The sequence below is a fragment of the Pseudonocardia wallangbongensis genome (genome assembly GCF_054486945.1).
Genome location: NZ_JBRERS010000001.1, coordinates 170,623 through 398,722, shown reverse-complemented (window position 1 = coordinate 398,722; position 228,100 = coordinate 170,623). Strand labels below are relative to the sequence as shown.

Annotated in this window: 219 protein-coding genes (1 of these 219 cut by a window edge); 128 read left to right on the top strand and 91 right to left on the bottom strand. The window is 73.4% G+C overall.

Annotation, left to right across the window (positions count from 1 at the left end; all coding sequences use genetic code 11):
* Positions 1-23 carry the start of an ABC transporter substrate-binding protein gene (locus tag ACU436_RS01925; protein ID WP_459020931.1) on the bottom strand. It extends 949 nt beyond the left edge of the window, so only the first 23 of its 972 coding nucleotides appear in the window; its start codon is at positions 21-23; its stop codon lies off the left edge, out of view.
* A 96-nt stretch (positions 24-119) separates the two neighbouring features.
* On the bottom strand, positions 120-881 hold the full coding sequence (locus tag ACU436_RS01920) for an IclR family transcriptional regulator (protein ID WP_459020929.1): 762 nt from the start codon (positions 879-881) through the stop codon (positions 120-122).
* A 79-nt stretch (positions 882-960) separates the two neighbouring features.
* Between ACU436_RS01920 and ACU436_RS01915 the strand changes: the two genes are divergently transcribed.
* The 8 genes from ACU436_RS01915 (at position 961) to ACU436_RS01880 (ending at position 11,587) form a co-directional block, all read left to right on the top strand.
* Positions 961-2,523 (top strand): ABC transporter substrate-binding protein, encoded by a 1,563-nt coding sequence (locus ACU436_RS01915; RefSeq protein ID WP_459020927.1) that lies wholly within the window; start codon positions 961-963, stop codon positions 2,521-2,523.
* A complete protein-coding gene (locus ACU436_RS01910; RefSeq protein ID WP_459020925.1) occupies positions 2,520-3,551 on the top strand; it encodes an ABC transporter permease in 1,032 nt (343 codons plus the stop codon). Before ACU436_RS01915 ends, ACU436_RS01910 begins: the two co-directional genes overlap by 4 nt.
* Positions 3,548-4,387, top strand: a complete 840-nt coding sequence (locus tag ACU436_RS01905) for an ABC transporter permease (protein WP_459020923.1) — start codon at positions 3,548-3,550, stop codon at positions 4,385-4,387. Before ACU436_RS01910 ends, ACU436_RS01905 begins: the two co-directional genes overlap by 4 nt.
* A complete protein-coding gene (locus ACU436_RS01900) occupies positions 4,388-6,166 on the top strand; it encodes an ABC transporter ATP-binding protein (protein WP_459020921.1) in 1,779 nt (592 codons plus the stop codon).
* 15 nt (positions 6,167-6,181) lie between these two features.
* Positions 6,182-7,069 carry a beta-keto acid cleavage family enzyme gene (locus ACU436_RS01895; protein WP_459020919.1) on the top strand — a complete coding sequence of 296 codons (888 nt, stop codon included), beginning with the start codon at positions 6,182-6,184 and terminating at the stop codon, positions 7,067-7,069.
* Positions 7,066-8,022: a 3-hydroxyacyl-CoA dehydrogenase NAD-binding domain-containing protein gene (locus ACU436_RS01890; RefSeq protein ID WP_459020917.1), complete on the top strand. Its 957-nt coding sequence runs from the start codon at positions 7,066-7,068 to the stop codon at positions 8,020-8,022. The genes ACU436_RS01895 and ACU436_RS01890 overlap by 4 nt, the downstream gene beginning before the upstream one ends.
* The gene (locus tag ACU436_RS01885; protein ID WP_459020916.1) at positions 8,012-8,458 is read left to right on the top strand and encodes a thioesterase family protein; all 447 of its coding nucleotides are present in this window, start codon (positions 8,012-8,014) and stop codon (positions 8,456-8,458) included. Before ACU436_RS01890 ends, ACU436_RS01885 begins: the two co-directional genes overlap by 11 nt.
* A gap of 93 nt (positions 8,459-8,551) precedes the next feature.
* Complete coding sequence (locus ACU436_RS01880) at positions 8,552-11,587, top strand: DUF3604 domain-containing protein (protein ID WP_459020914.1); 3,036 nt, start codon at positions 8,552-8,554, stop codon at positions 11,585-11,587.
* On the opposite strand, the gene ACU436_RS01875 is transcribed toward ACU436_RS01880, so the two are convergent.
* The 4 genes from ACU436_RS01875 to ACU436_RS01860 all read right to left on the bottom strand — a co-directional run bounded on the left by ACU436_RS01875 (position 11,524) and on the right by ACU436_RS01860 (position 14,883).
* Positions 11,524-12,453, bottom strand: a complete 930-nt coding sequence (locus ACU436_RS01875) for a DMT family transporter (protein WP_459020912.1) — start codon at positions 12,451-12,453, stop codon at positions 11,524-11,526. The genes ACU436_RS01880 and ACU436_RS01875 overlap by 64 nt on opposite strands.
* A 109-nt stretch (positions 12,454-12,562) precedes the next feature.
* Positions 12,563-13,054, bottom strand: a complete 492-nt coding sequence (locus ACU436_RS01870; RefSeq protein WP_459020910.1) for an Lrp/AsnC family transcriptional regulator — start codon at positions 13,052-13,054, stop codon at positions 12,563-12,565.
* Between the two features lie 95 nt (positions 13,055-13,149).
* Positions 13,150-13,632 carry a CAP domain-containing protein gene (locus ACU436_RS01865; protein ID WP_459020908.1) on the bottom strand — a complete coding sequence of 161 codons (483 nt, stop codon included), beginning with the start codon at positions 13,630-13,632 and terminating at the stop codon, positions 13,150-13,152.
* A gap of 72 nt (positions 13,633-13,704) precedes the next feature.
* Entirely contained in the window at positions 13,705-14,883 is a 1,179-nt protein-coding gene (locus ACU436_RS01860; RefSeq protein WP_459020906.1) for an aminotransferase, read from the bottom strand.
* Positions 14,884-14,991: 108 nt separating this feature from the next.
* On the opposite strand from ACU436_RS01860, the gene ACU436_RS01855 reads away from it, so the two are divergent.
* Positions 14,992-15,987 (top strand): rod shape-determining protein, encoded by a 996-nt coding sequence (locus tag ACU436_RS01855; RefSeq protein ID WP_459020904.1) that lies wholly within the window; start codon positions 14,992-14,994, stop codon positions 15,985-15,987.
* Between the two features lie 1,436 nt (positions 15,988-17,423).
* Here the strand turns inward: ACU436_RS01855 and ACU436_RS01850 are convergent.
* Together ACU436_RS01850 and ACU436_RS01845 are read right to left on the bottom strand one after the other, a co-directional pair.
* Positions 17,424-20,372: an FtsW/RodA/SpoVE family cell cycle protein gene (locus tag ACU436_RS01850; protein WP_459020903.1), complete on the bottom strand. Its 2,949-nt coding sequence runs from the start codon at positions 20,370-20,372 to the stop codon at positions 17,424-17,426.
* A gap of 31 nt (positions 20,373-20,403) precedes the next feature.
* Positions 20,404-21,417, bottom strand: coding sequence for a serine/threonine-protein kinase (locus ACU436_RS01845; RefSeq protein ID WP_459020901.1), 1,014 nt, complete (start codon positions 21,415-21,417; stop codon positions 20,404-20,406).
* Between the two features lie 223 nt (positions 21,418-21,640).
* On the opposite strand from ACU436_RS01845, the gene ACU436_RS01840 reads away from it, so the two are divergent.
* From ACU436_RS01840 to ACU436_RS01830, 3 genes are read left to right on the top strand one after another with little or no spacing between them, the layout of a single operon-like run.
* Positions 21,641-22,588 (top strand): EamA family transporter, encoded by a 948-nt coding sequence (locus ACU436_RS01840; protein ID WP_459020899.1) that lies wholly within the window; start codon positions 21,641-21,643, stop codon positions 22,586-22,588.
* Positions 22,589-22,646: 58 nt separating this feature from the next.
* On the top strand, positions 22,647-23,354 hold the full coding sequence (locus ACU436_RS01835) for a GntR family transcriptional regulator (protein ID WP_459020897.1): 708 nt from the start codon (positions 22,647-22,649) through the stop codon (positions 23,352-23,354).
* A gap of 2 nt (positions 23,355-23,356) precedes the next feature.
* A complete protein-coding gene (locus ACU436_RS01830) occupies positions 23,357-24,259 on the top strand; it encodes an NAD(P)-dependent oxidoreductase (RefSeq protein WP_459022590.1) in 903 nt (300 codons plus the stop codon).
* A 27-nt stretch (positions 24,260-24,286) separates the two neighbouring features.
* Here ACU436_RS01830 and ACU436_RS01825 read toward each other — a convergent pair whose 3' ends face one another.
* Positions 24,287-25,159 carry a LysR family transcriptional regulator gene (locus ACU436_RS01825; protein ID WP_459020895.1) on the bottom strand — a complete coding sequence of 291 codons (873 nt, stop codon included), beginning with the start codon at positions 25,157-25,159 and terminating at the stop codon, positions 24,287-24,289.
* Between the two features lie 84 nt (positions 25,160-25,243).
* On the opposite strand from ACU436_RS01825, the gene ACU436_RS01820 reads away from it, so the two are divergent.
* The 10 genes from ACU436_RS01820 (at position 25,244) to ACU436_RS01775 (ending at position 35,451) form a co-directional block, all read left to right on the top strand.
* On the top strand, positions 25,244-25,939 hold the full coding sequence (locus tag ACU436_RS01820) for a CoA transferase subunit A (RefSeq protein ID WP_459020894.1): 696 nt from the start codon (positions 25,244-25,246) through the stop codon (positions 25,937-25,939).
* Positions 25,936-26,592 carry a 3-oxoacid CoA-transferase subunit B gene (locus ACU436_RS01815; RefSeq protein WP_459020892.1) on the top strand — a complete coding sequence of 219 codons (657 nt, stop codon included), beginning with the start codon at positions 25,936-25,938 and terminating at the stop codon, positions 26,590-26,592. The genes ACU436_RS01820 and ACU436_RS01815 overlap by 4 nt, the downstream gene beginning before the upstream one ends.
* Before the next feature lie 61 nt (positions 26,593-26,653).
* Positions 26,654-28,504 (top strand): ABC transporter ATP-binding protein, encoded by a 1,851-nt coding sequence (locus ACU436_RS01810; protein ID WP_459020890.1) that lies wholly within the window; start codon positions 26,654-26,656, stop codon positions 28,502-28,504.
* A gap of 12 nt (positions 28,505-28,516) precedes the next feature.
* Positions 28,517-29,854, top strand: a complete 1,338-nt coding sequence (locus ACU436_RS01805; protein ID WP_459020888.1) for a M20/M25/M40 family metallo-hydrolase — start codon at positions 28,517-28,519, stop codon at positions 29,852-29,854.
* Between the two features lie 208 nt (positions 29,855-30,062).
* Positions 30,063-31,211 carry an extracellular solute-binding protein gene (locus tag ACU436_RS01800; RefSeq protein WP_459020886.1) on the top strand — a complete coding sequence of 383 codons (1,149 nt, stop codon included), beginning with the start codon at positions 30,063-30,065 and terminating at the stop codon, positions 31,209-31,211.
* A 9-nt stretch (positions 31,212-31,220) separates the two neighbouring features.
* On the top strand, positions 31,221-32,114 hold the full coding sequence (locus tag ACU436_RS01795) for an ABC transporter permease (RefSeq protein ID WP_459020884.1): 894 nt from the start codon (positions 31,221-31,223) through the stop codon (positions 32,112-32,114).
* Entirely contained in the window at positions 32,072-32,920 is an 849-nt protein-coding gene (locus ACU436_RS01790; RefSeq protein ID WP_459020882.1) for an ABC transporter permease, read from the top strand. The genes ACU436_RS01795 and ACU436_RS01790 overlap by 43 nt, the downstream gene beginning before the upstream one ends.
* Positions 32,917-33,945 (top strand): ABC transporter ATP-binding protein, encoded by a 1,029-nt coding sequence (locus ACU436_RS01785; protein ID WP_459020880.1) that lies wholly within the window; start codon positions 32,917-32,919, stop codon positions 33,943-33,945. Before ACU436_RS01790 ends, ACU436_RS01785 begins: the two co-directional genes overlap by 4 nt.
* 5 nt (positions 33,946-33,950) lie before the next feature.
* Positions 33,951-34,658 (top strand): glycerophosphodiester phosphodiesterase, encoded by a 708-nt coding sequence (locus tag ACU436_RS01780; protein WP_459020878.1) that lies wholly within the window; start codon positions 33,951-33,953, stop codon positions 34,656-34,658.
* Positions 34,636-35,451: an inositol monophosphatase family protein gene (locus ACU436_RS01775; protein ID WP_459020876.1), complete on the top strand. Its 816-nt coding sequence runs from the start codon at positions 34,636-34,638 to the stop codon at positions 35,449-35,451. Before ACU436_RS01780 ends, ACU436_RS01775 begins: the two co-directional genes overlap by 23 nt.
* Here ACU436_RS01775 and ACU436_RS01770 read toward each other — a convergent pair whose 3' ends face one another.
* On the bottom strand, positions 35,452-35,574 hold the full coding sequence (locus ACU436_RS01770; protein WP_459020874.1) for a hypothetical protein: 123 nt from the start codon (positions 35,572-35,574) through the stop codon (positions 35,452-35,454). It lies immediately after the preceding gene.
* Between ACU436_RS01770 and ACU436_RS01765 the strand changes: the two genes are divergently transcribed.
* Together ACU436_RS01765 and ACU436_RS01760 are read left to right on the top strand one after the other, a co-directional pair.
* Positions 35,555-36,190: an MFS transporter gene (locus tag ACU436_RS01765; RefSeq protein WP_459020872.1), complete on the top strand. Its 636-nt coding sequence runs from the start codon at positions 35,555-35,557 to the stop codon at positions 36,188-36,190. The genes ACU436_RS01770 and ACU436_RS01765 overlap by 20 nt on opposite strands.
* A gap of 18 nt (positions 36,191-36,208) precedes the next feature.
* On the top strand, positions 36,209-36,988 hold the full coding sequence (locus ACU436_RS01760) for a class I SAM-dependent methyltransferase (protein WP_459020870.1): 780 nt from the start codon (positions 36,209-36,211) through the stop codon (positions 36,986-36,988).
* Positions 36,989-37,109: 121 nt separating this feature from the next.
* Here the strand turns inward: ACU436_RS01760 and ligD are convergent, their stop codons facing one another.
* Entirely contained in the window at positions 37,110-38,102 is a 993-nt protein-coding gene (gene ligD / locus ACU436_RS01755) for a non-homologous end-joining DNA ligase (protein WP_459022588.1), read from the bottom strand.
* A 165-nt stretch (positions 38,103-38,267) separates the two neighbouring features.
* Complete coding sequence (locus ACU436_RS01750; RefSeq protein ID WP_459020868.1) at positions 38,268-38,867, bottom strand: TetR/AcrR family transcriptional regulator; 600 nt, start codon at positions 38,865-38,867, stop codon at positions 38,268-38,270.
* 66 nt (positions 38,868-38,933) lie between these two features.
* Here ACU436_RS01750 and ACU436_RS01745 point away from each other — a divergent pair, with 66 nt between their 5' ends.
* From ACU436_RS01745 to ACU436_RS01690, 12 genes are all read left to right on the top strand, one after another.
* Entirely contained in the window at positions 38,934-39,983 is a 1,050-nt protein-coding gene (locus ACU436_RS01745) for an acyl-CoA dehydrogenase family protein (protein ID WP_459020866.1), read from the top strand.
* Positions 39,983-40,768, top strand: coding sequence for a TIGR03084 family metal-binding protein (locus tag ACU436_RS01740; RefSeq protein WP_459020864.1), 786 nt, complete (start codon positions 39,983-39,985; stop codon positions 40,766-40,768). Before ACU436_RS01745 ends, ACU436_RS01740 begins: the two co-directional genes overlap by 1 nt.
* The gene (locus ACU436_RS01735; RefSeq protein WP_459020862.1) at positions 40,765-42,471 is read left to right on the top strand and encodes an acyclic terpene utilization AtuA family protein; all 1,707 of its coding nucleotides are present in this window, start codon (positions 40,765-40,767) and stop codon (positions 42,469-42,471) included. Before ACU436_RS01740 ends, ACU436_RS01735 begins: the two co-directional genes overlap by 4 nt.
* 66 nt (positions 42,472-42,537) lie before the next feature.
* Positions 42,538-44,013: a carboxyl transferase domain-containing protein gene (locus ACU436_RS01730; protein ID WP_459020860.1), complete on the top strand. Its 1,476-nt coding sequence runs from the start codon at positions 42,538-42,540 to the stop codon at positions 44,011-44,013.
* Between the two features lie 39 nt (positions 44,014-44,052).
* A complete protein-coding gene (locus ACU436_RS01725; RefSeq protein ID WP_459020859.1) occupies positions 44,053-46,347 on the top strand; it encodes a molybdopterin-dependent oxidoreductase in 2,295 nt (764 codons plus the stop codon).
* Between the two features lie 47 nt (positions 46,348-46,394).
* Entirely contained in the window at positions 46,395-46,985 is a 591-nt protein-coding gene (locus tag ACU436_RS01720) for a DsbA family protein (RefSeq protein WP_459020856.1), read from the top strand.
* Between the two features lies 1 nt (position 46,986).
* Positions 46,987-48,192, top strand: coding sequence for an LLM class flavin-dependent oxidoreductase (locus tag ACU436_RS01715; protein WP_459020854.1), 1,206 nt, complete (start codon positions 46,987-46,989; stop codon positions 48,190-48,192).
* Position 48,193: 1 nt separating this feature from the next.
* Positions 48,194-49,558: an NtaA/DmoA family FMN-dependent monooxygenase gene (locus tag ACU436_RS01710; protein WP_459020852.1), complete on the top strand. Its 1,365-nt coding sequence runs from the start codon at positions 48,194-48,196 to the stop codon at positions 49,556-49,558.
* A 16-nt stretch (positions 49,559-49,574) separates the two neighbouring features.
* Positions 49,575-50,768: an MFS transporter gene (locus ACU436_RS01705; RefSeq protein ID WP_459020850.1), complete on the top strand. Its 1,194-nt coding sequence runs from the start codon at positions 49,575-49,577 to the stop codon at positions 50,766-50,768.
* 49 nt (positions 50,769-50,817) lie between these two features.
* A complete protein-coding gene (vapB, locus tag ACU436_RS01700; RefSeq protein WP_459020848.1) occupies positions 50,818-51,039 on the top strand; it encodes a type II toxin-antitoxin system VapB family antitoxin in 222 nt (73 codons plus the stop codon).
* Positions 51,030-51,473 (top strand): PIN domain-containing protein, encoded by a 444-nt coding sequence (locus tag ACU436_RS01695; protein WP_459020846.1) that lies wholly within the window; start codon positions 51,030-51,032, stop codon positions 51,471-51,473. The genes vapB and ACU436_RS01695 overlap by 10 nt, the downstream gene beginning before the upstream one ends.
* 105 nt (positions 51,474-51,578) lie before the next feature.
* Positions 51,579-53,033 (top strand): APC family permease, encoded by a 1,455-nt coding sequence (locus ACU436_RS01690; protein WP_459020844.1) that lies wholly within the window; start codon positions 51,579-51,581, stop codon positions 53,031-53,033.
* Here the strand turns inward: ACU436_RS01690 and ACU436_RS01685 are convergent, their stop codons facing one another.
* From ACU436_RS01685 to ACU436_RS01665, 5 genes are all read right to left on the bottom strand, one after another.
* Complete coding sequence (locus ACU436_RS01685) at positions 53,034-53,852, bottom strand: GNAT family N-acetyltransferase (protein ID WP_459020842.1); 819 nt, start codon at positions 53,850-53,852, stop codon at positions 53,034-53,036.
* A gap of 32 nt (positions 53,853-53,884) precedes the next feature.
* Complete coding sequence (locus ACU436_RS01680) at positions 53,885-55,102, bottom strand: NAD(P)-binding domain-containing protein (protein WP_459020840.1); 1,218 nt, start codon at positions 55,100-55,102, stop codon at positions 53,885-53,887.
* An 8-nt stretch (positions 55,103-55,110) separates the two neighbouring features.
* Complete coding sequence (locus tag ACU436_RS01675) at positions 55,111-55,674, bottom strand: OsmC family protein (RefSeq protein WP_459020839.1); 564 nt, start codon at positions 55,672-55,674, stop codon at positions 55,111-55,113.
* Positions 55,675-55,889: 215 nt separating this feature from the next.
* The gene (locus ACU436_RS01670; protein ID WP_459020837.1) at positions 55,890-57,110 is read right to left on the bottom strand and encodes an MFS transporter; all 1,221 of its coding nucleotides are present in this window, start codon (positions 57,108-57,110) and stop codon (positions 55,890-55,892) included.
* Positions 57,107-57,511 carry a MarR family winged helix-turn-helix transcriptional regulator gene (locus tag ACU436_RS01665; RefSeq protein WP_459020835.1) on the bottom strand — a complete coding sequence of 135 codons (405 nt, stop codon included), beginning with the start codon at positions 57,509-57,511 and terminating at the stop codon, positions 57,107-57,109. The genes ACU436_RS01670 and ACU436_RS01665 overlap by 4 nt, the downstream gene beginning before the upstream one ends.
* Positions 57,512-57,614: 103 nt before the next feature.
* Between ACU436_RS01665 and ACU436_RS01660 the strand changes: the two genes are divergently transcribed.
* Genes ACU436_RS01660 through ACU436_RS01645 form a run of 4 tightly spaced genes read left to right on the top strand, consistent with a single transcriptional unit; the run spans position 57,615 to position 61,328 of the window.
* Positions 57,615-58,676 (top strand): substrate-binding domain-containing protein, encoded by a 1,062-nt coding sequence (locus ACU436_RS01660; RefSeq protein ID WP_459020833.1) that lies wholly within the window; start codon positions 57,615-57,617, stop codon positions 58,674-58,676.
* 34 nt (positions 58,677-58,710) lie between these two features.
* Positions 58,711-59,019 carry an FmdB family zinc ribbon protein gene (locus ACU436_RS01655; RefSeq protein WP_459020831.1) on the top strand — a complete coding sequence of 103 codons (309 nt, stop codon included), beginning with the start codon at positions 58,711-58,713 and terminating at the stop codon, positions 59,017-59,019.
* Between the two features lie 21 nt (positions 59,020-59,040).
* Positions 59,041-60,288, top strand: a complete 1,248-nt coding sequence (fmdA, locus tag ACU436_RS01650; protein WP_459020829.1) for a formamidase — start codon at positions 59,041-59,043, stop codon at positions 60,286-60,288.
* A complete protein-coding gene (locus ACU436_RS01645) occupies positions 60,285-61,328 on the top strand; it encodes an alpha/beta fold hydrolase (protein ID WP_459020827.1) in 1,044 nt (347 codons plus the stop codon). The genes fmdA and ACU436_RS01645 overlap by 4 nt, the downstream gene beginning before the upstream one ends.
* A gap of 357 nt (positions 61,329-61,685) precedes the next feature.
* Here ACU436_RS01645 and fahA read toward each other — a convergent pair whose 3' ends face one another.
* The 6 genes from fahA to ACU436_RS01615 all read right to left on the bottom strand — a co-directional run bounded on the left by fahA (position 61,686) and on the right by ACU436_RS01615 (position 67,523).
* A complete protein-coding gene (gene fahA, locus ACU436_RS01640; protein WP_459022586.1) occupies positions 61,686-62,855 on the bottom strand; it encodes a fumarylacetoacetase in 1,170 nt (389 codons plus the stop codon).
* Positions 62,852-64,048: a cupin domain-containing protein gene (locus tag ACU436_RS01635; RefSeq protein WP_459020825.1), complete on the bottom strand. Its 1,197-nt coding sequence runs from the start codon at positions 64,046-64,048 to the stop codon at positions 62,852-62,854. The genes fahA and ACU436_RS01635 overlap by 4 nt, the downstream gene beginning before the upstream one ends.
* Positions 63,958-65,652, bottom strand: a complete 1,695-nt coding sequence (locus ACU436_RS01630; RefSeq protein ID WP_459020823.1) for an FAD-dependent monooxygenase — start codon at positions 65,650-65,652, stop codon at positions 63,958-63,960. Before ACU436_RS01630 ends, ACU436_RS01635 begins: the two co-directional genes overlap by 91 nt.
* Positions 65,653-65,654: 2 nt before the next feature.
* The gene (locus ACU436_RS01625; protein WP_459020821.1) at positions 65,655-66,614 is read right to left on the bottom strand and encodes an MBL fold metallo-hydrolase; all 960 of its coding nucleotides are present in this window, start codon (positions 66,612-66,614) and stop codon (positions 65,655-65,657) included.
* A gap of 71 nt (positions 66,615-66,685) precedes the next feature.
* Positions 66,686-67,216, bottom strand: a complete 531-nt coding sequence (locus ACU436_RS01620) for a MarR family winged helix-turn-helix transcriptional regulator (RefSeq protein WP_459020819.1) — start codon at positions 67,214-67,216, stop codon at positions 66,686-66,688.
* Between the two features lie 49 nt (positions 67,217-67,265).
* Positions 67,266-67,523, bottom strand: coding sequence for a WhiB family transcriptional regulator (locus tag ACU436_RS01615; RefSeq protein ID WP_459020817.1), 258 nt, complete (start codon positions 67,521-67,523; stop codon positions 67,266-67,268).
* A 218-nt stretch (positions 67,524-67,741) separates the two neighbouring features.
* On the opposite strand from ACU436_RS01615, the gene ACU436_RS01610 reads away from it, so the two are divergent.
* On the top strand, positions 67,742-68,653 hold the full coding sequence (locus ACU436_RS01610) for an NAD(+)/NADH kinase (RefSeq protein WP_459020815.1): 912 nt from the start codon (positions 67,742-67,744) through the stop codon (positions 68,651-68,653).
* 7 nt (positions 68,654-68,660) lie between these two features.
* On the opposite strand, the gene ACU436_RS01605 is transcribed toward ACU436_RS01610, so the two are convergent.
* Complete coding sequence (locus ACU436_RS01605; RefSeq protein ID WP_459020814.1) at positions 68,661-69,062, bottom strand: Lsr2 dimerization domain-containing protein; 402 nt, start codon at positions 69,060-69,062, stop codon at positions 68,661-68,663.
* 134 nt (positions 69,063-69,196) lie between these two features.
* On the opposite strand from ACU436_RS01605, the gene ACU436_RS01600 reads away from it, so the two are divergent.
* Genes ACU436_RS01600 through ACU436_RS01585 form a run of 4 tightly spaced genes read left to right on the top strand, consistent with a single transcriptional unit; the run spans position 69,197 to position 73,124 of the window.
* The gene (locus ACU436_RS01600) at positions 69,197-69,967 is read left to right on the top strand and encodes an IclR family transcriptional regulator (RefSeq protein WP_459020813.1); all 771 of its coding nucleotides are present in this window, start codon (positions 69,197-69,199) and stop codon (positions 69,965-69,967) included.
* A 25-nt stretch (positions 69,968-69,992) separates the two neighbouring features.
* Positions 69,993-71,108, top strand: a complete 1,116-nt coding sequence (locus ACU436_RS01595; RefSeq protein ID WP_459020812.1) for a cupin domain-containing protein — start codon at positions 69,993-69,995, stop codon at positions 71,106-71,108.
* Positions 71,105-71,950, top strand: coding sequence for a fumarylacetoacetate hydrolase family protein (locus ACU436_RS01590; RefSeq protein ID WP_459020811.1), 846 nt, complete (start codon positions 71,105-71,107; stop codon positions 71,948-71,950). The genes ACU436_RS01595 and ACU436_RS01590 overlap by 4 nt, the downstream gene beginning before the upstream one ends.
* Before the next feature lies 1 nt (position 71,951).
* Entirely contained in the window at positions 71,952-73,124 is a 1,173-nt protein-coding gene (locus tag ACU436_RS01585) for an FAD-dependent monooxygenase (protein ID WP_459020810.1), read from the top strand.
* Between the two features lie 105 nt (positions 73,125-73,229).
* Here ACU436_RS01585 and ACU436_RS01580 read toward each other — a convergent pair whose 3' ends face one another.
* Both ACU436_RS01580 and ACU436_RS01575 read right to left on the bottom strand, forming a co-directional pair.
* Positions 73,230-74,846 carry an AMP-binding protein gene (locus ACU436_RS01580; RefSeq protein WP_459020809.1) on the bottom strand — a complete coding sequence of 539 codons (1,617 nt, stop codon included), beginning with the start codon at positions 74,844-74,846 and terminating at the stop codon, positions 73,230-73,232.
* Position 74,847: 1 nt separating this feature from the next.
* A complete protein-coding gene (locus tag ACU436_RS01575) occupies positions 74,848-75,711 on the bottom strand; it encodes an amidohydrolase family protein (protein WP_459020808.1) in 864 nt (287 codons plus the stop codon).
* A gap of 193 nt (positions 75,712-75,904) precedes the next feature.
* Between ACU436_RS01575 and ACU436_RS01570 the strand changes: the two genes are divergently transcribed.
* The 4 genes from ACU436_RS01570 (at position 75,905) to ACU436_RS01555 (ending at position 80,015) form a co-directional block, all read left to right on the top strand.
* Entirely contained in the window at positions 75,905-77,485 is a 1,581-nt protein-coding gene (locus ACU436_RS01570; protein ID WP_459020807.1) for a GAF domain-containing sensor histidine kinase, read from the top strand.
* Between the two features lie 11 nt (positions 77,486-77,496).
* Positions 77,497-78,396, top strand: coding sequence for an SDR family NAD(P)-dependent oxidoreductase (locus tag ACU436_RS01565; protein WP_459020806.1), 900 nt, complete (start codon positions 77,497-77,499; stop codon positions 78,394-78,396).
* Between the two features lie 111 nt (positions 78,397-78,507).
* Entirely contained in the window at positions 78,508-79,365 is an 858-nt protein-coding gene (gene folP / locus ACU436_RS01560; protein ID WP_459020805.1) for a dihydropteroate synthase, read from the top strand.
* Positions 79,362-80,015 (top strand): response regulator, encoded by a 654-nt coding sequence (locus ACU436_RS01555; RefSeq protein WP_459020804.1) that lies wholly within the window; start codon positions 79,362-79,364, stop codon positions 80,013-80,015. The genes folP and ACU436_RS01555 overlap by 4 nt, the downstream gene beginning before the upstream one ends.
* A gap of 293 nt (positions 80,016-80,308) precedes the next feature.
* Here the strand turns inward: ACU436_RS01555 and purU are convergent, their stop codons facing one another.
* The 3 genes from purU to ACU436_RS01540 are packed head-to-tail and all read right to left on the bottom strand — an operon-like array spanning position 80,309 to position 83,423.
* On the bottom strand, positions 80,309-81,181 hold the full coding sequence (gene purU, locus ACU436_RS01550) for a formyltetrahydrofolate deformylase (RefSeq protein WP_459020803.1): 873 nt from the start codon (positions 81,179-81,181) through the stop codon (positions 80,309-80,311).
* Positions 81,178-82,065, bottom strand: coding sequence for a methylenetetrahydrofolate reductase (locus ACU436_RS01545; RefSeq protein ID WP_459020802.1), 888 nt, complete (start codon positions 82,063-82,065; stop codon positions 81,178-81,180). The genes purU and ACU436_RS01545 overlap by 4 nt, the downstream gene beginning before the upstream one ends.
* Entirely contained in the window at positions 82,065-83,423 is a 1,359-nt protein-coding gene (locus ACU436_RS01540; protein WP_459020801.1) for an aminomethyl transferase family protein, read from the bottom strand. Before ACU436_RS01540 ends, ACU436_RS01545 begins: the two co-directional genes overlap by 1 nt.
* Before the next feature lie 386 nt (positions 83,424-83,809).
* Between ACU436_RS01540 and ACU436_RS01535 the strand changes: the two genes are divergently transcribed.
* Positions 83,810-84,067 carry a hypothetical protein gene (locus tag ACU436_RS01535; RefSeq protein WP_459020800.1) on the top strand — a complete coding sequence of 86 codons (258 nt, stop codon included), beginning with the start codon at positions 83,810-83,812 and terminating at the stop codon, positions 84,065-84,067.
* Here the strand turns inward: ACU436_RS01535 and ACU436_RS01530 are convergent.
* The gene (locus ACU436_RS01530) at positions 84,001-84,570 is read right to left on the bottom strand and encodes a hypothetical protein (protein ID WP_459020799.1); all 570 of its coding nucleotides are present in this window, start codon (positions 84,568-84,570) and stop codon (positions 84,001-84,003) included. The genes ACU436_RS01535 and ACU436_RS01530 overlap by 67 nt on opposite strands.
* A gap of 197 nt (positions 84,571-84,767) precedes the next feature.
* On the opposite strand from ACU436_RS01530, the gene ACU436_RS01525 reads away from it, so the two are divergent.
* Positions 84,768-86,162 (top strand): MFS transporter, encoded by a 1,395-nt coding sequence (locus ACU436_RS01525; protein WP_459020798.1) that lies wholly within the window; start codon positions 84,768-84,770, stop codon positions 86,160-86,162.
* On the opposite strand, the gene ACU436_RS01520 is transcribed toward ACU436_RS01525, so the two are convergent.
* Together ACU436_RS01520 and ACU436_RS01515 are read right to left on the bottom strand one after the other, a co-directional pair.
* Positions 86,163-86,555, bottom strand: coding sequence for a type II toxin-antitoxin system VapC family toxin (locus ACU436_RS01520; RefSeq protein WP_459020797.1), 393 nt, complete (start codon positions 86,553-86,555; stop codon positions 86,163-86,165).
* On the bottom strand, positions 86,552-86,842 hold the full coding sequence (locus tag ACU436_RS01515) for a type II toxin-antitoxin system Phd/YefM family antitoxin (protein ID WP_459020796.1): 291 nt from the start codon (positions 86,840-86,842) through the stop codon (positions 86,552-86,554). Before ACU436_RS01515 ends, ACU436_RS01520 begins: the two co-directional genes overlap by 4 nt.
* Before the next feature lie 868 nt (positions 86,843-87,710).
* Here ACU436_RS01515 and ACU436_RS01510 point away from each other — a divergent pair.
* Positions 87,711-87,839 carry a hypothetical protein gene (locus ACU436_RS01510; protein WP_459020795.1) on the top strand — a complete coding sequence of 43 codons (129 nt, stop codon included), beginning with the start codon at positions 87,711-87,713 and terminating at the stop codon, positions 87,837-87,839.
* A gap of 683 nt (positions 87,840-88,522) precedes the next feature.
* On the opposite strand, the gene ACU436_RS01505 is transcribed toward ACU436_RS01510, so the two are convergent.
* From ACU436_RS01505 to ACU436_RS01490, 4 genes are read right to left on the bottom strand one after another with little or no spacing between them, the layout of a single operon-like run.
* Positions 88,523-89,569: an ABC transporter ATP-binding protein gene (locus tag ACU436_RS01505; RefSeq protein WP_459020794.1), complete on the bottom strand. Its 1,047-nt coding sequence runs from the start codon at positions 89,567-89,569 to the stop codon at positions 88,523-88,525.
* On the bottom strand, positions 89,566-90,381 hold the full coding sequence (locus ACU436_RS01500; RefSeq protein WP_459020793.1) for an ABC transporter permease: 816 nt from the start codon (positions 90,379-90,381) through the stop codon (positions 89,566-89,568). Before ACU436_RS01500 ends, ACU436_RS01505 begins: the two co-directional genes overlap by 4 nt.
* Complete coding sequence (locus tag ACU436_RS01495) at positions 90,378-91,241, bottom strand: ABC transporter permease (RefSeq protein ID WP_459020792.1); 864 nt, start codon at positions 91,239-91,241, stop codon at positions 90,378-90,380. The genes ACU436_RS01500 and ACU436_RS01495 overlap by 4 nt, the downstream gene beginning before the upstream one ends.
* 12 nt (positions 91,242-91,253) lie before the next feature.
* Positions 91,254-92,336 carry an ABC transporter substrate-binding protein gene (locus tag ACU436_RS01490; RefSeq protein ID WP_459020791.1) on the bottom strand — a complete coding sequence of 361 codons (1,083 nt, stop codon included), beginning with the start codon at positions 92,334-92,336 and terminating at the stop codon, positions 91,254-91,256.
* A 63-nt stretch (positions 92,337-92,399) separates the two neighbouring features.
* Here ACU436_RS01490 and ACU436_RS01485 point away from each other — a divergent pair, with 63 nt between their 5' ends.
* The 4 genes from ACU436_RS01485 to ACU436_RS01470 are packed head-to-tail and all read left to right on the top strand — an operon-like array spanning position 92,400 to position 96,836.
* Complete coding sequence (locus ACU436_RS01485) at positions 92,400-93,854, top strand: S10 family peptidase (RefSeq protein WP_459020790.1); 1,455 nt, start codon at positions 92,400-92,402, stop codon at positions 93,852-93,854.
* Positions 93,855-93,863: 9 nt separating this feature from the next.
* Entirely contained in the window at positions 93,864-94,610 is a 747-nt protein-coding gene (locus ACU436_RS01480) for an IclR family transcriptional regulator (RefSeq protein ID WP_459020789.1), read from the top strand.
* Between the two features lie 48 nt (positions 94,611-94,658).
* The gene (locus ACU436_RS01475) at positions 94,659-95,606 is read left to right on the top strand and encodes a PDR/VanB family oxidoreductase (protein WP_459020788.1); all 948 of its coding nucleotides are present in this window, start codon (positions 94,659-94,661) and stop codon (positions 95,604-95,606) included.
* A 9-nt stretch (positions 95,607-95,615) separates the two neighbouring features.
* Positions 95,616-96,836 carry a cytochrome P450 gene (locus tag ACU436_RS01470; protein ID WP_459020787.1) on the top strand — a complete coding sequence of 407 codons (1,221 nt, stop codon included), beginning with the start codon at positions 95,616-95,618 and terminating at the stop codon, positions 96,834-96,836.
* On the opposite strand, the gene ACU436_RS01465 is transcribed toward ACU436_RS01470, so the two are convergent.
* Positions 96,833-97,261 (bottom strand): MerR family transcriptional regulator, encoded by a 429-nt coding sequence (locus tag ACU436_RS01465; RefSeq protein ID WP_459020786.1) that lies wholly within the window; start codon positions 97,259-97,261, stop codon positions 96,833-96,835. The genes ACU436_RS01470 and ACU436_RS01465 overlap by 4 nt on opposite strands.
* A 24-nt stretch (positions 97,262-97,285) precedes the next feature.
* Here ACU436_RS01465 and ACU436_RS01460 point away from each other — a divergent pair, with 24 nt between their 5' ends.
* Positions 97,286-98,725 (top strand): MFS transporter, encoded by a 1,440-nt coding sequence (locus tag ACU436_RS01460; protein ID WP_459020785.1) that lies wholly within the window; start codon positions 97,286-97,288, stop codon positions 98,723-98,725.
* Here the strand turns inward: ACU436_RS01460 and ACU436_RS01455 are convergent.
* Positions 98,722-99,210, bottom strand: a complete 489-nt coding sequence (locus ACU436_RS01455) for an NUDIX domain-containing protein (RefSeq protein WP_459020784.1) — start codon at positions 99,208-99,210, stop codon at positions 98,722-98,724. The genes ACU436_RS01460 and ACU436_RS01455 overlap by 4 nt on opposite strands.
* On the opposite strand from ACU436_RS01455, the gene ACU436_RS01450 reads away from it, so the two are divergent.
* Positions 99,200-99,775, top strand: coding sequence for a GNAT family N-acetyltransferase (locus tag ACU436_RS01450; protein WP_459020783.1), 576 nt, complete (start codon positions 99,200-99,202; stop codon positions 99,773-99,775). The two genes, ACU436_RS01455 and ACU436_RS01450, sit on opposite strands and share 11 nt — an antisense overlap.
* Before the next feature lie 115 nt (positions 99,776-99,890).
* Here ACU436_RS01450 and ACU436_RS01445 read toward each other — a convergent pair whose 3' ends face one another.
* Both ACU436_RS01445 and ACU436_RS01440 read right to left on the bottom strand, forming a co-directional pair.
* Positions 99,891-101,570, bottom strand: a complete 1,680-nt coding sequence (locus tag ACU436_RS01445) for an HNH endonuclease signature motif containing protein (RefSeq protein WP_459020782.1) — start codon at positions 101,568-101,570, stop codon at positions 99,891-99,893.
* 44 nt (positions 101,571-101,614) lie between these two features.
* Positions 101,615-102,193, bottom strand: a complete 579-nt coding sequence (locus tag ACU436_RS01440; protein ID WP_459022584.1) for a lanthionine synthetase LanC family protein — start codon at positions 102,191-102,193, stop codon at positions 101,615-101,617.
* Positions 102,194-102,230: 37 nt separating this feature from the next.
* Here ACU436_RS01440 and ACU436_RS01435 point away from each other — a divergent pair, with 37 nt between their 5' ends.
* Positions 102,231-102,599, top strand: a complete 369-nt coding sequence (locus tag ACU436_RS01435) for an orotate phosphoribosyltransferase (protein ID WP_459020781.1) — start codon at positions 102,231-102,233, stop codon at positions 102,597-102,599.
* On the opposite strand, the gene ACU436_RS01430 is transcribed toward ACU436_RS01435, so the two are convergent.
* Together ACU436_RS01430 and pabB are read right to left on the bottom strand one after the other, a co-directional pair.
* Positions 102,576-102,944, bottom strand: coding sequence for a hypothetical protein (locus ACU436_RS01430; protein ID WP_459020780.1), 369 nt, complete (start codon positions 102,942-102,944; stop codon positions 102,576-102,578). The two genes, ACU436_RS01435 and ACU436_RS01430, sit on opposite strands and share 24 nt — an antisense overlap.
* On the bottom strand, positions 102,878-104,716 hold the full coding sequence (gene pabB / locus ACU436_RS01425; RefSeq protein ID WP_459020779.1) for an aminodeoxychorismate synthase component I: 1,839 nt from the start codon (positions 104,714-104,716) through the stop codon (positions 102,878-102,880). Before pabB ends, ACU436_RS01430 begins: the two co-directional genes overlap by 67 nt.
* Positions 104,717-104,929: 213 nt before the next feature.
* On the opposite strand from pabB, the gene ACU436_RS01420 reads away from it, so the two are divergent.
* Entirely contained in the window at positions 104,930-106,258 is a 1,329-nt protein-coding gene (locus ACU436_RS01420; RefSeq protein WP_459020778.1) for a Rieske 2Fe-2S domain-containing protein, read from the top strand.
* Position 106,259: 1 nt separating this feature from the next.
* A complete protein-coding gene (locus ACU436_RS01415) occupies positions 106,260-107,726 on the top strand; it encodes a glutamine synthetase family protein (RefSeq protein WP_459020777.1) in 1,467 nt (488 codons plus the stop codon).
* Between the two features lie 2 nt (positions 107,727-107,728).
* Here the strand turns inward: ACU436_RS01415 and ACU436_RS01410 are convergent, their stop codons facing one another.
* Together ACU436_RS01410 and ACU436_RS01405 are read right to left on the bottom strand one after the other, a co-directional pair.
* The gene (locus ACU436_RS01410) at positions 107,729-108,427 is read right to left on the bottom strand and encodes a GntR family transcriptional regulator (protein WP_459020776.1); all 699 of its coding nucleotides are present in this window, start codon (positions 108,425-108,427) and stop codon (positions 107,729-107,731) included.
* A gap of 65 nt (positions 108,428-108,492) precedes the next feature.
* Entirely contained in the window at positions 108,493-109,653 is a 1,161-nt protein-coding gene (locus tag ACU436_RS01405) for a cysteine--tRNA ligase (RefSeq protein ID WP_459020775.1), read from the bottom strand.
* 95 nt (positions 109,654-109,748) lie between these two features.
* Between ACU436_RS01405 and ACU436_RS01400 the strand changes: the two genes are divergently transcribed.
* Positions 109,749-110,507, top strand: a complete 759-nt coding sequence (locus ACU436_RS01400) for a class I SAM-dependent DNA methyltransferase (protein WP_459020774.1) — start codon at positions 109,749-109,751, stop codon at positions 110,505-110,507.
* Between the two features lie 66 nt (positions 110,508-110,573).
* A complete protein-coding gene (locus ACU436_RS01395) occupies positions 110,574-112,007 on the top strand; it encodes a M14 family zinc carboxypeptidase (RefSeq protein WP_459020773.1) in 1,434 nt (477 codons plus the stop codon).
* Between the two features lie 178 nt (positions 112,008-112,185).
* Here ACU436_RS01395 and ACU436_RS01390 read toward each other — a convergent pair whose 3' ends face one another.
* From ACU436_RS01390 to ACU436_RS01360, 7 genes are all read right to left on the bottom strand, one after another.
* Complete coding sequence (locus ACU436_RS01390) at positions 112,186-114,696, bottom strand: PEP/pyruvate-binding domain-containing protein (RefSeq protein ID WP_459020772.1); 2,511 nt, start codon at positions 114,694-114,696, stop codon at positions 112,186-112,188.
* Positions 114,693-115,412, bottom strand: a complete 720-nt coding sequence (locus ACU436_RS01385) for a TetR/AcrR family transcriptional regulator (protein ID WP_459020771.1) — start codon at positions 115,410-115,412, stop codon at positions 114,693-114,695. The genes ACU436_RS01390 and ACU436_RS01385 overlap by 4 nt, the downstream gene beginning before the upstream one ends.
* Positions 115,413-115,474: 62 nt before the next feature.
* Complete coding sequence (locus ACU436_RS01380; RefSeq protein WP_459020770.1) at positions 115,475-116,509, bottom strand: LacI family DNA-binding transcriptional regulator; 1,035 nt, start codon at positions 116,507-116,509, stop codon at positions 115,475-115,477.
* A 23-nt stretch (positions 116,510-116,532) separates the two neighbouring features.
* Complete coding sequence (locus tag ACU436_RS01375) at positions 116,533-117,300, bottom strand: enoyl-CoA hydratase/isomerase family protein (RefSeq protein WP_459020769.1); 768 nt, start codon at positions 117,298-117,300, stop codon at positions 116,533-116,535.
* On the bottom strand, positions 117,297-118,373 hold the full coding sequence (locus ACU436_RS01370) for an extracellular solute-binding protein (protein WP_459020768.1): 1,077 nt from the start codon (positions 118,371-118,373) through the stop codon (positions 117,297-117,299). Before ACU436_RS01370 ends, ACU436_RS01375 begins: the two co-directional genes overlap by 4 nt.
* Positions 118,370-119,575 carry a CaiB/BaiF CoA transferase family protein gene (locus ACU436_RS01365; protein WP_459020767.1) on the bottom strand — a complete coding sequence of 402 codons (1,206 nt, stop codon included), beginning with the start codon at positions 119,573-119,575 and terminating at the stop codon, positions 118,370-118,372. Before ACU436_RS01365 ends, ACU436_RS01370 begins: the two co-directional genes overlap by 4 nt.
* Before the next feature lie 17 nt (positions 119,576-119,592).
* Positions 119,593-120,915, bottom strand: coding sequence for an MFS transporter (locus ACU436_RS01360; protein WP_459020766.1), 1,323 nt, complete (start codon positions 120,913-120,915; stop codon positions 119,593-119,595).
* Positions 120,916-121,057: 142 nt separating this feature from the next.
* Between ACU436_RS01360 and ACU436_RS01355 the strand changes: the two genes are divergently transcribed.
* From ACU436_RS01355 to ACU436_RS01335, 5 genes are all read left to right on the top strand, one after another.
* Complete coding sequence (locus tag ACU436_RS01355; RefSeq protein ID WP_459020765.1) at positions 121,058-121,795, top strand: SDR family NAD(P)-dependent oxidoreductase; 738 nt, start codon at positions 121,058-121,060, stop codon at positions 121,793-121,795.
* Entirely contained in the window at positions 121,792-122,841 is a 1,050-nt protein-coding gene (locus ACU436_RS01350) for an aldose 1-epimerase family protein (protein WP_459020764.1), read from the top strand. The genes ACU436_RS01355 and ACU436_RS01350 overlap by 4 nt, the downstream gene beginning before the upstream one ends.
* Complete coding sequence (locus tag ACU436_RS01345; RefSeq protein ID WP_459020763.1) at positions 122,838-123,920, top strand: Gfo/Idh/MocA family protein; 1,083 nt, start codon at positions 122,838-122,840, stop codon at positions 123,918-123,920. The genes ACU436_RS01350 and ACU436_RS01345 overlap by 4 nt, the downstream gene beginning before the upstream one ends.
* A 17-nt stretch (positions 123,921-123,937) precedes the next feature.
* On the top strand, positions 123,938-124,840 hold the full coding sequence (locus tag ACU436_RS01340) for a sugar phosphate isomerase/epimerase family protein (protein ID WP_459020762.1): 903 nt from the start codon (positions 123,938-123,940) through the stop codon (positions 124,838-124,840).
* A 79-nt stretch (positions 124,841-124,919) separates the two neighbouring features.
* A complete protein-coding gene (locus tag ACU436_RS01335) occupies positions 124,920-125,174 on the top strand; it encodes a hypothetical protein (protein WP_459020761.1) in 255 nt (84 codons plus the stop codon).
* Between the two features lie 8 nt (positions 125,175-125,182).
* On the opposite strand, the gene ACU436_RS01330 is transcribed toward ACU436_RS01335, so the two are convergent.
* On the bottom strand, positions 125,183-126,055 hold the full coding sequence (locus ACU436_RS01330; protein ID WP_459020760.1) for an EamA family transporter: 873 nt from the start codon (positions 126,053-126,055) through the stop codon (positions 125,183-125,185).
* 68 nt (positions 126,056-126,123) lie between these two features.
* Here ACU436_RS01330 and ACU436_RS01325 point away from each other — a divergent pair, with 68 nt between their 5' ends.
* The 16 genes from ACU436_RS01325 to ACU436_RS01250 all read left to right on the top strand — a co-directional run bounded on the left by ACU436_RS01325 (position 126,124) and on the right by ACU436_RS01250 (position 143,678).
* Positions 126,124-127,020, top strand: coding sequence for a LysR family transcriptional regulator (locus ACU436_RS01325; protein ID WP_459020759.1), 897 nt, complete (start codon positions 126,124-126,126; stop codon positions 127,018-127,020).
* 59 nt (positions 127,021-127,079) lie between these two features.
* On the top strand, positions 127,080-127,562 hold the full coding sequence (locus ACU436_RS01320) for a Rieske (2Fe-2S) protein (RefSeq protein ID WP_459020758.1): 483 nt from the start codon (positions 127,080-127,082) through the stop codon (positions 127,560-127,562).
* On the top strand, positions 127,559-128,662 hold the full coding sequence (locus ACU436_RS01315) for an amidohydrolase family protein (RefSeq protein WP_459020757.1): 1,104 nt from the start codon (positions 127,559-127,561) through the stop codon (positions 128,660-128,662). Before ACU436_RS01320 ends, ACU436_RS01315 begins: the two co-directional genes overlap by 4 nt.
* The gene (locus ACU436_RS01310; protein WP_459020756.1) at positions 128,659-129,714 is read left to right on the top strand and encodes an amidohydrolase family protein; all 1,056 of its coding nucleotides are present in this window, start codon (positions 128,659-128,661) and stop codon (positions 129,712-129,714) included. The genes ACU436_RS01315 and ACU436_RS01310 overlap by 4 nt, the downstream gene beginning before the upstream one ends.
* Positions 129,714-130,586: an alpha/beta fold hydrolase gene (locus ACU436_RS01305; RefSeq protein WP_459020755.1), complete on the top strand. Its 873-nt coding sequence runs from the start codon at positions 129,714-129,716 to the stop codon at positions 130,584-130,586. The genes ACU436_RS01310 and ACU436_RS01305 overlap by 1 nt, the downstream gene beginning before the upstream one ends.
* A complete protein-coding gene (locus ACU436_RS01300; RefSeq protein WP_459020754.1) occupies positions 130,580-131,530 on the top strand; it encodes a LysR family transcriptional regulator in 951 nt (316 codons plus the stop codon). The genes ACU436_RS01305 and ACU436_RS01300 overlap by 7 nt, the downstream gene beginning before the upstream one ends.
* A 979-nt stretch (positions 131,531-132,509) precedes the next feature.
* Positions 132,510-133,919 (top strand): MFS transporter, encoded by a 1,410-nt coding sequence (locus ACU436_RS01295; protein WP_459020753.1) that lies wholly within the window; start codon positions 132,510-132,512, stop codon positions 133,917-133,919.
* A 73-nt stretch (positions 133,920-133,992) separates the two neighbouring features.
* Positions 133,993-135,102: an NDMA-dependent alcohol dehydrogenase gene (locus tag ACU436_RS01290; RefSeq protein WP_459020752.1), complete on the top strand. Its 1,110-nt coding sequence runs from the start codon at positions 133,993-133,995 to the stop codon at positions 135,100-135,102.
* A gap of 11 nt (positions 135,103-135,113) precedes the next feature.
* On the top strand, positions 135,114-136,568 hold the full coding sequence (locus tag ACU436_RS01285) for an aldehyde dehydrogenase family protein (RefSeq protein ID WP_459020751.1): 1,455 nt from the start codon (positions 135,114-135,116) through the stop codon (positions 136,566-136,568).
* Positions 136,569-136,578: 10 nt separating this feature from the next.
* Entirely contained in the window at positions 136,579-137,529 is a 951-nt protein-coding gene (locus ACU436_RS01280; RefSeq protein WP_459022582.1) for a TIGR03560 family F420-dependent LLM class oxidoreductase, read from the top strand.
* Positions 137,526-138,644, top strand: coding sequence for an NDMA-dependent alcohol dehydrogenase (locus ACU436_RS01275; RefSeq protein WP_459020750.1), 1,119 nt, complete (start codon positions 137,526-137,528; stop codon positions 138,642-138,644). Before ACU436_RS01280 ends, ACU436_RS01275 begins: the two co-directional genes overlap by 4 nt.
* 4 nt (positions 138,645-138,648) lie before the next feature.
* Positions 138,649-139,938 (top strand): phenylacetate--CoA ligase family protein, encoded by a 1,290-nt coding sequence (locus ACU436_RS01270; protein WP_459020749.1) that lies wholly within the window; start codon positions 138,649-138,651, stop codon positions 139,936-139,938.
* A 10-nt stretch (positions 139,939-139,948) separates the two neighbouring features.
* Positions 139,949-140,512, top strand: a complete 564-nt coding sequence (locus ACU436_RS01265; protein WP_459020748.1) for a UGSC family (seleno)protein — start codon at positions 139,949-139,951, stop codon at positions 140,510-140,512.
* Entirely contained in the window at positions 140,509-141,561 is a 1,053-nt protein-coding gene (locus ACU436_RS01260) for a hypothetical protein (RefSeq protein ID WP_459020747.1), read from the top strand. The genes ACU436_RS01265 and ACU436_RS01260 overlap by 4 nt, the downstream gene beginning before the upstream one ends.
* Entirely contained in the window at positions 141,558-142,661 is a 1,104-nt protein-coding gene (locus tag ACU436_RS01255; protein WP_459020746.1) for a zinc-dependent alcohol dehydrogenase, read from the top strand. The genes ACU436_RS01260 and ACU436_RS01255 overlap by 4 nt, the downstream gene beginning before the upstream one ends.
* 12 nt (positions 142,662-142,673) lie before the next feature.
* Positions 142,674-143,678, top strand: coding sequence for an amidohydrolase family protein (locus tag ACU436_RS01250; RefSeq protein ID WP_459020745.1), 1,005 nt, complete (start codon positions 142,674-142,676; stop codon positions 143,676-143,678).
* A 76-nt stretch (positions 143,679-143,754) separates the two neighbouring features.
* Here ACU436_RS01250 and ACU436_RS01245 read toward each other — a convergent pair whose 3' ends face one another.
* From ACU436_RS01245 to ACU436_RS01235, 3 genes are read right to left on the bottom strand one after another with little or no spacing between them, the layout of a single operon-like run.
* Complete coding sequence (locus ACU436_RS01245) at positions 143,755-144,564, bottom strand: IclR family transcriptional regulator (RefSeq protein ID WP_459020744.1); 810 nt, start codon at positions 144,562-144,564, stop codon at positions 143,755-143,757.
* Between the two features lie 42 nt (positions 144,565-144,606).
* Positions 144,607-145,296, bottom strand: coding sequence for a response regulator (locus ACU436_RS01240; RefSeq protein ID WP_459020743.1), 690 nt, complete (start codon positions 145,294-145,296; stop codon positions 144,607-144,609).
* Positions 145,293-146,585, bottom strand: coding sequence for a GAF domain-containing sensor histidine kinase (locus ACU436_RS01235; protein ID WP_459020742.1), 1,293 nt, complete (start codon positions 146,583-146,585; stop codon positions 145,293-145,295). Before ACU436_RS01235 ends, ACU436_RS01240 begins: the two co-directional genes overlap by 4 nt.
* Before the next feature lie 321 nt (positions 146,586-146,906).
* On the opposite strand from ACU436_RS01235, the gene ACU436_RS01230 reads away from it, so the two are divergent.
* The 18 genes from ACU436_RS01230 (at position 146,907) to ACU436_RS01145 (ending at position 165,019) form a co-directional block, all read left to right on the top strand.
* Entirely contained in the window at positions 146,907-148,511 is a 1,605-nt protein-coding gene (locus ACU436_RS01230) for an ABC transporter substrate-binding protein (RefSeq protein ID WP_459020741.1), read from the top strand.
* Complete coding sequence (locus ACU436_RS01225; RefSeq protein ID WP_459020740.1) at positions 148,508-149,509, top strand: ABC transporter permease; 1,002 nt, start codon at positions 148,508-148,510, stop codon at positions 149,507-149,509. Before ACU436_RS01230 ends, ACU436_RS01225 begins: the two co-directional genes overlap by 4 nt.
* Positions 149,496-150,365, top strand: coding sequence for an ABC transporter permease (locus ACU436_RS01220; RefSeq protein WP_459020739.1), 870 nt, complete (start codon positions 149,496-149,498; stop codon positions 150,363-150,365). The genes ACU436_RS01225 and ACU436_RS01220 overlap by 14 nt, the downstream gene beginning before the upstream one ends.
* Positions 150,362-151,513 carry an ABC transporter ATP-binding protein gene (locus tag ACU436_RS01215; protein WP_459020738.1) on the top strand — a complete coding sequence of 384 codons (1,152 nt, stop codon included), beginning with the start codon at positions 150,362-150,364 and terminating at the stop codon, positions 151,511-151,513. Before ACU436_RS01220 ends, ACU436_RS01215 begins: the two co-directional genes overlap by 4 nt.
* Positions 151,510-152,604, top strand: a complete 1,095-nt coding sequence (locus tag ACU436_RS01210) for an ABC transporter ATP-binding protein (protein WP_459020737.1) — start codon at positions 151,510-151,512, stop codon at positions 152,602-152,604. Before ACU436_RS01215 ends, ACU436_RS01210 begins: the two co-directional genes overlap by 4 nt.
* Positions 152,605-152,736: 132 nt before the next feature.
* A complete protein-coding gene (locus ACU436_RS01205) occupies positions 152,737-153,738 on the top strand; it encodes an ABC transporter substrate-binding protein (RefSeq protein WP_459020736.1) in 1,002 nt (333 codons plus the stop codon).
* Entirely contained in the window at positions 153,735-154,634 is a 900-nt protein-coding gene (locus ACU436_RS01200) for an ABC transporter ATP-binding protein (RefSeq protein WP_459020735.1), read from the top strand. Before ACU436_RS01205 ends, ACU436_RS01200 begins: the two co-directional genes overlap by 4 nt.
* Positions 154,634-155,422 carry an ABC transporter permease gene (locus ACU436_RS01195; RefSeq protein ID WP_459020734.1) on the top strand — a complete coding sequence of 263 codons (789 nt, stop codon included), beginning with the start codon at positions 154,634-154,636 and terminating at the stop codon, positions 155,420-155,422. The genes ACU436_RS01200 and ACU436_RS01195 overlap by 1 nt, the downstream gene beginning before the upstream one ends.
* Positions 155,423-155,444: 22 nt before the next feature.
* Positions 155,445-155,984, top strand: a complete 540-nt coding sequence (locus tag ACU436_RS01190) for a UGSC family (seleno)protein (RefSeq protein ID WP_459020733.1) — start codon at positions 155,445-155,447, stop codon at positions 155,982-155,984.
* Positions 155,981-157,036, top strand: a complete 1,056-nt coding sequence (locus tag ACU436_RS01185; protein WP_459020732.1) for a hypothetical protein — start codon at positions 155,981-155,983, stop codon at positions 157,034-157,036. Before ACU436_RS01190 ends, ACU436_RS01185 begins: the two co-directional genes overlap by 4 nt.
* Positions 157,033-157,263 (top strand): hypothetical protein, encoded by a 231-nt coding sequence (locus ACU436_RS01180; RefSeq protein ID WP_459020731.1) that lies wholly within the window; start codon positions 157,033-157,035, stop codon positions 157,261-157,263. Before ACU436_RS01185 ends, ACU436_RS01180 begins: the two co-directional genes overlap by 4 nt.
* A gap of 2 nt (positions 157,264-157,265) precedes the next feature.
* On the top strand, positions 157,266-158,255 hold the full coding sequence (locus ACU436_RS01175; RefSeq protein ID WP_459020730.1) for an ABC transporter ATP-binding protein: 990 nt from the start codon (positions 157,266-157,268) through the stop codon (positions 158,253-158,255).
* Complete coding sequence (locus tag ACU436_RS01170; protein ID WP_459020729.1) at positions 158,245-159,078, top strand: ATP-binding cassette domain-containing protein; 834 nt, start codon at positions 158,245-158,247, stop codon at positions 159,076-159,078. The genes ACU436_RS01175 and ACU436_RS01170 overlap by 11 nt, the downstream gene beginning before the upstream one ends.
* Positions 159,075-160,034 (top strand): ABC transporter permease, encoded by a 960-nt coding sequence (locus ACU436_RS01165; RefSeq protein ID WP_459020728.1) that lies wholly within the window; start codon positions 159,075-159,077, stop codon positions 160,032-160,034. The genes ACU436_RS01170 and ACU436_RS01165 overlap by 4 nt, the downstream gene beginning before the upstream one ends.
* Positions 160,031-161,041, top strand: coding sequence for an ABC transporter permease (locus ACU436_RS01160; protein WP_459020727.1), 1,011 nt, complete (start codon positions 160,031-160,033; stop codon positions 161,039-161,041). The genes ACU436_RS01165 and ACU436_RS01160 overlap by 4 nt, the downstream gene beginning before the upstream one ends.
* A gap of 20 nt (positions 161,042-161,061) precedes the next feature.
* Entirely contained in the window at positions 161,062-161,994 is a 933-nt protein-coding gene (locus tag ACU436_RS01155; RefSeq protein WP_459020726.1) for an SDR family NAD(P)-dependent oxidoreductase, read from the top strand.
* Positions 161,991-163,592 (top strand): ABC transporter substrate-binding protein, encoded by a 1,602-nt coding sequence (locus ACU436_RS01150; RefSeq protein ID WP_459020725.1) that lies wholly within the window; start codon positions 161,991-161,993, stop codon positions 163,590-163,592. The genes ACU436_RS01155 and ACU436_RS01150 overlap by 4 nt, the downstream gene beginning before the upstream one ends.
* 119 nt (positions 163,593-163,711) lie before the next feature.
* The gene (locus ACU436_RS01145) at positions 163,712-165,019 is read left to right on the top strand and encodes an MFS transporter (RefSeq protein WP_459020724.1); all 1,308 of its coding nucleotides are present in this window, start codon (positions 163,712-163,714) and stop codon (positions 165,017-165,019) included.
* Between the two features lie 568 nt (positions 165,020-165,587).
* Here the strand turns inward: ACU436_RS01145 and mdlC are convergent.
* Positions 165,588-167,189 (bottom strand): benzoylformate decarboxylase, encoded by a 1,602-nt coding sequence (gene mdlC / locus ACU436_RS01140; RefSeq protein WP_459020723.1) that lies wholly within the window; start codon positions 167,187-167,189, stop codon positions 165,588-165,590.
* A gap of 98 nt (positions 167,190-167,287) precedes the next feature.
* The gene (ligM, locus tag ACU436_RS01135; protein WP_459020722.1) at positions 167,288-168,688 is read right to left on the bottom strand and encodes a vanillate/3-O-methylgallate O-demethylase; all 1,401 of its coding nucleotides are present in this window, start codon (positions 168,686-168,688) and stop codon (positions 167,288-167,290) included.
* 148 nt (positions 168,689-168,836) lie between these two features.
* Here ligM and ACU436_RS01130 point away from each other — a divergent pair, with 148 nt between their 5' ends.
* Both ACU436_RS01130 and ACU436_RS01125 read left to right on the top strand, forming a co-directional pair.
* Complete coding sequence (locus tag ACU436_RS01130) at positions 168,837-169,496, top strand: response regulator (protein ID WP_459020721.1); 660 nt, start codon at positions 168,837-168,839, stop codon at positions 169,494-169,496.
* A 49-nt stretch (positions 169,497-169,545) separates the two neighbouring features.
* Positions 169,546-171,066 carry an AMP-binding protein gene (locus ACU436_RS01125; protein ID WP_459020720.1) on the top strand — a complete coding sequence of 507 codons (1,521 nt, stop codon included), beginning with the start codon at positions 169,546-169,548 and terminating at the stop codon, positions 171,064-171,066.
* A 65-nt stretch (positions 171,067-171,131) separates the two neighbouring features.
* Here ACU436_RS01125 and ACU436_RS01120 read toward each other — a convergent pair whose 3' ends face one another.
* The 3 genes from ACU436_RS01120 to ACU436_RS01110 form a co-directional block, all read right to left on the bottom strand.
* The gene (locus tag ACU436_RS01120) at positions 171,132-171,545 is read right to left on the bottom strand and encodes a VOC family protein (protein WP_459020719.1); all 414 of its coding nucleotides are present in this window, start codon (positions 171,543-171,545) and stop codon (positions 171,132-171,134) included.
* Positions 171,546-171,607: 62 nt separating this feature from the next.
* On the bottom strand, positions 171,608-172,024 hold the full coding sequence (locus ACU436_RS01115; protein WP_459020718.1) for a helix-turn-helix domain-containing protein: 417 nt from the start codon (positions 172,022-172,024) through the stop codon (positions 171,608-171,610).
* A 31-nt stretch (positions 172,025-172,055) separates the two neighbouring features.
* Positions 172,056-172,529: a CAP domain-containing protein gene (locus tag ACU436_RS01110; protein WP_459020717.1), complete on the bottom strand. Its 474-nt coding sequence runs from the start codon at positions 172,527-172,529 to the stop codon at positions 172,056-172,058.
* Between the two features lie 102 nt (positions 172,530-172,631).
* Between ACU436_RS01110 and ACU436_RS01105 the strand changes: the two genes are divergently transcribed.
* Positions 172,632-173,852, top strand: coding sequence for a glycosyltransferase (locus ACU436_RS01105; RefSeq protein WP_459020716.1), 1,221 nt, complete (start codon positions 172,632-172,634; stop codon positions 173,850-173,852).
* A 6-nt stretch (positions 173,853-173,858) separates the two neighbouring features.
* Here ACU436_RS01105 and ACU436_RS01100 read toward each other — a convergent pair whose 3' ends face one another.
* From ACU436_RS01100 to ACU436_RS01075, 6 genes are all read right to left on the bottom strand, one after another.
* Positions 173,859-175,106 carry a DUF1565 domain-containing protein gene (locus tag ACU436_RS01100; RefSeq protein WP_459020715.1) on the bottom strand — a complete coding sequence of 416 codons (1,248 nt, stop codon included), beginning with the start codon at positions 175,104-175,106 and terminating at the stop codon, positions 173,859-173,861.
* A gap of 118 nt (positions 175,107-175,224) precedes the next feature.
* A complete protein-coding gene (locus tag ACU436_RS01095) occupies positions 175,225-175,662 on the bottom strand; it encodes an Lsr2 dimerization domain-containing protein (RefSeq protein WP_459020714.1) in 438 nt (145 codons plus the stop codon).
* Positions 175,663-175,730: 68 nt separating this feature from the next.
* Entirely contained in the window at positions 175,731-176,930 is a 1,200-nt protein-coding gene (locus ACU436_RS01090; protein WP_459020713.1) for a dihydrolipoamide acetyltransferase family protein, read from the bottom strand.
* Complete coding sequence (locus tag ACU436_RS01085; RefSeq protein WP_459022580.1) at positions 176,923-177,924, bottom strand: alpha-ketoacid dehydrogenase subunit beta; 1,002 nt, start codon at positions 177,922-177,924, stop codon at positions 176,923-176,925. The genes ACU436_RS01090 and ACU436_RS01085 overlap by 8 nt, the downstream gene beginning before the upstream one ends.
* Positions 177,925-177,943: 19 nt before the next feature.
* Positions 177,944-178,933 carry a pyruvate dehydrogenase (acetyl-transferring) E1 component subunit alpha gene (gene pdhA / locus ACU436_RS01080; protein ID WP_459022578.1) on the bottom strand — a complete coding sequence of 330 codons (990 nt, stop codon included), beginning with the start codon at positions 178,931-178,933 and terminating at the stop codon, positions 177,944-177,946.
* A 153-nt stretch (positions 178,934-179,086) separates the two neighbouring features.
* Positions 179,087-180,277 (bottom strand): PucR family transcriptional regulator, encoded by a 1,191-nt coding sequence (locus tag ACU436_RS01075; protein WP_459020712.1) that lies wholly within the window; start codon positions 180,275-180,277, stop codon positions 179,087-179,089.
* 245 nt (positions 180,278-180,522) lie between these two features.
* Here ACU436_RS01075 and ACU436_RS01070 point away from each other — a divergent pair, with 245 nt between their 5' ends.
* Both ACU436_RS01070 and ACU436_RS01065 read left to right on the top strand, forming a co-directional pair.
* Complete coding sequence (locus ACU436_RS01070) at positions 180,523-180,993, top strand: (2Fe-2S)-binding protein (RefSeq protein ID WP_459020711.1); 471 nt, start codon at positions 180,523-180,525, stop codon at positions 180,991-180,993.
* 11 nt (positions 180,994-181,004) lie between these two features.
* Positions 181,005-181,265 carry a hypothetical protein gene (locus ACU436_RS01065; protein ID WP_459020710.1) on the top strand — a complete coding sequence of 87 codons (261 nt, stop codon included), beginning with the start codon at positions 181,005-181,007 and terminating at the stop codon, positions 181,263-181,265.
* Between the two features lie 37 nt (positions 181,266-181,302).
* Here the strand turns inward: ACU436_RS01065 and ACU436_RS01060 are convergent, their stop codons facing one another.
* The gene (locus tag ACU436_RS01060) at positions 181,303-181,758 is read right to left on the bottom strand and encodes an excalibur calcium-binding domain-containing protein (protein WP_459020709.1); all 456 of its coding nucleotides are present in this window, start codon (positions 181,756-181,758) and stop codon (positions 181,303-181,305) included.
* On the opposite strand from ACU436_RS01060, the gene ACU436_RS01055 reads away from it, so the two are divergent.
* The 3 genes from ACU436_RS01055 to ACU436_RS01045 all read left to right on the top strand — a co-directional run bounded on the left by ACU436_RS01055 (position 181,739) and on the right by ACU436_RS01045 (position 184,754).
* Positions 181,739-181,984: a hypothetical protein gene (locus ACU436_RS01055; protein ID WP_459020708.1), complete on the top strand. Its 246-nt coding sequence runs from the start codon at positions 181,739-181,741 to the stop codon at positions 181,982-181,984. The genes ACU436_RS01060 and ACU436_RS01055 overlap by 20 nt on opposite strands.
* A gap of 305 nt (positions 181,985-182,289) precedes the next feature.
* On the top strand, positions 182,290-183,504 hold the full coding sequence (locus ACU436_RS01050; protein ID WP_459020707.1) for an MFS transporter: 1,215 nt from the start codon (positions 182,290-182,292) through the stop codon (positions 183,502-183,504).
* A gap of 86 nt (positions 183,505-183,590) precedes the next feature.
* Positions 183,591-184,754 (top strand): polysaccharide deacetylase family protein, encoded by a 1,164-nt coding sequence (locus ACU436_RS01045; RefSeq protein WP_459020706.1) that lies wholly within the window; start codon positions 183,591-183,593, stop codon positions 184,752-184,754.
* A gap of 14 nt (positions 184,755-184,768) precedes the next feature.
* Here the strand turns inward: ACU436_RS01045 and ACU436_RS01040 are convergent, their stop codons facing one another.
* Positions 184,769-185,653, bottom strand: a complete 885-nt coding sequence (locus ACU436_RS01040; RefSeq protein WP_459020705.1) for a LysR family transcriptional regulator — start codon at positions 185,651-185,653, stop codon at positions 184,769-184,771.
* A gap of 70 nt (positions 185,654-185,723) precedes the next feature.
* Here ACU436_RS01040 and ACU436_RS01035 point away from each other — a divergent pair, with 70 nt between their 5' ends.
* Positions 185,724-186,617 (top strand): dihydrodipicolinate synthase family protein, encoded by an 894-nt coding sequence (locus ACU436_RS01035; RefSeq protein ID WP_459020704.1) that lies wholly within the window; start codon positions 185,724-185,726, stop codon positions 186,615-186,617.
* Positions 186,618-187,052: 435 nt separating this feature from the next.
* Positions 187,053-187,949, top strand: coding sequence for a TIGR03619 family F420-dependent LLM class oxidoreductase (locus ACU436_RS01030; protein ID WP_459020703.1), 897 nt, complete (start codon positions 187,053-187,055; stop codon positions 187,947-187,949).
* Between the two features lie 1,485 nt (positions 187,950-189,434).
* On the opposite strand, the gene ACU436_RS01025 is transcribed toward ACU436_RS01030, so the two are convergent.
* The 10 genes from ACU436_RS01025 to ACU436_RS00980 form a co-directional block, all read right to left on the bottom strand.
* Positions 189,435-190,196, bottom strand: coding sequence for an alpha/beta fold hydrolase (locus ACU436_RS01025; protein WP_459020702.1), 762 nt, complete (start codon positions 190,194-190,196; stop codon positions 189,435-189,437).
* Positions 190,197-190,216: 20 nt separating this feature from the next.
* Positions 190,217-190,573, bottom strand: a complete 357-nt coding sequence (locus tag ACU436_RS01020) for an MmcQ/YjbR family DNA-binding protein (protein WP_459020701.1) — start codon at positions 190,571-190,573, stop codon at positions 190,217-190,219.
* Positions 190,570-190,899: a methyltransferase gene (locus tag ACU436_RS01015; protein ID WP_459020700.1), complete on the bottom strand. Its 330-nt coding sequence runs from the start codon at positions 190,897-190,899 to the stop codon at positions 190,570-190,572. Before ACU436_RS01015 ends, ACU436_RS01020 begins: the two co-directional genes overlap by 4 nt.
* Complete coding sequence (locus ACU436_RS01010; RefSeq protein ID WP_459020699.1) at positions 190,872-191,216, bottom strand: methyltransferase family protein; 345 nt, start codon at positions 191,214-191,216, stop codon at positions 190,872-190,874. Before ACU436_RS01010 ends, ACU436_RS01015 begins: the two co-directional genes overlap by 28 nt.
* Positions 191,217-191,267: 51 nt before the next feature.
* On the bottom strand, positions 191,268-191,654 hold the full coding sequence (locus ACU436_RS01005) for a VOC family protein (RefSeq protein WP_459020698.1): 387 nt from the start codon (positions 191,652-191,654) through the stop codon (positions 191,268-191,270).
* 57 nt (positions 191,655-191,711) lie between these two features.
* Positions 191,712-192,524: a helix-turn-helix domain-containing protein gene (locus ACU436_RS01000; protein WP_459020697.1), complete on the bottom strand. Its 813-nt coding sequence runs from the start codon at positions 192,522-192,524 to the stop codon at positions 191,712-191,714.
* Between the two features lie 112 nt (positions 192,525-192,636).
* Positions 192,637-194,094, bottom strand: a complete 1,458-nt coding sequence (locus ACU436_RS00995) for an Nramp family divalent metal transporter (protein WP_459020696.1) — start codon at positions 194,092-194,094, stop codon at positions 192,637-192,639.
* Positions 194,095-194,202: 108 nt separating this feature from the next.
* Complete coding sequence (locus tag ACU436_RS00990) at positions 194,203-195,321, bottom strand: DUF3500 domain-containing protein (RefSeq protein WP_459020695.1); 1,119 nt, start codon at positions 195,319-195,321, stop codon at positions 194,203-194,205.
* Positions 195,322-195,500: 179 nt separating this feature from the next.
* Entirely contained in the window at positions 195,501-195,743 is a 243-nt protein-coding gene (locus ACU436_RS00985; protein ID WP_459020694.1) for a hypothetical protein, read from the bottom strand.
* Between the two features lie 35 nt (positions 195,744-195,778).
* Entirely contained in the window at positions 195,779-198,121 is a 2,343-nt protein-coding gene (locus ACU436_RS00980; protein WP_459020693.1) for a transglycosylase domain-containing protein, read from the bottom strand.
* Positions 198,122-198,411: 290 nt separating this feature from the next.
* On the opposite strand from ACU436_RS00980, the gene ACU436_RS00975 reads away from it, so the two are divergent.
* The 9 genes from ACU436_RS00975 (at position 198,412) to ACU436_RS00935 (ending at position 207,868) form a co-directional block, all read left to right on the top strand.
* On the top strand, positions 198,412-199,671 hold the full coding sequence (locus ACU436_RS00975) for a hypothetical protein (RefSeq protein WP_459020692.1): 1,260 nt from the start codon (positions 198,412-198,414) through the stop codon (positions 199,669-199,671).
* A gap of 118 nt (positions 199,672-199,789) precedes the next feature.
* Positions 199,790-201,841, top strand: a complete 2,052-nt coding sequence (gene thrS, locus ACU436_RS00970; RefSeq protein WP_459020691.1) for a threonine--tRNA ligase — start codon at positions 199,790-199,792, stop codon at positions 201,839-201,841.
* Between the two features lie 101 nt (positions 201,842-201,942).
* The gene (locus ACU436_RS00965) at positions 201,943-202,518 is read left to right on the top strand and encodes an HIT family protein (protein ID WP_459020690.1); all 576 of its coding nucleotides are present in this window, start codon (positions 201,943-201,945) and stop codon (positions 202,516-202,518) included.
* 57 nt (positions 202,519-202,575) lie between these two features.
* Positions 202,576-203,217 carry a phosphatidylinositol phosphate synthase gene (pgsA, locus tag ACU436_RS00960; protein WP_459020689.1) on the top strand — a complete coding sequence of 214 codons (642 nt, stop codon included), beginning with the start codon at positions 202,576-202,578 and terminating at the stop codon, positions 203,215-203,217.
* Entirely contained in the window at positions 203,214-204,116 is a 903-nt protein-coding gene (locus ACU436_RS00955) for a phosphatidylinositol mannoside acyltransferase (RefSeq protein ID WP_459020688.1), read from the top strand. Before pgsA ends, ACU436_RS00955 begins: the two co-directional genes overlap by 4 nt.
* 8 nt (positions 204,117-204,124) lie before the next feature.
* Positions 204,125-205,255 (top strand): glycosyltransferase family 4 protein, encoded by a 1,131-nt coding sequence (locus ACU436_RS00950; RefSeq protein ID WP_459022577.1) that lies wholly within the window; start codon positions 204,125-204,127, stop codon positions 205,253-205,255.
* 100 nt (positions 205,256-205,355) lie between these two features.
* Entirely contained in the window at positions 205,356-205,904 is a 549-nt protein-coding gene (locus tag ACU436_RS00945; RefSeq protein WP_459020687.1) for a LemA family protein, read from the top strand.
* A gap of 45 nt (positions 205,905-205,949) precedes the next feature.
* Positions 205,950-206,876 (top strand): pyridoxal 5'-phosphate synthase lyase subunit PdxS, encoded by a 927-nt coding sequence (pdxS, locus tag ACU436_RS00940; protein ID WP_459020686.1) that lies wholly within the window; start codon positions 205,950-205,952, stop codon positions 206,874-206,876.
* A 122-nt stretch (positions 206,877-206,998) separates the two neighbouring features.
* Positions 206,999-207,868, top strand: coding sequence for a glycoside hydrolase family 16 protein (locus ACU436_RS00935; protein ID WP_459020685.1), 870 nt, complete (start codon positions 206,999-207,001; stop codon positions 207,866-207,868).
* A 9-nt stretch (positions 207,869-207,877) separates the two neighbouring features.
* Here ACU436_RS00935 and ACU436_RS00930 read toward each other — a convergent pair whose 3' ends face one another.
* Positions 207,878-208,432, bottom strand: coding sequence for a helix-turn-helix domain-containing protein (locus tag ACU436_RS00930; RefSeq protein ID WP_459020684.1), 555 nt, complete (start codon positions 208,430-208,432; stop codon positions 207,878-207,880).
* A 54-nt stretch (positions 208,433-208,486) separates the two neighbouring features.
* On the opposite strand from ACU436_RS00930, the gene ACU436_RS00925 reads away from it, so the two are divergent.
* Complete coding sequence (locus tag ACU436_RS00925; RefSeq protein ID WP_459020683.1) at positions 208,487-209,179, top strand: AzlC family ABC transporter permease; 693 nt, start codon at positions 208,487-208,489, stop codon at positions 209,177-209,179.
* The gene (locus ACU436_RS00920; RefSeq protein WP_459020682.1) at positions 209,176-209,484 is read left to right on the top strand and encodes an AzlD domain-containing protein; all 309 of its coding nucleotides are present in this window, start codon (positions 209,176-209,178) and stop codon (positions 209,482-209,484) included. Before ACU436_RS00925 ends, ACU436_RS00920 begins: the two co-directional genes overlap by 4 nt.
* A gap of 16 nt (positions 209,485-209,500) precedes the next feature.
* Here ACU436_RS00920 and ACU436_RS00915 read toward each other — a convergent pair whose 3' ends face one another.
* From ACU436_RS00915 to ACU436_RS00905, 3 genes are all read right to left on the bottom strand, one after another.
* Complete coding sequence (locus ACU436_RS00915) at positions 209,501-211,618, bottom strand: elongation factor G-like protein EF-G2 (RefSeq protein WP_459020681.1); 2,118 nt, start codon at positions 211,616-211,618, stop codon at positions 209,501-209,503.
* A 108-nt stretch (positions 211,619-211,726) separates the two neighbouring features.
* Complete coding sequence (locus tag ACU436_RS00910) at positions 211,727-212,167, bottom strand: hypothetical protein (RefSeq protein WP_459020680.1); 441 nt, start codon at positions 212,165-212,167, stop codon at positions 211,727-211,729.
* Positions 212,168-212,193: 26 nt separating this feature from the next.
* A complete protein-coding gene (locus ACU436_RS00905) occupies positions 212,194-212,934 on the bottom strand; it encodes a DUF4328 domain-containing protein (RefSeq protein WP_459020679.1) in 741 nt (246 codons plus the stop codon).
* A 109-nt stretch (positions 212,935-213,043) separates the two neighbouring features.
* On the opposite strand from ACU436_RS00905, the gene ACU436_RS00900 reads away from it, so the two are divergent.
* Positions 213,044-214,441 carry a malic enzyme-like NAD(P)-binding protein gene (locus ACU436_RS00900; protein WP_459020678.1) on the top strand — a complete coding sequence of 466 codons (1,398 nt, stop codon included), beginning with the start codon at positions 213,044-213,046 and terminating at the stop codon, positions 214,439-214,441.
* A 6-nt stretch (positions 214,442-214,447) separates the two neighbouring features.
* On the opposite strand, the gene ACU436_RS00895 is transcribed toward ACU436_RS00900, so the two are convergent.
* Positions 214,448-215,242, bottom strand: coding sequence for a LysR substrate-binding domain-containing protein (locus ACU436_RS00895; protein ID WP_459020677.1), 795 nt, complete (start codon positions 215,240-215,242; stop codon positions 214,448-214,450).
* A 115-nt stretch (positions 215,243-215,357) separates the two neighbouring features.
* Here ACU436_RS00895 and pdxT point away from each other — a divergent pair, with 115 nt between their 5' ends.
* Positions 215,358-215,999, top strand: coding sequence for a pyridoxal 5'-phosphate synthase glutaminase subunit PdxT (gene pdxT / locus ACU436_RS00890; protein WP_459022575.1), 642 nt, complete (start codon positions 215,358-215,360; stop codon positions 215,997-215,999).
* Positions 216,000-216,036: 37 nt separating this feature from the next.
* On the opposite strand, the gene ACU436_RS00885 is transcribed toward pdxT, so the two are convergent.
* Entirely contained in the window at positions 216,037-217,026 is a 990-nt protein-coding gene (locus ACU436_RS00885; RefSeq protein ID WP_459020676.1) for a hypothetical protein, read from the bottom strand.
* Between the two features lie 207 nt (positions 217,027-217,233).
* Between ACU436_RS00885 and ACU436_RS00880 the strand changes: the two genes are divergently transcribed.
* Positions 217,234-217,986, top strand: coding sequence for a YebC/PmpR family DNA-binding transcriptional regulator (locus ACU436_RS00880; RefSeq protein ID WP_459020675.1), 753 nt, complete (start codon positions 217,234-217,236; stop codon positions 217,984-217,986).
* Here the strand turns inward: ACU436_RS00880 and ACU436_RS00875 are convergent.
* On the bottom strand, positions 217,976-218,431 hold the full coding sequence (locus tag ACU436_RS00875) for a hypothetical protein (RefSeq protein WP_459020674.1): 456 nt from the start codon (positions 218,429-218,431) through the stop codon (positions 217,976-217,978). The genes ACU436_RS00880 and ACU436_RS00875 overlap by 11 nt on opposite strands.
* Positions 218,432-218,460: 29 nt before the next feature.
* Here ACU436_RS00875 and ACU436_RS00870 point away from each other — a divergent pair, with 29 nt between their 5' ends.
* Complete coding sequence (locus ACU436_RS00870; protein ID WP_459020673.1) at positions 218,461-220,137, top strand: Hsp70 family protein; 1,677 nt, start codon at positions 218,461-218,463, stop codon at positions 220,135-220,137.
* Complete coding sequence (locus ACU436_RS00865) at positions 220,130-221,722, top strand: hypothetical protein (RefSeq protein ID WP_459020672.1); 1,593 nt, start codon at positions 220,130-220,132, stop codon at positions 221,720-221,722. Before ACU436_RS00870 ends, ACU436_RS00865 begins: the two co-directional genes overlap by 8 nt.
* On the opposite strand, the gene ACU436_RS00860 is transcribed toward ACU436_RS00865, so the two are convergent.
* From ACU436_RS00860 to ACU436_RS00835, 6 genes are all read right to left on the bottom strand, one after another.
* Positions 221,719-223,056: an alpha-amylase family protein gene (locus tag ACU436_RS00860; RefSeq protein WP_459020671.1), complete on the bottom strand. Its 1,338-nt coding sequence runs from the start codon at positions 223,054-223,056 to the stop codon at positions 221,719-221,721. The two genes, ACU436_RS00865 and ACU436_RS00860, sit on opposite strands and share 4 nt — an antisense overlap.
* A gap of 107 nt (positions 223,057-223,163) precedes the next feature.
* Positions 223,164-223,619, bottom strand: a complete 456-nt coding sequence (locus tag ACU436_RS00855) for a tellurite resistance TerB family protein (protein WP_459020670.1) — start codon at positions 223,617-223,619, stop codon at positions 223,164-223,166.
* A 33-nt stretch (positions 223,620-223,652) separates the two neighbouring features.
* A complete protein-coding gene (locus ACU436_RS00850; protein ID WP_459020669.1) occupies positions 223,653-224,474 on the bottom strand; it encodes an HAD family hydrolase in 822 nt (273 codons plus the stop codon).
* Positions 224,471-225,550 carry a cysteine protease StiP family protein gene (locus tag ACU436_RS00845; protein WP_459020668.1) on the bottom strand — a complete coding sequence of 360 codons (1,080 nt, stop codon included), beginning with the start codon at positions 225,548-225,550 and terminating at the stop codon, positions 224,471-224,473. The genes ACU436_RS00850 and ACU436_RS00845 overlap by 4 nt, the downstream gene beginning before the upstream one ends.
* Positions 225,551-225,564: 14 nt before the next feature.
* Positions 225,565-226,911 carry a phosphoribosyltransferase family protein gene (locus tag ACU436_RS00840; RefSeq protein WP_459020667.1) on the bottom strand — a complete coding sequence of 449 codons (1,347 nt, stop codon included), beginning with the start codon at positions 226,909-226,911 and terminating at the stop codon, positions 225,565-225,567.
* Positions 226,908-228,089: an HpcH/HpaI aldolase/citrate lyase family protein gene (locus tag ACU436_RS00835; RefSeq protein ID WP_459020666.1), complete on the bottom strand. Its 1,182-nt coding sequence runs from the start codon at positions 228,087-228,089 to the stop codon at positions 226,908-226,910. Before ACU436_RS00835 ends, ACU436_RS00840 begins: the two co-directional genes overlap by 4 nt.
* Positions 228,090-228,100: the final 11 nt, after the last annotated feature.

Below are 228,100 nucleotides of genomic sequence, written 5' to 3'. Positions count from 1 at the left end.
TCGAGTGTCGTGACGCCGTCCACCTTCGTCCCCCCGGGTGTGCTCGGATGCCGAGCCGAACCTGGGCCAGCGCCGCGTTGCACGCAAGGTCACCGACCGGCCACTCACCGGCCACGCTCTCAGCGCGGACCGAGCCGGGCGGCCGCCCGGACCACCACCTCGCCCAGCTCGGCGAAGCGCTCGGGCGGGACCCGGTCCCGCGGCCCCCAGATGGAGAGCACCGCGAGCGGGCGGCCGGTGCGGTCGAGCACCGGCGCGGAGACGCCGTACAACGAGGACTCGAGCTCGCCGGGGCACACGCCGTAGCCGCGGTCCCGGGTGGCGGCGAGCTCGACGGCCAGGGCTTCGGGGTCGGTGATCGTGGTGTCGGTGAACCGCGTCAGGGGGCCGGTCAGCACCCGGCGTACCTGCGGCGCGGGCAGGAAGGCGAGCAGCGCCTTGCCGGTGGAGGTGGCGTGCAGCGCCACCGTGCGGCCGAGCCAGCTCGCGGTGAGCACCGCGGTGGGCGTCACCTCGTCGAGGTAGGTCAGCCCGCCCATCCCGGGCACGGCGAGGGACGCGGTCTCCCCGGTCTGCTCGCACATCCGCTCGAGGATCGGGTGTGCCGCCGCGATCAGCGCGTCCGGTCCGGCCGCGTTGCCGAGCTCCGTGGTGGTGATCCCGATCGAGTACCGGCCGGTCGACTCGTCGACGGCCACCAGCCCCCGTACCTGGAGCGTCTTGAGCAGCCGCCACGCCGTGGCCCGGTTGAGCCCGCACGTCCGCGCCAGAGCGGGCGCGGTGGCCGCCTCGGGCTGCGCGGCGGCCACGGCCAGGAGAAGATCGACAGCCCGGTCCACCGACTGGATCCGGACCGACGGCGCAGGCTCACGCGTTGCCACGACGCAACATCCTCATCACCTGCATTGACGGTCCACCTCGCCCTGACTAGGTTCACATTACTCCGAGGGGGTTCGCATCATGCGACAGACAGCGCCGTCCCGTCGAGATGTGCTGAAGTTCGGCCTGGCCGCCGGCGCCGCGCTCGCCGGCCTGTCCGGGTGCGCCACGGTGCCGCAGCGGCCCGCGCCGGGCACGCCGCCCGTCCGGGGTGGCGTGTACAGCCACGGCGCCACCGGTGGCGGGCTGAAGGACACGCTCGAGCCGTACTTCCCGGTCACCAACCCGGACATCAGCCGCTGCATGCAGCTCTACGAGCCGCTCCTGCGCTGGGACCCGAACTACGAGATCGAGCCGTCGGTCGCCGAGTCGATCACCCCGAACGGCGACAACACGCAGTGGACGGTCCGCATCCGCGACGGCGTGGAGTTCCACCACGGCAAGACCGTCACGGCCGAGGACGTCATGTACAGCCTCGCGACGGTCACCGACCCGGACAACACCGGCTCCGGGGGCACCGAGCTCGCCACCGTCCTCGAGCTGAACAACTCGAAGGTCGTCGACCCCCGCACGATCGTGCTGCAGCTCAACTCGCCGTACGCGGTGCTCGACCAGCTGCTCGCCGAGTACACCGTCGGGATCATTCCCACCGACTTCGACGTCGCCCACCCGGTCGGCACGGGGCCGTTCGCATACAAGCACTTCGTGCCGGGCCAGCTGTCCCAGTTCGTCCGGCACGAGAACTACTGGGACGGCCCGGCGTGGGTCGACGAGCTGTTCATCTACGACTTCGCCGACGACGCGGCCAAGGTGAACGCGCTGCTCGCGGGCCAGGTGCAGAGCATCGACAACCTGCCCAACTACCTGGCCGGCACGATCGAGCAGCAGGGCGCGTCGCCGCTGGTCTCCGAGACCGGCGCGTGGGTGCCGTTCACGATGCGCGTCGACGTCGCGCCGTTCTCGGACGTGCGGGTACGGCAGGCGCTGCGCCTCATCGTCGACCGCCAGCAGATGATCGACCAGGCGCTCAACGGCTTCGGCATCCTCGGCAACGACATGTACGCGCCGTTCGACCCGGCGTACGCGAGCGACCTGCCGCAGCGCATGCAGGACATCGACCAGGCCAGGTCGCTGCTGCGCCAGGCCGGGCAGGAGAACCTCGACGTCGAGCTGGTCACGTCCAGCGCGGTCGGGGCGGGCGCGGTCGAGTCGGCCAACCTGTTCGTCGAGCAGGCCCGGCAGGCCGGTCTCACGGTCCGGCTGAACAAGGCCGACGCCAACGTCTTCTACGGCGACCGGTACCTGTCCTGGAACTTCGCGCAGGACTTCTGGAACACCCGCAACTACATCCCGCAGGTGGCGTCGTCGTCCGTGCAGACCGCGACCTACAACGAGACCCATTTCGACGATCCGGTCTTCACCGCGCTGATCGACCAGGCCAAGCGGGAGCCGGACCCGGCGCGGCGCAATCAGCTCCTGCACGACGCGCAGGAGATCGAGTACAACACCGGGGGTTACATCATCTGGGGCTTCAAGCGCCAGCTCGACGCCTACTCCAACCTCGTGCAGGGGCTCGAGCCGCACCGGTACCTGCCGTGCTCGAACTTCCGGTTCTCCCGCGCGTCCTTCGTGAGGCAGCCATGACCGACCTCGTGACGCAGGACCAGGTGACCGAGACCCCGGTCAGCACCCCGCCCCGGGCGGGCTCCGCCTGGCTGAAGTGGTTCGCCCGCCGCATCGGTCTGGCCCTGCTGACGCTCTGGCTGTGCTCGGTGCTGGTCTTCTTCGCCACCGCCGCGCTGGGCGATCCGGTGCGCGCGATCCTCGGCAAGGACTACGGCTCCAGCCCGGAGCGGGTGGCCGCTCTGGAGGCCGAGCTCCACCTCGACCAGCCGGTGATCGGCCGGTACCTCGAGTGGTTGGGCGGGCTGCTGACGGGCAACCTCGGCAACTCTGTCGCCAACGGCCTGCCGGTCGGCGAGCTGGTCGGCGACCGGATCGTCAACTCCGCGGTCCTGGTGATCGTGGCGGCGATCGTCATGATCCCGGTCGCCTTCGGGATCGCGATGGTGTCGGCGAACAACCGGGGGAAGCGCGCCGACGGCGTGATCCAGATCGTCATGATCACGCTGGCCGGGCTGCCCGAGTTCGTGGTCGGCATCCTGCTGGTGGCGCTCTTCTCCACCACGGTGCTGCACGTGCTCCCCGCCGTCACCATCGCGGGCGGCGGCGCGCCGCCGTGGTACACCCCGGGGTCGATGATCCTCCCGGTGCTCACCCTGGTGATCGCGGTGGCGCCGTACGTGGCCCGGATCGTCCGCTCGAGCCTGCTCGAGGTGCTCGACTCCGACTACGTCGAGCTGGCCCGGCTCAAGGGCGTGCCCGAGCGCGTCGTCCTGCGCAAGCACGCCCTGCTCAACGCGATCGTCCCGGGCATCCAGGTGATCGCCCTGCAGCTGGCGTGGCTCGCCGGCGGCATCGTGATCGTCGAGTACCTGTTCTCCTACCCGGGGATCGGGGCGAGCCTGGTCGACTCCGTGCGCAACTCCGACTTCCCGATGGTGCAGGTGCTGGCCATGGTGATCGCCGCCGTCTACGTCGGCGTCAACCTGGTCGCCGACGTGCTGTCCATCCTGTTCACCCCGCGAGCGAGGACGGCGATCGCGTCATGAGCGTCATGACCCCGGGACCGATGTCGACGACGCGCCGGATCGGTCGGCAGCGCAGGCTGGTCACGGGCCTGGTGATCACGGTGGTGGTCGCGGTGGTCGCGATCGTCGGGCCGTGGCTCGCCCCGTACGGCGAGAACGACATCGTCGGCAAGCCCTTCACGACGGAGGGGTCCTGGCTGGGCACCGACTACCTCGGCCAGGACGTCTGGAGCCGGGTGCTCGCCGGTGGCGGCTCGATCCTGCTCACCGCCGTGTTCGCCACCGCGCTCGGCATGGTGGTCGGGATCGTCATCGGGGTGGTGGCCGCCTATGCCGGCGGCTGGCTCGACGAGGCGATCATGCGGCTCAACGACGTCGCGCTCGCCTTCCCACAGATCCTGCTGGCGCTGCTCGTGCTCACCGCCGTCGACCAGCCGGCCGCGTGGATGATCGTGCTGCTGGTCGGCTTCTCGCACGCCCCGCGCGTGGCGCGGGTGGCCCGCGGCGTGGCGCTGGGCATCGTGTCCCGCGACTTCGTGCACTCCGCGGAGGCGCTGGGCGAGTCGCGGCTGCGGGTGATCGTGGCCGAGGTGCTGCCGAACATGAACGCCCCGCTGCTGGCCGAGGCCGGGCTGCGGCTCACGTACTCGATCGGCATGGTGGCCGGCATCGGCTTCCTCGGCTTCGCCACCAACCCGGGGGCGGCCGACTGGGGCCAGATGATCAATGAGAACCGGTTGGCGCTGCTCGTGCAGCCGTGGGGCGTGCTGGCGCCGGTGATCGTGATCGGCATCTTCACCGTCGGCACCAACCTGATGGCCGACGGGATCGCGCAGCTCGCGGGGAGGGGGGAGTAGATGACGACCTCAGCGGAGACCGGGTGCACGCTCACCGACCTGCGGGTCGCCCTCACCGGCAGCCACCTCGACGTGGTCGACGAGATCAGCATCGAGCTGCGGCCCGGCGAGGTCGTCGGCCTGGTCGGCGAGTCCGGCTCCGGCAAGACCACCGCCGGCACGGCCCTGCTCGGCTACGCGCGGCACGGTGCGTTCATCGAACGCGGCAGCTTCCTGTTCGAGGGCCAGGACATCCTGGCCATGTCCTGGGAGCAGGTCCGCCCGATCCGCGGGCTGAAGATCGCGTACGTGCCGCAGGACCCGGGCGCGGCGCTCAACCCGGCGATCCGGATCGGCCGGCAGATCGTGGAGCTCCTGGAGCTGCACGGCATCGGCACCGCCGAGGAGCGCCTCGCGGGTGCCCGGGCCGGGCTGCGGGAAGTGGGTCTCCCGGACGACGACGAGTTCCTGGCCCGCTACCCGCACCAGCTCTCCGGTGGCCAGGTGCAGCGCGTCGCGCTCGCGATGGCGTTCCTGCCCCGCCCCAAGGTGCTGGTCCTCGACGAGCCGACCACCGGCCTCGACGTCACGACCCAGGGCATGGTGCTGCGGACCATGGCCGAGCTGTGCCGCAGCTACCGGGTGGCGGCGCTCTACGTCACCCACGACCTGGCCGTGGTCGCCAACATCGCCGACCGGGTCGCCGTCATGTACGCGGGGCGGATCATCGAGCTCGGCCCGCGCGATGCGATGTTCTCGCAGCCGGCGCACCCCTACACCCGGGCGTTGCTGGACGCCATCCCGCACCTGGCCCAGGCCCGCGCGCTCACCGGCATCCCGGGCAGCACACCCGGCCCGGGCCGCCGCCCGGCCGGCTGCCCGTTCCACGACCGCTGCGAGTACGTCCAGGACCGCTGCACGCAGATCGAGCCGCCGGACGTCCAGGTCGGCCCGGACCACACGGCGAGGTGCGTGCGCGTCGGTGAGATCGGCGCCTGGGACATGACCCGGGGCAACGTGGCCGACACCGACCCGAGCAAGAAGCGCGACATCATCCTCACCGCCCGCGACCTGCGCGTGTTCTACGGCCGCAAGGAGGTCGTGCACGGCGTCGGCTTCGACGTGGCCAAGGCCGAGGTCGTGGCGTTGGTGGGGGAGTCGGGCAGCGGCAAGACCACGATCTCGCGCTGCATCGGCGGCCTGCACCGGGAGTGGACCGGCGAGCTCACCTTCGACGGGCGCCCGCTCGGCAAGGGCTCGCGGGCGCGCAGCGTCGAGGACCGCAAGCGGATCCAGTACATCTTCCAGAACCCGTACCTCTCGCTGAACCCGCGACTCACGATCGCGCAGATCGTGGCGCGCCCGATGGAGCTGTTCGGCATCGCCAAGGGCAAGGCGGCCCGGGACAAGGTGGTGGAGCTCCTCGACGCGGTGGCCCTCGGGCCCACCGTGCTCGACCTGCGCACCGACCGGCTCTCCGGCGGCGAACGGCAGCGGGTGGCGATCGCGCGGGCCCTGGCCGCCGAACCGGACCTGCTGGTCTGCGACGAGATCACCTCGGCGCTCGACGTCTCGGTGCAGGGCTCGATCGTGGCGCTGCTGGAGGACCTCCGGAAGACCCGCGGGATCAGCATGCTGTTCGTCACCCACAACCTGGCCCTCGTCCGCTCGATCGCGGCGCGGGTGCAGGTGCTCAGCGGGGGCGAGCTGGTCGAGTCGGGGTTCGTCGTCGAGGTCCTCGACTCGCCGCGGCAGGAGTACACGAAGCGGCTGCTGAGCAACTCGCCCGCGGTCGGCTGAAGGGAGTCGGGGGATTTGAATCGCAAGGTCATCATCACCTGCGCGCTGACCGGTGCCGGGGACACCGTCGGCAGGTCCGAGCACGTGCCGGTCACGCCCGAGCAGATCGCCGAGTCCGGCATCGAGGCGGCCCGCGCGGGGGCCGCGGTCGTGCACGTCCACGTGCGGAACCCGAGCACCGGCGCCGGGTCCCGCGACGTGGCGCTGTACCGGGAGGTCGTGCGGCGGCTGCGGGAGAGCGACGTCGACGTCGTGATCAACACGACGGCCGGCATGGGCGGCGACCTCTTCCTGGACCCGCAGGACCCGTCCGGGTTCGCCGAGGGCACCGACCTGGTCAACGGGATCGAACGGCTGGCGCACGTCGAGGAACTGCTGCCCGACATCTGCACGCTCGACTGCGGCAGCCTGAACTTCGGCGAGGGCAGCCTGGTCTACGTCAGCACACCGGACATGCTGCGGGCCGGCGCCAATCGGATCCAGGAGCTCGGGGTGCGGCCCGAGCTGGAGATCTTCGACACCGGGCACCTCTGGTTCGCCAACAAGCTCGTCGACGAGGGCCTGATCGACCCGCCCGGCATGTACCAGCTGTGCACGGGCATCCCGTACGGTGCGCCGTCCGACCCGGCCCTGCTGGCGGCGATGGTGGCGCAGATCCCGCCCGGCGTCGTGTGGGCCTCGTTCGCCCTCGGCCGGATGCAGATGCCGTGGGTGGCGCAGTCGGTGCTGCTCGGCGGGCACGTGCGGGTGGGGCTGGAGGACAACCTGTACCTCGGTCGCGGCAACAAGGTCGGCAACGCGGCGCTCGTGGCCAACGCCGTCACGATCATCGAGGCGATGGGCGCCGAGGTGGCCACGCCGGACGAGGCGCGGGAGATCCTGTCCCTGCGGCCCCGCGCATGACCGAGCGGGTCGCCCCCGAGCAGGTGCGCACCGTCGCCTGCATCGGGGCAGGGGTGATCGGCGGCGGCTGGGTCGCCTACTTCCTGGCCCACGGGTTCCGGGTGCGCGCCTGGGACCCGGCACCGGACGCCGAGTCCCGGCTGCGGGCTCTCGTCGACGCGGCCTGGCCGGCACTGACCGAGCTGGGCCTCGCCCCCGGCGCGAGCGTGGACGACCTGACCGTGACGGCCGAGCTCGCCGACGCCGTCGGCAGCGCCGACTACGTCCAGGAGAGCGCCCCCGAACAGCTCGACCTCAAGCGCCGGCTGCTCGCCGACATCGACGCGGTCACCCCCGAGCACGTCGTCATCGGCTCCTCCACCTCGGGCTACGGCATGACCGAGATGGCCGCCGACGCGATCTGCGGGCACCGCCTGGTCGTCGCGCACCCGTTCAACCCGCCGTACCTGATCCCGCTGGTCGAGGTCGTCGGCGGCAAGCGGACCACGGCGGACGTCGTGGCGTGGACGGCCGGCTTCCTCCGCCACACCGGCAAGTCGGTGATCGTCATGGACCAGGAGGTGCCGGGGTTCATCGCGAACCGGCTGCAGGAGGCGCTGTGGCGGGAGGCCCTGCACATGGTGGCCAACGGCGAGGCCACCCCCGCCCAGATCGACGCCTCGATCATCGACGGGCCCGGCCTGCGCTGGGCCTTCCACGGGCCGATGCTCACGTTCCACCTGGCCGGCGGTCCGGGCGGCATGGCGCACATGCTCGACCACTTCGGGCCGTCGCTGCTGTCGCCGTGGACCCGCCTCGACGCGCCCGAGCTGACGCCGGCGCTGCGCGACAGCGTGGTGGCCGGCACCGAGGAGGCGGCGGGGGAGAAGACCATCGCCGACCTCGTGCGCGAGCGCGACCGCCGGCTCGTCGACGTGCTGCGGGTGCTCGGCAAGGTGCCCGGTGGTTCCTGAGACCTCGCTCCGGCCGTGGAGCGAGGACGTCCGGCCGGAGTGGATCGACTACAACGGCCACCTGTCCGAGGCCTACTACGTGCTGGTGTTCGGGCACGCCACCGATGCCGTGATCTCCGGGCTCGGCATCGACCCGGCCGTCACCGGCACCTCGCTCTACACGGTCGAGGCGCACGTCCGCTACCTCGACCAGGTGCCGCCCGGGGCCCGGCTGGAGGTGCGGACCTCGGTCATCGGGGTGACCGCCAAGCTGCTCTGGCTCTGGCACGAGATGTGGTCCGACGGCCGGCTGCGCGCCACCGAGGAGGTCCTGGCGGTGCACGTCGACGCCGGGGCCGGGCGCTCGAACCCGTTCCCGGACGAGCTGCGCGGCCGCCTCGACGCGATGCGGTCGCCGGTACCCGAGCACGCCTCCCGGCGGATTGCGCTCGGGTGAGCATTCGCGCCGGGGAGCGAACGGCGCATTCGCTCGCACCTAGCGTGCGAGCGGCCCGCTCGCTCAGCTGAGGTAGATCGGAGGGAGAAAGCAGTGGGGCACGGACACGGGCATGGCTGCGCGGCGGATCATCATCGCGGGGAGTACACCGACCGGCAGCGGGCCGACCTGGATCTCGTGCTGGCGTTCAACCACCGGCTCGCGCACGCGGTGGAGGGCTGCGTCGACATCTCCGCCACGATCGCCGCGCTCGACCCGGACCCGCTGCGCTACATGTGGGTGGACGAGGGCGCCGGCCGGATCCCGGCCCAGCTGGAAGGGGCCGCGGCCGTGCTGGACGCCGCGCCGCACCTGGCCGGCCAGACCCGTGGGGCCGCCCGGCCGCTCGCGGGCAGCCGCAACGCCGCGCGGCCCACCGTCGCGACGGCCGGTGGCCGCACGCTGGTGGCCTGGCTGGAGTGGGTGCCCGACCGCGGCGACCGGCTCGTCGCCGAGCTGGACGGCGAGACCGCGGTGGTGGTCGACGGGCCCGAGGACCTGTTCCGCCCCACCGCGGCGATCACCGCGGACGGCACGCCATGGCTGCTGTTCGGCCGCGCGCCAGCACCAGCCGTGAGTGGATACGAGGGCTCCGGCACTCGTATCCACTCACGACCTTCCGTCGGGGTGTGGGCGAGCCGGTTCGAGGGCGGCACCGGGTGGACCGAGCCGGAGCTCGTGAGCACCACCGACGGCCCGTCGTTCAACCAGGAGGTGCTCGCCCACCCCGACGGCAGCCTGCACGTCTGCTGGCAGGGGCGCACCGGTGCCGGCTTCGGGATCTTCGCCCGCCGGTTCGCCGGTGGCTGGGAGCAGCCGTGGTGGGTGAGCGAGGGCGCCACCGGCAACGCGTGGGACCCGACCCTGGCCGCCGTTGCGGAGGGGATGGCCTACGCGTGGTCGGAGTACGACGGCGGGAGCTACGCGATCGTGCTGCGCCGCGGCGAGGCGGCCCGCAGGCTCACCGGCGGCACCGACTACGCGCTGCACCCGAGCCTGGCGACCACCACCGACGGCCGCCTGTGGTGCGCGTTCGACGTGATCACGGTGCACGGCCACGGCGGCAGCGGGCCCACGAAGCTGCGCCCCCGCGCGAGCCGGGCCGAACACACCGACGGCATGCGCGCGCCGGGCGACAGCGTGCCCCCGGAGCTGCTGCCGGAGGTGAGCGCCGGCATCCGGGTGGTGTGCGTGGCCGGCGACGAGCTCGTCACGCCGCCCGGCGAGCTCGCGCCCGGGCTGAACGTCGTCCCGTCGGCGCTGCCCCGGCTGCAGGCGACGCCCGACGGCGGCCTCGTGGTGGGCTACCGGGTGCACCGCCAGCTGCCGCTCATGACCTACTACTGGGAGGCGGCGGCGCAGGTGCTCGGCCCGGACGGCTGGCTGCCCCCGGCCACGTTCACCGGCACCGACGCCACGCTCGAGGAGGTGTCGCTCGCGGACGGACTCCTGGTCACCCAGTCCGACGGCCGGCTGGACCGCGCCCTCGGCTGGACGGAGGGGTTCGGCGGGCGCGAGTGCCCGTACCTCGCCGACCACCACGGCGCGGTGATCTGGCACGGCGTGCACGGCGCCGGCCAGGTCGTGCTGGCGGAGGTCGGGTCGGCGGGGCCGGCGGCGACGGGTGGTGAGCGGGCCGCCGTGATCAGCTCGGACGAGCGCCGCGAGGACCGCCGGTGGGTGACCGGTGAGCCGGCCGAGCGGTACGAGGCGGCGGGCTACACCCTGTACTGGGGTGACCTGCACCGGCACTCGCTGGTGAGCAGGTGCACCTCAGGCGACGAGCCGTCACTGGAGGACTTCTACCGCTACGCGTGGGACGTCAACTCCTACGATTTCTGGGCGGTCACCGACCACGCCGAGAACTCCACCGCGTACCAGTGGTGGAGCCTGCAGAAGATCGCGGACCTGCTGCACGTGCCCGGCCGGTTCGTGCCGCTCTACGGCTTCGAGTGGACCTCGGCCGACACCGGCCACCAGAACGTGATCTACGGCGATGTGGCGCGGGGCGCCCCGATCTTCTCCGCGTTCGCCGAAGGCAGCACCACGCCGGACGGCCTGTGGCGGGGGCTGGCGGAGCACCCCGAGTACCCCGCGATCACGATCCCGCACCACCCCGGCTCGGCGATGGTGCACAACGACTGGGACTACCACGACCCCCGCTACAGCCGGCTGGTCGAGGTGTTCCAGGCCTGCCGCGGGAACTACGAGTCGCAGAGCTGCTTCCGGCAGTACTCCGACGGCACCGCGGGCGGCACGTTCACGCTGGACGGCCTGCAGCGCGGGCACCGGTTCGGCCTCATCGCGTCCTCGGACCACGGCCACGGCGCGAGCTACGTCGGCGTGCTCGCCCGGTCGCTCTCCCGGGCCGACGTCTTCGAGGGGCTGTGGTCGCGGCGCACCTGTGCCGCCACCACCCGCGGCGTGCTCGCCGACCTGCGGCTCGGCCCGCACCTCATGGGCTCGGAGGTCACCTGGTCCGGACCGCGCCCGCTCACCGTGCACGCCCGCGGCTACGCGGAGCTGGCCCGGGTCGACATCCTGCGGGACGGCGAGGTCGTGCACAGCGTGCGCGGCGAACCCGCGCTGCGGGACGGCCACGTGCGGGTCGACCTGCGGGTCGAATGGGGCAAGGCCGACGTCACGATGTGCTGGGACGGCCGGCTGCGGGTGACCGGCGGCGGCCGCCTGCTGCTTCCCGAGTTCGTCGGCCCCGAGGTGGTGGCGATGGACGAGGACGAGGTGGCCTGGGAGCACGTGACGCACAGCTTCGGCGAGCCGTACGGCGCGCAGCGCGGCGGGGTGGAGGTGAGCGTGTGCGGGCCGCCCGACGCGGTGGTGCACGTCGAGTGCGGGGGGCGCACGGTGGCGTTCGAGCTGACGAAGCCGGCCGCCGGGGCCGTCGTGCTCGACGACGAGCTCCCCGGCGAGCTGGCACTGCAGCCGGCGGTCGGCGCGCTGCTGGGGCTCGGTGCGCACGAGCTGGACGTGCCGCTCGTGGACGACGCCACCGCACCGGCGTTCTACTACGCCCGCGTCTTCCAGGTGGACGGTGAGATGGCCTGGTCCTCGCCGATCTGGGTCGGCTGACGCCGGGTTACGACCACCAGCCCGCCGAGCAGCAGGACCGCGCCCGCGGTGACGGAGGCCGACGGGCGCTCGCCGAGCACCAGCACGGCCAGCGCGGTGGCGACCAGCGGCTCGACGAGGGAGAGGGTGCCGGCGGTCGCGGCGCTGACGCGGCGCAGCCCGGTCACGAAGAACCAGTAGGCCGCCGCCGCGGTGACCGGGCCGAGCCAGAGCACGAGCGCGAGGGTGCGCGGCGCGGTGAGCTCGGGGAGCGCCGGCAGGGTCCACGGCGCGAGGACCGCGCCCCCGACCAGGAGCGTCACCGCGACCGCCGCCGGCATCGCGGTGCCCTGCCGGATGAGCTGCTTCGCGGACACGGTGTAGACACCGAAGCACCCGCCGGCCAGCGCCGCGAGCGCGATGCCCACCAGGTCGACCTGCACGCCGCCCGCCGGGATCACGAGCACCGCGCACCCGAGCACCGCGCAGACCGTGCCCGCCGTCCAGCGCCGGGACAGCGCGGTGCCGAGGGCGATCCGTTCCGCGAGGCCGGTGGCGACGGGCGCGACGCCGAACGTCACCGCCGTTGCCGCGGCCGCGCCCGTGGTCGCCACCGACATCAGGAACGCCGCCTGGAACGTGGCCGTCGCGGCCGATGCCGCGAGCAGCGAGGGCCACCGGCGCGCGGTCAGGGCGCGCAGGGACGCCCGGTCGGTCGCGAGGACGGCGGCGGCCAGCACCAGCCCGCCGAGGAGGATCCGGGCGCCGCCCAGGGCCGCCGGTGCCACGGTGGGACCCGCCAGCACCTGCGCGGGCCCGACGGTTCCCCAGAGGGCCCCGGCCGCCAGGACGAGCAGCACGCCGGATCGCTGGTCTCGTTGCTCCACACCACGGATGTTGCGCGCAACAACGGTTGGTCGGCCGACAGATCGAACATCGTTCGGGAGTGGCCCCGTCGGCGGCTCGTCGTTCGATCGGGAGGCGGCCGGGCGCCGATCAGCCGGACGACGTTCGGCGATCCCGCCTCGTGGTGTCCGGAAGTTCGGACTGCTCCCGCGGCTGGACGTAGTCGAAGACGACCGTCGTGCGGACGTCGACGAACTCCTTGCGCCGCGCCAGCCGGTCGAGGACGAAGTCGCGGAGGTACTGCGTGCTCGGAACCGCGACGTGCACGAGGACGTCCTCGTTCCCGGTCACGACGAACACGCCAAGGGTTTCCGGGAGGGCGGCCATGCTGTCGCGGACGTTCTCGATGGCCTCGCGGGACTGCGGCCGGATCCGGATCGAGATCAGGGCCTGGACGTCGCGTCCCAGCTCAGCCGGGTCGACGGCGGCGTGGAAACCCGTGATCACCCCGCGCGCCCGCAGCGCCCGGGTGCGCTCGAGGGCGGTGGACGGGGCGACGCCCACCGCGTCCGCCAGCTCGCGGTTCGTCTGACGCCCGTCGCGCTGCAGGCGGCGCAGGATCGACTGGTCGAGCGCGTCCACGACGGCTCCCTCCCACGCGCCGAACGTCCTTCGCCCGGCACTCGGCCGACCGGCGGATCTGCCGACGATCGTTCGGCGATCCTGCCAGCCCCGGCTCAGCCGCCGAAGTCCTGCACCCAGTAGTCGCCGTCGGCCGCGTAGCCGACGCCGACGTGCGTGAACGCGCAGTCCTCGATGTTCTCGCGATGCCCGGACGACCGCATCCACACGCCCATGACCTCGGCGGCGCTGCGGTAGCCGTACGCCAGGTTCTCGCCGGTGACGCTGTCGTAGCCCGCGGAGCCGATCCGCTCACCCGAGGTCGTCCCGGCGCGGTCCTCGTGTTCGAGGTAGCGGTGGCGCGCCATGTCCGAGGCGTGCTTCTGCGCGACTGAGCGCAGCCGCTCGTCGGCCTTCACGGGGGAGCAGCCGGCCTCCTCCCGGACGGCGTTGGTCCGGGCGATCACGTCGGCGGCGAGGCTCTTGGCCGCGGCTGCGGCGTACGCGGCGGGTGCGGCCGCCGCGCCCCCGCCGAGCAGCAGGAGCACGACGAGTGAGATGCCGAAGAGGGTGCCGGAACGGGGCCCACGCCTGACCATGGCGGAAAGCTAGCAGCGCGGTTCCGACCCGAAAGAGAGCTCCGGACGTCGCCCGGACGGGAGCTCAGAGGCTCACGCCGAGTGACGGGGGACGGCGTTGCCCACCGCGGTGAGGCGGCCGGCGAAGTCGGTGAGCGCGTCCCGGTCGGCGTTGCTCAGGCTGACCCGGAGCGTGCCGCGGTCGTCCGGGAGGAAGGCGGTGCCCGGGATGACCAGCGTGTCGTGGTCGACGACGAGCTCGCGCACGACGTCCTCGGTGGGCCGTCCGGGGAAGGGGTGCCGCACCCAGCCGAACAGGCCACCGCAGGAGAGCAGCTCGAAGCCGCCCGGCCGGTCGGCCATCAGCACCTGGAACCGGTGCCGCCGGTCGGCGATCTCCCGGGCCCGTTCCCGCCGCCATTCCCGCGCTGTGGTGAGGCCCGCCCATGCGGCCTCCTGGCCGATGCGGGGCGCGCAGATCGCGACGCAGTCGAGCAGCTTCGCCACCTCCCGGCCCAGCTCCGGCGAGGCGACCAGCGCGCCCACCCGGTAGCCGGGGATGGCGAAGTCCTTGGAGAAGCTGTGCAGGCTGACGACCGTGCGGGTCCAATCCGGGTCGGCGAAGAGCGCGTGCGGAGGTTCGTCGGTGTCGCGGAAGGAGCGGTACGTCTCGTCGAGGACGAGCGCGACGTCGTGCCGCGCCGCCACCTCGGCCAGCGCCGCGATCCGGTCCGGCGGCACGGTCGCGCCGCTGGGGTTGCCGGGCGTGACCACCACGACGGCCCGGGTCCGCGGGGTGATCAGGGCTTCTGCGGCCGCCGGCGTGGGCACCATGTCGGGCCCGGGTTCGAGGTACACCGGCACGATCCCGTTCATGCGCAGCCACATGTCGTGGTTGAAGTAGTAGGGGAGCGTGAGCACCACCTCGTCGCCCGGTGCGGCGAGGGCCGACGCGACGAGGCAGAACGCCTGGTTGCACCCGGCGGTGACGACCACGTGCTCGGGCCGGACCCGCCCGCGGTACGCGGCGGAGAGCTCGTCGGCGAACGCCTCGCGCAGGTGCGGCAGCCCCGCGATGTCGACGTAGTCCCCGCCGCGCGGGTGGCGGGCGGTCGCGACGACGTGCTCGAGCACCTCCGGCGCGGCCGGGTACTGGGGCGCCGCCTGCGACAGGTCGAGCAGGTCGCGCGCTCCGGCCCGTCGGTCGAGGAGGGCGTGTGCCATTCCGATCGGCGAGTCGGTGGCCTGGACCACCCAGTGGTTCAACCGCACCCCGGGGAGGGTACGGACCGGCGTCGGCGACCGATCGGTAGCCGCGTACTAACGCCGCCGTCGTCGAAGCCGAGTCCATCGCCGACGTGAGTCGTGGGGGAGGGCGGCGTGTCGGACCTCGGGATCGATCTCGGAACGGCCAACACCGTCGTCTACGACGTCGCACAGGCGATCGTCTACGACGAGCCGTCGGTGCTGCTGCGGCGGCGCAGAGGTGGCCGGCGGGGCGTGCTCGTCACGATCGGGCGCGAGGCCGCGGAGCTGCTCGGCCGGGTTCCCGCCGGCATGGAGGCGACGCGACCGCTGCAGGACGGGGTGATCACGGACCTCGACACCGCGCGGTCCTACCTGCGTGCGGTGGTTCGGCGTGCGGTGTCCAACCCGGTGCACCGGATGCACGGGCGGGTGGCCATCGGCGTGCCGGCGGGCGCCACCGAGCTCGAACGGCGCGCGCTGCTCGCCGCGGCGGACGAGGCCGGGATGCACCGGGCGACGGCCATCGACGAGCCGATCGCCGGCGCGCTGGGCTGCGGGATCGACCCGATGGACCGGCGCGCCCACATGGTCGTGGACGTCGGCGGCGGCACGGCCGAGGCCACCGCGTTCTGCTATGGCGGCGTGCTCACCTCCCGCTCCTGCCGCGTCGCGGGCGACGAGATGACCGTGGCGCTCTTCCGGCACCTCCGCGAGCACCACCAGCTCGTCGTGGGCGAGCGGACCAGCGAGGAGATCAAGATCCGGATCCGGATCGAGACCGAGCCCAGCCTGGCGGTGCCGGGGCTGGACGCCGGGACCGGTCACGCCCGGCTGGTGACGATCCCGGTCGCGGAGATCGCGGAGGTGATCCGGCCCATCACGGAGGAGATCATCCAGACGCTGGCGGCGGCGCTGCACGACCTCCCGCCCGACGCCGCGAGCGACATCCTGGCCGATGGGGTCACCGCCTTCGGCGGAGCCTCCCTGACCAGGGAGTTCGACCAGCGTCTCGAGGAGGCGCTCGGCTTCCCGGTGAAGATGGCGGACAACCCGCTGACCTGCGTGGCCGAAGGCGCCGCGCTGAGCCTGCACGCCCCGGGTGTCCTCGACGCCTTCGGCTGGCGGTAGGAGATGCGCTGCCGAGCCCCGGCCGTAGCGAGCGGAGGTCGGGTGTTGCCCGATTGCCACCGGCCGGCGTTCGGTGATCAAGGGGACGAGGTTTGCCAGCCGATCTTCGGTTGCGACCATGAGCCCGTGGTCACCGCCGCCCGGGCCCAGGACCGGTGGTCGGTGCGCCGTGATCGGCGCGATCGGGACATGAGCTGCATGGGTGCAGGTCATGTCCCGATCCTGCTGATCAGGGCGATCGTGGAGGCCACCCCGAGTACCGGCTCGACGGGAACGCGACAACACCCTTCGATCCGCCCGCCCGCCGATCACCCCTGCGGTTCACGAGCCCTCCGGTGGCGCCCCCCGGGCCGTCGCCGGCCGGGCCGGTCGCGGCGAGCCGCACGTCACGGTCGCGACCACCGCGCTGATGTGCGGCTCGGGCCGATCACGGACCGCGAGCAGCACCCCAGCGTGGTCACGGCCGCAGCGGGGTGCGGGTCGGATCGATCATGGGTCGCACCGCTGCGCGGTGCGGGCGTCCGCCAGGGGGCCGCTGTGGTGGGCGCGCCGTACCCGACCGGTCGCTGCCTGCCCCGCCGCCAGCCGCCGGCCTCGCGCGCGTTCGCTCCGGTTCGTCGGCTCCGTCGCCTGGGGTGGGTGGCTGGGTTGGGTGTACTACCGGATCCAGAGGTTGCGTTGGCGGCCGTCCCCGACGTGGGGGCACGCCGGTTCTGGACGAGCCCGTTGCTGCCGGGTGCGCGCGGACTATCCGGTGGTCCGTCCCCACACCCACCACGGCTGCGGCGAGAGTCCCGGTGCGTTCCGCGGAACCGACCCGCGCGTGGGTCCACCGGCTCGACGTCGAGTCACTGCCCCCCGGACAACTCGAACGCGGTGCCCCGGGGCGGCACGTAGCTCAGGGTGGGGGTCGGTGCCGCGGTTCGGGACCACAGGACAGTGGCGTGGGCACCCGGCGGTGACGGTCTCGTCCGCCGGCGGGCGTGCCCCCATGTCGGGGTGCGGGTTGGATCGATCACGGTCGCACCGCTGCGCGGTGCGGGCATTCGCCGGGGGGCTGCTGCGGTGGGCGCGCCGTACCCGGCCGGCCGCTGCGGGCACGCCTCCCGTCGCCGGCCTCGCACGCGTTCGGTCCGATTCGTCCTCGGCCAGTCGCCTCGGGTGGGTGGCTGGGTTGGGTGCACTACCGGATCCTGGGGTGACGTGGGCGGCCGTCCCCGGTTGTAGGGCACGCCGGTCCGCGACGAGCCCGTTCCTGCCGGGGTGCGCGCGGACTATCCGGTGGTCCCTTTCCCGCACCCACCACGGCCTCGGCGCGGGATCGGGAGCGGAACCGGACCCGAGTGATCCACCGGCTCTGCATCGAGTCCCTGTGCCCCGGACAGCTCGAACGTGGCGCTGCAGTAGGTCGGCGCTCTTCAGCGCGCTCCCAGACCTCACCCGGTCGGTTGCTGCACGGGCCCGGTCGCGAGCAGCTCCGCCCGGTGGTCGGTGTAGTACTGGAGCGCGCCCGCCACCACGCCCTTGACGTTGTTGCCGCCGGTTCCGGGGCCCTGGACGACGGCCGTGACGACCACGCCGGGATCGGGTACGGGCGCGACCGCCGAGAGCCAGTTGTCGTAGGAGCTGTCGGGCAGGCTCCCGTCCTGCGCCGTTCCCGTCTTCCCCGCCACCGGGATCGGCAAGCCCGAGAGCTGCGCCGCGGTCCCACCGGTCACCGCACCGCGCATGCCGTCGCGGACGGGGCCGAGCTCGCCGGCGAACGGCAGCGGGGCCGGCGGCGGGACGGGCAGCGCCGTGTAGGTGCTCCGGGCGGTTCCCGTGGCGAGCCCCAGCCGGGGGGTGACCAGCTGCCCGGTGGCGATCGCGGCGGTCCACCGGGCGTTCTGCAGCGGCGTGGTCTGCAGGTAGCCCTGCCCGATGCCGAGGATGACCGTCGACCCGTCGTACCAGTGGCCGCCTGCCGCGGCGACGGACTCGGGGGTGCCGAGGTAGCCGGGCGACTCCCCGGGTAGGTCGATTCCGGTCGGGGCACCGACGCCCAGCGCGCGGGCGGCGTCGATCACCGGCTGGGGACCGAGGGCGTACGCCAGCTTGTAGAAGTAGACGTCGTTCGACCACGTGATCGCCTGGACGAGGTTCATCGGGCCCATCGCCCGCCAGTTGCCGAACGTGTGGCCACCCAGGGTGAAGCTCCCGCCCGTCGGGATCGCGCGACCCGGCGGGAACACCGGGTCCAGGACACCGGCCGTGGCCACGACCAGCTTGAACGTGGATCCCGGTGGCAGGGCCGCCTGCGTCACCTTCTCCAGCATCGGGTGACCCGGTGCGTTCGCCGCGGCCTCCAGCGCGGCGCCGTCGACCGGGGGACCGTAGAGGCTGTTGTCGTACGACGGGAGGCTCGCCATGGCCAGGACCTGCCCGTCGCGGGCGTCCATCGCCACCGCCGCCGCGACCCCGCCGCGCAAGGATCCCGCGCGCAGCGCCGCATCGAGACTCCCGGTGAGTTGCCGCTGCAACCCGACGTCCAGGGATGTCCGCAGGTCGGCGCCGGGGGTCGGCTCCACCCGCTCGGCCATCGTGATCGGCACACCCGTCGGGTCGACGTACACGCACTGGCGCCCGTTCACGCCGCGCAGGAGAGCGTCGTACTGGAGCTCGAGGCCCGCTCGGCCGACGAACTCCCCCGATGGCAGGTCCGGCCATCGTTCTGTCTCCTTCGGCGTCGCGAGGCCCACGAACCCGAGCACGGGTCCGAGCAAGGTGCCCGTCGGGTAGGTGCGCCGGGGCGTCGGCAGAACCATCACGCCGGTGGGGCCGGCGGCGGCGACGGCGCCGGCAACCGGTCGGGGTACCTCGGCCACCGCCAGCGAGAGGGTGGTCGGGGGGACGCCGTCGAGGGCGGTGCGGAGCTCGTCGACCGGCCGCCCGACGAGCTCCGCGAGCCGGGCGAGGTCGTCCGGGCGGGATCGGACGATGTTGGGTACGGCGCGGACCTCGTAGGTGCCCGCGTCCGTGCTCGAGGCGCTCATCGCGAGCGGGGCACCGTGCCGGTCGGTGATCGTTCCGCGTTCGGCGGGGATGCGGACGCAGCGGGTCATCTGGGCCTCGCCGGCCGCCGCGAGCTGCGTCCCGCGGTCGGTGAGCAGGGTCCAGGCGTACTGGGCGAACAGCGCGAGGAGCACGGTGAGCCCCAGGGCGATCGCCCGAACCAGCCGGGGCCGCCTGCTGCGCCAGCGCGACATGACCCAGAGCCGTCGCCGCGCTCCGTCGCGCCGCACACCGAGCGCGACGCCGAGTGCGGCCAGGTGCACCACCACCGCGGTGCCGCCGTAGCTGACCAGCGGGAACGGCACACCCGCCAGCGGCAGCAGGCCGAGGTTGCCCCCGGCCGACACGATGACCTCGACGCCGAACAGCGCCGCGAGCCCGCCCGCGACCAGCGCCCCTCCGGCCGGCCGGAGCGTGCGGGCGGCCAGCGCGAGCCGCCAGATCAGCACGACGGCCGCGACGACAGCACCCGCCGCGGCCACCAGCCCGTACTGCTCGACGAGGCTCGCCAGCGCGAGGTCGGTCTCCTTCTCCGGCAGGTACTCGGCGAGCAGGCCGGTCAGCGGATGGTCGGCGCGGCCGAAGAGCGAACCCCAGCCCATCGCGATGTGCGACTGGAGCACCGTCCAGCCGGCCTGGGTCGGTGACTCCTCGGCGCCGACGAGGAAGCTGCCGAGCCGCTGGAGCTGGTAGGGGCGCAGCAGGCCGACGGCCAGGGGCGCGGCGATCGCAGCGGCCCCGAACAGCGGGACCAGGAAGCGCGCCGGCACCCGCCCGACGATCAGCATGGTGATCGTGAGGGCGAGCAGGAGGAGCGTGGTGCTGAGGTCCGGCTGCAGCACGGTGAGGCCGATCGGGACGGCGGCCAGCGCGACCGCGAAGGCGAACCGCTGCCACGGCGGCTGGTTCGAGCCGAGCGTCACGGCGAGGGCCAGGAGCAGCCCCAGCTTGGCCAGCTCCGACGGCTGGAAGGTGAGCTCGCCGACAGCGATCCAGCGCCGCGCCCCGTTGAACGTCACCCCTGCGACGTACACCGTTGCCAGCAGCGCAACGGCGGCGATGTAGGTGCCCCAGCACAGCGCCGTCAGCACCCGCATCCGAAACTGCCACAGCATCACCAGCAGCACCACGCCCACCGCGGCGATCGTCGCCTGCCGGACCGCCATGTCGACGCCGTCGACGGCGTAGAGGTTGGCGAGCCCGAGACCGACGAGCACGACCGCCGCGAGGACGGCCACGACGTCGAACGTGACACCGCCGGTGTCCCGGCGTCGCATCGGTGCCCGCTCGGGCTCGTCCGGTACGGGGTGATCGCCGTGCTCCGCGACGAGCATGCCGTCGCCCCCTCCCACGTCGCTCGGCTCGCTAGTTCGTGCACGCACCGGGTTCCGGGACGTTCACCGGGACGCTCGCCGCGGTGGCGGGCAGGTTCGTGACGGCCACGACGGCCAGCGCGCCCGCTGGGGGGAGCGCGACCGTGCCGACCGCGTCGGCACGGTCGCCCTGCGGCGGCACGGTGACCGTCCCGCCCGGCACGGTGACGGCCTCGCCGGTGCACCGGTCGAGGATCCGGAGCTCCCAGGTGATCGTCTGCTCTTCCGCCTGCGGCCGCACCACCACCTGCGTGCGCAGCGCGCACCCGGTGCCGGGCGCGCACGGCTGCACCGGCCGGAGATCGACCCTGCTGATCGTCCCCGCCGCCGCAGGCCCCGGGGGGAGGACCGGGGGCAGCGCCGTCGGCGTGCCCGTCTCGCCGGCCGCCGATCGGCCCGCGTCGAGCACCGCCTGCACGTCACGGACGATGCGGTCCTGCAGGAAGGCGATCTCGACGGCGACGATCGCGACCAGCAACACCAGCGACAGGACCCACTTCCAGCTGCGGGTGACGAGCGCCCGGGTGCGGGCACGCGGGGTCCGGCCCGGGCGGTGCCGGCGCGGCGGGGTGTCGGGGGCGACGGTCTCCGGTGCATCGCCGGCCACCAGCGCGACCAGCTTCGACAGCTCGGCCCGCGCCCGCGCGCCGTCGGGCGCATCGGCCTCGCGCAGGATCGCCGCCGCGAACGCGAGGCGTCCGTCCGGTGCCCGCGCCTCCGCCAGGGCCCGATCGAGTGCGGGGACCGGTGCCCGGTGGGTGGCCGCCCTGAGCTGGTCGAGCCCGGCCGCGGCGGCGAGCCTGGCCCCGTGCGTCCCGGTCGGGTGGGAGCCGGCGACGCGGGCGCGGCCGTCCGGCCCGACGCGCACGTCCGCCCCGGGAACGGTCTGCGGATCTTCGAGGGCGGCGAGGAGGTCCGTGCCCAGCGCGACGGCCTGGGCGGGGGTGAGCCGCGCGACCGCGAGCAGCCGCGTCAGGCCGACGTCGTGGATCGCGGGCGCCGGCACGTGCGTGCCCCTGGCGGGTCTCGGGCGGGGGTGCGTCCGCTGCAGCACCAACCGCCCCGAACCGGACCGCATCATGGCCCACCTCGCTCGGACCGGCCGGAATCAACCCCTCGCACGTCCGACAATTGCACCATGAAAATGAATCCTGAACCGCCGATCGGGCCGGTGCCGGTTCCCCCGTCTGCCGGGGAATGCGGGCCGTGTCGCCCTGGTTGTTCGCCACGTGCTGGGGGGACGTACCGGGGGCGGGGTTGCGCTGGCGGTGGTGTCCGCCGTCACGTTCGGGCTCTCGGGGCCCTTCGCGAAGGCGTTGACGGACGCCGGGTGGTCGGCCAGCGGTGCCGTGCTCGTCCGGATCGGCGGCGCCGCGGCCATCATGCTCGTGATCCTCGCGTTCACCCGCCCGGGCGTGCTCGCCGCGCTCCGCGCCGACGCCCCCGCGCTGGTGCTCTACGGCGTGCTCGCGGTGGCCGGCGTGCAGGTGGCGTTCTTCAACGCGCTGCTCTACGTGCCGGTCGCGATCGCGCTCCTGCTGGAGTACCTCGGCCCGATCCTGGTGCTCGCCTGGGTGTGGCTGGTGCGCCGGCAGCGGCTCGGTGCTCGCACGATGTCCGGTGCCGTCGTGGCGCTCTTCGGGCTGTCGCTGGTGGTGCAGGTCTGGACCGGCGTGGAACTGCGCTGGGAGGGCCTGGCCTGGGGCCTCGCCGCGGCGGTGTGCCAGGCGTGCTACTTCCTGATCGCCGACCGCGCCGGCAGCGCCACCCCGCCGCTCGTGCTCGCCGGCATCGGGATGACGGTGGGCACGGTCCTCGTCGCGTTGCTCGGGCTCGCCGGCGTGCTGCCGATCGTGATCGACACCGCCGCCACCGGCGTGGTCCTCGCGGGCGTCGACGTCAGCTGGGCCGTGGCCGCCACGCTGCTGGTCGTCGTCTCGTCGGTGATCGCCTACCTCGCGGGCGTGGCCGCGATCAGGCGCATCGGCGCACCCCGCGGATCGCTGGTCGCGCTGCTCGAGGTGGTCGCCTCCGCGGTGGCCTCGTGGCTGCTGCTCGGCCAGGTGCCCACGCCGGTGCAGGCGGTGGGCGGGGCGCTGATCCTCGGCGGCGTCGCGATGACCCTCACCGCCCACCGGCCGATCACGGCCGCACCCGAGGTGTCGCCCGCCGCATGACGGCCGGCTCCCCGCAGACCGTATTACCGTATGCTCCTGCGCGGGAGGGTCCGAGGACATGATGACGGCGGTTCGCAGGGAAGCAGCGCCGTTGCGGACGCAGGTGGTCGGCCTGCTCCGCGACGCGATCGTCGGTGCGGAGTACGCGCCGGGGGAGCGGTTGACCGAGCGCGTCCTGTGCGAGCGGTTCGAGGTGAGCCGCACGGTGGTGCGGGAGGCGCTGCGCCAGCTCGAGTCCGAGGGGCTGGTCGAGATGGTGCCCCAGCGCGGCCCGGTGGTGGCCACGGTGAGCGCGGCCGACGCCGTCTCGCTGTACGAGGTGCGCGAGGTGCTCGAGGCCCTGGCCGGGCGCGCGTTCGCCGAGCGGGCCACGGCGGCGCAGAAGGCCACGCTGCAGCGCAGGCTGAAGTCCTTCGAGGCGGCGCTCGACCGCGGCGATCTGAGGGCGGTCCTCGCCGCGAAGGAGGGCTTCTACGACGCGCTGCTCGACGGGGCGGGCAACCCCGTGGCCCGCGCGACGTTGCGCGGCATCCACGCCCGCACCAGCATGCTGCGCGGGATGACGCTGCAGGCGCCGGGCCGCAGCGACCACACCCGCCGGGAACTGCGCGCGATCACCCGGGCGGCGACGTCCGGTGATCCGGCCGCGGCGTGGGCCGCGTGCGAGGAGCACGTCCGGTCGGCGGCGGTCGTCGCGATGGAGCAGCTGCACGCCCCGGCAATTCAACAGAACGGGCCGGAACAGGACGGGAGGAAGCGCGCGTGACCATGCGGGTGCTGTTCGTGGGTCTCGGGACGATGGGGTTGCCGATGGCGCGCAACCTCGCCGCCGCGGACGTCTGCGACCTGGTCGTGCACGACATCGACCCGGCCAGGGCGGGTGAGATCGCCGGGAGGCGGGTGCGGGCGGGCGAGCCGGCTGCCGAGGCCGGGCAGGCGGACGTGCTGCTGCTGATGGTCCCGAGCAGCGACGTCGTCGAGAAGCTGCTCCTCGGTGACGGTCTCCTGGACGGGCTGCGTCCCGGGTCGATCGTGCTCGACATGAGCTCGTCGCGGCCGGCGAGCACCGTCGCGCTGGCCGAGCGGGCCGCCGGGCGCGACATCCGGTTCGTCGACGCACCGGTCTCGGGCGGCCAGGCCAAGGCGATCAGCGGAGAGCTGTCGATCATGGTGGGGGGCGACGACGACCCGGTCGAGCGGGTCCGTCCGCTGCTGGCGGCGATGGGGTCGGCCGTCCACCGCACCGGGGCCACCGGTTCCGGGCACGCCCTCAAGGCGCTCAACAACCTGCTGTCGGCCATCGGCATCGCGGGTGCCGCGGAGGTGCTCAGCACCGGCACCCGGTTCGGCCTCGACCCGAAGATCATGCTGGACGTCATCAACAGCTCGACGGGGCGCAACCAGGCCACGCAGGTCAAGTTCGAGCCCTTCGTCCTGTCGGGCACGTTCGACTCCGGGTTCGCCCTCTCGCTGATGGTGAAGGACCTGCACACGGCCCTGCAGATCGCCGACGACACGGGCACCCCCACCCCCGTGGCGCGCGCCGTGGTGAACGCAGCGGAACAGGCCCTGGAGAACGAAGAACCAGGTGCAGACCACACGGTGCTAGCAAAATGGATAGCAGAGAAGGCAGGAGTAGACCTGGCCTCCAAACGCGTTGTGGATCCATAGTGCTGTTTTTGGGGCCTTCCAACGACACTATGGCGCCATAACGCTCAGGAACTTCTGCAAGGGCATTTTTTCGTTGTTCGGCCGCCAGATCGTGGCCAGGCCTACCTCGGGTGCTTCGGGGAGGTCTCGTAGGAGCACGCCTTTTCTCGCCGTGGTCGCGGCGGAGGACGGGACCACCGCCAGGCCGATGCCGGCCGCCACCAGGCCGAGCACGGTCTGGACGAGCCAGACGCCGGGCTGCGCGATGCGGGGCGTCACGCCGGCGTCGGCGAACAGGGCGGTGATCGCCGAGTGCAGGCCGGGCACGTCGTGGCGTTCGGGGAGCACGAACGGTTCCTCGGCGACGTCGGCGAGGGCGATCGTGGCCGCGGCGGCCGCGGGGTGGCCCTCGGGGAGGGCGAGCACGAGGTGCTCCGATGCGAGGTGGCGCTGGGCGAGGTCGGGATCGCCCACCGGCAGGTAGACGACGGCGACGTCGAGGCGGCCGTCGCGCACGGCCCGGTGCAGCGCGTCGGGCGCCATCTCCCGCAGGGTCAGCTCGACGGCCGGGTGCGTGGCCCGGAACTCGCGCAGCAGGTCGGGCAGGACACCGCCCACGGCCGACGGGACGAAGCCGACGGCGAGCCTGCCGACCGTGCCGTCGCCGATGCTGCGCACCATCCGGACCGTCTCGTCGAGGTCGTCGAGCAGCCTGCGGGCCTCGGGCAGGAGCGCGGCGCCGGCGGCGGTGAGCCGGATCGTGCGGCGGGAGCGGTCGAAGAGCGGGGCGCCGATCTCCTTCTCCAGGAGGGCGATCTGCTGGCTGAGCGGGGGCTGGGCCATGTGCAGCCGCTGCGCGGCGCGGGTGAAGCTCAGCTCCTCCGCGACCGCCACGAAGTACCCGAGCCGCCGGTAGCGCACGGACCACATCCTATATGTGGATCGTTCCGATCCAGATGATCCAGATGTTGGACGTATGGGTGGCCGCCGTGGTCGGCTCGACCCATGTCCACTCCCGTCGGGCCCGTCGCCCTCGATGCCGCCCTCGACGTCGCCGAGGCGGTCTCGCGCGTCCCGGCCGGGGCCACGGTGATGGTCGGCGGCTTCGGCCTGGTCGGCGCCCCGCTCACGCTGATCGAGGGCCTCCTCGCGCACAGCACCGCCGGGGACCTGACGATCGTCAGCAACAACCTCGGTGAGCCGGGGCGCGGGCTCGGCCGGCTGCTCCTCGAAGGCCGCGTCCGCAAGGCGATCGGGTCGTTCTTCACCAGCAACCCCGACGTCGTGGCGGCGTACCAGGCCGGGCGGCTGGAGATCGACCTGATGCCGCAGGGCACGCTCGCCGAGGCCATCCGCGCCGGTGGCGCCGGGATCGGCGGCTTCTACACCCGCACCGGGTGGGGCACGGCGCTCGGCGAGGGCCGCGAGGAACGGACGATCCGCGGCGAGCCGCACATCTACCAGGAGAGCCTGCGGGCCGACGTCGCGCTCGTGCGGGCCCGGACGGCCGACGAGCTGGGCAACCTCGTGTACTCCAAGACCGCCCGCAACTTCAACCCCGACATGGCCACCGCGGCCGACCTCGTCATCGCCGAGGTCGACGAGGTCGTGCCGGTCGGGGCCCTCGACCCGGAGGCCATCGTGACCCCACACCTGTTCGTCGATGCGGTGGTTCTCAGCGACACGGTGCCGTCCCGATGAGCGACATCCAGAACCGGATCGCCGCCCGGGTGGTCCCGCACATCCGGCCCGGCGCGGTGGTCAACCTGGGCATCGGCATCCCGACGCTCGTCGCGGACCACCTGCCGAGCGGTCACGTCGCGCACCTGCAGACCGAGAACGGCCTGCTCGGGGTGGGCCCGACCCCGGCCCCGGGCCAGGTCGACCCCGACCTCGTGCACGCCGGCAAGCAGCCGGTCACCGCGCGCCCCGGGGCCTCGTACTTCGCCAGTTCGGCCTCGTTCGGGATGATCCGCGGCGGCCACGTCGAGGTCGCCGTGCTCGGCGCCCTGCAGATCGACGCGGCCGGCCGGATCGCGAACTGGGCCATCCCCGGCAAGCCCGTCCTCGGTGTGGGCGGTGCGATGGACCTGCTCGTCGGGGCCCGCACCGTGGTGGTGGCCACCACGCACACCGCGAAGGACGGTGCGCCCAAGATCGTGCGGGAGTGCAGCTTCCCGCTCACCGCCCAGCGGCCGGTGGACGTCGTCGTCACCGAGGCGGCGACGTTCCGCACCGGCCCCGACGGGCTGGTCCTCGTCGACCTGGCCGCCGGGACCGGCCTCGGCTGGGTGCGCGAGCACACCGCGGCGCCGTTCCGGGTGGAGCTGGATCCCGCGGGGACCGCGGCTTAATCGCTCGCAGCTCACCTCCCCCCTTCGCCACGATGGTCACCTCGGGGGAGGGGGAGATCGGATGGGTGCGCCGCGGCGCAGGACGGCGGTGCTGCTCGCGCTGCACCACTACGGGCGCGAGCTGGCGCGCAACCGGCGGGTCGCCGTTCCGGCGCTGCTGCTGCCCGCGCTGGGCAATACCGGTCTGAACTACATCACCCCGCTCATCGTGGCCGCGCTCGCCGCTCGGGTCGTCGAGGGCGGGGAGATCGGGCTCGACGTGGTGCTGCCCTACGTGCTCGGGTTCGCCGCGGTGCACCTGCTGTCGGAGGCGTTCTGGCGCGTCGGCATCCATTTCCTGAACCGCACCGCGGCGGGCGGGATCGAGCGGCTCTACGTGTCCGGGATGAACGAGCTGCTTGCGAAGGACGCCGCGTTCTTCCACGACAACTTCGCCGGGTCGCTGACGAAGCGGGTGCTCGCCTTCGCCGCGCGGTTCGAGGAGGCCGTCGTCACACTCACGTTCGCGGTCGTCGGCAACCTCGTGCCACTGGTGTTCGCGTCGGCGGTCCTCTGGACCTACGACCCGATGCTGGTCGCCGTCCTCCTGGGCCTGATCGTGCTGACCGGCGTGTTCATCGCCCCGCTCGTGCGGCGCCGCCAGGCGCTCGTCGACCAGCGGGAGGCGGCCATCGCCCGGGTGTCCGGTCACGTCGCCGACAGCCTGACGAACATGGAGACGGTGCGCGCGTTCGCCGCCGAGGAGCGCGAGGCCGCCGAGCACCGGGATCGGATCGCCGAGCAGCGCAGGCTCGCGATCCTGTCCTGGGACTACAGCAACCAGCGCATCGACACCGTCGTCGCGGCGATGTGCGTGCTCACGAACGCGCTCGGCCTGCTGGTCGCCGTGGGCCTCGGCCGTGGGCAGCTCGGGGTGGAGGCCATCGTCGTCACGTTCGCGTACTACTGGAACGCCACCCGCGTGATGTTCGAGTTCAACCCGATCTACCGGCGGCTGGAGAGCTCGCTGACCGAGGCCGCCCAGTTCACGGAGCTCCTGCTCCGGCCGCCCGCCGTCCGGGACCCGGACGCGCCGGAACCGCTGCGCGAGGCCGCTCCAGAAGGCGGTGCGGACGTGCGCTTCGAGGGCGTGACCTTCGCCCACGACGGCGCGCCGCCCCTGTTCGCGGGCCTCGACCTGACCGTTCCGAGCGGTGCGAGGTTCGGGCTGGTCGGGCGCTCCGGCGGTGGGAAGAGCACCCTCACGAAGCTGCTGCTGCGGCTGATGGACGTCCACGGCGGGCGCATCCTCGTCGGCGGCCAGGACATCTCCCGGATCAGCCAGGCCGACCTGCGGGGCCTGATCTCCTACGTGCCCCAGGACCCGGCGATGTTCCACCGGACCCTGCGCGAGAACATCGCCTTCGGCCGGCCCGGGGCGAGCGAGGCGGAGATCCGCCGGGCCGCCGAGGCCGCGCACGTCACCGAGTTCGTCGACGCGCTGTCCGACGGGCTCGACACGGTCGTCGGGGAGCGCGGGATCAAGCTGTCGGGTGGCCAGCGCCAGCGGGTGGCCCTCGCGCGCGCCATCCTGCGGGACGCGCCGATCCTGCTGCTCGACGAGGCCACCAGCGCACTGGACTCGGAGAGCGAGATCTTCGTCCAGCACGCCCTGTGGCGGCTCATGGAGGGCCGTACCGCGCTCGTCGTCGCCCACCGGCTCTCCACCGTGGCCCGGATGGACCGGCTGGTGGTGCTCGACGGCGGCCGGATCGTCGAGGAGGGCACCCACGGGGAGCTGCTGGCGGCGCGGGGCGCCTATGCGGCCTTGTGGGACCACCAGTCCGGTGGTTTCCTCGACGAGCTGGACGATCTCGAGGCCAAGAAGATCGACCCTGAGACGATCGACGCGGTCGGTGCGGATCGGCCCTGACCCGGGAGCCCGATGCTGCCCATCGACCACGCCCTCCTCGAGGAGGAGGCGATCGACGTGGTGCGGGACCTGATCCGCATCGAGAGCGTCAACACCGGAGACCCCGAGATCGGCGACGGCGAGGCGCGGGCGGCGCGCTACGTCGGCGAACGGCTGGCCGAGGCCGGGATCGGCAGCGAGTACCTCGAACCCGCGCCGGGGCGGGGCAACCTCGTCGCCCGGATCCCCGGCAGCGACGCGTCGGCCGGTGCGCTGGTCGTCCACGCCCACCTGGACGTCGTGCCCGTCGACGGTGCGTGGACCGTGCCGCCGTTCGCCGCGGAGGTGCTCGACGACCGCCGCCACGGTGAGGTCCTGTACGGCCGCGGCGCCGTCGACATGAAGGGGTTCGCGGGCACGGTGGTCGCCGTGGCGCGGGCGTTGCGGCGGGCCGGAGTGGTACCGCGCCGCGATCTCGTGCTCGCGTTCTTCGCCGACGAGGAGGCGGGTGGCGCGTGGGGGGCGGAGTGGCTGGTCGAGCACCGGCCCGACCTGTTCGAGGGGGCGACGGAGGCGATCGGCGAGGTCGGCGGGTTCTCCGTGCCCGTGGCCGGCACGGCGGGGCGCGCCTACCTCCTCGCGACGGCCGAGAAGGGCGTCGGCTGGGGGATCCTGCGCGCCCGCGGGACGGCCGGGCACGCCTCCCGGCCGACGCGCGACAACGCGGTGGCCCGGATCGCCCGGGCGGTCGCGGCGCTGCACGACCACGAGTTCCCGGTGCTGCGCACGGAGGCCACCACCGCGTTCCTCGCCGCGCTCGGCGAGCTGTCCGGCCGCGACCTCGGCGGGGCCGGCGCCGCCCTGGAACGCGAGCTCGACCGGCTCGGGTTCGTCGGTGAGATCGCGAGGGCGGGGCTGCGCAACACGGCCACCCCGACGGTCCTCTCGGCCGGTCGGAAGGCCAACGTGATCCCCGGGGAGGCCGTCGCCGAGATCGACACGCGGATCCTCCCGGGCTGCGAGGGCGTCGTCGAGCGTGAGGTGGAGCGGCTCGTCGGGGACGGCGTCTCGGTCGAGTGGCGCTCGATGCCGCCGATCGCGGCGCCCGCCGACGCAGCGCTCGTCGACGTGCTGCGTGCCGCGGTGGCCGCCGACGACCCCGGCGGCGTCGTGGTCCCCTACCTGCTCCCGGCCTCGACGGACAACAAGAACCTCGCGCGGCTCGGGATCGCGGGGTACGGATTCACGCCGCTGCGGGTACCGGGCGACTTCGACGTCTTCGGAATGTTCCACGCGGTCGACGAGCGGGTGCCGCTTTCGGCGGTGCGGTTCGGCGCCCGGGTCACCGCGCGGATCCTCGCGACGGCGTGACCGGGCAGCGGACGGCGGAACCCGATCCGCCGCCGGCTGGGGACGAACGCGCCAAATATGGTCATAGGGTGCATTCCGGGCTCGGAAAGCACGGCGCCGATGAGCGAGTCATGTTCGGTTCACGAACGAACCGACAAAGCTGCCTGTTTTCGCGTCGATCGTCGTGCCATGATCGCCGCGCTCCCCCACGTTCCCCAGAAGGCAGCCGATGACCCGAAACCGAATCCTCACCACCGCGGCGCTGCTCGCCACCGCGGGCCTCCTCACCGCCTGCGCCGGCAACGGGCCCGGCGCCACCGCCCAGGGAGCTGGGAACGCACAGAACGTCCGGGTGTACCTCGCGGACGACACGAACATCCAGGAGCTCTGGCAGAACACCCTGATCCCGGCGTTCACCGCGGCGAACCCGGGCATCGGCGTCGACGTGCAGTTCGACCTGCACGGGGCCAACAAGACGCAGACCATCGCGAAGCTCGCGGCCGCCGAGCAGCAGGGCGCGGACCCCGGTATCGACCTCGTCGAGGGCGGTGCCACCGAGGACGCCGGCCCGGCCGGCCTGCTGGTGGATCCGGCAGGCCTCGTCCCGGGCCTCGCCGGCATCGACCCCGAGGTCGTCGCGTCGGCCGGGCCCGGGTCCGTGCCCTACCGGGCCTCGTCCGTGCTGCTCGCCTACGACTCGACGAAGGTGCAGGACCCGCCGCGCACCCTCGACGACCTGCTCGCGTGGATCAAGGCGAACCCCGGCCGGTTCACCTACAACTCGCCGAAGACCGGCGGATCCGGCCAGGCGTTCGTGACCACCGTGCTGGACAAGTTCGTGCCGTCCGACGTGCGCGAGCAGATGACCACGGGCTACCACAAGGAGCTGGAGGACAGCTGGACGGAAGGCTGGCGGACGCTCGCGGCGCTCAACCCGTACGTGTTCCAGAACGGCGTGTACCCGAACGGCAACAACGGCACGCTCGATCTGCTCGCCAGCGGCCAGGTGTCGATGATCCCGGTGTGGTCGGACCAGTTCCTCAGCGGCCAGCAGCGCGGGACGATCGCGCCCACCGTGAAGGCGTTGCAGATCAGCGACCCGCCCTTCACCGGCGGCGCGACGTCGGTCGGCGTCGTCAAGTCGTCCGACCGGCAGGACAGCGCGGTGAAGCTGGTCGACTTCCTGCTGGAGCCCGCGCAGCAGCAGGCGATCGCCCAGAAGATCGCCGGCTACCCGGTGATCCCGCTCGACAAGGTCTCGGCCGACGTGCAGACGGCCTTCGGCGACGCCCACCCGGACCAGCTGCGCCCCACCTACTTCACCGACCACAAGAACGACCTGAACAACCTGTGGGACCAGCTCGTCCCCGGCCACTAGGCACCTGACGTGCGCAGAAGACCGATCGCCGGGCTGCTGATGGCGGCCCCGCCGGTGCTCGTCGTCGCGGTGTTCGTCGGCTTCCCGATCGGGACGGCGATCGCCTACAGCCTCGGGCACGTGGGTGGGCTGAACACCACGATCGCGCGCATCGCCCGCGACCAGCACACCGTGGACGCCTGGTGGCAACAGACCCTCGGTGCCTACACCGACGTGCTGGCGGACGAGCGGGTGCTCCGCGACCTGCTGACCACGGTCACGGTCACGCTCGTGACCACGGTCGCCGTCGTCGGGCTGGCCTGGGTGATCGCGCTCTACCTGCGGCTGTCCGGCTCCCGGGCGGCCCAGGTCCTCGCCGCGATCGCCGTGATCCCGATGTTCATCCCGGTCGTGATCGCGTCCTGGGCGGTCCTCACGTTCTACGCGGGCGACGGGTTCGTCCGGTCGCTGGCGGCGACGTTGGGCGGGGAAGCGCCGACCTTGGGCTACACGGTCGTCTGCATCACGATCGCCATGGTCTGGACGCAGCTGCCGTTCGCCACGTTGATGATCACCTCCGGCGTACAGGCCGTGCCGACCGCGCTGATCGAGGCGGCGGCCGACGCGGGTGCGTCCTTCCCGCGGATCGTCCGGTCGGTGCTCCTGCCGCTGGCGGTGGTCCCGACGGTGATCGCGGCAACGTTCACGGCCATCGCCACCCTGGGCGCGTTCACGGTGCCGTACTTCACCGGGCCGAACGCGCCGACGATGCTCGGCGTCGACATGGCGGCCTACTTCCAGTCCTACAACCTCCCCCAGCAGGCCGTGGTGATCGCCGTGGTCGTGTTCGTGATCGCGGCCGGGATCGGTGCGCTCTACGTGTGGGCGAACCTCCGGGCGGCCCGTTCCGCGGGACGGGTGTGATGGCCGCGGCGCGCCGGGTGCTGGGCGGCATCGCGATGGTGCTGCTCGCCGTGTTCATCGTCGGCCCGCTGGTCTGGCTCGCCGTGCGCGCGTTCGCCACCGGGTGGACCTATCCCCACCTCCTGCCCGACGGGTGGACGCTGCACTGGTTCGGCGAGGTGTTCGCCGACCCGTTGCTGTTCTCCTCCATCCAGCTCTCGCTCGCGTTCGCGCTCACCACGATCGCGGTCGCATCCGTGATCTGCCTGCCCGCGGCGTACGCGTTCGCGCGGTTCGACTTCCCGGGGCGCCGGGTGTTCCTGATCGGTCTCTTCGCGACGAACGCGTTCCCGAAGACGGGGCTCTTCGTGGCCATCGCCGCGATGTTCTACGCGTTCGGCCTGATGACGACGTTCACCGGGATCGTGATCGTGCACCTGCTCGGCACGGTGGTGTTCATGACGTGGATCCCGGCGGCGGCATTCGCGGCGGTACCGCGCAGCCTCGAGGAAGCCGCCCGGGACGCGGGTGCCCGGCCGATCCGCGTGTTCGCCTCGGTGACGCTGCCGCTGGCGCTCCCGGGAATCCTGGTGGCCCTGACGATGTCGTTCCTCGCCTCGTTCGACGAAGCCCAGGGCACCTACCTGGTCGGCGCACCCGTCTACTACACGATGCCCACGGAGATGTACTCATTGGTGCTCAACTACCCGCGCCAGGTGGCGGCCGTGTTCTCCATCCTGCTGTCGATCCCGTCGGTCGGGCTGCTGCTGCTCGTGCGCCGGTACGTCATGGGTGGGCAGCTCGCCGAAGGGTTCCAGATCCGATGAGTCTGAAGCTGTCCGGCGTGACCAAGAACCTGGGCGGCCGCCGCATCGTCGACGACCTCGACCTCGACGTCGACCGGGGTGAGCTGGTGTGCCTGCTCGGACCGTCGGGTTGCGGGAAGACCACCAGCCTGCGCATGATCGCCGGCTTCCTCTCGCCGGACGTCGGGAAGATCCTCATCGACGGCCGGGACGTCACGGCGCTCCCCCCGGAGCGCCGGCCGACGGCGATGGTGTTCCAGAACTACGCGCTGTGGCCGCACATGAGCGTGTTCGACAACGTGGCGTTCGGCCTCAAGCTGCGGCGGGTCCCGCGGCCGGAGATCACCCGCCGCGTCGGGGAGATGCTGGAGATGGTCGGGCTGACCCACCACCTGCGCAGCCGGCCCGCCCAGATCTCCGGGGGCGAGCAGCAGCGCGTCGCGCTCGCCAGGGCGCTGGTCCAGGAGCCGGCGGTGCTGCTGCTGGACGAGCCACTGTCCAACCTCGACGCCAAGCTGCGGGTACGGGTGCGGGAGGACATCCGCGACATCCAGCAGCGGCTGGGGATCACCACCGTCGTCGTCACCCACGACCAGGACGAGGCGCTGTCGATCGGCGATCGGGTGGCCGTGATGAACGGCGGCCGGATCGAGCAGGTCGCGCCGCCGGACACGCTGTACCGGAGCCCGGCCACCCGGTTCGTCGGCGGCTTCGTCGGCGTGATGAACAGCCTGCCGGGCAGGGTGCAGGACGCGGCGGCGATCCTCGCCGACGGCACGAGCGTCGCCGTGCTCACTCCCTGCGCACCGGGCGGAACGGAGGTCGCGGTGCGACCGGAGGACGTCGTGCTGGCGACCGGCGGCGTGCCCGCGCGGGTGCTGCGCGTCGTACCCCGCGGGCACTTCACCGAGGTCGTGCTCGCGCTCGGGGAGACGCACGTGCGTGCCTACCTCGGTCCCGACGACCCGCGCCCCACGCCGGACGACCGGGTCGGCATCCAGTTCCGTCGCGCGCTGGGCTATGCGGACGGGCAGCTCGTCGGATGAGTCCGATGGAGCCGGGGACGGCGGCCCTGGCGATCGCACACCGCGGGGATCCCGTTCGGCACCGGGAGAACACGTTGCCGGCGATCGCCGCCGCCGTCGAGCAGGGAGCCGATCTCGTGGAGATCGACGTGCGCCGCACCGCGGACGGCGCGGTCGTGCTCCTGCACGACGCCACCCTCGAACGCCTCTGGGGGGTCCGGGCCCGGGTCGACGCCGTCCCGGTTGCCGAGCTGCCCGCCGGCGTCCCGACGCTCGCCGACGCGCTCGAGCTCATCGCCGGGAGCGGGGCCGGACTGCTGATCGACATGCCGGAAGCGGATGCCGCCGCGCCCGCCCACGCCGTGGTTCGGGAACGGGTGACGGCGGCGCGGCTCGAGCCGGACGAGGTGGTCTGGTGCGGCGCGACGGACGCGCTGGCGCAGGTGCGCGAGCGGGACCCGGACGCGCGGATGCTGCTGTCCTGGGCCGGACCCGCCCACCCGGCCGAGTCGGTGGTCGCGGCGCTCGCCCCCGAGGCGTTCAACCCGAACTGGCAGACGATGCCGGCGAACGCCGTGCGCTGGGCGCACGATCGCGGGATGGCCGCGTGCTGCTGGACGGTCGACGACGAGACGGTGATGGCCGACCTGCTCCGCCGCGGCGTGAACGGCATGATCACCAATCGGATCGCGACGCTGCGGAGGGTGCTCGATGACCTCGACCCTGCTGCCTGACGAGCTGGCCGAGGCGGCGCGGGTCGCCACGGATGCCGCCGAGATGGCGATGGCGATCGTCCGGGCCGATCCGCTCGGCGCCGTCCGGGAGAAGGCGCACGCCGCGGACCTCGTCACGGATGTCGATCAAGCCGTGGAGCGCGGGGTGCGGGCGTTGGTCGCGCGCCGGCTGCCCGGGCACACCGTCGTCGGCGAGGAGTTCGGTGGGGTCGCCGCCGACGGTCCGACCTGGTACTGCGACCCGGTGGACGGCACGACGAACCTCGTGGCGGGCCTTCCGTGGACGGCGTTCTCGCTCGCTCTCGCCGTGGGGACGACCCCGCTGGTGGGCGTCGTCGCGGACTGCTGGCGCGACGAGGTCGTCCTGGCCGTCGCCGGGAAGGGCGTCACGGTGAACGGTCGCGCGGTCCCGAGCGTGCGCCCCGCCCACCGGGCCCGGCTGCGCGGCGGCGTCGTCCTCACCGAGTTGGCCGCGCACCGGCCATGGCCGGGGATGATGCACCTGCTCACCGGGCTCGCCGACCGCGCGTGCACCTGCCGGGTGATGGGCAGCGGCACCCTGGCGCTGGCCCACGTCGCCGCCGGACGGGGCACCGGGGCGATCATCAGCGAGTTCCACCCCGAGGACCACCTCGCCGCCGCGTTCGCCTGCGCCGAGGCCGGGCTCGCCGTGCGCGACGGGTCCGGGGCGCAGCAACCGTTCCCGGACCGCGGCGGAATCCTGGTCTGTGCGCCGGACGCCGCGGACGAGCTGTTCTCGGTGTGGCAGGAGGCGCTGGGCAGCACCGGGTGATCACGCCGGCGCGAACGCCCGCAGGAAGGTGCCGACCGTCGCCCTGGCCACCTCGCGCAGCTCCGCCACGGGCACTGCGCGGGTGCCGAACCGCGTGCGCGGCGTGGCGGCGAGCCTGCTCACCGCCGGGACGAACGGGCTGGCCACGTTCGGGGCGTTGTTCCTGATCCCGCTGTCCTACCAGCAGGTGCACGGGGTCGGCCCCGCCGCGTCCGGGCTGCTGCTCGCGCCGCTCGGTGCCGCCTCGATGGTCGCGATGCCGGTGTCCGGACGCCTCTCCGACCGGCTCGGCGCGCGCCGCGTCGCCGTCGCCGGTGGTGTCGTCGCGCTGGCGGGGGCGGTGCTGCTCGCGACCCAGCCGGCGGGGGAGGGTCTCGCCGTCGCCGTCGCCGTCGCCGTCGCCGTCGCCGTCGCCGTCGCCGTCGCGGGCGCCGTGCTGCTGGGGCTCGGCCTCGGAACCGTCGGCGCGCCGGCCATCGGATCGGTGTTCCGCACGGTGCCGCCCGGCTCGGCGTCCCAGGGAAGCGCCCTGCTCTACGTGTTCAACCAGCTCGGCGCCGCGCTCGGCATCGCCGTCGGCGCGGTGCTCGTGGGTGGGGCCGCGACCGCGTCGATCGGGAGCTTCCGGCCGGGGTTCTGGCTACTGGCGGCCGCCGTCGCCGTCGGCCTGGTGAGGAGCACGCGGCTGCCGGGCCGGTTCTCCGCCGGGGCGCCGGAGCGGGTGGAGACATCGGCCTGAGGGGAATACGGTCTGATCATGGCCGGATCGCCTGCCCCGTCCTTCGGAACCGTCGCCGCTGCGTACGCCCGCCACCGGCCCGGTTACCCCGCCGACGCCGTCGCGTGGGCACTGGCGCCGGGCGAGCACTGCGCCGATGAGCGCTCCGCGTCTGCTCCGCGCTGCGACCTGCTCGACCTGGGCGCCGGCACCGGGAAGCTCACCGAGGCCCTCGTCGGCCGTGTGGGTCCCGGGGGCCGGATCACCGCGGTGGACCCGGACCCGGCGATGCTCGCGCAGCTGCGGTCCCGCCACCCGGCGGTGGACGTCCGGGAGGGCACCGCCGAGCGGATCCCGCTCCCCGACGCCTCGGTGGACGCGGTGCTCGTCGGCCAGGCCTTCCACTGGTTCGACCGGGACCGCGCGCTGCCCGAGATCGCCCGCGTGCTGCGGCCGGGCGGGGTGCTGGCCGCGCTGTGGATCGGCTCCGACGTGCGCGTCGACTGGGTGCGCGGCTTCCACGAGGCGGGTTCGTGGGACCCGGACGCGCAGTTCCACGACGACGCGAAGCGGTTCCCCGAGGGCTACGGTTTCGCGCCTGGCGAGCTCGCCAGGTTCCCCTTCACGAGCCCCACCACCCTGGACGGGCTGATCGCGGAGATCAGCACGCACTCGTGGGTGCTCACCACCCCTCCGGCCGAGCGCGCCGCCGGCCTCGCCCGGGCGCGGGCCTATCTCGCCGGACGGCCGGAGACCTCCGGAGGGGAGTTCGAGCTCCCCCGCATCGCCGACGTGCTGCGCGCCCGGCGGGACGGGTAGCGGTTGGCCGTAGCGGTCGGCGCGGCCCGGGCGACCCGTGGCCCGGCTTCACACACCTCGTGTGAAGCCGGGCCTCGGTGTGTGAAGTCGCCGGGCCGCCGCGGGTGAGCGGCCCGTGCGGTCAGGTCTTCTTCGCCCGGCTCGGCGCTACCCGCGGCGGTTCGCCGGGCATCTTCGGGTAGACCGGGGGCCACGGGGCGTCCGGCAGCCCGGCGGCCGCGTCCCGCCGGTGCAGCTCCAGCAGGGGTTCCAGGGACTGCCGGTCGGACGACATGCCGGCCCACGGGTCGCCGTGCTCGGCGAGCCGGCCCGGGACCGTCGCGATGGTGAGCTCGGTCGGGTCGATCGACGGGAGCTCCGTCCAGTCGAACGGAGTGGACACCTGGCCGTTCGGGTTCGCGCGGACGCTCCACGCCCCGAACACGGTCTTGTGCGGGGCGTTCTGGTTGAAGTCGACGAACACCCGGCTGCCGCGCTCCTCCTTCCACCAGGCCGCGGTGACCAGGTCCGGGCGGCGGCGTTCGAGCTCGCGGGCCGCGGCGACCGCGGCGGACCGCACCTCGAAGCCGTCCCACCGGGGCTGGAGGCGGACGTAGACGTGGATGCCGCGGTTGCCGGTGGTCTTCGGGTGGCCGGCGACGCCCAGCTCGTCGAGCAGCGCCTTCGTCTCGGCCGCCGCCTCCCGGATCATCGCGAAGGTGACGCCGGGGCTCGGGTCGAGGTCGATCCGCAGCTCGTCGGCGTGGTCGGGGTCGGCGGCGGTGACCGGCCAGACGTGGAAGCCGAGGCAGCCGAGGTTCACCGCCCACAGGACGTGCGCGAGATCGACGGCGACCAGCGCGTTGGACGTCGTGCCGTTCGGCGTAGACACGACCGTGGTGGTGACCCACGGGTCGGCCGCGGTGGGCGCGACCCGCTTCTGGAAGAACGAGGGACCCGCGGCGCCCTTGGGGAAGCGCTGCAGGAGCACCGGGCGCCCGCCCATGGCCGCCATCAGGGGCTCCGCCGCGGCGAGGTAGTAGCGGGCGAGGTCGAGCTTCGTCGCACCGGCGCCCGGGAACACCACCTTGCCCGGGCTGGTGATCCGCACGGTCCGCCCGGCGACCTCGAGCATCTGGGTGTCGTCCCCGGCCACCCGTCGACCGTATCGTGACCCGGCCGGGGATCCGAGCGACGACGGGACCGGAGGTCGACGAGGACGCCCTACCTGGCGGAGTCGATGGACGCGATGTCGCGGGCGCAGGGGATCACGTACCGCCCGCCCGGCGCGGAGTGAAGCTCAGTTCACTTTCGCTACCGGCGCACCCAGGCAGCTGCGCGCCATCCCGCCCAGTAGCTCCGCGAGCCGCTCCGGGGCGAGCCCGCTGCGGAAGAACAGGGTGGACTGGATCGCGCCGATCGCGGCGTGGACGGCCACGCGCAGCTCGCCGTCGGCGAGGTCGGGCCGCAGCGGGGCGAGCGCGTGCACCCACTCCTCGACGTAGTGCCGCTGCAGGCGCCGCAGCCTGCGGCGGTCCTCCTCGGGGAGGGTGTGTACCTCGCGGTGGTAGACGGCGAGCACCGTGCGGTCCTCGATGGCGACCCGGATGTGGTCGTCGACCAGCGCGGACAGCGCCGCGGCGTCGTCCGGGGCCGTCGCGAGGATCCGCGCCGCGCCCTGCTGCAGCCGGTCCATCACCCGGTCGAGCAGCGCTACGAGGATGGCGCCCTTGCTGCCGAAGTGGCGGTACACCCCCGAGCCGACGATGCCGGCCTCGGCGCCGATGTCGGCCATCCCGATCGTGTGGAAACCGCGCCGGGCGGCGAGCTCGGCGGTGGCGGCGAGGATGCGCTCGCGGCGGTCGGGGTCGCGTGCGGCGCGCGGAGCAGCAGCCGGCATCTTCTCATCATGGCAGCCTCGCGGTACGGTCGAACAGAGTGAACCGCGAGTCACTTGGGAGTCAGCGTGGACGTCGCCGAGACCGACGAGCACCGGGATCTGCGTGCGGCGGTCGGGGCGATCGCCGCGCCGTTCGGCGGGGACCACTACGCGCAGCACGCCCGCGAAGGGCGGGAGTGCGCGCAGCTGTGGGAGGCGCTGGGCGACGCCGGGTTCATCGGCGTCAACGTGCCCGAGGAGTACGGCGGCGGCGGTGGCGGGCTCGCCGAGCTGGCGATCGTGTGCGAGGAGATCGCGGCGAAGGGGGCCCCGCTGCTGGTGCTGGTGGTCAGCGCGGCGATCTCGGCCGAGGTGATCTCCGAGTTCGGCACCGAGGAGCAGCGCAAGCAGTGGCTGCCGGGGCTCGCGAGCGGGCGCACGAAGATGGTCTTCGCCATCACGGAGCCGGACGCCGGCTCCAACACCCACCGGCTCGCCACCACCGCCCGACGCGTCGGGGACGAGTGGGTGCTGAACGGCGAGAAGTACTACATCACCGCCGTCGACAGCGCGGATGCGCTGCTGCTCGTGGCCCGCACCGGGAGCGACGAGAGCGGCGCCGCGCGGCTCTCGCTCTTCGTCGTGCCGGCCGACGTCCGGGGCCTCACCGCCACGCACCTGCCGGTCGACGTGATGCTGCCGGAGAAGCAGTTCACGCTGCACTTCGACGACGTGCGCGTGCCGGCCACCGCGCTCGTCGGTGAGGAGGGCGCGGGTTTCCGCCAGGTGTTCCACGGCCTCAACCCCGAGCGGATCACCGGGGCCGCGCTGGGCGTCGGCGTCGCCCGCTACGCGCTGGAACGCGCCGCGCGGTACGCGCGGGAGCGCGAGGTGTGGGGGCGCCCGATCGGCGCGCACCAGGGCGTGGCCCACGCGCTCGCCCAGGCGAAGATCGAGACCGAGCTGGCGGCCCTCATGACGCACCGGGCCGCGGCGCTGCACGACGCCGGCCTGCCCGCGGGCGAGGCCGCGAACATGGCCAAGTACGCCGCCGCGGAGGCGGCCGTCGCGGAGATCGCGGTGGCGCCCGGGGACCAGGTGAACACCGGACAGGTGCTCGTGGTGGTGGAGGAATAGTGCCCGTTTCGATGGCGGTGCTCGCCGACGACCTCGCCGCCGAGTCGGCCGACCTGCGCGGCATGCTCGCCGGCCTCGACGAGGCCGGGTGGCGGCGCGCCACCCCGGCCGCGGGCTGGACGGTCGCCGACCAGGTCTCGCACCTGGCCCACTTCGACGACGCCGCGGTGCGGTCCGCGACCGAGCCCGAGGCGTTCCGGGCGGAGGTGGAACGGACCGGGCGCGTCGACCCGGACGCGATCGCCGCGCGGTACCGGGACCGGTCCGGGGCCGAGCTGCTGGGTTGGTTCGACCGGTCGCGGGAGCGGCTGGTCGCGACGTTCCGCGACCTCGACCCGGGCCTGCGGGTGCCGTGGTACGGGCCGGCGATGAGCGCGGCGTCGGCGCTGACGGCGCGGATCATGGAGACCTGGGCCCACGGGCAGGACGTCGCCGATGCGCTCGGGGTCGCGCGTGAGCCGACCGCGCGCCTGCGGCACGTCGCGCACATCGGGATCGGGGCGCGGGCGTTCAGCTACGCGCTGCACGGCCGGGCGCTGCCGGGCGTCCCGGTCCGCGTCGAGCTGGACGCGCCCGACGGGTCGGTGTGGGGGTGGGGGCCCGCCGACGCCGCGGACCGCATCACCGGGCCCGCGCTGCACTTCGCGCTCCTGATCACCCAGCGCCGGCACCGCGACGACCTCGGGCTGACCGTCACCGGGCCGGCCGCGCGGGAGTGGGTCGAGATCGGGCAGGCGTTCGCGGGGGAGCCGGGCACTGGCCGGCGGGCCGGGCAGTTCGCATGAGTGCCCGGGCCGTGCGGATCGGCAACTGCTCCGGCTTCTACGGCGACCGGATCGAGGCCGCCCGCGAGATGGTCGAGGGCGGGCCGATCGACGTCCTCACCGGCGACTACCTCGCCGAGCTGACCATGCTCATCCTCGCGAAGGCGCAGGCCAAGGACCCCTCCGCGGGGTACGCGAGGACGTTCCTGACGCAGGTCGAGGCCGTCCTCGCCACGTGCCTGGAGCGGGGGATCCGGATCGTCGTCAACGCGGGCGGTCTCAACCCGGCCGGGCTGGCCGCCGCCGTCCGGGAGGTGGCCGGGAAGCTCGGGCAGGCCGCGACGGTCGCGCACGTCGAGGGCGACGACCTGCGCGGGTCGCTGGGCGCGATCAGCCCACCGGTGGAGGGGAAGCCGGTGTCGGCCAACGCCTACCTGGGCGGGTGGGGGATCGCCGAAGCCTTGTCGGCGGGCGCGGACGTCGTCGTCACGGGGCGGGTCACCGACGCGTCGCTCGTGGTCGGACCGGCGGCCTGGTGGCACGGCTGGGGCCGCGGCGACTGGGACGCGCTGGCCGGTGCGGTGGTCGCCGGGCACGTGATCGAGTGCGGTCCGCAGGCCACCGGCGGCAACTACGCCTTCCTCGACGAGATCACCGACCGGCGCTACCCCGGCTTCCCGATCGCCGAGGTCGCCGCCGACGGCTCGTCGGTGATCACCAAGCATCCGGGCACCGGCGGGCTCGTCTCGGTCGGCACCGTCACCGCCCAGCTGCTCTACGAGATCGCCGAGCCCGCCTACCTCGGCCCGGACTGCACCACGCGCTTCGACACGATCCACCTGGCGCCCGACGGGGAGCACCGGGTGCGCGTCTCCGGGGTGCGCGGCAGTCCGCCGCCGCCGACGCTCAAGGTCGCCCTCAACGACGCGGGCGGCTTCCGCAACACCATGACCCTCGTGCTGACCGGCCTGGACATCGAGGCCAAGGCCGCGCACGCGGAGGCGCTGCTGTTCGACGTGCTCGGTGGCAGGGACCGGTTCGCCGAGGTCGACGTCCGGCTGCTGCGCTTCGACAGCACCGACGCGCCGTCCAACGAGCGGGCCACCGCGCACCTGCGGATCACCGTGAAGGACCCGGACCCGCGCACGGTCGGCCGGGCGTTCGCAGGCGCCACGATGGAGCTGGCGCTGGGCGGGTACGCCGGCTTCCACACCACGACCCCGCCCACCGCGGAGTCCGCGTACGGGGTGTACCGCCCCGCCGCCGTCCCGCGTTCGGCCGTGCGCCACACGGTCGTGCTGCCCGACGGCGAGCGGCGCGTGATCGCGGATCCGGAGGTCGGGGAGATCCCGCCGCCGCCGCGAGCGGCGGCCACGCCGATCCCGGACGGGCCGGTCACGATGGCACCGCTGGGCACGGTCTGCGGCGCCCGCTCGGGCGACAAGGGCGGCAACGCCAACATCGGCGTCTGGACGAGAACGGACGCGGAGTACGCCTGGCTGCGGGGCTTCCTCACCGCCGAGAAGGCCCGCGAGCTGCTGGGCGCCGAGGTGGCCGACCTGCCGATCGACGTATGGCCCCTCCCCAACCTCCGGGCCCTGAACGTGGTGGTGCACGGAATCCTGGGCGCAGGCGTGGCGTCGAGCCCGAGACCGGACCCCCAAGCAAAGGGCCTGGGAGAGTACATACGCAGCAGGAAGGTACCCATCCCCAGGGTCTTTTGAGCGCTATGGCTCCATAACGCGATTTGAGGGCGACTCAAACAGCAGTTTGGCTCCATAATGCTAATCGTGGATGCGTTGGTCAGTAGCGTTCTCGATCCCTTCTCCTTCGTCTCCTGGGACAGCGCACCCGTGCCCGTCGAGGTCTCCGACTCCTATCGGGACGCGCTCGCCGCGGCGCGGCTGCGGAGCGGGGCGGACGAGGCCGTGCTCACCGGGGAGGGGCGGATCGGCGGGCGGCCGGTCGCGGTGATCTCCAGCCTGTTCGGCTTCCTCGGCGGTTCGATCGGGGTCGCCACGTCCGAACGGATCGTCCGGGCCGTCGAGCGGGCCACCGACGCCCGGCTCCCGCTGCTCGCGGCGACGGCGTCCGGCGGCACCCGCATGCAGGAGGGCACGCTCGCGTTCCTGCGCATGGCCACGATCACCGCCGCCATCGGGGCGCACAAGGCGGCCGGGTTGCCGTACCTGGTCTACCTGCGCAACCCGACGACCGGCGGCGTGTACGCCTCGTGGGGCTCGCTCGGGCACATGACCGTGGCCGAACCGGGCGCGCTCATCGGCTTCCTCGGCCCGCGGGTGCACGCCGCCCTGCACGGCACCCCGCTCCCGGCCGGCGTGCAGACCGCGGAGAACCTGTTCGCCCACGGGCTCGTCGACGCGGTGCTGCCGCCCGACCAGCTCGCCGGCGTCGCCGCCCGGGTGCTCGTGGTACTGGATGTTCCCGCGCAGGAACCCGCCTCCGTGCCGACGTGCGGGCCCGAGGCCCCCGAGCCGTCCGCCTGGGCGGCGATCACGGCGACGCGGCGTCCCGAACGGCCCGGGGTGCGGGACGTGCTGAGGCTCGCCGCCACCGACGTCATCCCGCTGGCCGGCACGGGTGAAGGGGAGTTCGGTGCGGGGCTGCTGCTCGCGCTCGTCCGGTTCGGCGCCGCGTCGTGCGTGCTGCTCGGACAGGACCGGCGGGCCCAGGCCCGCACCCCGCTCGGGCCCGGGGCCCTCCGCACCGCGCGCCGGGGGATGCGGCTCGCGGCGGAGCTCGGCCTCCCGCTCGTCACCGTGATCGACACCCCCGGCGGGGCGATCGACACCGCCGCCGAGCAGGGCGGCATGGCGGGTGAGATCGCGCGGTGCCTCGCCGACCTCGTCGCACTCCCCGTGCCGACCGTCTCGATGGTGCTCGGCCAGGGAACCGGGGGTGCCGCGCTCGCCCTCCTGCCCGCCGACCGCGTGCTCGCGTCCCGGCTCGGCTGGATCTCCCCGCTCCCGGTGGAGGGGGCCGCCGTGATCCTCCACCGGGATGCCGGCCGCGCGCCCGAGGTCGCCGACCTCCAGGGGGTGCGCGCGGGAGACATGTACCGGGCCGGAGCCGTCGACCACGTCGTGCCCGAACGGCCGGACGCGGCGGACGAGCCGCACGACTACTGCCACCGGGTCGCGGCGGCGATCGAGGGCCACACCCTCGACCTGGTGGGCGTCCCGGCCGCGGAGCGCCTGGAGAGCCGCCGCCTCCGACTGCGGCTGCTCGGGCTCGCCGGCAAGTAGCCTCGTCGGTGGCAGGACCGGCGAGACGGGGGACGCGTCGTGACACTGCAGTTCTCGCACTGGGGCACCTTCGAGGCGGTCGAGACGACGGGCGGGCTCGCCGTCCGGCCCGATCCTGGCGATCCGGACCCGGCCCACACCCTGCTGCGGAACGTCCCCGCGATGCTCGACGAGCGGGTCCGCGTGCTCGTGCCGCACGTGCGCCGGGGCTTCCTGGAACGCGGCGCCGGCCCGGACGAGCGGCGGGGGCACGACGACTACGTCCCCGTCGCGTGGGATCGGGCGCTGGCGCTGGCGGCCGGTGAGCTCGACCGGTGCCGCTCGACGTTCGGCAACGCGTCGATCTTCGGCGGCTCCTACGGGTGGGGGAGCGCCGGCCGGTTCCACCACGCGCAGAGCCAGGTGCACCGGTTCCTCAACGTCCTGGGCGGCTACACGCGTTCGGTCGAGACCTACAGCCTCGGTGCCGCGCGCCCGCTGCTGCGCCACGTCGTCGGCGACGACGCGCCGATCTTTCAGGGCACCACATTGCCGGTGCTGGCCGAGCACACCGGGCTGTTCGTGTGCTTCGGCGGCATCCCGGCCAAGAACGCGCAGGTCAACGACGGTGGCATCACCCGGCACACCACGGTCGGGCACCTGCGCCGGGCGCGGGGGCGCGGCGCCCGGTTCGTGCTGGTCTCCCCGCTGCGGGACGACCTCGTCGGCGACCTCGACGCGGAGTGGATCGTCCCGGTCCCGGGCACCGACACCGCGCTGATGCTCGGGCTGGCGCACACGCTCGTGCGCCGCGGCCGGCACGACGCGGAGTTCCTCCGCACCCACTGCGCCGGGTTCGACGAGTGGTGGGCCTACCTCTCCGGGCACGCCGACGGTGTGGTGCGCGACGCCGCGTGGGCGTCGCGGATCTGCGGGATCGCCGAGGAGCGGATCGTCGCGCTGGCCGGGGAGATGGCCGCGCACCGCACGATGATCACCCTGAGCTGGTCGTTGCAGCGGGCGCGGTACGGGGAGCAGCCGCTGTGGGCGGGCATCGCGCTGGCCTGCGTGCTCGGCCAGATCGGGCTGCCCGGCGGGGGCGTGGGGCACGGCTACGGGTCGATGGGCGGGATCGGTGGCCCGCGGGCCGACGGCCCGCTGCCGACGCTGCGGCAGGGCCAGAACGGCGTCCCGGACTTCATCCCCGTGGCGCGGATCGCGGACATGCTGCTGCACCCGGGTGCCGAGTTCGACTTCGACGGCGCGCGCCTGCGGTACCCGGACATCCGGCTCGTCTACTGGGCGGGCGGCAACCCGTTCCACCACCACCAGGACCTCACCCGGCTGCGGCGGGCGTTCTCCCGGCCGGAGGCCGTGATCGTCCACGAGCCGTACTGGACGGCGACGGCCCGCCACGCCGACATCGTCTTCCCGGTTTCCACCACCCTCGAGCGCGACGACCTCGGCTGCGCCCGCGGGAGCGACGAGTTGGTGGCCATGCCGCGGGTCACCGAGCCGCGGGGCGAGGCCCGGTCCGACTTCGCGATCTTCCGCGCCCTGGCCGACCTGCTGGGCGCCCGGGAGGAGTTCGACGAGGGCCGCGACGAGTGGGAGTGGATCGAGCACCTGTACGAGAGCTGGCGCGACGCCCTCCCCGAGGGCACCGATCCCGGGCTCGACTTCGAGGGGTTCTGGGCGAAGGGCCGGATCGACATCCCCGCGGTCACGCGCCACCGCGTCCTCTACGCGGACTTCCGCGCCGACCCGGCGGCACACCCGCTGCCCACCCCGAGCGGCCGGATCGAGATCGTCTCGCGCACGATCGCGTCCTTCGGCTACGACGACTGCCCCGGCCACCCCACCTGGCTCGCGCCCGAGTTCCTGGCCGACCCGCCGGGCACGGGCCCGTTCCCGCTGTTCCTGGTGGCCAACAACCCGGCCACCCGGCTGCACAGCCAGCTCGACCACGGCGCCGGCAGCGCGGGCGCGAAGGTCGCGGGGCGGGAGCCGGTGCGGATGCACCCCACCGACGCCGCCGCGCGCGGGCTCGCCGCGGGCGACGTCGTGCTCGTCGAGAGCGGGGTCGGCAGCGTCCTCGCCGGGCTGGTGCCGTCCACCGACGTCGCGCCCGGCGTCGTGCAGCTCTCCACGGGCGCGTGGTTCGACCCGAGCGCCCCCGACGTCGCCACCTGCGTGCACGGCAACCCGAACGCCGTCACCACCGACATCGGCACGTCCCGGCTCGCGCAGGGGTGCACGGGTCAGCTCTCGCGGGTCGAGGTGCGCCGGGCTCCCGGGCCGCTGCCGCCGGTACGGGCGCACGAACCTCCGGTCCGCCGCGCGGATCCGGAATAGGGGAGTGCCGCACCGGCATTGAGCGTTCCATGGCGACCTCCTTTTCCGTGACCTGGGATTACCGCTGCCCCTTCGCCCGCAACGCCCACGAGCACCTCCTCACGGGGCTCGCTGCCGGTGCCGACTGGAATGTGCAATTCCTCCCCTTCTCGCTGGGGCAGGCGCACGTCGAGGAGGGCGGCGTGAGCGTGTGGGACAACCCGAAGGACGACTCCGGAATACTCGCGCTCCAGGTCGGGGTCGTCGTCCGGGACGAGTACCCCGATCTCTTCCCGGCCGTCCACCGCGCCCTCTTCGCGGCGCGGCACGACGACGGCCTGCACCTGGAGGACCGGGCGCTCGTCGAGAAGGTGCTCACCGACCAGGGCGCGCCGGCCGCGGCGGTGCTCGAGCGGGTCGACACCGGTGCGGCCCTCGCGACGGTCCGCGCCGAGCACGAGGGCCACGTCGCCTCGCACACGGTGTGGGGTGTGCCGACGTTCATCGCGGGGGACGAGGCCGTGTTCGTCCGGCTCATGGACCGCTCCCCGCTCGGGAGCGACGCCGCGCCGTCGATCAAGGCCGTCGAACGTGTCGTGGACCTGCTCACGGGCTGGCCGGAGCTCAACGAGTTCAAGCACACGGCCGTCCGCCGCTGATATGCCCGATCACATTCATCTCGCGGTCGCGCTCGACGGTGCCGGTTGGCACCCCGCCGCGTGGCGCGAGGCCGCGGCCCGGCCGCGTGAGCTGTTCTCCCCGCGCTACTGGGCGGATCTCGTTCGCACGGCCGAGACCGGCCTGCTGGACCTCGTCACGATCGACGACACCCTCGCCGTCCAGACGGATCGCCCCGGCGTTCCCGACGACCGGGTGGACCGGGTGCGCGGCCGGCTCGACGCGTTGCTGACCGCATCGTTCGTCGTGCCGCTGACCAGCAGGATCGGCCTGGTCCCGACGGTCACGACCACGCACACCGAGCCGTTCCACGTCTCGAAGGCGCTCGCGACCCTCGACCACACGTCGCTGGGCCGGGCGGGGTGGCAGGTCCGGGTGTCCGCGCAGGCGGCCGAGGCGGCGCACTTCGGCCGCCGCACCGTCGCCGGGTTCGACCGGGACCGGCTCGCGGGCGGCGAGCTGCCGGCCGACGTGGTCGACCTGTTCGCCGAGGCGGGCGACGTGATCGACGTCGTGCGCCGGCTGTGGGACTCGTGGGAGGACGAGGCCGAGATCCGCGACGTCGCCACCCGGCGGTTCATCGACCGCTCGAAGGTGCACCACGTGGACTTCGAGGGCCGGTTCTTCTCCGTCCGCGGCCCGTCGATCACCCCGCGGCCACCGCAGGGCCAGCCGGTGGTGAGCGTGCTCGCGCACCGGCGCGTGCCCTACGAGCTGGCCGCGCGCGGCGCCGACCTGGTGTTCGTCACGCCCACCCCGGCCCGCGGCGCCGACGCCGTGCTCGCCGACGTGGCCGCCGCCGTCGCCGCCGTCGGGCGCACCGGCGAACCGCTGCACGTCTACGCCGACGTCGTGGTGGCGCTCGACGGCCCGGCCGAGGCGGGGCGGGCCCGGCTGCGCCGCCTCGACGACGTGTCCGGTGAGCCGTACGTCAGCGACACCACCGTCTTCGGCGGCTCGGCAGCGGAGCTGGCCGACCTCGTCGCCTCCTGGCACGCGCTCGGCTACCGCGGCGTGCGGCTGCGCCCGGCGGCGCTGCCCGACGACCTGGACCGGATCGTCACCGACCTCGTGCCCGAGCTGCAGCGCCGCGGCCTGCACCGCACCGCCTACCCGGAGCGCTCGTCGCTGCGCGGGCTGCTGGGCCTGCCGACCGCCGTCCCCAACCGTTACGCCGAGGTGAGCTGACATGAGCACCCGCAAGCAGATCATCCTCGGCGCCTACCTGGGCGGCGTGAACCAGCACACCGCCTGGTGGCACCCGGACGCCGGGAGCCAGATCGACTTCTCCACGTTCGAGCACACCGCCCGCACGGCCGAGCGCGGCAGGTTCGACTTCTTCTTCCTCGCGGAGGGCCTCGCCCTGCGCGAGCGCGCGGGGCAGGTGTTCGACCAGGACATCGTCGGCCGCCCGGACACGCTGCCGGTGCTCGCGTCGCTCGCGGCCGTCACCACGCACCTCGGCCTCGCCGGCACGATCAACGCGACCTTCAACGAGCCCTACGAGCTGGCGCGGCAGTTCGCCACGCTCGACCACCTCTCCGGTGGCCGCACCGCGTGGAACGTCGTCACCTCGTTCGACGCGTTCACCGGCCGGAACTTCCGCCGGGGCGGGTTCCTCGACCGCTCGAAGCGTTACGAGCGCGCCGCCGAGATGATCGAGGCGCTGCGCACGCTCTGGGACTCGTGGGACGACGAGGACCTGGTCGCCGACGCGGCGAGCGGCCGCTTCCTCGCCCGCGCCGGCGCCGGCGCGTTCGCGATCACGGGCAACCAGTTCGACGTCCACGGCCGGTTCACCGTGCCCCGCAGCCCGCAGGGCCGCCCCGTGATCCTGCAGGCCGGCGTCTCCCCGGAGGGTCGGGACTTCGCCGCCCGCCACTCCGACGCGATCTTCTCGCCGTTCGGGAAGCTGCCCGAGGCCGCCGACTTCTACCGCGACGTGAAGGCCCGCGCCGCGAAGTTCGGCCGCAACCCGGACGACCTCAAGATCCTCCCGTCCGCCAGCTTCGTGCTCGGCGACACCGAGGCCGAGGCGCAGGAGCGCCACCGGGAGGTCCGCGAGGGACAGATCACCGGGCAGACGGCGCAGATCCTCCTCGAGCAGGTCTGGAACCGCGATCTCTCCGGCTACGACCCCGACGGCCCGCTGCCCGACGTCGACCCGGACCCGGACGCGCCGCCGATCATCCAGGGCCGCGCGTTCGTCCACCAGGACCGCTTCGCCACCGTCGCGCGGTGGCGGGAGATCGCCGAGGCGAAGAAGCTGAGCCTGCGCCAGCTCGTGATCGACCAGTTCGAGCGCGGCCCGTTCGTCGGCACACCGGCGCAGGTGGCGCAGCAGATCGACGACTTCGTGCAGAACGACGGCTCCGACGGGCTGATCGTCGGCTCGCACCTGGTGCCGTGGGGGCTCGACGAGTTCGTCGACAAGGTCGTCCCGTTGCTGCAGGAGCGCGGATCGCTCCGTGCCGAGTATTCCGGCACGACCCTGCGCGACAACCTGGGCCTCCCCGCCCTGCCCCGCCGTTCGGGTGCCGCCGCCCGCGCGTGATCCGTACGGTGTCGGCATGGGGGGTCCGACGTACCGCTGGTGGATGGTCGCCGCGCTCGCGATCACCTCGACGGTGGGCTACGGGGTCCTCACGTACGCGTTCGCCGTGCTGCTCGTGCCGATGCAGGAGGCACTGGGCGCGGACCGCACCGCCGTCACCGGCGCCCAGACCGTCGCGCTGCTGGCCACGGCCCTCGCGTCGGTGCCGGCCGGGCGCTGGCTCGACCGGTGGGGCGGGCGCGCGCTCATGGTCGGTTCGTCGGTCCTCGCCACGCTGTGCGTGCTCGCCTGGTCGCAGGTGACGAGCATCCTCGAGCTGTACGCGGTGTCGTTCGGGCTCGGCGTCGCGTCCGCGGGCGTGCTGTACGAGGCGGCGTTCGCCGTCGTGGTCACCTGGTTCCGCGAAGCCCGGCGCGGCACGGCGATGCTGGTGATCACGGTCGTCGGCGGCTTCGCGTCGACGATCTTCCTGCCGCTCACGGCCGTCCTCGTCGAGGCGTACGGCTGGCGGCAGGCGCTGGTCGTGCTCGCCGTGGTCTACGGCGGGCTCACCGTCCCGCTGCACCTGCTGGTCCGGCGGCCCCGGGACTTCGTCCCGCACCGGCGGGAGGCCCGGCAGAACACCGCGAGCGCCGTCCGCGACCCGGGGTACTGGCTGATCAGCGGCGTCTTCGTCGTCCAGGGGATCGGCATCTTCGTGATCGGCGTGCACCTGGTCGCGTACCTGCGCGAGCTCGGGCACGCCCCGACCGTCGCGGCGAACGTCGCGGGCCTGCTCGGCATCATGTCGGTGACCGGGCGGGTGGTGACCACGGTCGCCGCCCGCCGGTACGGCACGGCCGTGGTGGCCGTCGTGTTCGCCCTCCAGGCGGCCGGGCTGGCGCTGCTGCCGGTGGTCGGGCAGGGGTTGGTGCCGGCGGTCGCCTGCGTGCTGGCCGTCGGGCTGGGCTTCGGGGTCAGCACGATCGCCCGCCCCGCGCTCCTCGCCGAGCGGTACGGCGTCGCCGGCTACGCCACCCTGGCCGGGCTGATGGCCGCGATCCTCACGGTGACGAAGGCGCTCGCCCCGCTGGGCGCCGCGTGGCTGCGCACCGCCTCGGGGAGTTACACGCCGGTCATGGTGATCTCCGCGGCCGGCGGGATCCTCGGCGCCGCCGGGCTGCTCGCCCTGCGGCCCGCGCGCACGGCCACCCGAACGCCCGTTGCCTGAGCGGGCCGTCCGAGCGGTCCTGATATCATCTGATATCAGGAGGTTCGAGATGGCAGACGTACTGATTCGAGACTTGCCGGACGACGTCGTCGCCGCGATCGACGCGCAGGCGGCGCGGTTGGGGATATCGCGCAATGAGTACGTCCGGCGAGAGTTGAGCCAGCTGAAGCAGCGTCGGGGGCCCGCGCTCGTGGCCGACGACCTCCGCCGCTTCGCTGATACCTTCCACGACCTCGGCGATCCGGAGGTCATCGATCAGGCGTGGCGGTGATCTCACGGGCCGAAGGGCCGTGGTTGATCGACAAGTCGGCTCTCGTCCGCCTCGGCTCCAGCTCCGACGCGGACCTGTGGGCCGGGAGGATCGAACGAGGTCTCGTTCGCGTCGCGACGGTCACGAGGCTGGAAGTCGGCTACTCGGCGAGATCGTCGGCCGATCTACGGCAAGGTCTGCGTGATTCCCCGTTGTCGCGGATGCCGGTCGAGTACGCGACCCCCGCGATCGAGGACCGGGCCGTGGAGGTCTTGCTGCTCCTCGCCGACCGTGGTCGGCGTCGGGCACCATCGATCCCGGATCTGCTGATCGCAGCCACGGCCGAGCTCTCCGGGCTCACCGTTCTGCACGTCGACAAGGACTTCGGCCTCATCGCTGACCTGACCGGTCAGCGCGTCGAGCGACTGGCCGATCCCGAGCCGCATCCGGCCTGATCATCGGCTCGGTCTCGTGCGTCCACCCGGGCGACGATTCCCGCCCACCCAGTGACTTCCGGCCGGCTTGGGTCGATCATCTGCTGGTCGGAAGGGGTGACTGCGATGGCGCAGAGCTCGACCACGGGTTCCCGGCTCCGTCGCGGGCTGAGCGTGTGGGAGGCGATCGGCCTCTCCCTGGCCCTCATGGCGCCCTCGATGGCGGCCAACATCAACCCGCAGGGCACGGCGGGCACGGTCGGGCGTGCGGTGCCGCTGGCGTTCGCCCTGGCCACGGTGGGCGTGCTGCTCATCGCGTACACGTTCGTGCGGCTGTGCCAGCGGTTCAACCACGCCGGCAGCGTCTACGGGTTCGTCGGCGCCACGCTCGGGCCACGGGCGGGCGTCGTCGCGGGCTGGGCGCTGCTCGGCACGTACACGTTCTACGGGGTGGTGACGTCGACGGCCGCCGGGATCTTCGGCGCCGCGTTCCTGGAGGGGCTCGGGATCTGGACCGGCCAGCCGCCGTGGGCGGGTTTCGCCGTCGGGGCGATCGCCCTGCTCGCGGTGCTGGCCCTCGCCATCGCCCCGGTGCGCGGGGGCACGCGGGTGCTGCTGTCGATCGAGGGCGTCACGGTGGCGCTGATCCTGGTGGTCTCCGTGATCATCCTCGTCCGGCTGGCCGCCGGCACGGCCCCGGACGGGCACACGATCGACCTGTCGGTCTTCACCGTCGCGCCGGGCACCGACGCCTCGGCCGTGTTCCTCGGCGTCGTGTTCGGCTTCCTGTCGTTCGCCGGGTTCGAGGCCGCCGCCACGCTCGGCGAGGAGGCCCGCGACCCGCGCCGCAGCATCCCGCGGGCGATCCTCGGCACGGCGATCTTCGGCGGCGTCTACTTCGTGTTCGTCACCGCCGTCGAGGTGATGGGCTTCGGCACCGACGAGGCCGGCGTGGCCGCATTCACCGCGTCGTCGTCCCTGCTGGGCGACCTCGGCACGCAGTACGTCGCCTCCTGGGTCGGGCACCTCATCACGATCGGCGCCGCGATCAGCGCGTTCGCGTGCGCGCTCGCCTGCGCGGTGAGCGCGGCGCGGCTGCTCTTCGCGCTCTCCCGCGACGGGGTCGGACCGGCCGCGCTGGCGCAGGTCTCGCCGGCCCGCGGGACGCCGGCACGTGCGACGGTCGCGGTGGTCGTCGCGATGTACGTGATCATCGGCCTCACCTGGTTCGTGCTGGGCGGGGAGCCGTTCACGCTGTTCGTGGCCTCCGGGACGATCGGCACGCTGATCCTGCTCGTCGTCTACGCGCTCGCCACGATCGGCGCCGCGCGGCTGCTCTTCTTCGCCGGGCGCCGGGAGGTGGCGGTCTGGGAGATCGTGGTGCCCGCGCTCGCGCTGGTGCTGCTCGGCTACACGCTGCTCCGCAACGTCGTGCCGTACCCGGAGGGTGCGGCCGGCATCTTCCCGGCGATCTCCGCCGCCTGGATCCTGCTGGGCATCGTCCTCGTGCTCGCCCGGCCCGGAGCGGCGCGGCGGGCCGGGCAGCTGCTCACGTCGAGCGAAGGGCTCGGCCGCACGTGATCAGCCTTCCCGTTCCGGCCGCAGCCAGACCGTCCACCGCTCGACGGCGACGTACCCCATCCGCTCGTAGACGGGCCGGCCGTCGTCGCTGGCGATGAGCACCGCGGGCCGCGCCGGGTCGGCGAGCGTGGCCGCCCAGGTCACGGCGGCGCCGGCGCCGCGGCCGCGCGCCGCGGGCAGCGTGGCGACGAACTCGACGAGCGTGACGCCGGCGTGCTGGTGCGCCGCCGCCACCGCGGCCGGCCGCCCGTCCGACCACGCGATCCAGACCCGGGTGGTCGCCCGCAGGAGCGCCGGGTCGAGCAGGTCACCGGGCGTCAGCGGCTCCAGCTCCGGCAGCGGGTAGCCCTCGACGAGGACGCGCTCGGCGACCGCCAGCTCGTCCGCGTCGCGCACCTCGCGGACGTCGACCCCCGGCGGCGCCGCGTCCGGCCCCGGCCCGGGGAGGCGCACCATCAGCGGCGGATGTCCCACCAGGCCGAGGCCGTGCGGGCGCAGGTCCGGGGTGGGCCACGCGCTCACCAGCAGGTAGGGGACGTGCCGGGGGAACAGGGAGCCGACTTCGGCCAGGACCCCGGCGGGATCGACCAGCGGCTGCAACAGGAGGACCGGGTTGGTCAGCGCCCCGCGGTCGCCGATCCAGCCCCCGGCCCACCGCGGACCGGTCCGCGAGGGCCGCCCCGCGGCGGTGGCGACCGCCGTCGACCACGACGCGTGCACGAGCACGGCCCGCCGGACCAGGGTGTCCTCGGCCGGCACGTCCGGCTCCCAGCCCGTCGTGAGGTGCTCGTCCGGCGGCGGGAGGATCGATGCGCTCATGCGAGAAGGACTCGCGGACAGGACCCGCGGCGCTACGCGTCGGCCAGATGCGAGACGAGGTGGTCGGCCAGGTCCTGCGCGTCCGCGCCGGCACCGTCGATGAAGGTCGACTTGCGGCGCCGCAGGAACGGCCAGCCGAGAACGTAGAGGCCCGGCCACGGCGTGACGCCGCCGTCATGACGAACCCGGCCCTTGCGGTCGAGCACCGGGACGTCGAGCCAGGACAGGTCGGGGCGGAACCCGGTGGCCCACACGATGGAACGGATCTCGCCGCGACGCAGGTCCAGGGTCAGCGGCGGTGGGTCGGGGACGCGCGTCGCGGCGGCCCGCGGACGGTCGCCGCCCGCTCCCGCCCAGTCGTCGATGCCGTCCAGCAGCCGGCCGAGCTTGAGGTCGGCCAGGGCGCACACGTTCGGCAGGGACCCGGAGAACTGGGCGATCCCGTCCCGGATCCCGGCCAGCCTGCCGACGAGCCGCACGCCGTCGCCGGTGAGCGTGTTGAGGTCGATCGTGGTGCGCTCCGGCGAGCCGACGAGCTGCATCGACGGGAGGGTGCGGGCCCGCAACAGGTCGGGAACCTCGTCGTAGCGCTCGTCGAGCAGGCCGGTCGCGTCCATCCAGGCGAGGATGTCGCGGCCGCGGTAGGTGCGCGGCATCCGCACGTGCTCCCCGACTGCGAGGGTGACCGGCCGCCCGGACCGGTGCACCTCGCCGGCGATCTGGATCCCGCTGGCCGCGGCGCCGACGACGAGCACGCCGCCCTCCGGCAGCTGCCCGGGGTTGCGGTAGGTGTCCAGGGCGATCTGGGTGATCCCCTCCGGCACCCCCTCCCGGACGGCGGGCACCGAGGCGGCGGTGTGGGCGCCGGACGCCAGCACCACCGTCCGCGCCCGCCACGGGCCGCCGTCGGTCTCGACCGTGAAGCCGTCGGGCCCCGGCCGGACCGCCGTCACCGTCGTCCCGGTGCAGATCGGCGCGGCCACCTCCTTCGCATAGGTGCCGATCAGCTCGACGACCTCGGGCGCCGTGAGGTAGCCGTCGGGGTCGTCGCCGCCGTAGCGGTACCCGGGAAGGCGGGTCATCCAGTTCGGGGTGAGCAGCCGCAGCGAGTCCCAGCGCTGGGTGCGCCACGAGTTCGCCACCTCACCGCGCTCGAGCACGACGTGGTCGATCGCCCGGTCGGTGAGGCAGCGGCTCATGGCCAGGCCGCAGTGGCCCGCCCCGATGACGACGGTGGTGGTCCGCGGCATCGTCGCGATCAATCCGAGACGGTCACGCTCACGTTGGTGGGGTTGGTGAGGATGTCGTAGACCGCCGAGCGCTTCTGCGACTGCGCGACGAGCGCCTTGATCTCGTCGGGCGTGGCGTCGGCGTCGATGTCGTAGTGGACCTTGACGCCGTCGAACCCGTTGCGGACGTCGGGGTCGGCTCCGAGGATGCCGTGCAGGTCCATCCCGGCCTCGATGGTGGCCTCGACGGACCGCAGCTGGATCTGCCGCTGCTGGGCCACCGACGCGATGCCGGCCGTCAGGCAGCTCCCCAGCGCCACCAGCACGTACTCGACGGGCGTGATGCCGTTGTCCTCGGCCGCGAAGGCGAGGGGATGGTCGGCGTCGTAGCTGAAGACGGCCTTGTGGCGCTGCTCGTCGCTGAAGCCGTGGAAGGTCTCCACGGTGGAGCGGCTGTGCGTGCCCTTGACCCAGGAGACCGTGGTGCGCCACTGGAACTGCGCGAGCTCCGGGGTGTCGGGCAGCGCGTCGCGCACGCCGACGAGGGCTTCGACGTTGACACCGTTGTCGATGGGGGCATCGGTCGTGGTCATGCATTCCTCCGGGATCGACCGCGCGCGGTCGGCGAATGCGCGCGGCAGGAGTGGGACTGGCAGAGAGAGGGGAGGGAGAGTTCAGCGCGGAAGGCGACACGCGCTGCTGCAGACCACGCAGTGGTCCACGTGCCGTCGGCGCACGAGGAATGCGTGGCCGACCATGCGCATTTCGTACCAGACCGCGACGATGAAGACCAGTCCCGCGAGCGTCGTCAGAGGGTGCGCGGCCGGCCGGCGAGCACGCCGGTGCCGGCCTGGGCCACCACGACCGCGAGCAGCACGGCGAACGGCACGGTCCAGCCGCCGGTGCTCTCGTGCAGCAGCCCGACGAGGAACGGCCCGGTGCCGGCGATCACGTACCCGATGCCCTGCGCCATGCCGGACAGGTCGGCCGTCCGTGCGGCGGACGACGCCCTCAGCGCGATGACGGTCAGGGCGAGGGAGAACACGCTCATCCCGAGCCCGAGCAGCAGCACCCAGGGCAGCACCTGCCACGGGCCCGCGGTGGGGACCAGCAGGAGCCCGAGCAGCCCGGCCGCGCCGCAGGCGCTCAGCGCGAGGATCCAACCGCTCTGACCGCGGGCCCGGCCCGCCATCGGGGGGACGAGCAGGCTCACCGGGAGGGCGACGATGGACAGGACGCCGAGCAGGAGGCCGGCATCGGTGCGGCCGACCCCGCGGTCCATCAGGGCGAGCGGGAGCCAGTTCATCACGGCGAACGCGACGAAGGCCTGCAGCCCGAAGAACGCGGTCACCGTCCACGCCAGTGGCGAGCCGAGCAGCGAGCGCCGGTCGTTGGCTGCGACCGGGCCGGTGGGCGTGGAGGTGGGGCGGCCCCACGCGAACCAGCCCGCGAGCGCGATCGCGCCGAGGGCGGCCCAGCTCGCGAGGGCGGGCCGCCAGCCGCCGAGACCCGTGGCGAGCAGCGGGGTGAGCGCGAACCCGAGCGTGGCGCCGGCCTGGAGCGCAGCCGTGTAGAGACCGGTGACGAGCCCGATCCGGCTCGGGAAGCCGGCCCGCACGACCACCGGCACCAGCACGCCGGCGATCGCGACCCCGCTCGTCGCGACCACGGTGGCGACGAGCATCAGGGTCGGGCCGCCGAGGACCCGCACCACCAGCCCGGCCGTGATGGCGCCGAGCGCGACGGCGATCGCGCCGCGCAGCCCGAGGCGGCGGGACAGCCGCGGCGCGAGGGCCCCCGCCGCGGCGAGGCACAGCACGGGCACGGTGGTGAGCAGCCCGACCCATCCGGCGGATGCCGCGAACGAGGCCCGGGCCTGGTCGAGCAGCGGCCCGACGCTGGTGATCGCCGGCCGCAGGTTGAACGCCACGAGCACCACGCCGACGGCGAGCAGCGCGCTGGTACGACCGGCACGCCCGTACCGCTCTGTCGGACCGGAGTGCCGTTCGTACATCGGGGCCTGGCTCATCGCTCCCGCAGGCGTTCCAGGAGCGCCGCCAGGAGGCCGGCGTCGGTGCCGAGATCGGCGGTCAACGACTCGCCCACCGTCGCGACGGCGGGGGCGAGCCGGGCGTGCTCGGCCCGCCCGTGGTCGGAGAGGAACACGAGCACCCGCCTCCGGTCGGCGTCGTCGGCCCGCCGGTAGACGAGCGCGCGGTCCACCAACCGATCGACGATCTTCGTGAGGGTGGGGGCGGGCACCATCGCCCGCGCGGCGATCTCGCTCATCGGGTGGCCGTCGCCGTCTGCGAGGTGCGTGAGGACGCGCCACTGGTCGAGGGTGGGGCCGCCCGGGCCGAGCGCGGCCTCCACCCGCCGCGAGACCAGGTGCTCGACCTGGCTGAGCAGCTCCGGTATCGCGGACGACACGTCGACCTCCCCGACCGGAAACGAACCCGTGACGCGAACCCTGTCATCGTAAACACTGTCATCTCGAACCGAACGACCCGATCGATCACGAGCGGGAGGTCGGATGGGGCGGAACACGATCGAGATCGCGTTCGTGATCCCGCGGAGCGGGCCCGCGGGGATCGTCGGCCCGTCGTGCGAGGCCTGCGGGCTCCTCGCCGCCGACGAGATCAACGCGGCGGGCGGCGTGCTGGGCCGGGAGCTGCGGCTGCGGGTCGTGGACGGCGGGCGGGCGCCCGCGGTGGTCGCCCGGGACGTGGACGCGCTCGTCTCGGCCGGTGCCGTGGAGGGGGTCACGGGGTGGCACATCTCGGCGGTCCGCCAGGTCGTCGCGCCGATCGTGTCCGGGCGGGTGCCGTACGTCTACAGCCCGCTCTACGAGGGCGGTGAGCGGACGCCGGGCGTCTTCCTCGCGGGCGAGACGCCCGACCGACAGCTGCTGCCGGCCCTCAGTTGGATGGCGTGTGAGCTCGGGGTGCGCACGTGGTGCGTGGTCGGCGACGACTACGTCTGGCCGATCGCGTCGGCGCGGGTGGTCCGCGACTACGCCCGCCACAGCACGGACGTGGACGTCGTCGACGAGGTGTTCGTCCCGCTGGGCACCCTCGACTTCGCCCCGGCGGTGCGGCGCGTGGAGCGCAGCGGCGCGCGCGGGGTGCTGATGCTGCTGGTCGGCTCGGACGCGGTGCGCTTCAACCGCGCCTTCGCCGCAGCGGGGCTCGACGCGGCGTGCGTGCGGTTCAGCCCGCTGATGGAGGAGAACATGGTGCTGGCCACCGGTGCCGACGCCACTCGGGAGCTGTACGCGTCGGCGGGGTTCTTCGAGGCCTTGCCGACCACGTCGGGCCTGGACTTCTCGCGTCGCTACGCGCAGCGCTTCGGGGTGGACGCGCCGGTGGTCGGCTCGCTGGGGGAGTCCTGCTACGAGGGCGTCACGCTGCTCGCGCGGCTGGCCGAGCGGGCCGGCGGTCTGGTGCCGGGGGAGTGGGCGGCCGCGGCCGACGCCCTCGCCTACGACAGCCCGCGGGGCACGGTGCGGATGGCCGGGAACCACCTGGTGCAGAGCGTCTACCTGGCGCGCGCGGACGGGCTGGACCTCGGCGTGCTCGCGCAGTTGGCGCCTTGACTGAACCTTTCCATCGCAATAGTTTCATCTGACAGTGTCTCTGCTGTCAGGGGTGGCCGTGCCGACCTACGACTACCGGTGTCCGCGTTGCGGCGGGTTCCAACTCCGTCGCCCGATGGCCGAGTCCGAGCACGAGACGACGTGCCCCGGCTGCGCGCTCCCGGCGGCCCGCGTGTTCGGCGCTCCCGCGCTGCGCGGACTGGACCCGGCCGTGCGGCGGGCGCTCGACGCCGGTGCCCGCAGCGCCGACTCCCCGCAGGTCGTGACGTCGGTGCCGGGCCGCTCCCGGCGCGCCACACCGGTCACGAAAGACCCGCGGCACGCCCGGCTGCCCCGGCCCTGAACCCGCATCCAGGAGGCCCGCATGCCCGATGTCGTCTTCTCCGTCGACCAGGCCCGTTCGATGCGCGACCAGGCCGTGCCCGGCCACAACCGCTGGCACCCCGACATCCCGCCCGCGGTCACCGTGCGGCCCGGGCAGTCCATCCGCGTCGAGTGCCGGGAGTGGACCGACGGCCAGATCGGCAACAACGACTCGGCGAACGACGTGCGCGACGTCGACCTCACGTGCGCGCACATGCTCTCCGGGCCGATCCACGTCGAGGGCGCCGAGCCCGGCGACCTGCTCGTCGTCGACATCCTCGACCTGGGGCCGGTACCGCAGGAGGTCGGCGACGCACCGGGCCAGGGGTGGGGCTACACCGGGATCTTCGCCAAGGCCAACGGCGGCGGCTTCCTCACCGACCGGTTCCCGGACGCGTACAAGGCGATCTGGGACTTCGCCGGGCAGAAGTGCACGTCCCGGCACATCCCGGGCGTGGAGTTCACCGGGATCACCCACCCCGGCCTGTTCGGCACCGCGCCCTCGGCCGACCTGCTGGCCCGGTGGAACACCCGCGAACGCGCGCTGATCGCCACCGAGCCCGACCGCGTGCCGCCGCTCGCGCTGCCGCCGCTACCGGAGAGCACCCTCGGCGGCACCGCCTCCGGCGACGTGCTCGCCGGGATCGCCCGCGACGGCGCCCGCACCGTGCCCGCCCGGGAGAACGGCGGCAACCACGACATCAAGAACTTCACCCGCGGCTCGCGCGTCTTCTACCCCGTGCACGTCCCCGGTGCCCTCTTCTCCGGCGGCGACCTGCACTTCAGCCAGGGCGACGGCGAGATCACCTTCTGCGGCGCCATCGAGATGGGCGGCTTCATCGACTTCCACGTCGACCTGATCAAGGGCGGCATGCAGACCTATGGCGTCACCACCAACCCGATCCTGATACCGGGCAACGTGGAGCCGCAGTACTCCGAGTTCGTGACGTTCATCGGCATCGGCGTCGACCACGGCAGCGACACCCAGCTCTACAACGACGCCACGGTCGCGTACCGCAACGCCTGCCTGAACGCCGTGGAGTACCTGACGAAGTTCGGCTACTCCGGCGCCCAGGCGTACCTGCTGCTCGGTGCGGCGCCCATCGAGGGCCGGGTCAGCGGCGTGGTGGACATCCCGAACGCGTGCTGCTCGCTCTACCTGCCCACGGCGATCTTCGACGTCGACATCCGGCCGTCCGCGGCCGGGCCCGCCCGTGCGGACCGGGGAACGTGCGCGGTGTCGTCGTGACCGGCCGCGATGCGCCCCATCACGTCCACGAGATCCCGGACTTCACGCTGGCCTGCGGCGCCACGCTCCGGCCCGCCAGGGTCGCCTACCAGACCTACGGGACGCTGAACGCGGCGAAGGACAACGCGATCGTCTACCCGACCTGGTACTCGGGACGGCACTGGGACAACGAGTGGCTCATCGGGCCCGACAAGGCCCTGAACCCGGACCGCTGGTTCATCATCGTCCCGAACATGCTGGGCAACGGCCTGTCCTCCTCGGCGTCCAACACGCCGCCGCCGTGGGACCGGGCGCGGTTCCCGAAGATCGCGGTGCGCGACAACGTCGAGTCGCAGCACCGGCTCGTCACCGAGGTCTTCGGGATCGAGAAGCTGGCGCTCGTGCTCGGGTGGTCCATGGGCGCGGGGCAGACCTACCAGTGGGCGGTGAGCCATCCGGAGATGGTGCAGCGGATGCTGCCCTTCTGCGGGTCCTCCCGCACAGCCCCGCACAACCGGGTGTTCCTCGACTCCCTGCGCCACGCCATGCGCGCCGACGCCGCCTTCGCCGAGGGCTGGTACGAACCCGACGCCCTCCCGGTGCGCGGTCTGCGCGCGTTCGCACGGATATACGCCGGCTGGGGCTTCTCCCAGGCGTTCTACTGGGACGAGGTGTGGCGCGAGCTCGGCCACACCTCGCTCGAGGACTTCGTGGTCGACTTCTGGGAGGGCTTCTTCCTCGACGGCAGGGACCCGAACAACCTGCTCACGATGCTCGACACCTGGTGGGCCGGCGACGTGGGCGCGACCCCCGGCTTCTCGTCCACGGAGGAGGCGCTGGCCTCGATCCGGGCGCGCGCGATCGTCATGCCGGCCGAGAAGGACCTCTACTTCCCGCCCGAGGACGAGCGGTGGGCGGTCTCGCACATGAAGACCGCCGAGCTGCGGGTGATCCCCGGCGTGTGGGGCCACTTCGCCGGTGGCGGGGCGAACCCGGTGGACACGGCGTTCATCGACGAGGCCGTGGGCGAGCTCCTCGCGACCCCTCCGGGCGGCGACTGAGCTCGCGCACCTGAAGCGCTCCCTGGAGGTTGGTGATCGATCCGAGATGCGGGAATTCGCCCTCACGAGGGCGTTCATGGTGGTCTCGTAGCGATCAAGGTCGCATGATCGGTCCGAGTCGCGGCGGATCGCCCCGTCCGAACCGCCGCGCGCAACGCGCCGCCCCCACCCCGCGCACCCCACGCGAATCCACGAGGGTCCACCCGGGCCTACCCCGACGCATCTCCGACCGGCCGACGCGACGGCCGTCGAGAATCGCGCCAACCCCACCCACTCGCGGCCCAACCACACACGGCAACCGGGCACGTCACGATGCCGAAGCGTGTTTGACACGTGCCAGCGAAAGTGCGGCTCGGATCACCCCCGCGCCGGCAGGATCTTGCCGCTCACCTCGCCGAAACCGATCCGGCTCCCGTTCGGGCCGGGGGCCGTGGCCGTGATCGTGACCTCGTCGCCGTCCTCCAGGAACGTGCGGTCCTCGCCCTTCACCGGGAGCGGCTCGCGCCCGCCCCACGTCAACTCGATGAACGCGCCGCCCTGCCGGCGGCGGTCGGACCCGGAGATCGTGCCGGAGGCGAACAGATCGCCGGTGCGCGCCGACGCGCCGTTGACCGTCATGTGGGCGAGCATCTGCGCGGGCGACCAGTACATGTCGCGGTACCGCGGGCGGGAGACCTCCTCGCCGTTCCACTCCACGACGAGCTCGATGTCGAGGCCCCAGTCCTGCGTGCCGCGCAGGTAGTCCAGGGGTGCGGGGTCCTGGCCGGGCAGCGGAACCCGCGCCGCCTCCAGGGCCGCCAGCGGCACCACCCACGGCGAGACCGACGTGGCGAAGCTCTTGCCCAGGTGCGGGCCGAGCGGCACGTACTCCCACGCCTGCACGTCGCGGGCCGACCAGTCGTTGACCAGCACGGCACCGAAGACGTGGTCGGCGAGCTCGTCCACCCCGATGCGGCCGCCCAGCGCCGACCCGACGCCCACGACGAACCCCAGCTCGGCCTCGATGTCCAGCCGCCGGCTCGGCCCGTAGGTGGGCGCGGCCTCGTCCGGGGCCTTGCGCTGCCCGCTGGGCCGCAGGATGTCCGTGCCCGACACGACCACGGTGCCCGCCCGGCCGTGGTAGCCGACCGGGAGGTGTCTCCAGTTGGGCATGAGCGGTTCGGACTCGGGCCGGAAGAGGCGTCCCAGGTTGGAGGCGTGGTGCTCGGAGGCGTAGAAGTCCACGTAGTCGGCCACGTCGAACGGCAGGTGCATGCGCACGTCGCCGACCGGGTGCACGGCGGCGGCCGACACGTCCCGGCCGAGGAGCGCGGTGATCCGTTCCCGCACCTCGGCCCACCGGGCCGGGCCCTGCGCCATGAACGGGTTGAGCGAGGGCGCCGCGAACACCGCGTCGTCGATCACGGCGTCGCCGAGCAGCGCGGACAGGTCCACCACGTCGTCGCCGAGGCGCACCCCCACCCGCGGGGCGCCGCCGGCCGGGGAGAACACGCCGTAGGGCAGGTTGTCCAGCCCGAAGGGAGTCATCGGCCCGGCCCCCGGCCCGACCAGCTCCACGCGTAGGCGGGGTCCTCGGCCGCGAGGCCGCCCTCGCCGAGCTCGAGCGGTGTGAACGTGTCGACCATGACGGCCAGCTCGTCGAAGAACTCCGCGCCCAGTGCCCGTTCCACCGCGCCCGGCTGCGGCCCGTGGCTGTGGCCGCCCGGGTGCAGGCTGATCGAGCCCTGCCCGATGCCCGATCCCTTGCGGGCCTCGTAGTCGCCGCCGCAGTAGAACATGACCTCGTCGGAGTCGACGTTGGAGTGGTAGTAGGGCACCGGCACGGCGAGCGGGTGGTAGTCCACCTTCCGCGGCACGAAGTTGCAGATCACGAAGTTGTTGCCCGCGAAGACCTGGTGCACGGGCGGCGGCTGGTGCACCCGCCCGGTGATCGGCTCGAAGTCCTCGACGTTGAACGTGTACGGGTACAGGCACCCGTCCCAGCCGACCACGTCGAACGGGTGCGTCGGGTAGACGTACCGGGTGCCCGTCACACCCCGGGAGCCGCGGTGCTTGACCAGCACCTCGACGTCGGTCCCGTCGACGAGGAACGGCTCGCCCGGGCCGTGCAGGTCCCGCTCGCAGTACGGCGCGTGCTCCAGCAGCTGCCCGTAGCGGGACAGGTACCGGTTGGGCGGCGCGATGTGCGAGTTGGCCTCGATCGCGTAGAGCCGCAGCGGGTCGGAGCCGGTCGGGATGAAGCGGTGCGTCGTGGAGCGGGGCAGCAGCACGTAGTCGCCCTGCCGCGCGGTGAGCACACCGAACACCGTCTCGACGGTCGCCGCGCCGGACTCCACGTACACGCACTCGTCGCCGAGGGCGTTGCGGTAGAGCGGGGAGGGCTGCCCGGCGGCGACGTAGGAGATCCGCACGTCGGCGTTGCCCAGCACCAGCCGCCGGCCGGTCACGGCGTCGGCGGCCTTCCAGTCCTCGCCGGTGAGGTCGTGCAGCTTCAGGTGCCGCGGGAGCAGCGGGCGGTTCTCGGTGAGGCTCTGGTCCGGCAGCTCCCACGGCGAGGCGTCGACGATCGCCGACGGCACGCCGCGGTGGTAGAGGAGGGCGGAGTCGGAGGAGAACCCCTCCTCGCCCATCAGCTCCTCGTAGTAGAGGCCCCCGTCGGGGGTGCGGTGCTGGGTGTGCCGCTTCGGTGGGATGTCTCCGGCCCGCCGGTAGTACGCCATGGTGGTTCTCCTCCCGAGTGGGTGGCGCGGGCGAGGGCCGCGCGGATCTCGTGATGAGCGGGGTTCCCGAGGACGGCGGCGACGTGGGCGTCCGGGCGGATGATCCAGACCTCGTCCGGGTGGGCGCCGAGGGTGCCCGCGAGGCCGGTCTCGTCGAGGCCGAGCACCTGGACCGGGCCGGGTGTGGCGGCGGCCGCGGCCTGGACCGCTGCGCTGTCGGCGCGACTCCCGGTGAGCAGCAGGAATCCATCCCGCGCGACCTCGCGGAACCGCCGCGGGGGTCGTGAGTGGATACGAGTGCCATAGCCCTCGTATCCACTCACGGCAAGGTGTAGCGGGGCATCGGGGACGAGGACGCCCGGGCCGGCCGGCGGTACGGCGCCCCGCGGCGGTCGCCCGGCGAACGGTCGGGTGGGGGACGGGGTGGTGAGCGGGGAGTCGACGTACCAGAACGGCTCGGACAGGCGCCCCGAGTCGACGAGCGCGCGGGCGGCCGGGTCGGCGCCTGCGCGGGAGAGGACGTCGCGCCGGTGGGCGGCCGCGGCGGCGTCCTGCGGGACCAGGAAATCCATGGTCGCGGTCGTGACGGCGACGTTCTCGCGCGCCGCGGCGTGCCGCTCGTCGTGGTAGGTCTCCAGCAGGGCGTCGGGCGCCCACCCGTGCCCGACGTACGCGATCTTCCAGGCGGCGTTCTCCGCGTCGGCGACACCCGAGTTGAGCCCGCGCGCCCCGAACGGGGAGACCAGGTGTGCGGCGTCGCCCGCGATGAGGATCCGCTCGCACCGCATGCGGTCGACCAGCCGGGTCTGGAAGCGGTAGACCGACTTCCACACGATCTCGTGGTCCCGGTCGCCGATGATCGCCCGGATCCGGGCGTCCAGGGCTCCGGAGGCGACCTCGGCGTCCAGGTCGTAGCCGGCGGGCACCTGCCAGTCGATGCGGAAGGTCGAGCCGGGGCAGGGGTGGATGAGCACCTGGCGGCCGGGGTTCCACGCCGGGTCGAAGTAGAACCGCCGCTCGGTGGCCCATCCGGGCAGGTCGGTGCGGATGTCGCAGATCAGGAAGCGGTCGTCGAAGGAGTGGCCCCCGAAGTCCACCCCGAGCATGCCGCGCAGCTCGTCGCACCGGGACCCGGCGCACACGACGAGGTAGGAGCCCCGCAGCCGGGTGCCGTCGGCGCACCGCACGCCGACGCCGGTGCCGTCCTGCTCGACGCTCGTGACGTCGTGCCCGAAGCGCAGGTCGACCAGCGGTTCGGCGGCGATGCGCTCGTCGAGGATCTGCTCGGTGCGGGTCTGGGAGATGTTCACGAACGGCGGGAACGCCGGACGGCCCGGGTCGCCGAGCGTGTAGCTGAACAGCTCCGCGTCGCGGAAGAACGTGCGCGCGGTGGTCCAGGTGACGCCCTCCTCGGCGATCCGGCGCCCCGCGCCGACCGCCTCCCAGACGTCGAGGACGTCGCGCTGCTGGCAGATCGCCTTCGACCCGACGGCGTCCCGCGCGGGCCGCCGGTCGAGGACGATCGACGGGACCCCCCAGCGGGCCAGCAGCAGGGCGGTGGTCTGCCCGACCGGGCCGGCGCCGAGGACGAGAACCGGGTCCATGGTCACGACTGGAGCTGAGCCCAGACCTCCTGGTCGCGTTCGGCGGTCCAGATGATCGGGCGCTCGATGCCGGACAGCTCGTCCCACAGCCGGGAGACGTCGAAGGGCAGGCAGTGTTCGAAGATCGGCCAGTGCCCGTAGTCCTCGACGAGCGCGGCGTGGGTGGCCTCGAAGGCGTCCCTGAGCGTGCCGCCGCGCTGCTGCACGGCGCCGACCTCGCGGAGCATCACCTGCAGGAACCCGCGGGTCTGCTCGACCGCGGCGTCGACCTCGGCCCGGCCGCGGCTCACCGCGCCGCGCCCACCGACGAGCTGCTCCGCGCCGAGCGACTTGACGTGGTCGAGGGTGCCGCCCGCCCAGTCGCGGTGGAACGCGTCGCCGGTGTAGAGCGCGGCCTGGGCCTCGACGAGGTCGCCGGCGAAGAGGATCTTCTGGCGGGGGAGCCACGCGGTGATGTCGCCCTCGGTGTGGCCGCGGCCGTGGTACTGCAGCACGAGCTCTCCGCGGTCGCCGCCGAGGTCGATCGTCAGCCGGTCGGCGAAGGTGAGCGTCGGCCAGGTGAGCCCGGGCACCGAGTCCGCGCTGTCGGCGAGGCGCGGCATGCGGGCGAACTCGCTCTCCCAGTCCTCCTTGCCCCGCTCGGCCACGAGCGCCCGGGTGGTCTCGTGGGCCACGATGACCTCGGCGTCGAACGCGGACGCGCCGAGCACGCGGACGGCGTGGTAGTGCGAGAGCACGAGGTAGCGCACGGGCTTGTCGGTGTGTTCGCGCAGCCGGTCCAGCCACTTGCGCGCGGCCACCGGCGTGGCGAGCGCCTCGAAGCAGACGAGGAAGTCCTCGCCCTCGACGGCCCCGATGTTGGGGTCGCCCTCGGCGGTCAGGGCGTACACGCCGTCGGCGAGGACCTCGAGCGTCTGCTCCTTGACGGCGGTGTCGGCGGAGGAGGCGAACGGCTTGACCACGGTGTCGTCCTCTCGGCGATAAAAGGTTTAACTACATGGGGACCGTAGAGCGTCCCGGCCATGAACGCCAGTCAGAACCGGTGGCTGACCCACTCCTCGGACCGGGCGGCCCGCGCGAGCTTCCCGAGCACACTGTTGAAGACGTCCAGCTCATCGGGGGTGAGGAGCGCGGCCCACTCGGCCTCGCGCTCGTTGTGGACCCGTAGCGCCGCCTCGAGCCGGCCCGTGCCGGACTCGCTGAGCGAGAGCACGACACCGCGGCGGTCGCGCTCGTCGGGGCCGCGATCCAGCAGCCCCGCGGCGGTCAGCGTCCGGGACAGGCTCGACACCGCCGCGCGGCTCATCCCGGCCAGCTCCGCCGCGCGGCTCGCCTCCTGCGGCCCGGCGATCCAGAGCGTGAAGAGCAGGCGGAACGCCGACCAGCTCCACCCGGCGGGCCGGTGCACGGTGGACTCCAGGTCGTAGACCACGGTGTTCGTGACCCGGTAGAGCAGCAGCACCATCGCCATGGCGGAGCGGTTGGTCTCCGGCAGCCGCTCCACCGCCCGGTCCGGGGCGGTGTCGGCGAAGGACAGGAACGCGTCGTCCTGGTTCTGGCCCACCGGTGGATCGTAGGGCGCTCGTCGGCGGCGAGCGCGCGACCGCCGCGCGCTACGCCGCCTTGCGCGGCGTGCTCGCCCGGCGGAACGCCCTGCGCTCGGTCTCGGTGGTGCCGCCGAAGATCCCGTGGTCGAGGCCGTTGTCGAGCGCGTACGCGAGGCACTCGGCGCGCACGGGGCAGCGCGCGCAGACGGACTTGGCCCGGTCCACCTGGCGTGCGCCGGGGCCGACCTCCGAGAGCGGGAAGAAGAGCTCGGGGTCCTGGTCCCGGCAGGCGGCAAGCTCGCGCCAGTCGTCGAAGTAGGGCATGGGAGTGCCGCCTCCAATCAGCTGTGAGCGCACGCGGGGCGGCCCCGCGTGCACTTGGGGGTGGGCGCGCCGCGCGGTGGCGACGCAGACGAGAGGTGGGCCGTCGGCGCGAATCGGCCGCGCGGCCAGCCTGATCGATCCAACGTGTGGTCTCCACCGAATTGTTCCCGGTTGCACGTTCCGAGGGGGCGAGGGCCGATCTGGCACGCTCCCGATCCGTGGCTTCCCATCGTTTCGCCCTCGTCCTGCACCCCCGGCGCGACGTGTCGGCGGTGGTGGACTCCGTCGTGCGGTGGGCGCAGCGGCACGGCGCCGAGGTGCTGGTGGGGTCGGCCGACGCGGGCCGGGTCTGCGCCGGGGTGCGCGCCGTCGAACCCGGGGAGCTCGCCCGCAGCTGCGACGCCGTCGTCAGCGTCGGCGGCGACGGCACGATGCTCGGCGCGCTGCGTCTGGTGGCCGACCGGCCCGTCCCGGTACTCGGCGTGCACCTGGGGCGGCTGGGCTTCCTCGTCGAGGTGCAGCCGTCCGAGCTCGACGCCGCGCTCGACCGCGTCGCGGCCGGGGAGTTCGTCCTCGAACCGCACAGCGCGCTGCGCGTCCGGCTGGACGAGGAGCGCCTGATCGCGTTCAACGACGTCGCGCTGGTGCGACAGCCGGGGCGCGGATCGCTGGCGGCGGCGATGGCCGTCAACGAGGTGCGGTACGGCTACTACCGGTGTGACGCGCTCGTGGTGGCGACCGCCGCCGGGTCGTCGGCCTACAGCTACGCCGCGGGCGGGCCGCTGCTGTCGCCGTCCGTGCGGGGGATCGTGGTGACGCCGTCCGCCGCGATGTCGGGCATCTCGCGGTCCCTCGTGCTGGGCGAGGACGACCGGCTGCGGCTCGAGTTGCTCCCCGAGGCCGGGGAGCCTGTGGTCGAGATCGACGGCAACCCGGTGCGCGCCGCCCGGGCGGGCGATGCGCTGGACGTGTCGGTGCAGCCCGACGCCGGCCTGGTCGTGCGTCTGGATCCCGAGGTCCACCAGCAGCGCAGCCGGGTGAAGCTGAGCCTGCTCGACCTGCCGCTGCTTCCCGAGCAGCTGCGTGAGCTGCTCCCCGAGGACCTGCGGGGCCGCATCGACGCCCGCTGAACGGGCGTCAGGACCTCGGGTTGAACGGGTCGGCGACCAGCGGGCCGGGCTTCGAGGAGGACTGCGCGGCGGCGGACTCCCGGGAAGGGCTGTGCTGCCGGAAGGGCTCTGACCCGAAGGGCTCTGACCGGTACGGCTGCGAGTCGGCGGTGGGACGTGCGGTGGCCTCGGCCGCGATCCCGTCGCTGTTCGGGACCGCCCGGACCTTCGGCGCGGGTTCCCGCCGGGGCGCGGGGGCCGGGTGCCCGTTCGGCACCGCCCGGGCCGCCGTGATGAACGGTGCGAGGGCCTGCCGGAAGGCGCTGAGGTGGGACTCCGACAGGTCGATCTCGTAGCTGCTGCCGTCCAGCCCGAACGACAGGGTCGTCACGGCGTGCGAGCCGTCGATGTCGTCAACGAGCCGAGTCATGACGTACCGCGCCAAGAACGTTCCCATCCCCCGAAGTGGCAGACCCGCCAGACACTACGACACGCGCCGGTCCCCGTTCGGGGTGGCCATCGGCCGCAGCCGGCGTTCTGGTCGATCGACGTTACCATTCCGTGGTGAAGAACAAGCCGGCGTACGGCATCGACTCGGTCGACCACGCCCTGCACCTGGCGACGCTGCTGCTGCACGAGGGACCGCTACGGGTCACCGACGTCGCCGCGCGCCTCGGCGTCGCCCGGTCCACGGCGCACCGGCTGCTCGCGATGCTCGTCTACCGCGACTTCGCCGAGCAGGACGAGGATCGGCGCTACGTCGCGGGTCCCGTGCTGCGCGGCGCGGCGGCCCCCGAGCCGGTTGCCGATCTGCGCCGGCTCGCGCTGCCGCACCTCGAGGCACTGGCGGCCCGGACCGACGAGTCGGTGAACCTGGTGATCGTGGCCGGGGACCAGGCCCGGTTCGTCGCCACCGTCGAGTCCGCGCACGTCCTGCGGGTGGGCGACCGGGAGGGCCGGGTGCTGCCCGCCCACCTGGCGTCCGGCGGGCGGGCGGTGCTCGCGGTCCGGCCCGAGGGTGAGGTCGTCGACCTGTACTCGGCGGCCGGCTCCCCGGTGGCGGACGTCCCGGCCCTGCTGCGGGACCTGCGCCGGGTGCGCAAGCAGGGTTTCGCCGTCAACGACCAGGCCACGGAGACCGGCGTGACCGCGATCGGGCAGGCCGTCCCGTGCCCGGAGGGGATGGTGGCGGCAGCCGTCTCGATCGCGATGCCCACGGTGCGGTACCGCCGCGACCGGCTCCCCGAGTGGACGAGGGACCTCGCCACCGCCGTCGCGCGCATCGAGCGGGACCTGGCGGACAGTTCTGTACATCAGAACGTCGGTGCCCTCTGAGCGGGACAGCCTCTAGCGTTGCGGCATGACGACGACGCTCTCGCCGGTGACGCTGAAGGCGGTCGACGGGCCGGGGCAGCCGGAGCGGACCCCGGCGCTCGAGGACCTCTACCGCGGGTTCGAGCAGGAGCTGCTCGTGCCGCTGTGGACCGAGATCGGCGACCTGATGCCGACGAGCCCGCGCCCGGCGGCCCGGGCGCACCTGTGGCGGTGGCAGAACCTGCTGCGGCTGGCGGAGCGGTCCGGGGACCTGGTGCCGGTCGGCCGCGGTGGCGAGCGCCGGGCCATCGCGCTCGCCAACCCCGGGCTGGGCGGTGCCCCCTACGCCACGCCCACGCTGTGGGCCGCGATCCAGTACCTGAACCCGCGCGAGGACGCCCCGGTCCACCGGCACACCCAGCACGCCTTCCGGTTCGTCGTGGAGGGCGAGGGCGTCTGGACCGTCGTCGACGGCGACCCGGTCGCCATGCGCCGGGGCGATTTCCTGCTCACCCCGGGCTGGCGGTTCCACGGCCACCACAACCAGGCCGACCAGCCGATGGCGTGGCTCGACGGGCTCGACATCCCGTTCGTCCACCAGGTCGGCTCCGCGTTCTTCGAGCTCGGCCCGGACGAGGTCGCCGACCGCTCGACGCCGGCCCGATCGCGCGCCGAGCGGCTCTGGGCCCATCCCGGCCTCCGGCCGGTCTCGCAGCCCGGTCCGACCCCCAGCTCGCCCATCGCCGCCTACCGGTGGGAGCACACCGACGCGGCCCTCACCGAGCAGCTCGCGCTCGAGGACGAGGGGCACCCGGGTGTGGTGGAGCCGGGGCACGCGGCCGTCCGCTTCACCAACCCGACCACGGGTGGCGACGTGATGCCGACGATGCGCGCGGAGATGCACCGGCTGCGCCCGGGCACCACCACCGCCACCCGGCGCGAGGTCGGCTCCGCGGTCTGGCAGGTGTTCGACGGCGCCGGCACCGTGCGGGTCGGCGAGCGCGAGTGGCAGGTCGGGCGCGGTGACCTCGTCGCCGTGCCGTCCTGGGTGCCGCTGACGGTCACGGCCGACAGCGGCGTCGACCTGTTCCGCTTCTCCGACACCCCGATCTTCGAACGCCTGCACGCCGACCGCGTCCAGGTGGAAGGAGCCCCCGCGTGAGGCTGACGACCCTGCGTACCGGGGGCGGCACGCGCGCCGCCCGCATCGAGGGCGGGTCCGCCGTCGAGATCGACGCCTCCGACGTCGGCGCGCTGCTCGCCGACCCGGCATGGCGCGAGCGCGCGGCGGCCGCGGCCGGGCCGCAGCACGACCTCGCGGCCGCCGACGTCGCCCCGCTGGTGCCGCGCCCGGGGAAGATCTTCTGCGTGGGCCTGAACTACCGCACCCACATCCTGGAGATGGGGCGGGAGCTGCCGGAGCACCCCACGCTCTTCGCGAAGTTCGCCGAGGCGCTCGTCGGACCGCGGGACGAGGTCGCGCTCGACCCCGCGTCGGAGATGGTGGACTGGGAGGCCGAGCTCGCCGTCGTCGTCGGCGCCCCGGTGCGCCGGGCGAGCGGGCCGGAGGCCGAGGCGGCCATCGCCGGGTTCGCGGTGCTCAACGACGTCACCATGCGCGACTGGCAGTACCGCACCCTGCAGTGGCTGCAGGGCAAGACGTTCGAGGCCACCACACCGTTCGGGCCGCAGCTGGTCACCGCGGACGAGCTGCCGGGCGGCGCTCGGCCCTCCCTGGACCTGGCGTGCGCGGTCGACGGCGAGACCGTGCAGGCCGCCAACACGTCCGACCTGGTCTTCGACCCGGTCGCGCTGGTCGCCTACGTCTCGCGGATCGTCACCCTCAACCCGGGCGACGTGATCGCCACCGGCACGCCGGGCGGGGTCGGCCACGCCCGGAAGCCCGCGCGCTACCTCGCCGACGGGGCCGTCCTGACCACCGAGATCGAGGGGCTGGGCGGCCAGCGCAACGTCGCCCGGGCCGCGGTCCCCGCGCCGGTCTGAGATGCCCGCCGACGTGGACGCCGTCGTCGTCGGGGGCGGCATCGGCGGGCTCGGGAGCGCGCTCGCGCTCGCGCGCGCCGGCTACTCCGTCCGGGTCCTCGAGCAGGAGTCGGAGTTCGGTGAGGTGGGCGCGGGCCTGCAGATCGCCCCGAACGCCACCCGCCTCCTGCGGTCGTGGGGCCTGCTCGACGAGGTCGTCGACCTGGGCGTGACGCCGCGCCGTCTCGTCATGCGCGATGCCCTCGACGGCAGCGAGCTCACCCACGTCGACGTCGCCGAGACCGCCCGCCGCTACGGCGCGCCGTACGTGGTGACCCACCGCAGCGACCTGCTGTCCGCCCTGCTCCGGGGGTGCCGGGAGGCCGGCGTCGACCTCGTCACGGACGCCACCGTCGACGATGTGGAACTCGCCGCCGACCACGCAGCCGCGGTGGGGGGCCGCCGCCGCGACACCGGCCGGGTCGTCGTCGCCGCCGACGGCCTCGGATCCCGGCTGCGCGCCCGGCTCAGCGCCGACGAGCCGGTGAGCTCCGGCTACGTCGCCTACCGGGGGGCGCTCCCGCTCGCCGACCTGCCCGACACCTCGGGCCTCGCCCTCGACGACGTCGTCGTCTTCATCGGGCCCGGCTGCCACTTCGTGCAGTACCCGCTGCGGCGGGGCGAGATGTTCAACCAGGTCGCGGTGTTCCGGTCGCCCAAGGCACTGGCCGGCGAGCAGGAGTGGGGCACCCCGGACGAGCTCGACGGCGCGTTCGCCGCCGCCTGCGACCGCATCCAGGAGGCGCTGCCGAACCTGTGGCGCAACCGCTGGTGGCGGATGTACGACCGCGACCCCGTCACCACCTGGGTGGACGGCCGCCTCGTCCTCACCGGCGACGCCGCCCACCCCATGCTCCAGTACCTCGCCCAGGGCGCCTGCCAGGCCCTCGAGGACGCCGCCCAGCTCGCGGAGCAGGCCACGAAGGCGCGCACGGGCGACACCACCGACTGGGACCGGGCGCTGGCCGCCTATGCCGAGATCCGCACCGCCCGCACCGCCCGGGTGCAGCGCACCGCGCGCCAGTGGGGCGACTTCTGGCACTGCGACGGCCTGTTCCGCGCCACCCGCAACGCCCTGCTGCGCGACCGCGACCCCGGCGACTTCCGCTACATCGACTGGCTCTACGCCGGCTGACAGCGCGGCGCCGCCGCGACAGCAGGCGGGACGGCGGCGGCCAGGCGCTCACACACCAACAGTGGTGCTCACACAGCAACTGCAGTTCGTGTGCGAGCACCACAATTAGTGTGTGACGGGTCCGGAGCGTTCCACGATGGCCCGTGCCCGCGCCACCTCCAGCTTGCCCGTCGGGGTCCTCGGCAGGTGCTCGACCCGTACGATGCGGCGCGGCACCTTGTAGCCCGCGAGCGTGCGCCGGACCCACTCCTGCAGCTCTCCTTCGGTGGGCGCTGCGGGCGTCGCGACGACCGCGGCCACGCTCTCGCCCCACGTCGGGTCGGGCACGCCGACCACCGCGCAGTCGGTGACGTCGGGGTGGGTGAGGAGCGCGTTCTCGACCTCTTGGGGGTGCACCTTCTCGCCGCCGGTGTTGATGACACCCGAGCGGCGGCCCAGGAAGTGGATCGCCCCGTCGGCGTCGAGCCGGGCGTGGTCGCCGGGGATGGCGTAGCGGACGCCGTCGATCGTGCGGAAGGTCGTGGCCGTCTTCGCGCTGTCCTTGTAGTAGCCCAGGGGCATCGGCCCGCTGTAGGCGAGGACGCCGACCTCGCCGCTACCCGGTTCGACGATGCGGTCGTCGCCGCCGATGACCGCGGTGGCGGGCACCGGGAGGAACCGCGACGGGAGGTCGTCCACCGAGCGCGTGATCGCGAACGCGAACGGCCCGCCCTCGCTGGAGGCGATGGCATCTGTGATCGTCACCTGTGCGCGCTCGTGGAGGGCCCGCTTGAGCCGGTCGCTGAAGGCGGTACCGGAGCTGATCATCCCCCGCAGCGCGGAGAGGTCGTGGGGCCGCCCGGCCTCCTCGGCGGCCAGTAGCTCGCCGACCAGCGGCTGGGTGACCGCGTTGCCCGCGACGATCATGGTGCTGACCCGCTGCGTCGCGACGGTCTCCCACACGCGGCGCGGGTCGAGCCGGCCCGGACCGGCCGTGACCGCCCGGCCGCCGACGAGCAGGGCGCCCATCGTGTTGAACATGCCCGTGCCGTGCATCAGCGGGACGACCGGCATCATCGTCGGCGCGCGCCCCTCCGTGCGCGCGGCCACCGCCACCTCCACCGCCTCGTCGAGCGTGGCCGGGAGGGTCGTGCGGCCGAGCGGCCCGAAGACCGCCACCGCGATGCTGTGCAGGAGGTCGGCCTGCCGCCAGATCACGCCCTTCGGCTTGCCCGTCGTGCCGCCGGTGTACATGAACAGCCGGTCCGAGCCCGGGCGCGGGGTGTGCGGGCGTGGGGGAGTGGTGGCGAGGACCTCGTCCAGCTCCCGGGCGTCGGGGCCGGCACCGGGGCCGACGCGCACCAGCAGCCGCAGGGTGCGGACGTGCTCCGCGGCGTGCCCGACGTTCCCGCCGAGCGTTCCGCTGAACACGACGGCCGCGGCGTCCGCGTCGGCGAGCAGTTCGGTGAGCTCGTGGCCCGTGTAGCGGTAGTTCGCGTTGACCGGGACCGCCCCGATCTTGAACGCGGCGAACACGGTCTCCAGGTACGCGGAGCCGTTGTAGAGGTAGCACGCGACGGTGTCGCCCGGCCCCACGCCGGCCGCCTCGAGGGCGGCGGCGAGGCGGGATGCGCGGTCGTCGAACTCGGCGTAGGACCGGTCGCGCCCGGGCTCGGAGACGGCGATCTCGTCCGGGATGTGGTCGGCCACCGCTTCCCACACCGTCCCGAACGAGACGTCCACATCAGGCCTCGAGGCCGAGCAGCCGGATCGCGTTCTCCTTGAGGATCAGCGGCCGGACCTCGTCCTTGAGGTCGAGCTTCGCGAAGTCGGCGAGCCAGCGGTCCGGCGTGAGCGCCGGGAAGTCCGACCCGAAGAGCACCTTCTTCTTCAGCAGGGAGTTCGCCTGCCGGACCAGCTGCGGCGGGAAGTACTTGGGCGACCACCCGGACAGGTCGATGTAGACCTGCGGCTTGTGGCCCGCCACCGCGAGGGCCTCGTCCTGCCAGGGCACCGAGGGATGGGCGATCACGATCGGCATGTCGGGGAAGTCGACGGCGACGTCGTCGAGGTGGATCGGGTTGGAGTACTTCAGCCGGATGCCGCCACCGCCGCGCTGGCCCGAGCCCACGCCGGTCTGGCCGCTGTGGAAGAGCGCGGGCAGGCCGGCCTCGGCGATCACCTCGTACAGCGGGTACGCCGCCCGGTCGTTCGGGTAGAACTCCTGGGTGCTCGGGTGGAACTTGAACCCCCGCACGTGGTGGTCCTCGATCAGCCGGCGGGCGATCCGCACGGCCGCGGCGCCGCGGCCGGGGTCGACGCTGGCGAACGGGATGAGCGTGTCGGTGTACTCCGCGGCCTGCTCGGCGATCTCCTCGTTCGACACGCGCGGTTCCCGCCCCGAGCGGGTGATGGAGTCGACCGTGAAGACGACCGCCGCCATCGACCGCTCCCGGTAGTAGGCGGCGAGCTCGGGGACGGTGAGCTCGGGGATCACCCCGAACGTCCCGGCGAGCGCGGCGGCCTCGCCGCTCGAGCGCGCCCCCTCGTCGACGGATGCCAGAACGTGGGTGTGCACGTCGATCGCGGTCAGCCGGCTCACGTCCATGGGTCACAGGTTAGGAACCCGGTCCGGGCGCGGACAGCGCGGAATGACCGATCGCCCTTGGTCCGGCGACCGAGTGCGGCCGAGACACATGACGCGGATCGGGCCCGGAAGGCGACGCCGGGATGACGGCGCGCGCCGCGCGTGGGCATGCTAGTGATCCCGGCCGGACACGGAGAGGCCGGGAGGAGGTCGGATGCCCGGTCGAGGTTCGGGAGTCGCCGTTGCGCCGGCCACTGGCCCGCTCGTGGACTGGTCGGAGCTGTCCGAGCACGCCCCCGACGGCCTGGCCGTCGTGGACGGCCACGGGCGCTTCGTCCAGCTGAACGCGGCGGCGGCCGAGCTCTGCGGTCGGAGTCCGGACGATCTCGTCGGCACGTCCGCGCCCTTCGAGCTCGCCTGCCCGGCACCCGTCGGCGCGGCGGGTCTGCTCGAGGACGAGCCGGCCGAGCAGGTGTCGGTCTGGGCGCCGGCCGCGGGGGTGCGCCGGGAGTTCGCGTACCGCGCCCGTCCGCTCCCCGGGCCGGTGCGCGCCACGGTCGTCGCCTTCCGCGACGTCACCGCGGAGCGGCAGCGGCAGCGGCGTGTGGCGGCGATCGCGCGGGCCTCCGCGACGCTCACATCGGCCCGGTCCGTCACGGCGATGCTCGACGCGCTGGCTCGCGAGGTCGTGCTGGCCGATGCGCTCGCGGCGGTGCAGATCATCACGTTCGACGGCGCCGGCCGGAAGCTGCAGATCATGGGGTCGGCCGGGTTCCGGCGGTGGCCGGACTTCTTCGACCGCCTCATGCGCTGCCGGGCGCGCGGCGGCGCGCTGCGCATGCTCGAGGCGCTCGACCAGCGGGAACCCGTGGTGGTGCCCCACCGCTGGGGGGTGATCGAGGAGGACCCCGCGTGGGCTCCGCTGCGGGAGTACCTCAGCGAGCTCGAGTGGGACTCGTTCGCCAGCGTCCCGCTGATGATCCGCGGCCGGACGGAGGGCGTGATGAACGCGTTCTTCGCGCCGGGCCAGGTCGTCGGCCGGTCCACGCTGGAGTTCCTGGTGGCGATGGCCGAGCAGGCGGCGGTGGCGGTGGACTACGCCGCGCTGCTGCACGAGGAGCGTGCGCTGGCCCGCCGGGAGGAGCGCCAGCGCCTGGCCCGCGACCTGCACGACTCGATCGTCCAGCAGGTGTTCTCGGTCGGGATGCAGGCGAAGTCGCTCGCCGTGCTCGGCGGGCGCGGTGGCGCGGTGCCCGCGCCGAACGTGCAGCGGATCGCCGGCGAGATCGAGGACCTGTCCAAGACCGTGCTCGCGGGCCTGCGGGCGATGGTGCACGAGCTGCGGCCCTCGACGTCGGCGCAGATCGGGCTGGGGGAGGCGGTGCGGGCGCTCGTCGAGAGCACCGGCAACCGGACCGGCCTGCGCTTCGACCTGGTCGTCGGTGACGGACTGGCCGATGTGGGCTCCGAGATCACCGAGGACGCCTACCGCATCGTCGCCGAGGCCATCCACAACGTCGTCAAGCACGCCGAGGCCGGCGCCGTCACCGTCCGCCTCGGGATCCGGGACCACGTGCTGACCGTGAGCGTCGCCGACGACGGGCGCGGCGTGCGCGCCGCCCGCGCGGCCACCGGTCCGGCCAGGTCGGACCGGTACGGGCTGACGAGCATGCGCGAACGCGCGGAACGGTGGGGCGGCACGCTGCGCGTCCGGCCCCGGTCGGGGGCCGGGACATCCGTGCGGGCGGTCATCCCGCTGCCCGTCTCGGTGTCCCACCAGAGGGTCGTCAACTGAGGAGGAACTCCATGCTCGACGGCAGGGTTGCCGTGGTCACCGGGGCCGGGCGCGGCCTCGGCCGCTCCTACGCGCGTGCGCTCGCGGCCGCGGGCGCGTCCGTCGTGGTCAACGACCTCGACGCGGACGTGGCGCGGGAGACGGTGGCGTCGATCGTCGACGCAGGCGGGAACGCGGTGGCCGAGGTCGGTGCCGTCGGCGGGTCGGAGGTCGCCGACGCCCTCGTCGCCCGGGCCGTCGACGAGTTCGGCCGGCTCGACGTGATGATCACCAACGCGGGCGCGCTGCGCGACAAGACGCTGCGCAACACCACCGACGACGACTTCGACCTGGTGGTCACGAGCCACCTGCGCGGCACGTTCACCTGCGGCCGCGCCGCGGCGGCGCGCTTCCGGGAGCAGGGTGAGGGCGGCCGGCTGATCCTGGTGGGTTCCCCGGCCGGGCAGCGGGCGAGCTTCGGCCAGACCGCCTACTCCGCGTCGAAGGGCGCGATCGTCGCCATGATGCGCACCTGGGCCGTGGAGCACGCGAAGATCGGCGTGACGGTGAACGCGGTCGTCCCGACCGCGCTGACCCGCATGGTCGCGACCATCCCCGGCCTCGGCGAGCTCGTCGAGAAGGCCGACCGGGGTGAACCGATCCCGGAGAACGTCCGCCGGCGGGGCCTCGGCACGCCCGACGACGTCGGCCCGCTCGTCGTCTACCTGGCGTCTGCCGAGTCGGCCGGCGTCACGGGCCAGGCCATCGCCGTGGGCGGTGACCGCATCGCGCTGTGGACCCATCCCGGCCAGGTCGCCGAGCAGCTGCGGTCCGGCGGCTGGACCGGGGAGGCGGTGCGCGACGTGTTCGCCGGCGAGCTGAAGGGCGAGCTGCAGGAGTTCGCACCGCCCCCGGTCGACCGGGGTGAGTGACGTGGCCGCGCTCCTGGTCATATGACGTACGCGGCCCGATGACGGAGTGCCGGGGCGAGACCGGTCATGCGCGGGATGGCCGGCCACGTGGCGACCTCTAGCGTCACTGCGATGGTGCTCGATCGCTGCAGCGTCATGGGCGTCGTCAACGTCACCCCGGACTCGTTCTCCGACGGCGGGTGGTACGCGACGACGGAGGCCGCGGTCGCGCACGGCGTCGCGCTGCGCGCGGCGGGTGCCGACTGCGTCGACGTCGGAGGGGAGTCGACCCGGCCCGGTGCCGGGCGGGTCGACGCCGAGACCGAGCTGCGTCGGGTGCTGCCCGTGGTGACCGAGCTGACGGCGGCGGGTGTCTCCGTGAGCGTGGACACGACGAGGGCGCGCGTCGCCGCGGCGGCCGTCGCCGCCGGCGCCGTGATCGTCAACGACGTGACGGGCGGGCGGGCGGACCCGGGGATGGCCGCGGTCGTGGCGGAGACCGGGGTGTCGTGGGTGCTCACCCACGCCCGTGGCGCCAGCCGCGACATGTACGCCACGGCCGTGTACGACGACGTCGTGCGGGACGTGGCCGCGGAGCTGAGGGCGCGCGTCGACGACGCGGTCGCCGCGGGCGTGGATCCCGGACGGCTGATCCTCGACCCCGGGATCGGCTTCGCCAAGCGCGCCGAGCACAGTTGGACGCTGCTCGCCCACCTGGACGCGCTCGTCGCGCTCGGGTACCCGGTGCTGGTCGGGGCGTCGCGCAAGAGCTTCCTCGCCGACGTGCTCCCGGAGGGCCGGACGGCCGCGGACCGGGACGCCGCCACGGTGGCCACCACCGTCATTGCGGCGCTCGCGGGCGCCTGGGGCGTGCGGGTGCACGACGCCGCCGGGTCGGCCGACGCCGTGCGTGTGGTCGCGGCGCTCCGCGACGCCCGCGCCGGCGTCGCCGTGGCCGTGCCTTCCGCCCCGGTGGGCGCGGCGCGATGAGTGCCCTGCGGGTGCTCGTCGTCGACGACCACTCCGTGGTCCGCCGCGGCGTGGTCTCCTACCTCGACGTGCTCGACGACGTCGAGGTGGCGGGCGAGGCCGTCGACGGCCGGGACGCGCTCGAGAAGCTCGATGCCCTGAACTCCGCCGGGGCGCTCCCGGACGTCGCGCTCATGGACCTGCAGATGCCGCGCATGGACGGGGTGGCCGCCACCGCGGAGATCGCACGGCGGTTCCCGTCGGTGCGGGTGGTGATCCTCACGAGCTTCGGGGAGAACGAGCGGGTGCACGCGGCGCTGCAGAACGGCGCGGCCGGCTACCTGCTCAAGGACGCCGGGGCGGCCGAGCTCGCGGCCGCGTTGTACGCCGCGGCCCGCGACGAGGTGTTCCTCGACGCCGCCGTCGCCCGCCGGCTCGCCCAGGAGATCCGCGGCCCGCGCAGTGGCCTGGCCGCCCTCACCTCGCGGGAGCGCGAGATCCTCGTCCTCGTGGCCGCCGGCATGTCCAACAAGGAGATCGCGGCCGAACTGGTGATCAGCGAGCGCACGGCCCGCACGCACGTCAGCAACGTGCTCGGAAAGCTGAACCTGACCTCCCGCACCCAGGCCGCGCTCGTGGCGGTGCGGGAGGGCCTGGTGGAGCCGAGCTGATCATACGAACGGCACTCTCGCCCGACAGGCGCGGACGGTCGGCGCCTGGTGATCGATCCGAGATGCGGGAAGCTGTCTTCACCAGGGCGTTCAGTGTGATCTCGTAGCGATCGAGGTAGCACGATGAGTGCCCGTACCCAGGTCCGGGAGGCAGGACGAGCATCTCGCCGCGCGCCCGTTCGACAGAGCTGGACGTGAGTGCCGCCCGCGTGCCCTGCCGAGCGCCCTTGATCGATCCGAGACGCACCGGCCGCCCCGCGCGGGCGCGGAGTGCCATCTCGGAACGATCATGGCTAGTGCAGGACCACCGTCTTCGTCCCGTTGAGGGCCACCCGGTTCTCCGTGTGCCAGCGCACCGCGCGGGCCAGGGCCCGGCACTCCACCTCGCGGCCGTGGGCGGCGAACTCCTCGGCGCTCATGGTGTGGTCCACCCGCATGAGCTCCTGATCGATGATCGGGCCCTCGTCGAGGTCGGCGGTGACGTAGTGGGCGGTGGCGCCGATGACCTTGACGCCGCGGGCGTGGGCCTGGTGGTAGGGGCGCGCGCCCTTGAAGCTGGGGAGCATCGAGTGGTGGATGTTGATGGCGCGCCCGTCCAGCTGCTTGCACAGGTCGTCGGAGAGGATCTGCATGTAGCGGGCCAGCACCACGAGGTCGATCCGCTCCTCGCGGACGACGTCGAGCAGCGCGGCCTCGGCCTCGGACTTGGTGTCCGCGGTGACGGGGATGTGGCGGAACGGGACGTCGTAGTTGTCGGCGAGGCGGCCCAGGTCGGGGTGGTTGGACACCACGGCGACGACGTCGAGGTTGAGCTCACCCACGGAGGTGCGGAACAGCAGGTCGTTGAGGCAGTGGGCGAACTTGCTGACCATGATGAGCACGCGCTGACGCTCGGAGGCGTCGACCATGCGCCAGGTCATGCCGAACCCGGCGGACACGTCGGCGAAGCCGGCGCGCAGGGCGGGGACGTCGAGCTCGCCGCCGTCGGCCCGGGCGAACTGCACCCGCATGAAGAACGTGCCGCTGTCGGGGTCCTCGAACTGCTGGCTCTCCCGGATCGTGCACCCGTGCTCCACGAGGAACCCGGAGACCGCGTGCACGATGCCGAGCGTGTCCGGGCAGGACAGCGTGAGCACGCCGTGCTGTCCGGGGTGGTGCGGAGTCACGATGCCTCCAGCCGGGCGAGCCACTCCTTGCGCCATGTCTGCGTCTTCTCCAGCTCGTTGAAGGTGAAGACGTGGAAGCCTGCCAGGTTGCTGTGGGCCTCGCCGAAGCTGGGGGTGAGCCGGCGGATGAGCCGGTTGGGGCTGTAGCCGCCGGGCAGGAAGAACCGCCACAGCATGTTCTGCTGCTTCTTGAGGAAGCGGGCGGACTGGCCGAGGCCGATCCCCGCCGAGATCCGCATGAGCTTCTGGCGGCTCACGGCGCCGGGGATGCCGACGCGGACGGGCAGGCCGACGCCGCGGGCCTGGATGGTGCGGGCCCAGCTCACGGTGGTGTCGGCGTCGAAGCAGAGCTGGGTGATGACCTGCGTGGCGTGCGGCGCCTTCTGCTCGAGGGCCTTCTCGATCAGGTCGTCGCTGATGTGGCCGTGGCCCTCGGGGTAGCCGCCGATGCCGACGCCCGCGAACGGGTGGCCGATCTCGTCGAGGCCCTGCAGGAGGCTCAGGGCGTCGCGGAACGTGCCGGCCGGCTCGGCCGCGTCCCCGCCGATCACGAAGACGTTGCGGACCCCCGCCTCCCGCAGCTCCGCGACGAGGTCGGTGAGGTGCGCCCCGTCGCGGACGAGCCGGGCGGCGAGGTGCGGCGCGGCGTCGTACCCGTGGCGGCACAGGCGCACGGCCAGGTCGACGGTCGGGCCGAGGCCCTTGGCCTCCGTCGTGGTGACGGTCAGGGGAACGTCCAGGGGGACGTGCTCCAGGACGCCCGCCTCGGTCTTCTTGAACGGGAGGATCTCGTAGCTGGAGTTCCGCAACGCCCGGACCAGCGCCTCCCGCCTCGAGAAGACCGGTTCGGGGTGGCTGACGGGATCGTTCGTTTCTGTGGACATCATTTCCCCCGGTACTGGTCGCGGGCGAACTGCACGTACGGGGCCGGGGCGACGGTGGCCCGGATCTTCCAGAGCCGGTGGTCCTCGACCTGCGGCTTCGCGGAGTTCGGTTCCTCGCCCCACAGCACGGCGACCTCGGTGCCGGGCGCGCTGTGGGCGGCGTCGACGGTGGCGAGCGAGACCATGGCCCGCTCGTTCGCGATGTAGCCGCAGTCGAGGGACACGCCCACCTGCCGGTCGCCGATCAGGACCTTGTCCTGCTGGTGCAGGGCGTAGCGGGCCTTGGGCAGCTCGAGGTGCTTCGCGCCGGGGCCCGGGGCGAACAGCGAGCCGATCGCCGCGGCGACGTCGTCGGCGTTCCACACGAGGGTGACCTTCCGGCGCGGGGGCGCCTGGGCGATCCGCTCCAGGGCGGCGCGGCCGACGAAGTCGTGGTCGAACCGGACGTTGCGGTCGTAGCCGACGTCGTAAGGGGTGAGGTAGTGGTCGGCGATCTCGGTGGCGTCGACGCTGCCGCCGAGGGATCCGACGGCCGTGGCCGGCAGCCACTCGCGGTAGGCCGAGAGCTGCTGGTCGTCGCCGAAGATCGCCGGGAGGGGCGCGGGCACCCAGCCGGACTCCAGGTTCGCCGTCGAGTAGGCCTTGGCGCCCGCCCGGACGAGCCCGTGCTCCTTCCCGGCGTCGAGCAGGGCCGCGAGGACGGCCTCGCCGTCGGACCACGGCCCGAACAGCTCGAAGCCGGGCTGCCCGGCCATGCCGTGGCGCAGCCCGTGGACCCGTCGGCCGGCGATCGTGAACTCGGCCATGTGGAAGAACTTCGTCGCGGGGAGCGGAGCGCCGGTGGCCCGCTCGATCACGGCGGCGGCGGTGGGGCCCTGCAGCTCGTAGCGGTAGAGCCGGGGCGGGCCGGTACGCACGGCGGAGTTGTCGTCGCGTTCCGCCGCAACCTCGTACTCGCCGGTCTCGAGGTGGAACTGCACCCAGTCGACGACCATGGGGTGGCCGACCAGGTCGTAGAGCTCGTCCTCCAGGTGGAACAGGATCGCGTCGCCGATCAGGTGGCCGTCGGCGTTGACGGCGACGAACTGCTTGGCCCTGTTCACGCCGAAGTTCCCGAAGGTGTTGACGGCGAGACCGGCGAGCAGCCGCTCCGCGTCCGCGCCCTCGAGGAACAGGTCGGTCATGTGATGGGACTGGTCGAGCAGCGCGCACGTCTGCGCCCACGCCCGTTGCTCGGAGCGCCAGTTCGTGAACTCCGGCCTGATCGGGAAGGTGTGGGCCGGGGTCGGGGCGTTCCGGAGCAGGTCGACCGGGCTTCCGGCGCGGGCGATCGCGGCGGCGAGGCTCTCGGAAGGCACGTCATCGACGGTAGGAAAGCGGCGGCCCGGCCCTCATCGCGCGGATGACGGCATCGAGGTGGCGGTCCGTCCGGGGGCGACCAGGACAGATGACGATGCCCGCAGGCGATGACCTAAGGTAACCCTTACCTACCTCGGGGGCATCGTCATGGATCTGCGCCGGTCGTCCCGCCTCGCAGCGGTCGTGCTCGCGCTCGTCACCGCGGGCTGCGGGGCCACCGGGCAGGCCGCCGCGCCCGCCCCGGCCGGCGGGACGCGCACCGTCGCCGCCGACAACGGCCAGGTCACCATACCCGCGCAGCCGCAGCGGATCGTCGCCACCGGCTACGCGGTCCCGGCGCTGATCGAGGCGGGCGCCCCGGAACCCCGGCCCCGGGTCGCAGGCCGTGAGCGAGTACCTGTCGGTCGAGGAGATCGGCAGCGGCCTCGGCGAGGCCGACGCGATCACCTACAGCGTGAACCCGGACGGGGCGGTGGCGGCGGCGGTGCAGCAGGTGCTCGACTCGCAGCTGTGGAGGAACCTGCCCGCCGTGCGGGCGGGCCGGGCCTTCCCGATCCGCCACACCGAGGCCGCCACCTACGCCGCGGCGATGAAGACCCTCGACGCGATCGACCAGGCCCTCGCGCCGCTGCTCACCCCGTGACCGGCACTCACTGCTTGCGGAAGACGCCGAACTCGCCCGCGTTGTCCGGCGTGACGAGCTCGCAGTCGATGGACTGCTTCTCCGGCCGGCCGGTCGCCCGTGCGGACGAGGTCACCGGCGCCGGTGGCCGCCAGCTCGACGCAGGCGCCCGCGGTGCGGCGGTCCTGCCAGCCGAGCAGCGGGCCGACGGCCTCCCCGGTCCGCCGGTCCCACAGCGCGCCCGGCGCGCTCAGCACCGGCGTGTCGTCCTCGGCCGTGACGTCCGCGACGACGACGTCGGACAGCCCGTACGCGGTGCGCACGGTCTCCTCGACGGTGCGGACGACCCCGAGGTCGACCGCCTCCTTCAGCAGCCGCGACACCCGGGACTGGGACATGCTCAGGCGGGCGGCGATCTCCGGCTGCCGGATGCCCTGCTCGTGGTACATCCGCGCGACCTTGGTGACGAGGCCGATCTTCGCGGTCGGCAGGCGGATCGCCGGAGTGACCGCGTCCTCGGGCATGGGCGTTCCGATCCGGTACGAGCGTCGTGGTCGTCGAGCGGAGTCTAGAAGACCCCGGCGCGCCGACGCGGGAACCCGAGCGGCCGGCCACCCGGGTTTCTTGCCACTTCGGCAAGGGATGGATCACGTGCGGCAAGGATCGGTTGAGACTCCCGGAGCCCGGCGGACGTCCGGGTCCGCGAGGAGTGAAGATCCACATGGTGTCTCCCACCGCCACCGGGGCGGACCGAACCACCGCACCGATGCCGTACGCATCGTTGCTGGTACTCACCCTGATGCAGGTGACGCTGGTGATCGACAACAGCGTCGTGAACGTCGCCCTTCCGGTGATCCGGGACGAGCTCGGCTTCTCCGCCGCGGGCCTCTCCTGGGTCGTGACGTCCTACGCGCTGGTCTTCGGCGGGCTGGTCCTGCTGAGCGGCCGGGTGGGATCGATCATCGGCCCCCGCCGCGCGTTGCTGATCGGGATCTCCGTCTTCGTCGCCGCGTCCGCCTTCGGCGGGCTGGCCGTCACCCCGGGGATGCTGATCACCGCGCGGGTCCTCCAGGGCGTCGGCGCGGCGCTCGCGGCGCCCAGCACGCTTGTGCTGCTGATGTCGATCACCGAACCGGGCGCGCAGCGGGCGAGGGCGATGTCGCTCTTCGTCGTGTCGATCGGGCTCGGTGCGGCTCTCGGGCTGCTCCTGGGCGGTGCGCTGACCTCCGGCCTCGGGTGGGAGTGGGTGATGTTCGTCAACGTGCCGATCGGCGCGGTGGTGTTCTTCGGGGTCCGGGCGCTGGTCCCCGAGGCGGACCGCCACCCGGGCCGCCTGGACGTCGGCGGGGCGGTGTTCTCCACGATCGGGATGCTGGCCCTGGTCCACGGCCTGACCGCGGCCGCCGACCAGGGCTGGGGGAGCGCGCGGGTGATCGCGTCGTTCGTCGTGGCCGGCGCCGGCCTGGTGGCCCTGGTGCTGACCGAGCGGCGCCACGGCGCGCCGGTGGTCCCGCTGACGTTCTTCACGCGCACGGCCGTCGCGGCCCCGCTGCTGGCGATGATGCTGATCCCGGCCGGCCAGTTCGGGTTCCTCTACTTCGCCGCCCTCTACACCCAGGGCGTCCTGGGGTTCAGCCCGCTGCAGACCGGCCTGTCCGTGCTCCCCTTCACGGCCGGCATGCTCGCCACCAACTCCACGGTCGGCCGGCTGGTGACCCGCTACGGGGAGCGCGTGGTCGGATCGGCCGGCATGATCGGACTCCTGACGGGACTGGTGTGGCTCTCCCGCCTCACGCCCGACAGCGGCTACCTCGGCGGGCTGCTCGGCCCGTTCCTGCTGCTCGGTCTGGGCGCCGGCCTCACCATCGCCCCGCTCACCGCGGTGGTCATGCACAACGCCCCCCGCGCGCACCTCGGGGCCGCCTCCAGCCTGAACCAGGCCATGCAGCAGCTGGGCGGATCCGTGGGGCTCGCGGTCCTGTCGACCGTGTTCGCCGGCACCGCCGGCGCGTCCGGCCCGGCGGCGGGCATCTCCACCGCCCTCACCGTCGCCGCCGCGTTCCCCCTGCTCGCCCTGCTGCTGTTCGCGGTGTGGGCGCGGCGGATCGTCAGCTGATCACTTCATGCCCGGCATCGCCACCGGCAGGCCTGCTCCGCGGGCAGCATCGGCCATGCGCTGGTCGTAGGTGACCAGCGCGACCAGTTCGGAGCCGAGCAGGGAGGCACTCGCGACATGTACGGCATATAGGGACCGGAGGCGTCCAGGCAGTCGAGCGGCATCGTCGCGGACCTCATGGGTGACCTGGACCTCCTGGTACTCATGCTGCAGGCGGGTCATCAGACCGGGGAAGGTCCCGATGGCGTCGCACGTTCGCACCGTCTCGACGAAGCCGATCGTGCTCGTGTACGGCCTGCTCGATGCGTGCTCGGCCAGGTACTCGCGCATGTCGTCGGCGTACGTGCGCTCGACGATCATGGTGACCATGGCCGATGCGTCGAGATAGATCACCGCTCGTCCTCGCGCATCTCCAGCAGGACGGCGAGTGGATCGACGTCGTCGGGTACCTCGATGTGGGTGAACTTGTCCCACTCGCCTGCCGTCGGGCCGTCGGGCGCCGGCCGGATCAGCCCGCGCTCGACGAGCTCGTCGTGGCGGCTCCTCGGTTGGCGTTGCGCCGGTATCAGCGTGGCGATGACCTTGCCGTGGCGGGTCACCTCGATGGTCTCGCCCTTCTCGACGCGAGCGAACATCGCGCTGGGGTTGTAGGCGAACTCGCGCACCGTCACGATGCTCATGCACCCCTCCGATCCCATTTGTGCCTACGTGAATGTACTACGTGTAGGCACAAGTGGGATTCGCGCCTCGGTGCGGGCTGGCGACACCGGCGTCCCCCGGCGCGGGCACGCCACCACATGAGCCGTAGGGCCCAGCCGGAGCGGCCGGCCGCGGTCATGATGGTCGGGCGGGGTGGGTTGAGCTGGATGCGGACCCGAGCCGACGGTCTGTTGCGGTGCCGAGCGCCGCTGACAGCCGGAAGCGGCAGAGTATCCGCGTCAGCCGCGGCCGGCGCGTCTCCCAGCCCGGTGGAGCCCCAGTCGTAGCTCACCCCTGCCCCGCTGCCGGCTGCCGGCGGCATCTCTGCGCTTCCGCAGCGGCGAGCATGATCGCGCAAGGGTGGCGATAGCGGCCGGCCTGCCCGCCGGAGGTGCAGACACGACAGTGTCCGGTGCCGTCGTCGGCGTGCTGGGCCAACACGTGACCGATGGCGCCGCGCTCCCCGCGGAACAGGGCTGTGAGCTCGACGAAGAGCGGTGATGGAGGCGTCGAGGTGTCGTCCACGACGGATCTGGGGTCCACGGTTGCCAGCCAACGAGTGGCGGTGACGACATCTCTACGACGTGTGTGCGACGATTCACTCTGCGTCGCGACAATGGCGCGACGCGGGACGAGGCTGTTCGGGGGGCGGGAATCGACGTGTCGCTCGCGGAGCCTCGGACTCTGTTGGAACAGCTCATCGCCGAAGGGCCCTACACCTGGCACGAAATTGCTGATCGATTCGAACAGCATGCGCGGGCGCGTGGCGACAGGGTGTCGGTGAGTTGGCGGTAGCTGCAACGCATCGCGGGCGGTGAGATCGCCCGTCCACGGCCGGCAGTGGCGCGGGTGCTGGCAGACCTGTTCGACAGTCCGATGGACGAGTTGCTCGGCCCACCGGCCGGGACGGCGATCGACGTGACTGCTCGCGACGGCGTGGATATCCTCCGCGCTGCGCTGGGTCGATTCGGCGCATGACGCGCCGGCACACCTGGCGGCGCACCTTCCGGTAGCCCTCCCAGCGTCGGCCCAGCCGCGGCAACGCCCACTGCAGGAACGTCACGCAAGCCGCATCGTTCATGCCGGCCACGATGCCGTGACCACTCGTCGCCGCGGTGGACGGGGTCGGAGACCCAGCGCAGGAAGACTGCCATCGCGGTTGAGTGGGGTCGGCGCGATTCTCGGGTGCCCGTCACGTTGGCCGGTCGGGACGGCGATGCGGCAGGCCTCGCGCGCTGTCGTGGATTCACCTCGGGAGCGCGCGTTGGCATGTGGCGCGTTGCGCGCGGCGGAACGGACGCGGCTGAGTGGGGAACTGCCGATCCTGTGGGCGCGCGGCGAGATGCTCGTCCTGCCTCCCGGACCTGGGTACGGGCACTCACCTGGACGGCAGGTCGACTGCGTGTGGTCACCCTGCGGGTCACGGAGTCGGGAGCACAGGATAGTCGCGTGGGCGCCCGGCGGTGACGGCCTCGTCGAGGTCGGGCGTGCGGCGTGGCCGGGCGTGATCGTTACGAGACGACGCTGAATGCCGTCGTGAGGGCAGCTTCCCGCATCTCGGATCGATCACCGGGCGCGGATCCGCCCGAGCCCCGGCCCTCTGTTGCACGAACGGCACTCTCGTCCGAACCTGTCGGACGAAAGTGCCGTTCGTACGAGAATCAGCGCTCGTGCAGCGGGAGCAGATCCTCGGCCGCGAAGGAGGCCAGCACCGTGTCGCCCGCCTGCCACGAGCCCCCGGCACTGCGCGGCCGCTCCGCGACCACCGCGATGCCGGCGGGTTCGAGCTCCAGGTGGTAGCGGACGCTGTCGCCGAGGTAGACCCGGCCGGTGATCCGCGCCTTGTGCCCGCCGGGGGACGGTTCGCCCGCCGGGCCGAGCCGCACCGCCGAGGGGCGGATGCCCACGTGGTCGGCGGGCCCGGCGCTCGGCACGGGCAGGTCGAGGCCGTCCGCGGTGCGGTAGCGGCCGTCCACGACCGTGCCGGGGAAGATGTTCTCGACGCCCATGAAGTCGGCCACGAACACCGTGCGCGGGCCCTCGAACACCTCGGACGGGCTGCCGACCTGCTCCACCCGCCCGGCGTTCAGCACGGCGATGCGGTCGGAGATCGACAGGGCCTCCTCCTGGTCGTGGGTGACGAACAGGACCGCCTGCTCCAGCCGCTGCTGCAGGGCGCGCAGCTCGAGGCGGATCTCCTGGCGCAGCTTGGCGTCGAGGTTGGACAGCGGCTCGTCCATGAGCAGCACCCGCGGCCGGACCGCGACGGCCCGCGCCACCGCGACCCGCTGCTGCTGCCCGCCCGACAGCTGGCCCGGGTAGCGGTCACCCAACCCCGCGATGTCCATCAGTGTGAGGGCTTCCTGCACCCGCGACGCGACGTCGCCGGCCGGGAGCTTGCGGGCCCGCAGGCCGTAGGCCACGTTGTCCCGCACGCGCAGGTGCGGGAAGAGCGCGTAGTTCTGGAAGACCACGGCGGTGTCGCGCCGGTAGGGCGGCACCGCCGTGACGTCCGCGCCGGCGAGCAGCACCCGGCCGGTGTCGGCGGGCAGGAAGCCGGCCACGACGTTCAGCGTGGTGGTCTTGCCGCACCCGCTCGGCCCGAGCAGGCTCACCAGCTCGCCCGCCTCGACCTCGACGTCGACGCCGTCGAGCACCGGCGTCGCGCCGAACGACTTGCTCACGCCGTCGATGCTGAGAGCAGTCACCCCTTCACCCCTCCGGACAGGACCTGGCCGAACCGGATGAACCTGTTGGAGATCACCAGCAGCAGGCCCACCAGCAGGATCTGCACGGTGGACACGGCGGCGAGCGTGGGGTCCACGCGGAACTCGGCGTACTGGACCATCGCCACCGGCAGCGTGATCTGGCCGGGGGAGATGAGGAACAGGCTGATCTCCAGCTCGGCGAACGAGAAGATGAACGCGAAGATGAACGCGCCGACGAGCGACGGGCGCAGCAGCGGCAGCGTCACCCGCCACAGCGTCTGCCACGGGCCCCGGCCGAGGTCGAGCGAGGCGCGCTCGACGTCCGTGCCGAGGCTCGACAGGCCCGCGTGCACGAGCCGGAACGTCCACGGGAGCGTGATCGTCGTGTGGGCGAGCAGCAGGGCGCCGAGCGTCGGCACGAGGCGGACCTGCAGCGCCCACGACAGCTGGTAGAGGTAGATGTAGATGGCGACGCCGCTGACGATCGCCGGGATCAGGAGCGGGAGCAGGAACCCGTTCTCCAGGAGGGCTCGCCTGCGCAGCCGGGCGCGGCCGAGCCCGATCGCGGCCAGGAGGCCGAGCGCCGTCGCGAGCAGCGCGGTGGAGAGCGCCAGCACGAACGACAGCCGGAGCCCGCCGAAGAGCCCGCGCTCCCGGGTGAGCCCGCCGAACCAGCGCAGCGAGTAGCCCGACGGCGGGAACGTGAGGAACTCGCTGTCGAAGAACGACATCCACACCACGAGCGCCACCGGCAGCAGCATGAAGCCGAACACCAGCACGCTCACGACGACGAGCCATCGGGGCATGGTCATCGTGCCATCCGCCACCCTTCGAACTGGCGCCGCAGCAACCTGCCGTACAGCAGCACCACCGCGAGGCTCACGACGAGCATCAGGGCGGCCATGCTCGCGCCGAACGGCCAGTTGTTGTCCGACGAGATCGTGTCGTAGATGACCGGCGCGAGCATCGGCACCTGGGTGCCGCCGACGAGCCGGGGCGTGGCGTACGCGTTGATGCACAGCACGAACACCAGCGACGTGCCCGCCGCGATCCCCGGCACGATCTGCGGCAGTACGACCTGGCGGAACACCCGCAGCGGGCGCGCGCCCAGGTCCAGCGCGGCCCGTTCGGTGTTCGGGTCGACCGACTCGAGCGACGCCTGCAGCGTGAGCACCATGAGCGGGAGCACCACCGACGTGATCGCCACGGTGACGGTGCTCGCGGTCCGCAGCAGCTCGACCGGCATCTCGAGGATGCCGACCGCCGTGAGCACGGTGTTGATCACCCCGGAGTAGCCGAGCAGGGCGACCCAGCCGATGGAGCGCACGACGTTGCCGACGAGCAGCGGGAAGACGGTCAGGATGATCAGCAGCGCCTTCGTGCGGCCGTTCGCCTTCGTGATCAGGTACGCCACCGGGAGCGCGAGCAGCAGCGCGAGCGCGGTGGACGCCAGCGCGACCAGCAGGGTGCGGGTCAGCGCCTCCACGTGGAACGGGCTGGTGAAGAACCGCGTGAAGTTCTCCAGCGTGAACGCCGGCTCCGAGAACGCCGTGCGCGACGGCCGCTCGAAGCTGAACCGCAGGAAGTAGACCAGCGGCGCCACGAAGAAGACGACGGTGATCACCGCGGCGGGCAGCACGAGGAGCCGGCCGGTGCGGCGATCGAGGTTCACTGGTTCCCGCTTCTAGCTGTTGATGAGCTGCTCGACGTACTGCCGGCGCCACCGTTCGTTGTTCTGCGCGAGGTAGGAGAGGTCGACCTGGTAGATCTGCTGCTCCTCCTCGGGCGTGAACCCGATCTCGCTGGTCAGCTCCGGCGGCGGGTCGACGTTGGTGACGGTCGGCCAGTACCCCATGTTCTGCGCGAACTGCAGCTGCGCGTCGGGGTCGAGCATCGCGTCGATGTAGGTGTAGGCCCCGTCCGGGTTGGGGGCGTTGGCCGGGATGCCGACGGTGAAGACGACCGGGAACGTGCCCTCCCGCGGGATGGCGGACGCCAGCGGTGCTCCGGCCTGTTTCCACTGGTAGGCGCGCGCCTTCCAGTTGTACGCCAGCCACACCTCGCCGGACATCAGCGCCTGGCCGAGCTGCTCCTGGGACTCGTAGACCCGCACGGTGCCCTTGCGCTGAAGCATCCGCTGCCAGCCCGCGTCCCAGTCGTTGCCCGGGTCGCCGCCCGCTTCGAGCGCCGCGGCCATGAAGTACTCGGTGGCCCACTGGATCGACATGATCCCGATGCGGCCCGCGTAGGCCGGGTCCCAGAACACGTCGTAGCTGGTGGGTGCCGGGTTCACGTGCTCGGTGTTGTAGATGATCACGCCGGCGCTGTAGATGTGCGGCACCCACAGGTCGTTGCGGAAGTCCTCGCGGATGTCGGCGTAGTGGGACAGGCGCGCGGGGTCGATCCTGGCGAGCAGCGATGCGTCGGCGATCTCCTGTGCCTGCTGGTCGGAGAGCGCGGTGACGTCGATGGTGCCCGGCCCGCCGGTCTGGCCCTCCGTGCGCATCTTCGTCATGCGCGCGACCTGGTCACCCACGTCGTAGACGACGGTGGGCGCGCCGTCGGTGCCGGCCAGCACCGGCTCGACGTAGTCCTGCTGGAACTTCTGGTAGTCGCCACCCCACGTGCCGACCACGGCCTCACCGGCGCCGCCGCCACCGCCTGCCCCGGGGTTCGGCGGTGGTGCCCCGCCGCACGCGGCCAGTCCGAGCGTGGCACCCGCCGCTCCGGCGAGAGAGAGGAACTGCCGGCGGGGGAGCTGCACCACGTCGATCTCCTTCTCCGATGATGGCGTGCATCGTAGGCCGACCGGATCACTTAGTGTCAGCACGTGGCCGAAGAAGATCCCCAGAACGAGAAGCCCGAGCCGCCGACCGACGACCTGGTCACCACATCGCACACGCTCCGTACCCCAGCGGGCGAGCTGGCCTACACCGCGACGGCCGGCCGGATCGTCGTGCGCAAGGAGAAGCACACCGACGGCACGTTCGACGGCCACGAGCCGCACGCCGAGGTCTTCGTCGTCGCCTACACCCTCGACGGCGCCGAGCCGGGCACCCGGCCGGTCACGATCGCCTTCAACGGTGGTCCCGGCTCGTCCAGCGTGTGGCTGCACATGGGGCTGTTCGGGCCCCGCCGCGTCGTGATGGGCGACGCCGGCGAGCTCGCGCCGCCGCCGTGGGGGCTCACCGACAACGAGGAGTCGCTCCTCGTCCACTCCGACCTGGTGTTCGTCGACCCGGTCTCCACCGGCTACTCCCGCGCGGTGGAGGGCGGCAAACCGGCCGACTTCCACGGCTACACCGGCGACGTCGAGACCGTCGGCGAGGTGATCCGGTTGTGGGTCACCCGGAACGAGCGCTGGCTCTCGCCCAAGTTCCTCGCCGGGGAGTCGTACGGCACGCTGCGTGCCGCCGCGCTCGCCGAGCACCTGCAGGACCGGTACGGCATGTACGTGAACGGCCTGATGCTGATCTCGAGCGTGCTCGACATGGGCACGATCCGGTTCACCGAGGGCAACGACCGCCCGTACCCGCTGTTCCTGCCGACGTACGCCGCGATCGCCCACCACCACGGCCTGCACCCGGGCCGGTCGCTCGCCGACGTGCTCGCCGACGCCACCGACTTCGCGGCGGGCGACTACCCGTGGGCCCTCGCCCAGGGCAACCGGCTGGCCGCCGCCGACCTCGACCGCGTCGCGGCCCGCCTCGCGGCCCTGTCCGGGCTCGACGAGGGCTATGTCCGCCGGGTCCGGCTGCGGATCGAGCACCTGCGCTTCTTCCGCGAGCTGCTGCGCGGGTCGGGGCGCACCGTCGGGCGGATCGACGGCCGGTTCACCGGCTGGGAGGCCGACGACGGCGGCGAGGTGCCCGGTCACGACCCGTCGATCGCGGCGATCACCGGCCCGTACACGGCGGCGATCAACTCGCACGTGCGCACGGCACTCGGCTACGCCAACGACCTGCCCTACGAGATCCTCACCGGCCGGGTGCAGCCGTGGTCGTACCGGGAGTTCGAGGGCCGCGCCGTCTCCGTCGTCGGCAAGCTGTCGGCGGCGATGCGCACCAACCCGCACCTGCGCGTCCACGTGGCCTGCGGCTACCACGACGGGGCCACGCCGTACTTCGCGGCCGAGCAGGTGCTCGCGGTGCTCCCGATCCCCGACGAGCTGCGCGACCGGATCGAGGTCCACTACTACGAGGCCGGGCACATGATGTACGTGCACGAGCCGAGCAGGCTGCAGCAGTCGGCCGACCTCGCCGCGTTCGTCACGGCCACGCCATAACATCGACCGATGCCGCGGGTGCGGACGGGGGAGTCGGTGGTCGCCCGGGTGGTGCGGGTGCTGGAGGCGTTCACCACGGACGAGCCGGCGCTCACCGTCACCGAGATAGCGCGGCGCTCCGGGCTGCCCGTCCCCACGGCGTCGCGGCTGGTCGCCGAGCTCGCCGCGCACGGCCTGCTGGTCCGCAGCGACGGGGCCGTCCGCGTCGGCGTGCGGATGTGGGAGCTGGCCCAGCGGGCCTCGCCCACTCTGTCGTTGCGCGAGGCGGCGATGCCCTTCCTCGAGGACCTGCACGCGGTGATCGGCCACCACGTCCAGCTGGGGGTCCTCGACGGCGACGAGGTGCTGTTCGTCGAGCGGATGTCGGCGCCGAACGCCGTGATCAACTACACGCGGATCGCGGGGCGGCTCGACCTGCACGCGTCCTCGTCGGGCATGGTGCTGCTCGCGCACGCCGCGGCCGAGCAGCAGGAACGCGTCCTGGCCGCGCCGTTGCGGCGGTTCACACCCCGCACACCCACGCGGCCCGCGCGGGTGCGGGAGACGCTCGCGGACGTCCGCCGGCAGGGCTACGCGCTGTGCGCCGGCTTCTACCACCTCGACGCCACGGGCGTGGCCGTGCCGGTGCGGGACGGTTCGGGCGCGGTGGTGGCGGCGATCGGCGCGGTCGTGCCGAACGACGGCAACGCCTACCTGCACGTCCCGGCCCTGCTGGCGGCGGCACGGGGGATCGGGCGCGTACTCGCCTCTCATTGATTGAGAACGCCGTACCGGCCCGGCCACGTGCTCGCCGATCCTGCCGGGATGACCGACGACGTCGTCTCGCTCAGGGTCCTGACCAAGACTCCTGAGGCCGACGGCGTGGTGTCGCTGACGCTCGCCCGCCCGGACGGGCACCGGCTCCCGGACTGGACCCCCGGCGCGCACATCGACCTCGTGTTCCCGTCCGGGGAGACCCGCCAGTACTCGCTCTGCGGTGACCGCTTCGACCCGCACGTCTACCGGGTCGGCGTGCTGCGCGAACCGGGCGGCCGCGGCGGTTCCGCTTTCGTGCACGACGTGCTCGTGCCGGGCGACGTCGTCGGCGTCGGGGGCCCCCGCAACAACTTCGCGCTGGTCCCGTCCGGGTCCTACCTCTTCGTCGCGGGCGGGATCGGCATCACGCCGCTCCTGCCGATGATCCACCAGGCCGACCTGCTCGGCGCCGACTGGCGGCTCCTGTACGGCGGCCGGGCCGCGGAGTCGATGGCGTTCCGCGACGAGCTCTCGGCATACGGCGACCGCGTGCGGGCCGTCCCGCAGGACGAGCACGGGCTGCTCGACCTCGCTGCCTTCCTCGGCGCGCCCCGGCCGGGCGTCCGGGTGTACTGCTGCGGCCCGGCGCCGCTGCTCGCCGCGGCCGAGCGGGCCTGCGCCGCCTGGCCCGCCCACACGCTGCACCTCGAACGGTTCGCCGCGTCGGACCGGGGCGCCCCCGCACGGTCCGGCCCGTTCACGGTGGAGCTCGCCCGCGCCGGTGTCGCCGTGGACGTGGCGCCGGGCGTCTCCGTGCTGGACGCCGTGCGCGCCGCGGGCGTCGACGTGCTGTCGTCGTGCCGGCAGGGGACCTGCGGAACCTGCGAGACGACCGTGCTCGCCGGCCGGCCCGACCACCGCGACTCGCTCCTCGCCGACCACGAGCGCGCGGCGGGGGACTGCATGTTCCCCTGCGTGTCGCGCTCCTGCGACGACCGGCTCGTGCTCGACCTCTAGGAGGCTCCCGTGACCACCGCACCCGCCCCGGCCCCGCCCGGGGTGCCGGCCACCGACGCCGACCCGTTCGCGCACGACGTGCTCGAGGACCCGCTGCCGCTGCACGCCCGGCTGCGCGACGCGGGTCCGGTCGTGTACCTGACCAGGTACGACGTCTACGCGTTCGCGCGCTACGAGCAGGTGCACGCCGCGCTGACGAACTGGCAGGGCTTCGAGTCCGGGGCCGGGGTCGGCCTGTCCAACTTCCGCCACGAGAAGCCGTGGCGCCCGCCGAGCCTGCTCCTCGAGGCCGACCCGCCGCGCCACGACGCGCCCCGGCGGGTGCTCTCCGGGATCCTCGGCGCGCGGGCGCTGCGCCGGCTGCGCGAAGAGTGGGCCGTCGCGGCCGAGGACCTGGTGGATCGGGTCCTCGCCGCCGGGGACACCGAGCTGGATGCCGTGCCGGCGCTCGCCGAGGCGTTCCCGCTGCGCGTGTTCCCGGACGCCGTCGGCCTGCCGCCCGGCGGGCGGGAGAACCTGCTGCCCTACGGCGACCACGCCTTCAACGCGTTCGGCCCGGGCAACGACCTGGTCGCCAAGGGCGCGCCCCGGGTGGCGGAGCTGTCGGCGTGGGTCAACGCGCGCTGCGCCCGCGAGGAGCTGCGCCCCGACGGGTTCGGCGCCCGGATCTGGGAGGCCGCGGACCGCGGCGAGATCACCCACGAGCAGGCGCCGCTGGTCGTCCGCTCACTCCTCACCGCGGGCGTCGACACCACCGTCCACGGCCTCGGCGCCGTCCTCTACGCGTTCGCCACCCACCCGGCGCAGTGGGCGCGCCTGCGCTCCGATCCCCGGCTCGCGCGGGTGGCGTTCGACGAGGCCGTGCGGTGGGAGTCGCCGGTGCAGACGTTCTTCCGGACGGCGACCACGGACGTCGCGATCGCGGATGACGGCGTCGTCCCGCGGGGCCGCAAGATCCTCATGTTCCTCGCGGCCGCGAACCGCGACCCGCGGCGCTGGGCCGACCCGGATGCCTTCGACCTGTCGCGCGACCCGTCCGGGCACGTCGGGTTCGGGATGGGCATCCACCAGTGCGTCGGCCAGCACGTGGCGCGGCTCGAGGCGGAGGCGCTGCTCACGGCGCTCGCCCGGCGCGTGGCCACGATCGAGCTCGCCGGACCGACCCGGCGCCACCACAACAACACGTTGCGCGCCTGGGCGTCCCTGCCCGTGCGGCTGGCGGTCGGCTAGGCCGTCGGCGCCCAGAGCCGGTCGGCCTCGCCCGCGGCGAGCCGGCCCCGGTACACGTCGATCTTGCGGTCGATGAGCTCGAGGTTCTCGTGCAGCTCGGCGATCCGGGCGAGCACCTCGGCCCGGTGGTCCTCCAGCAGGGCGAGCCGGTCCTGCTCGTTGCCGGACCCGGCCGAGACGAGCTGGGCGTAGCGCCGGATGCCGCGGATCGGCATGCCGGTGGCCCGCAGCTTGGTGCAGACCTTGATCCAGGCCAGGTCCAGCTCGCGGTAGCGGCGCCGGCCGCTCGCGGTGCGGTCGACGGTGGTGACGACCAGGCCGGCGCGCTCGTAGTAGCGCAGGGTGTGCACGCTGACCCCGGTGCGGCGGGCCGCCTCGGCGATGGTCACGCCCGCTTCCGGGACCGGTTGCTTGACTTCGAGCACGCTCTCAATTCTAGCGTCGTCGGCATGAACGCTCCGACGTTGCCGGATGCCGTGGCCGGCGAGCTCGACCGCCGGCGCCGGCTCCTCGTGCTGGCGATCTGTTGCGCCAGCATCGTCGTGGTGGTGATGGACATCTCCATCGTCAACACCGCGCTGCCCGCGATCCGCCGGGACCTCGACGCCTCGGTGTCCGGCCTGCAGTGGACGATCGACGCCTACACCCTGGTGCTGGCCGGGTTCCTCCTGCTGGCCGGCTCCACCGCCGACCGGTTCGGCCGCAAGCGGATCTTCCGGGTCGGCCTCGCCGTCTTCGGGCTCGGGTCGCTGCTGTGCGGGCTGGCGCCGAGCATCGGATGGCTGATCGCGGCGCGGGCGCTGCAGGCCGTCGGCGGCACGATGCTCAACCCGGTGGCGATGGCGATCGTCGCGACCACCTTCCCCGACCCGGCCGAGCGTGCGCGGGCGATCGGCGTGTTCGGCTCGATGTCGGGCCTGGCGCTCGCGCTGGGCCCGATCCTCGGCGGCGCCCTGGTCGACGGGCTCGGGTGGAGATCCGTCTTCTGGATCAACGTGCCGATCGTGGCCGCCGCGATCGTGTGCACCCGGCTCTTCGTCCCCGAGTCCCGGGCCCCACGGGCGCGCCGGTTCGACCCGGTCGGGCAGGTGCTGGTGGTCCTCGCGCTCGTCGGCGTCGTCTACGCGATCATCGAGTCCCACGCGTCGGGCTGGACCTCGCCGCTCGTCCTGGGCCTGCTCGCCGTCGCCGTGCTGGCGGTGCTCGGCATCCTGGTCCACGAGCCCCGCCGCGCCGACCCGCTGCTGGACCTGCGCCTGTTCCGCAGCGTGCCGTTCAGCGCGGCGATCCTCATGGCGCTCTTCGCCCTGTGCGGGTTCGGCGCGTTCCTGTTCGTGACGCCCCAGTACCTGCAGGACGTCCGGGGCATGTCCGCGCTCGCGGCCGGCCTGTCGCTGCTGCCGGTCGGAGTCGTGATCCTCGCGCTCTCGCCGGTCGCCGGCCGGCTCGTCGGGGCGCGCGGTCCCCGGTTGCCGCTCCTGGTCGCCGGTACCGCGCTCGCGCTGGGCGGTGTGGCGTCGATGTGGATCGGTCCGGCGACGCCGCTCCCGGCCGTGCTCGCGACCTACCTGCTGTTCGGCCTCTTCCTGGGCGCCGTCAACCCGCCGATCACGAACACGGCGGTCTCCGGGATGCCCCGCTCGATGGCCGGGGTCGCCGCCGCGACGGCCTCCGTCGGGCGGCAGACCGGCACGACCCTCGGTGTCGCGATCGCCGGCACGATCATGGGATCGAGCGTGGCGGGCGGCGGCGCCGCGTTCACCGGCGCGGCGGCCGGCGTCTGGTGGATGCTGCTGGCCCTCGGCGCCGGGATCGTGGTCCTGGCGCTGGTCAGCACCGGGGCTCGGGCGCTCGGCAGCGCCCGGCGCGCGGCAGCGCTCTTCGACTAGCTCGGGACCCCGTCCTCGAGGTACGCGCCGCCACGCCGATTCTCGGTCAGGCACGCCAGCACCCGGCGGGCCAGCCGGGGGATCAGCACCGACTCCAGGAGGCTCGGCGACACGAACTCGAACCTCTCCAGCTCGTCGGTCGGCAGCCGGATGCCGGCGATCTGCGCGGCCGCGAGCACCCCGCCGTCGAACAGGAACATCAGCCCGCCGTCCCACGGCGGGCGCGGCGACACCCAGTCCACGCAGAGCAGCCCGCCGAGCGGCGGCACGAACCCGATCTCCTCCCTCAGCTCGCGCTTGCACGCCGTCAGGGGCGACTCGTCGGGTTCCAGTGACCCGCCCGGCAGCTCCCACCCGTCCTTGTAGGTGGGGCGCACCACGAGCACGCGTCCCTGCCCGTCCCGGATCAGCGCGCCTGCCGCTGCCCGCACCCGGGTGAGGCCGGCGATGTAGCCGAGATCGGGATCCGCCGGCGTGTCGGTCACGATGGGAAGGTATCGCCGAGCCCTGTCGACGCACGCCGTCGACCCGACCGATCCGGAAGGCCTCATGGGCGACTCCGTCGTGGTACGGGCGGCAGCGGCCGGTGACGCCGCGCCGCTGGCGGCCACGATCTCCGTCGCGTTCGCGCAGTACCGCGACCGGCTCGAGCCCGAGTCCGGCGCCTTCCGGGAGACCGCCGACACGATCTCGCGCGACCTCGCGGCCGGGGCCGGCGCCATCCTCGCCGAGCAGGACGGCGAGCCGCTGGGCTGCGTCATGATCAAACCGGTGGAGGGCGATCTGTACCTCGGCCGGCTGGCGGTGGTTCCGTCGGCGCGCGGCCGCGGCATCGCCCGCCGCCTGGTCCGGGCCGTCGAGGAGGAGGCTGCCCAGCGCGGGCTGACCGGTGTTCGGCTGGGCGTCCGCATCGTGCTCACCGAGAACCAGCGGTTGTTCGCCGCGTTGGGCTATGTGGAGACCTCGCGCGAGGCGCATCCGGGTTTCGACCACCCGACCTCGATCACCATGCGGAAATCCCTGCCCATGGATTCGGTCGGGATGCAGTAGAGAGCTGGCTGGATGCGGGGCCGGTCGCTATCGCGGCGCCTGAACGACCAGTTCGGGGTCAAGTCGCTGACCCGCCCGCAGGTGTCGGAGATGGCTCCCCATCTCGCTCGAGGCGTCAGAAGGGCGGCGGTTCGGCGTCGTCGGGCGGGATGGCCTCGCCGTTCCAGATCGCGGCGGTGCGCCGGTCGGTTTCGATTCGTTCCAGCCGTGCGGCCAGGTCTTTGGGCAGGCCTTTCCGGGCGGTGGTCTTGTCGGGTGGCAGGTCGTCGTCGGGTCGGTAGTCGTGGGGGTCGCTGTGGTAGTGGTGCCCGGTGGGGGTGATCCATTGGATGCGGCCGTCGGGCAGGGCGCGCACGGCCCAGCCGGGTGCGTGTTTCATGCGGTGTTCGTGCCCGCAGCAGCCGTGCAGGTTGGTGTCGTTGGTGGGGCCGTGCGGGTAGGGCTGGATGTGGTCCAGGTGCCCGTCGAGGGCGCGGCGGCGGCAGATCGGGCCGCGGCAGTAGACGTCGCGGGCGCGCACGAAGTCGGCGAGGCCGGCTGGGGGCCGGTAGGTGGTGCGGCCGTGGTCGAGCACGGTGCCCGAGAGTGGGTCGTAGACCAGGCGCCGCAGGGTGGCGTCGGTGGCGATCTCACGGGCCAGACCGGCCGGGATCGGGCCGTACCCGACCAGTTCGCAGGACTGGTCGTCGGCGCCGAGCAGGGTGGTGAACGGCATCAGGACCTGCACGAGGGGTTTGCCGGGGTTCACCGGGCGCGGCGCCACACCGCCGACGCCCCGGTCGCCGTCCGCATCGGCGCTGGTGTCCGCGCCGGCGGCGGCGCTCGTGTCCGTGTCCGTGTCCGCGTCGGCGCTGGTGTCGCCGTTGCTGTCAGGAGCCGCGTCGCGGTCGGGGGCCGCGTGGGTGAGTCGGCCGGACAGCAGGGCGGCGGCGAGGTCGGCCCGGCGGGCGTCCATCCCCCGCGGGTCATCTGTGCCGCAGCCCCGGGCGAGGCGGGTCAGCCATTGGAAGCTGGCCTGCGCGTCCGGGGCGGACATCAGCGCCCACAGCGAAGCCATCCCGTCCTGTTCCCCACTGATCGACACCCGCCGGTCCCGCCGCGCCACCTTGTGCCGCTGCGCGGCTCCTTCGGGATCGGCGGCGATGACGGCCCGTTTCAGGGCGGCCTTCAGTTGGCCGAGGGTCTGATCGGGGGCCCGGTCCAGCACACGCCGCTGCACTGCCCGGGCCTTCTCCACGCTCAGGTAGTGGGTGGCCTCGCAGATCGCGACCACGCGGCGTTCGTCGAGGCGGCCCTGCTGCCACAACTGCAGGGTTTCGGGGAGCACCTGCTGCAGTTGCACGGACCGGCCGAGCCGGGCCTTGGCGGTCAGCCGGGCCTGTTTCAGGGCGAGCCCGACCTCGTCGGGGGCGAACCTGCCGATGCTGCAGGGTTTGTCGGTGGCGACGAGGGTGGGGTCGTCGCCGGGGCGGCGGTGGGCGAACTCGGCCAGCAGCCGGGCCTGGCGAGCTTCGGCCCACCCCACGACCCGCTCGAACCCGGTGATCGCGTCGATCAGCTGCGCATCCGACAGCCCGGCCTCGTCGCAGGTGTCGGTGTCGATCTCCAGGGCGAACAGCCCGGACGGGGCGCTGTTGCCCCAGGTGCGCTCTTCCTCGTCACGGCGGAGCTCGCGTTCGATGCTCGCCCAGTCGAACGCGTCCTCGAGTCGGGGGTCGACGAGGTCGTCGGCCTCCTCATCGCAGACACTATCGAACATACGTTCGATAGTAGTCGATGTGGGCCGGCTCCGCAATGTGGACCATGCTGCAGCCGGGGCCGATGAACCCGGGTGACCGATCAGCTGCCCGGGAGCCGTTCGACCGCCGCTGGGGACGAGCTCTCGAACCGCGGGATCGATCTCCGGGAAGTGTCGGGTGAGCGAGCCACGACTCCATCTGCGGCGCTGTGGTGATCGGGCCACGGGACGGCGTACGAGGGATCCCGCCCTGACTTGATCCGGGCGAGGCGCAGCAGTTCGCGCACGATGCCTGCGTTGCCCATCGCCCAGCCCGTTCGCGGCGCGAGGGCGGTGGGCGTGGCCCGGTGCTCGTGGTTGGACCACCGGGCGCCGCGTGCGTCGACGGTGGCGCGTGCAGAGAGGTCGACGAGGAGAACGTCGGAGAAGGCAGGTCCATCGTGTCCCTCGACGAGCCGGTCGCACGCGAGGGCCAGCACCCCGGCGGTCCCGCAACAGCGGCCGTTGTTGTCCCAGAATCCGGGCCACAAGCGCCGTGGCAGGCCGGAGGATGTGACGGTGTACCAGCAGCGGTCCTGCAACTGGGTCCACACCGGTTCGCGGGTGAGTGCGCCGAGGAGGCGGAACACCTGCGCATCCCCGGCCGGACCGTTGCACCAGCCGTAGCTGTAACGATCGATCAGCTCCGGCTTGTGCGGAGGGTCCGAGTGCGGAACGGTGCTCGCGGGCTTGGAGCTGGGCGGGGTGCCGGTCGCGACGGCGCTGTCGCAGGAGTCGGGGCTGCCGGTCGTGTTCGTGCGGAAGGCCGCGAAGCCCTACGGCACGAGACGGCTGGTCGAGGGCGCCGATGTCGCGGGCCGCCGCGTGCTCGTCGTCGAGGATGTCATCAGCTCGGGCGGGCAGGTCGTCTCGTCGGCCGCCGACCTGCGTGAGTGCGGTGCCGTGGTCGACGACGCGCTCTGCGTCGTCGACCGGGGTGAGGGCGGGGCGGAGTGCCTCGCGACGCACGGGCTGAGGATGCGCGCCCTGTTCACGGCCGAAGAGCTGAAGGCGGGGCGATCCTCAGCGGGCGGACGCCGTTCGTGACCTCAGCAGGTCGCGCACGCCCACGACGAGGTAGGCGACCAGCAGCACGAACATGACCGCGCTGACCCAGACCGCCGCCGGCCGCTGCGCCGTGCCGGCGATCGCCTCGCCGATGCGGAGCGCGTTCATCGACGATCCCAGCGCGCCGAGGAGCGCGATGGCCAGGGCGACGGCGAGTGCGATGCGCCGCCGCGTCGCGGAGCGGGCGAGGGTGGCGCAGGCGAGCAGCGGGATTCCGACGAACGCGGGGATGAGCGCCGTGACGCTCACCGCGGACGTCAGCGCGTATGCGCCGACGCCGAGGACGACGAGTGCGATGCCGAGTGCGGTGGTGAACCGGACCATCTGGACATTCTACGGGATGTCGAACCAATCAGCACCGCGGCCCGCCGGCCACGCAGCGAGTTGACGAGCGCGAGCTCCTCGGCGTCGACCAGGTCGTCCGGCCGGAGGGTGCGCTCGCGGAGCGCGCCGGTGGCGACGAGCCGGGCGCGCTCGACACCGGGCAGGCAGCCGCTCCCCAGCGGGGGCGTCCACCACCCCCCGTCGAGCCGGACGGCGAGGTTGGCCGTGCACGACTCGGTGACCTCGCCGCGCTCGTTCACCAGCAGCACGTCGTCGGCGGCCGGGTGCCGGGCCAGCCGCGACGAGTACGGCTCGCGCAGGCTGGTCTTGTGGTGCGGCCAGCACGCGGTGGAGTCGACCGGTTCCGGGTCGATCACCAGGCGGACCGGGCCCGTCGCGGCTGTGGGGAGCTCCTCGGCGTCGACGCCCACGGTGCCGTCGCGACAGCAGCGCAGCCGGACCCGGGCGTCCCGGACGCCGGCGAGGCGCGCGTCGAGGGCGGCCAGCACCGCGGCCGGGTCGAAGCGGAACCCGAAGTACGAGGCCGACGCCGCCACCCGGGCGAGGTGGGCGTCGAGCGAGCGCAGCCGCCCGGTCTCCTGCCTCATGGTCTCGATGAGGTGGAACTCCCGCGGGTGGGTGTCGAGCACGCGGGCCTTGGTGAGCAGCTCGGCGTACTCGGCGGCCGGGCGGGAGCTCCAGGTGATCCCCCCGCCGGTGCCGTAGGTCGCGATGCCGCGCTCGCGGTCGATCAGCACGGTGCGGATCGCCACGGAGAAGCGGGCCCGGTACGGCGCCGCCCCCGGCGGGGCGACGACGCCGACGGAGCCGCAGTACACCCCGCGCGGCCCGTCCTCGAGGTCGCGGATCAGCTCCATCGTCCGGGCCTTCGGGGCGCCGGTGACCGACCCGCAGGGGAACAGGGCGCGGAAGATCCCGGTCAGGCCGACGTCCGGACGCAGGCGGGCGGTGACGTCCGAGGTCAGCTGATGCACGGTCGCGAAGCGTTCGGCGCGCAGCAGGCGTGGCACCGTGACGCTGCCCGTGGTGGCGACGCGCGCGAGGTCGTTGCGAACGAGGTCGACGATCATGATGTTCTCGGCCTGCTCCTTGGCGCTGGAACGCAGCCGGGTGACGGCCCGCTCGTCCTCGGCCACGGTGCGGCCGCGGGCGGCGGTGCCCTTCATCGGGCGCATGAGGATCCGGTCGCCGGACAGCTGGAAGAACAGTTCCGGGCTCGCGCCGGCGACGACGAACCGGCCGGTGTCGAGGTAGGCGTTGTAGGCCCCCCGCTGGGCCAGCGCCAGGTCCCGGTAGAGCTCCTCCGGGTCGCCGTCCAGCCCGCGGGTCAGCCGGGTGGTGAGGTTGCACTGGTAGGTCTCCCCGGCGGCGATCCGGGAGCGGACGTCCCGCACGGCCGCGCGGTGGTGGCGCTCGTCCCACTCCGGGGTCCAGGAGCCGGCCGGCCACCCGCCGGGGCCGGGCCGCAGCGCGGCGGCCCGCTCCGGCTCCACGGCGAGTGCGAACCACGCCAGCGGCAGCCCGGCCACAGGATCCCGCGCCGGCAGGGCCGGATCCAGCCCGGGAGCGGCCTCGTAGGCGACGAAACCGAACGCCCACATCCCCGCTGCGGTGCGCCGCTCCACCTCGTCGAGCACGCCCGCCACCTCGGCCGGCTCCCACGCCGCCAGCACCTGCCCGGCCTCGGCGAACCGCAGGGCGGAGCCGACCGTCAGGTCGTCGAACCTCGCCGTGGGGCGGGATGCGCGCATCGTCCGATCCTGCACCGACGCGCGGGCGTCCGGATCGGCGGACCGCGCATCCGGGCTCGGCTATTCGTCGCGCCCGACGGCGGCGGACGGCAGCGCGTCGAGCACCGGGGAGACCCGTCTCCCGATGCCGACCACGACGGGCCCCTGGCGCGTGGACCCGCTCGGCCATATTCTGGATCCGCTTTAGGCTCTCTAGGATGCGCGAGGTCGTTCATGTTGAAGCAGGCGGACAACGAACGCGTCACGCGCACCGGGCCGGGCACCCCGCAGGGTCGGCTGATGCGCGCCTACTGGCAGCCGGCGGCGCTCGTGTCCGAGATGCCGGCGGACCGCCCGGTGAAGGCGGTGCGGCTGCTCGGCGAGGACCTGGTGCTGTTCCGGCGCGAGGGCGGATGGGGGCTGGTGGGCCGGTTCTGCGCGCACCGCGGCGTGGACCTGTCCTTCGGGCGGCTGGAGGGCGGCGGCCTGCGCTGCCTGTACCACGGATGGCTCTACGGCGCCGACGGTCGCTGCCTGGAACAGCCCGCCGAGCCCGAGCACTCCACGTTCGCGTCCCGGGTGCGGATCCCGAGCTACCCGTGCGAGGAGCGCAACGGGATCGTGTTCGCCTACCTCGGTGAGGGCGAGCCGCCGCCGTTCCCCGGCTACGACTGCTTCACCGCGCCCGACGCGTACACGTTCGCGTTCAAGGGGCTGTGGGAGTGCAACTGGCTGCAGGGCGTCGAGGGCGGGATCGACCCGAGCCACGTCTCCTTCCTGCACCGGTTCGTGGGGGAGGACCCGCGCGAGGTGTACGGGCAGCAGTTCAGCGAGGTCGTCGAGGGCACCGACAAGAAGCTCTCGGAGCTGGTCGCCGAGAACTACCGGCCGGACATCGAGGTGGAGGAGGTGGCGCACGGCCTGCGGGTCTACGCGGTCCGGGCGCTCACCGAGCGGCTCAAGCACGTCCGCGTGACGAACCTGGTGTTCCCGAACGCGTTCGTCGTGCCGTTCGGCAACGACCGGGTCTTCTGCCAGTGGCACGTGCCGATCGACGACGAGAGCCACTACTGGTACATGATCTTCTACGACTTCGCCGACGAGACCGACAGGGAGACGCTGCTCGCCCAGCGCCTGTCCGAGGTCTCGCTGCCGGACTACCGGCCGCTGCGGGGGCGCGCCAACGACTGGGGATTCGACGCCGCCGAGCAGCGCGACCTGACCTTCACGGGCATGGGGCTGGACATCAACGTCCACGACCAGTGGGCCGTCGAGAGCATGGGCCCGATCCAGGACCGCTCGGTGGAGCGGCTCGGCGTCTCCGACCGCGCGATCACGGCGTACCGGCGCCAACTCCTCCGCGCGGTCGACGCGTTCGAGGCGGGGCGCCCGACGCCCGGCCACCCGGTCGACGAGGAGGCGGCGGGGGCGCTCACCGGCCCCGCGGCCGTCGACACCCTCGCGCCCGCCGAGGGCTGGGAGGATGCGTGGCGGGACCGGGAGCGGGAACGGCGTGCGCGCTCCCCGTGGGCCCGGTCCGGGGAACGGGTGGCGGGTGCGTAGCGTGGACGAGCGGCCGGTGGCCGAGGCGGGTGGCGGGAGCGCCGTCCGTCCGATGCTCGCCGCCGACCGGGCGGGCTTCGTGGCCCGGCACGAGCTGTGGGGCGACGCCGAGCACGCCGCGGCCGCGCAGCTGCGCCGGGTGGTGGACGAGCTGGGCATCGAGCGGGTCCGGATCGGGTTCGCCGACCAGCACGGGGTGGTGCACGGCAAGACGATCACCCGGGAGGCGCTGCCGGACGCGCTCCGATCGGGCATCACGGTGCCGTCGTCGCTGCTGCTCAAGGACACCGCGGGCCGCACCGTCGCGCCCGTCTTCACGGCCGACCCGGGCCTCGGGGTCGCCGGGTTCGCCGGGATCGGGGATGCCGTCCTGGTGCCGGACCCGACGACCTTCCGCGTCCTCCCGTGGTCGCGCGACACCGGGTGGCTGCTCTGCGACGTGCACTTCCCGGACGGGCGGCCGGTGCCGTTCTGCACCCGCGGCCTGCTGCGCGACGAGCTCGGCCGGCTCGCCGCCAGGGGGTTCGAGCTGACCGTCGGTGTGGAGCTGGAGTTCCACGTCTTCGGTGAACCAGGACCCGACGGCGTCCCCGTCCCGCTCAGCGGGGGCGGGCAGCTCCTGCACGAGGAGGGCCTCGACCGCCACGACGAGCTCGTCCGCAGCCTGCACCGCGGGCTCACCGACCTCGACCTCCCGGTCCGCTCGCTCGAGCTGGAGTTCGGGCCGAGCCAGTTCGAGCTCACCCTGGCGGCCCGCGACGCCCGCCGGGCCGCCGACGACGTCGTGCTGGCCCGCGCCGCGATCCGGCAGCTGTGCCGGCGCGCGGGGCTGCAGGCCACGTTCATGTGCCGGCCGGCCGGCAGCACGTCCGCGAGCACCGGCTGGCACCTGCACCAGTCGTTGCGCGACAGCACCGGCCGCGCGGCGCTGGACCCGGCGGGCCCCGACGAGATCCTGTCCGCGACCGGCCGGCACTGGCTCGGTGGCCTCCTCGCCCACGCGGGCGCGGGCGCGGTCTTCTGCACGCCCACCGTGAACGGCTACAAGCGCTACCTGCCCCACTCCCTCGCACCGGATCGGGTGGGCTGGGGCGTCGACAACCGCGGCGCCATGATCCGCGTCTGCCCGGCCCGCGACGGCGGGGGAGCGCGGTTGGAGAACCGGGCGGGTGAGCCCGCCGCGAACCCGTACCTCTACATCGCGGCCCAGGTGGTCGCGGGGTGCGACGGCCTGTCGTCCGCCACCGATCCCGGAGAGGCCCTGGACGCGCCCTACTCCGCCCCGGCGCCCGCCCTGCCGCGTTCGCTCGGCGAGGCCCTGGACGCCCTCGCGGCCGACCCGGTGTTCGACCGGGCCTGGGGGAGCACGGTCGTCTCCTGGTACGGCGGGATCAAGCGGGCCGAGTTCGAGCGCTACCTCGCCCACGTCTCCGACTGGGAGCAGGGGGAGTACTTCGGCCTGCTGTGACGCTATCCCCGGAAGACCGTGTGCGAGCGGCGCTCGTACCAGCGGGCCAGCGCCTCGCCCGCGGCGATCACGTGGTCGCGCATCTCGCGGCGGGCGGCCTCGGCGTCGTTCGCCGCGAGCGCCTCGGCGATCCGCTCGTGCTGGGTGATGTTGTTGGCGCGCAGGCGCGGGTTGTCCTCCAGCACCAGCGCGGAGACGTTGCGCGGGAACGCGTCGTTGATGTCGCGGATCGTGCGGGCGAGCCGCTCGTTCCCGGAGATCTCGTGGATGAGCGCGTGGAACCGGTCGTTGGCGGCGGTGGTCGGGGAGACCCGTGCACCGTTCGCGGGCGGGTTCTCCTGGAGCACGTCGCCCGTGCGGCGGAGCTCGTCGAGCTGATCGGACGAGATCTCCCCGACCGCCCGCACGCACGCGAGGCCCTCCAGCTCGGCCCGCACCTCGTAGGCCTCGCGCACCTCCCACGGCGCCGGCACCCGCACCACCGCACCTCGCCGGGGCAGCACCTCGATCAGCCCGCTCGCCTGGAGCTGGCGCAGCGCCTCGCGGATCGGGGTGCGGCTGACGCCGAGCAGGGCGGCCAGGTCGGTCTGCCGCAGCTGGGCGCCGATCGGGAGCTCACCCGACATGATCCGCTCGCGGATGGCGGCGGCGGTGTCGTCGACGAGAGCGTTCTGCTCCCGGTGGGGCGGGTCGGATTCCACGGCAAGGCCCTTCGCGCGACGACGGCGAGGATACACTTCCGACTGGTTCGGATCCAACGATCCCGTCAGTGGAGTGCGAGCGCGCGGATGAGCTGACGGGCGGCGTCACCGCCCGCGTCGACGGCGATCCGGACGGCGGTGGACACGTCGAGATCGTCGAGGAGCGCGGCCCGCACCGCCGCCACGGCCGCGTCGGTGGCGCCCGGCGTGCCGCCGGCCACGTACAGCTCCTCCAGCAGCCGGGCCGCGTCCCGGAGCGCACCCGGCCGGTAGTCCCACGTACGGCTCCAGGGCCGGTCCAGCAGCATGAGGCGCACTGCGGCGCCCGGCGCATCGCGCAGGAGATCGCCCACCAGCACGAGGTTGCCGGTGGACTTGGCCATCTTGGCCCCGTCTCGGCACACGGTGCCCACGCGGACCTGCCGCCGGGCGAACGGCGCGCCGCCGACCGCGGCCTGGGCCATCGCGACCTGGTACGCGTGGTGCGGGAACGCGAGGTCGGCGCCGCCCGCGAGGACGTCCACGGCGCCGCCGAGCGTGGCGAGCGCCATGGCCGCGCACTCGGCGTGCCACCCCGGACGTCCCGGCCCCCACGGGCTGGGCCATGCCGGGTCGCCCGGGCCGGAGGGCTGCCAGACGGGCACGTCGAACGGGTCGTCCCGCAGCGGGTCGTCCGGGCGGTCGCCGTACTCCGCCGACAGCGCCCACGCGTCCTCCGCCGTCAGCCCGGCGGCGGCCGGCAGGTGGGACCCGTGGAAGAACACGTGCCCGTCGCGCTCGTACGCGGCGCCGGTGGCCAGCAGCGCCGATGCCAGCCGGACCACGTGCTCGACGTGGTGGCGGGCATGCGGCGCGTTCGTCGGGGGCCGGACGTGGAGGGCGGCCATGTCCTGGTCGAACCAGTACTCCTGGAGCAGGCCGAACTCCTCGTACGGGCGGTTCCGTTCGGCCGCCGCACGGGTCAGGACGTCGTCGACGTCGGTGACGTTGCGCGTGAGGACGGTGTCGACCCCCGTCATGCGGATGACCCGCTGCACGACGTCGGTCCACACGAAGGCCGACGCGTGCCCGAGGTGCGTCACGTCGTAGGGGGTGATGCCGCAGACGTAGATCCGGGCGGGGATCGTGAGGGGCAGCGGCGCGCCGGCCAGCCTCAGGATCTCGGGCGATCGGGTCCGGTCGCGCGTCTCCGGGACGTAGCCTGCGTGAACCGTCGGTCCGGCCATCGTCCCATCGTGGCACGGGGCGCGCGGAGCGACGACGGGCAGCCGCGAGCCGAAATCCGGTGGCCTCCGCCGGGCCGGCGCGCTCGAATGGCGCCGTGCCCTTCGACGCGATGTCCTTCGACCCGCGCACGAGCTTCGGCCCGGCGGTCGCAGCCACCTACGACGACACGCCCCGGGGCGACGAGGCCGCGGCGGTGGCCCGGCTCGCCGAGCTGGCGGGCGACGGCCCGGCGCTGGAGCTCGCGATCGGCACCGGCCGGATCGCGCTCCCGCTCGCCGCCACCGGCCTGCGCGTCGACGGTGTCGAGCTGTCGCAGGCGATGATCGACCGGTTGCGGGCGCGGCCGGGAGGGGACGCGCTCGCGGTGACCTGCGGCGACATGGCCGCGGTGCAGCTGCCGGACCGGTACCGGCTCGTGTACGTCGTGTTCAACTCGTTGATGAACCTGGTGACGCAGGACGAGCAGGTCGAGTGCGTCGCGGGCGCCGCGCGCCACCTCACCGACGACGGTGTGTTCGTCGTGGAGAACGTCGTCCCCGATCCCATGTACGGGCTGCGCCGGGACCGCGACGGTGTGGACCAGTACGTCGATGCCGAGCACATCGGGCCGGACGGTGTCACCGTCGAGGTGGGGCGGTTCGACCGCGTCACCCAGCGCGTCGACAAGTGCCACGTCGGGTTGAGCGGCGAGGGTGTCCGGCTCGACCCGCTCGCGCTGCGCTACATCTGGCCCAGCGAGCTCGACCTCATGGCGCGCCTCGCCGGGTTGCGCCTGCGGGCCCGCTGGGGCGGGTGGTCCGCTGAGCCGTTCGACGGGCGCAGCCTGCGGCACGTGTCGGTGTACGGCCGCTGATCGACCGTCCGTCACCACCTGGCTGCACCTCGCTACTGCCGGGGTTCTTCAGCACACTTCTGTGGCATGCAGCTCGCGGAGTACATGCGCCAGGTACCCGACCTCGTGAGGTTCCCGTCCGTGGACGCCCTCCACGCCGAGCCGGACGCCCTGGTCGCCGCCCATCCCGATCTGGTGAGCGTGCGGCGGATCGGGACGGCCCGGTCGGGGGAACCGCTGCGTGTGCTGACCGTCGGCGAGGGGCCCGCCGACGCCGTCGTCATCGGTGGGCCGCATCCGAACGAACCGGTCGGCGGTCTCACCGTGTGCGTCCTGGCCGCGCTCCTGTGCCGGGACGCCGCGCTGCGCGCGGAGCTGGGGTACCGCTGGCACCTCGTCCCGTGTGCCGACCCGGACGGCACCCGGCTCAACGAGGGCTGGTTCGGCAGGCCGGGTGACCGCCGCGCCTACGCGGAGCACTTCTACCGGCCCGACCCGGTCGAACAGGTCGAGTGGACGTTCCCGCTGGCCGGCGAGGAGTACCGCTTCGACCGGACGCTGCCCGAGACCGCGGCGCTGATGCGGCTGATGGACGAGGTGGAGCCGTCGCTGGTGTGCTCCCTGCACAACGGGGAGCACCAGGGGGTCTTCTTCTACCTCAACCGCGACGACGTGGAGCTGGCCGGCCAGCTCGCCGAGCTGGCCGGGCGTGAGGGCCTGCCGCTGCACCACGGCGAACCCGAGCTGCCGGGATCGCGGCTGATCGCGCCGGCCGTCTACGCCATGCACGACGGTGCGCAGGTCGGCGCGATGTTCGGGGCCGGCGCCGGCAGCGCCGACTACGCCGCCCGGTTCGGCGCGCTGCACCTCGTGCCGGAGGTGCCCCTGTGGGCCGACGCCCGGGTGGCCGACCGGAGCGAGACCGGCACCGGCCACCAGCAGCTGGTGGCGAGCGGTGCGGCGGACCGGCTGGAGGCGCTCGACACCCTGGACGCCGCGCTCGCGGCCGTCGCGGGCGACCTGACCGCGCGATCGCCGTTCGAGCGGTCGGTGCGCGCCACCCTGCGGACCTTCCGCACGGTCGTCGAGCGCCGTGAAGCCGCGTCCGGCCCGGACCGGCCCGCCACGGTCGCGGAGGAGTTCGACCACCGGCACGAGCTGCACCTGCTCCGGCTCCGCCTGCTCGGCACCTTCCTGCGCATGCTCGACGCCGAGATCGCCGTGGGCAACGCGACGCCGACCGTCCGCACGCAGCGGCACGTGCTCGCGGGGACGTTCGACCGGTGGGTGGGGGAGGCCGTGGCCGACACCCGCGGACCGGCGATCGAGATCCGCAGGCCGGTGGCGGTGCAGCTGGGCGCGGTCCTGCTCGCCGCCGCCCGGGCCGTCGACCCGGGTCAGAACGCGAGCAGGAACCCGCCGGGCAGGTCGATGGGCAGCAGCGAGGGCAGCCCGGCCACCAGCACCGCAGTGACCAGCACGCGCAGCCAGGAACCCGGGCTCATCACCCGGACGGCCTAGCGGCCCCGAAGCGGATCGTGATCGCCGTGTGGGTCTGCGGGCGGTCTCCGGCGCGGCCCTGATCTGCCGCCGTTGCCCCACTCCCGCCTGCGCTCCTGTCCCGACGGACACCTGGTGCTGATCACCAGCGCGGAGGAGCTGACTCTGATGATCGCCGAGTTCCTCCCGTCGGACCGGCTCAGGTGACCGGGGTGAGCACCTCCACCGTGCCGCGGCTCCCGTCGACCCGCACGCGGTCGCCGGTGCGCAGGGCGCTCGTGGCGTTGCCGGTCCCGACGACGGCCGGGATGCCCAGCTCGCGGGCCACGATCGCCGCGTGCGAGAGCGGGGCGCCGACGTCGGTGACGACCGCGGCGGCGCGCGGGAAGAGCGGCGTCCACCCGATGTTGGTCACGGTGGTCACGAGGATCTCGCCGGGCCGCAGCTGCGACCCTTCCTCGGCCGAGCGCAGCACCCGTACGACGCCCTCGACGACCCCTGCGGCGCCCGGGAACCCGGTCACGTCGCCACCGGCGGGCGGCGGTGCCGCCGTCGCGTCGTACACGTCGGAGCGGCGGTTCGGGTCGGCGGCCCACGCGAACGGGTCGAACGCACCGCGGATCAGCGACGGGTACGGCGGGAGCGCGGCGTAGCGCTCGTAGGCGGCGCGCCGCTCGGACGTGGCGGGAACCGGGGCGCCGCGCAGGACGGCGGCGACCTCGTCGACGTCCAGCATGAACACCTCGTCGCCGAGGCCGGTGAGCTCGGCGGCCCGCAGCAGGTGGGCCCGGGCCACCGCGAACGCCCGGATCACCTCGGTGCGCGCCTGCTCGCGCTTGCTCGCCGCGCGCGCCCAGCGCTGCAGCCGCTTCCGGGTGGCCTCGACCTGCCGCGGGTGCGTCGCGACGAGCCGTTCCCACGCGGCGTGGTGCGCCGCCTCCTGCTTCTCCAGGAGCTCCAGGGGGTCGGCGTCGGCCTCGCGCATCGCGCCGAGCTGCTGGTCGACCCAGCCGGGCTGCTCGGCGGGCCGGGGGAGGGACACCTCGAACTCGTGCGGCCCGCGGTGGCCGTAGCGCTCGGCGTAGGTGGTCTCGTCGATGTCCCCGCGTTCGAGGAGCGCCAGCCCCACCACCGGGCCGAGGCTGGCGAGCATCTCGCCGTCGACGGTGATCCCGGACGTGAGCGCCGCGGCGTCGGCGTCGCCGACGAGCTTCCGCAGGCGCTTCTGCGCGGTGAGCAGGGCGACCGGGTCGCTGCGCCCGGCGGCGCCCAGCATGTCCGACGCCGTGGCGACGAGGGGCGCCACCTCGTCGTCCCAGAGCCGGGCGTGCGCTCCCGGGTCGGTGGTCGCGGCGATCTGCGCGGTGAGCGCGGCGCAGCGCCGCGGGTTGTCCGCCACGAAGGCGGGCAGCCGCCGGAGGGTGCCGGGCACGCTCGCCACGAACCGCGCAGCAGTGGGTACGAGCTGGCGCAGCACCTGCATGCGCGACAGCGGCACCGGCGGGATCGCGACGCCGGCGGGCAGCCGACCGAACGTGTTCTCGGTGAGCGACCGGAAGCGCGACTCCGAGATGCCGACGAGCCGCGAGATGGCGGCCGACAGGCTCAGGTTCAGGTAGAACCGGCCGCCGATGTTCCCGTAGCCGCGGAAGTCGGGCAGCGTCATCGTCGGCATCGCCCGGGACATGAACAGCCGCACCAGCGACCAGGTCGCGGGCGTCATGACGTCCGGGATGGCCTCGCCGAGGTTGGTGTTGGTCCACAGGTAGTCGCCGCCGCGGCTGTCGTTCCACGGGTCGCGGATCCCCGTGATCGGCCGCGCCTGGACGATGGCGAACCGCCCGGCGGCCAGGGCCCACTCGATGTCCATGGGGCGGCCGTAGTGGGCCGCGATGCGCCGGCCCAGGCCGGTGAGCTCGGCGGCGCGGGCGTCGTCGAGGACGGGCGTGCGGCGCCGCTCGGCCGGCACCGGCCGCTCGACTGGACCGTCGGGGGTGCGCACGGTCATGACCGCCTTGTCACCGGTGCGCCGCTCCCGCACGGCGCCGGTGGCCGCGTCGAGCACCAGCTCGTCCGGGGTGACCTGCCCGCCGACGAGGGACTCCCCGAGCCCCCAGGTCGCGTTGACGACCATCCGGTCGGTCGCGCCGGTCACCGGGTCGGCGGTGAACAGCACCCCGGCCGCGTCGGCGTCGACCAGCTCCTGCACGACCACGGAGATCGCGACGTCGTCGGGGTTGATGCCCTCGCGCCTGCGGTACTCGATCGCCCGCGCCGTCCACAGCGACGCCCAGCAGCGGCGTACCGCATCGATGACGGCGTCGGCCCCCCGGACGTCGAGGAAGGTGTCCTGCTGCCCCGCGAAGGAGGCGCCCGGCAGGTCCTCGGCGGTCGCCGACGAGCGGACGGCCACCGCGGGTTCGCCGAGCGCGGCGTAGGCCTCCTTGATCGAGCCGGCGAGCTCGTCGGGCACCGCGTGTGCCGCGAACAGGGCGGCGATCGCGTCGCTCTCGGTGGTTCCGGCCGCGGCGACGATCCGGTTCTGCAGGCCGTGGTCGGCGACGAACCGCCGGTAGGCGGCCGTCGTCACGTGGAAGCCGGGTGGCACCGGCAGCCCGGCGCGTTGCAGCGTCGCGAGCGAGGCGCCCTTGCCGCCCACGGTGGCCAGGTCCGCCGCGTCCGCGTCGAGTGCCAGTACGTACGTGGTCATGGGGTCTCCTCCCCGCTCGGAGCGGCGTGCAGCCGCTCCTCGGCGATCGCCAGTGCGCGGGCGACGTGGTCGTGCACCGCCCGGTCCATCCCGGCCACCTCGTCCGGTGTGAGCGGTTCGGGGCGCCGCAGCGCGCGCCACGTCGCGTCGCCCACCAGGCCGGGCACCGCGTCGTCCGGCACGCGGAACTGCTCCGGCATGAGCGGGGCGGTCAGGAAGTAGCCGAGGAACATCGCGCTCAGCACGGTGACCTGCTCGGCGAGGGTGCGGTCGGTGCGCACGAGGCCGGTCGTGCGCAGCGTCGCGACGAGCTCGGTGATGCCGCCGCTCGGCGTGCCCTCCTCGGCGGCCGCCCGCGTGAGGCTGCCCAGGACCTCCATGTCGCGGGTCAGCACGGCGGTGACGAGCGGGCTGCGCTGGTAGGCGCGCACGCTCTCGGTGAGGAGCAGCTCCAGGTCGGCGGGGCGCCCCGCGTCCCGGAGCCGGTCGCGGACCTCGGTCAGGAGGCCGGCCTGCTCGCGGCGCAGCAGGGCGAGGAAGAGCCGGTCGCGGCTGCGCCAGTGCGCGTAGACGCTGCCCTTGGCGATGCCCGCCTCGCGGGCGATGTCGGTGATGGTCGTGCGGTCGTGGCCGTAGCGCAGCAGCAGCCGTGCGGCGGCGTCGAGGATGCGGCCGGCCCGCTCGGCGGGGTCGACCGGGACGCCCCGTGGTGACACCGGGCCCTCCTGAGGTTGATGACCAGATGAACGAATCTGGTCATCATGGTGCCACAGGTTCGTCAGGAGCTCTCGCGGGGGACGATCCGGAACCCGACGTCGCGGACGCGCTCGGTGACGGGCCGGCGCTGCATGCGGTCCAGGAGCAGCGTCCCGGCGAGGGCGCCGATCTCCTTCGTCGGCACGGCCACCGTCGTCAGGGACGGCACGAGGTGGGCGGCGATGTCGTAGTCGCCGAACCCGGTGATGGCGAGCCGGTCGGGCACCGGGATGCCGCGCCGGGTGCAGGCGAGCAGCGCGCCCGAGGCGAACACGTCGCTGGCGAAGACCACGGCGTCGGCGTCCGGGTGTCGGGTGAGGACCTGGTCGAGCAGCTCCACACCGGTGTCCATGCTGACGGGCCGGTCGTGCGGGGCGACGATGCGCGGCTCGGTGCCGAGCAGCTCCCGCACGGCGGCGACGAACCCGTCGCGGCGCTCGGCCGCGCGGAAGTCGCCGGGCTGCAGCGCACCCGCGAAGACGGGTCGCCTGCGGCCCCGCTCGACGAGGTGGCGCACGAGCTCGCCGGTGGCGTCGGCGTTGGAGAACCCGACCAGCACGTCCACCGGGTCGGTCGTCCACCCCCACGTCTCGACGACGGGCACGCCCGCGGCGGCGAGGAGGGTGCGGGTGCCCTCCGTGTGCTCGGTGCCGACCACCAGCAGCCCGTCCGGGCGCCTGCCGAGGAAGCTGCGGACGAGCGCCTCCTCCTGGTCGGGGTGGTAGTCGGTGCTCCCGACGAAGATCTGGTAGCCGTCCGGGCCGAGGACGCCCGCGAACGCGTGCACGGTCTCGGCGAAGACCGAGGCGTTGATCAGCGGGATGATCGCCGCCACGGCCCGGCTGCGGTTGGACGCCAGGTTGCTCGCCGCCAGGTTCGGCACGTAGCCGGTGGCCGCGACGGCCTTCTCGACGCGTTCGTAGGTCTCCTCGGCGACCGCTTCCGGGTCGCGCAGCGCCCGGGAGACGGTCTGGGGTGAGACGCCCGCGGCCAGCGCGACGTCGGAGAGGGTCACCGAGCGGGTCGCGGAGCGCCTGCGTCGACGGGTCGATTCCACGGTGGAACCGTATCCAGCCCTGCTCAGCGCCTGCGGAAGACGGGCGGGCGTTTCTCGGCGAACGCCCGCCTTCCCTCGGCGGCGTCCTCGGTGGCGAAGCAGATCGTCTGCAGGTCGCGCTCGTACTCGAGCGCCTTGTCCTCGGGCATGCCGTACGCCGCCCGCAGGTTGACCTTGGCCGTCTCGGCCGCGATCGGGGCCCGGGACGCGATTGTCGCCGCGATCGCCTGCGCCCGTCCCACGAGGTCCTCCGGCGCGGTGACCTCGCTGACGAGGTGCCAGCGCAGCGCCTGGTCGGCGTCGACCGGGTCACCCGTCATGATCATGAGTGCGGTGTTGCTCGGGCCGATCGCGCGGGAGAGCAGGCTCGTCATCCCCCCGCCGCCGATCCAGCCGAGCTTGATCTCGGGTGCGGCGAACGTGGCGGTGGCCGCCGCGATGCGGATGTCGCAGGACAGGGCGGTCTCCAGGCCGCCGCCGAGCGCGTAGCCGTTCACGGCCGCGATCGTCGGGGTGCGGGCCGCACGGATGGCGTCGCAGTAGTCGGGGCGGTTGCGGAAGTCCCATGGGGTGGCGTAACGGTCGAGCTCGCGGATGTCCGAGCCCGCGCAGAAGGCCCGCCCGGTGCCCGTCACCACCACCGACCGCACCTCCTCGGACGAGTCGCACCAGGTGATGGCCTCGGCGATCGCCGTGGACATCTCCGGCGTCACGGCGTTCAGCTTCGCGGGCCGGTCGAGTGTGAGCGTCGCGACGTGGTCGGCGACGTCGAGCTGCACCTCGTCGGTCATGTGGTTCTCTCCTTCGTGCGGTAGAGCTCCTGGAGGCGGTCGAGGCCGCGGCGGTGGTCGAGGATCCCGGCGAGCGCGTCGCGGACGACGGCCGCCGCCGCCGACTGGAACGCGATGTAGCCGGCGTGGCGGGGGCGCACCCACGCCGTCTCGCAGGTGCGGGCCGTGCGGCGGTAGAACTCGGCCGCCCCCGGGCCCGTCCACGCGGCTCGGGCGCTCGGCTGCCCGGCGTGGTCGGGCAGGAACCGGGTCTGGGCCTCGGCGCTCATCAACCAGCGGATGTGGTCGAGCAGCGCGGCGCTGGGGGTGCACCGGCTGCTGACGGCGATGCCGGTGCCGCCCAGCGTGGAGCCCGGGCGCCCGCCGGGGGCGACGGCCGGGGCGTCGCCGAACGTCACGCGCCCGGAGTAGTTGACGTACCCGTAGACGAGGGGGCAGAGCGCGAGGTCGTCGGTGCCCGACATCAGCTCGAGGAGCCCGATCGGGTTGAGCGCGCGCGTCCGCGCCGGGGCACGGGCGTCGATCGCGGCCATGAGGTCGAGCACGGCCAGGCCGGTGGCCGTGGACAGCAGGCGGTCGGGGTCGGCGGCCGGCTCCTCGCCGAGCGCGACCGCGATCGAGGCGAACGACAGGAACGCGTGCGGGCCGGCGAGCGACAGGGCCACCGGGGCGGTGCGGGAGAGCCGCTCGACCCCGTCCCACGTGGTGGGTGGCTCGCCGACGAGGTCGGTGCGCGCTGCGCACACCTGAGTGGCCGCGTCGAGCGGGAGCGCCCACTGCCGCGCGTCGTGGGCGTACGAGCGCATCGTGGGCCCGATGCTCGCGGCGGCCCACGCCGCGAGCTCGTCGGCGCCGAACAGGTCGTCGAGCGGGGTGAGGCAGCCGGTGGCGAGGGCGTCGCCGAGGTGCGGGTGGTCGAGCACGACGAGGTCGTAACGTGCGCACAGGTCGTCGACCGGGTGGGACTCGAACCCTTCCAGGGGCTGCGTGTCCCACGCGACGAGGTCCCCGGCCGCGGCCCGCAGCGCCGCGTAGCCGCGGGGGTGGTCCCACGTCAGGCCGGCAAAGGTCACGACGTTTCCACCACGACGCCGTCCGCCAGCAGCCGGTCGATCTGCGCGCCGTCCAGGCCGAGCTCGCCGAGCACCTCCCGGGTGTGCTCCCCGGCGAGCGGGGCGCCGCGGTCGATCCGCGGCGGGGTGGCGGAGAACCGGTAGGGGAAGCCGGGCGTGGTGACACGGCCCTCGGTGGGGTGGTCGTAGGTGACGAACGTGCCGTTGTGCCGGATCTGCGGGTCCTGGAGCAGGTCGGCGTAGCCGTAGACCGGGCCGGCCCAGATGCCCGCGGCGGCGAACGCGTCGAGCCAGTGCTGCGACGGCTTCGCCTCCAGGTGCCGCGCGGTCGCGGCGAAGATCTCGTCGCGGTGGCTCCAGCCGTGCTCCTCGTCGACCATGTCGAGGAACGAGTCCTCGCCGAGCACCTCGCCGAGCGTCTTGAGCGGGGGGAACGCGAGCACAATGTAGCCGTCCGCGGTCTTGAACGCGCCGTAGGGCGCGCGGATGTAGACGTGGGCGTGCGGCTCCGCGGACCGCTCCTGCGGCAACCCGCCGACGGTGTGCACCGACAGCTCCTGCATCTGCAGCGTGGTGATCGCGTCGAGCATGTTGACCGTGACGAGCTGGCCCTCCCCGGTGCGCTCCCGGTGCAGCAGCGCGGCGAGCACGCCTTCGAACGCGGTGGAGGCGGTGACCGCGTCGACCACGTACTGCCCCGCGGCCCGCGGCGCCTCCCCGGCGCGCCCGCTGGAGAGCATCGCGCCGGACATCGCCTGCAGCAGCAGGTCCTGGCCCGGCCGCCCCGCGTACGGGCCGTCCTCGCCGTACCCGGAGATCGACACGTAGACCAGCGCCGGGTTGACGGCCCGCAGGCTCTCGTAGTCGACGCCGAGCCGGGCCGCCACGCCGGGCCGGTAGTTCTGCAGGAAGACGTCGGCCGATGCGACGAGCGTGCGCAGCAGCTCGCGCCCGGCGTCGGTCTTCAGGTCCACGGCCAGGGAGCGCTTGTTGCGGTTGAGCGACAGGAACGAGACGTTGATCCGGTTGCCGCCCGCGCCGCCGGCCGCGGCGTGGCGCTGCCACTCGCCGGTGACCGGCTCGACCTTGACGACGTCGGCGCCGAGGTCACCCAGCCGTTGCGCGGCGAACGGGCCCGCCATCGCGATCGAGCAGTCGAGGACGCGGTACCCGGAGAGGACGCCGGGCTGCTGGCTTGCCATCTGGAGAACTCCTTGCGTCAGACGGAGGTCGGGGCGGACCGGCGCGCGGCGCGGCCGGCGGCGTCCGGGTTGACATCCGGGTTGACATCCGGGTTGGTCTCGGGTGCGAGCCAGACCGAGAGCGCCGAGATCCCGGCGAGGCCGATCACGAGGAGCGCGACGGGCCAGGTGCTACCGCCCGCCAGCACGACGAGCGCCGTGGCGACCAGCGGGAGCGGGCCGCCGATGAGCGCTCCGGTGACCTCCCGGGCTGTCGCGATGCCCGAGAACCGGACCCGGGGTGGGAACAGCTCGGTGTAGAACGACGCCTGCACACCGAAGATCGCGCGGTCGGCGACGTGTGCCACCACCACGGCGATGTAGAGCATCCCGACGCCGAGCTCGATCAGCGTGAAGAACGGGTACATGAACGCGATCAGGAAGAGCGCCCCGCCGATCATGACCGGCCGGCGGCCCACCCGGTCCGACAGCGCGCCCCACGCCACGGTGGCGGCCGCTCCGACCACGCCGGAGACGACGACGCCGAGCAGCGAGACGACCGGCGGGTAGCCCAGGTTGTTGATCGAGTAGGCGAGCGCGAACGTCTGGAAGACGTAGGCGAGGTTGCCGCCGAAGTTGACGCCGGCGGCGATCAGCAGCCTGCGCTTGTGGGAGGTCCACAGCTCGCGGAACGGTGAGTGCTCCTTGCGGCGGCGGACCTCCTTCTCGAACTCCTCGGTCTCGGGCATGCGCATGCGGATGAAGACGGCGAGCCCGAGCCCGACGACGCTGAGCAGGAAGGGCACGCGCCAGCCCCAGGTGTCGAACTGGTCGCGGGGCAGCAGCGCGAAGAGCGCGAAGACGCCCGTGGCGAGCAGCATCGCCACGTCGACGGCCGCTCCCGGGATGCTGGAGAACAGTCCCCGGCGGGTGCGCCCGGACTCGCCCGCCACCACGACGGCGCCGCCGTACTCGGCGCCTGCGCCGAAGCCCTGCACCACCCGCAGCAGGATCAGCAGCGCAGGTGCCCAGTAGCCGATCGCGTCGAAGTTCGGCACCAGGCCGATCGCGATCGTCGAGAGGCCCATCATCAGCACCGTCGTGAGCAGCACGGGCTTGCGGCCGATCCGGTCGCCGAGGCTGCCGAAGACGATGCCGCCGAGCGGGCGCACGACGAAGCCGACGGTGTAGGTGGCGAAGGCGATCATCGTGCCGACGACCGGGCTGACATCGCCGAAGAACTGCGTGTTGAACACCAGGACCGCGGCCGAGGAGTACAGGAAGAAGTCGTACCACTCGATCACGGTGCCCATGGCGCTCGCCGAGACCGGCACCCAGCGCTGTCGAGCCGCGTCGCTCATGCATTCTCCTATGGTGTTAGCGCTACCGATAGCGCTAACATCCACGCTATGCAGCCGCCGGTCGGAGTGTCAAACCCGGAGCTGCGCGATCTTCGAGGGAGGGTTCGCCGATGAACCGTTCGTTGTCCTACGGCGGCCGCTCGTGACCGCCGCGCTCGTCACCGGGGCCGCCGGCGCGCTCGGCCGGGCCACCGCCACCCGCCTGGCGGCCGACGGGTTCGACGTCGCCGTGCTCGACGTCGACGAGGAAGGCCTGGAACGCACGGCGGAGGACGTCGGCAAGGCGGGCGCGCAGGCCCTGCAGCTGCAGGTGGACCTGCAGGACGCCGCCGCGATCGAGCGGGCCGTCGAGCGCACGGCCGCCGAGCTCGGGCCCCTGGGTGCGCTCGTCAACAACGCCGCGGTCTACCCCAGCCGGCCGTTCCTCGAGGTGCCGCTCGCCGAGTACGAACGGGTCGTGGCGGTCAACCAGCGCGCCTACTGGGTGGCGGCGCAGGCCACCGCGCGGCGGATGGTCGGCGCTGGGGAGGGGGCGATCGTCAACATCGCCTCGATCACCATGCACGGCGGCTGGGCCGACCTCGCCGCCTACGTCTCCACCAAGGGCGCCGCCACCGCGTTCACCCGGGCGCTCGCGCGCGAGCTCGGCCCGCACGGCGTGCGCGTCAACTGCGTCTCGCCGGGAGCGTTCCCGACCGCCGCGGAGGAGATCCACGACAACCCGGAGGAGTACCGGCGGTTCGTGCTGGACCGCCAGGCGCTCAAGCGACGTGGCCGCCCCGAGGAGCTCGCCGCGGTGGTGGCGTTCCTCGTCGGCCCGGACTCCTCGTTCGTCACCGGGCAGTGCATCGAGGTCAACGGAGGGTGGGTGATGGCGTGAAGCTCGATCGGACCGAACTGGCCCGGCGCGCCGGGGACGTCAGCGCGGCGGGCGGGGTGCGCGCCGTGGTGCTCGACGACGGCGCCGAGCGCGGGATCCGGGCGCTGGAGTTCCGCACCGGCGGCGGGCTCGCGTTCGACGTGCTGGTCGACCGCGCGATGGACCTCGGCACCGCCGAGTTCCGCGGCAACGGCTTCGGCTGGCGCTCGGCCACCGGGTTCCGCCACCCCGGACTGCACGAGTACCGCGACGACGACGGCTTGTCGATCATGCGCAGCTTCTCCGGGCTGCTGCTCACCGCCGGGCTGGACCACACGCTGTTCGGCGCCGAGGTGGACGCGTCCCAGTACCGCTACCCGCCGCGGGAGACCGTGTCGAACGGCCTGCACGGGCGCGTCGGCAACATCCCCGCCCGGCTTTCCGGCTACGGCGAGCGCTGGGACGACGAGCACACCTGCGTGCTGTGGGCCGAGGGCGAGGTGCGCCAGGCCGCGATCTTCGGCGAGCACCTGCGCCTGCACCGGCGCATCGAGGCCGATCTCGGCGGCACCGAGATCCGGCTGGTCGACACGGTGCGCAACGCCGGGTTCGACCCCACGCCGCACATGTACCTCTACCACATCAACATCGGCTGGCCCTTCCTCGACGAGGGCGCCCGCTACGAGCTGCCGCTCCAGGGCACGCTCTGGCAGAGCGACAGCGTCGCCGAGCAGGGCGGGTCGAACACCGAGATGCCCGCTCCGCAGAAGGGGTTCGTCGAGCAGGTCTACGAGCACGCGCTGAAGCCCGACGCGGCCGGCAAGGTGGCGCCGCGGCTGGTGAACGAACGGCTCGGCGTGTTCTTCGAGCTGGAGTACGACACCGCGCAGTTCCCGGCCTTCTTCCAGTGGCTGCACCTGCGCGAGGGCGCCTACGCCGTGGGCTTCGAGCCGTCCACCCACCACGTGCAGGGCGAGGTCGCCGCCCGCGAGGACGGGTCGATGACCTTCCTCGAGCCGGGCGAGGAGCGCCGCTACGAGACGACGTTCCGGGTGGGGGAGCTGTGAACGAGGACCTGCTCCCGGACCAGCCCGTGCGCTGCCGGGAGTTCGGCATCGGGGCGGTCGGCGCAGGCTTCATCATGGCCGACGTCCAGCTCGACGCGTACGCCCGCGCCGGCTTCCCCGTCCGCGCGATCACGTCGCGGACGAGGGCGAACGCCGAAGCCGTCGCGAAGCGCCGGGAGATCCCGGCGGTGTACGACACCGTCGAGGAGCTGCTCGCCGACCCGGCCGTGCAGATCCTCGACGTCGCGTACCCGCCGCACCTGCAGCCCGACGTCATCCGCGCGGCCCTTCGACACGACCACGTGCGCGGGATCCTCGCGCAGAAACCGCTCGCGCTGGACCTGGCGGCGGCCACCGCGCTCGTCGACGAGGTCGAGGCGGCCGGCAAGGTCATGTCGGTCAACCAGAACATGCGCTACGACCAGTCGATCCGGGTGCTCAAGCAGCTGATCGACCGCGGCGAGCTCGGCGACGTCGTCACGGCCACCGTGGACATGCGCGCCGTGCCGCACTGGCAGGAGTTCCTGCGCGGCTACGACCGGCTGACGATCGCCAACATGAGCGTGCACCACCTCGACGCGCTCCGGTTCCTGTTCGGCGACCCGGAGGACGTCTACACCGCGGCGCGGCCCGACCCGCGCACCGCGTTCGACCACGTCGACGGGATCGTCGCCTCCACGCTGCGGTTCCCGAACGGCGTGCTCGCGGTCTCGTTCGAAGACGTCTGGGGCGGTCCCGTGCAGGAAGGGGTCGCGGGCGACGTGGCGATCCGCTGGCGCGTGGAGGGCACGCGCGGCCTCGCCACCGGCACGCTCGGCTGGCCGGACTTCCCCGACGGCAGCCCGTCGACCCTGCGGTACTCCAGCGAGTCGACCGACGGGTGGGTGGAGCCCACCTGGACCACGTGCTGGTTCCCGGACGCCTTCGCGGGCGTCATGGAGCAGCTGCAGCACGCCCTCGCCACCGGCGAGCCGCCCGCGCTCCCCGCGCGGGACAACCTGAAGACGATGGCACTGGTCGAGGCCGCGTACCGGTCGATCGACGAGCGCCGCGCGATCCCCCTCAACGAAATCCTCTGACCACAAGGGAGTGGCCCATGTTGCCCGTCGGCATCTTCTCCGGCATCTACCAGCACGACCTGGACGAGGCGGCCCGCCGCGCCCGCGCGCACGGCTTCGGCTGCGTCCAGTTCGACCTGGACTTCACCGACCCGCGGTTCACCGAGCAGGGCCTCACCGAGGCCGAGTGCAAGGAGATCCGCGACACCTACCGCCACCACGACCTGCCGATCGTCTCGGTGTCCGGCTACACCAACATCATCCACCCCGACCCGGAGGAGCGGCAGGTGCGGCTGAACCGGCTGCGCGCGCTCATCCGCAACGGCCGCAACCTCGGCACCCCGTACGTGATCAGCGAGACCGGCACGTACAACGTCGAGAGCGACTGGGCGCCTGACCCCCGCAACCTCACCGAGGCCGGTTACGCGGAGTGCGTCGACGTGATCGGCGGGCTGGTGGAGGAGGCCGCCAAGCACGACGCCGTGTTCTGCGTGGAGACCTACGTCAACAACGTGATCGGCACGATCGATGCCACGCTGCGGCTGTTCCGCGACATCGACAGCCCCAGCCTCGGCCTGGTCATGGACCCGACCAACTACTACGAGGACCACAACATCGACGACATGGACGGCGTGCTGCGCCGCATGTTCGCCGAGCTCGGCCCCTACATCAGGATCGCGCACGCGAAGGACGTCGCCCGCGCCACGAACACGGAGGAGAAGCACGCCGACACCGGCGCCGCCGAGTACCTCTCGTTCCGCGGCGTCGGGGCGATGGAGCTGCACGGCCCCGGCCAGGGCGCGCTGAACTACCCGCTCTACCTGCAGCTCCTGGCCGCCCAGCACCCGAACATGCCGGTGATCATCGAGCACGTGACGGAGGCGGAGGTCCCGGTGGCCAAACAGTTCGTGTACGAGGCGCTGACGTCGGTAGGGGTCTGAAGCGCGACGAACAGCGCCTCCATGGTGCTGTTCGCGCGGTTGGGCGCGACCGTCGCATCCTGAACGCGCTCTACTGCTGGTGGGGGATCACGCACCGCACGCGGCCGCTGCCGTGCCCAACCACGTCGCCTGCGAGCTGCAGGACCTCTCCGACCCGTTCGGCCTGCACACCGACGTCGAGGTGCGCGACGGCGAGTTCGTGCTGGGGGAGCGGCCCGGCATCGGCGTCGAGGTCGACGAGGCGGCGGTCGATGCGGTGCCGACCGTCGACATCGGGGTCACGGACGCCGCGGGTCCGCACGTGCGGCCCGCGGACGCGGGGCTGCGCCTCTGACCCGCCCGTCAGCGGGGGCGGGCGGCGAGGAGCACCGCGCCGGTGTTCGCGGTGACGACGAGGCCGATGCCGAGCCAGTCCAGCGCGGCGGGCGCCTCGCCGAGCACGACGGCGCCGATGGCGGCGGCGAACACGGGGCTGACGCTCATGAAGAGCCCGAAGAAGTGGGGCGGGACCCGGCGCAGCGCCAGCAGGTCGGCGAGGAACGGCACGGCCGACGACAGCAGGCCCGCGGCCGCGGCGCAGGCGAGCGCGGCCGGGGTCGGCGGATACGCGAGGAGCACGGCGATCCCGATCGGCACGTACACGAGGCCCGACACGGCTCCGGCTGCGGCCGAGCCCTGGAGGCCGGGCGCCCGCGTGCCCACGGTGCGGTTCAGCAGGATGTAGCCGGCCCAGCAGAAGGCTGCGAGCAGCGCGAGGCCGATGCCGACGTAGTCGCTGGACGGCTGCGGCCTGGTGAGGACGACGACCCCGGCGGCGGCGAGCACCACGCAGCCCAGCGCGTGGCGGCGGGCGCCGGCCAGCGCGACGGCGAGCGGGCCGAGGAACTCCAACGTGACCGCGAGCCCGAGCCCGATGCGGTCGATGGCCGCGTACAGCGACACGTTCATGACGGCGAACACCGCGGCGAGCCCGAGCACGGGATACCACTGCCGCCGCGTGAACGAGCGCAGCCGCGGCCGTCCGACGGCGAGCAGCACCACCGCGGCCACCCACTGTCGCACCGCCACCACCCCGACCGGTCCGATGACGTCGAACGCGAGCGCGCCGAGGGCGGCCCCACTCTGGCTCCCGAGGCTGCTGGACAGCATGAGCGCGATGCCCGCGGCGCGGCTCCTGGTCGGCGCCTCCCGCGGCGACCGGATGTCGGTGTCCACGTGGCCAGCATGCGCGCCGGTCGAACATTCGCAAAATGCATCCTACGATCCCTCGATACGCTGAGCGTATGGACGTGGAGCTGCGGCACCTCCGCTGCCTCGTCGCGATCGTCGACGCGGGCGGGTTCACCGGCGCCGCCGCGACGCTGGGCGTCACGCAGCCGTCCGTGTCCCGCGCCCTCGCGGCGCTGGAGGACGCGCTCGGGGCGCGGGTGCTGCGGCGCACCAGCCGCGAGGTCGTGCTCACCGCAGCGGGGGAGCGGGTCCTGGCCCGGGCACGCCGGGTGCTCGCCGAGGTCGACGACCTCTCCCGGGAGGCGCGCAGCGGGCACCCGCTGCTCCGGCTCGGGCACGCCTGGGCGGCCCTCGGCGAGCACACCGTCGAGCTGCAACGGCGCTGGGCCGTCGCGCACCCCGACGTCTCCCTGCACCTGGTGCGCACCAACTCCCCGACCGGAGGCCTCGCCGAAGGCGCCTGCGACATCGCGGTGGTGCGCGCCTCGTCCGGCCCGGATCGGCTCGACACCGGCCGGTTCGACAGCGCGGTCGTCGGGCTGGAGGCCCGCTACTGCGCCCTCGCCGCGGACGACCGCCTCGCCCGCCGTCGCCGGCTGCGCCTCGCCGACCTGGGCGCCCGCATCCTCGCGGTCGATCCGCGCACCGGCACCACCACCGTGGACCTCTGGGCCCCCGGCGCGCGCCCGCAGGTGGAGGAGGTCCACGACGTCGACGACTGGCTCGCCGTCATCGCCAGCGGCCGCTGCGTCGGCGTCACCGCCGAGAGCACCCTCACCCAGTACCGCCGCCAGGGCGTCGTCTTCCGGCGCCTGCGCGACGCGCCACCCGTGCCGGTGCGGCTCGTCTGGTGGCGCGACGACCCGCATCCGGCCGCGGTGGACGTGGTCGGCCTCCTCGCGGAGCTGTACCGGAGGCGCACCCGGGCGACGCCGCATAGATGCGGTTGATGCCATCCATCCCGACTATCTGTTTCCGGTACCCCGTGGGCGCTTCCTACCGTCGATGCATGCGGATCGTGGTGTGTCGACTCGACGAGTTCCCGCCGGGTGAGCGGCGCATCGTTCAGGCGGGGCGTCGGTCGATCGGCGTGTTCCGGGTGGGGGACCGGTTCTACGCCATCAACAACCACTGCCCCCACCAGGGTGGACCGCTCTGCCTCGGGCGTACGAAACCGTGGGTGAGCTCCACCGGGCCCGGTGAGTTCGTGCTCGCCGAGGACGACGCGCTGCTCGCCTGCCCGTGGCACGGGTGGGAGTACGACCTCGCCACCGGGCAGTCCTTCCTCGGCCCCGGGGAGGCGCCGGTCCGCACGTACGAGGTGTCGCTCGAGTCGGAGGAGCCGCCGGCCGAGCCCCGGGGCGGGCGGATGCCCGGGCCGTACGTCGCCGACACGTTCCCGGTGCACGTCGAGGACGCCTACGTCGTGGTCGAGACCACCCCCCGCCCGGCAGCGGTGCCGGGCGTACGAGCTGCCGGAGGTGCGGGATGACGAGCACGCTGCCCAGGGAACGGTCCGCCGGCCGGCGGACCGACCACACGATCGTGGACACCGACATCCATCCCCACGCGCTGGCCCGCGACATCGTCCCGCGGCTGTCGGCGCAGCACCGCAGGCGCTTCGAGATGTTCGGCAGCCGCGTGCCGGGACCGCCGGAGATCTACCCGCGGGTGCGCAACTCCGGGTTCCGGCTCGACTCCTGGCCCGAGGGCGGCTTCCCGGGCAGCGACCTGCAGATGACGCGCGACCAGCTGCTCGACGAGTTCGACATCGACCACGGTGTCCTGATCCCGTTGCAGGGCCACAGCTGGGGCGTCGAGCAGTCCTCGTACTCGGCCGCGCTCTGCGGGGCGCTGAACGACTGGATCGCGCAGGAGTGGCTCGACCGGGAGCAGCGGCTGCGCAGCTCCATCGCCATCCCGCACGAGTCGCCCGACCTCGCGGCCGAGGAGATCGCCAAGCGCGCCGACGACCCGCGCTTCGTCCAGGTGCTGCTGTCGACGGGCGGCGAGTCCGGCTTCGGGGTCCGCCGCTACTGGCCGATCTACCGGGCCGCCGCCGACGCCAAGCTGCCGATCGCCGCCCACACCGGTGGGCTGGAGCAGCACCGCGGCGCCGGCTGGCCGTCGTTCTACCTCGAAGAGCACGTCTGGAACGGCAACACGATGGCCTCGTTGCTGACGAGCATGCTCTGCGAGGGGGTGTTCACCGAGTTCCCGACGCTGCAGGTGGTGTGCGTCGAGGGCGGGATCGCGTGGGCGGGCCCGCTGATGTGGGCGCTCGACGAGGCGTGGCCGCGGCTGCGCGAGGACGTCCCGCACCTCACGCGGCCCCCGTCGGAGTACATCCGCGAGCACGTGTGGTTCACGACCCAGCCGGTCGAGGAACCCGACGACCCGAAGCACCTCGAGATCGCGCTGCGGCACATCGGGATGAACGACCGGATCATGTTCGCCTCCGACTACCCGCACTGGGACTTCGACTCGCCCCAGCAGGCGCCGAGGCTGTTCCCGGCAGCCGCGCGGCGCGACATCATGGGCACCAACGCCTGCCGGCTCTACGGGCTGCCGGAGCGGGAGGTGGCGGCATGACCGCCGTGCAGACCGCGATGATCGGCACAACGGTGATCGACACCGACGTCCACTGCTCGCCCAAGACGTTGTCCGACCTCTCGCCCCACCTCGACCCGTACTGGCGCGGCTACCTCACCGAGGGCGGCATCTCGCTGTCGCCGACGCAGGGCGGGGCCTACCCGCCCGCGGCCCCGACCAGCGGCCCGCCCGCGGCGACGTCGGTGGAGCAGCTGCGCGAAGGGTTCCTCGACGTGCGAGGGCCGCAGCTGGCCGTGCTGAACTGCACCACGTCGTTCCACTGCAACCGCAACCCGTACTACGAGGCGGCGCTGTGCAGGGCGGTGAACGACTGGCTGGTGGCGGAGTGGCTGGAGCGCGACGACCGGCTGCGGGCGAGCATGGTGGTGCCGACGCTCGACACCGCCGCGGCCGTCGCCGAGATCGAGCGGATCGGTGACCACCCGCGGATCGTGCAGGTGCTGCTGCCGGTGCGCGGCGACGCGCCGTGGGGCAACGTGCGCCACCGACCGCTGCTGCGGGCCGCGGCCGAGCGGGGCCTCGTCGCCGGGCTGCACGCGTGGGGCCGGATCGGCAACGCCCCGACGTCCAGCGGGATGACCCACACCTACCTCGAGGACTACCTCGCCAACTCGCAGATCATCGTGCAGGGCCAGGTCACGAGCCTCATCACCGAGGGTGTGTTCGCGCAGCTGCCCGATCTGCGCGTCACGCTCCTGGAGTGCGGCTTCTCGTGGCTGCCCACCCTGCTGTGGCGGTTCGACAAGGACTGGAAGGGCGTGTGGCGCGAGGTGCCGTGGCTGGACGCGAAGCCGTCGGAGACCGCGCGGCGGCACCTGCGGCTCACCACGGCGCCCGCGCAGCTGCCCCGTGACGCCGTCCAGGTGCGGGAGGCCCTCGACCTGCTCGACGCCGGTTCGATGCTGCTGTACGCGAGCGACCACCCGCACGACCACGGGACGGGCGGCGAGCGGCTGCTCGCGGCGCTCTCGGACGAGGAGCGGGAGCGCGTGCTGGGGGGCAACGCCGCCGACTGGTACACGTTCGGCTGATGCTCGACGGATTCGCGGCCACCGACGTCGCGACGCCCGGAGGTACGCGGATCCGGGTGCGCACCGCCGGCACCGGGCCGCCGGTGGTGCTGCTGCACGGCTACCCGCAGACGTCGGCGATGTGGCACCTCGTCGCGCCCGAACTGGCCCGGGACCACACGGTGGTGCTCGCCGATCTTCCCGGGTACGGCGACAGCGTGGCGACGCCGGGCGCCCCCGTCGAGGCGTTCGGGAAGCGTGCGATGGCCGCCGTGATCGTGGCCGCCATGAACGAGCTCGGGTTCGACCGGTTCGCGGTGGTCGGGCACGACCGGGGCGCCCGGTGCGCCTACCGGCTGGCGCTGGACCACCCGGACGTCGTCACCGCGCTCGGTCTGCTCGACATCCTGCCGACGGCCGACGTCTTCGCCCGGGTCGATGCCACGTTCGCCCGGGGCGCGTGGCACTGGTTCTTCCTCGCCCAGCCCGGCGACCTGCCGGAACGGCTCATCGCCGCCGACCCGGAGGCGTTCTTCCTGCGCGGCGCCACCCCGTTCGCCCCGGACGCGCTCGCCGCCTACCGCGAGGCGTGGGCGCGGCCCGAGGTGATCCACGCGATGTGCCAGGACTACCGGGCGGGTGCCACGGTCGACGTCGCCGACGACGAGGCCGACCGCGGGCGGCGCACGATCGTCTGCCCGACGCTGGTGCTGTGGGGGACCGGCGGCCCGGTCGCCCGCGAGCCCGACGTCATGCCGACCTGGCGGGCCTGGGCGCCCTCCGCCATCGGTCAGGAGCTGGAGTGCGGGCACTACGTGGCCGAGGAACGCCCCGCCGAGACGATCGTCGCGGTGCGGGAGCTCCTGACCCCCTCCATACTGGGCGGGTGGTGAGGCGAGCGACGTCGCTGGCGAACCTCGACCTGAACCTCCTGGTGATCCTGCGGGAGCTGCTGCGGGAGCGGAACGTCACGCGCGCGGCACGACAGGTCGGGATCACGCAGCCCGCGGCGAGCGCGGCGCTCGGGCGGCTGCGCCGGCACTTCGGTGACGAGCTGCTCGAACGCACCCGCGGCGGCTTCGTGCTCACCCCGCTCGGCGCGCAGCTCGCCACCCAGATCGAGACCGTGTGCGCCGGCGTCGAGCGGCTCTTCTCCACCGACCCCGCGTTCCGGCCGGAGGACTCCGAGCGCGAGTTCGTCGTTCTGATGCCGGACTACGTGCTGGCCGCGATCGGTGAGGGGCTCTCCCGGGCGATGCACGAGGCGGCGGCCCGCACCCGGCTGCACGTCAAGGTCGTCCAGGAGGCGATGCCGGCCGACCTCCTCGAGACGCTGCGCGTGATCGACGGCATCGTCTCGGTGCCGATGCCGAGGTTCCAGGTCACGGGGATCCGGGGCCTGGAGCTGTTCCGGGACCGCTGGGTCTGCGTCGTCGCGGCGGACAACCCGGTGGGCGACCGCCTGGAGCTGACCGACCTCGAACGCCTGCCGTGGGTGGTGCCGCACCACCCGGACGGCGAGTACCCGCCCACGTCGCCGCTCGGGCCGCTGTTCGGCCGGTTGACCACGCGCCCGCAGGTGGCCGTCCGGGTGGACAGCTACCAGGCCACCCCGTACTTCGTGGCCCACACCGACCGGGTCGCGGTGATGCAGCGGCGGCTCGCCATGCGGTTCTCCGACCGGCCCGACCTGCGGGTGCTCGAGTGCCCCGGCGACCCGCCGCCGATCGTCGAGACGCTGTGGTGGCACGCGAAGAACGACGAGGACGACGCCCACACCTGGTTCCGGTCGATGGTGGTGCGGGCGGCGGCGGACGACGGCCCGCCGAAGAACTGACAGCAGGTCGGGTGCTACTCGTCCAGGGCGCGATCGACCATCTCGGGCGTGATCGGCTCGGCGTCTGCCGGAACTTCGAACGTCGGGATCTCGTCGGCGCTGCACTGGGCACATCGCGGTGCACGGCGAGGTAGATGCACATCGGTGATGCTAGCGAGCCTGCGTACGGGACCGGCCCTCGCTGGGAGCGTGATCTGAGAAGCGGAGCGAACGCGCGCGGCAGGCGGCGGGACGGGGCAGGAAGCGGCCGGCCGGGCACGGCGCGCCCCCCTCCGAAATGCCCCGTGGTGGCCGTGATCAGCAGGATCGGCACATGAACCGCACCCAGAGGGCGTTGCCCAATTGCCGCCGGCCGACCTGGTGGGTTCGGATAGCGCTTCCCATTGATCACATGTTTGCGACCGTCCTCGGGAGGGCGCTGGGCGGGATCTCGCAGCGATCAACGCGTCATGATCGGTCCGAGATTCGCCGCAGCGCCCACCCGAGGGCGCTGCGCCACAGCTGATCACGAAGAGGCCGCCTCCGGTGGCGCCGCGCGCCCACCGGGCAGGCCCCGGCCTGCCCGCGCAGGATGCTGTAGGGGCAGCAGGGGCGAGGGGCGGCCCCCGCACGATGCGCGGCGCCACTGGAGGCCCCCGGCAGACCACTCCGGCGTCACCCGGACACGCACGTCCCCGGGAATGCATCCCACGACGCGATCGCCCTGATCGGCACGATCGGGACATGAGCTGCATGGGTGCAGTTCATGTCCCGATCCTGCTGATCAAGGCGATCGTGGAGGCCACCCCCCGAGACCGGCGCAACCCGGGTGCCGGCCACGACCACCGGGACGGACTTGGAGAGCGTCTCGTCCCGACACTGCGAGAGCGAACCGGAACCATAGACCGAATTGATGGTTTGCATGTCAACTCGTGATTTCCGTCGATGGGGGCTGGGTTCCTAGCGTCATCGCGGACCCGAGCGCACGAGGGGGTGTGCCATGACCGAACCGGTCGATGCACGCGATGCCCGACCCGACGACGGCCCCGTCGTCGACGTCGTACCGCTGATCGAGGACCAGAAGGTCGGCCGCTTCTGGATGCTGCTGTTCGCGGTGTCGTGGGCCGTGACGTTCCTGGACGGCTTCGACCTGCAGATCATCTCCTTCGCGGGCCGCTACATCCAGGAGGGCTTCGCCCTCAGCAACACCCAGCTCGGCACGCTGGGCACGGTCGGAGTGGTGGGCACGCTGCTCGGCGGCATCGCGATGGGCTACGTCGGCGACCGCGTCGGCCGCAAGCCCGCGATCGTCGTCTCGACGGTCGGTTTCGGCGTGTTCATGCTGCTCTTCGCCGTCGCGCAGGACTACGCGCAGCTGGTGGTGCTGCGGTTCGCGACCGGTGTGTTCCTCGGCGGGGCGCTGCCGCTGGTGTGGGCGGTGGTCACGGAGTTCGCTCCGGCGCGGCTGCGCTCGACGTCGGTCGTGATCACGATGATCGGCTACAGCCTCGGCAGCGCGTCGGGTGGACCGATCTCCAACGCGCTCATCCCGCGGTTCGGGTGGGAGGCGGTGTTCGTCGCCGGTGGCATCGCGTCGCTCCTGGCCGCCGTCCCGGTGATCCTGTTCCTCCCGGAGTCGGTCAAGTTCCTGGCCCAGCGGGACCTGCGCCAGCACCGCATCGCCGCGATCCTGCGGCGCGCGCTGCCGGACGTCACGCTGCCGGACGGCGCCCGGTTCGTCGCCGGAACCGGCGGTCGCGACCGCACCTCGTTCCGGCCGGCCGACCTGTTCCGCGGCGGCCGGCTGGCGCTGATCACCCCGCTGGTGTGGGTGGCCTACATGTGCTCGTCGGCGATCGTGTTCTACCTGGCGTTCTGGGGGCCGATCCTCAACGAGCGGATCGGGTTCAGCGTGTCCGCGGCGGCCACCCTCGCCGCCTGGACGGCCGTGGCCGGGGCTGCCGGGCAGCTGCTCATCGGGCGGTTCATCGACCACCGCGGCGCCGGCACCATCGCGTGGATGCCGCTGCTGGCGGTGCCCTGCCTCATGGTGATCGGGCTCGTCCCGCTGAACGCGGTCACCTACGTCGCCGTGATCATCCTGGCCCATGTGTTCGTGATCGGCGGGCACGGCGGCATCATCTCGATCTGCGGGATCTTCTACCGGCCCGCGATCCGCGCCAACGGTGCGGGCTGGGCGACGTCGATGGCGAAGTTCGGCGCGATGCTCGGGCCGTGGCTGGCCGGGTTCGTCATGGACCACGGCGTCGACGCCCGCGGCACCTTCTTCGTGTTCGCGTTCTTCCCGGTCGCCATGGTGGCCCTGCTGGTGGTGCTGGGCCGCATCCAGAAGGGCCTGCCGGCGGACGCCGACGGGTCGCTGCAGGCTCCGGTGCCCGCGCTGCGCTGATCGCGCAGGGCTGAGCTTCCGCGTTGCGAAAGCCCCGTCGAGGCGGGGGGCCCACCCGGGCATCGTGACAGGCATGAGCATGACCACCCGCGCCGCGATCTGCCGGGAGCCCCGCAGGCCGTGGGAGATCACCGACGTCGAGCTCGACGACCCGCGCGCCAACGAGGTGCGCGTCCGGTTCCACGCCGCCGGGCTGTGCCACTCCGACGACCACATCCAGAAGGGCGATGCCCGGATGCGGTTCCCGGTGGTCGGCGGCCACGAGGGTGCCGGGGTGGTGGAGGCCGTCGGCGAGGGGGTGACGCGGGTCGCCGTGGGCGACCACGTGGTCTGCTCGTTCATCCCGGCCTGCGGGTCGTGCCGGTACTGCTCGACCGGGCGGCAGAACCTGTGCGACGCCGGCAAGAACGCGGCGACCGGCGAGTTCGCGGACGGGACCTTCCGCTTCCACCTCGACGGTGAGGACCTCGGCGGGCTGTGCGTGCTCGGCACGTTCGCCGAGCGGGCCGTGGTGTCGGAGTTCTCGTGCATCCCGATCCAGGACGACATCCCGTTCGACGTCGCCGCGCTGGTGAGCTGCGGGGTGCCGACGGGCTGGGGTTCCGCGGTGTACGCGGCGGGGGTCCGCGCCGGGCAGACCGTGGTCATCTACGGCGCGGGCGGTGTGGGCAGCAACGCCGTGCAGGGCGCGCGGTACGCGGGTGCGAAGAACGTGGTGGTCGTCGACCCGGTGCCGTTCAAGCAGGACATGGCGAAGGTCTTCGGGGCCACGCACACCTTCGGCGACGCGGAGGCCGCCCATGCCTTCGTGGTGGACACGACGTGGGGCGAGCTCGCCGACCACGCGATCATCACCGTCGGCGTGCTGCACGACGAGGTCATCGCGAACGCATTGGCGGTGGTCGGCAAGACCGGGCAGGTCACGATCACCGCCGTCGGCAACGGGTCCGTGGTGGCCCCGGCCGGCATGCTGATCGGCTACCAGCGGCGCGTGCAGGGCGCGATCTTCGGCGCCTGCAACCCGCTGCACGACGTCCCGCGGCTGCTCGGCCTCTACCGCTCCGGCGACCTCAAGCTCGACGAGCTGATCACCCGTCGCTACCGGCTTGACCAGGTCAACGAGGGCTACCAGGACATGCTCGACGGCAAGAACGTCCGCGGCGTCGTCGTCCACGAGCACTGAGGGCGGACCGGATGACGACCGCACCGGCCGCGCCGCCCTTCGTCGAGAACGCGCACCTGATCGGGGGTGAGTGGGTCCCGGCGGTGTCCGGCGAGACCATAGACGTGATCGACCCGGCCACCGGTGACCTCCTCGCCCGGGTGCCCCGCGGCACCGCCGCCGACGTCGACGCCGCCGTGCGCGCCGCCGAGGCCGCGTTCCTCGCGTGGCGCGACACGAGCGCGAGCGCCCGCGGCGCGCTCGTGGCCCGCTGGGCCGCGCTGGTCGAGGAGCACAACGCAGACCTCGACCGCCTCGAGTCGCAGGAGGTGGGCCGCCCGCACTGGGGCCCGCCGCCGATGTCGCGCATCCTCACGTTCATCGCGGGCCAGGCCGACAAGGTGCAGGGCCTGTCCCTCCCGACCCAGTCGCCGGACGTGCTGGGCCTGACCCTGCGCGAGCCGTTCGGCGTGGTCGGCAGCGTCATCCCGTGGAACGCGCCGGGCCCGATGTTCGTCACCGACACCGGGGCGGCGATCGCCGCCGGCAACACGATCGTCGTCAAGCCGGCCGAGGACGCCCCGCTCACGCCGCTCGCACTGGCCCGGCTCGCGGCCGACGCCGGGATCCCGCCGGGCGTCGTCAACGTCGTCACCGGCTACGGCCCGGAGGCCGGCGCGGCGCTCGCGGCCCACCCGGGGATCCGGCGCATGAGCTTCACCGGCTCGCCGCAGACGGGGGCGCAGGTGATGGCGGCGTGCGCGGCGAACCTGGTGCCGTTGCACCTCGAGCTGGGCGGCAAGTCGCCGCAGGTGGTGTTCCCCGACGCCGACCTCGACCGCGCGATCCCCGCCATCGTCGCGGGGATCACGCTCAACACCGGGCAGATCTGCGCCGCGGGCTCGCGCGTGGTCGTCGACCGGGCGGTGCACACCGAGGTGGTCGAGCGGCTGGCCCGGCACATGGCGGGGGTGAGCGTCGGCCCGTGGCACCAGCAGGTGCAGATGGGCCCGCTGATCAACGCGACGCAGCACGCGCGGGTGCTGGACTACGTGCGGGTCGGCCGGGACGAGGGTGCGGAGCTCGTCACGGGCGGCGGGCGCCCGGCCGGTCCGGTCTTCGAGCGCGGCTTCTTCGTGGAACCCACGCTCTTCGACCGGGTGTCCCCGGACATGCGGATCGCGCGGGAGGAGATCTTCGGCCCGGTGCTGTCGGTGATCCCGGTCGACGGCGAGGCGGAGGCGCTGGAGGTCGCCAACGGCACCGACTACGGGCTCGTCGCCTCGGTCTGGACCCGCGACGTCGGCCGGTCGGTGCGGATGGCGCGCGGGCTGCAGGCCGGGCAGGTCGTGGTCAACTCCGCGCTCGGTGCCGGGGTGATCGGCGGGCCGTTCGGCGGCTACAAGCGCAGCGGCTTCGGCCGGACGATGGGAGCGGACGCGGTGCTGGAGTACACGCAGGTGAAGACGGTGTCGTTCCGTGGCTAGCGGGCTGCGCATGCGGGTGCTGATGGAGCCCCGCCACGGCGCCCGGTACCAGGAGATCCTGGCGCTCGCGCTGGCCACCGAGGAGGCCGGGTTCGACGCGTTCTTCCGCTCGGACCACCTGATGGGCGTCGACCCGAACGACTCGACGTACCGCCCGACCGACTGCTGGACGACCCTCGGCGGCCTGGCCCGCGACACCGCGCGGGTACGGCTGGGCTCGCTCGTGACGGCGGCGACGTTCCGGGAGCCGGGCCTGCTCGCCGCGATCGTCGCCTCGGTCGACGAGATGAGCGGCGGGCGCGCGGAGCTGGGGATCGGGACGGGCTGGTACGAGCGCGAGCACACGGCGTTCGGGATCCCGTTCCCGCCGCGGGGGGAGCGGTTCGACATCCTGCAGGAGCAGCTCGCCGTCATCACCGGGTTGTGGTCGGGGCCCGGGTTCAGCTTCGCCGGCACCCACTACCGGATCGACGAGAACCGCACCCCGCCGCGGCCGGTGCAGCGCCCGCACCCGCCGATCATCGTCGGCGGCAGCGGCCCGAAGCGGACCCCGGCCATCGCCGCCCGGTACGCGACGGAGTTCAACGGGGCGCTGACGGCCGCCGGGGGTGCGGCGGGGCTGCGCGAGCGGTTCGCGCGCTTCGCCGGTGCCTGCGAGGCGATCGGGCGCGACCCCGCCGGCGCGCGGCTCTCGGCGGTGCTGCCGGTCGCGTGCGGCGCCACGCCGGCCGAGACGGAGCGCCGGGCGGCGATCATCGGGTCGGAGCTGATGCGGAACAACGCCGCCATCGGCTCGCCCGCCGAGGTGGCCGAGCGGATCGGCGAGCTCACCGGCGCCGGCGCCGACACCGTCTACCTGCACATCTACGACATCCACGACCTCGACCACATCGCGCTGATCGGCGCCGAGGTGCTGCCGCAGGTGGCAGCCCTCCCACTGTCAACGGGGGTCCCCTCATGACCATCACGACCCGCGCGGCGATCGCGCGGCAGCCGCACACCGGCTGGGAGCTCGTCGATCTGCAGCTGGACGAGCCGAAGGCGCACGAGGTGCGCGTGAAGTTCGCCGCCGCGGGCCTGTGCCACTCCGACGACCACATCACGCAGGGCGACGCCCCCGTCCGGATGCCGGTCGTCGGCGGCCACGAGGGCGCGGGCGTCGTGGAGTCGGTCGGGCCGGACGTGCGCCGGGTCAAGCCGGGCGACCGGATCGTCTGCTCCTACATCCCGGCGTGCGGGGCCTGCCGGCCGTGCTCCACCGGGCACCAGAACATGTGCGTGAAGGGCCTCAACGCGGGCACCGGGATGTTCCTCGACGGCACGTTCCGCTTCCACCTGGGCGACGAGGACCTGGGCGGGTTCTGCACCGTCGGCTCGTTCTCCCAGTACTCGGTGGTGTCGGAGTGGGCGTGCATCCCGCTGGCCGACGACATCCCGTTCGAGATCGGTGCGCTCGTCGGCTGCGGCGTGCCGACCGGCTGGGGGTCCGCGGTGCACGCGGCCGGCGTGCGGGCCGGCGACACCGTCGTGATCTACGGCGCGGGCGGTGTGGGCAGCAACGCGGTGCAGGGCGCGCGGTACGCGGGCGCGAAGAACGTGGTCGTGGTGGACCCGGTGGAGTTCAAGCGGGACATGGCGAAGGTCTTCGGGGCCACGCACACCTTCGCCGACGCGAAGGCCGCGCACGACTTCGTGGTCGAGACGACCTGGGGTCAGCTCGCCGACCACGCGATCTGCACCCCCGGGGTGCTGACCGGCGACATCGTGAGTGCTGCCGTGCAGGTGGTGGGCAAGGGCGGCAAGGTGACCATCACCGCCGTCGGCAAGCTGGGCGAGAACGCCGTCACCGTGCACGCGGGCCAGATGATCAGCTACCAGCGGCAGGTCCGCGGAGCGCTCTTCGGCGACTGCAACCCGCTCTACGACGTGCCCAAGCTGCTGGGGCTCTACCGCTCCGGCGACCTCAAGCTCGACGAGCTGGTCACCCGCCGCTACCGGCTCGACGAGATCAACCAGGGCTACCAGGACATGACGGATGGCAAGAACATCCGCGGCGTCGTGGTCCACGAGGACTGACGCCGTGACCGCTGCATGGTTCGTCGCACCCGACGACGTCGACGACGTCACCGAACTGCTGCGCGCGCAGCTGGAGGGGCTGCCCGCCCGGTCGCCGCTCTACGCCGACCACCTCGCCGAGCACGGCGTCACGGCCGCGGCGTTCGCCTCGCTCGAGGACCTGCGCAAGTTCCCGTTCACCACCAAGCAGATGCTGCGCGACTCCCAGGCCGCCGCGCCGCCGCTGGGCGGGCACGCCGGCGTGGCGATGAGCGAGGTGGTGCGGGTGCACGCGTCCACCGGCACCACCGGGCGGCCGAGCTGGGTGGGGGTCACCCGCCGCGACGCCGCGGCGTGGACCGACATGGTGGCCCGCGCGTTCCGGACGATGGGCGCCACCCGCGAGGACGTCGTGCTGCACGGCGCCGGGCTCACGCTCTTCGTCGGCGGCCTCCCGATCCGCGACGCCCTCGAACGGATCGGCTCCACCCTCGTGCCGATCGGCACCGGGGCGTCGGAGAAGGCGGTGCTGGCGCTCGAGACGCTCGGCGTCACCGCACTGCACTCCACCCCGTCCTACGCCCGGTACCTGGCCGAGTACATCCGGGGCCTCGGCCGGGACCCGAAGGAGTTCGGCCTGAGCAAGGTCTTCGTGGGCGGCGAGCCCGGGGGCGGCGAGCCGGCGTTCCGCGCGCACGTCGAGAGCGAGTGGGGCGCCCCCGTCACCGAAGGGCTGGGCAACGCCGACATGGCGCCCGTCCTGTTCGGCGAGGCGCCCGGCAGCGCGGGGATGCGGTTCACCGGTGGCCGGCACGTCGTCGTCGAGCTGATCGACCCCGACAGCGGTGACCCGGTCGGCGCCGAGGAGGGGGCCACCGGCGAGCTCGTCTACACCTCGGTGGACCGCGAGTGCTGCCCGCTGGTGCGCTTCCGCACCCGCGACCGGGTGGTCGTCACCGGCCGGGCCGCCGACGGGGCACCGCTGATCCGCTGCGTCGGCCGCACCGACGACATGCTGATCGTGCTCGGTGTGAACGTCTTCCCCTCCGCGGTGCGCGACCTCGTGCAGACCCTGCACCCGCGCACCACCGGAGCCGTGCAGATCGTCCTGCCGGCGGCGGGGCCGCGGGTCGAGCCGCCACTGTCCGTGGAGGTCGAGTGGGGGGAGCAACCCGGTGACCGGGAGCAGCTCGCCCGGGACGTCGAGGCGCTCGTCCGCAACCGGCTCTCGGTGCGCGCGGCCGTCACGCTCGTGCCGCCCGGCTCGCTCGAACGCTCCGAGATGAAGTCCCGGCTCACCCGCCTCGCGCGCTGACATCGGAGGGATGACCATGCCCATCGCCGGGCCGAACGCGATCCTCGACCCCACCGGTGGCGCGCCTGAGATCAACTCTGGGGTGGCCGCCAGGTTCTCGTCCGCTCCTCGCAGGCGCGACCTCGCCGGCGTCCGCATCGGGTTGCTGGAGAACACGAAGCAGAACGCCGGCCTGCTGCTCGACGAGGTCGGCAAGCTCCTCGTCGCCGAGCACGGCGCCGCCGCGGTGACGCTCATGCGCACCAAGACCGCGTTCGCCCTGCCCGCGTCCGACGAGCTCGTCGCCGAGTACGGCCGCGAGTGCGACGCCGTCGTCACGGGCGTCGGCGACTGCGGCTCGTGCAGCGCCGCCGCCGCGGCCGACGGTGTGGCGTTCGAACGGGCCGGCCTGCCGGCGGCGGTGATCTGCAGCGACGCGTTCGTGGCCACCGCCGACGCGATGGCCGCGCTGCGCGGCGCGCCCGGCTACCGCTACCTGACGACGCCGCACCCGGTCGCCATCCTGACCCCGGACCAGGTGCGGGAACGCGCGGCGCAGCTGGCCGCCTCGGTTGCCGAGCTGTTGACGGCATGACCGACCTCGACCCCGACGGCGCGCAGGCCGCGATCGAGCACTGCTACGACCAGGGGTGGTCGGACGGCCTGCCGCTGGTGCCGGCGTCGCAGCCGCTCGTGGACCGGTTCCTGGCCACGACGGACCGGGCGCCGGACCAGGTGATCGGCCGGCTCGCACAGGTCGACCGCGAGGTCACCGTGGAGCTCGCCGCGATCAACGCCGCGATGGCGGGCTGCCGGCCCGAGTACTTCCCCGTCGTGCTCGCCGCGTGGGACGCGCTGATGCGCGAGCGGGCCACCGGCGGCGGGGGATGGCAGTCGACGAGCGGGCCGGCGCCCCTGATCGTCGTCAACGGCCCGGTGCGCGACGAGCTGGGGTTCAACAAGGCGGGCGGCGTGTTCGGGCCGGGATTCCGGGCCAACGCCACCGTCGCGCGGGCGATCGGGCTGATCGTGCGCAACGCGCTCGGGATCCACCCGCACGTGTTCGAGCAGGCCACCCAAGGGCTGCCGGGGCGGTGGTCGATCTGCGTGGCGGAGAACGAGGAGGAGAGCCCCTGGGAGCCGCTCGCCGTCGAGGCCGGGCTGCCCGCCGGCGCGTCGGCGGTGGCGGCCACGCTGCTGCGGACGTCGGAGTTCGTGGACAACCGGCACACGAGCGACGCCGAGCAGCTGCTCGCCGACTTCGCCGACACGATCTCCCGCACCGGCGCCTGGATCTTCCGGCACGCCTCCGCCGGGATCGTGTTCTGCCCCGAGCACGCCCAGCTCCTCGCCGGCGCCGGGTTCGACCGGGCGAAGGTCCGCGCGTGGCTCGCGGAGCGCTGCGGGCGGACGGTCGGCGACCTCGCGGACGTCGGCAAGGACGGCATGGGCGACAACGGGGTACGGCACGCGAGCGGTGAGCGCCCCGACGGCTTCGACCCCCTGCTCTCCGACGGCGAGCCGAACCACCTGCTGATCGCCGTGGCCGGGGCCCGCAACGCCGGGATCTCGATGGTGGTCCGCCTGTTCAGCGACTGGTCCGCGACCGCGGTCCCGGTCGAGAGGAAGGAGACGACTGAATGACTGACACCGTCCGTGCGGCCGTGCAGGTGGCGCCGCGCCAGATCGAGATGCGGGAGTTCCCGCGCCCGACGATCGGTGCGGACGACGGGCTGCTCCGCGTCGAGGCCAACGGCATCTGCGGCAGCGACGTCGAGTCGTACCGGGGCCACCTGGGCATGGGGCGCGGGCCGACGATCCCGGGGCACGAGCCCATGGGCATCGTCGAGGAGATCGGTGACCGCGCCGCCGAGCGCTGGGGCGTGCAGCCCGGGGACCGGGTGGCCCTCGAGGTGATCGTCCCGTGCCGGTCCTGCCACGACTGCCTGACCGGGCGCTACCAGTCCTGCCGCAACCGGAAGTTCGGCCACGGCGTCACCGGGATCGACGTCGCCCCGTCGCTGTGGGGCGGGTTCGCCGAGCACCTCTACCTGACGCCCGGCGCCGTGCTGCACAAGGTGGACAAGACGCTGCCGGCCGAGCTGGCGGTCATGTTCAACCCGCTCGGCGCGGGCGTGCGCTGGGCGGTGCACCTCGGCGAGGTCGGCCTGGGCGACACCCTGGTGGTGCTCGGAGCCGGGCAGCGCGGCCTCGCCGCGGTGATCGCGGCGCGGGCCGCGGGCGCCGGGACGATCATCATCACCGGCCTGGAGGCCGACGCGCACAAGTTGGCCCTCGCGAAGGAGTTCGGCGCGGACCACACGATCGTCGTCGACGGGCCGGACGCCGAGGACACCGTGGAGCGCGTCCGCGAGATCACCGACGGGGCGATGGCCGACGTCGTGCTGGAGCTGACCCCGATGGCGGCTGCCCCCGTCACGCACGCCCTGCTGGCGGCCAAGCACGGCGGCCGGGTGGTGCTCGCCGGGCTGAAGGGCGGCGCCGAGGTGCCGCTGAAGACCGACCTGATCATCAACCGGGCGCTCACCGTGCGCGGGGCCTACGGGGTGGACGCGCGCGGCTACGCCGAGGCGATCGCGATCATCGAGTCCCGCCGGTTCCCCCTCGAGAAGCTGCACACCCACACGTTCGGCCTGGACGACGTCGCGCGCGCGATCGAGACGCTCGGCGGCGAGGTGCCGGGCGAGTCCGCGGTGCACGTGTCGGTCCACCCCCACCTGTAGAGGAGTTCTGCGTTGCTGGTCGACGCCCACGCCCACCTGCTGCCGCGCGACTACCCGGACGACGCGCCCGAGTGCTTCCCCCGGATGGAGGCGATCGACGGGGAGACCGCCCGGCTACTGCTGTTCGGCGCCACGCGGTTCCGCGCGCGCGACGCGTTCTTCGACGTCGAGCGCCGGATCGAGGAGCAGGACCGCTCGGGCGTCGACGCCGAGGTGCTCAGCCCGATGCCGCCGCTCCTGCGCTACGACCTGCCGGCCGCCGACGGGCTGTCGCTCGCCCGGCACGTCAACGAGTTCGCCGCCGAACTGTGCGCCGCCGCCCCGGACCGCCTCGTCGGGCTCGGCATGGTGCCGATGCAGGACCCGGACGCCGCGGCCGCGGAGCTGAAGGCGATCCGGGACCAGGGGCTGCGCGGCGTCGAGATCGCCTCGAACGTGCTCGGTGCCTCGATCGGCGACGAGCGGTTCCTGCCGTTCTTCAGCGAGGCGCAGCGCCTCGGCCTGGCGGTGTTCGTGCACGCGATGCCGGCCCCGACCGACCGGCTGCCCCGCTCGGCGGCCGGCACGTACGTCGTCGGGCTGGAGGGCGCGCTCGCCGCGGCGTCGATCATCGCGGGCGGCACCGCGGAAGCCTGCCCCGACCTGCGGATCTCGTTCAGCCACGCCGCGGGCGGGTTCCCGTTGATGGTGCCGAGGGCGCAGTACTTCTGGGGCGGCACGTGGAACGAGGAACCGGCCGTGCCGGAGCGGGCGATCGCGCACACCGACGGCCCCTCGCCCCTGGAGTACGCCCGCCGCTTCTACTACGACTCGATGGTGTTCGACCGCCGCGCCCTGCGGTACATCGTGGACCTGCTCGGCGCCGACCGCGTGCTCGTCGGCTCCGACTTCCCGGCCATGCCCCGCGAGGACCCCGCGGGCCGCAGCCTGCGCTCCCTGGACCTGGCCCCGGAGGTCCTGGAGCAGATCACCTGGAGCAACGCGTGGAACTGGCTCGGTATCGACCCGCCCCGATAGAACGACTTCGCGCATCCAGCGGTCACTTCGCACAGCGCCGGGCTTGTGCGGAGTACCTGCTGGGTGTGCGGAGTCGCTATCGGCGGGGGCCGAGGGCTCGCGTTATCGCTCTACTCGCCTGTTTCAGGACCGCCGCCAGTTCTCTTGGTCTGGCGCCTTCCGTCTCCACCACCACGCTGATCGCCGCCGTCACGTCGCCTGCCGGGTCCAGGACGGGCACCGCGACCACCAGGTCGGGCATCGTGATCTGGCCGCGCGCCACCGCGACCCCGGTGCGGCGGACGTGGGCGAGGGTGCGGCGCAGCTCGGCGGGGTCGGTCACCGTCATCGGGTTGAACCGCTCCAGCGGGGAGCGCAGCACGGCCTCCTGGAAGTCGGGCTCGGAGAAGGCGAGGAGCACGAGCCCCGTGCCCGTGGCGTGCATCGGCCAGCGGTCGCCGACGCGGCTGGTCACGGGGTTGCGCACCCGGGCGCGGATGGCCTCGACGTACACGACCTGCATGCCGTCGCGGACGGCCAGCTGGATGTTGCCGCGGGTGATCTGGTGCAGGTCCTCGACGTGCGGGAACGCCGCCTCGCGCAGCTCCAGGCCGCGGGGGGCCAGCGCCGACAGCTCCAGGAGGCGCAGCCCCACCGAGTAGCGGCCCGCGCTGTCGCGTTCGAGCGCGCCCCAGTCCACGAGCTCGCGGGTGAGGCGGTGCGCGGTGGGCAGGGTCAGCCCGGCGCGGCGGGCGATCTCGGAGAGCGACAGACATCGGTGGCGCGGCCCGAACGCGTCGAGCACCGACAGGGCGCGTCCGGCTGCGGTCGGGCGCGCCGTCCCCGGGCCACGGCGCGGCACTCCGGCTGGTTGTGCCGCCGCCGGGACGTCCGGGATCAAGGTCATGTCGCACCTCCGCGTGGTTCGGGACTGGTGGGCGGGGTTCGGTCAGGGGCTGGGTGGGGTGACGAGTCCTTCCCGGATGGCGACCAGTGCCGCCTGCGTGCGCGAGGTCAGCTGCAGCTTCGCGAGGATGTGGCTGACGTGGGTGCGCGCGGTGCGCTCGCTGATGTAGAGCTCCGCGGCGATCTGGTGGTTCGACATGCCGCGCGCCACCAGCGCGAGGATCGAACGCTCGCGCGCGGTGAGGGCGGCGAGGCCGGTGGGCGGCGAGACGAGGCGGCGGGTGAGGCGCCCGGCCACGGTGGGGTCGAGGTGCACCTCGCCGCGGTCGGCCGAGCGGATCGCGGCGGCGACCTCGTCCGGGTCGGCGTCCTTGAGCAGGTAGCCGGACGCGCCGGCCTCCAGCGCGGCGTGCACCCGCTCCAGCTCGCCGAAGCTGGTGAGCACGACGACCCGCACGCCGGGGTGCCCGGCGAGCACCGCCCGGATGGCGGCGATCCCGTCCATCCTCGGCATCAGCACGTCCATGAGCACGACCTGCGGGAGGCGGCTCTCGGTGGCCAGCCGCTGCAGCTGGTCGATCGCGTCCTTGCCGTCCACGGCCTCCGCGAGCACCTCGATGCCCTCGGCGCTCTCCAGGTAGGCGGTCAGCCCGCGCCGCACCACCGCGTGGTCGTCGACGACGAGCACGCCGATGTCGCCGCTGGGTCCCGGCTCCGGCAGGAGATCGCTCACCGGGCGGGGCCCGGACCGTCCACCGGGACGTACACCCGCACCCGACAGCCCGGCCCGTGCCCATCCGTACCGTCCATGTTGCCGATCTCGATCGATCCGCCCCATCGCTCCGCTCGTTCCCGCATCGACACCAGGCCGAGCGCGCCGGCCCGCACCTGCGCGGTCAGCCCGCTCCCGTCGTCGCTGATCTCGACGACCACCCGGTCCGGTGGCCCGCTCGTGGTGATGTGCACCGACACGCGGGTGGCGCCCGCGTGCTTCACGACGTTGTGCAGCGCCTCCTGCACGACCCGGTAGAGGTCCTCCTGCAGCTCGACCGGCAGGTCGGCGACGTCCGGGCTGAGGTCGACGTCCACGTCGATGTCCAGGCCGGACGTGCCCCGGACCGACTCGACGTGGCTGCGCACCGCACCGGCGAGCCCGCGTTCGACCAGCTCCACCGGGTGCAGCTGGAGCACGAGGCCGCGCAGGTCGGCGAGTGCGGTCTGCGCGAGGTCGAGCAGCTCGTCGGCCACCGCCCGCACGCGTTCGGTGCGGACCGTGCGGCCCGGCGCGACCTGCGCCTGCAACGCCTTGGCCTGCATGCGCATGGAGAACACCTGCTGCACGACCGAGTCGTGCAGCTCGCGGGCGAGCCGGGCGCGCTCGGCGAGCTGGGCGTCGTGCCGGGACCGGGCGAGCAGGTCGGCGGAGTCGACGGCGGTGGCGGCCTGGTCGGCGATCGCCTCGAGGAACTCGAGCGCCGCGGTGCCGGGCGGCTCGCCGGGCTTGTAGAAGGCGTTGAGGACGCCGACGGCGCGGCCCCGCACCACCAGCGGGACGGCGGCGAACGCGTCCCACCCGGGGGCACCCATGATCCGGTGCAGCGGGCCCCACGCCGGGTCGGCCATCACGGCGGCCTTGCGGTTGGGCTCGACGATCCGGCGGCACGTCTCGAAGGCCTCGACGAACATCATCCGGGCGCCCAGACGCCGGCACTCCTCGAACCGCTCGGTGAAGTCCTCCGCATCCGTGAAGCCGGCCTTGCCGACCACCCGCATGGTGCCGCTCTCGACCCGGAGGATCTGCACGGCCGCGATGTGCTCGGCCTGCACCACCTCGTTGGCGACGACGTCCAGGGTGACGCTGAGCGACGCCGCGTCGGCGACGCTCGACGCCGCGCGGGCGATGGCGGCGAGCCGGCGCTGTCCGCGCCGCTCGTCCTCCTGCCCCGGCTCGAGCGGGCCTCCGCATTCCGGGCACTTCGAGCCCGCCGCGAGCCGCTCCTTCCGCGTGAGCACTCTTGCCACGCCGACCCCTTCGTCCAGCGTTACTACTCCGGTGTGACCGGAGATCGCGACCCCAGTCTCACCACTGCAGGAGCCCGGTCACAAGTGCTGTCACGAGTGCGGGGGCGCCTTGCACGCAGGTCGTCCGCGACGGCCCATGCGACCTACGACATATGTCCGAGACCCGACGGACGTACGGGCAGGCGGCAAGAACATCTCTTCCGTCCGGCGAAACCTCCCTGCACCCCGCGCCGCCCCCTCCCCGAGGCTGAGCGGGCGCCTGGGGTGAGCCCGGTCACTGCGCGGTGGCTCGAGCCTGCCCGTTACCGAACGGGAGTCCATGTGAGACGAACGCACGCGGTGCCGCTCCTGCTCGCGGCGCTCCTCGTCCTCGCCGGGTGCGGGGGCGGCGGCGGGGCGGCCGGTCCGGCCGTGCCCGCCGGGCCGCCGCAGCGGGGCGGCGAGCTCACGGTGCTGGAGAGCGCGTCGTTCGCGGGCGGCTGGCCCACCGGGCTCGACCCGGCCACGAACACCACGGGCGGCGCCAACATCTCGCAGATGAGCGCGATCTACGGCGGGCTCTTCCGGCTGGAGGCCGCGGACGACGGCTCGGCCGCCGAGGTCGTCCCGCACCAGGCCGAGAGCTACGAGCTGCTCGACGGCGGCACGACCGTGCGGATCACCATCCGCGACGGCCTGCGGTTCACCGACGGCACCCCGTTCGACGCCGAGGCGGTGGCGTTCAACTTCCGGCGCGACGTCGACTCCCCGTGCACGTGCTCGCCGACCTGGCCGCTGGCCGAGAACGGCATCGCTACCGACGGCCCGCGCACCGTCGTGCTCACCTTCACCCGGCCGTTCGCCGCGGTGATCAATGCCTTCCCCGCCAGCAACGTCAACTGGATCGCCTCACCCACGGCACTGCAGCAGGCGGGCGAGGAGCAGTTCGCGCTGACGCCGGTGGGGGCGGGCCCGTTCACGGTCGTGTCCAACCAGCTCAGCTCGAAGCTCGAGCTCGAACGCAACCCGGACTACTTCAAGGAGGGGCGGCCCTACCTCGACCGGCTCACGTTCCAGTCGATCGGCGGTGACCAGCCCGCCTACCAGGCCCTGCTCGCCGGCCAGGCGCAGGCCTACGAGGGCCTCAACACCACGCCGCTGCTCGAACAGGCCCAGGAGGCGGGCCGCCTGTCCGTCACCGTGCAGCCGGCCACGTCGCCGTACGTGGTGCAGCTGAACACCGAGCTCGCCCCGTTCGACGACCAGCGGGCCCGGGAGGCGATCTACCGCGCCACCGACTTCGGGGCGATCGCGCAGGGGGTGTTCCGCAACCGGTACCCGGTGAGCCAGTCCTTCACCGGGCCGGGCGGGCTGTTCCACCACGAGACCGTCGAGGGCTACCCGACGTTCGACCTGGAGCGCGCCAAGCAGCTCGTGGCCGAGCTCGGCGGGCTCACCGTCCGCCTCGGGACGCTGCGCGGCTACGTGGCCGAGCAGGTGATGACCGCGCTGCAGACGCAGTGGCAGCAGGCCGGCATCACGGTCCAGATCGAGACGTACGAGCTGTCGACGCTGGTCCAGCAGTTCAACTCGGGGGAGTGGCAGTCGATGCTGCAGACCGCGGGTGCCTGGGATCCGGCGGGCGGCGTCGGCGTGGGCTTCCGCTTCTCCTCCGACTCCCCGTTCACCGGCGTGCACGACCCGGAGCTGGACAGGATGCTCGACACCGCCGAGTCCAACGTCGACCCGGCCGAGCGCGAGCGGCTCTACGTCGACGCGGGCCGCTACATCGCAGACCACGCCTACGCGCCGTTCGGGCTCGCGTTCGCGCCCGCCAACCTCGCGACGGAAGGCGTGTACGGGCCCGGGCTGACCACCAAGATCCCGCCGATCGTGGTCAACACCGGCATCCTCTGGGACGAGGTGTGGAGGGTGCAGCAGCAGTGACCGCGGTATCCACGCCCCGCCCCGCCCGGCCGTCCGTGCCGCCCGGCGTGCGGTTGGTGGGCAGGCGCCTGCTGATGGTGGTCCCGATCATCCTCGGGGTGAGCATCCTGACCTTCTGGGTGCTCGCCCTGATCCCGGGTAACGCCGCGCAGCAGCTGCTGGGGCCCGAGGCCACGCCCGAGCAGATCCGGGCGCTCGAGGTCCAGATGGGGCTGGACCGGCCCGCGGTGTTGCGCTACCTCGACTGGCTCGGCGGCGCGGTCACCGGTGACCTCGGCACGTCGCTGGTGAACAGCCAGTCGGTGACCGGCCAGATCGCGGAACGGATGGCCGTCACCGGTGAGCTGGTGGCCCTCGCGTTCGTCGTCTCCCTCGGGCTGGCCGTGCCGGTCGCACTGCTCGCCGCCTACCGGCCGAACCAGCTCTTCGACCGGGTGAGCATGCTCGTCAGCATCACCGGCCTGTCGGTGGCCAACTACGTCCTCGCGCTGCTCCTGGTGCTGGTCTTCGCGGTGCAGCTGACGCTGTTCCCGGCGATCGGGTTCGTGCCGCTCTCGGAGGGGGTGGGCGCGAACCTGCACTCGCTCGCGCTCCCGGCGGCCGCGATCGCGTTCCCGCTGTTCTGCTTCTACACGCGCTTCCTGCGGGGCGACCTGGTCGACCAGCTGCAGGGGGAGGACTACATCACGACGGCGCGGGCGAAGGGCATCGGGCCGTGGCAGGTGCTCTTCCGCCACGCCTTCCGCAACTCGGCGTTCGGCCTGATCACCGTGGTCGGGCTGAACCTCGGCACGCTGCTCGGCGGCACCGTGATCGTCGAGCAGATCTTCGCCCTGCCCGGGATGGGGCAGCTGATGCTCCAGGCGATCAACACCCGCGACGCCACCGTCGTGCAGGGCTGCGTCGTGGTGTTCGCCGTGGTGGCCGTGCTCGCCAACCTGATCGCCGACCTGCTCTACGCCGTGCTCGACCCGAGGATCCGCTATGGCAGTCGTTGAGGCCGTGCCCGCGCTCGCCGGGCCCGAGGAGGTCCGGCGGCCGGGGAGCCTGGCGCGCAACCTGGAGATCCTGCTGCCCGCCGCGGTGCTGGTGATCATCGCCGCCGGATGCTTCCTCGGGCCGCTGGTGCTGCCGGTTCCGCCGCCCGTCGGTGGGAGCGTGCTCGACTCCTACCTCGACGCCGGGTCGCCCGGACACCTGCTGGGCACCGACCCGAACGGCAACGACATCCTCTCCCGGATCCTGTACGGCGGCCGGTCCTCGCTGGTGGTGGCGGTCGCGGTGAACCTGCTCGGGCTGATCGTCGGGGGGACGCTCGGCGCCCTGTCCGGCCAGGTCGGCGGCGCCGTCGACACGGTGATCATGCGTGTGCTGGACGTGCTGATCGCGTTCCCGTCGCTGGTGCTGACGCTGGCCGTGGCGCAGAGCCTCGGCGCGAGCCAGACCAACACCGTCCTCGCGCTCGCCTTCTTCTCGGTGCCCGCGTTCGCCCGGATCTCGCGCGCCGCGACGCTGCGGCTGCGGGAACTGCCGTTCATGGCCGCAGCGGAGCTCGCCGGCACCCCGGGATGGCGGATCCTGCTGCGCCACATCGCCCCGAACATCACCCCCCAGCTGATCACGTTCGGGATGCTGGGGATGGGCATCGTCATGGTCATCGAAGGGGCGTTGTCGTTCCTCGGCCTCGGCATCCCCCCACCGGCCCCCAGCTGGGGCAACATGATCGCGCAGGGGCAGCAGAGCCTCTCGGCCACACCGATGCTCGTGGTCTGGCCGTGCGCGGCGCTCTTCGTCACCGTGCTCGCCTTCAACCTGCTCGGTGAGACCCTGCGCGCGCGGTGGAGCGGCCGGTGACCACGGGACGGGTGGCGGCCGACGCCGAACCCACGACCGAGCAGCGCAACCCGGACTCGTTGCTCGAGGTGACCGACCTGCGGGTGCGCTTCACCCGCGCCGGGCGGTCGGTGCACGCGGTGAACGGCCTGTCCTACCGCCTCGCCCCGGGCCGGATGCTCGCGATCATCGGCGAGTCCGGGTCCGGCAAGAGCGTGAGCTCGCGGGCGTTGATGGGGCTGTTGCCACCGACCGCGCAGGTGAGCGGCTCGGCCCGGTTCGACGGCACGGAGCTGGTGGGCCTGCCGGAGCGGGAGATGCGCCGCCGTCGCGGCGCCGACATCGCGATGGTGTTCCAGGACCCGGCCCGTTCGCTCAACCCGACGATGCGGGTCGGCGCGCAGATCACCGAGGCGCTCCGGGCGCACGCGCGCCTGGACCGGAACGCGGCGAAGGAACAGACGATCGAACTGCTGCGGCTGGTGCGGCTGCCCGCCCCGGAACGGCGCTTCCACGAGTACCCGCACCAGCTCTCCGGCGGGATGCGGCAGCGCGTGATGATCGCCATCGCGCTCGCGGGCCGGCCGCGGCTGCTCGTCGCCGACGAGGCCACCACCGCGCTCGACGTCACCACGCAGGCGCAGATCATGGAGCTGCTCGTCGAGCTCCAGGAGCGGCTGGGAATGGCGGTCATCCTGATCAGCCACGACCTCGCGCTGGCGGCGAGCTACGCCGACGACGTCGTGGTGATGTACGGCGGGCAGGCCGTCGAGCGGGCGTCGGCCGCGACGCTGTTCGCGTCGGTCCGGATGCCGTACACCCGAGCGCTGCTGGGCGCGATCCCGTTGCTGGAACGCCCCGCGCACACCGAGCTGCCGGTGGTGGCCGGCCAGCCGCCGGATCCGGCGGCGCTGCCGGCCGGGTGCCCGTTCCGGCCGCGCTGCGGCTCGGCCACCGACGAGTGCACGACGGCGCCCCCGTTCGACGAGCACGAGCCGGGGCACTGGTGGGCCTGCTGGCACGCGAGCGGGCCGGCGCCGTCCCCCGGGGGAGGCGCGCAGGGAGCGAGGAACGAGCGACCGAGCACCGGAGGAGCGGGACGGCGCCTTGAGGGCCCGCGAGCCGCCGGAGCGGAGCGGAGGCCATCGGGCCCGGAGGTGAAGCGATGAGCGCGGTCAAGGACCCGCTGCTGCGGGCCCGCAACATCGTGCAGGAGTTCCCGGTGCGCGGCGCCGGGGGCCTGCGCGGCGGGGTGGTGCACGCGGTGTCGGACGTGTCGTTCGACGTGCAGCCGGGGGAGACGCTCGGCATCGTCGGCGAGACGGGGTCCGGGAAGTCGACCCTCGCACGGTCGTTGATCCAGGCCCCGCGGCCGAAGTCCGGCGAGGTGCTGTTCCAGGGTGAGGACCTGGTGGGGCTGCGTCGCCGCAGGCTCGTGGCCGCCCGGCGCCACGTGCAGATGGTCTACCAGGACCCGTTCGGCTCGCTGAACCCGCGCTGGCGGGTGACGGAGCTCGTGGAGGAACCGCTCCTGGGGTACGGCGTGAAGGGCGCCGAGCGGCGCAGGCGGCGGGTCGACGAGCTGCTCGACCTCGTCGGCCTCGACCCCTCGGTGTTCGGCAGGCGCCGCCCGCGGGAGCTGTCCGGCGGGCAGTGCCAGCGGGTGGCCATCGCGCGGGCGATCGCGCTGGACCCGGCGCTGGTGATCTGCGACGAGGCCGTGTCGTCCCTCGACGTGCTGATCCAGGCGCAGGTGCTGAACCTGTTCGAGCGGCTGCGGGCCGACATGGGGCTGTCCTACCTGTTCATCGCGCACGACCTCGCGCTCGTGAAACAGGTGAGCGACCGGGTGGCGGTGATGCACCTCGGGCAGCTCGCCGAGGTCGGGCCCGCCGACGCGCTGTACAGCGGTCCCCTGCACCCGTACACGGCCGCCCTGCTCGCGTCCGTCCCGGGCCTCGACCCGGAGACGGGGAGGGCGCGCCGGCCCGTGCCGCTGCGCGGCGAGCCGCCGTCGCCGCTCGACCCGCCGAGCGGCTGCCGGTTCCGCACCCGCTGCGCCCGCGCCCAGGAGCGGTGCGCCACCCAGGAACCGACGCTGCGGGAGCGGTCGCCGGGACACAGCGTGGCGTGTCACTTCCCGCTGGACACGGCCGAGCCGAACGGCCAGGCACCGCGACATCTGACCCGAACCGCGCCGGACGACGCGGCCGGACCGCACGGACATCTGCAGGTCGAGCCCCTTGGCGGGCCTTCTTAGCATCCGAACGGACATCCGGCACAGACGCCGTCAGAGAGTGGGTTCCCCCCGATGCGTGTGATTTCCTCTCCTCGCTCCCGTTTCCGCCGACATCTCCGGCCGGCGGCGACCGCGTTCGCCGCAGGCCTCGCCGTGCTCCTCGCGGGCTGCGGCGGTACGTCGCCCGCGGGCGACGCACCCGGCGGGGGTGAGCTCACCCCCGTCACGTTCCTCAACGTCCTGCCCATCGAGAGCCTGACGTTCACGCCCGAGATCATCGCCCAGGCCGACGGCTACTTCGAGCGCGAAGGCCTGGACGTGGACTTCCAGGTGACCCGGGGCAGCGCGCAGGCGATCCAGACGGTCATCGCGGGCAGCGCCCTGGTCACGAGGGTCGGCGACACCGAGATGATGGTGGCCGTCGCCGGGCGCGACGCCCCGGTCAGCGCGGTGGGGCAGCCCCTGCAGCAGGCGACGATCCGCATGCTCTCGGCGGCCGACGACCCCATCAGCACGCCGGCGGACCTGCGTGGCCACATGATCGGCATCCCGTCGGAGGGCGGCACCAGCGAGACGCTGGTCGACACGCTCGCGAGGACCGCGGGGCTCACCGACGCCGACGTGCGCAAGCAGGTGGTCGGGCTCGCCCCGGGCGTCTTCGAGCTGGTGCAGCAGGGGCGCATCGACGCCTACCTGGTGGCGCTGGACACCGCCGTGGCCGTCCAGCGCCAGCAGCCCGACGCCGTGGTGCTCGACCCGTCGCAGGTGATCGCGGGCGGCACCCAGATCTACATGACCTCGCAGGCGGCGCTCGCCGACCCCGCGCAGCGCGACGTCCTGCAGCGGTTCCTGCGGGCGGTGCGGGCGGCCCAGGAGTCGGTGATCGCCGACCAGTCGCTGGACTCGACGCTCCAGAAGCTGGGGGACGCCTACGACATCCCGATCCTGCGTGATCCGGAGGTCGCCAAGGAGACCCTGCGCCAGTACATCGCCAGCTGGCAGGCCACCGGGGAGCCCCTGCAGATCGACCCGGAGCAGTGGCGGCGCGTCTACGACGAGGCCGCGGCGGAGCAGCTCGTGCCCGGCGGCCTCGACCCGGACGCCTGGTTCACCAACGACCTGCTGACCGGGGCGGCGCCGGGAGCCGGGTCGTGAGCAAGCTGTCCGACACCGCCCGGGTCGCCGAGTCGCTCGCCGGCCCCGGCCCCGGCGCCGGCACGGCGGAGCTGGAGCTGCGCGCCGTCGACAAGATCTACAAGGGGAGCCGGGGCGCCACGACCGAGGCGTTGCGCGGCATCTCGCTCTCCGTGCGGGCCGGTGAGTTCGCGTCGCTGGTCGGCCGGTCGGGGTGCGGCAAGACCACGCTGCTGCGGATCCTCGCCGGCCTGGTCACCCCGTCCAGCGGGCACGTCCTCATCGGCGGGCAGGACCTGTGGAAGGGCGGTGACCCGCGGAAGGGCGGTGGCCGGGACCCGGCCGCGCTCGAGAAGTTCGGGATGGTCTTCCAGGAGGCCAACCTGTTCCCCTGGTTCTCGATCGAGGACAACATCGCGCTGCCGCTCAAGCTGCGCGGCGTCGACAGGCGCCGCCGCCGCGCGCGGGCCGGGGAGCTGTGCGACCTTGTCGGGCTCGGCGGGTTCGAGAAGGCCTACCCGCGGGAGCTGTCCGGCGGGATGCGGCAGCGCGCGGCGATCGCGCGGGCCCTCTCCTACGACCCGTCGATCCTGCTCATGGACGAGCCGTTCGGCGCGCTCGACGCGCTCACCCGCGACCGCATGAACCTGGAGCTGCAACGCATCTCCGTCGTCACCGGCGCCACCGTCGTGTTCGTGACGCACTCGATCACCGAGGCGGTGTTCCTGTCCGACCGGGTGGTGCTGCTGTCGCCGCGGCCGGGCCGGATCCGTTCGGTGACGCCGGTCGGCTTCCCGCGGCCGCGGTCGCTGGACGTGGAGGGCGAGCCGGGCTTCCAGGAGATCGTGCGGCAGCTGCGTGGCGAGCTGGACGAGGACGGCGGCCCGGACGGCGGCACGGCGGGGGAGGAGGGCTGATGGAGCGCGAGGAACGCAACTGGTTGCCGTGGGTCAGCACGCCGATCGTGCTGCTGCTGGTCCTGGCGGTGTGGACCATGGCAGTGTCGGTCTTCGGGGTGTCGGAGTTCATCCTGCCGACCCCCGCCGACGTGGGGACGGCGGTGCTGCGGATGCTCGCCGACTCCTCGACGTGGGGGCACGTGGCCATCACGCTGACGGAGGTGGCGCTCGGCTTCCTGGCGGCGCTGGCGTTCGGGCTGGTCGTCGGGGTGGCGCTGGGCCGGGCCGAGTGGCTGGAGCGGGCGCTGCGGCCGGTGCTCGTCGCCGTGCAGGTGGTGCCGAAGGTGGCGTTCATCCCGCTCTTCGTCATCTGGTTCGGGTTCGGCGTCACCAGCAAGATCATCATGGCCGCGACGCTGGCCTTCTTCCCGATCATGCTGAACGTGATGCTCGGCGTCCGCTCCGTGGAGCGCGGCCACCGCGACGTCATGCTCGGCCTGGGCGCCAAGCGCTGGCCCACGTTCCGCGACCTCGAGCTGCCCAGCACGTTGCCGTACGTGTTCGCGGGCATGGAGGTCGCCATCGTGTTCTCCGTGATCGGCGCGGTGGTGGGCGAGTTCCTCGGGGGCAGCGAGGGCCTGGGCTACCTCGTCGTCGTGAGCCTGAACGCCCTCGACGCACCACAGCTGTTCGCGGTGATCTTCCTGCTCGCCGTGCTCGGCTGCCTGCTGTACCTGATCGTCAACGGGGCGAAGCGGTTCGTGATCCCGTGGCACGAGTCGGTGCTCGCCGCCGACCGACCCTGAAGGGGGAGTCATGTTCGAGGCCATGATCGATCCCACCGGCGGCCCGTCGGCCGAGTCCACCGGGCCGCGGCTGGCCGCGCGCCCGGCCCGGCTCGACGGGCTGGTCGTCGGCCTGGTGGCCAACCCGAAGAAGAACGCGGAGCCGTTCCTCGACGCCGTCGGCGAGCTGCTGGCCGACGGCCACGGCACCGCGGACGTGGTGCGCACCCGCAAGACCAGCATCACCGACCCGATCCCGCAGGCCACCCTGGACGAGCTCGTGCAGCGCTGCGACGTCGTGCTCATCGGCGTGGGTGACTGCGGCTCGTGCAGCGCGGCGGCCGTGGCCGACGGGATCGCGTTCGAGGCCGCGGGCGTGCCCGCCGCGGTGATCTGCAGCGATGCGTTCCGGGTGAGCGCCGACGCGATGGCGAGGTTGCAGGGGAGCCCCGGCTACACCTACGTCACCACGGCGCACCCCGTGGCCCCGCTCGACGCCGACGGTGTGCGCGAGCGCGCCCGGCTGGCCCTTCCGGAGCTGGTCGGGATGCTCACCGACCCCGTCCCTGCGGTGGCGCGGTGACCGCGCTGCAGGAGGACGCCGACCGGCTGCGCTACACGCGCGGCGCCATCGAGCACGCGTACGCGCAGGGCTGGACCGACGGGCTGCCCGTCGTGCCGGTCACGGCGGACGTCGTCGAGGAGTTCCTCGCCGCCACGTCCCGGCCGCGCGACGAGGTCGTGGCCGCGGTGCCGCACCTCGGGCGCGAGTGCACCGTGGAGCAGGTCGCGGTCAACGCCGCGATGGCGGGCTGCCGGCCCGAGTACCTGCCGGTGGTGCTGGCCGCCTGGGACGCGCTGATGAACCAGCGGGTGGTGACCGGCGGCGGCTGGCAGAGCACCAGCGGCCCGGCGCCGCTGATCGTGGTGAACGGCCCGGTCCGCGCCGCGCTCTCCATCAACTCCGGCGGTGGCGTGCTCGGGCCCGGGTTCCGGGCCAACGCGACGATCGCGCGCGCCGTCGGGCTCGTCGTGCGCAACGTGTTCGGGATCCGGCCGCAGGAGCTCGAGCAGTCGACCCAGGGCCTTCCGGGCCGGTTCACGCTGTGCATCGGGGAGAACGAGGAGGAGAGCCCCTGGGAGCCCCTCGCCACCGAGCTGGGGCTCGCGCCCGGCACCGACGCCGTGTCGGCGCTGCTGCTGCGCACGTGCGAGTTCATCGACAACCGGCACACCGAGGACCCCGAGCAGGTGCTGTGGGACATCGCCGACACGGTGGCCCGCACCGGTGCCGCGATCGGGCGGCACTCCTCGGCGGGCCTCGTGCTGGGCGTCGAGCACGCCCAGATGCTCGCGGCCGGCGGCTTCTCGAAGGCCGACGTCCAGCAGTGGCTCTCCGAGCACGCCTTCCGCACCCACGCGGAGATGCAGCTCGCCGGCAAGGGCCTCGCCGGCCAGGAGGGGCCGGGCATCGACGAGCACGGCCTGCACGTCGTGCCCGACCCGGACCAGATCCCGATCGTCGTCGCCGGGGCGCGCAACGCCGCGATGTCGATGGTCGTGCGCCCGTTCGGCTTCGGCGGCTGGTCGCGCACCGCCCATCCGATCCGCCCGGCAACAGGAGGTGTCCAGTGAGCATCGACGAGACCGCCCTCTCCGGGCTGCGGAGCACCCTGGAGGCGGACGACTACCGGATGGCGGTCGCCGAGGCCGGCAGCGCCGTCGAGGTGACGATCACCGCGGGACCGAACGCGTGCGAGGACTGCCTGGTCCCGAAGCCGATCATGCGCAACATCCTGCACGCCGCGCTCGGCGTACCCGAGGACGCGATCGTGCTGAACTACCCGGCGGACGCGAGCTGATCATGTCGCCCCCGCTGCTCGACGTGCGTGACCTGGCTGTGCGGTTCCCGACGCCGTCCGGACCGATCGAGGCCGTGTCCGGGGTGTCGTTCGGCGTGACGGCCGGCGAGACCCTGGCCGTGGTCGGGGAGTCCGGATCGGGCAAGAGCGTGTCGTCGCTCGCGGTGCTCGGGCTGCTCGGCGTCGGCCGGGTGACCGCGGGCTCGATCCGCTTCCAGGGCGAGGAGCTCGTCGGGGCCGACCCGGAGCGGCTGCGCCGGCTGCGCGGCGCCGACATCGCCATGATCTTCCAGAACCCGATGAGCTCCCTCGATCCGCTCTTCACCGTCGGGGACCAGATCGCGGAGGCGCTGCGGATCCATCGCGCGGTCTCGCGCCGCGACGCGCGCCGCCGCGCGGTCGAGCTGCTCACCGAGGTCGGGCTCCCGGACCCGGAGCGGCGGGTGCGGTCCTACCCGCACGAGCTGTCCGGCGGGCAGCAGCAGCGCGTGATGATCGCGATGGCGCTGGCCTGCGAGCCCGCGCTCCTCATCGCCGACGAGCCCACCACCGCCCTCGACGTCACGGTCGAGGCGCAGATCCTCGAGCTGCTGCGCCGGATGCAGCGCGACCACGGCACCGCGCTGCTCTTCGTCACCCACGACATGGGCGTGGTCGCCGAGATGGCCGACCGGGTGCTCGTGATGTACGCGGGGCAGGTCGTGGAGCAGGGCGCGGTGCGCGACGTGCTGCGCGACCCGCGCAACCCCTACACGCGGGCCCTGATCGAGTCGATCCCGACGCCGACCACACGGCGCGACCTGCCGATGCCGGCGATCGCGGGGAACGTGCCGCACCCGTCTGACCTGCCCGGCGGGTGCCGCTTCCACCCGCGCTGCCCCGCCGTGCTCGACCGTTGCTCCACCGACGACCCGCCGCTCACCGACCTGGAGCCCGGCCGCACGAGCCGGTGCTGGCGCCACGAAGCCCGGGAGGTGGCCGGTGTCGGGTGACCCGCTGGCCGGAGCGGCGGTCACGGCCGCCGAGCCCGGCCCCGCCCCGCTGTTCGAGGCGCACGACCTCGTCAAGCACTTCCGGATGCGGCGCTCCGTCGTGAAGGCGGTGAACGGTGTCTCGCTCGCGATCCCGCGCGGCCGCACCGTCGGTCTCGTGGGCGAGTCGGGTTCGGGGAAGTCGACGGTGGCGCGGCTCGCGCTGCGGCTGCTCGACCCCACCTCGGGCCGGCTCGCGTTCGACGGCATCGACCTGCTGCGCGCGTCCCGGCGCGAGGTGCGGGCGCTGCGGCGGCGGATGCAGATCGTGTTCCAGGACCCGTTCGGCTCGCTCAACCCGCGGATGCGGGTGGTCGACGCCGTCGGCGAACCCCTCGCGGTGCACCGGCTGGCCCGGGGCCGGGAGCGCACCGACCGGGTGGTCGAGCTGCTCGAACGCGTCGGGTTGGGCGCCCGCGACCTGCACAAGTACGCCCACCAGTTCTCCGGTGGGCAGGCGCAGCGGATCGGGATCGCCCGCGCGCTCGCCACCGGCCCGGACCTCATCGTCTGCGACGAGGCGGTGTCCGCGCTCGACGTCTCGGTGCAGGCCCAGGTGCTGAACCTGCTCAAGCGCCTGCAGGCCGAGCTGGGCCTGTCCTACCTGTTCATCGCCCACGACCTCAACGTCGTGCGGTACATGGCCGACGAGGTCTGCGTGATGCACCTCGGCGAGGTCGTCGAGCGCGGCGACGGCGACGCCCTGTTCGCCGACCCGCAGCACGCGTACACGAAGACGCTCGTGGGCGCCGTCCGCCATCTCCCCGCCCCGGAGGCGCCGTGATCGGCTACACGCTGCGCAGGCTGGGCTACGGCCTGGTCGTGATGGTGCTGGTCACCGTGTTCGTGTTCGTGGTGATGCGGCTGGTGCCCGGTGACGCCGTGGCCCTGCAGCTGCAGGAGACCGGGGTGAGCGCGGAGGAGGCCGACGCGATGCGGGCGCAGTTCGGCCTCGACGACACGATCTGGGTGCAGCTGGGCTCGTGGCTGGCCGGCGCCGTGCAGGGTGACCTCGGCACGTCCTTCTACACCGGCGAACCGGTCGCCGCGCTGTTCCTCGACCGCGTCCCGGTCACGCTGCAGCTGGGCCTGCTGGCGATCGTGATCGGTGCCGTGCTCGGGGTCGGGTTCGGGATCGTCGCGGCCGTCACCCGCGGCACCGCGGTGGACGCCGCCGTGCGCGTGTTCGCGGTGGCGTTCCTTTCGGTGCCCAACTTCGTGATCGGGCTGCTCGTGCTCACGTTCCTGGCGCTGTGGTTCGCCTGGTCACCGCCGATCGTCTACGCCGGCCCGGGGGAGGACCTCGTGAGCTGGCTGCAACAGATCGCGATCCCGGTGATCGCGCTCGGCACCGGCGGGATGGCGGGCATCGCGCGCATGACCCGCTCGTCGATGCTGGAGTCGCTGGGCTCGGACTACATCCGCACCGTGCACGCCAAAGGCGCCCGGCAGCGGACCGTCGTGTTCAAGCACGCCCTGCGCAACTCCACGATCGCGGTGCTCACACTGCTCGGCCTGGAGCTGGCCACGGTGCTGGGCGGCACGGTGATCCTCGAGCAGATGTTCGCCATCCCCGGCACCGGTCAGCTCATCTACCAGGCCGTCCTCGACCGCGACTACCCGGTCGTGGTCGCCTGCACGATCTTCTACGCCGGCCTGTTCGTCGTCACGATCATCATCATCGACCTGCTCTACGCGCTGGTCGACCCGCGGATCCGGACCGGGAGGGCCCTGTCGTGAGCGAGGACGTCCTGGTCCCCACCGCGCCGCCGCGGCGGACCCTCGTCGGCGCGCTCGCCGCGCTGCACCGGTTCGTGCGGGCCCAGCCGCTGGGCGCCGTCGCGCTCGTGCTGATAGTCGTGTTCGTGGTGGCGGCGGTGTTCGCCCCGTGGCTGGCACCCCACGACCCCCTCGAACAGTTCCGGCGCAACATCCTCGAGGAGCCGTCGGGACAGTTCCCGCTGGGCACCGACGACCTGGGCCGGGACGTGCTGAGCCGCACGATCCACGGTGCCCGCACCTCGCTGCTGATCGGCGTGGCGACCACGGCGATCAGCCTCGTGCTCGGCACCACCATCGGCGTGGTCTCCGGCTACTTCGGCCGCGCCGTCGACGTCGTGATCCAGCGCGTGATGGACGCCGTGCAGGCGATCCCCGGCATCGTCCTGCTGCTGTTCATCGCCGTGATCCTGGGGCCGTCGGTGCGGAACACGGTCATCGCGCTGACGGTCGTGATCACGCCGTCCTTCAACCGGATCGCGCGCGGGGAGACGCTGCGGATCCGGGAGGAGCGCTACGTCGAGGCCGCGCGGGCCACCGGGGCCGGCACCCCGCGGATCCTGGCCCTGCACGTGCTGCCCAACCTGTTCGCCTCGGTGTTCACGCTCGGCAGCCTGATCTTCGCCGGAGTGATCATCGCGGAGTCGGCGCTGTCGTTCCTCGGCATCGGAGCGCCGCCGCCCACCCCGTCGTGGGGCGCGATGCTGTCCGAGGGCGTGCGGTACGTCGAGCGGGCGCCGTGGATCATCCTCGTGCCCGCCGTACTGCTCTCGCTGGCCGTGTTCAGCTTCAACCTGCTCGGCGACGCCCTGCGCGACCACCTCGACCCCCGCCTGCAGCGGGCCGCGGTCGACAAGGCGGCGCGGCGCTGGTGGGCGCGCCGGCGTCCCCCCGCCGGCCTCGCGCCGAGCCTGGCCCGCGCGGCCGAGGAGCAGGACGGCGGCACCGGCGCCCGAACCGACACCTGACCGCTCGAGAGAGGAGCAACGTGGACATCTCATTGGAGGGCAAGGTCGCCCTGGTCACCGGGGCGGGGCCGAACATCGGCAGCGGGATCGCGCTGGCGCTCGCGCGCTACGGCGCGAAGGTCGCGTGCAACGACATCGACCCGGCGGCCGCGAAGACCGCCGTGGACCGCGTCGAGCGCAACGGCGGCACGGCCATCTCCGTGCCCGGCGACGTCACCGACGAGGAGCAGGTGACCGGCTACCTCGACCGCGTGATCGACGAGTTCGGCCAGATCGACATCCTGGTGAACAACGCCGCGTTGCTGGGGGGCAAGGGCGTGCTCGACGAGAGCACCGAGTTCTTCTCCCGCGCCGTCCAGGTGGCCGCGATGGGCAACTTCCTCAACACCAAGTACGTCGGCCGGCACATGGCCGAGCGCGGCATCCGCGGGTCCATCGTCGCGATCTCCTCGTCCAACGGCTGGTCCGGCTCGGCAGGCGTGATCGCCTACGCGTTCCACAAGGGCGGCGTGAACAACTTCGTCCGGGCCGCGGCCATGGACCTCGCCCCCTACGGCATCCGCGTCAACAGCTTCACGCCCACCGCACCCACCCCCGACAACCCCGAGCTGATCAAGGAACGCGGTGCGGGCGGCGTGCTCGACCGGCCGCGCGCGCACGGCATCGGCGGCGGAGGAGGCGACGAGGAGTGGCGCCGCCCGTCCCGGTTCACGGGCCAGCGCGCGCCGCTCGTGCCCATGGGCACCACCGGCACCCCGACCGACATCGGTCACGCCGTGGCCTGGTTGTCGTCGGACTACGCCCGCCTGATCACCGGCTGCGACTTCGTGGTCGACGGCGGCGCGCGGGCCAAGAACTTCGCCTACGCCCCCGCACCCGCGGCCGACCTCGCCGGGCCGATGCCGCTCATCCCCCTCGACGTCACCGGCGAGCTGGACAGGGAGCTGGCATGAGGCCCGTCGACCGCCGGACGTTCCTGCTCGCCACCCTCGCGGCGTCGGGCGCGCTGGGGCTCTCGGCATGCGGCGGAGGTGGGCGCAGCGCCCGGTCGGGGCCGGTCGGGGACCCGCGCCCCGGCGGCACCCTCGTCGTGCAGATGACCTCCGAGATCAGCACCAGCATCCACCCGCTGCTCCAGACCGACCCGGCGGCGATGGGGGTCATCTCGGGCACCGTCTACAGCAAGCTCCTGGAGTTCCGGACCGGCCCGGACGTGGACACGCTCGAGATCGTGCCGGACCTGGCCGAGTCGTGGGAGATCTCGCCCGACGGGCTGACCTACACCTTCCGGCTCCGCAAGGACGTGCGGTGGCAGAACGTCCCGCCGGTGAACGGGCGCCCGTTCACGTCCGACGACGTGGTGGCCACGTTCGAGGCGGTGAAGCAGACGCCCGCCCAGTTCGCCTGGATGTTCGAGCCGGTCGCGAGCATCACCGCGCCCGACGAGCACACGGCCGTGTTCACCCTGGACCGCCCCTACGCACCGCTGCTGGAGTACCTGGCGTACCACTTCAACATGGTCGTGCCCAGGGAGGGGCTCGAGGGGCAGTACGACCTGGCGACCCAGGCGATCGGCACCGGGCCGTTCCTGCTCGACTCGCACACGCCCGACGTGGAATGGGTGCTCAAGCGCAACCCGGACTACTTCGTCCCCGGCCGGCCCTACGTCGACGAGATCCGCCGCCCGGTCCTCTCCGACACCGCGGCCATCGTCGCCGCCCTGCGCAGCGGCCGGCTCGACTCCGGCGCCACCAGCGACGTGAACGTCGCCGAGGAGTTCCGCTCCCGCGGCGGCTTCACCGTCACCGAGACACCGGGCGCGCCGATCAGCATCTACCTCAACCCGACCGTCGAGCCGCTCGACGACATCCGGGTGCGGCAGGCCGTGATGGAGGCGATCGACTGGGTCGGCATGGGCGAGAACATCCGCGGCCACTTCAACCTGACCTCCATGCTGCGCCCGGACACCAGTCCGGCCGCGCTGACCCGCGAGGAGGTCCTCGAGCTGCGCCCGTTCGACCCCGCGCACGCACGGGCGCTGCTCGCGGAGGCGGGCCTGCCGAACGGGTTCAACACCTCCCTGCTCGTGCAGCGCGTCGACGACGAGGACGTGCGCGAGGCGCAGTGGATGCAGGCCGACCTCGAGGAGGTCGGCATCCACGCCGAGATCGAGATCGTGGACCCGGCCACCGGCATCGACCGGCGCCGCAACCACGACTTCGCGATCACCAAGGCCCTGCGCGGCGTCCACCTGCCCGACCAGGTGTGGCGCGACTTCGAACCGGACTCGATCGAGAACTACGCCCTCGTGAACGACCCCGAGCTGGACCGGATGATCGACGAGTCCCGCGCGACCGTCGACGACGCCGCCCGTGCCGACATCTACCGGAAGATGCAGGTGCGGATGGAGACCCAGATCCGGCAGGCGTTCTACCCGATCCAGAAGTTCGACTACGCGATCGCGAACGAGCGGGTGCAGGACCTGTGGCCGAGCCCGATCTACCAGGGCCGCCGCCTCGCGGACGTGTGGCTGTCCGACAGCGAAGCCTGATCGGGAAGGCCTGAGATGGGACAGATGACGTACTCGGCACGCGTCCCCGCGCGGGTGCCACCGGCCCGGCGTTTTGCTTGGATCGCCCCAGCACATGGCGTCCGAAGGAGTGCCCAGCCGTGACAGCACCAGCGACCGGTCCGTCCCGCAGGAGCATCTTCGCGGCGAGCTTCATCGGCACGTCGATCGAGTGGTACGACTACTACATCTTCGGCACGGCCGCGGCCCTGGTGTTCGGGTCGCTGTTCTACCCGGACTTCTCCCCGGTGGCCGGCACGCTCGCCGCGTTCGCGACGTTCGCCGTCGGCTTCGTCGCACGCCCGCTGGGCGCCGCGGTGATCGGCCACTTCGGGGACCGGATCGGGCGCAAGTCGATGCTGGTGCTCACCCTGCTCCTCACCGGCGGCGCCACGTTCCTCATCGGGGTGCTGCCCACGTTCGCCGCGATCGGGATCGGCGCGCCGATCCTGCTCGTCGTCCTGCGGCTGGCGCAGGGCTTCGGCGTCGGCGGCGAGTGGGGCGGCGCCGTGCTCATCGCCACCGAGCACGCCTCGCCGCGGCGGCGCGCGGTGTACGGCAGCTTCGCCCAGTTCGGGGTGCCCGTCGGCGTCCTCACCTCCAACCTGGCGTTCCTCGCCGTGTCCGGCCTGTCCAACGAGGACTTCATGGCGTGGGGTTGGCGCATCCCCTTCCTGTTCTCGATCGTGCTGGTCGTCGTCGGCTTCATCGTGCGCAGCAGGCTCCAGGACGCCCCGGAGTTCGAACAGATCAAGCAGGAGCGGGCCACCAGCAAGGTGCCGATCGCCGAGCTCGTGCGGACCCGGCCCCTGCTGCTGACCCTCGCGAGCCTCGCCTCGATCGCGCCGCCCGCCGTCGGCTACACCGTGATCGTCTACATGCTCACGTACGGCACCAAGGTCGTCGGCTTCGCCCGCCCCACACTGCTCACGCTGATCCTGCTGTCCACCGCCGTGTGGATCGCCACGATCATCGTGGCCGCGATCCTCTCCGACCGGTACGGGGCGAAGATCGTCTTCGTGATCGGTGCGCTCACCGCCGTGGTGTGGCCGCTGCCGATGTTCGCGCTGGTGGACACCGGCAACGCCGGCCTCGCCCTGATCGCGTTCTGCATAGCCGCCGTCGTGCAGGGGATCATGGCGGGCGCCCAGGGCGGCCTGTTCACCGAGATCTTCGACGTGCGGGTGCGCTACAGCGGCATCTCGGTCGCCTACCAGCTTGGCGGCATGATCGGCGGTGCCATCACCCCCATCGCGGCCACCGCCCTCTTCGCCGCGTACGGGTCGTCCACGGCGGTCGGGCTCTACGTCACGGCCCTGTGCGTGGTGAGCTTCGTCGCGGCCCTGGCCCTGCGCGTGCCGAGCCGGGCCCCGAGCACCGAGGCCTTGCCCGCGGCCAGCGACGGCTGAACCGGGGCGCCCGGCGAGGCCGCCGCCGCGAACAATGGGTGTGTGAAGTGGCCGCGGAGGTCGCCGCGGAGCTGGGCAGCACCGCGTGGGGAGCTTCCGCGGCGATCAAGGGCAAATGGTTGCTCTGTAGCGGTGATCAAGGGCAAATGGTCGCTCCCGGAGATCGTTTGGCGACCATTTCCCCTTGATCGGCGACCTGGTGCGGGTACTGCAACGCGGACGACAGCACCCGCACCGGATCGGCGATCATCGGGGTGTCTTGAGTCTCATGATCTGCGATTTGGCGCATTCTCGAGCCAGATTTCGCCGCTTTCGCGCCGACGCAATGATCACGCCCGCGAAGACCGGCCGCCGGTGGCGCCGCGCGCCCCACCGGGCAGGCCTTGGCCTGCCCGCGATGCTGCCCGGGAGGGGTCGCAGAGGCTCGCGGGTCAAGGGGCGCGAAGCGCTCGCGAAGCGACGCGGAGCGCCCTTGACGCGTGAGGGGCGGCCCCGCACGGCGCGCGGCGCCACCGGCGGTCTGTGGTCAGAGCACTGCGCTGCGCGACAACCGCGCGACCGTGCCGCGTCAGCCCAGCTTGCGCAGCTCCGTCGGAACCGGGATCTCCACCAGGCGCGGGCCGCGGGTGGCCGTGACGTCCGACAGGGCCGCCTTCAGTTCCCGGGCGGTCGTCACCTGGCAGGCGGGCACGCCGTAGCCCTCGGCGATCCGCACGGCGTCCAGGTCGGGCAGGTCGAGGCCGGGCGCGTTCTGCACGGCCAGGCTGTGGACGAAGCCGCGCAGGGCGCCGTAGCCGCCGTTGCGCAGCACGAGGAACGTGACGGGGAGCCGGTGCTGCGCGGCCGTCCAGAGCCCGGTGATGCCGTACTGCGCCGCGCCGTCGCCGAGGACGGCCACGACGGGTCGCTCCGGGTCGGCCAGGGCCATGCCCACGGCGGCGGGGAGGCCGAAGCCGAGCCCGCCGGCCGCGGGGAAGAGCATGGAGCGGGGAGTGCGCAGGTCGAGGTGCGTCCAGAACTGGGCGGTGTTCGCGGTGGACTCGTTCACGAGGCGCGCGTTCGCCGGCAGCGCCTCGGTGAGGGCGGCGAAGAGCGCGTCGGCGGGGAACGGGCCCTCGTCGGGCAGCACGGCGTGGGGGATCGCGCGCGGCTCCGGCAGGGGCCGTGCCGCGTCGGCGGGGAGCGCCTGCAGCAGCTGCCCGGCGATCGCGGCGACGTCGCCCACCAGCGCGTCCCCGAACGGGGTCCGGGCCGCGGCGCCGGGGTCGGAGCCCACGGCCACCAGCTCGGTGCCCTCGGGGAGCCACCGGCCCGGCCGGTGGGCGTGGTAGCGGAACACCGGCGCGCCCAGCACGAGCACGAGGTCGTGGCCGGCGAGGTGCTCGGCGACGCCGGCGATGCTCGGCGGCAGCAGGCCGCGCCACTGCGGGTGCCGGGTGGGGAACGGGCAGCGCGGGGCCGTCGGAGCCGTCCAGACGGCGGCCCGCCACCGCTCGGCCAGGGCGACGACGCGGTCGAAGGCCCGCTCGTCGTCCGCCTCCGGGCCGACGACCAGCGCGGGCGTGCGCGCCGCTGCCATCCGCCGGGCCAGCTCGGCGACCACGTCCGGGTCGGCCGCGCCCGCCCACCGCACCCGCCGCCCCGGCAGGAGGGCCGCCACGTCCGGGTCGGCGGGCTGCCCCCAGTCGTCCATCGGCAGCGACACGAAGACCGGCCCGGCCGGCGGCAGGGTGGCGCGGTGGAACGCCTCCGACAGCGCCCTGGGCACGTCCTGGGCGGTGGCCGGCTCGTACGACCACTTCACCTGGGGCTCCGGCACCCGCACCATGTCGGCCTCGCCCAGCACGGCGTTCAGGCCGATCATCGAGCGGTTCTGCTGGCCGGCCGTGACCACGAGCGGCGTGTGGCTCGCGCGCGCGTTCGCGAGGTTGCCCACCGCGTGGCCGAGGCCCGCGGCCGAGTGCAGGTTCACCAGCGCCGGCCGGCCGGTGGCCTGGGCGTACCCGTCGGCCATCCCGAGGACGGCGGCCTCCTGGAGGCCGAGGACGTAGCGGAAGTCGGGTGGGAAGCCGTCGAGGAACGGCAGCTCGTTGGATCCGGGATTGCCGAAGACCGTGGTGAGTCCCCAGGAACGCAGCAGGTCGTGAACGGTGCTCCGAACGGTGGCCACAGCCGGATCCTCCGCTTTCCCGGTCCTGAAGTGAAACCCGTCGGCGGGGTCGGCCGCTGTGCACGACCCCGCCGACGGCGTTGTGGGTGGCTGCGGTCCTACACCGTGGCCTTGCTCCGCCAGCCCGGCTGGTAGCTCTCGCGGACGATGTCCGCGTACGGGGCCGGGCTCACCACGGCGCGCACCGCGAGCTGCTCGTGCGGCTGCACGGTGGGCTTGCGGGTGCCGCCGTCCGGCTCGCCCCAGACCACCTGCACCTCGGCGCCGAGCGGCACGTCGGGGGCGACGGTCGCCAGCGAGAGCACCTTGCGCTCGTTGGCGCTGAAGCCGGTGAAGAGCGAGAGCCCGACGAGGGTGCCGTCCGAGTCGACCACCGAGTCGAAGTTGGACGGCCCGTAGTTGGCGTTGGGCAGGTCGAAGAACTGGTAGTCCGGGCCGTCGGCGACCGGGGAGGCCAGCAGCTTCGAGACGTCCTCGGCGTTCCAGGCGAGGGTGACCTTGCGCCGCTGCTTCTCCGGCTCGATCGCGCTGAGCGCCTCGCGGCCGACGAAGTCGTGATCGAACTTGACGAAGGACCCGTAGCCCATCTCCCACGGGTTGAGGTAGTAGTCCTCGATCTTGTCCGACACGAAGCTGCCGGCGATGGCGTTGGTGGCCTCGTAGCTGTCGGCGCCGAGCCACTGGCGGTAGTCGCGCAGGCCCTCGCTCGTGTAGATGGCCGGCAGCGGCGAGGGGATCCAGCCCGACTCGAGCGTGTTGCAGGCGTACGCACGCGACCCGCAGGGTTCCAGGCCGAACTCGCGGCCCGCCTCCAGGATGGTCTCGCGCACCCGGTCGTAGCTGTCGTACGGCCCCCAGATCTCCAGGCCGGGGGCACCCGCCATGCCGTGGCGCAGCGTGCGGACGTCCGCGCCGCCGATCTTCATGTGGCCCAGGGTGAAGAACCGGGTCCGCTCGAGGGGGCTGCCGTTGAGCTTCTCGATGACGTCCCAGGCGCGCGGGCCCTGGATCTGGAAGCGCCACACGTCACGCGTGACGGCCTTGCCGTAGGGCCGCATGGGGGAGCGCTGGTCGACCTTGATGTCGACGTCGTAGCCCTGCGTGGCCCGGAACTGCAGGTAGTTGGCCACCGGCGCGCGGCCGACGTAGATGAGCTGGTCCTCCGCCAGCCGGAAGAGGATGCCGTCACCGATCACCCCGCCGTCCGGGGACACCGGCACGAACTGCTTGGCGGTGTCCACGGGGAACTTCGCGGTGCTGTTGATGCCGTTGTCGGTGACCAGCTTCAGCGCGTCGCGGCCGGAGATGAAGAGGTTGACCATGTGGTGGCTCTGGTCGAACAGCACGGCCGAGTCCCGCCAGGCGATGACCTCGCGGCGGAAGTTGGTGAACTCGGCCGGCACGACCGGGTAGATGTAGGCGCCCAGCTGCGAGTTGCGCAACAGGTCGACGGTGCCTCCTGCCTGGTCCAACACGTCCTGCAGGTTCTTCGCACTCATGCGTGTGTCACCCCGTCTTCTCTCCTACTTCTGTCCGAGGCCACGCTAGGAAGCCGCGCACCTGCACGGATACAGGGAAATGGCGCGACCGGCACGGCCACGGAGGTGTCGGTGAGCGCGTCATTTGACGTACCTGAATGATGGGCCGGTGGAGAGGGACCTGCGAGTGCTGGTCGTCGACGACCACGCGGTGGTCCGGCGCGGCGTGATCGCCTACCTCGATGTGCTCGACGACGTCGAGGTGGCGGGCGAGGCCGCCGACGGCGCTGCCGCCCTGAACCTGCTGGTCGACCTGGCGACGCACGGCAGGCTGCCCGACGTGGCCCTCATGGACCTGCAGATGCCGGGCATGGACGGGGTCGCCGCGATCGCGGAGATCCGGCGCCGTTTCCCGGCGGTGCAGGTCGTGGTCCTCACCAGCTTCGGGGAGATCGAGCGCGTGCACGCCGCCCTGCACGAGGGTGCGGCGGGCTACCTGTTGAAGGACGCGGGGCCGGGGGAGATCGCCGCCGCGCTGCACGCCGCCGCGGGCGGGGAGGTGTTCCTCGACGCGGCCGTCGCCCGCCGCCTCGCCCAGGAGATCCGGGCGCCCCGCAGCGGGCTGCGCGCCCTCACCGTGCGGGAGCGCGAGATCCTGCGCCTCGTCGCGGAGGGCCGGTCCAACAAGGAGATCGCCGCCGAGCTGGTGATCAGCGAGCGCACGGCCCGCACCCACGTGAGCAACCTGCTCGGCAAGCTGGGCCTCGCGTCGCGGACGCAGGCGGCCCTGCTGGCCATCCGGGAGGGGCTGGTCCCGCCCGCCGGGTGACGTTAGGCTTCCGCCGATATCAGGAACCCTGTCATTCGTCGGAGGGCTCATGGACACCGCGGCGATGCGCCACGCGGCCGCCCCGGCCCTGGGCAGCTGGCCGTCCCGGCGCGCCCGGATCGCGCCCCGGCGCCCCGCGCTGGTCGAAGGGGAGCGGACCGTCACCTACGCCGAGCTGGCCGACCGCACCGCCCGGCTCGCGGGCGTGCTGGCCGAGCGCGGGGTCCGGCCCGGCGACCGCGTCGCCTACCTCGGCGTCAACGCGATCAGCGTGTTCGAGACGTATTTCGCCACCTGGTTGCTGGGCGCGATCGTGGCGCCGCTGAACTACCGGCTCGCCCCCGACGAGATCCGGTACATGCTCGAGGACTCCGGTGCCGCGCTCCTCGTCCACAGCGCCGACACGGACGCCCTGGTGAGCGCGGCCGGTCCCGGCGTGCCCGTTCTGAAGGTGGGCCCCGGCCACGACCCGGCCGTCGCGGCCCCGATCGCCGAGCCACCGCCGGTCACGCTCGACGACCCGGCGATCCTGCTCTACACCTCCGGCACCACCGGTCGCCCCAAGGCCGCCGTCCTCACGCACGGCAACCTCACCTGGAACACCGTCAACCAGCTCGCCCACGTCGACGTGCTCAGCACCGACCACGCACTGTGCATCTCCCCGCTCTTCCACTGCGTCGGGCTCGGCCAGGTCACGCTGCCGACCCTGTTCAAGGGGGGCTGTGTCGAGCCGCTCGCCGGTTTCGACGCGGGCGCGGTGCTCGCCCGGATCGGCGAGGCCGGGGTCACCAGCTTCTCCGCGGTGCCCACGATGCTGCAGATGATGGTGGAGCACCCCGGCTGGGACGCCGCCGAGCTCGACACGCTGCACACCGTCCTCTACGGGGGCTCGCCCGTGCAGGAGCGCGTCGCGCGGGCGTGGCTCGAGCGCGGCGTGGCGGTCCAGCAGGGCTACGGCATGACGGAGGCGGCCCCCGGGGTGTACATGGTGCCGCGCGGGGGCGACCTGGACCGTCCGGTCTCCGTCGGGGTCCCGCACTTCGCCACCGAGGTCGCCATGCTCCGCGACGGGGAGCGCGTGCCGGTCGGGCCCGAGCCCGCCGAGCTGCTCGTGCGGGGGCCGCACGTGTTCGCCGGGTACTGGAACCGCCCGCAGGAGTCGGCCGCCTCCTTCGTCGACGGCGAGTGGTTCCGCACCGGCGACGTGCTGCGGGTGGCCCCCGACGGCTGGGCCGACGTCGTCGACCGGGTGAAGGACGTGATCATCTCGGGCGCGGAGAACGTGTACCCGGCCGAGGTCGAGGCCGTGCTGGTGCGGCTGGACGCGGTGGCCGACGCCGCGGTCGTCGCCGTCCCCGACGCGCGGTGGGGAGAGGTCGGCGCGGCGTACGTCCAGCTGCGGGAGGGCGCCGACGTCACCGACGAGGACCTGCGCGGCCACCTGGGGGCCCACCTCGCCCGCTACAAGATCCCGAAGTACTTCGCGCGCACCGACGCGCTGCCCCGCAACGCCACCGGGAAGGTCCGGCGGGTCGAGCTGCGCAGTCGCGCGGCCGCCGAGTTCTGCTGAGCACTATGGAGCCACACTGCTGTTTCGAGCCGCCCCAGAACAGCGTTAGGGGTCCATAGTGCGATCTAGCTGTAGGCCTTCGGTTCCACCAGCACCATCCAGTTGCCGGAGTTGTCGCGGGCGACGGCCTCCACCCCGTAGGGGCGCTCCTCCGGCGGCTGGACGAACTCCACGCCCTTGGCCTGCAGGTCGTCGTAGGTCTTGCGGCAGTCGTCCACGTTCACGCCGATGCCGAACATGTTGCCCGCGTCGAGGGCGCGGTTGATCGAGGCCACCATGTCGTCCGGGATCGGCGGACCGGGCACGGTGAGGTGGATCTGCAGGTCGGGCTGGGTCGGGGTCTTCACGGTGCACCACCGGTAGCCCTCGCCGAGGGTGATGTCGGTGTGCTCCTGGAAGCCGAGGACATCGACGTAGAAGGCCTTGGCGGCGTCGACGTCCTTCACGAACACGCTGGCGATCGAGACGGCTGTGATCATGCGGGAAGGCTACGAGCCCGCCGCCTCCGGCGGCTTCTCCTCGCTTGCGGAGCGGTGGCCGCTCAGCGTCGTTCGGCCAGCCCCCACATGAACACGAAGCACCCCGGGATGTGCGGGGCGCCGGTGGTGGCCCACCGGCGCTGGAACTCGCTGGGCGACTCGCCGACCAGCTCCCGGAACCGGCTGCTGAACGAGCCGAGGCTGGAGAAGCCGACGGCGTGGCAGACCTCGGTGACGGTGAGGTTGGTGCCGCGCAGGAGGTCCTGGGCGCGCTCCACGCGCCGGCGGGACAGGTGAGCCGCGGGGGAGACCCCGTAGGTGGCGGTGAACAGCCGCTGGAAGTGGTACTTGCTGATCCCGGCGACCGCCGCGATCGCCTCGAGGTCGAGGGGCTCCGTGTAGTGCCGGTCGACGTGGTCGTGCGCCCGGCGCAGGTGCACCAGCAGGTCGCTCGGGGCCCGGCGGGTCGGGGCGCTCACGACTCGACAGTCTAGAACGCCCCGACGCGGTCTACCGGGGTGTGCCGAAGTCCTGCGTCCAGTAACCGTCGACGCGGGCGACGCCGATGTCCTCGTAGGCGCAGTTCAGGATGTTCTCCCGGTGTGCCTCGCTGTTCATCCAGAGCGACATGACCCGCTCGGGCGAGGTCGTGCCCGAGGCGACGTTCTCGCCGACCTTGCTCCACTCGTAGCCGGCCCGCGTGGCGCGCTCGCCCACCCTGGAGCCGTCGGAGCCGGTGTGGGTCATCTTCCCCATGTCGGCCTGGTCCTGCGAGTGGTCCTGCGCGGCCTCGGTGAGGTGGGACTCGACGGAGACGGGGTCGCAGCCCGCCTCCTCGCGCTCCTGGTTGACCAGTGCGACCACGGTGTCGGTGTCCTCGGCGGATGTCGCGGCGTGAGCCGCGGTGGCGGGCACCGCGCACGCCACGGCCACCAGTGCGGCGACGATCGGTAGGCGGGCGGCCCCGCCGGTACGTTCTCTCACGCCCGTACAACACCCGAACGGGCGAACGGGATACGGCCGATATCACATTCGGTTACCCAGGGTGTCGATCTACCTCCGCCGGCCCGGGGAGAGGATGGGGCGATGCGGATCCTGATCGCTGCGCTGGGTTCCCGGGGTGACGTCGCCCCGTTCGTCGGGCTCGGGGAACGGATCGCGGGCGCGGGGCACGAGGTGACGGTGGCCGCCCACGCCGAGTTCGAACGCGCCGTCCGCGCGGGCGGTCTCGGGTTCGCGTGCCTCGCCGGCGACGCCCGCTCGATCGCGGACTTCCCGCGTGGCTGGCGCACCTCGCCCCGGTTCCTCGCCGGGCAGGCGCGGCGCCTGACGCGGTATCTCGAGGACGCCGCCGTGGACCTGCTCGCCGCGGCGCGGCACGCGGACGTCCTGCTCGTGAACCTGACTGCGATGTTCGGCTACGAGATCGCCGACGGGCTCGGCATCCCCGGCATGGGCCTGTACTCGCAGCCGGTGGAGCCGACGGGGGACTTCCCGCCCGTGCTGTTCCACTCCGCGCGCTCGCTGGGCCGCCCCGGCAACCGGCTCGCGGGGCGGCTCGCACTGGCGTCGATCACGCCGTACCACCGGGCCGCGGCGCGGGTGCGCGCGGAGCTCGGGCTGCCACCGCGGTCGCGCCGGGACCGGCCGCGACACCGGCCGGTGCTGCACGGTTTCAGCGCCCACGTGCTGCCGCGTCCCGCCGACTGGCGACCCGGGCTGGAGGTCGTCGGGTACTGGCCCTCGCCCGAGCCGGCCGGTTGGACGCCGCCGCCGGAGCTCGTCGACTTCCTCGCCGCCGGGCCGGCACCCGTGTTCATCGGCTTCGGCAGCATGGCATCCGGTCAGGACGGCTGGCTGTCCGAGACCGTAGCGGCGGCGCTGCGGCGCAGTGGCGGGCGCGCCGTGGTGCAGGCCGGGTGGGCCGGGCTGGCGGGTGCCGGCCCGGACGACCCCGATGTCCTGACCATCGGCGACGTCCCGCACTCGTGGCTCTTCCCCCGGGTGGCGGCCGTGGTGCACCACGGCGGGGCCGGGACGGCCGGCGCCGCCTTCATCGCGGGTACGCCGGCCGTGGCCGTTCCCGTCTACGCCGACCAGCCGCTGTGGGGCGAGCGGATCCGCGCGCTCGGCGCGGGGCCTTCCCCGCTTCCGTTCCGCGCGTTGACCGCGGAGACGCTCGCCGGGCGCATCCGGGACCTGCGGAGCGGCCGGTACCGGGACGCGGCCGCCGAGCTGGGCCGGCGGGTGCGGGCCGAGGACGGCGCCGCGCGGGTGCTCGAGGCGCTCGCCCGGCTCGGCGGCTGAGCCGGCTCAGCAGGGCTGGTCGACCCCGGTGGGCGTGTCCTCGCCGAGGGACGCGGCCTGCACGTCGTTGCCGCACATCTGCCCCTGCTGGGCGTCCGACTCGATCTGGAACGCCTCGCCGGTGACGTCGGAGATCTGGTTGCCCTCGACGACGTTGCCGCCCTTGTCGTACTCCTCGCTGTCACTCTTGATCTTGACGGCGACGCCTTCCGAACCGCTGATCGTGTTGTTGCGCACGATGTTGTCGTGACCGCGCAACTCGATGTTGCTGCCGTCGAACTCGACCGACTCGACGTTGCCCCCGCACTGGTTGTTCTCGAACACGTTGTCGTGCGCGTTCTCCTTGACGTTGAAGCACTCCGAGCCGAACGTGTGGATGACGTTGCCGGTGATCTGGTTGCCCGAGCTCGTGTCGTTCTCGGCCATCGGCTGCCCGTCGGACTTCGGGCTGGTGCCGATGTACACGCCCTCCCCGTTGTGGAACTCGAACCGGCCGCCGTCGTCGCTCTTCTTGCCGAACAGGCCGCAGTACTGGATCACCGAGTCCGCGATGACGTTGTCGTGGGCGTTGTTGCGCAGGCGGACGCACTCACCGCCCGCACCGTTGAGGAACATGTTGCGGATCTCGATGCCGGTGATGTCGCGGGACTCGTCGGACGCGCCGATGTAGATCAGCCGGCCGTCCTCGACGTCCTTGGCCACGCTCTGCTTGAACGCGGTGATCGCCGACAGGTTCTCCGGGAGCTGCTTGCCCTTCAGCTTCTCCTGGCCGTCGATCGTGAAGCCCTCGAAGACGTAGTAGCTGTGGTCGACGCTGACGACGCGGTCGGTGCCGTACAGGGTGGCCTGGTAGCGGCCGGACCGGTCCTGGCCCGTCTCCGGACCCTTGATCGTGATCGGCGCCCCGGGGGCGCCGTCGCGCTGCGTGGCGAGCTGCTCGCGGTACTCGCCCGGCGCCAGGTTGATCGTCGTGCCGGGCTGTGCCTCGTCCAGGGCGGCCTGGATCGTCTGGAAGGGCGCGCCCGCGGAGCCGTCGTTCGAGTCGCTCCCGGCGGGGTCGACGTAGACCTGCGGTCCGGCGGTGACCGGAGGAGGGGGCGTGGGGCCCGGCGGGGGTGGCGTGGACCCGGGCGCGAACACCAGGAGCGCGACGACGAGCACCGCGGCGGCCAGCGCGGCACCCAACGCCAGGTTGCGCCACAAACGGGACTGCCGGGCGGGCGCCGCGGGCGGCGAGTTGCGGACCTGGACCACTGATTCCCCGATCGATCGGGCGTGCTCGAACGCACGCGCTCCGCAACGATGATGCCCGGACAGCCTGAGCGACGTCTCATCGGAGGGGCGGTGTCACCGATGCGGGTGGTGCGGGCCCTCACGCCCCGTCGGCGCCTGCGCTGGTGGCGCTGCGGGAGTCGAGGCGGGAGTCGAGGCGGGCTCGCATCAGGTCGAGCAGCGCCGTGAGGATCTCGAACAGCACCTGCCGGACCTCGGCCCTCAGGTCGCGGCCGACCCCCGCGAGCTCCGCGCGCAGCGACGGCGGTGGTGACGGCGGTGCGGAGGGTGCGCTCGCGGCCACGGGGGCCGTCACCGTGGTCCGCGGGTCCGGTGCGTGCCGCAGCGCGGCCGCCGGCGCGGCGTGCCGGGCCCGGGCCGCCGCGATGAACTCACCCAGCACCGACCGGAGCCCGTCGGCGTGCTCCGGCGACAGGTCGATGGCGTAGGACTGCCCGTCGAGACCGAACTCGATCGTGGTGGCCGGGCCGGTCCCGTCGAGGTCGTCGACGAGCAGCCATCGCGTCTGGGTCGCCACCGGGCACTCCGTCGCGTCGCCGGATCGGTTCGTCCAGGGTACGGCGGTGGGCGGGGTTCGGCAGCCCGTCAGGCCAGGATCCGCAGCGGGGCCTCCAGCAGCGCCGTCAGGGTCTGCAGGAATCGCGCGCCGGTGGCGCCGTCGACGACGCGGTGGTCGCACGACATCGTCACCCGCATGACCGACCGCACGACCGGGACCCCGTCGCGCGGGCGGAGCTCGTCGGCGGCGGCGCCGACGGCGAGGATCGCCGCCTCGGGCGGGTTGATCACGGCCGTGAACTGCTCGATGCCGTACATGCCCAGGTTCGAGACGGTGAACGTGCCGCCGCTCATCTCCTCCGGCCGCAGCTTGCGCTCGCGGGCCTTCGCCGACAGGTCGCGGGTGCGCGCCGCGATCTCGGACACGCTCATGCGGTCGGCGTCGTGCACGACCGGCACGAGCAGGCCCGACTCGACGGCCACGGCCACCCCGACGTGCACCCGGCGGTGCCGGCGCACCGAGTCGCCCGCGAACGAGACGTTGATCTCGGGGTGGGCCCGGAGCGCGCCGGCGACCGCCTTGACGACGAGGTCGTTCACGCTGACCTTGGGCCCGCCGGCCCCCACCAGGGTCTCGTTCAGGGTGGCGCGCAGCGCGAGCAGGTCGGTGACGTCGACGGCGCGCGTCAGGTAGATGTGCGGCGCCTCCTGCTTGCTCCGCGTGAGGCGCTCGGCGGCGACCCGCTGCATCTGCGGCAGCGGGAGCACCTCGACGTCCTCGGGCTCGGCGGCGGGTGCCGGTTGCGGTGCCGGTTGCGGCGCCGCCGGGGTGGCGGCTTCCTCGATGTCCGCGCGGATGATCCGGCCGTGCGGTCCGCTGCCCTGCACGGTGCCCAGGTCGACGCCGAGGTCGCGGGCGAGCCTGCGGGCCAGCGGGGAGGCCGCGGGGCGCCCGTCGCGGGCCGGGGCGGCCGGCGCGACGGGGGCGCGGGCCGGCTCCGGCGCGGGGGCGGGAGCGGGGGGTTCCTCGGCCACGGGTGCCGCGGAGCCGGTGCCGTCCCCCAGCAGCCCGATGGGTGCGCCGATCGGGGCGCTCCCACCCTCGGGCACGAGGATGCGCTCGAGCACGCCGTCGTCGTACGCCTCCAGCTCCATGATCGCCTTGTCGGTCTCGATGTCGGCGATGACGTCGCCCGCGCTGACCTGGTCCCCGGCGTGCTTGTGCCAGGCCGCGACGATGCCCGACTCCATCGTGTCGGAGAGGCGGGGCATGGTGATCTCAGGCATCGGTCGTCCTCCCGGGCAGCCGGCCGACGGCCGCGAGGGTCTCCCGCACGGCGGTCAGCAGCGAGTCGGCCGAGGGCAGCGCGGCCTGTTCGAGCGGCTTGGCGTACGGCAGCGGCACCTCGGCGGCGGCCACCCGGCGGACGGGCGCGTCGAGGTGGTCGAAGGCGCCCTCGGAGATCGTCGCGGCGATCTCGGCGCCGATGCCGTAGGTGAGCCAGTCGTCCTCGGCCACCACGGCGCAGCCGGTCCGGCGCACCGACGCCACGATCGTGTCCCGGTCGAGCGGTCGCAGGCTGCGCAGGTCGACCACCTCCGCGGAGATCCCCTCCTCCGCGAGCCGGTCGGCGACCTCCGCGGCCACCGCGGCCATGCGCGAGTAGCCGACGATCGTGACGTCGGTGCCCTCGCGCGTCACGGCGGCCCGGCCGATCTCGGCGGGCGGCAGGTCGTCGGGCACCTCGCCCTTGACGTTGTAGAGCGCCAGGTTCTCCAGGAAGAGCACCGGGTCGTCGTCGCGGATCGCGGCGGAGAGCAGCGCCTTCGCGTCGGCGGGCGTGCTCGGCGCCACCACCTTGAGCCCGGGTACGAACGCGTAGTACAGCTCGATGTTCTGCGAGTGGGTCGCCCCGAGCTGCTGGCCGCCCCCGCCGGGGGTGCGGATGACCATGGGCACCGAGGTCTGGCCGCCGAACATCCCGTAGATCTTGGCCGCGTGGTTGACGATCTGGTCCAGCGCGATCAGCGAGAAGTTGATCGTCATGATCTCGACGACCGGGCGCAGGCCCAGCATGGCCGCGCCGATCGCGGCGCCGACGAACCCCTCCTCGGCGATCGGGGTGTCGCGCACGCGCTTCTCCCCGAACTCGGTGAGCAAGCCGGCGGTGATCTTGTACGAGCCCTCGAAGACGCCGATCTCCTCGCCGATCAGCAGGACGTCGTCGTCGCGCAGCAGCTCCTCGCGCAGGGTGCTGCGCAGGGCCTCGCGGTAGGTCATGACGGGCACGGGCGGTTCCTCAGCGGTAGAGGGCGTCGGCCGGCAGCCGGCGCGACTCGTTGGCCACCGGGGTGGCGTAGGTGTGGTCGAACAGCGTCGAGACGTCCGGGTGCGGGCTCGCGGCGGCGAAGGCCACGGCCTCGTCGGCCCCGGCCCGCGCCTGCGCCTCGAGGGCCGTGAGGCGCTCCTCGTCGGCGATCCCCGCCGCGAGCAGCGCGGCGCGGAACCGGGCGATCGGGTCGGCCGCCCGGGCGGCCTCGACGTCGGAGGACGTGCGGTAGCGCGCCGGGTCGACGACCGAGTGGCCCTTGAGCCGCGAGCTCACCGACTCCAGCAGGGCCGGCTTCCCCTCGGTCCGCGCCCGCTCGACGAGCCGGCGCGCGGCGTCCCGGACGGCGAGCACGTCGTTGCCGTCCACGCGCTCGCCGTGCATGCGGTAGGCGGCCGCGCGCCTGTGCAGCTCCGGCTCGGCGGAGGACCTCTCGACGGTCGTGCCCATGCCGAGTCCGTTGTTGACCACGACGTAGACGATGGGCAGGTTCCACAGGGCGGCGATGTTGAGCGACTCGTGGAACGCGCCGATGTTGGTGGTGCCGTCGCCCATCTGGCAGACCACCACCTCGTGGCCGCCGCGGTGGTCGATCGCGAGCGCGGCGCCCGTGGCGAGCGGGACCTGGCCGCCGACGATGCCGTACCCGCCGAGCATCCGGGCGTCGGCGTCGAACAGGTGCATCGAGCCGCCCCAGCCCTTGGAGGTGCCGGTGGTGCGCCCGTACAGCTCGGCCATCACGCGGCCGGGCTCGATGCCCTTCGCGATCGCGTAGCCGTGCTCGCGGTAGTTCGTGAACAGGTAGTCGTCGGGCCGCATCCCGGCGAGCAGGCCGACGACGGTGGCCTCCTCGCCCAGGTTCAGGTGGCAGTAGCCGCCGATCTCGGCGCGCGTGTAGCCCTGGGAGGCGCGTTCCTCGAACCGGCGGACGAGGACCATCTGGCGGAACCAGCCCTGCATCACCTCGGGGTCCTCCGCGGCGAGCGGGTCCGGCTGCTTCCTGGTCCTCCTGGGCGTCGTTGCTGCCACGAGCGCCAGCTTCGCCGAGGATCCGGGTCGCCGCCATGATCGGACGCCCAGCACCACGCCTCGCGGATTGGGCAGTTTGCCCAATCAGTCCGGGAGCTCCAACGCGGAGAGCGCGAGCGAGAGCTCGACGAAGGCCTGCCGCCCGGTGAGCGGGTGCCCGACGAGGGCGGAGGCGCGCTGCAGCCGGTTGAGCACGGTGTTGCGGTGGCAGTAGAGCCGCTCCGCGGCGACGCCGGCCGACCGGTCGGCCTCCAACCAGGCGGTCAGCGTCTCGAGCAGGACGTCGCGCTCGCGTGGCGGCAGGCGCAGCACCGGTCCGAGCCAGCCCTCCACGAGGCGGCGGCGCAGCTCGGGGGAGCGCAGCAGCATCGCCTCCGGGTAGCGGTCCTCGATCCGTACGACGGCGGCAGTGCCCCTGGGCAAGGTGCCCAAGGCGAGGACGGCGAGCCGGTGGGCGGTGGCCACGCCGGCGAGGCCGTCGGCGGTGGCGGCGGCCGCAGCCCGGCCCCGGGCCAGGGAGCCCAGCCTGCCCAGCACGAACTGCGGGTCGTGGCCCTCCAGGGGCAGGAGCCCGACGAGGGTGTCGGTGCGCACGTGCCAGACCGATCGGACCCCGAGGGCGGACAGGGCCGTCTGGGGGCTGGGCAGCGCGGCGACGCCGTCCGGCTCGAGGTCGGTGACCACCACGAGGTAGTCGCCCGCGAGCGGCAGGTCGAGGTGGTCGGTGACCCGCTGCCCGGTGGTGCCACCGGCGACGACCTCCTCGAGGAGCGCGTGCCGGCGCTGGTCGTCGCGACGCAGCTGCTCGGCCTCCGTGCGCCGGTAGGAGGTGGACAGGGCCGACGAGAGGCCGTCCACCACCGTCCACATCGCGGTGGCGGCGGCGCCGAGATCCGCGGGTGGCACGCCGTCGGTGCGCTCGAGGAGCGCCTCCCAGACCACCCGTCCGCCGAGCCGGAACGTCCGCAGCATCACCTCCAGCGGCACGCCCTGTTCGGCCCGCTGCCTGCCGATCGCCCCGGCGACCGGGTCGTCCCCCATGGCGTCGCCGGCGCCGCCGGGCCGGCCGGCGGCGAGCAGGCGCAGGACCCGCGTCAGGTACCGGCGGCAGCCGTCGCGCAGGTCCTCGGGCGGCACGCTGCGGTAGTCGGTCCACGCCGGGTGGTCGGTGAAGACCGCGGTGACGAGGCGGTCGGTCAGCACGTCGACGTCGGGCAGCCATGCGGTGGCGATCGTCGACAGCGGGCCTTCCACGAGGCCGGACGGTACCGGCATGCGGGGCACCCGCCGCGGGTACGCGAGCGGCATGGTGGCGCGGACGATTGCCCGGAAGCTGATCGACGATCACCTGGTCGGTGGCGAGCGATCGCCTGCGCCTACGCGCGGGCCACCGGCACCGTCCCGGAGTACTTCCCGGTCAACCACCGGGACCCGCTGCCGTTCGAGCCGTGGCCGACCGCGCCACCGGTGCCGGAGTCCCCGACCAACGGCCTGAAGCACACCTTCTGAGGAGCGCACGCATGCCCACCCACACCTTCACGCTCAACGGCGAGCGCGTCTCGGTGGACACCGAGGACGACGTGCGCCTGCTCTGGGTGATCCGCGACCTGCTCGGCGTCACCGGCCCGAAGTACGGCTGCGGGATCAACGTCTGCAAGGCGTGCACGTCCCACATCAACGGCAAGGCCTTCAACCCGTGCTCCGTGCCGGTCGGTGACATCTCGGGCGACGACGAGATCACGACCATCGCTTGGCTCGCCGACGGGGACGACCTGCACCCGATGCAGCAGGCGTGGCTCGAGCACGACGTCCCGCAGTGCGGGTTCTGCCAGCCGGGCCAGATCATGGCCGCGGTGGCGAAGGTCCGGCAGTGCGCGGCCGAGGGCCGCGACGTCGACGACGAGGCGATCGAGGAGATCCGCAACATCTGCCGTTGCGGCACCTACAACCGGATCCGCGAGGCCATCAAGGCCGGAGCGGAGGAGATGTGAGGAGCGACCCGATGACGAGTCGTGTGATCGCCGGCCTGCTGCTCTCCGGCGCGGCCCTTCCCCTCGCGACGGGCACCGCCGCGGCGAGCGACCTCGGGCAGGCGGTGAGCGCGGGCGCGGCGACCGCCGCAGACGCCCAGGCTTCGTTCCTCGACGCCGTCGACGGGCCGGAGCCGGAGGGCGCGGACGGGCTGAGAACCGAGTTCCCCCGGTTCGACCCCCGGCTCGTCGAGGGACCGGCCGGAGGCCTGCTCGACGACCCGTTCGCCTGACCGGCGTTCGGCCACTTGGGCCACCGCGCCGCAACCGTCACTCGCAGGCGACGCCGTCGTCGTCGCGGTCGAGCCCGGCCCGGTACCCGGCGTCGCCCCGGTGCAGCGGCGCGGCGCCGGCGGCCCGGGCGGCGGCACAGTTCTTGTAGCTCGCGCCCGAGGAGGACTCCTCCCGTGCGGGTCGAGGTTCCGGGGCCGGTTCGCGCCTCGGTGCCGGCTGCGCGGCGGCCGGCTGGGGCCTCGGCGCCGGCTCCGCGGCCGGCGCGGGGGGCGGCGCCACGGTGGGCCGCGCGGCCGCGGGCACGGCGTAGTGCCGCTCCGGGCACAGGTTCGCCTCCGCCGCGGCCACCACGACCTCGGCGGCCGCCGTACCCCACTTCGACGTGCCGAGATCCGTCACGAGGCTTGCGTGCGTCACGCCCGGCGCACCGATCGACTCGCACACCGAGCGGCCGACGCCGACGAGATCGTCCGTGTCGAGCACGGCGGCCACGAACCGGTCGTCCGGTGTGAGCGCAGCAGGCGCCGCCGACGTCGTGGGTGCAGGCGTGGCGCTCGGAGTGCTGGTCGCACGGGTCGTGGTGGTCGTGGCTGCAGCCGAGGTCGTCGTGCTGGCCCGCGGACTGGCGATCCCGGCGATGACGATGATCGCGACGATTGTTCCGAAGATTCCGAGCGCGATTCTGGCAGGCTTGGGCACGACGCATCGACTCTCGTGAGTGGGGTGAATTCCGCCCGGAACGGGCGGTGCGGGGGCGGCCGAGGATGCGGTGAACCGGCCTCGGTGCAGGTGCCTCACATGGCAGTCGACTGCTTCTTCGCGTGCCGCCGGGGAGTCGTTACAGGCGTGTCGCCGGCCGGTCCGAGACGGAATGCGCCCGCCCTCGTGGCCATTTGTGGAATCACCGTTCCACGGTGCGGCCGCCACGGAAGGCGATGAATGCGGGCATCAGGATTTGGGCCTCCTTCCGGCCCGCTCGACGTCCGCGCTGCGCGCCGGTGACGGCGGGTGCAGCCTGGACCGGTGAGCGATGGACCGGTCCGCGGTGCGGTCGGCACGCTGCGCCGGAGCGCGCTGCGCCGGGTGCTGGCGGTCCTGTGCGTCACCGAGATCGTCAGCTGGGGCGTGCTCTACTACGCGTTCCCGGTGCTCGCCCCGGCGATGGTGGCCGACACGGGCTGGTCGATCGGCACCGTCACCGCCGCGTTCTCCCTGGGGCTGATCGTCGCGGCGCTGGCCGGGATCCCGGCCGGGCGCTGGCTGGACCGGTTCGGCCCGCGGCGGGTGATGACGGCCGGATCGGTGATCGCGGTGCCGGCCGTGGTCGGGATCGCCACCGCGCCCACGGTGGCGTGGTTCTTCGCGGCGTGGGCGCTCGCCGGGCTCGCGATGGCGGGCGTGCTGTACCCGCCGGCGTTCGCCGCGTTGACGCGCTGGTGGGGGCCGCGCCGGGTCGCCGCGCTGACCGCGCTCACCCTGCTGGCGGGCCTGGCGAGCACGATCTTCGCGCCGGTCACCGCCGCGCTCGTGGCGCACCTGAGCTGGCGGGAGTCCTACCTGGTCCTCGCCGCCGTACTCGCGGTGGTGACGGTGCCCGCGCACCTGTTCGGCCTCCGCGGGCCGTGGCCGGCGGCCGATCCGGCCGAGCGGCCGGGCGGGGCCGGTCACGCCCCGAGCGCGATCGCGCGCAGCCGGCCGTTCCTGATGCTCGTCGCGGCGATCGCCCTCGGCACGTTCGCCGCGTTCGCCGTGGTGGTGAACCAGGTGCCGCTGCTCATCGAGCGTGGCCTGTCCACGACGGCGGCGGCGTGGGCGCTGGGACTCGGCGGGCTCGGGCAGGTGCTGGGCCGGCTCGGCTACACCACGCTGACCGCGCGCACCGGGGTGCGGGTGCGTTCGGTCCTCGTCCTCGGCGCGCTCGCCGCCGCCACGTCGTTGCTCGCGCTGCTCCCCGGCCCCGCCGGTGCGCTGGTCGCCGCCGCGATGCTCGCGGGCGCGGCCCGCGGCGTGTTCACCCTGCTGCAGGCCACCGCCGTCAGCGACCGCTGGGGTGCGTCCCACTACGGGCGCCTGAACGGGCTGCTCCTCGCCCCCGCGATGGTCGCCACCGCGCTCGGGCCGTGGGCGGGCGCGGCGCTGTCCGAGGTCCTCGGCGGCTACCCCGCGGTGTTCGTCCTGCTCGCGGGCGTTGCAGCGGCCGCCGCCGCGCTCGTGCTGGGCACCGTGCCGCGCCGCTAGCCCGAGCCACCCACCCGGGTGCATCCGGGCGCCCGGACGGGCGACCCGCCCGGCGTGCCGCCTTCCCCCGTGGTCACGATGCGGCCGTGGGGGACGTGCGGCGCGGCAGGAGACGAGCGGGCGAGTGGCTGCTCCTCGCCGCGTCGCTCGGGTTGGTGGTCGCCTTGCTGGCCGGCCAGGAGCTCCCGGACCGAACCGCTGCGGCCGCCGCGCCGGACCCGGTCCCGGTCCCGGTGCCGGCCGACCCCGTCGACGTGCAGGTGGACCGCGCGGGCGCGCGGCTGGCCGCCTGGATGCGGCCGCTCGCGCCGGGCGAGCGGCCGCCGCAGTTCGTGCTCTTCTCCTTCGACGGGGCCGGGTCGCACCGGCACTGGCAGCGCGTTCTCGCGATCGCGGGGGCGTCGGAGGCGCGGATCACCGGCTTCCTGTCCGGCGTCTACCTCGTTCCGGACGCGGAACGGCGGCGCTACCGCCCGCCTGGGCGGTCGGCCGGGACCTCCGCCGTCGGGTTCGGTGGGAAGCGGGCCGAGGTGGACACGTTGATCGCCGACCTCATGGAGGCCCGCAGGCGCGGCCACGAGATCGGCACCCACTACAACGGCCACTTCTGCGCCGGTGACGAGCCGGCGGTCGGGAAGTGGTCCACCGCGATGTGGGACACCGAGCTCGACCAGTTCTTCTCCTTCGTCGAGTCCGCCCGCGAGCGGGGCCTCGACCTCGGGGACGTGCGGGGCGGGCGCACCCCGTGCCTGGAGGGCCGCTGGTCGCAGGCCTACCCGGCGATGCGGGCGCACGGGTTCACCTACGACGCCAGCCGCCCGACCGACGGGATCGTCTGGCCCACCGACGAGAACGGCATCCGCGAGTACTGGATGCCGTCGGTGCGGGTGCCCGCGTTGCGCAAGCAGGTGCTGCTCATGGACTACAACCTGTGGCTCGCCGTCAACGGCGGGCGCGACGAGCCGGAGCGGGCGGACGAGTTCAGCGACACGGCGCTGGGCGCCTACCGTGCCGCGTACACCGCGGCCGCGGACGGCAACCGGGCACCGCTCGTGATCGGCAGCCACTTCAACCGGTGGTCGGGCGGCGGGTTCTTCGACGCCGTGGAGCGGTTCATGGCCGAGGTCTGCCTGCGGCCCGAGACCGTCTGTGCCACCCACTCCGACGTGAACGCGTGGATCGACCTGCAGGACCCCGAGGTCCTCGACGTGTGGCGCTCGATGCCGGCTGCCCACGTGCCCAGGCCGTGATCGCCAGCTCGTGATCACCGGGCCGTGCGCATCGCGTCGACGAACGCCGCGATCGCCGGGTTGCCGCCGGCGCCGCGCCGGTGGGCGGCCATCGTGCGCCGGTGCATCGGCAGCGGGGTGAGGACGACGTCCGCGTCCGGAGCGGTGACACCCAGCTCCGGGACGAGCGCGACCCCGCCGCCGATCGCGACCAGTGCCAGCACCGCCGGGAAGTCGTCGATCTCGTGCCGCGCCCGCGGGGTGAAGCCGGCCGCCTCGCAGGCCCGGACCGTCATGGTGCCGCACCGGGTGTCGGCGGGCGCGACGATCCACGGCACGTCCCGCCAGCGGCGCAGCGGGTGCGGTTCGCCGGCCAGCGGGGTGAACGAGTGCGGTGCCGCGAGGAACATGGCCTCCTCGAACAGCGCGACCGTCTGGACGCCGGGCTCGGCGGGCACCGGCACGAAGTCGTAGTCGTGCACGAGCGCGACGTCGACCTCGCCCGCGCGCAGCGCCCCGGCGACGGCGGCCGGGTCGAGCTCGCGCAGCCGCGGCTCGAGCGCGGGGTGCGCCGCGGCCAGGCGGGCGAGCGCCGCGGGCACGACAGCGCGCGCCGCCGACGGGAACGCGCCGATCCGCAACGGGCCGGCCGGGCCCGTGCGGCCGGCGAGCAGGTCGGCCTCGGCCCGTTCGAGGCGTTCGAGCACGGCCTCGGCGTGCCCGACGAGCGCGTGCGCGGCGGGGGTCAGCTCGACCCGGCGCGCGGTACGGGCCAGTAGGGGGGTGCCGGCCTCCCGTTCCAGCGCGCTGAGCTGCTGGGACACCGCCGACGGCGTGTAGGAGAGCGCCTCGGCGACGGCCGCGATCGTGCCGCGGTGGGCGAGCTCGCGGAGCAACCGCAGGCGCCGCACGTCGAGCATCGGCTCAGCTTACGTCGAGCAGCAGGAACGTGAACTGGATCTGACGCTCGCCGGGCGGGACGCTGTCGGCATGCAGCTCTCGGGTGTGCACGTCCCGCTGGTCACACCGTTCACGCCCGACGGCGAGGTCGACGTGGCCGCGCTGGACCGGCTGGCGCGCGAGGTGCTGGCGGCGGGCGCGGCCGGGATCGTCGCGCTCGGCACCACCGGCGAGCCCGCCGCGCTGGAGGACGCCGAGCGCCGCGCGGTGCTGGACGTCTGCGCGGCGGTGCGCCGCGACACCGGCGCCGCCCTGGTCGTGGGGGCCGGCGCGAGCGGCACGCGGCGCAGCGCGGCGGCGCTCGCCGGGCTCGCGGCATGGCCCGAGGTGGACGCGGCGCTCGTGCCCGTGCCCGCGTTCGTGCGTCCCACGGAGGCGGGCGTCGTGCGCCACTTCGAGGAGCTGGCGCGGCGGAGCCCGGTCCCGCTGCTCGCCTACCACGTCCCGCACCGCACCGCCCGCCCCCTCGGCGCCGCTACGCTGCGCGCGCTCGCGGCCGTGCCCGGCGTCGTCGGGGTGAAGCATGCCGTCGCGGCGCTGGACGCCGACGCCGTCACCCTGCTCGCCGATCCGCCGCCCGGGTTCGCCGTGCTCACCGGTGATGACGTCATGGCCGCGCCCCTCCTGGCGCTGGGCGCGGCCGGGGGGATCCTCGCCTCGGCGCACCTGTGCACCGGGCGCTGGGCCGCGATGGTCGACGCGTGGCGCGCGGGCGATGCGCCGCACGCCCGGAACCTGGGCGCCCCGCTCGCGCCGCTGGCGGCGGCCCTGTTCGCCGAACCCAACCCGAGCGTGATCAAGGCGGTGCTGCACGCGCAGGGCCGGATCGCCACGCCGGCCGTGCGGCTGCCCCTGCTCCCGCCGCCCCCGGCCGCGATCACGGCCGCACTCGACCTGCTGCCAGCGGCCCGAGGAGCGCGCTGACCTACCGCGACCTACCGCGCGAGACCACCGGAGGCCGATTTCGCGGGCATGATCGCGGCTTCGGTGCCGCGGCGGCCACATGGAGTGTGTTGCCGAATCGGGGTCGGGCGGCCCTCGCGTCGTCGGGTGCATTCCGAGGGACGTGCGTGTCCGGGTGACGCCGGAGTGGTTTGCCGGAGGCGGCTCCCATGATCAGATGTGGCTGGGCGCCCTCGGGAGGGCGCTGCGGCGAATCTCGGACCGATCATGACGCGTTGATCGTTGCGAGATCCCGCTCGGCGCCCTCCCGAGGACAGTCGCAAGCATGTGATCATCGGGAAGCGCTATCCGCGGCACCGGGGTGCTCGCCTCGCCGGCTCCCGGCGGACAGAGCGGCCGCCCGAGCACTGCCGCTGCGCCGCCGCGGTTGCTCCGCACGCTCCTATGCTGATCGACATGCAGATCGGTGTGGGAGCCCCGATCTCCGGTGGGTGGGCCACGCCGGAGAACCTCGTGCGCGTCGCCGGGGAGGCGGAGGAGCTCGGCTACGCGTCCCTGTGGACGCTGCAACGGCTCCTCGTCGCCGTCGACCAGGACCTGCACCCCGTCTACAGCAGCGTGCTGGACCCGGTCGCGGCCCTCTCGTTCGCCGCGGCCCGGACCTCGCGGATCCGCCTGGGCATCGGAGTGATCAACCTCCCGTTCGTCCCGCCCGCCTACCTCGCCAAGCAGGCGGCGAGCCTCGACGTGCTGTCGGGAGGGCGGCTCGACCTCGGCCTCGGCGTGGGCTGGTCACCGGCGGAGTTCGCCGCGACGGGCGCGTCCACGGCGCGCCGGGGACCACGGACCGTGGAGTATGTCGACGTCCTGCGCACGTTCTGGGGCGACGACGTCAGCGAGTTCGACGGCGAGTTCTACACCGTGCCACGCAGCCGGATGCTGCCCAAGCCGGTACAGCGGCCCGGCCCGCCGATCGTGCTGGGCGGTGGCGTTCCCGCGGCGCTGCGACGCGCCGGCCGGGTCGCCGACGGCTGGATCAGCAGCAGCGGCGCCGACCTCACCCGGCTCGCCGACGACGTCGCGCTGGTCCGCGAGGGCGCCGAGGCGGCCGGGAAGGATCCCTCCGCGGTGCGCGTGATCGTCCGCGGCGTCGTGCGCGTGGACGGGCCGGGCGACCGGCTCCTGTCCGGCCCCTACGACAAGATCCGCGAGGACGGCGCGTGGCTGGCCGAGCAGGGCGTCACCGAGCTGTTCTACGACCTGAACTACGACCGCACCATCGGAAGCCCGGGCACCGACCCCGCGGCGGGCGTCTTGCGGGCCATGGAGATCCTGCACGCGCTGCGTCCCTGACCGCCGGATCCGACGAGCGAACGGCACCTTCGTCGGCTAGCTACTACAGCCGGAGTTCGTGATGGTGCCCGGCGCAGCGTCGCTGGTGGGGCGCGGTCCGTGGCTGCGTCAGCAACCGGCACCGGACACCCACTGCTTTCGTGTCCTGTTGGTGGGTGTGGAATGCGGGACGGTCGTCGGGTGGAGCTGGCCTGGGGGTTTGCTGCCGGTGGGCGCGCCGTACCCGGCTCGTGGTGTGGGGCCCTCGTCTCGATCTGGTCCGGGGTGCGTTCCCTCCGGTTTGCCTGGTCCCCGCCATCTTTGTGGGGTGGTCGGGTTGGCGTCATTGCCGTCCCCCCGGGGGTCATCCGGGTGGCCGTCCCCGGCCTGCTGGCACGCCGGTTCGCGATGGGATCCTGCGGATGGGTGGGACTCGACCGGCGGTGGTGCCGTTGCCCGGGCCGCTCAGGCTGTGGTGTCGGCGCCGAGTGTGCTGCCGCCCGACAGCCGGCCTGGTGTGACCCGAGGATGGGGTGTGATCAGCGGATACGGGACCTGGCGTGCATAGGTGAGTGTGATGTCCCGATCTCGCCGATCACGGCCCGCTGGGTGTCGATGTCGGGGTTGTTCGTGGGGTCGCCCGGGTGTCTGGGGAGTGCAGAAGGGGCGGGCGGGACCACCGCAGGTCGAGTGGCTGTCGGCAGTGGCGGTCTCGTCGGGACTGGCGTGCCGGCAGGTCGGGGACGGCCGCCCCGGTGACCCCGGGGGGGACGGTGGTGGTGCCAACCGGATCACCGGCGGGGGTGAGGTCGGGTCCGGACGGGAGTGGCCGCGCCCGGGGCCGGGTCGACGGGGTGGGGCGGTCGGGCTGCGAGCCGGGTACGGCGCGCCCACCGGCAGCCGATCCCGCGACGAGACAGACCCGACCCCGCGGCCGCGGTCACGTTCGTGATCCGCGGTATCGGTTGTTCATGGCTGCGGCCACCGCCATGGACAACCGATACCTGCGATCTTCCCCGTCAAGATCCGAGGTATCGGGCGTTCATGGTCGTGTGGACAGCCATGGGCAACCGATACTTCGGATCTTGCCCCGCGGATCGACGGGCATCGGCCCCAAGGCCGTGTGTGCGGGCCCCGTCCAGCCGATCAGGTCCGCTCGGATGAGCTGCCGCGCAGCCGGGCCGGCGACCCGACACCGACACAGTGGCCGAACCAGCCACTACCGCCGCCGACCAGCAACATGATCACGATCTACCGCTGCCGTACTAGGGCTGAGTTCGGACGAGTGCCGTTTGGCGCAACTGGAGCACTCCCTGGAGTGCAGATGGCCGGGGCGCGGACGGTCGGCGCCTGGTGATTGATCCGAGATGCTGGAAACTGCCTTCACCAGGGCGTTCAGTGTGATCTCGCAGCGATCAAGGTCGCATGCGCCGTCGTTCGACAGGGCGTACGAGAGTGCCGTTCGTGCGGTGGAACCCGACCCGGTGCAGGGTCGTGGGCACCCCGCTAGGAACGTTCCGCCAGGAACTCCGTGATCGCCGCGTCCGTCTCCGCCGGCCGCTCCAGGTGCGGGACGTGGCCGCAGCCGAGGACCGAAAGCCGCACCGGCCCCGTGGCGCGGTCGCGCACCGCCTCCACGTGCACGACCGTGCCGTACGGGTCCGTGGTGCCCTGCACGCCCAGCACCGGGCAGGTGATCGCGGCCAGCTCCGGGCGGATGTCCCAGTCCCGGAAGGCGTCGTCGAGCCAGCCCTCGTTCCAGTTCCAGAACGTGACGTCCGGGTCGCGGTGGTGGCGGGCCATCCGGGCCCGCAGGTCGCCCTCGACGTAGTCGCGGCGGGCCCGCTCGATGCCGCGCAGGTCGATGTCCTCGACGAACACGTGCGGCGCGAGCACCACGAGCGCGTCCACCTCGGCCGTGCCGGCGTGCAGCAGGCCGATGGAGCCCCCGTCGCTGTGCCCGACGAGCACCACCCGGTCGAGCCCGAGCGCCGCACGCACGGCCGGGACCACCTCGGTGGCCTCGTCGTGCATGTACCGGGGCGTCCGCTTGCCGGGCGGGAGGTCGGAACCGCCGTGGCCGAGCCGCGAGAACGCCACCGCGCGCCGGCCGGTGGCGGCGGCGATCCGGTGGTGGAACCCGCGCCAGAGCCGGACCGAACCGAGGCCCTCGTGCAGGAACAGCAGGGGGACGCGGGCGGGGTCGCCGGGCACGTCCTCGTACTCGACGCGCCCGCCCGGCACGTCCACCATGGGGAGCTCGCTCACGCCCGCGAGCCTGCCTGCCGCTACGCCGGTTCGTCCAACCGGGATGCCAGCCGCTTCGGTGCCACCTGCCGGTAGGCGTCGGTGACGATCTCCTCGATCTCGGTCCAGTCCACGTCCGGGACGTCGAGGTAGACGCCGAGCCAGCCGCGACCACCGACGTAGGGCGGCCGGAAGAACCGGCCCGGGTCGGTGGCCACCAGCTCCTCCTGGGTGCCGGGCGGTGCGGCGCACCAGAAGGCGAGGCGGTCGTCGTGGTGGTGGTCGGCGAACATCACGAACGTCTTGCGGACGAACCACGTCGGCTCGCCGTGGCTCAGCTTCTCGGTGACCTCGGGAAGGGTCGTACAGATCCCGCGCAGCCGCTCCAGGGGCGTCATACCGGGACCCCTCGCATGACCGAGAACCCCGAGCCCGCGGCCGGGGCGACGTCCGTGAGCCGCAGCCCGGCCGCGGTGAGCAGGTCCGCGAACTGCGCCCGCGTGCGCTCCCGCCCGCCGAGGCACACGAGCATGTCGAGGTCGCTCATCAGGAGGCTCCGCTGCTCGCCGAGCACCTCCGGGTCGTCGCGCAGGATCGGCTCCACCAGGAACAGCACGCCGCGCGGCGGCATCGCCTCCCGGATCCGGGACAGGATCGTGACGCTGCGGTCGTCGTCCCAGTCGTGGATCACGCTCTTCACGACGTAGGCGTCCGCGGCCGGCACCCACACGAAGAAGTCGCCGGTGACGACCTCGCAGCGTTGATCGACGACCGCCAGGCCCGCCAGACCGCGTCGCCGCAGAACAGCTGGGCCAGGTTGCCGATGGATCCGGGCCTCCCGGTGCGCGGCAGCTGCCCTCCCGCGGTGAGCGCGTAGGCGCCCTCCGGGGTTCGGCGCACCAGGTCCAGGCCGGTGGCCGCGCGCAGGAGCCGGGCGAGCGCGTCCGGGTCCGTGCCGGTGCGGCCGGCCAGCTCGTCGAGGTCGAGCGAGCCGTCGCCGAGGGCGTCGGGCACGCCGAGCCGGGCGAGGGTCTGCACCACCTGGGCCGGGGAAGAACCCGAAGACCAGCCCGGCGGCGCGCTCCCGCTCGTTCACGGCTTCACCTGTGGCCGGTAGCTGCCGACCGACCAGATGTTGCCCTCGGGGTCGCGCACGGCGTACTCGCGCGACCCGTAGGGCTGGTCGACCGGCTCCTGCACGACCTGGGCGCCTGCGGCGACGGCCCGGCCGTGGTGGGCGTCGACGGCCTCGGCGGAGTCGAGGGCGAGGTAGACGACCGCGCGACCGGTGTCGAACGCGTCCGGGGTGCCGCTGCGGGTGCCGAGCATGACCACGCCGTCACCGAAGCCCAGCTCGGCGTGGCCGACGCTGCCGTCCTCGGCCTGGTGGACCTGCTGCTCGACGAACCCGAGCGTGCCCGTGAGGTAGGCGATCGCCGCGCGGGCGTCGTCGTAGCGGAGCGTGACGTAGATGCTCATGGGAGAGACGGTAGGAGCGAACACGGGCAGCGGCTTGGACGAATGGGAACGAGGTCCCTAACGCCACTCGGCCAGGTACTCCGTGGGCGTGCAGCCGGCGAGTGCACGGAACTCCCGCACCAGGTGGGCGTGGTCGGCGTACCCGCAGGCGGCGGCGACGTCGGAGATGGACGGTGCCGCCGTGGTCGGCGTGCCGTCGTAGACGCTGGCCGGCGCCAGGAGCCGGGTGGCCCGGTGGAACCGCAGCACCCGCGCCGTGGTCTTCGGGCCGAGGCCGACCTGTGCGCGGAAGCGGGTGAGCAGGTGGCGGCGGCTCCAGCCGGTGTCCTCGGCCAGCTCCTGCACCCCCACCCGGCCCGCGCTGCGGCGCAGCCGGTGCCACGCCCACGCCACCTCCGGGTCCGGGCGGGCGGCGGTGGCGTCGAGGCGGCGCAGCAGGACCTCGTCGAGCCGCGCGAAGCGGCGGGCCCAGTCGGGCTCCTCGGCGAGGCGGGCGGGAAGGCCGGCCAGCTCGGGCGACTCGAGCTCGGTGAGCGACGGCGCCACGTTGGTGAGCGCGGGCATCGGGCGGCCGAGCAGCGCGAAGACGCCCAGCGGGCTGAGGTCGACCTGCAGCCCGTGCTGGGGACCGACGAACTCGGTGACGACCGGTCCGTCGTGCATGCCGGCGAGGAACGACGCCGGAACCGAGGGCCCCGCCGGGCCGTGCAGGCGGATCTGCGGGCCGAGGCTGAGGATCAGCGTGCACGAGGCCGCCGGCGCCTGACGACGGCGCACCGGCGTGTCGCTGTGCTCGCGGTAGCCCAGGTAGCGCACCACGTGCCGGGCGAGCGCGGGATGCGGTCGCCCCAGGGAGTACTCCCCGTCCACCTCGCCAGGCTACGTCAGCATCCCCAGCCCGTACGCGACCGACGTGAGCACACCGAAGATCACCAACGCGAACAGGACCGTCAGCCAGAGGCGTCGAAGGGTGCCCATCCGCCTATGCCAGTGACTCCGGGCCCGCGGTGATCATCTCGTAGATCAGGAACACCGAGAACGCGACGTAGAAGAGGGCGATCAGCACCATCACCGGCACCCGCCACCCCTTCAGCCGCGCGAAGTCCGGCAGCGCCTTGCGGTTGAGCACGACGAGCAGCACCGAGTAGATCGCCATGACGAAGCCGCCGCCCGTCGCGGAGATGACCAGCAGCGCGACCGGCTTGATGCCCGTCCAGATGATCGAGGAGCCCGCGATGATCAGGAGCCACACGACGGTGATGTAGATCTTGCTCTCGCTCCAGAAGCCGCTCTCCCTCAGGAAGGTCACCTTCAGCGAGTCGGCGGTGAGCCGGCTGACCCAGTCCACGACGCCGATGTTGGTGGAGAGCAGGATGAGGAACCCGGCCACGTAGAACGCGATGCCGAACCAGGGGGCGACGATCGAGGCGAGCTCGCGGCCCTCGGCGTGGAGGAAGTCCAGGCCCGAGCCGAGGGTCGTGTTCACCCCGAGCATCGAGACGACGAGCACCTGCATCGCGACCAGCAGCAGCACGCCGACGAACCAGAACGTGAGCAGCTGCTCCTGGTTGGCGATGGTCCACCACCGGCGCCACCGGCGCTCGTTCTCCGGGGTGGAGGGCGTCATGTACCCGAGGGACGGCGCCGCCACCTCCTCACCCGTGATCGGGGAGACGATGTTGGGGATGCGGATCCCCATGCCCATCCCCTTGTCGCGGATGTAGTTGCTCTGCACCAGGTTGTTGCCCCCACCGGCCCCGGCGAACACGATCGCGCCGAACAGCGACGCCGCGCCGATTACGCCGATCGAGGCGGGCAGGTCCCCCACGCCCTGCGGGATGCTGGTGACGACGCTCGCCCAGGCGCTGCCCTTCGTGGCGACGACGATCGCCGCGACGACGAACGCCAGGATGAGGACGACCATCACGCCCTGCACCTTCTCGAGCGTCTGGTAGATGACCGGCGACACGGTCACCGCCAGCCCGATGGCCAGCAGGACGATCGTGGTGATGAGGGGGACGTTCGAGTCGTCGAGGTTGAAGATGAACGTGAACTCGGTGGCCGCGCTGGAGGCCCACCCCGGCCACACGTTGGGCAGGATCGCGCCGAGCACCATGATCACGCCCCACGGCAGCCACAGCCGGGAGAAGCCCGTCACGGCCGTCTCCCCGGTGATCAGCGTGTAGCGCTCGATCTCCATGTTGAGGAAGTACTGCATCGTGATGCCCACGAGGGCCAGCCACACGAGCCCCAGGCCCACCTGGGTACTGATGTAGGGCCAGAGCACCAGCTCGCCCGACCCGAGGGCGGTGGCGGTGAGGATGACGCTCGCCCCCAGGTAGTTCCGCAGTCTGCGGGGCTCCGGGAGATCGCTGTACGGAACCGCCGGTAGGTGCGTGCTGGGAAGTTCCGACGCCAACTGTGTGCTGGACTCCGCCATTGGACCCGCCTCCGATGCGCCACGTTGCGCAAAGTGCCGATGTCACTACCCGTGAGCTGGGCGCCGCAGTATAGGCACCGATCGGGCGAACGCGCAGGGCGAGGCCGATCAGGAGTGGTGGGCCGCCCGGTGCGCGGCGAGCACGTCGCGGCCGAAGTCGGACTCCGGGTCGCGCCACACCGCGTGCGCGTGGTTGACGTTCCGCTGGGTGTTGTCCCACTCGACGAGCAGCCGCGGGCCCTGCAGCCGGTAGTAGTGCGGCTCGCCCGGCGTGGTGGAGCCGGCCCAGGCGACGTGGACGGCGTCCAGCGCGGCCGGGTCGTCGTAGCGGGGGAGCGAGGAGATCCCGGGCGGGACGCGGTCGAGGTAGGTGCCGAGCAGGGCGTGGAGCAGCTCGCGCTGGGTGCCGTCGAGCTCGGCGCCCGGCACGCCCTTCGGGTCCGGGGTCAGCGCGACGGCCTCCTGGTCGGCGCCCTCCAGGCCGGTGGCGGCCGACGCCGCACCCGGGGGTGTGTGCGGGCCGGGCCGCCACAGCCCGTCGCGCACCACCCCGTTGTCGATCCGCGGGCTGTTGGCGCCCACGATGTCGTCGGGAGCTCGGGGCAGCAGCATTGCCCGCGCGGCCGGCTCGGGGCGCAGCGAACGCACCAGCTCCCGGGCCAGGTCCTCGGCGGCCGCGAGCGGCCGCAGCACGGCGCCGCCCAGCAGCGGTGACGCGGCGGGGTCGGCGCCCAGGAAGCACGGCGTGGTGGCGGCGACCCGCCCGTCCACCACGAGGTTGTGCAGCGACACGTGGTGGCCGCCGAACCGCCATCCCCACGGGGCCCGCCCGCCCGGCTCGCCGAAGACCCGCAGGTAGTACTGGCCCGGGTCGCGGCCCCGCTCGCGCCCGAAGTCGACCGTGAAGCCCTCGGTGCGGTCGAGCACGTTCTCCAGGCCGAGGACGGTGGCGACGGTGGTGTACCCGGCCGCCGACAGGCCGCTCGCGAGCAGCCGCATCACGAGCCGGTGCTGCGCGGGGCGCTGCTGGTGGAAGGTGAGGCCGCCGTGATCGGTGGGGGTGTAGTACCAGCGCGTGCGCTCGGCCTCCCCCTCGCCGCTCGCGCCGGGTGGTGGCCCGACGGCCACCTCGCGCTGGGTCGGGTCGAGGGAGTCGAGCCACGCCGTGGCCGCCTCGGCCATCCGGTCCGCCACCTCGCGACCCGCGTCGGTCACCGCCTGCGCCATGGCCCGACCTTAGGCCGTGTCCCGCGGATCTCGAACGCGGGATTCGCGCCCGGTCGGCTCCTGGCTGCGTTGTCGGCTCGCCCGAGTACGCCCCGTACGAGGACGAGCCTCCGCCTTGCCAGGAGCCGACTGGATCACGAATCCCATCGCCCGAGATCCACGGGACACGGCCTGACCGGTCACACCGCCGGCATGGGCGGCCCGCCGAGCCCGCCGCGAGCGCGGCCGAGCCGGATCTCGCAGCGCACGACCGCCGGGTCCAGACCGGTGAGGTCGACGATCAGCGACCGGGCCGCGTCCTCGGCGTCCGGCATCGCCTGGGCGGTGGTGGCCGCTTCGATCTCCGGCACGTAGAGCACGAGGTGCCGCTCCGAGAGCCAGGCGACCACCTCGAACGTCCGCTCGCTGATGTGCGCGGCCACGCCGACCACGGTAGTCCGGGAAGGTGCCGTCGTCGTCATCCACAAGGAGTGACGGAGCAGTCCTCGTTGTCGGCCGAGTCGTCGGAGGGCCGGTCCACCCCGGGGTCGCCGAGGATTCCGGGTTGCTCGGGATCGTCGGGGGTGACGTCCGGTTCGTCCGGTGCCGGGGTGGGCGGCGGGGCCGCCACGGGCGGCTCCGGTGGCGGGGGAGGCGTCGACGTCGGTGGGGGCTTCTCGTTCGGTCCCAGCGGGGACGGCGGCTCGCCGATCGGCCGGAACTGCGGGAAGTCCTGGACGGGGGTGCCCGCCACGGCGTCGGACATGACGTCCTGCCAGACGTCGCCGGGCAGGCTGCTGCCCTGGATCGGACGGCCGCGGGCGGTGCGGATCGGGGAGTTCATGTCCGTGCCCATCCACACCGCCGTGGTGACGGAGGGCGTGAACCCGGCCATCCACGCGTCGTTGTTCTCGCCCTCGAACCGGGACTGGACGGTGCCGGTCTTCGCCGCCACGGGGCGGTCCCCCGGCAGCGCGAGGTCGTCGTGGTCGGCGACACCCAGCATCGCCTCGACGACGTTGCGCGCCACGCGCTCCGGGAAGCGGCGCTCCCCGTCGGTCGAGGCCTGGTAGAGCACCCGGTCGTCGGCCGTCACGACGGACGACACGAGGTGGGGCTGGCGCCAGATCCCGCCGGCGGCGATCGTCGCGTACGCCGAGGCCAGCTCGAACGTCGAGACCTCCTTGTTGCCGAGCGCGATCCCGTCGGTCGGGTTGTCCAGCGGAGCCTTGATGCCGGCGGCGCGGGCCGCGGCGGCGACGGACTCGGGGCCGACCTTCCTGGCGAGGCTGTGGAAGACGACGTTGTTCGACACGGTCATGGCCTGCTTGAGATCGCACTCGTCGCAGTCGGCCCCCGAGGCGTTGCGCAGGCCGGGGATCTCCCGGCCGTCGAAGGTCTCGCCGAGGCCGACCGGCGGTTCGCGCTGCAGCGCGGCGAGCACGACGAACGGCTTGAACGTCGACCCGGCGAGCTTGCGCACCTGCGCGTAGTCCAGGCCCAGCCCGTTGTCGCCGCCGTAGTAGGCGAGCACGCCCCCGGTCTCCGGGTCGATCGTCACCACCGCGCTGCGCAGGTTCACCGGTTGCCCGTCGAGGGCGTCGTGGGCCGAGCCGACCACCTGTTCCTGGCGGCGGGGGTCCACCGTCGTGGTGATCCGCAGGCCCTCCTGCGCGACGTCCTGCTCGGTGAACCCGAGCTCCTCCAGCTCGGCGGTCACCGCGCTGACGATGTGGCCGCGGCTGTCGGTGGGCACGCCGCGGGCGAGGGAACGGCGTGCATGCGTCTCGGGGAAGTGGGCGGCGGCCCGGTCGGCCGGGGTGAGCCAGCCCTGCGAGACCATCCCGTCGAGCACGAAGTTCCACCGCTCGACGGCCCGCTCCGGGCTCACCGCCGGGTCCCACCGGGACGGCGACTGGATCAGCCCGGCGAGCAGCGCGCCCTCCGCCGGGCTGAGGTCCTGGGCCCCCTTGCCGAAGTAGGCCTGGGACGCGGACTGGATGCCGTAGGCGCCGCGGCCGAGGTAGATCGTGTTCAGGTAGTCGGCGAGGATCTCGTCCTTCGTGCGCTCCTGGGAGATCTTGACCGCGAGGATGACTTCCTTGTACTTGCGCCAGAGCGTCTGCTCGTCACCGACGAGCGCCTTCTTGACGAACTGCTGGGTGATCGTCGAACCGCCGCCCTCGCCGCCACGCAGCTGGTTCCAGGCCGCGCGCATGATGCCGGTGAGGTCGAAGCCGGGGTTGGAGTAGAAGGAGCGGTCCTCGGCGGCGAGCACGGCGTGGCGCACGTGCAACGGCACCTGGTCGAGCGGCACCTTGGTCCGGTTGCCCTCCTCGGGAACGAGCCGGGTGAGCGGGCTCCCGTCGGCGAACGAGACCAACGCCACCTGGTTGTTCACCGCCTCGTCCGGGTTGGGGACCGAGAAGACGAGGTAGCCGGCCGCGAAGGCGAGCACGGGCCCGAGCACGACGGCCGCCGAGGCGCCGAGCAGCGCGCGCCGTGCCAGCCGCATCCGGCGGGCGCGCCGCCGCTCCTGCGGGGAGGACCGGCCCGCGCGGGCCGGCGCGTCGACGACCGGCAGCACATCCGTGGCGTCCGGGGCGCGGTGGCGGGCGGTGTCCTCGCCGACCCTGCCCGGCGTCGGCCCGTGTGCCCCGTTCCCGTTCCGCTGCGCCCGGTGCCGCTGCGGCTTCGCCGGTTGCCACCAGCCGACGCCCGACGGATGGGCGTCGCGCCGCGACCGCTGCTCCGGCAACCCCGCTCGCCGCACCCCGGGTTCCGTGGATCGGGTGGAGCGCTTCGGGTGGGCTCCGTGCACGCGTCCCACCTCCCCTGGCCGGCCCTCCCGCCTGGTGGCGGGGAGAACGTCGGGTCCAACGGGCGCTCCCGCGCAGGCGGTGTGGCGGTGGCCCCGACATCACCCGATGGGCGTGCGCAGAGTGATCACGACCCGGTCCAGGGGGCCGATCCGTGCACGGTGGGTGATCGGGCGTCCGCCGGACGGCCGCGCGCCGGGCAGGGTCCGGTGGGTGTCCGGTCGGCCCAGCGGTCGCACCGCCGAGCGGGTGGACGTCCGTTGCTCCGTGGCGTCGCTGGGATGCTGCCGGGATGCTCCCCGCTCCCCGCGACCCCCACGCGCACGAGGCGGTGCCCCCCGATCCACCGCCCGACCCACCGCCGCTCGCGCCCCAGCTCACCGCGCTCCTGCGGTCCGCGGGAGCGCAGGCCCTGCACGCCGTCGACGGCGAGAGCGGCGAGGTACTGGCCGAGGCCGGCCTCGCCGCAGGTGACGACGTACCCGCGCTGGCCCAGCTCGCGCGGGCCGCCAAGGCGCTCGGCCGCGGCCGCGGCGAGTGGCTGGAGGACCTCGTGGTGACCCTCGGCCGCACCGTGCACGTGCTGCGCGAGTGCGACGGGGTGGTGCTGCACGCGCGCCTGGACCCCGCCAGCGGGGATGTCGGAGCCGTGCGGCGCGGCCTCGCTTCGCCCGATGTGCGGCGTGCCGCCGAGGCGGCCGGCAGCGCCGCCGCCCCGACCGCGCCGCCCGGCGACCGAGCCGGCGCCCCCGCGCCCGCGCCGCCACCCCCGCGGGGAACGCACCGGAGGGAGCCGAGACCGCCCGCCGGCCCTCGTCCGGCCGCAGCGGCGGCGCCCTCCGGGCCCGCCTCCCGCCCGCGTCCCGCGGCCGAGACCGGCTGGCCGTACTCCGTCGCCGAGCCGCCGCCCGCCCCGCCGCCCGCCACATCGCCTCCCGCCCCGCCGCCCCCCGCCCCGCCGGGCCGGCGCCCCGCCCACTCCGCCGACGCTCGACGGGCTGCCGAACCGGCCGAGCGAACCGGCGACGACGGGGCCGGTCCGGAGCCCGATGCGCTGGCCACGGCGCCGTCGATGCGTCCGGTCCCACCGCAGCCCCGCCGGGTCCCCGCGCGCCCGCTCCCGAGCGTCCCGGCGCAGGCGCGCCCGCACCCGATCTCGAGGCCGACCCCGCTGCTCCCGATGCAACCGGTCCCCGAACCGGACCCCCAGCCGTCCCCGCCGCCGTCGGTGCGGCCGTCCCCGACGCCGCGGTCCGGCCGCGTGCAGGAGCCGCCGCGGGTCCCGCTGCCGCGGCCGGCGGGCGGTCCGGCCCCGGCCGGCCGGGACCCCGCACTCGTCACGGTCGACGGCGGCATGCCGCTCACGGGCTCGGGCGCGCTCGCCGTGCTCGCGCTCCCCTCGGCGGCGCTGCCGCATCGTCGGCGGGTGGCCCCGGCCCGCCCGGCCCCGTCCCCGCACGGGTTCGTGACGCCCCCGGTGCTCCGGCAGCCGTGGGCGTCGGACGTCCCGACGATGCGGCGGATGCTCGCCGGGCTGCACCGGATGAACTAGGCCGCGTACCGCGGGACACCGCCCGGCCCTGCTGCCGGAAACCCGCTTCGGCCCGGTGGATAGCATCGACGGGTGTCGGGCGATCGGCGCCCGAACCCGAAACCCGTGGAGGTCTCCCGTGTCCGCGCCCGCATCCCGCCCCGCGTCCGCCCCCGTCCGGGTGCCGGCCGGGACGACGGCCGGGGCCGCGGTACGCGAGGCGGGCCTCCCCACCGCCGGACCCACCGCCGTCGTCGTCGTGCGCGACGCCGCCGGGCAGCTGCGCGACCTCGCATGGGCGCCGGAGTCCGACGTGGAGGTGGAGGCGGTCGCCGCCGACACCGACGAGGGGCGCAGCGTCATCCGGCACTCGGCCGCGCACGTGCTCGCGCAGGCCGTGCAGCAGCTGCGGCCGGAGGCGAAGCTGGGCATCGGCCCGCCCATCACCGACGGCTTCTACTACGACTTCGACGTCGACCAGCCGTTCACCCCCGACGACCTGAGCAAGCTCGAGTCGTCGATGAAGAAGATCATCAAGGCGGGCCAGCGGTTCTCCCGCCGCCGCTTCGACTCGCGCGACGACGCCCGCAAGGAGCTCGCCGAGGAGCCGTACAAGCTGGAGCTGATCGACCTCAAGGGCGCGCCGGGGGAGGACGTCGTCGAGGTCGACGAGTCCGGCGAGCTCACCATCTACGACAACGTGCACGCCCACACCGGCGAGACCGTGTGGTCGGACCTGTGCCGCGGCCCGCACGTCCCCACCACCCGCTTCATCCCGGCCTTCAAGCTCATGCGCACCGCGGCGGCGTACTGGCGCGGGGACGAGAAGAACCCGCAGCTGCAGCGCATCTACGGCACCGCGTGGGAGAGCCAGGAGGCGCTCGACGCCCACCTGGAGCGCCTCGCCGAGGCCGAGCGCCGCGACCACCGCCGTCTGGGCGCCGAGCTGGACCTGTTCTCCTTCCCGGACGAGATCGGCTCCGGCCTGCCGGTCTTCCACCCGAAGGGCGGGGTGATCCGCAAGGAGCTGGAGGACTACTCGCGGCGCCGCCACGAGGAGGCGGGCTACGAGTTCGTCAACACCCCGCACATCACGAAGGCGCAGCTGTTCGAGACCTCCGGGCACCTGTCCTGGTACCGCGAGGGCATGTACCCGGCGATGCACCTCGACGAGGAGCTGGCCGCGGACGGCACCGTGCGCAAGCCCGGCCAGGACTACTACCTGAAGCCGATGAACTGCCCGATGCACAACCTGATCTACCGGGCGCGCGGGCGGTCCTACCGGGAGCTGCCGCTGCGCTTCTTCGAGTTCGGCAGCGTGTACCGCTACGAGAAGTCCGGCGTGGTGCACGGGCTCACCCGGGCCCGGGGCTTCAGCCAGGACGACGCCCACATCTACTGCACGCAGGAGCAGATGCAGGGCGAGATCCGCGAGCTGCTGCAGTTCGTGCTCGGCCTGCTGCGCGACTACGGCCTCGACGACTTCTACCTGGAGCTGTCCACCCGCGACCAGGAGAAGTCGATCGGCTCCGACGAGGACTGGGAGCGGGCCACCGACGCCCTGCGCGAGGCCGCCGAGGCCAGCGGCCTGGAGCTGGTGCTCGACCCGGGCGGCGCGGCGTTCTACGCACCGAAGATCAGCGTGCAGGCCAAGGACGCCATCGGGCGCAGCTGGCAGCTCTCCACCATCCAGGTCGACCTCATGGAACCGGGCCTGTTCGACCTGGAGTACACCGCCGCCGACGGGTCCCGGCAGCAGCCCGTCATGATCCACCGCGCGCTGTTCGGGTCGATCGAGCGGTTCTTCGGCGTGCTCACCGAGCACTACGCGGGCGCGTTCCCGGCGTGGCTCGCCCCGGTGCAGGTGGTCGCCATCCCGGTCACCGACGAGCAGGTGCCCTACGTCGAGGACGTCGCCCGGCAGCTGCGGTCCCGCGGGATCCGCGTCGAGGTGGACGCGAGCGACGACCGGATGCAGAAGAAGATCCGCACCCACACCATGCAGAAGGTGCCGTTCCTGCTGCTCGTGGGCGGCCGGGACGCCGAGGCGGGCGCGGTCAGCTTCCGGTTCCGCGACGGCACGCAGCGCAACGGGGTGCCCACCGCCGACGCCGTGGCCGCGGTGGCCGACTGGGTCGGCAGCCGCACGAACGTCTCGCCGAACGCGGAGGTCTTCGCCGCGCCGTCCTGAGGGTGGACCCCCGGCCGTGCACCGGGCGTCCGGGTCGATGGGGGCCGCCTGGGCGCGGAGACCGCGATCAGGGCGCCCTGTGCGCGGCCTAGGATCGGCGCATGAGTGAGGCGGGCGAGCCGGCGTACGAGGCGCGCGACGGCGTCGGCACACCCGACGGGTTCCGCAGGCTGTGGACCCCGCACCGGCTCGCCTACATCAAGGAGGCCGGTGCGGAGGGCTGCCCGTTCTGCCGCATCCCGAAGCTCTCCGACGAGGACGGGCTCGTCGTGGCCCGCGGCGACACCGTGTACGCGGTGCTGAACCTGCACCCGTACAACCCCGGGCACCTCATGGTGCTGCCCTACCGGCACGTCGCGGAGCTGGAGGACCTCGACCCGGACGAGGCGGGCGAGCTGATGGCGTTCACCCAGGCGGCCGTGCGGGCGATGAAGCGGGCGGCGGCGCCGCACGCGTTCAACGTGGGTCTCAACCTGGGCACCGTGGCGGGCGGGTCGCTCGCCGAGCACCTGCACCAGCACGTGGTGCCGCGGTGGGGCGGCGACGCCAACTTCATCACCGTGATCGGGCAGACGAAGGTGATCCCGCAGCTGTTGTCCGAGACCCGGTCGCTGTTGGCGGAGGCCTGGCCGGCGCCGGGTGCGGTGGCGGATCGGCCGTCGGGCGAGCGGCAGTAGGCTGGGTCGCACTAGGTAGGCGGCGCGGCCGGCAGCCCGGCGATCAAGCAGGAGTCCATGCTCAACGTCTTCGCCCGCGTGCAGGTCAACCGCGTGACCGAGCCCGTCGGACGGTGGCTCGTCGCGCGGGGGGTCGCGCCCGACGTGGTCACGGTGATCGGCACGGTCGGCTCGGTCGCCGCTGCGCTGTGGTTCCTCCCGCGGGACGAGCTGTTCGTCGGGGCCGCGGTGGTCACGTTCTTCGTGCTGCTCGACCTCGTCGACGGGGCGATGGCCCGCGCCCGCGGCTACAGCACCCCGTTCGGGGCCGTGCTCGACTCCACCTGCGACCGGGTCGCCGACGGGGCGCTCTTCGCCGGGCTCACCTGGTGGTGCCTCGGTGCGGGTGGGGAGCGGGTGCTCGGCGTCGCGGCGCTGCTGTGCCTCGTGTCGGGTCAGCTGGTGTCCTACATCAAGGCGCGGGCGGAGGGCGAGGGCCTGTCCGCCGACGGCGGCCTCGTCGAGCGCGCCGAGCGCCTGATCGTGGCGCTGGTCGGCGCCGGCCTGCACGGGCTCGGGGTGCCGTACGCGTTGCACGTCGCGCTCTGGGTGCTCGCGGCGGCGTCGGTGTGGACGGTCGGGCAGCGCATCGTGGCGGTGTACCGGAGCGCGCGGGACGCCGGCTCGGTCCCCCCACCCGGCCCGGCGCCGAGTCCGTGAGCGCACAGCTCGACGACCTGCGGTACGCGCTGGCGTGGCGGCTGGCGCGGACCCTTCCGGCCGGTGTCACCGGACGGGGGTTCCGGTTCGCGGCCGACCTCGCCGCCCGGTCCGGGGGCGGGCCCGCCGCGGGGCTGCGGCGCAACCTCGCGCGCGTCGTGCCGGGGGCCACGCCCGCCGAGCTGGACGCCCTGGTGCGGGCCGGCCTGCGCAGCTATGCCCGGTACTGGTGCGAGATGTTCCGGCTGCGGCCCGGGGACGCGCCTGCCGTGCACGCCCTGATGGACCGGGGGATGAGCGGCACGGCGCCGTTCCACGCGGCCCTGGACGACGGCCGTGGGGTGGTGTTCGCGGTGCCGCACAGCGGCAACTGGGACGCCGCGGGCGTGTGGGTGGTGGAGACGCTGCGCCGGCTGGGCCGCGAGCCGGCGTTCACCACGATGGCGCAACGGCTGGAGCCGGAGTCGCTCTACCGCCGGTTCCTGGACTACCGGGAGGCCCTGGGGTTCGAGGTGGTGGCCGCGGAGGCGGGCACCACCGCACACCGGGCCCTCACCCGGCGGCTGCGGTCGGGCGGCGTGGTCTGCCTCGTGGCCGACCGGGACCTCACCGGTTCCGGGATCGAGGTCTCGTTCTTCGGCGAGCCCGCGCGGTTCCCGGCCGGGCCCGCGCGGCTGGCGGCGCTCACCGGCGCGGTGCTCATGCCGGCGTATCCGCACTTCAGCCGGGACGGCTGGGTGGTGCCGATCGCCGAGCCGGTGCCGGTGGACCGGACCCCGGAGTCGGTGGCGAAGGCCACGCAGGCGATCGCCGACGCGTTCGCCTGCCTGATCGCGCGGGCCCCGCAGGACTGGCACGCGCTGCAGCCGCTGTGGACGGCCGACCGGGAGTCACCGTGAGCCCGCCCCTGCGGGTGGGGATCGTCTGCCCGTACTCCCTCGACGTCCCGGGCGGGGTCCAGGCCCACGTCGTGGGCCTCGCCGCCGCGCTGGAACGGCTCGGGCACCCGGTGGGCGTGCTCGCGCCCGCCGGGGTGGGCACGCCGGTGCCGGGGTTCGTCACACCGGCCGGGCGCTCGTTGGGGGTGCCCTACAACGGGTCGGTGGCCCGGGTGGCGTTCGGCCCGCTCACGTACGCGCGGACCCGGCGATGGCTCGCCGAGCACACGTTCGACGTGCTGCACCTGCACGAGCCCACCACGGTCAGCGTCTCCGTCCTGGCGCTGCTGGCCGCCGAGGGCCCGATCGTCGCGACGTTCCACACCTCCACCGAGCGGTCGCGGGCGCTCGCCGCGTTCGGCGGGGTGCTGCGGCCGCTCATGGAGAAGGTCACCGCGCGGATCGCCGTGTCGCCGCACGCCCGCCGGGTGCAGGTCGAGCACCTCGGGGGCGACGCCGTCGAGATCCCCAACGGGGTCGACGTGCAGGCGTACGCGGAGGGCCCACCGTTGCCGGGATACCCGCGGCCGGGAACCGTCGGGTTCCTGGGCCGGTTCGACGAGCCCCGCAAGGGCATGCCCGTGCTGCTGGACGCCGTCGGCCGGCTCGCCCGGGAGCGGCCGGACCTGCGGGTGCTCGTCGTGGGGCGCGGGGACGCCGCGGCCCTGCGGCGCCGGGCCGGGCCGGTGGCCGACCGGCTCGACGTCCTCGGCCCGGTCGACGACGCCACGAAGGCCGCCGCGCTGCGGTCGGTCGACGTGTTCTGCGCGCCCAATCTCGGCGGCGAGAGCTTCGGTATCGTCCTGACCGAGGCGTTGGCGGCGGGCGCACCGGTGGTCGCCAGCGACCTGGATGCCTTCCGCGCCGTGCTGGGGGAGACCGCGCCGGCGGGCCTGCTGTTCCGCGCCGGAGACGGGGCAGCGCTCGCCGAGCGGCTCGCGTCCTTGCTGGACGACCCGGTGCGCCGGGCGGCCCTGGCCGGGGCCGGCCGGGTACGAGCGGAGGAGTTCGACTGGCCGGTGGTCGCGTCCGCGGTGCTGAGGGTGTACCGGGCGGCGGTGGCGGCGGACCCGCGCCGGTTGGCGACGGGAACCCGATGAGCGCACCGCACACCGCGGATGGGGACGGCACACATGCCCGGCGCTCTGTGCCGTCGCCACTCGATGTGTGCGCTCGACCGGTGGGGTGGGGGTGGGGTCGGTGATTCTGCTGCTCTTCCTTGGCGTCGTCGTTCTCGTCGCGGTCGCTTCGCTCGTCGTCGGGCGGGTCCGGCGGCTGCACCGGCTGCACGTGCGCACGGACGCCGCGCGGGCGGCGCTCGAGTCGGCGCTGCAGCGCCGGGCCGCCCAGGCGCTGGCGGTCGCGGGCGTGCTGGAGGCGGTGCCGGGCGCCCGGGACCGCGCGCAGGGGCTGCGTGCCGCCGTGGCCGGGACCCGCGCCGCCCAGGCGGGCGAGCGCGACCGCGAGGCTGCGGAGAACGTGCTGGGACGTGCGCTGGCGGGCATGTCGCGCTCGGCGCTGCCCGGGCCCGTGTTCGAGGAACTGGTGGACGCGGAGCAGTTGCTCATCCTCGCCCGGCGGGTGCACAACGACGCCGTCCGCGACACCCGGGAGCTGCGCTCCCGGCGGCTGGTGCGCTGGCTGCACCTCGCGGGGACCGCGCAGATGCCCGAGTACTTCGAGATCGCCGATGCTCCGGATGTGACCATGGCCGCTCTCGCGCGTCCACCGATGGCACCCCCTGCCTGACGTAGGATCGGGTGAACCGCCAGCAGATCCGAGAGGTAGACGGCCGTGTCCTCCCCCGAAACGCCCACCACCGCCCCCGCTGCGCCCGATTCGGTGCTGGGAACCGCGCGCGTCAAGCGCGGCATGGCGGAGATGCTCAAGGGCGGCGTGATCATGGACGTCGTCACCCCGGAGCAGGCGAAGGTCGCCGAGGACGCGGGCGCCGTCGCCGTCATGGCGCTCGAGCGCGTGCCGGCCGACATCCGGGCCCAGGGTGGCGTGGCCCGGATGAGCGACCCGGACATGATCGAGGGCATCGTCGGCGCGGTCTCGATCCCGGTGATGGCCAAGGCCCGCATCGGCCACTTCGTCGAGGCGCAGGTGCTGCAGTCGCTCGGCGTCGACTACGTCGACGAGTCCGAGGTGCTCACCCCGGCCGACGAGGCCCACCACATCGACAAGTGGGCGTTCACCGTGCCGTTCGTCTGCGGCGCCACCAACCTCGGTGAGGCGCTGCGCCGCATCTCCGAGGGCGCGGCCATGATCCGGTCCAAGGGCGAGGCCGGCACCGGCAACGTCGTCGAGGCCACCCGGCACATGCGGTCGATCCGTTCCGAGATCCGCAAGCTCGCCGCGCTGGACGAGGCGGAGCTGTTCGTCGCCGCGAAGGAGCTGCGCGCGCCGTACGAGCTGGTGGCCGAGGTCGCGAGGGCCGGCAAGCTCCCGGTCGTGCTGTTCACCGCGGGTGGCATCGCCACCCCGGCCGACGCCGCGATGATGATGCAGCTTGGCGCCGAGGGCGTGTTCGTGGGTTCGGGCATCTTCAAGTCCGGCGACCCGGGCAAGCGCGCCGAGGCCATCGTCAAGGCCACCACGTTCCACGACGACCCCGACGTGATCGCCAAGGTCTCCCGGGGCCTCGGCGAGGCGATGGTCGGCATCAACGTCGCCGAGATCCCCGCGGAGCAGCGCTACGCCACGCGCGGCTGGTGAGCGGGCCCGTCCCTCGATGCGGTCGAGTTCGCCCCCGGTGAGGTGATCCGCTCGGCCGGAGCAGTGATCACTGCTTAGTGTCCGCCGTGTCCGAGTTGTGACTCGAGGTGCGGGGGAGACGAATGAGGCGATCTCTGACCATCGCGGCCATCGTCGGGACGGTCGTGCTCGGGAGCGCTTCGACGGCCGGCGCGGCTCCCCGGCCGGCGCCGCCGCCACCGGCGCCCGCCGCCCCCGGCGTGTCGGCGGGGCACGAGACGAGTGCCGCCGCGCTGCACGGGTGGGGCGAGCCGGACCGCGTCGATGAGTTCGACGGGAAGCTCGGCGACGGCTGGAACGTCTATGACGGGCCCGGCCACGCCGACCAGGGCCGCCGCACGCCGGACGCGCTGAGCTTCGCCGACGGCATCATGACGATCACCGGCAGTCCGGAGGGCGACACCGCGGGCATGGCGTGGGGTGACGGGCAGCGCTACGGGCGCTGGGAGGGCCGGGTCAAGGCGCCCGCGAGCGACGAGTCCTACAACGCCCTGCTGCTGCTGTGGCCGGACGCCGAGGACTTCCCGGTGGGCGGCGAGATCGACTTCATGGAGATGATGGACCACACCCGCCAGACCACGAACCTGTTCCTGCACTACGGCAAGGACAACGACCAGGTCGGCGGCGAGGTGCAGATCGACGCCACGCAGTGGCACAACTGGGCCGTGGAGTGGGCGCCCACCCACGTGGCCGCGTTCGTGGACGGCAAGGAGTGGTGGCGCACCGAGAAGGTCGACATCCTCCCGCCGCGGCCCATGCACCTGTGCGTCCAGCTCGACTGGTTCCCCGAGGACGGGAAGGGCGACGTGCAGGAGTCGCACATGCTCGTCGACTGGGTGAAGCAGTACCCGTACCAGGGGGCCGACGCGGGGGAGGGCGCACCGCTGCGGGAGGGCGCCCCGGACCCGGGTCGCGTGCTGCAGTCGTCCCAGCGGGCGCCGTCGGTGCGGTAGGCGCGCGGGTCAGACGTACTCCATCACCAGCACCGCGGCGCACCCCGAGGTGAGCGCCTCGTAGGTGTGCGGGCGGTCGCCGGGGAAGCGGGCGTAGTCGCCCACGCCGAGCTCCACCTCGCCGCCGACGGGTCCGGCGCGCCACCGCCCGGCCGTGACGACCATGTGTTCGGTGGTGCCGGGGATGTGGCTGTCGGCGGCGCGCTGCGGCCCCGGCTCGCCCGCGATGACGTGCAGGTCCCGGCGGGCGCCGGGCGGGCAGGCGGCGAGCAGGGTGCCGCTGAACGGGGCGTGCTCGGACGGGATCGCGACGCCCTCACCCGCGCGCAGCACCTGCACGGGAGCGGTCGGCGGGTCGACCAGCCGGCTGAACGGGACGTCGAGCACCACGGCGAGCGCCCAGAGCGTCTCGACGCTCGGGTTGCCGGTGCCCGCCTCGAGCTGGGAGAGCGTCGACTTCGCGATGCCGGCGCGGCGCGCGAGCTCGGTGAGCGAGATCCCGTGCCGCTCGCGCTCCCGGCGCAGCGATGCCGAGATGACGGAAAGCGGGCCTGTTCGATCCATCGGTCTCCTTGTTCGGCTTGACGAACGCACCGTGCCTCGTTCACTCTATCGGACATGCGTTCGCTGAACCGAACACTACGAGGATCGGCACCGCGCGCGGACGACCTCCGCGACGCGCTCGCCCTCGCGGCCGCGATCGCCGTGGTCGGTGCCTCGTTCGGCGCGCTGGCCGGCACCGCGGGGGTCCCGTTCGTCGTCATGGTCGCGCTCTCGGTCGTGGTGTTCGCCGGCGCGTCGCAGTTCCTGGTGGTGGCCGTGGTGGCGGCGGGCGGCAACGTGTTCGCGGCCGTGGCCGCCGGGCTGCTGATGAACGCGCGGCACGTGCCCTTCGGGCTGGCCATCGGTGGCACCGTCGCCGATCGGTGGCCCGCGCGGCTGCTGGGAGCCCACCTGCTCATCGACGAGGCGGTGGCGTTCTCCCGGGCCCGGGGGAGCGGACCCCGCGCCCGCACGGCCTACTGGACCTGCGGGATCCTGCTGTTCGTCTGCTGGAACGCCGGTGCGATCGCGGGCCGGCTGGCCGGCTCGGCCATCCCGGACCCGTCCGCGTTCGGCGTCGACGCCGCCTTCCCGGCGGCGCTGCTCGCCCTGCTGCTGCCCGCGTTCCACCGTGCCGACGCCCGCCGGGTCGGGCTCGCCGCGGCGGTGGTGGCGCTCGCCGCCACCCCGTTCCTGCCGGCGGGCGTGCCGGTGATCGTCGGACTCCTGGGCCTGCTGGTGGCCCGGACGGCACGGGAGGACTCATGAGTTGGGCGGCGGTCGTCACCCTGGGCGTGGGCACCTACCTGATGCGCCTCGCCGGCATCGTCCTGCGGGACCGGATGTCAGTGCCGGAGCGCGTGGAGCGCTACCTCGACCTGGCCGCCACCGCGCTGCTGGTGGCCCTCGTCGCCACCGCCACCCTCACCGAGAGCGGCGGGTTCGCCGGCTGGGCGCGGCCCGCAGGCGTGCTCGTCGGGGTCGTGGCGGCCTGGCGACGCGTGCCGTTCGTGCTGGTCGTGGTGCTCGCCGCCGGCACGACGGCGGGCCTGCGGATGCTGGGCGTGCCCTGAGTGCCGCCCGGGACGGTCAGCCCGGCGCGGCGTCGTAGCGGGCGAACCGGCGCGTGAACGTCGCCGCGCCCGCGGTGAGCGCCCGCAGGTCCACGGCGTAGCGCAGGAGCTCGACGCTCGGGACCTCGGCCTGCACGAGGGTGCGGCCCTGGCCCGCACCGCTGGTGTCGACGTCGGTGCCCAGCACGCGGCCGCGCCGCCCGGACAGGTCGCCGAGCACGGAGCCGAGGTGCTCGTCGGGCACCCGGATCGACACCTCGTCGTACGGCTCGAGCACGGTCACCCCGCACCCCTCCGCCGCCTCCCGCAGCGCGAGGGCGCCCGCGGTCTGGAACGCGGCGTCGGAGGAGTCGACGCTGTGCGCCTTGCCGTCCACGAGCCGGGCGCGGAAGTCGACCACCGGGTGGTGGTCGTCGGTGAGGCCCCGGTCGGCCTGCGCCCGGATCCCCTTCTCGATGCTCGGGATGAACTGGTTCGGGACCGAACCCCCGAAGATCTTGTCGACGAACTCGATGCCCGACCCGCGGGGGAGCGGCTCGAACTCGACGTGGCACACGGCGTACTGCCCGTGCCCGCCGGACTGCTTGACGTGCCGCCCGGTGACCTTGGCCGGCTTGGCGAGGGTGGCGCGCAACGGGACCCGGACGGGCTCGGTGTCGACCTCCGCCCCGCCCGCCCGCAGCCGGGAGAGCACGACGTCGGCGTGCGCCTCGCCCATGCACCAGAGCACGGTCTGGTGGGTCTCCTGGTTGCGTTCCAGGCGCAGGGTCGGGTCGGCCGCGACGATCTTGGCGAGCGTCTTGACCATGGCGTCCTCGTCGCCGCGCGTGCGGGCCGTGATCGCGACCGGCAGCAGCGGCTCCGGCAGGTCCCAGCACGAGAGCAGGAGCGGGTGGTCCGCGGCCGACACGGTGTCGCCGGTCTCGGCGCTGCCGAGCTTCGTGAGCGCGCAGATGTCGCCCGCGATGCAGGCCTCGATCTCGCGCAGCGTGGAACCCATCGGGCCGTAGACGTGGGCGAGCCGCTCGTCGGCGTCGTGCCCGTCCACCTCCCCGCTGCGCTGGGTCGGGATCCCGGTCGGGTGCCCGCTCACGTGCACCGTGGACTCGGGGCGCAGCGTTCCGGAGAACACCCGCACCAGTGACACGCGTCCGACGTACGCGTCGGCCGAGGTCCGCACGACCTCCGCGGCGAGCGGCCCCTCGGGATCGGCGGCGAGCGGCGCGTGCTCGGCCCCGTCGACGCCGGTGACGCCGGGCAGCGGGTGCTCGAGGGGGGACGGGAACCCGCCGACCAGGACCTCCAGCAGTGCGTCCAGGCCCGTGCCGGACGCGGCGCAGACCGGGATGACCGGGTGGAACGTGCCGCGGGCGACCGCGGTCTCCAGGTCGTCGATGAGCGTGCCGGCCTCGATGTCCTCGCCGCCGAGGTAGCGGTCCATGAGGGTCTCGTCCTCGGACTGCTCGATGATGCCCTCGATCAGCCCGGCCCGCGCGTCCTCGGCGCCGGAGGGGGCCTGGCCGGCCGGGGTCTGGGAGAGCAGGCCGTAGAGGCCGGTGAGGGTGTCGCCGTCGCGCAGCGGGAGGTACAGCGGGGCGACCCCGGTGCCGAACGACTGCTGGCAGGCGGCGATGGTGGCCTCGATGTCGGCGCGCGGGTTGTCGCAGCGGGCGATGACGACCGCGCGGGGCATGCCCACCGCGGCGCACTCCTCCCACTGGGCGACGATCGTGGGGTCGATCGGGCCTTCGCGGCCCGCGTTGGCCGGTACGACGAAGAGCGCGGCGTCGGCGGCGCGCAGCCCGGCGCGCAGCTCGCCGACGAAGTCGCCGTACCCGGGCGTGTCGATCAGGTTGATCTTGGTGTCCGCGTGGAGGAGGGGAGCGACGGACAACGCGACCGACCGCTGCTGGCGGACGGCCGCCGGGTCGTGGTCGCAGACGGTGGTGCCGTCGAGCACGGTGCCCGCGCGAGGGATCTCGCCGCTGTGCGCGAGCAGCGCTTCCACCAGCGTCGTCTTCCCGGAACCGGACGGTCCGACGAGAACCGCGTTGCGTACCCGGCCCGGATCACCGACGGTGGGAGCCGTCCCACGGCTCCCCGCGCGCTGCCCGGCCTCTGCTCTGACCGCCATCGAGGACCACCTCCGCGACGCTGCGTGTGACGTGCCCGCCATCACACACCTGTCCCGGAACGCCCACAACCCCTGCCGACTCGCTTCGACCGGCAGGGGCGGGGCGGTTCACACAGGCGTGCGGGTGGCCGAGGCGAGCAACTGGGCCGCGCCGAGGAACGCCAACGCGATGCCGACCACCCCGCCGATCACGGCGATGCTCCCGCTGCGGCTCATCGTCGGCAGCGCCACCACCAGGACGAACCCGCCCACCGCGCGCAGGCACCCGATCATGGGCGTCGCGCCGCGCGGCGGCTGCCCGAACAGCCGCACGAGCGCGACCCACATGACCACGGCCGGCGTGCCGAGGAACACGAGCCCGATCACCGCGAGGAGGGTGGCCATCGCCCGGTCCGCGCCCGTCCCGCCGCCGTACAGCCAGCCGATGCCCGCGCCGGCCACGAGGAGAGCCAGCAGCGTGACGACGACGGTGGCGACGGTGCAGCAGACCAGCGCGCCGATCGGCCGGCCGGCGGGGGTGGACGGACGGGGCTGTGTCTCCTGAGCCACCTGAGTCATCTCGATCGTCCGCCCGCTCAGGCCTGGCCGGCCGGGAAGAGGATCTCGGTCTGCTGCCGGCTGACCCGGCGGATGACCACGGCGAGCAGGGCGACGGTCGGGGCGAACACCAGGGCGAGCATGGTGTTGTACAGGGCGGTGCCGAGGAACCCCTGCACCGCGTCGGCGCCGCCGCCGACGATCGTGCCGTCTGGCGAGTAGGTGATCACCTGGACCGGGAACAGGGACCGCCCGAACAACGCCAGGACCGTGCCCCCGATCGCGATCCCCCACCACACGCGCACGAGGCGCACCGTGTCGTCGGCGGGGCGGTCCGGGCTGCTGCCGATGCAGATGTCCTCGAGGATCGGACGGGACCACCAGTAGTTCGCGAAGGGCACCACCATCCCGCCCACGGAGAAACCGGGGGAGTAGCGGAAGCGGTACGCCGGAGACAGGACCCCCGCGTTGGTGCGGGCCCGGTGGACCCAGACGAGCCAGGTGATGCCGGCCGCGAGGATGATCGGGAGCATCAGCATCATGAGCGTGAGGGATGCGGACGCGGAGTACTGCTGCCAGAACTCGTCCTCGCTGATCCGGCCGCTGACGTGGTCGGAGATCAGCCCGTAGTTGGACCAGTCCTGGAACAGCGTCATCACGTAGAGCAGGCCGGTGGCCGCGAGGAGCGCGGCGGCGGCGGTGCCCAGCCCGTTGATCGGGCGCGGCGGGGCGGGGGCGGCGGTCGGGGTGGGCTCGGTGGGCTGCGGAACGGCGGTCATCTCATACCTCCGGTGTCGGGGGGGGACACTGTGGACGAGCCGGAGCGACGACCTGCGGTTGGGTCCTGTGGCGCGCACCACAGCGAGTGGGCGCGGATAGGGTGCGGAGGTGCCAGTTCCCGGTCCCGGATACGCCATCACCGCGCGGGTCGAGGTGCCTGCCTCCGCCAGCGCCGCGGGCGACCTCACGATGGCGGTCGGCCGCGTCGGCGGCGTCGTCACCGCGTTCGACGTCGTCGAGTCGCACACGGCCACGCTCGTGGTCGACATCAGCTGCAACGCCCTGAACGAGGCGCACGCCGGTGAGATCACCGCGACGCTCGAGGCGTTGCCCGGCGTGCGGGTGCGCAAGGTCTCCGACCGCACGTTCCTCGTGCACCTGGGCGGGAAGCTGGAGGTGCAGTCGAAGGTCAGCCTGCGCAACCGCGACGACCTCTCCCGCGCCTACACGCCCGGCGTTGCCCGGGTCTGCCAGGCGATCGCGGCCAACCCGGCCGACGCGCGCCGCCTCACGATCAAGCGCAACACCGTCGCCGTGGTCACCGACGGGTCGGCCGTGCTCGGCCTGGGCAACCTCGGCGCGGCCGCCGCGATGCCCGTGATGGAGGGCAAGGCGGCGTTGTTCAAACGGTTCGCCGGGGTGGACGCCTGGCCGGTCTGCCTCGACACGCAGGACACCGAGGAGATCATCCGGACGGTCCAGATCCTCGCCCCGGCCTACGGCGGCATCAACCTGGAGGACATCGCGGCCCCGCGCTGCTTCGAGATCGAGGCCAGGCTGCGGGAGATGCTCGACATCCCGGTTTTCCACGACGACCAGCACGGCACCGCGGTCGTGGTGCTGGGCGCCCTGCGCAACGCGCTGCGCGTGGTCGGCAAGCAGATCTCCGACTGCAAGGTGGTGGTCACCGGGGTCGGGGCGGCCGGTTCGGCGATCATCCGGCTGCTGCAGTCCAACGGCGCGCCGGGTGACGTCGTGGCCGTGGACATCGAGGGGATCGTCCACCGCGGCCGCGCCGGGCTCGACGACAACCTGCGCTGGATCGCCGAGCACACGAACCTCGAGGGCGCCTCCGGTTCGCTCGCCGACGCGCTCGTCGGCGCCGACGTGTTCATCGGGGTGTCGGCGCCCAACCTGTTCGGGGCCGCAGAGCTGCAGACGATGGCCCGCGACGCCGTCGTGTTCGCGCTGGCCAACCCGGACCCCGAGATCGACCCCGCCGTCGCCACCGCGCACGCCGCGGTCGTGGCCACGGGCCGGTCGGACTACCCCAACCAGATCAACAACGTGCTCGCGTTCCCCGGTGTGTTCCGCGGCCTGCTCGACGCCCAGGCCCGCGACATCACCGACGCCATGCTGATCGCCGCGGCCCACGCCATCGCCGACGTCGTCTCCGAGCCGAACCCGTCGTTCATCGTGCCGAGCGTGTTCGACGCCGCCGTCGCCCCCGCCGTCGCCGAGGCCGTGCGCGAGGCCACGCGGAAGAAGGACGTCGCCGCGGTCTGACGAGGCTCAACCGCCGCGGAACAGGTGCTGTTCGGCCGGCGGGAGCCAGCACCCCGCTCGGGTGGGCGGGCGGTAGCCGGCCTTCAGGTGCGTGACGAGCGCCGGTAGGCGCGGGTGGCGGTTGTCGCGCCGCCACAGCAGGGAGTGGGCGTAGACGGGCACCGGTGGCGCCACCGGGATCCGGGCGATCTCGGGGTGCCACGGCACGCGCACGCCCTCCCCGGCGAACGTGACGGTCGACGCCGAGCGGGCCACCTCGTCGAGCAGGTGGTCGAACCCGAAGTCCGGGCCGCGGGTCTCGATCCGCAGCACGAACTCGGCGGCGAGGTCGGCGAACCAGGCGGTCCACTCGGTGCCGGGCGTGTTCCCCGGCATCCACGCGGTCGTGCCGGCGAGCTCGGTCATCCTCACCAGCCTCCGGTCGGCCAGGGGGTGCGCGGCGCCGACGAGGACGTGCAGCGGGTCGAGGCAGACGGTCGTGTGCGCCAGCGCGGGGTCCAGCGGGCCGAGCACCCGGGCGAACGCCGCGTCGACCGAACCGCGCAGCAACGCCGGGATCGCGGACCGCAGGCCGTCCGAGGTGATGATCTCGACGTCGGTGCCCGTGCCTTCGTGGAACCCCCGGACCAGCTCGGTGCTGGCCAGGCGGGTGCCGAGCACGTCAACGCGCAGCGCGCGCCGGCGTGACCGGACGGCCCCGAGCCGCTGGTCCTGTCGTGCGCGCCGGAGCGCCTCGACGCCGACGCCGTGGACGAGCTGCGGCGCACCCTCCTCGCCCACCGCGGCGACGTACCGGTGCACGTCGCGGTCGGTGTGCGCCTGTTCGCCCTCGACGACTACCCGGTCGCGGTCACCGCGGCGCTCCTCGGTGAGCTGAAGGGCGTGCCGGGGATCGCGGTGCCACCCGCGACGTACGCTGGAGGGCGTGGTTCCGGTGATCGGGGTGCTCGCGCTGCAGGGTGACGTCCGCGAGCACGTGGCCGCCCTCACGGCCTGCGGTGACGTGCGCGCGGTGCCGGTGCGCCGCCCGTCCGAGCTGGACGCGGTCGACGCCCTCGTCATCCCGGGTGGGGAGTCCACCACGATGAGCCGGCTGCTGCAGACGTTCGACCTGCTCGACCCGCTGCGCAAGCGCATCGTCGACGGGATGCCGGCCTACGGCTCGTGCGCTGGGATGATCCTGCTGGCGAGCGAGGTGCTCGACGGCCGCCCCGACCAGCAGCAGCTCGGTGGCCTGGACGTCGTGGTGCGGCGCAACGCGTTCGGCCGCCAGGTCGACTCGTTCGAGACCGACCTGGAGTTCGGCGGCCTGACCGGCGGCCCGGTCCGCGCCGTGTTCATCCGCGCGCCCTGGGTCGAGGAGGTCGGGCCTGCGGTGGAGGTGCTCGCGACGGTGCCCCCCCGCACCCTGACGGGCGCCGACGCCGGTGCCGCCGCGGGCCGCGCCGTGGCCGTGCGCCAGGGCTCGGTGATCGCCACCGCCTTCCACCCTGAGCTGACGGGCGACCTCCGCGTCCACGGTCTCTTCTGCGACCTGGTGAAGGCGACGAAGAGGTAACCGCCACGCGCGGGCCCCGAACTGCAGCAGGGTGGATTTACTCCGGTTCAACCGGAGTAAAGCCACCATGCTGCGAGCGGGCACGCACGTCGGGGCGCGGCCGAGCCCGTGCGGCTGCGTAGGCCATGCCCAATTCCCGCAGCACGTCGTCGCCCCGGCTGCGCATCTTGGTCGGGAGCGTCGGCAGGACGATCACGCCGAGGGCCGTCAGCGCGGCGAGCTTCTCCTGCTCCCGGGCGTAGTCCTCGGGTGCGAGGTGCCACTCGTAGGAGTTGATCTCCCAGGCGAGCGCCACGTCGTCCCACCAGGCGTCGGCGATGCCGAGGAGGCTGCCGCTCGCGTCGTACAGGTGCGCGTTCCACCACGGCTCCGGGAGTCCGGACCGTCGCCACAGCAGCCTCGCGTCCGCCTCGGCGGACGACCGGACACCGGCGCGGACGTCGAGCAGCACCCTCCGCGGGGTCGCCGAGCCCCGGCGTCCACCGTCGTCGAGCTCCGCCGAGAGCTGTGCCACCGTGCAGAGCTTGCGCTGCACGGCATCCGACACCAGTTCGGCGATGTCGGCCTTCGACCGGAGGCGGCGGACGGCGTCGGTGACCGCCCGCGGCACGGGCGCCAGCGGGATCCCGCCCCGCAGGTGCGGGTGGGGGAGGCGCTTCGTGCGTTCCACGTGCATCAGGTCGGTGTTGCGCACCTGGCGAGCGTGCGGGACGAGCATGTGCAGCATCGTGGGAAGCGACGGCCCACGGCGGATCCCGTGGCGGCGGCAGGCGTGCAGACCGGTGATCATCGCGTCCGGTCCGCCGTGCAGGAGGGCAGCGGCAACGACCTGCTCATCGGTGGGCCGACCGGTCGCCATGAGGACGATCCCGGGTGCCAGTAGCTGCCAGGGGCCGCCGTCGCGGCACCGGTCGTAGACGGTCGACTCCGGCAGGCCGAGGGCCATGAGCGTGCGGGCCCGGACCACGCCGTGCGGTGCTGCGGCCCGCAAGGCCGCCGGTTCGGGATGACCGGGTCGTCGGCGCATACCGAGATGCTCCGCCGAGACCCCGGTGCGACGGAGCGAAACGGAAGAACTGGTCCCGTGCCGCTTCGCCCCAACCCGCAGCATGGTGGCGTTGCTCCAGTTCAACCGGAGTAAAGCCACCATGCTGCGGCTCGGGCAGGGGCAGCATCCGCTGCGCGGTGCCGCCGGTACCATCGACCGGATCTGTGCACGGCGAAGGGACGAACGGTGAGCGGCCACTCCAAATGGGCGACGACCAAGCACAAGAAGGCCGTCATCGACGCCCGGCGCGGCAAGATGTTCGCCAAGCTGATCAAGAACATCGAGGTGGCCGCCCGCACCGGCGGCGGTGATCCCGACGGGAACCCCACGCTCTACGACGCGATCCAGAAGGCGAAGAAGAGCTCGGTTCCCAACGACAACATCGACCGTGCCGTCAAGCGCGGCTCGGGTGCGGATGCCGGCGGCGCCGAGTACCAGAACATCACCTACGAGGGCTACGGCCCGAACGGTGTCGCGGTGCTCATCGAGTGCCTCACCGACAACCGCAACCGCGCGGCCACCGAGGTGCGCCTCGCGATGACCCGCAACGGCGGCCAGATGGCGGACCCGGGCTCGGTCTCCTACCTGTTCACGCGCAAGGGTGTGGTGATCGTCCCGAAGAACGACCTCGCCGAGGACGACGTGCTGCTCGCCGTGCTCGACGCGGGCGCGGAGGAGGTCAACGACCTCGGCGAGAGCTTCGAGGTGGTCTCCGAGGCCACCGACCTCGTCGCGGTGCGCACCGCCCTGCAGGAGGCCGGGATCGAGTACGACTCGGCCGACCCCACCTTCCTGCCGTCGATGTCGGTCCCGCTCGACGCCGAGGCGGCCAGGAAGGTGTTCCGGCTCATCGAGGCCCTCGAGGACTCCGACGAGGTCCAGAACGTCTACGCGAACTTCGACGTGTCCGACGAAGTGCTAGAGGAAGTCAACGCGTAGCAGCTGACGGGGGCTCGTGGCGGTGCACCCGGACCCGCGCCGGGCGCACCGAGCGGCCGTCGACCTCCAACCCCGGTTCCAGCAGCTCGGCCACCGTGCGGTCGAGGGCCGCGTCGTCGGTGGCCACGACCTCGGCCGCCTCCATCGTCGCCGCGCTGAACGCGTGCGCCGGCCGCGGCGAGACGAGCGTGCCGCCGCGCCCGGTGAGCAGGCGCTCCAGCCCGGCCGCGAGCGCCTCGAACGCCGAGCGTTCCTTGCGGGTGCGCGTGGTCGCCGCGCAGGCGAGCGCGTCGGTGCGCAGGGCGTGCAGCTCCACGAGCAGCGGTACGTCCGGTCCGGCGCGCGTGCCGCCGCCCTCGGCCAGCCGCGCGAGCGCGGCCGACTGGCGGGCGACGATCCGGGACAGGTCGTCGATCTTGTCGACGAGCTCCTGAAGATCCACCACCCGGGTGAACCTATCGCTACTCTGCGGTCGTGGCCGTCCACGGTATCGATCTCGGCACCACGAACTCCGCCATCGCCCACACCGACATCGACGGACGGCCCGAGGTGCTCACGGGTCTCGGCGGCTCGCCCACCACCCCGTCGGTCGTCCTGTTCGCCGGCCCGGAGGAGCACGTCGTGGGGGAGGGGGCGCGCCGGGAGGCCCGGCTCGACCCGGAGCACGTCTGCGCGCTCGTGAAGCGCCGGATGGGCGACGCCGAGTGGCGGTTCGTGGCGCACGGCAAGGCGTGGTCGGCGCCCGCGGTGTCGTCGCTGGTCCTGCGCAGCCTCGTGGCCGACGCCGGCTTCGCCACCGGCGACACCCCCTCGGCCGCCGTGATCACGGTGCCCGCCTACTTCGGCGACGAGGAGCGGCGGGCCACGGTGCTCGCCGGCACCTACGCCGGGCTGGACGTCGTCGACGTGCTGTCCGAGCCGATCGCGGCGGCGCTGGCGTACGGGTTCGGGCGGCTGGACGGCGGCGCCGCGACGGGCGGGTCGCACGAGACGGTGCTGGTGTACGACCTCGGCGGCGGCACCTTCGACGCCACCGTGATCGAGCTGGCGGACCGGCGGCTCTCCGTGCTCGCCGTGGAGGGCGACCACCAGCTCGGCGGCACCGACTGGGACGAGCGGCTCGCGCTGCACCTGTCCCGCCGCTTCTGCGCCGAGAACCCCGACGCCGAGGACCCCCTGGACGACTCCGCCGGCTCACAGGCGCTCGTTCTCGCCGCTGAACGCGCCAAGCACCAGCTCACCGAGGCCGACAGCACCGACGTGGTCGTCGCCCACGACGGAGCCCGGGCCACCGTGCGGCTCACCCGCGCCGACCTGGAGGAGATGACGGCTCCGCTGCTGCGCCGCACGCTCGACCTCACCCGCGCCTGCCTCGCGGAGGCCGACCGGCGTGGCGTCGCCCGCGTCGACCGGGTGCTGCTGGTGGGCGGTTCGTCGCGGATGCCGGCCGTCGCCGCCACCCTGCGCGCCGAGCTGGAGCTCGAGCCACGGCTGCACGACCCCGACCTCGCCGTCGCCCGCGGCGCCGCGCTGTACGGGGAGAAGAAGGAGCTCGAGCGCATGGTGGCCGCCGACCTGCGCACCCGCGGCCGCCTGCGGGACGGCACCCCGCTCGAGGACGCGGCGGCCACCGACCTCGACGACGCCTGCCGCCGGGTCGCCGACGCCTACGGGGTGCCGCTGGCGCAGGTGCGCCGGGCCGTGGAGATCCAGGTCGACACGGTCGTCTCCCGCGGGTTCGGGGTGCTCGCGATCAACGCGATGACCGAGCGGCTGGAGGCCACCTGGCTGGTGCACCGCAACGACCGGTTGCCCATCCGCACCAGCCGTTCCTTCGGCACGATGCGCGCCGACCAGGACATGATCCAGGTCACGGTCGTCGAGCAGCAGGGCCAGGCGGAGTCGTCCCGCCCGGAGGACGCGAAGATCCTCATCGCCGGGGAGATCACCGGCATCCCGCCCGGCTACGACGAGGGCAGCGAGGTGCGGGTCAGCTTCGAGATGGGCTTCGACGGCGTCCTGCAGGTCCACGCCTTCCACGTCGACGCGGGCATCCCGCTGCAGCTCACCGCCACCACCGGGGCCACGCTCTCGCAGGCGGAGGTGGCGCGCGAGCGCGACCAGCTGGGGAAGACCCGACGCCGTGAGTGAGCTGCCCGCGTTCGATCCGAACGACTACCGCAAACGGGTGCTCGCCGCCGTCGAGAAGCGCGGTGGGCCGGACGCGTCGGACTCGTTCGAGCTCTACGACCTGCCCCCGGACGACGACCTGGACGACGCCGCCGTCGCCGAGCGGATCGACGAGGTCTGGGCGGCCTGGCAGCGGCAGCGCGACCACCCGAAGTACCGCGTGCTCGTCGGCCTGCTCGTGCACCAGCACGGGGAACGCAGCGCCGAGCTGCTCGACGCGAGCCGCCGCCGGGTCGCCGCGGCGCGGGTGCGGGCGCAGCGCGAGCGGCGCGACTCGGCGCGCTACGAGCTGCTCGACGCGGCGATCAGACGCCTGGTGCAGCGGCACCGCGGGATCCCCGCCGACAAGGTCGAGGGGCTGTACGAGGTAGGTGCGCTCGCCGGGCTGAGCCGGGCGGAGGTGGGTGTGCGGCTGCGGGCCCACCGGGTGCTGCCGGCCGGCGCGCCCCCTGGGTCGCAGGCGATCGGCCCGGAGCGGCGCCGGCAGGTGCGTGCCCTGCTGGAGGAGTTCGGCCGGCTCACCGGCGACCCCGCGCCGCCCACGTTGCTCGCGCTGCTCGGCCTGGGCGCCGACGCCACCGCGGAGCAGGTGCGCGCGATGGCCGGGGCCTGGCGGGCGCGCGCCCGCGAGCTGCCGCCGGAGCGGCTGCGCGCCGTGGTGGACGAGCTGCTCGTGCACGTCGCCGAGCTGGTCGAGCCCGGGCGCGTGGCCGTCGACGCCTACCTGGAGGCGGTGGCGGCCGACGTCGCCGAGCGCCTGCGCCCGCGGGTGCGCGCCGCGGTCCTCGTCGAGGACCGGCTGGTGGCCGACGACCGCGAACGCCTGGTCGAGGAGGCTCTCGCGCTCGGGCTGGACCGCCGGCGGGCGGAGGCCGTGCTCGCGGCGCTGGCCGAGGAGCTGGGCGCCGCCGTCGACGGGCCCGAACCCGCCCCGCGGCGCCGCGGGTGGGAGGAACCCCTGAAGGCGGCCCGTGCCGCGCTGCGGGCGGGCCGGCCCATCGAGGCGCAGCGGCTGGTGCGGGTGGCCGAGCAGCACGCGGGTGACGACGGCGGCACCCGCGTGCGGGCGGTCGCCGACGAGGTCGCCGCCGTGCTGGCGGACGCCGAGACCCGGTGGCGCGTCGCCGCGGAGGCCTGTGCGGCCCGCCGCTGGAGCGCCGCCGTCGACCAGCTGGAAGGTCTCCGGCGGACCGCGGCCGACGTGCCCGGCCCGCGGGGCGAGGTGGTCGAGGACCTCTTGCGGGAGGCGCGCGCCGCCCTGGAGCGGGTCCCCGTCGCCGCCCCGGCCTGGGTCAGCGCGGCCCGCGACACCCGCGGGGACGTCCTCGTGCTGTGGGCCGCGTCCACCACCCCGGACGTCGTGTACCGGGTGAGCCGCCAGGGCACCGACGGCGGGTGGCAGGTGCTGGGCCGTACCGGCAGCACCTCCCTGGACGACGACGGCGCCCCGGTCGGGGTCGAGGTGCCCGTGTACGCGGTCGTGGCGACGCACGCCGGTCGGGCGTCGGACGAGACGCGCTCCGCCACGGCGTCGCCGTTCCCCTAGCCGCCGAGGACCCCCCAGCCGTGGGGCGGGAGGACCACGCGGGCGGCCACGTCGCCCGCATTGCGCAGCTCCCCGTTCCCCGCGAGCAGCCCGGATGCCCGAGGCGCCGGAAGGTCGGCCGCGTCGTCGTCGAGGTTGAGCGCGAGGAGGAGCCGGTGGTCATCGTCGGTCGACTGCAGCACGGCTCGGCGGTTCTGCAGTTCGACCGCGGTGGTCGTGGCCCGGTGCAGCCACGCGTTCCGGCGTCGCAGCCCGATCAGCTGCTGGTGGAGCCGGTAGGTCGGTCGACCCCACGGGGCGAGGCCGCCCGGGCCGCCGGCCGGGAAGGCGGGGCGGATCGCGTCGTCGCCGCCCTCCCGGTGCTCCTTCAGACCGCGGAACGCCTGCTCGTCCCCGTAGTAGATCGACGGCGTGCCCCCGACGGTGAGCAGGATCGCGAGCGCGTGCGGGAGGTGTCGGTCGTCGGGAAGGGTGGACGCGATGCGGGTGACGTCGTGGTTGCCGACGAAGGTCAGCGGGACGAACGTCGCCAGGAGCTCGTTGTGGCGGCCGAGCGCCCAGGCGAGCTCGTGGAGGTTGCGGTCGGTGAGCGAGCTCCAGATGGCCTTCCACAGCTCGTACTGGGTGACGGCGTCGACACCGCTGCGCTCCACGATCCCGCGGTAGTCCCCGTGGATGACCTCGCCCACGAGGTACGCATCGGGATGCCGGGCGCGCACCCGCGGCAGCACGGCCGCCCAGAAGTCCTCCGGTACGGCGTACGCGGCGTCGAGGCGCCAGCCGTCGGCGCCGGCGTCCAGCCAGAAGCACATGACGTCGGCCACGTGGTCCACGACGGCCGGGTTCGCGTGGTCGAGCGCGACGAGCCCGCCGTGGCCCTCGAACGTGTCGTAGGCGGGCTCGGTGCCCGCCGCGGTGCCGTGCGGCCAGCTCAGCCGGAACCAGCCGGCCTCCGGCGCGGTCGGCCCCTGCTCGAGCACCCGGGAGAACGCCGGGAACGCCCGCCCGACGTGGTTGAAGACCCCGTCGAGCAGCACGCGCAGGCCGCGGGCGTGGGCAGCGGCGAAGAGGCGCGCGAGATCGTCGGCGTCCCCGAGCCGTGGGTCGACGCGGAAGTGGTCCACGGTGTCGTAGCCGTGGGTCTCGGCGGCGAACACCGGGCCGAGCGCGAGCCCGGACGCGCCGAGGTCCACGGCGTAGTCGAGCCACTCGATGATGCGGTCGATCCGGTGGTGGACGGTGCCGTCGGCCGAGCCGATCGTCGGCTCGGCGCCCACGAACCCGAGCGGGAACACCTGCCACCAGATCGCGTGCGAGACCCATTCGCGGCCCATCGTTCCTCCGGTCCGTCGGCCGGCCACTGCCCCGATTGCAGCATGGCCACCTTCATGCAGCCACATCGCGTGAAGGTGGCCATGCTGCAACGAGGGCCCGTGCGTGGCTACAGGTCGAAGTCGGCGGGCGGGATGTCCACGGCGTTGCAGGCCTCGCGGACGGCGCGCTTCTCGTGGTCGTCGAAGGAGCCGTCGGCGCCGCCGATGATGACCCCGACCTGGATCACCGTGCGGGCGGCCTCCGGCTTGGACTTCAGCTTGCCGATCGTCGCGATCGACTCCAGCTTGCCGAACTCGAAATCCTTCTCCAGCTTCGACGCGTAGAACTCGAAGTGCTCCTGCAGTTCCGAGGGCGGGAACGTCGACAGCACGTCGCTGCTGGAGATGAAGCCGATCATCTTGCTGCGCTCGTCGGCGGAGATCGTGCCGTCCGCGGCGGCGATCAGGGCGCACATCGCCATGCTGGCCTTCGCGAAGTCCTTGTTCTGGTACTTCTCGACCTGCACCTTCGTGTCGGCCGTCAGTCCTTGCAGCCGGGACTTGAGCTGGTCCCACAGCGCCATGGGCTCGTTCCTCTCCGTGATGATTCGATCGGTTCACAGCGTGCCAGAAACGGACAAACGGGTCGAAGTCGCCCAGCTGTGCAGCCGGGCGAGGAGCTCGGCGCCTGCCGCGACCCCGGTGGCGGCGGTGACGGCGAGGTGCGGCCGGGTGAAGCCGGTGCGGGCGAGCTCGCCGTGCGCCGGGCGGATCGCGGCGTCGGCGGCGTCGAGCAGGTCGGCGTCGAGCAGGGAGTCACCCGCGGCGAGCAGCGGGCCACCGCAGCGGGCCACCACCTCGGCGGCGGCCCCCGACTTGGTCAGGTCTGCCGGTACGGCGTAGACCTTGCGGCCCTGCAGCGAGACCGTCCAGCCGCGCGGCCCGCACCACTGCGCGAGCTCGTCCACCCAGCCGGTGGGCAGCGCCGCGCGCTCCACCACCGCGTACGCGAAGAGGTCGCTCGCCTCCCGCAACCTCAGCACGAAGGGCCCGCTGCGCGAGCGCAGGTGCGCCTGCACCTCGCGGAGCGGGGCGCACCCCGCGAGCCGGTGGCGCACGGCGGCGTCCCACCCGGGGTCGGGGACCCCGTCGACGAGCAGGTGCCCGCCGTTGCTCGCGACCGCGTACCGGGCGGGCGGGCCGGGCAGGCGTACGCGCGCGAGCTGCGCGGGCGTGCGGGTGGTGGTGGGCACGACCGTGGCCACGTCCTGCAGCGCCCGCAACGTGGTGGCCGCGGCCTCCGTGAGGAAGGACCGGGGCACCCCCTGGTGCACCTCGACGCACAGCAGCCGCGGCGCGTCGTGGTCGGGCACCCGCAGGTCGAGCGCCGCGGCGGAGTAGATCGTGGTGCGGTCCAGGTCGAGGCAGACGACGGTCATGAGCGGACCGCCACGATCCCCACGCAGCTGTACGGCAGGTCGGTCACCTCATCGACCGGGACGCCCAGGCGCCCCGCGAGCAGCCGGATGTGCGCCAGGTCGGCGGCGGGCGCGCCCGCGCTCACCAGCACCCGCCACGGCACCCGGCGCAGCAGCACCCGGGTGGTCTCGCCGACCCCGGGCTTCACCAGGTTGGCGTCGCCGACGCCGTACTCGCGGACGATCCGGTCGACCGCGGCCCACCCGGCGAAGTCGGCGACCCGGTCGGTCGGTGGAGCGGCGGCGGTGACACCGCCGAACTCGGCGGTGACGGCGTCGAGGAAGTCGGCGGAGACGTCGGCCGGGGCGAGCCCGGCGTAGAACTTGGCCCCGTGGTACCGGTCCGGCCCCAGCAGGCGGGGGTTCAGGACCGTGCGCGACACCAGCCCGGACACCGTGGAGTTGAGGCAGGCCGAAGCGATCAGCCAGTCCTCGCGGGTGCCGAACGTGGTGGCGCAGCGGCCCGGGTCGGCGAGCACGGCGAGGCCGGGGTCGAACCGCACCCCGGTGTCGCGTTCGTGCTCCGCGAGGGTCGTGGCGAGCTCGCGGGAGATCGCGCCCTTGCCGGTCCACCCGTCGACGAACACGACCCCGGCCGGGTCGTGGTGCGCCGCGAGGTGGCGCAGCGCGAGCCGGTCGATGCCGCGGCCGCGCACGATCGACACGGCGTAGTGCGGCAGGTCGAGCCCGTGGGCGTGGGCGGCCCAGCGGCGCAGGAGCACGCCGACCGGGGTGCCCGCCCGGGCGAGCGAGACCAGCACGACGTCCCGCGCGCGCTCGGCCAGCACCTGCTCGGCGACCGCGGCGACGGCCCGGGCGATCCGGGTTGCGCCCGCGGCGAGCGCCGAGCGGTAGAGCCGCAGGTACTCCGCGTCCGGCTGGTACTCGTGGGGCAGCGACTCGGCGTAGTGCGCCCCGCCGGCCTGGACGGCCTCCTCGCGTTCCTCGGTGGGCGCCTCCAGTGCGAGGTGGGAGATGTCGGTGAGCAGCCATGCGACGTCGTCGGGTGCGTAGCTGCCGAAGGCGGGCCCGCACAACGGGTCGGGCGTGTTCAGGGCGTCACCACCAGGGTCGTGCGGCGGGTGTACGGGGCGAGCGCCGGCAGCAGGCCGGCGTGCAGCACGGACGAGTCGGCCGGGGGGTCGACGACCACGAGGACGTGGTCCCAGCCGGCGGCGCCGACGTTGTAGGCGAACCGCGGGCCCGGCCCGTCCGCGGGATCGTCGTGGGCGGGGAAGGTGATGCCGCTGGTGAGGGCGTAGCCGGGCTCGTCGACGACGACGGCGGGGGACCGGGTGGTGGTGGAGAACGCGACGTCGTGCCCGGTGTCGGACAGGGTCTGGGCGAGCCGCAGCGGGAGCTGCATCAGCTCCTCGGTGCCCAGCACGAGGGTCCGCTCCCCGAGGCGCAGCCCGGCCTCCCGCGCGAGCCCCGCGGCGAGACCGGGCAGCGCGGCGGCCAGCACGCGGTGCTCCGTCGTGCCGAACCCGTGCCGCGCCCCGGCGGGCAGCCCGGCCGGCCACCCGAGCGCCCGCAGCTCCACCCGACCCGTGAGTGGAAACGAGTGCTCCGGCACCTGTGTCCACTCACGACCGCGGACGTCGAGCTCCGTGCGGAGCGCGGCCGCCCGCTCGGTGACGTCCGGCGGGAGCTCGACCTCCCCGCGCGCGAGCGCCACCACGTCCAGGCGCGCCCCGAGTGCCGCGACCCCGGCGGCGAGCTCCCCTCCCGGCGACCGCACGTCGACGAGCGCCGCGACGACGTAGCGTTCCCGCGGCGCGGCCCGGTGCAGCGCGGTGATCGTGTTGAGGGCGGTGCGCCCGGTGGAGAGCTCGTCGTCGACGAGCACGAGCGCCCGCCCGCCGCGGAGGAGCCGCGGGCCGGCAGGCAGCAGTAGGTGGTCGGTGGCGTGCGAGTGCTCCTCGGAGAAGCTGCCGGCCGTGCCGAAGCCGGGCACCGGCCGCCGGGTGGAGTGCAGCACGTCGGCGCCGCCCAGCCCCTCGGCGACGCAGTGGCCCAGCGCCGTGGCGGTCTCGGCGAACCCGAGCACGAGGGCGTCGGGCGGCTCCCCGATCGCGGCCCGCGCCGCGATGTGGAGGGCGCCGGCGGCGGTGCGGTCCCCGCCCACCGCCGCGTGCAGCAGCGGCACCGGCAGCGCCCGTGCCGGGCGGTCGGCGAGCGCGTCGGCGACGAGCCCGCCGAGCAGCAACCCGGCCGAGCGGACGAGCCGCGGGTCGGTGGGCACGTGCTTGCCGAGCACCCGCGAGACGAGCAGCTGGGCGCGGCGCGGGTTGCGCCGCAGCGCGAGCCCGAGCAGCACCCGGGGGTCGGCCCCGGTTCCGGACGGGCGCAGGCGAACCCCGAGCCGGTCGATGACTCGTGACGCGACGCCCGTCATCGCGGCAGGCTCGCGGCCAGCAGGTCGACGAACGACACCCCGTCGGCCGCCACCCCGAACACCCGGGCCCGCAGCATCGTGTCCCGCGCCCACGCGGTGTGCGGCCGCACCTCGTTCATCTTGTTGCGGCGCACCGACGCCAGTACGCCCCCGGCCCGCCGCGCGCCGAGGACGTCCGCGGCGTCGCGGTGCTCCTCGTGGGAGACGACCGACAGCGCGTTGACGACGGCCACGTGGCTCGGGTGGATCGCGGTCTTGCCCCTGAGGCCGTTGGCGCGGTCGAGGGTGACCTCGCGGATCAGCCCGTCGATCGCCCGGGAGACGAGGTGGCCGCGCAGCTCCGGTTCGTCGTGCTCGACGAACGGCGACTGCCGCAGCTGCGGTTTGAAGATGCGTTCCGGGCCGCCTCCCGGATACCCGAAGTACTCCCAGACCGGGCCGGTGACCGTGAAGCCGCTGCCGTCGGCCCGGCCGAGCACGTTGACGACGTCGGCGATGAGGTCGCTGACCACCTTGACGTCGTAGATGGACAGGTCCGGCGTGCGGCGCAGCCCGTAGAGGGCGCACAGGTCGGTGGCACCGAGGCGGATGGCGAGGATGCGGTGCCGCTCGCGGTGCAGCAGCTGGCGCAGCCGCGTGAGCTCCTCGACGCGGGTCTCGGCGTACAGCACGGCGCCGGACTCGATCACCGGCATGACGCGCAGGACCGGTCCCGGCCCTCTCGACGCATCGGCCTCGTCGACCGCGCGCAGGTAGGCGGCGCCGAGCGTCGCGGTGAACTTGGGCAGCACGAACCCGTCGAGCACGGCCGCCGCCCGCCCGAGCCGCGAGACCAGCCGCGGGATCTGGCCCGGCTCCCGGACCCGGACGAACAGCAGCGGCAGCTCGGTGCGGACCTGCTCGTGCAGTTCGGCGAACGCCGCCACGAGGTTGGCCTCGGCGTCGGCGAGCTCCTCGTCGGCGATCGCGTCCTCCAGGCAGACGACGACCGAGGTGACCCCGGCCGCCGCCCGCTTGGTGACGTCGGCGGCGAGCGCGGGACGGCTCGCCGGCATGTACAACGTGGCGCCGAGGGCCACCGAGAGCAGCTCGCCACCGCTGTCGCGGCCGAACGGCTCCGGTGGCGCCTCGAACAGCGCGCCGGTGTCGGACGCGCTCAGGTACCCGAAGTGCCGCACGCGGTGGAGCC

Bases quoted from the DNA above. Each gene is read 5' to 3' on its own strand.
- ACU436_RS01915 (WP_459020927.1), top strand. From the start codon at position 961: ATGCGACAGACAGCGCCGTCCCGTCGAGATGTGCTGAAGTTCGGCCTG.
- ACU436_RS01910 (WP_459020925.1), top strand. From the start codon at position 2,520: ATGACCGACCTCGTGACGCAGGACCAGGTGACCGAGACCCCGGTCAGC.
- ACU436_RS01905 (WP_459020923.1), top strand. From the start codon at position 3,548: ATGAGCGTCATGACCCCGGGACCGATGTCGACGACGCGCCGGATCGGT.
- ACU436_RS01900 (WP_459020921.1), top strand. From the start codon at position 4,388: ATGACGACCTCAGCGGAGACCGGGTGCACGCTCACCGACCTGCGGGTC.
- ACU436_RS01890 (WP_459020917.1), top strand. From the start codon at position 7,066: ATGACCGAGCGGGTCGCCCCCGAGCAGGTGCGCACCGTCGCCTGCATC.
- ACU436_RS01865 (WP_459020908.1), bottom strand. From the start codon at position 13,632: ATGGTCAGGCGTGGGCCCCGTTCCGGCACCCTCTTCGGCATCTCACTC.
- ACU436_RS01850 (WP_459020903.1), bottom strand. From the start codon at position 20,372: ATGCTCGTCGCGGAGCACGGCGATCACCCCGTACCGGACGAGCCCGAG.
- ACU436_RS01835 (WP_459020897.1), top strand. From the start codon at position 22,647: ATGATGACGGCGGTTCGCAGGGAAGCAGCGCCGTTGCGGACGCAGGTG.
- ACU436_RS01830 (WP_459022590.1), top strand. From the start codon at position 23,357: ATGCGGGTGCTGTTCGTGGGTCTCGGGACGATGGGGTTGCCGATGGCG.
- ACU436_RS01820 (WP_459020894.1), top strand. From the start codon at position 25,244: ATGTCCACTCCCGTCGGGCCCGTCGCCCTCGATGCCGCCCTCGACGTC.
- ACU436_RS01815 (WP_459020892.1), top strand. From the start codon at position 25,936: ATGAGCGACATCCAGAACCGGATCGCCGCCCGGGTGGTCCCGCACATC.
- ACU436_RS01810 (WP_459020890.1), top strand. From the start codon at position 26,654: ATGGGTGCGCCGCGGCGCAGGACGGCGGTGCTGCTCGCGCTGCACCAC.
- ACU436_RS01805 (WP_459020888.1), top strand. From the start codon at position 28,517: ATGCTGCCCATCGACCACGCCCTCCTCGAGGAGGAGGCGATCGACGTG.
- ACU436_RS01800 (WP_459020886.1), top strand. From the start codon at position 30,063: ATGACCCGAAACCGAATCCTCACCACCGCGGCGCTGCTCGCCACCGCG.
- ACU436_RS01785 (WP_459020880.1), top strand. From the start codon at position 32,917: ATGAGTCTGAAGCTGTCCGGCGTGACCAAGAACCTGGGCGGCCGCCGC.
- ACU436_RS01780 (WP_459020878.1), top strand. From the start codon at position 33,951: ATGGAGCCGGGGACGGCGGCCCTGGCGATCGCACACCGCGGGGATCCC.
- ACU436_RS01775 (WP_459020876.1), top strand. From the start codon at position 34,636: ATGACCTCGACCCTGCTGCCTGACGAGCTGGCCGAGGCGGCGCGGGTC.
- ACU436_RS01760 (WP_459020870.1), top strand. From the start codon at position 36,209: ATGGCCGGATCGCCTGCCCCGTCCTTCGGAACCGTCGCCGCTGCGTAC.
- ligD (WP_459022588.1), bottom strand. From the start codon at position 38,102: ATGCTCGAGGTCGCCGGGCGGACCGTGCGGATCACCAGCCCGGGCAAG.
- ACU436_RS01750 (WP_459020868.1), bottom strand. From the start codon at position 38,867: ATGCCGGCTGCTGCTCCGCGCGCCGCACGCGACCCCGACCGCCGCGAG.
- ACU436_RS01735 (WP_459020862.1), top strand. From the start codon at position 40,765: ATGAGTGCCCGGGCCGTGCGGATCGGCAACTGCTCCGGCTTCTACGGC.
- ACU436_RS01715 (WP_459020854.1), top strand. From the start codon at position 46,987: ATGCCCGATCACATTCATCTCGCGGTCGCGCTCGACGGTGCCGGTTGG.
- ACU436_RS01710 (WP_459020852.1), top strand. From the start codon at position 48,194: ATGAGCACCCGCAAGCAGATCATCCTCGGCGCCTACCTGGGCGGCGTG.
- ACU436_RS01705 (WP_459020850.1), top strand. From the start codon at position 49,575: ATGGGGGGTCCGACGTACCGCTGGTGGATGGTCGCCGCGCTCGCGATC.
- vapB (WP_459020848.1), top strand. From the start codon at position 50,818: ATGGCAGACGTACTGATTCGAGACTTGCCGGACGACGTCGTCGCCGCG.
- ACU436_RS01690 (WP_459020844.1), top strand. From the start codon at position 51,579: ATGGCGCAGAGCTCGACCACGGGTTCCCGGCTCCGTCGCGGGCTGAGC.
- ACU436_RS01685 (WP_459020842.1), bottom strand. From the start codon at position 53,852: ATGAGCGCATCGATCCTCCCGCCGCCGGACGAGCACCTCACGACGGGC.
- ACU436_RS01680 (WP_459020840.1), bottom strand. From the start codon at position 55,102: ATGCCGCGGACCACCACCGTCGTCATCGGGGCGGGCCACTGCGGCCTG.
- ACU436_RS01675 (WP_459020839.1), bottom strand. From the start codon at position 55,674: ATGACCACGACCGATGCCCCCATCGACAACGGTGTCAACGTCGAAGCC.
- ACU436_RS01670 (WP_459020837.1), bottom strand. From the start codon at position 57,110: ATGAGCCAGGCCCCGATGTACGAACGGCACTCCGGTCCGACAGAGCGG.
- ACU436_RS01660 (WP_459020833.1), top strand. From the start codon at position 57,615: ATGGGGCGGAACACGATCGAGATCGCGTTCGTGATCCCGCGGAGCGGG.
- fmdA (WP_459020829.1), top strand. From the start codon at position 59,041: ATGCCCGATGTCGTCTTCTCCGTCGACCAGGCCCGTTCGATGCGCGAC.
- fahA (WP_459022586.1), bottom strand. From the start codon at position 62,855: ATGACTCCCTTCGGGCTGGACAACCTGCCCTACGGCGTGTTCTCCCCG.
- ACU436_RS01635 (WP_459020825.1), bottom strand. From the start codon at position 64,048: ATGGCGTACTACCGGCGGGCCGGAGACATCCCACCGAAGCGGCACACC.
- ACU436_RS01630 (WP_459020823.1), bottom strand. From the start codon at position 65,652: ATGGACCCGGTTCTCGTCCTCGGCGCCGGCCCGGTCGGGCAGACCACC.
- ACU436_RS01615 (WP_459020817.1), bottom strand. From the start codon at position 67,523: ATGCCCTACTTCGACGACTGGCGCGAGCTTGCCGCCTGCCGGGACCAG.
- ACU436_RS01605 (WP_459020814.1), bottom strand. From the start codon at position 69,062: ATGACTCGGCTCGTTGACGACATCGACGGCTCGCACGCCGTGACGACC.
- ACU436_RS01595 (WP_459020812.1), top strand. From the start codon at position 69,993: ATGACGACGACGCTCTCGCCGGTGACGCTGAAGGCGGTCGACGGGCCG.
- ACU436_RS01585 (WP_459020810.1), top strand. From the start codon at position 71,952: ATGCCCGCCGACGTGGACGCCGTCGTCGTCGGGGGCGGCATCGGCGGG.
- ACU436_RS01575 (WP_459020808.1), bottom strand. From the start codon at position 75,711: ATGGACGTGAGCCGGCTGACCGCGATCGACGTGCACACCCACGTTCTG.
- ACU436_RS01570 (WP_459020807.1), top strand. From the start codon at position 75,905: ATGCCCGGTCGAGGTTCGGGAGTCGCCGTTGCGCCGGCCACTGGCCCG.
- ACU436_RS01565 (WP_459020806.1), top strand. From the start codon at position 77,497: ATGCTCGACGGCAGGGTTGCCGTGGTCACCGGGGCCGGGCGCGGCCTC.
- folP (WP_459020805.1), top strand. From the start codon at position 78,508: ATGGTGCTCGATCGCTGCAGCGTCATGGGCGTCGTCAACGTCACCCCG.
- ACU436_RS01555 (WP_459020804.1), top strand. From the start codon at position 79,362: ATGAGTGCCCTGCGGGTGCTCGTCGTCGACGACCACTCCGTGGTCCGC.
- ACU436_RS01545 (WP_459020802.1), bottom strand. From the start codon at position 82,065: ATGTCCACAGAAACGAACGATCCCGTCAGCCACCCCGAACCGGTCTTC.
- ACU436_RS01530 (WP_459020799.1), bottom strand. From the start codon at position 84,570: ATGCCCGAGGACGCGGTCACTCCGGCGATCCGCCTGCCGACCGCGAAG.
- ACU436_RS01525 (WP_459020798.1), top strand. From the start codon at position 84,768: ATGGTGTCTCCCACCGCCACCGGGGCGGACCGAACCACCGCACCGATG.
- ACU436_RS01515 (WP_459020796.1), bottom strand. From the start codon at position 86,842: ATGAGCATCGTGACGGTGCGCGAGTTCGCCTACAACCCCAGCGCGATG.
- ACU436_RS01500 (WP_459020793.1), bottom strand. From the start codon at position 90,381: ATGACCATGCCCCGATGGCTCGTCGTCGTGAGCGTGCTGGTGTTCGGC.
- ACU436_RS01480 (WP_459020789.1), top strand. From the start codon at position 93,864: ATGCCGCGGGTGCGGACGGGGGAGTCGGTGGTCGCCCGGGTGGTGCGG.
- ACU436_RS01475 (WP_459020788.1), top strand. From the start codon at position 94,659: ATGACCGACGACGTCGTCTCGCTCAGGGTCCTGACCAAGACTCCTGAG.
- ACU436_RS01460 (WP_459020785.1), top strand. From the start codon at position 97,286: ATGAACGCTCCGACGTTGCCGGATGCCGTGGCCGGCGAGCTCGACCGC.
- ACU436_RS01430 (WP_459020780.1), bottom strand. From the start codon at position 102,944: ATGGTCCGGTTCACCACCGCACTCGGCATCGCACTCGTCGTCCTCGGC.
- pabB (WP_459020779.1), bottom strand. From the start codon at position 104,716: ATGCGCGCATCCCGCCCCACGGCGAGGTTCGACGACCTGACGGTCGGC.
- ACU436_RS01420 (WP_459020778.1), top strand. From the start codon at position 104,930: ATGTTGAAGCAGGCGGACAACGAACGCGTCACGCGCACCGGGCCGGGC.
- ACU436_RS01405 (WP_459020775.1), bottom strand. From the start codon at position 109,653: ATGGCCGGACCGACGGTTCACGCAGGCTACGTCCCGGAGACGCGCGAC.
- ACU436_RS01395 (WP_459020773.1), top strand. From the start codon at position 110,574: ATGCAGCTCGCGGAGTACATGCGCCAGGTACCCGACCTCGTGAGGTTC.
- ACU436_RS01390 (WP_459020772.1), bottom strand. From the start codon at position 114,696: ATGACCACGTACGTACTGGCACTCGACGCGGACGCGGCGGACCTGGCC.
- ACU436_RS01375 (WP_459020769.1), bottom strand. From the start codon at position 117,300: ATGACCGACGAGGTGCAGCTCGACGTCGCCGACCACGTCGCGACGCTC.
- ACU436_RS01365 (WP_459020767.1), bottom strand. From the start codon at position 119,575: ATGGCAAGCCAGCAGCCCGGCGTCCTCTCCGGGTACCGCGTCCTCGAC.
- ACU436_RS01360 (WP_459020766.1), bottom strand. From the start codon at position 120,915: ATGAGCGACGCGGCTCGACAGCGCTGGGTGCCGGTCTCGGCGAGCGCC.
- ACU436_RS01340 (WP_459020762.1), top strand. From the start codon at position 123,938: ATGTTGCCCGTCGGCATCTTCTCCGGCATCTACCAGCACGACCTGGAC.
- ACU436_RS01325 (WP_459020759.1), top strand. From the start codon at position 126,124: ATGGACGTGGAGCTGCGGCACCTCCGCTGCCTCGTCGCGATCGTCGAC.
- ACU436_RS01320 (WP_459020758.1), top strand. From the start codon at position 127,080: ATGCGGATCGTGGTGTGTCGACTCGACGAGTTCCCGCCGGGTGAGCGG.
- ACU436_RS01315 (WP_459020757.1), top strand. From the start codon at position 127,559: ATGACGAGCACGCTGCCCAGGGAACGGTCCGCCGGCCGGCGGACCGAC.
- ACU436_RS01310 (WP_459020756.1), top strand. From the start codon at position 128,659: ATGACCGCCGTGCAGACCGCGATGATCGGCACAACGGTGATCGACACC.
- ACU436_RS01305 (WP_459020755.1), top strand. From the start codon at position 129,714: ATGCTCGACGGATTCGCGGCCACCGACGTCGCGACGCCCGGAGGTACG.
- ACU436_RS01295 (WP_459020753.1), top strand. From the start codon at position 132,510: ATGACCGAACCGGTCGATGCACGCGATGCCCGACCCGACGACGGCCCC.
- ACU436_RS01290 (WP_459020752.1), top strand. From the start codon at position 133,993: ATGAGCATGACCACCCGCGCCGCGATCTGCCGGGAGCCCCGCAGGCCG.
- ACU436_RS01285 (WP_459020751.1), top strand. From the start codon at position 135,114: ATGACGACCGCACCGGCCGCGCCGCCCTTCGTCGAGAACGCGCACCTG.
- ACU436_RS01280 (WP_459022582.1), top strand. From the start codon at position 136,579: ATGCGGGTGCTGATGGAGCCCCGCCACGGCGCCCGGTACCAGGAGATC.
- ACU436_RS01275 (WP_459020750.1), top strand. From the start codon at position 137,526: ATGACCATCACGACCCGCGCGGCGATCGCGCGGCAGCCGCACACCGGC.
- ACU436_RS01265 (WP_459020748.1), top strand. From the start codon at position 139,949: ATGACCATGCCCATCGCCGGGCCGAACGCGATCCTCGACCCCACCGGT.
- ACU436_RS01260 (WP_459020747.1), top strand. From the start codon at position 140,509: ATGACCGACCTCGACCCCGACGGCGCGCAGGCCGCGATCGAGCACTGC.
- ACU436_RS01255 (WP_459020746.1), top strand. From the start codon at position 141,558: ATGACTGACACCGTCCGTGCGGCCGTGCAGGTGGCGCCGCGCCAGATC.
- ACU436_RS01245 (WP_459020744.1), bottom strand. From the start codon at position 144,564: ATGACCTTGATCCCGGACGTCCCGGCGGCGGCACAACCAGCCGGAGTG.
- ACU436_RS01220 (WP_459020739.1), top strand. From the start codon at position 149,496: ATGGCAGTCGTTGAGGCCGTGCCCGCGCTCGCCGGGCCCGAGGAGGTC.
- ACU436_RS01210 (WP_459020737.1), top strand. From the start codon at position 151,510: ATGAGCGCGGTCAAGGACCCGCTGCTGCGGGCCCGCAACATCGTGCAG.
- ACU436_RS01195 (WP_459020734.1), top strand. From the start codon at position 154,634: ATGGAGCGCGAGGAACGCAACTGGTTGCCGTGGGTCAGCACGCCGATC.
- ACU436_RS01190 (WP_459020733.1), top strand. From the start codon at position 155,445: ATGATCGATCCCACCGGCGGCCCGTCGGCCGAGTCCACCGGGCCGCGG.
- ACU436_RS01175 (WP_459020730.1), top strand. From the start codon at position 157,266: ATGTCGCCCCCGCTGCTCGACGTGCGTGACCTGGCTGTGCGGTTCCCG.
- ACU436_RS01150 (WP_459020725.1), top strand. From the start codon at position 161,991: ATGAGGCCCGTCGACCGCCGGACGTTCCTGCTCGCCACCCTCGCGGCG.
- ligM (WP_459020722.1), bottom strand. From the start codon at position 168,688: ATGAGTGCGAAGAACCTGCAGGACGTGTTGGACCAGGCAGGAGGCACC.
- ACU436_RS01125 (WP_459020720.1), top strand. From the start codon at position 169,546: ATGGACACCGCGGCGATGCGCCACGCGGCCGCCCCGGCCCTGGGCAGC.
- ACU436_RS01120 (WP_459020719.1), bottom strand. From the start codon at position 171,545: ATGATCACAGCCGTCTCGATCGCCAGCGTGTTCGTGAAGGACGTCGAC.
- ACU436_RS01105 (WP_459020716.1), top strand. From the start codon at position 172,632: ATGCGGATCCTGATCGCTGCGCTGGGTTCCCGGGGTGACGTCGCCCCG.
- ACU436_RS01090 (WP_459020713.1), bottom strand. From the start codon at position 176,930: ATGCCTGAGATCACCATGCCCCGCCTCTCCGACACGATGGAGTCGGGC.
- ACU436_RS01085 (WP_459022580.1), bottom strand. From the start codon at position 177,924: ATGACCTACCGCGAGGCCCTGCGCAGCACCCTGCGCGAGGAGCTGCTG.
- pdhA (WP_459022578.1), bottom strand. From the start codon at position 178,933: ATGCAGGGCTGGTTCCGCCAGATGGTCCTCGTCCGCCGGTTCGAGGAA.
- ACU436_RS01075 (WP_459020712.1), bottom strand. From the start codon at position 180,277: ATGCCGGTACCGTCCGGCCTCGTGGAAGGCCCGCTGTCGACGATCGCC.
- ACU436_RS01070 (WP_459020711.1), top strand. From the start codon at position 180,523: ATGCCCACCCACACCTTCACGCTCAACGGCGAGCGCGTCTCGGTGGAC.
- ACU436_RS01065 (WP_459020710.1), top strand. From the start codon at position 181,005: ATGACGAGTCGTGTGATCGCCGGCCTGCTGCTCTCCGGCGCGGCCCTT.
- ACU436_RS01040 (WP_459020705.1), bottom strand. From the start codon at position 185,653: ATGCTCGACGTGCGGCGCCTGCGGTTGCTCCGCGAGCTCGCCCACCGC.
- ACU436_RS01035 (WP_459020704.1), top strand. From the start codon at position 185,724: ATGCAGCTCTCGGGTGTGCACGTCCCGCTGGTCACACCGTTCACGCCC.
- ACU436_RS01030 (WP_459020703.1), top strand. From the start codon at position 187,053: ATGCAGATCGGTGTGGGAGCCCCGATCTCCGGTGGGTGGGCCACGCCG.
- ACU436_RS01020 (WP_459020701.1), bottom strand. From the start codon at position 190,573: ATGACGCCCCTGGAGCGGCTGCGCGGGATCTGTACGACCCTTCCCGAG.
- ACU436_RS01005 (WP_459020698.1), bottom strand. From the start codon at position 191,654: ATGAGCATCTACGTCACGCTCCGCTACGACGACGCCCGCGCGGCGATC.
- ACU436_RS00995 (WP_459020696.1), bottom strand. From the start codon at position 194,094: ATGGCGGAGTCCAGCACACAGTTGGCGTCGGAACTTCCCAGCACGCAC.
- ACU436_RS00990 (WP_459020695.1), bottom strand. From the start codon at position 195,321: ATGGCGCAGGCGGTGACCGACGCGGGTCGCGAGGTGGCGGACCGGATG.
- ACU436_RS00975 (WP_459020692.1), top strand. From the start codon at position 198,412: ATGCTCCCCGCTCCCCGCGACCCCCACGCGCACGAGGCGGTGCCCCCC.
- ACU436_RS00965 (WP_459020690.1), top strand. From the start codon at position 201,943: ATGAGTGAGGCGGGCGAGCCGGCGTACGAGGCGCGCGACGGCGTCGGC.
- pgsA (WP_459020689.1), top strand. From the start codon at position 202,576: ATGCTCAACGTCTTCGCCCGCGTGCAGGTCAACCGCGTGACCGAGCCC.
- ACU436_RS00935 (WP_459020685.1), top strand. From the start codon at position 206,999: ATGAGGCGATCTCTGACCATCGCGGCCATCGTCGGGACGGTCGTGCTC.
- ACU436_RS00930 (WP_459020684.1), bottom strand. From the start codon at position 208,432: ATGGATCGAACAGGCCCGCTTTCCGTCATCTCGGCATCGCTGCGCCGG.
- ACU436_RS00925 (WP_459020683.1), top strand. From the start codon at position 208,487: ATGCGTTCGCTGAACCGAACACTACGAGGATCGGCACCGCGCGCGGAC.
- ACU436_RS00920 (WP_459020682.1), top strand. From the start codon at position 209,176: ATGAGTTGGGCGGCGGTCGTCACCCTGGGCGTGGGCACCTACCTGATG.
- ACU436_RS00915 (WP_459020681.1), bottom strand. From the start codon at position 211,618: ATGGCGGTCAGAGCAGAGGCCGGGCAGCGCGCGGGGAGCCGTGGGACG.
- ACU436_RS00905 (WP_459020679.1), bottom strand. From the start codon at position 212,934: ATGACCGCCGTTCCGCAGCCCACCGAGCCCACCCCGACCGCCGCCCCC.
- ACU436_RS00885 (WP_459020676.1), bottom strand. From the start codon at position 217,026: ATGCGCCGACGACCCGGTCATCCCGAACCGGCGGCCTTGCGGGCCGCA.
- ACU436_RS00860 (WP_459020671.1), bottom strand. From the start codon at position 223,056: ATGGGCCGCGAATGGGTCTCGCACGCGATCTGGTGGCAGGTGTTCCCG.
- ACU436_RS00855 (WP_459020670.1), bottom strand. From the start codon at position 223,619: ATGGCGCTGTGGGACCAGCTCAAGTCCCGGCTGCAAGGACTGACGGCC.
- ACU436_RS00850 (WP_459020669.1), bottom strand. From the start codon at position 224,474: ATGACCGTCGTCTGCCTCGACCTGGACCGCACCACGATCTACTCCGCC.
- ACU436_RS00840 (WP_459020667.1), bottom strand. From the start codon at position 226,911: ATGACGGGCGTCGCGTCACGAGTCATCGACCGGCTCGGGGTTCGCCTG.